The sequence below is a fragment of the Citricoccus parietis genome (assembly GCF_042433045.1).
Classification (GTDB): Bacteria; Actinomycetota; Actinomycetes; order Actinomycetales; family Micrococcaceae; genus Citricoccus; species Citricoccus parietis.
In genome coordinates this window covers 1-192,077 of sequence record NZ_JBHLWH010000032.1, presented here as the reverse complement: position 1 = coordinate 192,077, position 192,077 = coordinate 1, and the positions used below count along the sequence as shown (strand labels likewise).

The 192,077-nt window shown below is 69.8% G+C and carries 157 protein-coding genes, 1 tRNA gene and 1 pseudogene; 56 read left to right on the top strand and 103 right to left on the bottom strand.

Features of this window, described 5'->3' with window-relative positions; all coding sequences use genetic code 11:
- Positions 1-75 precede the first annotated feature (75 nt).
- From ACFFIO_RS12425 to ACFFIO_RS12415, 3 genes are read left to right on the top strand one after another with little or no spacing between them, the layout of a single operon-like run.
- Positions 76-1,110, top strand: a complete 1,035-nt coding sequence (locus ACFFIO_RS12425; protein WP_378042194.1) for a heparan-alpha-glucosaminide N-acetyltransferase domain-containing protein — start codon at positions 76-78, stop codon at positions 1,108-1,110.
- 11 nt (positions 1,111-1,121) lie between these two features.
- Positions 1,122-1,847: a response regulator transcription factor gene (locus ACFFIO_RS12420; protein ID WP_378042193.1), complete on the top strand. Its 726-nt coding sequence runs from the start codon at positions 1,122-1,124 to the stop codon at positions 1,845-1,847.
- Between the two features lie 29 nt (positions 1,848-1,876).
- Entirely contained in the window at positions 1,877-3,043 is a 1,167-nt protein-coding gene (locus tag ACFFIO_RS12415; RefSeq protein WP_378042191.1) for a sensor histidine kinase, read from the top strand.
- A gap of 367 nt (positions 3,044-3,410) precedes the next feature.
- On the opposite strand, the gene ACFFIO_RS12410 is transcribed toward ACFFIO_RS12415, so the two are convergent.
- On the bottom strand, positions 3,411-3,926 hold the full coding sequence (locus ACFFIO_RS12410) for a hypothetical protein (RefSeq protein ID WP_378042189.1): 516 nt from the start codon (positions 3,924-3,926) through the stop codon (positions 3,411-3,413).
- 192 nt (positions 3,927-4,118) lie between these two features.
- On the bottom strand, positions 4,119-4,322 hold the full coding sequence (locus ACFFIO_RS12405) for a hypothetical protein (RefSeq protein WP_378042188.1): 204 nt from the start codon (positions 4,320-4,322) through the stop codon (positions 4,119-4,121).
- Positions 4,323-5,076: 754 nt separating this feature from the next.
- Between ACFFIO_RS12405 and ACFFIO_RS12400 the strand changes: the two genes are divergently transcribed.
- Complete coding sequence (locus tag ACFFIO_RS12400; protein ID WP_378042186.1) at positions 5,077-5,514, top strand: VOC family protein; 438 nt, start codon at positions 5,077-5,079, stop codon at positions 5,512-5,514.
- An 8-nt stretch (positions 5,515-5,522) separates the two neighbouring features.
- On the opposite strand, the gene hisS is transcribed toward ACFFIO_RS12400, so the two are convergent.
- Positions 5,523-6,896, bottom strand: a complete 1,374-nt coding sequence (gene hisS / locus ACFFIO_RS12395) for a histidine--tRNA ligase (RefSeq protein ID WP_378042184.1) — start codon at positions 6,894-6,896, stop codon at positions 5,523-5,525.
- Between the two features lie 136 nt (positions 6,897-7,032).
- Here hisS and ACFFIO_RS12390 point away from each other — a divergent pair, with 136 nt between their 5' ends.
- Positions 7,033-8,805: a DUF349 domain-containing protein gene (locus ACFFIO_RS12390; RefSeq protein ID WP_378042182.1), complete on the top strand. Its 1,773-nt coding sequence runs from the start codon at positions 7,033-7,035 to the stop codon at positions 8,803-8,805.
- 254 nt (positions 8,806-9,059) lie between these two features.
- Positions 9,060-9,620, top strand: coding sequence for a hypothetical protein (locus tag ACFFIO_RS12385; protein ID WP_378042180.1), 561 nt, complete (start codon positions 9,060-9,062; stop codon positions 9,618-9,620).
- Positions 9,621-9,702: 82 nt separating this feature from the next.
- On the opposite strand, the gene ACFFIO_RS12380 is transcribed toward ACFFIO_RS12385, so the two are convergent.
- The 8 genes from ACFFIO_RS12380 to ACFFIO_RS12345 all read right to left on the bottom strand — a co-directional run bounded on the left by ACFFIO_RS12380 (position 9,703) and on the right by ACFFIO_RS12345 (position 19,229).
- Positions 9,703-12,234, bottom strand: coding sequence for a RelA/SpoT family protein (locus ACFFIO_RS12380; RefSeq protein WP_378042178.1), 2,532 nt, complete (start codon positions 12,232-12,234; stop codon positions 9,703-9,705).
- A gap of 150 nt (positions 12,235-12,384) precedes the next feature.
- On the bottom strand, positions 12,385-13,380 hold the full coding sequence (gene secF / locus ACFFIO_RS12375) for a protein translocase subunit SecF (protein ID WP_378042177.1): 996 nt from the start codon (positions 13,378-13,380) through the stop codon (positions 12,385-12,387).
- Positions 13,377-15,170: a protein translocase subunit SecD gene (secD, locus tag ACFFIO_RS12370; protein ID WP_378042175.1), complete on the bottom strand. Its 1,794-nt coding sequence runs from the start codon at positions 15,168-15,170 to the stop codon at positions 13,377-13,379. Before secD ends, secF begins: the two co-directional genes overlap by 4 nt.
- 59 nt (positions 15,171-15,229) lie before the next feature.
- The gene (gene yajC, locus ACFFIO_RS12365; protein WP_378042173.1) at positions 15,230-15,709 is read right to left on the bottom strand and encodes a preprotein translocase subunit YajC; all 480 of its coding nucleotides are present in this window, start codon (positions 15,707-15,709) and stop codon (positions 15,230-15,232) included.
- Positions 15,710-15,883: 174 nt separating this feature from the next.
- On the bottom strand, positions 15,884-16,999 hold the full coding sequence (gene ruvB / locus ACFFIO_RS12360; protein WP_378042171.1) for a Holliday junction branch migration DNA helicase RuvB: 1,116 nt from the start codon (positions 16,997-16,999) through the stop codon (positions 15,884-15,886).
- A gap of 10 nt (positions 17,000-17,009) precedes the next feature.
- A complete protein-coding gene (ruvA, locus tag ACFFIO_RS12355) occupies positions 17,010-17,648 on the bottom strand; it encodes a Holliday junction branch migration protein RuvA (RefSeq protein ID WP_378042169.1) in 639 nt (212 codons plus the stop codon).
- A 116-nt stretch (positions 17,649-17,764) separates the two neighbouring features.
- Positions 17,765-18,466 (bottom strand): crossover junction endodeoxyribonuclease RuvC, encoded by a 702-nt coding sequence (gene ruvC, locus ACFFIO_RS12350; protein WP_378042167.1) that lies wholly within the window; start codon positions 18,464-18,466, stop codon positions 17,765-17,767.
- 7 nt (positions 18,467-18,473) lie between these two features.
- Positions 18,474-19,229, bottom strand: a complete 756-nt coding sequence (locus ACFFIO_RS12345; protein WP_378042165.1) for a YebC/PmpR family DNA-binding transcriptional regulator — start codon at positions 19,227-19,229, stop codon at positions 18,474-18,476.
- A 235-nt stretch (positions 19,230-19,464) separates the two neighbouring features.
- Here ACFFIO_RS12345 and ACFFIO_RS12340 point away from each other — a divergent pair, with 235 nt between their 5' ends.
- Positions 19,465-21,513, top strand: coding sequence for a M3 family metallopeptidase (locus tag ACFFIO_RS12340; RefSeq protein ID WP_378042163.1), 2,049 nt, complete (start codon positions 19,465-19,467; stop codon positions 21,511-21,513).
- Positions 21,514-21,543: 30 nt separating this feature from the next.
- Here the strand turns inward: ACFFIO_RS12340 and ACFFIO_RS12335 are convergent, their stop codons facing one another.
- Entirely contained in the window at positions 21,544-22,869 is a 1,326-nt protein-coding gene (locus tag ACFFIO_RS12335) for an alpha/beta hydrolase family protein (RefSeq protein WP_378042161.1), read from the bottom strand.
- Between the two features lie 97 nt (positions 22,870-22,966).
- Here ACFFIO_RS12335 and msrB point away from each other — a divergent pair, with 97 nt between their 5' ends.
- The 6 genes from msrB to ACFFIO_RS12305 all read left to right on the top strand — a co-directional run bounded on the left by msrB (position 22,967) and on the right by ACFFIO_RS12305 (position 29,372).
- The gene (gene msrB / locus ACFFIO_RS12330) at positions 22,967-23,467 is read left to right on the top strand and encodes a peptide-methionine (R)-S-oxide reductase MsrB (RefSeq protein WP_378042159.1); all 501 of its coding nucleotides are present in this window, start codon (positions 22,967-22,969) and stop codon (positions 23,465-23,467) included.
- Positions 23,464-24,537 (top strand): threonine aldolase family protein, encoded by a 1,074-nt coding sequence (locus tag ACFFIO_RS12325; RefSeq protein WP_378042158.1) that lies wholly within the window; start codon positions 23,464-23,466, stop codon positions 24,535-24,537. The genes msrB and ACFFIO_RS12325 overlap by 4 nt, the downstream gene beginning before the upstream one ends.
- Before the next feature lie 55 nt (positions 24,538-24,592).
- A complete protein-coding gene (locus ACFFIO_RS12320) occupies positions 24,593-25,195 on the top strand; it encodes a DUF3000 domain-containing protein (RefSeq protein ID WP_378042156.1) in 603 nt (200 codons plus the stop codon).
- Positions 25,161-26,465, top strand: a complete 1,305-nt coding sequence (locus ACFFIO_RS12315; protein ID WP_378042154.1) for an HRDC domain-containing protein — start codon at positions 25,161-25,163, stop codon at positions 26,463-26,465. Before ACFFIO_RS12320 ends, ACFFIO_RS12315 begins: the two co-directional genes overlap by 35 nt.
- 76 nt (positions 26,466-26,541) lie before the next feature.
- The gene (locus ACFFIO_RS12310) at positions 26,542-28,743 is read left to right on the top strand and encodes a 3-hydroxyacyl-CoA dehydrogenase NAD-binding domain-containing protein (RefSeq protein WP_378042152.1); all 2,202 of its coding nucleotides are present in this window, start codon (positions 26,542-26,544) and stop codon (positions 28,741-28,743) included.
- A gap of 86 nt (positions 28,744-28,829) precedes the next feature.
- A complete protein-coding gene (locus ACFFIO_RS12305; protein WP_378042150.1) occupies positions 28,830-29,372 on the top strand; it encodes a QcrA and Rieske domain-containing protein in 543 nt (180 codons plus the stop codon).
- 71 nt (positions 29,373-29,443) lie between these two features.
- Here the strand turns inward: ACFFIO_RS12305 and ACFFIO_RS12300 are convergent, their stop codons facing one another.
- The 7 genes from ACFFIO_RS12300 to ACFFIO_RS12270 form a co-directional block, all read right to left on the bottom strand.
- A complete protein-coding gene (locus tag ACFFIO_RS12300) occupies positions 29,444-29,746 on the bottom strand; it encodes a hypothetical protein (RefSeq protein ID WP_378042148.1) in 303 nt (100 codons plus the stop codon).
- 29 nt (positions 29,747-29,775) lie between these two features.
- The gene (locus ACFFIO_RS12295; RefSeq protein WP_378042146.1) at positions 29,776-30,750 is read right to left on the bottom strand and encodes an aldo/keto reductase; all 975 of its coding nucleotides are present in this window, start codon (positions 30,748-30,750) and stop codon (positions 29,776-29,778) included.
- A gap of 76 nt (positions 30,751-30,826) precedes the next feature.
- Entirely contained in the window at positions 30,827-31,315 is a 489-nt protein-coding gene (locus ACFFIO_RS12290) for a hypothetical protein (protein WP_378042215.1), read from the bottom strand.
- A 5-nt stretch (positions 31,316-31,320) separates the two neighbouring features.
- Entirely contained in the window at positions 31,321-33,357 is a 2,037-nt protein-coding gene (dxs, locus tag ACFFIO_RS12285) for a 1-deoxy-D-xylulose-5-phosphate synthase (protein WP_378042145.1), read from the bottom strand.
- A 164-nt stretch (positions 33,358-33,521) separates the two neighbouring features.
- On the bottom strand, positions 33,522-36,221 hold the full coding sequence (acnA, locus tag ACFFIO_RS12280) for an aconitate hydratase AcnA (protein WP_378042143.1): 2,700 nt from the start codon (positions 36,219-36,221) through the stop codon (positions 33,522-33,524).
- 288 nt (positions 36,222-36,509) lie between these two features.
- Positions 36,510-37,976 (bottom strand): class I SAM-dependent RNA methyltransferase, encoded by a 1,467-nt coding sequence (locus tag ACFFIO_RS12275; protein ID WP_378042141.1) that lies wholly within the window; start codon positions 37,974-37,976, stop codon positions 36,510-36,512.
- 21 nt (positions 37,977-37,997) lie between these two features.
- The gene (locus ACFFIO_RS12270; RefSeq protein WP_378042139.1) at positions 37,998-40,064 is read right to left on the bottom strand and encodes an APC family permease; all 2,067 of its coding nucleotides are present in this window, start codon (positions 40,062-40,064) and stop codon (positions 37,998-38,000) included.
- Between the two features lie 223 nt (positions 40,065-40,287).
- On the opposite strand from ACFFIO_RS12270, the gene ACFFIO_RS12265 reads away from it, so the two are divergent.
- Entirely contained in the window at positions 40,288-41,007 is a 720-nt protein-coding gene (locus ACFFIO_RS12265) for a potassium channel family protein (protein ID WP_378042137.1), read from the top strand.
- A complete protein-coding gene (locus ACFFIO_RS12260) occupies positions 41,004-41,720 on the top strand; it encodes a potassium channel family protein (RefSeq protein ID WP_115931436.1) in 717 nt (238 codons plus the stop codon). Before ACFFIO_RS12265 ends, ACFFIO_RS12260 begins: the two co-directional genes overlap by 4 nt.
- 77 nt (positions 41,721-41,797) lie before the next feature.
- Here ACFFIO_RS12260 and ACFFIO_RS12255 read toward each other — a convergent pair whose 3' ends face one another.
- From ACFFIO_RS12255 to dut, 4 genes are all read right to left on the bottom strand, one after another.
- The gene (locus tag ACFFIO_RS12255; RefSeq protein ID WP_378042136.1) at positions 41,798-42,577 is read right to left on the bottom strand and encodes a DUF3159 domain-containing protein; all 780 of its coding nucleotides are present in this window, start codon (positions 42,575-42,577) and stop codon (positions 41,798-41,800) included.
- Positions 42,561-42,929 (bottom strand): single stranded DNA-binding domain-containing protein, encoded by a 369-nt coding sequence (locus ACFFIO_RS12250; RefSeq protein ID WP_378042134.1) that lies wholly within the window; start codon positions 42,927-42,929, stop codon positions 42,561-42,563. The genes ACFFIO_RS12255 and ACFFIO_RS12250 overlap by 17 nt, the downstream gene beginning before the upstream one ends.
- A gap of 8 nt (positions 42,930-42,937) precedes the next feature.
- A complete protein-coding gene (locus ACFFIO_RS12245) occupies positions 42,938-43,741 on the bottom strand; it encodes a DUF3710 domain-containing protein (RefSeq protein WP_378042133.1) in 804 nt (267 codons plus the stop codon).
- A gap of 150 nt (positions 43,742-43,891) precedes the next feature.
- Positions 43,892-44,335 carry a dUTP diphosphatase gene (dut, locus tag ACFFIO_RS12240; protein ID WP_378042214.1) on the bottom strand — a complete coding sequence of 148 codons (444 nt, stop codon included), beginning with the start codon at positions 44,333-44,335 and terminating at the stop codon, positions 43,892-43,894.
- A gap of 168 nt (positions 44,336-44,503) precedes the next feature.
- Here dut and ACFFIO_RS12235 point away from each other — a divergent pair, with 168 nt between their 5' ends.
- Positions 44,504-45,028 carry a DUF3093 domain-containing protein gene (locus ACFFIO_RS12235; protein WP_378042131.1) on the top strand — a complete coding sequence of 175 codons (525 nt, stop codon included), beginning with the start codon at positions 44,504-44,506 and terminating at the stop codon, positions 45,026-45,028.
- A gap of 107 nt (positions 45,029-45,135) precedes the next feature.
- Here the strand turns inward: ACFFIO_RS12235 and ACFFIO_RS12230 are convergent, their stop codons facing one another.
- The gene (locus tag ACFFIO_RS12230) at positions 45,136-45,435 is read right to left on the bottom strand and encodes a DUF4193 domain-containing protein (protein WP_159554876.1); all 300 of its coding nucleotides are present in this window, start codon (positions 45,433-45,435) and stop codon (positions 45,136-45,138) included.
- A 325-nt stretch (positions 45,436-45,760) separates the two neighbouring features.
- On the opposite strand from ACFFIO_RS12230, the gene sepH reads away from it, so the two are divergent.
- On the top strand, positions 45,761-47,185 hold the full coding sequence (gene sepH / locus ACFFIO_RS12225) for a septation protein SepH (protein ID WP_378042129.1): 1,425 nt from the start codon (positions 45,761-45,763) through the stop codon (positions 47,183-47,185).
- 26 nt (positions 47,186-47,211) lie between these two features.
- Here the strand turns inward: sepH and ACFFIO_RS12220 are convergent, their stop codons facing one another.
- From ACFFIO_RS12220 to ACFFIO_RS12210, 3 genes are all read right to left on the bottom strand, one after another.
- A complete protein-coding gene (locus ACFFIO_RS12220; protein WP_378042127.1) occupies positions 47,212-48,450 on the bottom strand; it encodes an alkaline phosphatase family protein in 1,239 nt (412 codons plus the stop codon).
- Complete coding sequence (locus tag ACFFIO_RS12215) at positions 48,447-49,172, bottom strand: DUF5998 family protein (protein ID WP_378042125.1); 726 nt, start codon at positions 49,170-49,172, stop codon at positions 48,447-48,449. Before ACFFIO_RS12215 ends, ACFFIO_RS12220 begins: the two co-directional genes overlap by 4 nt.
- Positions 49,173-49,293: 121 nt before the next feature.
- A complete protein-coding gene (locus ACFFIO_RS12210) occupies positions 49,294-52,014 on the bottom strand; it encodes a bifunctional acetate--CoA ligase family protein/GNAT family N-acetyltransferase (protein WP_378042124.1) in 2,721 nt (906 codons plus the stop codon).
- A 95-nt stretch (positions 52,015-52,109) separates the two neighbouring features.
- Here ACFFIO_RS12210 and ACFFIO_RS12205 point away from each other — a divergent pair, with 95 nt between their 5' ends.
- The gene (locus ACFFIO_RS12205; protein WP_378042122.1) at positions 52,110-54,884 is read left to right on the top strand and encodes a DNA gyrase/topoisomerase IV subunit A; all 2,775 of its coding nucleotides are present in this window, start codon (positions 52,110-52,112) and stop codon (positions 54,882-54,884) included.
- Here ACFFIO_RS12205 and cydC read toward each other — a convergent pair.
- The 3 genes from cydC to ACFFIO_RS12190 form a co-directional block, all read right to left on the bottom strand.
- The gene (cydC, locus tag ACFFIO_RS12200; RefSeq protein WP_378042121.1) at positions 54,871-58,665 is read right to left on the bottom strand and encodes a thiol reductant ABC exporter subunit CydC; all 3,795 of its coding nucleotides are present in this window, start codon (positions 58,663-58,665) and stop codon (positions 54,871-54,873) included. The genes ACFFIO_RS12205 and cydC overlap by 14 nt on opposite strands.
- A complete protein-coding gene (cydB, locus tag ACFFIO_RS12195) occupies positions 58,662-59,681 on the bottom strand; it encodes a cytochrome d ubiquinol oxidase subunit II (protein ID WP_378042212.1) in 1,020 nt (339 codons plus the stop codon). Before cydB ends, cydC begins: the two co-directional genes overlap by 4 nt.
- A 97-nt stretch (positions 59,682-59,778) precedes the next feature.
- A complete protein-coding gene (locus ACFFIO_RS12190) occupies positions 59,779-61,374 on the bottom strand; it encodes a cytochrome ubiquinol oxidase subunit I (RefSeq protein WP_378042119.1) in 1,596 nt (531 codons plus the stop codon).
- A gap of 201 nt (positions 61,375-61,575) precedes the next feature.
- Between ACFFIO_RS12190 and ACFFIO_RS12185 the strand changes: the two genes are divergently transcribed.
- From ACFFIO_RS12185 to ACFFIO_RS12165, 5 genes are all read left to right on the top strand, one after another.
- Positions 61,576-61,914 (top strand): BlaI/MecI/CopY family transcriptional regulator, encoded by a 339-nt coding sequence (locus ACFFIO_RS12185; protein WP_115933250.1) that lies wholly within the window; start codon positions 61,576-61,578, stop codon positions 61,912-61,914.
- Between the two features lie 129 nt (positions 61,915-62,043).
- Positions 62,044-63,006 (top strand): M56 family metallopeptidase, encoded by a 963-nt coding sequence (locus ACFFIO_RS12180; protein ID WP_378042210.1) that lies wholly within the window; start codon positions 62,044-62,046, stop codon positions 63,004-63,006.
- Positions 63,007-63,195: 189 nt separating this feature from the next.
- Positions 63,196-64,218, top strand: coding sequence for a 3-oxoacyl-ACP synthase III (locus ACFFIO_RS12175; protein WP_378042117.1), 1,023 nt, complete (start codon positions 63,196-63,198; stop codon positions 64,216-64,218).
- A complete protein-coding gene (locus ACFFIO_RS12170; RefSeq protein ID WP_378042115.1) occupies positions 64,215-67,085 on the top strand; it encodes an alpha/beta fold hydrolase in 2,871 nt (956 codons plus the stop codon). The genes ACFFIO_RS12175 and ACFFIO_RS12170 overlap by 4 nt, the downstream gene beginning before the upstream one ends.
- Positions 67,082-68,080, top strand: a complete 999-nt coding sequence (locus tag ACFFIO_RS12165; protein ID WP_378042113.1) for an NAD-dependent epimerase/dehydratase family protein — start codon at positions 67,082-67,084, stop codon at positions 68,078-68,080. Before ACFFIO_RS12170 ends, ACFFIO_RS12165 begins: the two co-directional genes overlap by 4 nt.
- A 3-nt stretch (positions 68,081-68,083) precedes the next feature.
- On the opposite strand, the gene ACFFIO_RS12160 is transcribed toward ACFFIO_RS12165, so the two are convergent.
- Complete coding sequence (locus ACFFIO_RS12160) at positions 68,084-68,716, bottom strand: class I SAM-dependent DNA methyltransferase (protein ID WP_378042111.1); 633 nt, start codon at positions 68,714-68,716, stop codon at positions 68,084-68,086.
- A gap of 10 nt (positions 68,717-68,726) precedes the next feature.
- On the bottom strand, positions 68,727-70,847 hold the full coding sequence (locus ACFFIO_RS12155) for a DNA gyrase/topoisomerase IV subunit B (RefSeq protein WP_378042109.1): 2,121 nt from the start codon (positions 70,845-70,847) through the stop codon (positions 68,727-68,729).
- A gap of 382 nt (positions 70,848-71,229) precedes the next feature.
- Here ACFFIO_RS12155 and ACFFIO_RS12150 point away from each other — a divergent pair, with 382 nt between their 5' ends.
- Complete coding sequence (locus ACFFIO_RS12150; RefSeq protein WP_159551305.1) at positions 71,230-71,457, top strand: DUF7455 domain-containing protein; 228 nt, start codon at positions 71,230-71,232, stop codon at positions 71,455-71,457.
- A gap of 208 nt (positions 71,458-71,665) precedes the next feature.
- Here ACFFIO_RS12150 and ACFFIO_RS12145 read toward each other — a convergent pair whose 3' ends face one another.
- The 3 genes from ACFFIO_RS12145 to ACFFIO_RS12135 form a co-directional block, all read right to left on the bottom strand.
- A complete protein-coding gene (locus tag ACFFIO_RS12145) occupies positions 71,666-72,922 on the bottom strand; it encodes an RNA polymerase sigma factor (RefSeq protein WP_378042107.1) in 1,257 nt (418 codons plus the stop codon).
- A gap of 346 nt (positions 72,923-73,268) precedes the next feature.
- On the bottom strand, positions 73,269-74,525 hold the full coding sequence (locus tag ACFFIO_RS12140) for a DUF4192 family protein (RefSeq protein WP_378042105.1): 1,257 nt from the start codon (positions 74,523-74,525) through the stop codon (positions 73,269-73,271).
- A gap of 95 nt (positions 74,526-74,620) precedes the next feature.
- Complete coding sequence (locus ACFFIO_RS12135; RefSeq protein ID WP_378042103.1) at positions 74,621-75,688, bottom strand: PAC2 family protein; 1,068 nt, start codon at positions 75,686-75,688, stop codon at positions 74,621-74,623.
- A gap of 172 nt (positions 75,689-75,860) precedes the next feature.
- On the opposite strand from ACFFIO_RS12135, the gene ACFFIO_RS12130 reads away from it, so the two are divergent.
- The 4 genes from ACFFIO_RS12130 (at position 75,861) to ACFFIO_RS12115 (ending at position 81,290) form a co-directional block, all read left to right on the top strand.
- Positions 75,861-77,435, top strand: a complete 1,575-nt coding sequence (locus ACFFIO_RS12130; protein ID WP_378042101.1) for a leucyl aminopeptidase — start codon at positions 75,861-75,863, stop codon at positions 77,433-77,435.
- A 122-nt stretch (positions 77,436-77,557) separates the two neighbouring features.
- A complete protein-coding gene (gene lpdA / locus ACFFIO_RS12125) occupies positions 77,558-78,937 on the top strand; it encodes a dihydrolipoyl dehydrogenase (RefSeq protein ID WP_378042100.1) in 1,380 nt (459 codons plus the stop codon).
- 103 nt (positions 78,938-79,040) lie between these two features.
- A complete protein-coding gene (sucB, locus tag ACFFIO_RS12120; RefSeq protein ID WP_378042098.1) occupies positions 79,041-80,927 on the top strand; it encodes a 2-oxoglutarate dehydrogenase, E2 component, dihydrolipoamide succinyltransferase in 1,887 nt (628 codons plus the stop codon).
- A gap of 3 nt (positions 80,928-80,930) precedes the next feature.
- Positions 80,931-81,290 (top strand): hypothetical protein, encoded by a 360-nt coding sequence (locus tag ACFFIO_RS12115; protein WP_378042096.1) that lies wholly within the window; start codon positions 80,931-80,933, stop codon positions 81,288-81,290.
- A gap of 99 nt (positions 81,291-81,389) precedes the next feature.
- On the opposite strand, the gene ACFFIO_RS12110 is transcribed toward ACFFIO_RS12115, so the two are convergent.
- Positions 81,390-82,952, bottom strand: coding sequence for a serine/threonine-protein kinase (locus ACFFIO_RS12110; RefSeq protein WP_378042095.1), 1,563 nt, complete (start codon positions 82,950-82,952; stop codon positions 81,390-81,392).
- 111 nt (positions 82,953-83,063) lie between these two features.
- On the opposite strand from ACFFIO_RS12110, the gene lipB reads away from it, so the two are divergent.
- From lipB to ACFFIO_RS12095, 3 genes are read left to right on the top strand one after another with little or no spacing between them, the layout of a single operon-like run.
- Positions 83,064-83,816: a lipoyl(octanoyl) transferase LipB gene (gene lipB / locus ACFFIO_RS12105; protein WP_378042094.1), complete on the top strand. Its 753-nt coding sequence runs from the start codon at positions 83,064-83,066 to the stop codon at positions 83,814-83,816.
- On the top strand, positions 83,813-84,817 hold the full coding sequence (lipA, locus tag ACFFIO_RS12100; protein ID WP_378042093.1) for a lipoyl synthase: 1,005 nt from the start codon (positions 83,813-83,815) through the stop codon (positions 84,815-84,817). Before lipB ends, lipA begins: the two co-directional genes overlap by 4 nt.
- A 12-nt stretch (positions 84,818-84,829) precedes the next feature.
- Positions 84,830-85,654: a DUF4191 domain-containing protein gene (locus ACFFIO_RS12095; RefSeq protein WP_378042091.1), complete on the top strand. Its 825-nt coding sequence runs from the start codon at positions 84,830-84,832 to the stop codon at positions 85,652-85,654.
- A 38-nt stretch (positions 85,655-85,692) separates the two neighbouring features.
- On the opposite strand, the gene ACFFIO_RS12090 is transcribed toward ACFFIO_RS12095, so the two are convergent.
- Complete coding sequence (locus ACFFIO_RS12090; RefSeq protein WP_378042090.1) at positions 85,693-86,226, bottom strand: RDD family protein; 534 nt, start codon at positions 86,224-86,226, stop codon at positions 85,693-85,695.
- A 198-nt stretch (positions 86,227-86,424) separates the two neighbouring features.
- Here ACFFIO_RS12090 and glnA (ACFFIO_RS12085) point away from each other — a divergent pair, with 198 nt between their 5' ends.
- From glnA (ACFFIO_RS12085) to ACFFIO_RS12075, 3 genes are all read left to right on the top strand, one after another.
- Positions 86,425-87,849 carry a type I glutamate--ammonia ligase gene (gene glnA / locus ACFFIO_RS12085; RefSeq protein ID WP_378042088.1) on the top strand — a complete coding sequence of 475 codons (1,425 nt, stop codon included), beginning with the start codon at positions 86,425-86,427 and terminating at the stop codon, positions 87,847-87,849.
- A gap of 200 nt (positions 87,850-88,049) precedes the next feature.
- Entirely contained in the window at positions 88,050-89,033 is a 984-nt protein-coding gene (locus ACFFIO_RS12080; RefSeq protein WP_378042086.1) for an LLM class flavin-dependent oxidoreductase, read from the top strand.
- Positions 89,034-89,127: 94 nt separating this feature from the next.
- Positions 89,128-89,718 (top strand): hypothetical protein, encoded by a 591-nt coding sequence (locus ACFFIO_RS12075; protein WP_378042084.1) that lies wholly within the window; start codon positions 89,128-89,130, stop codon positions 89,716-89,718.
- A 40-nt stretch (positions 89,719-89,758) separates the two neighbouring features.
- Here ACFFIO_RS12075 and ACFFIO_RS12070 read toward each other — a convergent pair whose 3' ends face one another.
- The gene (locus ACFFIO_RS12070) at positions 89,759-92,953 is read right to left on the bottom strand and encodes a bifunctional [glutamine synthetase] adenylyltransferase/[glutamine synthetase]-adenylyl-L-tyrosine phosphorylase (protein ID WP_378042082.1); all 3,195 of its coding nucleotides are present in this window, start codon (positions 92,951-92,953) and stop codon (positions 89,759-89,761) included.
- A 6-nt stretch (positions 92,954-92,959) separates the two neighbouring features.
- The gene (glnA, locus tag ACFFIO_RS12065; RefSeq protein ID WP_378042080.1) at positions 92,960-94,300 is read right to left on the bottom strand and encodes a type I glutamate--ammonia ligase; all 1,341 of its coding nucleotides are present in this window, start codon (positions 94,298-94,300) and stop codon (positions 92,960-92,962) included.
- 94 nt (positions 94,301-94,394) lie between these two features.
- Here glnA (ACFFIO_RS12065) and panB point away from each other — a divergent pair, with 94 nt between their 5' ends.
- Positions 94,395-95,237 (top strand): 3-methyl-2-oxobutanoate hydroxymethyltransferase, encoded by an 843-nt coding sequence (gene panB / locus ACFFIO_RS12060; protein WP_378042079.1) that lies wholly within the window; start codon positions 94,395-94,397, stop codon positions 95,235-95,237.
- Positions 95,238-95,247: 10 nt separating this feature from the next.
- Here the strand turns inward: panB and ACFFIO_RS12055 are convergent, their stop codons facing one another.
- A complete protein-coding gene (locus ACFFIO_RS12055) occupies positions 95,248-95,418 on the bottom strand; it encodes an SPOR domain-containing protein (RefSeq protein ID WP_378042077.1) in 171 nt (56 codons plus the stop codon).
- A 64-nt stretch (positions 95,419-95,482) separates the two neighbouring features.
- On the opposite strand from ACFFIO_RS12055, the gene map reads away from it, so the two are divergent.
- Both map and ppgK read left to right on the top strand, forming a co-directional pair.
- Complete coding sequence (map, locus tag ACFFIO_RS12050) at positions 95,483-96,454, top strand: type I methionyl aminopeptidase (protein WP_378042075.1); 972 nt, start codon at positions 95,483-95,485, stop codon at positions 96,452-96,454.
- A gap of 51 nt (positions 96,455-96,505) precedes the next feature.
- Positions 96,506-97,291 (top strand): annotated as a pseudogene (ppgK, locus tag ACFFIO_RS12045) (polyphosphate--glucose phosphotransferase); the annotation flags it as partial.
- Between the two features lie 264 nt (positions 97,292-97,555).
- On the opposite strand, the gene nrdR reads toward ppgK, so the two are convergent.
- The 24 genes from nrdR to dinB form a co-directional block, all read right to left on the bottom strand.
- Positions 97,556-98,053: a transcriptional regulator NrdR gene (nrdR, locus tag ACFFIO_RS12040; RefSeq protein WP_159551341.1), complete on the bottom strand. Its 498-nt coding sequence runs from the start codon at positions 98,051-98,053 to the stop codon at positions 97,556-97,558.
- Positions 98,054-98,185: 132 nt separating this feature from the next.
- Positions 98,186-101,788 carry a DNA polymerase III subunit alpha gene (dnaE, locus tag ACFFIO_RS12035; RefSeq protein ID WP_378042073.1) on the bottom strand — a complete coding sequence of 1,201 codons (3,603 nt, stop codon included), beginning with the start codon at positions 101,786-101,788 and terminating at the stop codon, positions 98,186-98,188.
- A gap of 100 nt (positions 101,789-101,888) precedes the next feature.
- A complete protein-coding gene (locus tag ACFFIO_RS12030; protein ID WP_378042071.1) occupies positions 101,889-102,851 on the bottom strand; it encodes an RluA family pseudouridine synthase in 963 nt (320 codons plus the stop codon).
- Positions 102,835-103,449: a signal peptidase II gene (gene lspA / locus ACFFIO_RS12025; protein ID WP_378042069.1), complete on the bottom strand. Its 615-nt coding sequence runs from the start codon at positions 103,447-103,449 to the stop codon at positions 102,835-102,837. Before lspA ends, ACFFIO_RS12030 begins: the two co-directional genes overlap by 17 nt.
- 158 nt (positions 103,450-103,607) lie before the next feature.
- On the bottom strand, positions 103,608-104,390 hold the full coding sequence (locus tag ACFFIO_RS12020; RefSeq protein WP_378042068.1) for a DivIVA domain-containing protein: 783 nt from the start codon (positions 104,388-104,390) through the stop codon (positions 103,608-103,610).
- A 108-nt stretch (positions 104,391-104,498) separates the two neighbouring features.
- On the bottom strand, positions 104,499-104,801 hold the full coding sequence (locus tag ACFFIO_RS12015) for a YggT family protein (protein WP_115931479.1): 303 nt from the start codon (positions 104,799-104,801) through the stop codon (positions 104,499-104,501).
- 55 nt (positions 104,802-104,856) lie between these two features.
- On the bottom strand, positions 104,857-105,423 hold the full coding sequence (locus ACFFIO_RS12010) for a cell division protein SepF (protein WP_378042066.1): 567 nt from the start codon (positions 105,421-105,423) through the stop codon (positions 104,857-104,859).
- A gap of 80 nt (positions 105,424-105,503) precedes the next feature.
- Positions 105,504-106,286 carry a YggS family pyridoxal phosphate-dependent enzyme gene (locus ACFFIO_RS12005; protein ID WP_378042064.1) on the bottom strand — a complete coding sequence of 261 codons (783 nt, stop codon included), beginning with the start codon at positions 106,284-106,286 and terminating at the stop codon, positions 105,504-105,506.
- Positions 106,287-106,296: 10 nt separating this feature from the next.
- Entirely contained in the window at positions 106,297-107,271 is a 975-nt protein-coding gene (locus ACFFIO_RS12000; RefSeq protein ID WP_378042062.1) for a purine nucleoside phosphorylase YfiH/LACC1 family protein, read from the bottom strand.
- A 30-nt stretch (positions 107,272-107,301) separates the two neighbouring features.
- Positions 107,302-108,516, bottom strand: coding sequence for a cell division protein FtsZ (ftsZ, locus tag ACFFIO_RS11995; RefSeq protein ID WP_378042060.1), 1,215 nt, complete (start codon positions 108,514-108,516; stop codon positions 107,302-107,304).
- Positions 108,517-108,739: 223 nt separating this feature from the next.
- Positions 108,740-109,420 carry a cell division protein FtsQ/DivIB gene (locus ACFFIO_RS11990; RefSeq protein WP_378042059.1) on the bottom strand — a complete coding sequence of 227 codons (681 nt, stop codon included), beginning with the start codon at positions 109,418-109,420 and terminating at the stop codon, positions 108,740-108,742.
- Between the two features lie 167 nt (positions 109,421-109,587).
- A complete protein-coding gene (gene murC, locus ACFFIO_RS11985) occupies positions 109,588-111,054 on the bottom strand; it encodes a UDP-N-acetylmuramate--L-alanine ligase (RefSeq protein WP_378042208.1) in 1,467 nt (488 codons plus the stop codon).
- A gap of 20 nt (positions 111,055-111,074) precedes the next feature.
- Positions 111,075-112,256 (bottom strand): undecaprenyldiphospho-muramoylpentapeptide beta-N-acetylglucosaminyltransferase, encoded by a 1,182-nt coding sequence (gene murG, locus ACFFIO_RS11980; protein WP_378042057.1) that lies wholly within the window; start codon positions 112,254-112,256, stop codon positions 111,075-111,077.
- Entirely contained in the window at positions 112,253-113,524 is a 1,272-nt protein-coding gene (gene ftsW / locus ACFFIO_RS11975) for a putative lipid II flippase FtsW (RefSeq protein WP_378042055.1), read from the bottom strand. Before ftsW ends, murG begins: the two co-directional genes overlap by 4 nt.
- Positions 113,525-113,535: 11 nt before the next feature.
- Positions 113,536-115,104 carry a UDP-N-acetylmuramoyl-L-alanine--D-glutamate ligase gene (gene murD, locus ACFFIO_RS11970; protein WP_378042054.1) on the bottom strand — a complete coding sequence of 523 codons (1,569 nt, stop codon included), beginning with the start codon at positions 115,102-115,104 and terminating at the stop codon, positions 113,536-113,538.
- Complete coding sequence (gene mraY / locus ACFFIO_RS11965) at positions 115,086-116,189, bottom strand: phospho-N-acetylmuramoyl-pentapeptide-transferase (RefSeq protein WP_378042052.1); 1,104 nt, start codon at positions 116,187-116,189, stop codon at positions 115,086-115,088. Before mraY ends, murD begins: the two co-directional genes overlap by 19 nt.
- Positions 116,186-117,712, bottom strand: a complete 1,527-nt coding sequence (locus ACFFIO_RS11960) for a UDP-N-acetylmuramoyl-tripeptide--D-alanyl-D-alanine ligase (protein ID WP_378042051.1) — start codon at positions 117,710-117,712, stop codon at positions 116,186-116,188. The genes mraY and ACFFIO_RS11960 overlap by 4 nt, the downstream gene beginning before the upstream one ends.
- Entirely contained in the window at positions 117,709-119,451 is a 1,743-nt protein-coding gene (locus tag ACFFIO_RS11955; protein ID WP_378042049.1) for a Mur ligase family protein, read from the bottom strand. The genes ACFFIO_RS11960 and ACFFIO_RS11955 overlap by 4 nt, the downstream gene beginning before the upstream one ends.
- Before the next feature lie 17 nt (positions 119,452-119,468).
- Positions 119,469-121,268 carry a peptidoglycan D,D-transpeptidase FtsI family protein gene (locus tag ACFFIO_RS11950; protein ID WP_378042048.1) on the bottom strand — a complete coding sequence of 600 codons (1,800 nt, stop codon included), beginning with the start codon at positions 121,266-121,268 and terminating at the stop codon, positions 119,469-119,471.
- Positions 121,269-121,346: 78 nt separating this feature from the next.
- Positions 121,347-122,129 (bottom strand): cell division protein FtsL, encoded by a 783-nt coding sequence (gene ftsL / locus ACFFIO_RS11945; protein WP_378042046.1) that lies wholly within the window; start codon positions 122,127-122,129, stop codon positions 121,347-121,349.
- On the bottom strand, positions 122,126-123,076 hold the full coding sequence (rsmH, locus tag ACFFIO_RS11940; RefSeq protein ID WP_378042206.1) for a 16S rRNA (cytosine(1402)-N(4))-methyltransferase RsmH: 951 nt from the start codon (positions 123,074-123,076) through the stop codon (positions 122,126-122,128). Before rsmH ends, ftsL begins: the two co-directional genes overlap by 4 nt.
- 232 nt (positions 123,077-123,308) lie before the next feature.
- Positions 123,309-123,740, bottom strand: coding sequence for a division/cell wall cluster transcriptional repressor MraZ (mraZ, locus tag ACFFIO_RS11935; RefSeq protein ID WP_115931494.1), 432 nt, complete (start codon positions 123,738-123,740; stop codon positions 123,309-123,311).
- A 505-nt stretch (positions 123,741-124,245) separates the two neighbouring features.
- Positions 124,246-124,614, bottom strand: a complete 369-nt coding sequence (locus ACFFIO_RS11930; RefSeq protein ID WP_378042044.1) for an SCO2097 family morphological protein — start codon at positions 124,612-124,614, stop codon at positions 124,246-124,248.
- A 114-nt stretch (positions 124,615-124,728) separates the two neighbouring features.
- Complete coding sequence (gene dinB, locus ACFFIO_RS11925; RefSeq protein ID WP_378042043.1) at positions 124,729-125,997, bottom strand: DNA polymerase IV; 1,269 nt, start codon at positions 125,995-125,997, stop codon at positions 124,729-124,731.
- A 75-nt stretch (positions 125,998-126,072) separates the two neighbouring features.
- On the opposite strand from dinB, the gene ACFFIO_RS11920 reads away from it, so the two are divergent.
- Positions 126,073-127,182, top strand: coding sequence for a polyprenyl synthetase family protein (locus tag ACFFIO_RS11920; RefSeq protein ID WP_378042041.1), 1,110 nt, complete (start codon positions 126,073-126,075; stop codon positions 127,180-127,182).
- A 22-nt stretch (positions 127,183-127,204) separates the two neighbouring features.
- Here ACFFIO_RS11920 and ACFFIO_RS11915 read toward each other — a convergent pair whose 3' ends face one another.
- Positions 127,205-127,594, bottom strand: coding sequence for an Rv2175c family DNA-binding protein (locus tag ACFFIO_RS11915; RefSeq protein ID WP_378042039.1), 390 nt, complete (start codon positions 127,592-127,594; stop codon positions 127,205-127,207).
- A gap of 250 nt (positions 127,595-127,844) precedes the next feature.
- Between ACFFIO_RS11915 and ACFFIO_RS11910 the strand changes: the two genes are divergently transcribed.
- Positions 127,845-129,533 carry a LysM peptidoglycan-binding domain-containing protein gene (locus ACFFIO_RS11910; protein ID WP_378042037.1) on the top strand — a complete coding sequence of 563 codons (1,689 nt, stop codon included), beginning with the start codon at positions 127,845-127,847 and terminating at the stop codon, positions 129,531-129,533.
- Between the two features lie 43 nt (positions 129,534-129,576).
- Positions 129,577-131,889 carry a PASTA domain-containing protein gene (locus tag ACFFIO_RS11905; RefSeq protein WP_378042036.1) on the top strand — a complete coding sequence of 771 codons (2,313 nt, stop codon included), beginning with the start codon at positions 129,577-129,579 and terminating at the stop codon, positions 131,887-131,889.
- A gap of 94 nt (positions 131,890-131,983) precedes the next feature.
- Here ACFFIO_RS11905 and ACFFIO_RS11900 read toward each other — a convergent pair whose 3' ends face one another.
- Both ACFFIO_RS11900 and ACFFIO_RS11895 read right to left on the bottom strand, forming a co-directional pair.
- Positions 131,984-133,387: a class II 3-deoxy-7-phosphoheptulonate synthase gene (locus ACFFIO_RS11900; protein ID WP_378042034.1), complete on the bottom strand. Its 1,404-nt coding sequence runs from the start codon at positions 133,385-133,387 to the stop codon at positions 131,984-131,986.
- A gap of 44 nt (positions 133,388-133,431) precedes the next feature.
- Positions 133,432-134,130, bottom strand: a complete 699-nt coding sequence (locus ACFFIO_RS11895; protein ID WP_378042032.1) for a lysophospholipid acyltransferase family protein — start codon at positions 134,128-134,130, stop codon at positions 133,432-133,434.
- 78 nt (positions 134,131-134,208) lie between these two features.
- On the opposite strand from ACFFIO_RS11895, the gene ACFFIO_RS11890 reads away from it, so the two are divergent.
- Positions 134,209-135,000: an alpha/beta hydrolase gene (locus tag ACFFIO_RS11890; RefSeq protein WP_378042030.1), complete on the top strand. Its 792-nt coding sequence runs from the start codon at positions 134,209-134,211 to the stop codon at positions 134,998-135,000.
- Positions 134,997-135,485: a hypothetical protein gene (locus ACFFIO_RS11885; RefSeq protein WP_378042028.1), complete on the top strand. Its 489-nt coding sequence runs from the start codon at positions 134,997-134,999 to the stop codon at positions 135,483-135,485. The genes ACFFIO_RS11890 and ACFFIO_RS11885 overlap by 4 nt, the downstream gene beginning before the upstream one ends.
- A 28-nt stretch (positions 135,486-135,513) precedes the next feature.
- Here ACFFIO_RS11885 and ACFFIO_RS11880 read toward each other — a convergent pair whose 3' ends face one another.
- Positions 135,514-136,629 carry an ROK family protein gene (locus ACFFIO_RS11880; protein ID WP_378042027.1) on the bottom strand — a complete coding sequence of 372 codons (1,116 nt, stop codon included), beginning with the start codon at positions 136,627-136,629 and terminating at the stop codon, positions 135,514-135,516.
- A gap of 276 nt (positions 136,630-136,905) precedes the next feature.
- Between ACFFIO_RS11880 and ACFFIO_RS11875 the strand changes: the two genes are divergently transcribed.
- The gene (locus ACFFIO_RS11875; RefSeq protein WP_378042026.1) at positions 136,906-138,723 is read left to right on the top strand and encodes an AMP-dependent synthetase/ligase; all 1,818 of its coding nucleotides are present in this window, start codon (positions 136,906-136,908) and stop codon (positions 138,721-138,723) included.
- Between the two features lie 3 nt (positions 138,724-138,726).
- On the opposite strand, the gene ACFFIO_RS11870 is transcribed toward ACFFIO_RS11875, so the two are convergent.
- Together ACFFIO_RS11870 and ACFFIO_RS11865 are read right to left on the bottom strand one after the other, a co-directional pair.
- On the bottom strand, positions 138,727-140,157 hold the full coding sequence (locus tag ACFFIO_RS11870) for a mycothione reductase (protein WP_378042024.1): 1,431 nt from the start codon (positions 140,155-140,157) through the stop codon (positions 138,727-138,729).
- A 61-nt stretch (positions 140,158-140,218) separates the two neighbouring features.
- Positions 140,219-143,662, bottom strand: a complete 3,444-nt coding sequence (locus tag ACFFIO_RS11865) for a pyruvate carboxylase (RefSeq protein WP_378042204.1) — start codon at positions 143,660-143,662, stop codon at positions 140,219-140,221.
- 261 nt (positions 143,663-143,923) lie between these two features.
- Between ACFFIO_RS11865 and ACFFIO_RS11860 the strand changes: the two genes are divergently transcribed.
- Complete coding sequence (locus tag ACFFIO_RS11860; RefSeq protein ID WP_378042023.1) at positions 143,924-144,769, top strand: ParA family protein; 846 nt, start codon at positions 143,924-143,926, stop codon at positions 144,767-144,769.
- A gap of 204 nt (positions 144,770-144,973) precedes the next feature.
- Here ACFFIO_RS11860 and ACFFIO_RS11855 read toward each other — a convergent pair whose 3' ends face one another.
- The 6 genes from ACFFIO_RS11855 to ACFFIO_RS11830 all read right to left on the bottom strand — a co-directional run bounded on the left by ACFFIO_RS11855 (position 144,974) and on the right by ACFFIO_RS11830 (position 149,151).
- Complete coding sequence (locus tag ACFFIO_RS11855; RefSeq protein WP_378042022.1) at positions 144,974-145,576, bottom strand: MerR family transcriptional regulator; 603 nt, start codon at positions 145,574-145,576, stop codon at positions 144,974-144,976.
- A 285-nt stretch (positions 145,577-145,861) separates the two neighbouring features.
- Positions 145,862-146,425 (bottom strand): bifunctional nuclease family protein, encoded by a 564-nt coding sequence (locus ACFFIO_RS11850; RefSeq protein WP_378042020.1) that lies wholly within the window; start codon positions 146,423-146,425, stop codon positions 145,862-145,864.
- Between the two features lie 10 nt (positions 146,426-146,435).
- The gene (ftsR, locus tag ACFFIO_RS11845) at positions 146,436-147,122 is read right to left on the bottom strand and encodes a transcriptional regulator FtsR (RefSeq protein ID WP_159554902.1); all 687 of its coding nucleotides are present in this window, start codon (positions 147,120-147,122) and stop codon (positions 146,436-146,438) included.
- A 142-nt stretch (positions 147,123-147,264) separates the two neighbouring features.
- Complete coding sequence (locus tag ACFFIO_RS11840) at positions 147,265-147,726, bottom strand: FHA domain-containing protein (protein ID WP_159551403.1); 462 nt, start codon at positions 147,724-147,726, stop codon at positions 147,265-147,267.
- 67 nt (positions 147,727-147,793) lie between these two features.
- On the bottom strand, positions 147,794-148,180 hold the full coding sequence (gene gcvH / locus ACFFIO_RS11835) for a glycine cleavage system protein GcvH (RefSeq protein ID WP_378042019.1): 387 nt from the start codon (positions 148,178-148,180) through the stop codon (positions 147,794-147,796).
- Positions 148,181-148,242: 62 nt separating this feature from the next.
- Positions 148,243-149,151, bottom strand: coding sequence for a MarR family winged helix-turn-helix transcriptional regulator (locus ACFFIO_RS11830; protein WP_378042018.1), 909 nt, complete (start codon positions 149,149-149,151; stop codon positions 148,243-148,245).
- Positions 149,152-149,290: 139 nt separating this feature from the next.
- Here ACFFIO_RS11830 and ACFFIO_RS11825 point away from each other — a divergent pair, with 139 nt between their 5' ends.
- Complete coding sequence (locus ACFFIO_RS11825; RefSeq protein WP_378042017.1) at positions 149,291-151,267, top strand: FAD-dependent monooxygenase; 1,977 nt, start codon at positions 149,291-149,293, stop codon at positions 151,265-151,267.
- 32 nt (positions 151,268-151,299) lie between these two features.
- Here ACFFIO_RS11825 and ACFFIO_RS11820 read toward each other — a convergent pair whose 3' ends face one another.
- A complete protein-coding gene (locus tag ACFFIO_RS11820) occupies positions 151,300-151,809 on the bottom strand; it encodes a mycothiol transferase (RefSeq protein ID WP_378042016.1) in 510 nt (169 codons plus the stop codon).
- A gap of 117 nt (positions 151,810-151,926) precedes the next feature.
- On the opposite strand from ACFFIO_RS11820, the gene ACFFIO_RS11815 reads away from it, so the two are divergent.
- Positions 151,927-153,063 (top strand): baeRF11 domain-containing protein, encoded by a 1,137-nt coding sequence (locus ACFFIO_RS11815; RefSeq protein ID WP_378042015.1) that lies wholly within the window; start codon positions 151,927-151,929, stop codon positions 153,061-153,063.
- Between the two features lie 40 nt (positions 153,064-153,103).
- On the opposite strand, the gene ACFFIO_RS11810 is transcribed toward ACFFIO_RS11815, so the two are convergent.
- Entirely contained in the window at positions 153,104-153,772 is a 669-nt protein-coding gene (locus ACFFIO_RS11810; RefSeq protein WP_378042014.1) for a response regulator, read from the bottom strand.
- The gene (locus ACFFIO_RS11805) at positions 153,769-154,986 is read right to left on the bottom strand and encodes a sensor histidine kinase (protein WP_378042012.1); all 1,218 of its coding nucleotides are present in this window, start codon (positions 154,984-154,986) and stop codon (positions 153,769-153,771) included. The genes ACFFIO_RS11810 and ACFFIO_RS11805 overlap by 4 nt, the downstream gene beginning before the upstream one ends.
- 112 nt (positions 154,987-155,098) lie before the next feature.
- Here ACFFIO_RS11805 and ACFFIO_RS11800 point away from each other — a divergent pair, with 112 nt between their 5' ends.
- Positions 155,099-155,911, top strand: a complete 813-nt coding sequence (locus ACFFIO_RS11800) for a GAP family protein (protein WP_378042011.1) — start codon at positions 155,099-155,101, stop codon at positions 155,909-155,911.
- A 71-nt stretch (positions 155,912-155,982) separates the two neighbouring features.
- Here ACFFIO_RS11800 and ACFFIO_RS11795 read toward each other — a convergent pair whose 3' ends face one another.
- Positions 155,983-157,554 carry a peptide MFS transporter gene (locus ACFFIO_RS11795; RefSeq protein ID WP_378042009.1) on the bottom strand — a complete coding sequence of 524 codons (1,572 nt, stop codon included), beginning with the start codon at positions 157,552-157,554 and terminating at the stop codon, positions 155,983-155,985.
- A gap of 117 nt (positions 157,555-157,671) precedes the next feature.
- On the opposite strand from ACFFIO_RS11795, the gene ACFFIO_RS11790 reads away from it, so the two are divergent.
- Together ACFFIO_RS11790 and ACFFIO_RS11785 are read left to right on the top strand one after the other, a co-directional pair.
- The gene (locus ACFFIO_RS11790; protein WP_378042008.1) at positions 157,672-157,896 is read left to right on the top strand and encodes a hypervirulence associated TUDOR domain-containing protein; all 225 of its coding nucleotides are present in this window, start codon (positions 157,672-157,674) and stop codon (positions 157,894-157,896) included.
- A gap of 4 nt (positions 157,897-157,900) precedes the next feature.
- Positions 157,901-158,446: a DUF488 domain-containing protein gene (locus ACFFIO_RS11785; RefSeq protein ID WP_378042007.1), complete on the top strand. Its 546-nt coding sequence runs from the start codon at positions 157,901-157,903 to the stop codon at positions 158,444-158,446.
- Here ACFFIO_RS11785 and ACFFIO_RS11780 read toward each other — a convergent pair.
- Together ACFFIO_RS11780 and ACFFIO_RS11775 are read right to left on the bottom strand one after the other, a co-directional pair.
- The gene (locus ACFFIO_RS11780; protein ID WP_378042006.1) at positions 158,431-159,789 is read right to left on the bottom strand and encodes an MFS transporter; all 1,359 of its coding nucleotides are present in this window, start codon (positions 159,787-159,789) and stop codon (positions 158,431-158,433) included. The two genes, ACFFIO_RS11785 and ACFFIO_RS11780, sit on opposite strands and share 16 nt — an antisense overlap.
- Before the next feature lie 99 nt (positions 159,790-159,888).
- Positions 159,889-160,659, bottom strand: coding sequence for a class I SAM-dependent methyltransferase (locus ACFFIO_RS11775; protein WP_378042005.1), 771 nt, complete (start codon positions 160,657-160,659; stop codon positions 159,889-159,891).
- A gap of 126 nt (positions 160,660-160,785) precedes the next feature.
- Here ACFFIO_RS11775 and ACFFIO_RS11770 point away from each other — a divergent pair, with 126 nt between their 5' ends.
- Positions 160,786-161,376 carry a helix-turn-helix domain-containing protein gene (locus ACFFIO_RS11770; RefSeq protein WP_378042004.1) on the top strand — a complete coding sequence of 197 codons (591 nt, stop codon included), beginning with the start codon at positions 160,786-160,788 and terminating at the stop codon, positions 161,374-161,376.
- Positions 161,377-161,496: 120 nt separating this feature from the next.
- Here the strand turns inward: ACFFIO_RS11770 and ACFFIO_RS11765 are convergent.
- From ACFFIO_RS11765 to ACFFIO_RS11720, 10 genes are all read right to left on the bottom strand, one after another.
- Positions 161,497-161,573, bottom strand: a tRNA-Pro gene (locus ACFFIO_RS11765).
- 119 nt (positions 161,574-161,692) lie between these two features.
- Entirely contained in the window at positions 161,693-162,721 is a 1,029-nt protein-coding gene (locus ACFFIO_RS11760) for an NADP-dependent oxidoreductase (RefSeq protein ID WP_378042002.1), read from the bottom strand.
- 61 nt (positions 162,722-162,782) lie between these two features.
- A complete protein-coding gene (der, locus tag ACFFIO_RS11755) occupies positions 162,783-164,345 on the bottom strand; it encodes a ribosome biogenesis GTPase Der (protein WP_378042000.1) in 1,563 nt (520 codons plus the stop codon).
- A complete protein-coding gene (gene cmk / locus ACFFIO_RS11750; protein ID WP_378041999.1) occupies positions 164,342-165,085 on the bottom strand; it encodes a (d)CMP kinase in 744 nt (247 codons plus the stop codon). Before cmk ends, der begins: the two co-directional genes overlap by 4 nt.
- On the bottom strand, positions 165,086-166,267 hold the full coding sequence (locus tag ACFFIO_RS11745; protein ID WP_378041997.1) for a prephenate dehydrogenase: 1,182 nt from the start codon (positions 166,265-166,267) through the stop codon (positions 165,086-165,088).
- Positions 166,267-167,271, bottom strand: coding sequence for a pseudouridine synthase (locus ACFFIO_RS11740; RefSeq protein ID WP_378041995.1), 1,005 nt, complete (start codon positions 167,269-167,271; stop codon positions 166,267-166,269). Before ACFFIO_RS11740 ends, ACFFIO_RS11745 begins: the two co-directional genes overlap by 1 nt.
- A 65-nt stretch (positions 167,272-167,336) precedes the next feature.
- Positions 167,337-167,912, bottom strand: coding sequence for an SMC-Scp complex subunit ScpB (scpB, locus tag ACFFIO_RS11735; RefSeq protein ID WP_378041993.1), 576 nt, complete (start codon positions 167,910-167,912; stop codon positions 167,337-167,339).
- A complete protein-coding gene (locus tag ACFFIO_RS11730; RefSeq protein WP_378041991.1) occupies positions 167,909-168,859 on the bottom strand; it encodes a segregation and condensation protein A in 951 nt (316 codons plus the stop codon). The genes scpB and ACFFIO_RS11730 overlap by 4 nt, the downstream gene beginning before the upstream one ends.
- Entirely contained in the window at positions 168,856-169,713 is an 858-nt protein-coding gene (locus ACFFIO_RS11725) for a ParA family protein (protein WP_378042202.1), read from the bottom strand. The genes ACFFIO_RS11730 and ACFFIO_RS11725 overlap by 4 nt, the downstream gene beginning before the upstream one ends.
- A gap of 218 nt (positions 169,714-169,931) precedes the next feature.
- Complete coding sequence (locus tag ACFFIO_RS11720; protein ID WP_378042200.1) at positions 169,932-171,356, bottom strand: cation:dicarboxylate symporter family transporter; 1,425 nt, start codon at positions 171,354-171,356, stop codon at positions 169,932-169,934.
- A gap of 296 nt (positions 171,357-171,652) precedes the next feature.
- Between ACFFIO_RS11720 and ACFFIO_RS11715 the strand changes: the two genes are divergently transcribed.
- Positions 171,653-173,482, top strand: a complete 1,830-nt coding sequence (locus tag ACFFIO_RS11715) for a sensor histidine kinase (protein WP_378041990.1) — start codon at positions 171,653-171,655, stop codon at positions 173,480-173,482.
- Positions 173,472-174,269 carry a response regulator gene (locus ACFFIO_RS11710; protein WP_378041988.1) on the top strand — a complete coding sequence of 266 codons (798 nt, stop codon included), beginning with the start codon at positions 173,472-173,474 and terminating at the stop codon, positions 174,267-174,269. The genes ACFFIO_RS11715 and ACFFIO_RS11710 overlap by 11 nt, the downstream gene beginning before the upstream one ends.
- 1 nt (position 174,270) lies before the next feature.
- On the opposite strand, the gene ACFFIO_RS11705 is transcribed toward ACFFIO_RS11710, so the two are convergent.
- On the bottom strand, positions 174,271-176,274 hold the full coding sequence (locus ACFFIO_RS11705) for an AMP-binding protein (RefSeq protein WP_378042198.1): 2,004 nt from the start codon (positions 176,272-176,274) through the stop codon (positions 174,271-174,273).
- A gap of 159 nt (positions 176,275-176,433) precedes the next feature.
- Between ACFFIO_RS11705 and ACFFIO_RS11700 the strand changes: the two genes are divergently transcribed.
- From ACFFIO_RS11700 to ACFFIO_RS11685, 4 genes are read left to right on the top strand one after another with little or no spacing between them, the layout of a single operon-like run.
- Positions 176,434-177,171 carry a GntR family transcriptional regulator gene (locus tag ACFFIO_RS11700; RefSeq protein ID WP_378041986.1) on the top strand — a complete coding sequence of 246 codons (738 nt, stop codon included), beginning with the start codon at positions 176,434-176,436 and terminating at the stop codon, positions 177,169-177,171.
- A complete protein-coding gene (locus tag ACFFIO_RS11695; protein WP_378041985.1) occupies positions 177,168-178,685 on the top strand; it encodes an MmgE/PrpD family protein in 1,518 nt (505 codons plus the stop codon). Before ACFFIO_RS11700 ends, ACFFIO_RS11695 begins: the two co-directional genes overlap by 4 nt.
- The gene (prpB, locus tag ACFFIO_RS11690; protein ID WP_188806339.1) at positions 178,685-179,626 is read left to right on the top strand and encodes a methylisocitrate lyase; all 942 of its coding nucleotides are present in this window, start codon (positions 178,685-178,687) and stop codon (positions 179,624-179,626) included. The genes ACFFIO_RS11695 and prpB overlap by 1 nt, the downstream gene beginning before the upstream one ends.
- A 35-nt stretch (positions 179,627-179,661) precedes the next feature.
- A complete protein-coding gene (locus ACFFIO_RS11685; protein ID WP_378041983.1) occupies positions 179,662-180,816 on the top strand; it encodes a bifunctional 2-methylcitrate synthase/citrate synthase in 1,155 nt (384 codons plus the stop codon).
- Positions 180,817-180,916: 100 nt separating this feature from the next.
- Here the strand turns inward: ACFFIO_RS11685 and ACFFIO_RS11680 are convergent, their stop codons facing one another.
- The 10 genes from ACFFIO_RS11680 to ACFFIO_RS11635 form a co-directional block, all read right to left on the bottom strand.
- Positions 180,917-181,828, bottom strand: a complete 912-nt coding sequence (locus ACFFIO_RS11680) for a hypothetical protein (protein ID WP_378041981.1) — start codon at positions 181,826-181,828, stop codon at positions 180,917-180,919.
- A gap of 179 nt (positions 181,829-182,007) precedes the next feature.
- Entirely contained in the window at positions 182,008-183,039 is a 1,032-nt protein-coding gene (gene xerD / locus ACFFIO_RS11675; RefSeq protein WP_378042196.1) for a site-specific tyrosine recombinase XerD, read from the bottom strand.
- Positions 183,040-183,055: 16 nt separating this feature from the next.
- Positions 183,056-183,775 carry an NUDIX domain-containing protein gene (locus ACFFIO_RS11670; RefSeq protein ID WP_378041980.1) on the bottom strand — a complete coding sequence of 240 codons (720 nt, stop codon included), beginning with the start codon at positions 183,773-183,775 and terminating at the stop codon, positions 183,056-183,058.
- Between the two features lie 32 nt (positions 183,776-183,807).
- Complete coding sequence (pyrG, locus tag ACFFIO_RS11665; protein ID WP_378041978.1) at positions 183,808-185,550, bottom strand: CTP synthase; 1,743 nt, start codon at positions 185,548-185,550, stop codon at positions 183,808-183,810.
- Positions 185,551-185,554: 4 nt separating this feature from the next.
- Positions 185,555-187,351, bottom strand: a complete 1,797-nt coding sequence (locus ACFFIO_RS11660; RefSeq protein ID WP_378041976.1) for a DNA repair protein RecN — start codon at positions 187,349-187,351, stop codon at positions 185,555-185,557.
- A complete protein-coding gene (locus ACFFIO_RS11655; protein ID WP_378041975.1) occupies positions 187,348-188,526 on the bottom strand; it encodes an NAD kinase in 1,179 nt (392 codons plus the stop codon). The genes ACFFIO_RS11660 and ACFFIO_RS11655 overlap by 4 nt, the downstream gene beginning before the upstream one ends.
- Before the next feature lie 71 nt (positions 188,527-188,597).
- Positions 188,598-189,434, bottom strand: coding sequence for a TlyA family RNA methyltransferase (locus ACFFIO_RS11650; protein ID WP_378041973.1), 837 nt, complete (start codon positions 189,432-189,434; stop codon positions 188,598-188,600).
- Positions 189,431-189,658, bottom strand: a complete 228-nt coding sequence (locus ACFFIO_RS11645; protein ID WP_378041972.1) for a hypothetical protein — start codon at positions 189,656-189,658, stop codon at positions 189,431-189,433. The genes ACFFIO_RS11650 and ACFFIO_RS11645 overlap by 4 nt, the downstream gene beginning before the upstream one ends.
- A complete protein-coding gene (locus tag ACFFIO_RS11640; RefSeq protein ID WP_378041970.1) occupies positions 189,655-190,551 on the bottom strand; it encodes an HAD-IIA family hydrolase in 897 nt (298 codons plus the stop codon). The genes ACFFIO_RS11645 and ACFFIO_RS11640 overlap by 4 nt, the downstream gene beginning before the upstream one ends.
- A 3-nt stretch (positions 190,552-190,554) precedes the next feature.
- A complete protein-coding gene (locus ACFFIO_RS11635; RefSeq protein WP_378041969.1) occupies positions 190,555-191,880 on the bottom strand; it encodes a hypothetical protein in 1,326 nt (441 codons plus the stop codon).
- Positions 191,881-192,077: the final 197 nt, after the last annotated feature.

Sequence of the window (192,077 nt, the reverse complement as noted above, 5' to 3'; positions counted from 1 at the left end):
CTCGAACTCAGCGCCTGAAACCCCCAACGAAGGATCAGGCCGTTACACCACTACTCGGGACTTGACCAACCGACCTTGGTGTGGCAACTGTTCTCCGGCGATTCGGCAGCACTGTTCGCGTTGCTGGCCGGCGCCGGACTGGCCCTGTCCTCCGGGGGACAGCAGCTGCACCGGGGGCACAGGCTCAGGGCGGACCGGGCCGGTCTGGCGGTCAGGGCCGTCATCATCGCCGTGATCGCCCTGGTGATCGCGTCGGTGATGCCGCAAGAGGGCCCGCCCGCGTACGGCATCCTGTTGTACTACGCCGCCTTCTTCCTGCTGGCCATCCCGTTCCTGCATCTCGGGCCCAAGGCACTCTTCATCAGCGCAGCGGCCTTCGGCGTCATCACCCCGATCCTTATGCAGGCCATGATCCCGGTGCTGCCGGATTGGACCTCGTACAACCCCACGCTGGGACACCTTCTGTCCGATCCGGCCTCCGTGGTCTCCCAATTGCTGCTCACCGGCACCTACCCGGCCCTGCCGTACCTGACGTTCATCTTGGCCGGCATGGGCCTCGGCCGTCTCAACCTGCGCAGCACCCAGGTGCAGGGCATCATCGCCGGGATCGGCGCGGCCCTGGCCATCCTGGCGTCAGTGGTTTCCTCTGTCCTGATGTACATGGCTGGGGGCTACGAGGCGCTGCTGGCGACGGGGTTGAGCGAGGCCGCCCTGGACGAGGCCATCGTCTACGGTCCGGACTACCTTCCGAACACCTCTGCCTGGTGGTTGGCCATCGCCACTCCCCACACCAACACTCCCCTGGCCCTGGCCACCAGCCTCGGCATGAGCCTTCTGGCCGTGGGGCTGTTCCAGCTCATCGCCCACCGCGCCGGCCGATGGCTGACTCCCCTGGCCGCCGCGGGCACCATGACCCTGACCCTGTACTCCGCCCACCTGATCGCCCTGGCCCTGGAGATCCACTACGGCGAACCGGTCCTGTGGTTCGTGGTGCATCTGGCGGCTGCCTTCGGATTCGCTTGGTTCTGGAATCGCATGGTGGGCCAAGGACCCCTGGAGAAGCTCGTCGCACTCCCCGTCAAGGCCACCCAGCGCGCGGTCACCGGCTAAACTTCAGGACCATGGCCGATTCCACGTCAGGGCGGGTTCTCGTCGTCGAGGACGAGCCCGATCTCGCCCGGTTGGTGGGCGACTACCTGCGGAATGCCAACTTCGAAGTCGAGGTGGTCTCCGACGGTCTCGAAGCCGTGGAAGCTGTCCGGGAGCACTCGCCCGATGTCCTGGTGTTGGACATCGGCCTACCGGGCATTGACGGATTCGAGGCCTTGCGGCAGGTCCGGGTCTTCTCCGAGTGCCACGTCCTCGTGCTCACCGCCCGGGACGACGAGGTGGACAAGATCGTCGGCCTGTCCTTGGGGGCGGATGACTACGTGACCAAGCCGTTCAGCCCGCGTGAACTGGTCGCCCGGGTGCAGTCGATGATGCGGCGTGCGCGGTCCTCCTCGACGGCGGCCGTGCAAGCCTCCGACGAATCCGGCCTCGGCAGGCACGCCATCGGCGAGCTGGTGGTGGATAACGCTGCGCGGGATGTTCGGATTGCCGGGTTACCGGTCTTGCTGACGAAGACCGAGTTCGATCTGCTGGCCAGTCTGGCGGCCCACCCGAACCAGGCCCTCAGCCGGCGCCAGTTGATCGAGATGGTGTGGGGTGGCGGAGTCATGAGCGACGAGCACCTCGTGGACGTTCACCTGGCCAGGGTGCGGCGGAAACTGGGCGAGGACGCCGCCAACCCGACATACATCCACACGGTGCGTGGCATCGGGTACCGCATGGTGGGGCCGGCTTGACAGGCCGCCCGGCAGACCCCCACCACCGCATGGCGAAGTTCCGGGGCGATGACGTGTGGGAATGGGGTCCCGAGGCCGCCGACGCCGATGAACCGGAACCGCGCAGCATGTCCCTGACTGCCCGGCTACTCTTCGTGCAGGCCATCGTCCTGGTGGTCGCCCTGGCGGTCGTCGCAGCGACGACCCTGCTCCTCGGGCCGACGATGTACATCAACGAACTCTTCCGGCAGGGACACGGCAGGGCAGCGCGGGCCATTTTCCAACTGGATGACGTCTTCCGTGACGTGAGCCTGCTTTCCGTGACGATTGGTGGGTTGACGGCCATGGTCATCGCCACGTCCGTGAGTTTTCTCATCACGCGCCGGATCCGCCACTCGATCTCCGAAGTGGGGCGGGCGGCCACCCGGGTGGCCTCCGGCGAATACGACGTCCGCCTCGAACCCAGCCAGCTGGGTTCAGAATTCGACGACCTGACCGGGTCCTTCAATGACATGGCGACGAAGCTCAACGCGATCGACCAGACCAGGCGCCAGATGCTGGCCGACCTGGCCCATGAGATGAGGACGCCGCTGGCCAACTTGAAGGGCCATCTGGAGGGCATCGAGGACGGAATCGTCACCCTGGATGATCGGACCTCGGGAATCCTGGCGGGGCAGATCAGCCGCCTGGAACATCTGGCCCAGGATATGAGGTCGCTGACCCAGGCAGAGGAGGGGATGGTCCACCTGCGCCCCGACAAGCAGAACCCCGCCGACGTCGTGGTGGACGTGGTTGCCGCGGCGCAGCAGCTGGCGACATCACGGAACGTGGAGCTCGCGGCCACCATGCCCTCGGCCTCCTTGGCGCCGGTGCTGATGGACCGGGCCCGGATGGAGCAGGTCCTGAGCAACCTCGTGGACAACGCCCTGCGCCACACACCGGCCGGTGGCCGGGTCACCGTGGGCCTAGCCGAAAGGGAGGAAGACGTGGTCTTCACGGTGACGGACACCGGGGATGGCATACCCCCCGAGGACCTCGGCCGCATCTTCATGCGCTTCTACAGAGTCGGCGAGGGACGGGAGGCCCGGCCTGCCGGATCCGGGCTGGGCCTGGCCATCAGCAAGGCCCTGGTCCAGGCCCAGGGCGGGACGTTGACGGCCTCCAGTTCGGGGCCCGGCCAAGGATCGGAGTTCACGGTCCGGCTGGCCCGCAGATGAGCAACCACTGAGCGGCCTACTGAGGGTCCGTCCCGTTGAGCCGGGCGATGGCGTCGATGATGACGCATACGTAGGCGCCGCCGGCCCAGATAGGCACGTAGGTCAGGTCGGTGGCCCACAGCTGGTTCGGTGGTGGCCGGCGCGCTCGCTCGGAGGGCCTGCGGGACTTAGGAGGTCCACGACCACCGTTTCAACCGCTCGCCCGTCTTTGCTCGGCAGCGGCGGACGGATTCTGTGCAGCAGTCGGTGAGTGTTGGTCCTTCAGGTGCACTCTCTGCTCCGCCGCAGGTGCGCACCTGCTGCCAGCGGAGGCCGGATCGTATCCCGTCAGACGATGCGGCTCCGAGCGAGTCCAGATCGTCCAGGGTCAGGCGTTGGCCGGCAGCGTCTGTAGGGATTCGATGTTGTTCGGCACCTGATAGTACGCATCCAGAACGTCCATGAAGTGGCCCATGAATTGGTGGAAGTCCTCGGCGTCCTCGCCCTGGTCCACGACCACCGTGCCGTCACCGGACTCGGCGGCCGTTGCGCCGGTGAGGATCCGTGGGGCTTCGTCGACCTCGAATCCCATGCGGAACCCGGTGACGGTTTGCACCTGGTACCCGGTGCCGGTGTCTGCCACGGTGGCCGCGTTCGTCAAGTCCAGGCTGCGGATCGGCGCCGTTGGTCGGGTCGCGGCACGGTGCCCGTCTGTGCCGGCGCAGAGGAGGTGCTCCACCTCCACCGGGCACAGCACCAGCTCCAGGGGCGTGAGGCGGTACCCGAGCACCAGGGACGGTCCGGGCCCGGAGGGCTGGGCATAGACCAGGGTGTAGTCGCCGTGGTTCATCACCCGGTCCTCGAAGAGTTCCCGGAGCGCACCCTTGAGTTCTTTGCCGTTCATGGTCCTCAGCCTAGGCCATGATTGTGATTCCCATCACATTGGGGTTGACGTGCGGCGACTCGAGGATGGGTGGATTGGGGTCGGCCCGTCATGCCAGCGACCCTAGAGCCGCGCTCCTGCGGCCAGGGTCGCCGGAAAACAGGGCGTCCGCGGGCCGGAGGGGCGCCCGGTCATACGGAGCACCGGGTTTGCTCAGCTGTTCTCCGGCCTCACGACACTGCCTTCTTCCACCTCGAGTTCAGGCAGGTCGGCCGCCTCGGCGTCCTGTCGCGGCGGGCTCTGCTCTTGGTGTCCGCCGGTCCATTCCTCGGTGCCGCCTTCGGCGTTGTCCGGGGAGCGGCCAGCATCCGGGTCCGGCGCTGACCGGGTTGGCTCCTCGGGAGTCTGCTTGCTCATGTGTTGCTCCTGTCGCGTGCATGGTCGGGGATGGGACCCGCCGGGTGTATTCGTGTCGGTCAATGGCCGGGGACGCTCCCCGCCTTCCGTCCCGATGGGGTTGCCGTGGCGGGCGGGACCAGGGTGCCACCCTTACCGTGCGGACCTCCTCAATCCACCTCCCAGGCCGTCCAGCAGGCCCTGGTCGGTGTCGGCGTCCACCTGGTCGGGCATCTGCGCGTCCGCTCGCGTCGCTTCGTCATTCTTTCCCTGCGACCTGAACAAGTCCATGCTCTGGTTCTGGTCGGCTTCGATTGTTCTGCTCCTCCACCGGGGCCGCCTCCGGGTGGGCGCGCCAGGTCGCGGGCGGGTCTGCCCGGGGAGCTCGTGGTTCGCCCAGCGAATATTCCTGACATACGTGCTGTCATAACGCGTAGCGGTCACATCCTGCATGAGGACGCCAAACATCTCTGTTATGTAGATTGCGACATTCGCATGCTGAGTCATCAGGTCAGCGGTCCCGCTGAGTGCCAGGCGAACTGGATCCAGTTTTGGCGTAGCAAAGTCCGCTGCGCCCGTCCGAACCCACTTGGAGGTCGCCTGATGCGCCGCTATTTCCCGACCGACTCCGTGGGTAGAGCATCCAATTCCGTAGTGGCAGACAAAGGGAAGCTGGACTCGACCGACAGTGGCAGTTGGGTCCGCCTCCTCAAGGCTGGTCAGTGGGAGCTGTTTCTCGGAATGCAGATCTCCGCGAGTCAGTAAGATGCAACACATGCCCATCACGTTCGAGAACGTCGGCATCGCCGTCCGTGACCTGGAGGCGACGGTCGCCTTCTTCACCGACCTGGGACTGACCGTCCTGGGACGGGACACGGTCAGTGGTCCGTGGGCGGACACTGCCGTCGGCCTCGACGGCAACCACGCCAACATCGCCCTGCTCCAGACGCCGGACGGCAGCGGCCGCATTGAACTCTTCGAGTATCTCCACCCCGACACCATCGAGACGGAACCCACCCAACCGCACGAGATCGGGATGCACCGCGTCGCGTTCTCCGTCGACGACCTCGACGAGGCTCTCGAGATCGCCGCGCGGCACGGCTGTCACCCGCTGCGTGGAGTGGCGACCTACGAGGACGTGTACAAGCTCACCTACGTCCGAGGTCCCAGCGGCATCCTCGTGATGCTCGCCCAGGACCTGACGAAGTCCTGACCCGGAACTCAGGTCGCCAAAACCTGCGGCCGCAGATCCTCGGCCGGGGGCGTCCACGTGGCGGGGTCGGCGTCGACCTGTTCGCCGGAGCGGATGTCCTTGACCTGATGCGCGGCCGTCCCGTCCTCCCCCACGGAGGTAAACCAGACGAACGGGATGCCGCGCTTGTCCGCGTACTTGATCTGCTTGCCGAACTTCTCGGCGGACACGGCCACCTCGGCGGGGATCCCCCGGCCGCGCAGGGACTGCGCGGTGTCCTGCGCGGCCGACCAGTCGTCGTCGTGCGTCAGGGCGATGTAGACGGCCGTGGGCACCGAGCGGGAGGCGCGCGCCATCTCCTGGGAGAAGATGCGCATCATCAGGCGGGTCACCCCGATCGAGAGTCCCACGCCCGGGAACGTGCGATTGCCCTTGGACGCCAGGGCGTCATAGCGGCCGCCGGAGCAGATGGACCCGAGCTGCTCGTGGCCCACCAGCACGGTCTCGTAGACCGTCCCGGTGTAGTAGTCGAGGCCGCGGGCAATGGACAGGTCCGCCACGGCGCGACCGGGGGCCCGGCGGTGCAATTCCCCGACGACGCCGGCCAGCTCCTCGAGCCCTTCCTCCAGCAGCTCGTGGGTCACCCCCAAGGCGCGGACCTGCTCCACGAACGAGGTGTCCTCGGTGCGGATGGCGGCCAGGGCCAAGGCCTGCGCGGCCTGGCCCTCGGTGGCACCGAGTTCGGACTGGAGGAGGCGGGAGACCTCGTCCGCGCCGATCTTCTCGAGCTTGTCGATATTGCGCAGCACCCCGGCGGTGTCCTCGAGGCCGAGCCCGCGGTAGAAGCCCTCGGCGAGCTTGCGGTTGTTGATGCGGATGGTGAAGTCGCCGATCGGCAGGGCCCCGAGGGCCTCGGCCATCACCAGGGCGACGTCCACGTCCGAGCGGAACGGCAGCGTGCCGTCCCCGACCACGTCGATGTCCGCCTGGGTGAACTCGCGGGCGCGGCCCTCCTGCGGGCGCTCACCACGCCAGACCTTCTGGATCTGGTACCGGCGGAACGGGAAGGACAGGTGCCCGGCGTTCTCCACCACGTAGCGGGCGAAGGGCACCGTCAGGTCGAAGTGCAGGGCCAGGCGGTTCGGGTCCTGGGCATCCTGGGCTTTCTGGGTCTTCGCCGCCCCGTGCTCCGTGTCAGCCTGCAGGCGCGAGACGGCGTAGACCTCCTTGTCGATCTCGCCCTTGCGCAGCAGCTGCCCGAGGGTCTCCACGGCGCGGGTCTCGATCGAGGAGAAGCCATGCAGCTCGAAGGTGTTCCGCAGGGTGTCCAGCACATGCTGCTCCACGATCCGTTCGGCGGGAAGCCACTCGTGGAAACCGGACAGGGATGCCTTGCGGGACATGGGCCACCTTCTGTAGGAACTGCTGGGGGGACATTCGGCTCCCCATTCTAGGTCCAGCCGGTACGCTGGACGTGACCGTATCCACTATTCCCTGCGGCCGCGCGCCGGTGCAGGGCACCAGCAGAGAGTTCTAGCGGTGACCACCAGTCAAGAATCCGACGATCAGCAGTCCACCCAGCAGACCTCCGGCGAGGCCCCCGTGGCGGCGTCCGAGCAGTCCGCCCCAGAGGTTCCGGAGCAAGAAGCCGAGCCCGTAGCCGAGCAGGCGACCGAACCCGCCGCCGAGCCCGCTGAGTCCGCCGAGCCAACCGAGGCCCCGGCCGAGGAACAGGTGTCCGCCGCGGAGGAGGAGACCGAGGCCGTGCTGGCCTCCGTCGAGGCGACCGAGGCGCCCTCCGTTGACCCCGCGCCCAGCGACGAGGTGACCTCGGAAGCGCCCACCCCGGCGCCGGCGTCGTCCACTGAAGAAGCCCCGGCAGAGTCCGCGGCCGGCGAGCAGGACCCCGCCCCCGCGGCGCCGAAGCCCGGCATGCCCAAGCCCGGCAAGGCCCCGAAGCCCTCCAACCTGCCGCGGCCCGCCACCCCGGCCGGCCAGGGGAAGGCGCCCTCGGCCACCGCCCCCGCCTCGCCGCTGCCGGCCCCGAGCTTCACGACCCCGATCGAGGACGCCGCGAAGTTCGCCAAAGTCAGCGACGACGGCCACGTCATCCTGGTGGACGGCGCCGAGGAGCACCCGGTCGGCCAGTTCCCGGACGGGACCAAGGACGAGGCCCTCGCCTACTTCAGCCGTAAGTACGACGAGGTCGTCTCCCAGGTCATGCTCCTCGAGCAGCGCGTGGCCACGGGTGCACCTGCCGGCGAGATCCAGAAGACCCTGGGCCACCTGCGCCAGACCATCGGAGAACGCGGCATGGTGGGCGACATGCCCGCCCTGCGCGCCCGCGTCGAGGCCCTGCAGACCCGGTTGGACGATCTCAAGCTGGCCGAGAAGCTGTCCCTGGAGAAGGCCCAGGCCGAGCAGCTGGCCACCCGCGAGGCGATCGTGGCCGAAGCCGAGGAACTGGCCGCGAAGGACCCGCAGCAGGTGCAGTGGAAGCAGGCCAGCGCACGCATGGCCGAGCTGTTCGAGAACTGGAAGGCCGCGCAGAAGGCCGGTCCCCGCCTCGGCAAGTCGGTCGAGGACGGCCTCTGGAAGCGATTCCGCACGGCCCGCACCACGCACGACAAGCACCGCCGTGCCTTCTTCTCCCAGTTGGACGCCACCAATTCCAAGGCCAAGTCCGCCAAGGAGAAGCTGATCGCCCGCGCCGAGGCCCTCTCCACGTCCACCGACTGGGGACCCACAGCCGGCGCCTACCGGGATCTCATGGACGAGTGGAAGGCCGCACCGCGTGCCTCCCGCAAGGAGGACGACGCCCTCTGGGCCCGCTTCCGCGCCGCGCAGGATGTCTTCTTCAACGCCCGCAAGGCGACCAACGACGAGATCGACAAGGAATACGGCGAGAACCTCAAGGTCAAGGAGCAGATCCTGGCCGAGGGCCAGAAGCTGTTGCCCGTGAAGGACGTCAAGGCCGCTCGCAAGGTCCTCAACGATCTCCGCGGCCGCTGGGAGGACGCCGGGCGGGTGCCCCGCAAGGACGTCACCCGCATGGAGTCCGCGTTCCGCAAGCTGGAGGAAGGCCTGAAGTCCGCCGAGGACGATCACTGGCGCAAGACCAACCCCGAGACCAAGGCCCGGACGAACTCCGCCCTGACCCAGCTCGAGGACAAGGTCGCCGAACTCGAGGACGACCTGGCCAAGGCCCAGTCCAAGGGTGACGCCAAGGCCATCGCCAAGGCGCAGGAAGCACTCGATGCCCGCAAGATGTGGCTCGAGACCCTGCAGAAGTCGGCCCAGGGGCTGCGCTGACCCGCTGACCTTGAGCGGGCCCCGCGTGGATTCCCCTGTGAATCCCACCTTGGGTCCTGCGTTGTCCACAGCTGTGGCCCGGCCCTCTGCCGGGCCACAGCTGTTTCTGCCACGCTGGGACGGTGACCCTGACCGCCGCACCCGGTGCTGAATCCCCTGCTGGATCCCCTGCCGGATCCCCCGCTGATCCCACAGCTCAGCCCACCGACGGACCAGCAGTAGCGCACCCTGGTCTCGCGCCGGTGGACTTCCTGGTGCCCGGACTGCCATACGCCGGTCCGGAGCTCCGGGGCATGGAGCTCTCCGGACTGGTCCTCCACGTCATCGGGGACCTCTTCGTGGAGGCCGACCAGATCGGTTCGGGGGCAACGGGACTGAGGGTCCGTACTGCGGCGGTGCTCCGGCTCGCCGCACCCGTCATCTCGGGACGGTGGGCGGCCATGGGCCTGACGGCGGCCTGGGTGCTCTCAGGCGGGCCGCCACCGGCGGTGCTGGAAGCCTCCGTGGAGCGTTTCCACCGGATTCCGTTGCAGCCGCTGTCCGTCGGACTGCGGTTGGAGCAGTCTGACGCCGCCGGCCAGCCATCCGACGTCGTGGAGGTCTTCGGGCTGCCGTGTACGAGCGTGGAGCGGACCATCGAGGATCTGCTGCGCCGTGCCGGCGACTCTCGCCGGGCCGCGGCGGCGATGACCGCGGCGGCGCAGCTGTTGCCTCTGACCGAGACCGGCATGCTCCGGGACCGGTTCGAGTCCCGCCGGAAGCGTCCCGGCATGGGGTCCGCTCGGCGCGCGTTGGAGCGTCTGCTGCCGACCTGAGACCACCGTCGTCCTGAGGTCTCCGGCAGCCGGAGGACACAGTCCGTCTGAAACCTTGGCCGACCCGAAGGCTCAGTTGTTCTCAGTCCTCAGCTGCGGGGCGGCTCTGACCGGCGGTGCGGTAGACGTCGTAGACCCCGTCGATGCGTCGCACCGAGGACAGCACGTGGCTCAGGTACTTCGGATCGCCCATTTCGAAGACGAACTTGCTGATGGCCACCCGGCTCCGAGAGGTGTTCACCGAGGCCGAGAGGATGTTGACGTGGTGTTCTGCGAGCATCCGGGTCACATCCGAGAGCAGGGACTTGCGGTCCAGCGCCTCGACCTGGATCTCCACCAGGAACACGGAGGACTGCGTGGGGGCCCAGGAGACCTCCACGATCCGGTCCGGTTCCTCCTTGAGATGGTCGATGTTCTTACAGTCGACGCGGTGCACGGACACGCCGGAACCGCGGGTGACGAACCCGATGATCTCATCCGGCGGCACCGGGGTACAGCAGCGGGCCAGTTTGGCCATCACGTCGCCTGACCCCTGGACCATGACCCCGGAGTCCGACTGCCGGGCCGGGGCCGCGATGCGGGTGATCGGGATCGCCGAGGTGTCCAGGGACTCGTCGGTCTCCTCCTCCACCGCATGCAGCTTCTGCAGGTGCTCGATCACGTTCTGCACGGAGACGTTGGCGTCCCCGATCGCCGCGTAGAGCGTGGCGATGTCCGGCAGGTTCAGCTGCCCCGCCACCTCGGTGAGCGAATCCGAACCCATCATCTGGTGCAGCGGCAGGTTCATCTTGCGCAGCTGGCGGGTGAGCTGCTCCTTGCCCTTCTCGATGGACTCCTCGCGGCGTTCCTTCGAGAACCAGTGGCGGATCTTGTTCCGGGCCCGCGGGCTGCGGACGAATCCGAGCCAGTCCTGGCTGGGCCCGGCGCCCTCGGTCTTGGAGGTGAAGATCTCCACCCAGTCACCGTGGTGCAGTTCGCTGTTCAGCGGGACGAGCTTGCTGTTGACGCGGGCGCCGATGGTGCGGTGGCCCACCTCGGTGTGCACGGCGTACGCGAAGTCCACGGGGGTCGAGCCGGCCGGCAGGGCCATCACCTCGCCCTTGGGCGTGAACACGAAGACCTCGGCGGCGTCGATCTCCGCGCGCAGCGATTCCAGGAACTCGTTCGGGTCCGTGGTGTCCTTCTGCCAGTCCATGACGGAGCGCAGCCACCCCGGGGTCTGATCACCACTGGACGGGGCGCCCTGGGAGGCCTGGTCCTTGTACTTCCAGTGCGCCGCCACGCCGTATTCCGCGCGGCGGTGCATCTCGTGCGTGCGCAGCTGGATCTCCACCGGCTTGCCGCCCGGACCGATCACCGTGGTGTGCAGTGACTGGTACATGTTCAGCTTGGGCATGGCGATGTAGTCCTTGAAGCGGCCCGGCAGCGGGCTCCACTTCGCATGCAGGACACCGAGCGCCCCGTAGCAGTCCCGGACCGAGTCGACCAGCACGCGGACGCCCGTGAGGTCGTGGATCTCGTCAAAGTCCTTCCCGCGGACGATCATCTTCTGGTAGATCGAGTAGAAGTGCTTCGGCCGTCCCGTGACGGTGGCCTTCACCCGGGCCTCCTTGAGGTCCTTCTCGATCTGCCCGCGCAGCACGGCCAGGTTCTTCTCCCGCTCGGGGGTCCGCTCCCCCACCAGCCGCACGATCTCCGCATACACCTTGGGGTAGAGGGCCGCGAAGGACAGGTCCTCCAGCTCCCACTTGATCGTGTTCATGCCGAGCCGGTGGGCCAGCGGCGCGTAGATCTCCAGGGTCTCCTTGGCCTTGCGCGCGCTCGAGGCCGGGGCCACGTAGCGCCACGTGCGGGCGTTGTGCAGCCGGTCGGCGAGCTTGATGACCAGGACCCGGACGTCGTCCGCCATGGCCAGCACCATCTTGCGGACGGTCTCGGCCTGCGCGGCGTCCCCGAACTTGACCTTGTCCAGCTTGGTGACCCCGTCCACCAGGACGGCCACCTCGTCCCCGAAGTCCCGGCGCAGCTGCTCGAGGGAGTAGCTGGTGTCCTCCACCGTGTCATGCAGCAGGGCCCCGGCCAGGGTGGTGCCGGTCATGCCCAGCTCGGCGAGGATCGTGGCCACGGCCACGGGGTGGGTGATGTACGGGTCGCCGCTCTTGCGCTTCTGGCCCGCGTGGGCCTTCTCGGCCACCTCGAACGCCCGGATGATCAGGTCGAGATCTTCCTTCGGCTGGCGGACCTTGAGGGTGCGGACCAGGGGCTCCAGGATCGGCGAGTAGTCGTTGGTGACGCGGCCGGTCAGCCGCGCCAGCCGGCTGCGGGGCCGCCGAGAGACGATCGCACCGCCCGCCGGGCTACCCGCCGTCGCCGCACCGGAGGGCGCGCCGCGCCGGGTATCGGGCGAGGTGCTGGGAGCCGGGCTCGTCACCGGTGCGGTGGTCGCGCGCTTCGGCGCCGCAGACTCCCCAGTCCTGGTGGCCGACGTCGGCCCCTCGGTTTCCGATTCCTGCTCCGTCACACTGGGCACGGCCGAGGAATACGTCTGGTTGGGTGTGGGGTGCGGGACGGCACCGGGGCCGGCCGAGCGCGGCCGTTCTGACTCTGAACCCATGGCTGCCGTCCTTCCCGCAGTCAGCGCAGATCTTCCGCGCTACCGCTGTGCTCAACCCTCAACCGGGTAGTGATCCATTCTAGGGCCACCACCAGAAGTGGCCGGTACCCTGCAGTCAGAGTACCGGCCACCGGAGATCATCAGCGCAGGTCAGGCCGCAGCCGATGTCTCCGCTTCGCGCCGTTCGAGGACCTTGGCGTCATTGGCCTGGATCTTCGGCTCGCCCTTGCGCATCAACGCGTACAGCGGCGCCTGGATGAAGATCGTGGCCAGGGTGCCCACGATGATGCCGACGAAGATGGCCAGCGAGATGTCACGCAGCGTGCCCGCACCGAGCAGGAATGCACCGATGAACAGGATCGAGGCCACCGGGAGGATGGCGACCACGGAGGTGTTGATCGACCGGACCAGCGTCTGGTTGATCGCCAGGTTGACGTTCTCCCGGAAGGTCCGGGTGGTCTCCTCGAGGTTGTGTTCCGTGTTCTCCCGGATCTTGTCGAAGACCACCACCGTGTCATAGAGCGCGTAACTCAGGATCGTCAGGAAGCCGATGATGGCACTCGGGGTGACCTCGAAGCCGGTGGCCCCGTAGATGCCCGCCGTCACCGCCACCACGTACAGCAGCCCGATCACCGCGGCCAGTGACATCTTCCAGGTGCGGAAGTAGGCGGCCATCAGCAGTGCCACGAGGACGATGAAGACCACCAGGCCGAGCAGCGCCTGCTGCGTCACCCCCTGGCCCCAGGTGGGGCCCACGAAGTTGGAGGTCACCTGATCCTGCTCGACCCCGTAGGCCGCCTGCAGTTTCGCCGCAACCTCCAGCGTCTGATCGTCGTCCAGCCGGTCCGTCTGGATCCGCATGGTGCCCGGCGCGATGTTGGTGACGGTGGCCTCGGCCTCCGGCACGGCATCCTGCACGGCGTCCTCACCGGGGGCCACGTCCGTGTTGGACACCGCGGAGACCGTGAACTCCGAGCCGCCGCGGAAGTCGATACCGAGGTTGAAGCCGCCGCGGGCCAGGGTCAGGCCGACCACCGCCACGAGGATGATCAGGGCGACGGAGAACCAGGTCTTCCACTTCGTGGTGAAGGGATAGGAACGCTTGCCGGTGTAGAGCTGGTTGCCCCAGGTGGCCAGTGCACTCACTTTTGCTCCTCCGTCCGATCGGTCGAGGGGGTACTGCCGCTGGCGGAGTCGGCTGCCGATTCGGCTGCAGGGTCGGCGGCGCTGGAGTCGCCGAGCGTCGCGAGCTGCTCGGCCCGCCGCCGTTCGGCGATCGTCTGCCGCTTGGCCGCCTCCTTGGAGGACCTCTGGCTCCGCTTCGGCGCCTTACCGGTCGCGGCCGGGACCGGCCTGAACTCCCGGACCTTCCCGGCGCCCTGGTACAGGGGTTCGCGGCCGAGCAGCGAGGGGTCGAGGCCGGAGAACTTGTGCCCGCCCCCGAAGAACCGGGTGTTCGCCAACATCTGCAGCACCGGGTGGGTGAACATGAAGACCACCACGAGGTCCGCCACGGCGGTCAGGCCGAGCGTGAACGCGAAGCCACGCACGTTGCCCACCGCCACGAAGTACAGCACGACGGCGGCCAGGAGGTTGACGGCCTTGGACGCGACCACGGTGCGCTTGGCCCGAAGCCAGCCGTATTCCACGGCCTCCGCCAGGCTGCGTCCGTTGCGCAACTCATCCTTGATGCGTTCGAAGTAGACGATGAACGAGTCCGCCGTCAGGCCGATGGCCACGATCAGGCCCGCTATGCCGGCCAGGGACAACCGATAGTTGTCCGACCAGCCCAAGAGGACGATCGCCAGATAGGTCAGCACCCCCGCCACCACGAGGGAGGCCATGGTGACCAGCCCCAGCAGGCGGTACTGGAAGATCGAGTACACGGCGACCAGTGCCAGGCCGATGAGCCCGGCGATGAGGCCGAGGCGCAGCTGGTCGGCACCGAGGGTGGCGGAGATCTGCTGCTCGGACTCGATGGTGAAGCTGATCGGCAGGGCGCCGTACTTCAGCTGCTCCGCCAGAGCCGCGGCGGACTCCTCGGTGAAGTTGCCGGAGATCTGGGCCCGGCCGTCGGTGATGACGGCCTGGGACTGTGGCGCGGAGACGACCATGCCGTCCAGGACAATGGCGAACTGCTTGCGCGGGTCGCCCTCCTGGAAGGGGGTCAGGCGCTGGGTGACCTCGCGGAAGGCATCCGCGCCGGCGTTGTTGAAGGTCAGGTTCACGGCCCACTGGTTGGTGGACACGCCGGTGGCCGTGTTGACCAGGCCGTAGTCGGCGTCGGCGATGTCGGTGCCCGGGACCTCGACCGGTCCGACAATGTACTTCACGCCCTGATTCGGATCGCAGACAATCGCTGCCTCGTCCGTGGGCAGCGGCTCCCGGTTCGGGTCCTCGAGCACGGCGGGACAGTCATAGGCCTCGAACTCGGCGGCCAGTTCCGGGGTGATCCAGTTCGGGTCCGAGCCGTTCTCGGGCTCGGCTGTGGGCTCCGGGAACTCCTCCACCGGCGTCCGCTGGTCCTCCGGCGTCGCGGTGAAGGAACCCATGGTGATGACCGGACGGAACTCCATGTTGGCGGAGGCCTGGATCAGCTCACGGGTCTCCTGGTCCGGGACGCCGGGCAGGGACACCACCACATTCCGACCGCTCTGGGTGGTGATCTCCGCCTCGGAGACACCGGAGCCGTCCACACGCTGGCGGATGATCTCGACCGCCTGGTCGAGCTGCTCCCCGGACACCTCCTGGCCACCGGTGACCTCCGGGGCGAGCACCATCTGGGTGCCGCCTTCCAGGTCGAGGGCGAGCTTGGGGGCCAGCTGGGCCTGGCCGGTGGCCACGCCGACACCGAGGATCGCCGCCAGGGCGACTATCAGGCCGGCGAGCCACCAGAGGGTGCGCTTGGCGCGTCCCCGGGGGGTCTTATCAGACATGGAGGGCTACGGCTTTCGGTTCACGGTACGAGGGCGGGCGTCTGCTCGGTCAGACGGTGTCAGGCAGAGGGGCGGTCCGTGCCGGGACGCTGATCGTCCGGGCCGTTACCATCGGTCTCGTTGCGGTCGGTGCCGCCATTGGCCTCTTCCAGGCCGGCCGGGGAATCCGGGATGGTGGTCTCCGGCTCGCCGGCCACGGCGGCGGGATTCACGGCCTTGCCGATGGCCTGCAGGTGCACGGTGGCCGTGTTACCCGGGGAGATCTCGATGACGGCCTTGTTCTCTTCCTTGTCCACGGACAGGATGGTGCCGAACAGACCCATGGTGGTCATGACCTCCACGCCCGGGGCGAGCGACTGGTGGAGCTGCTGCTGCTGCTGCTGGGCCTTCTTGCTGCGGCGGAACATGCTGAAGATCAGCAACGCGAAGATCGCGAGCATGATCAGCAGGAAGGGGTCGAACGGCAGGCCGCCACCGCCTTCCGGATTGGCGCCTTCGGCGACAAGCGAGACAGTTGGGGGGGCGATCAGCTGGGTCACTTCGGGGACACCACATTCCAGAGTCGGGGCACAGGACAACCCGATTAGTCTACGGGTAGGTTCACACTGTCCATTCAGACGCGCCCTCCCGGGGCACATTGTTCACCGATTTCCCAGAAACGCCTCGAACCCGGGGACAGGAATCAGGGCCCGCGTTCAGGGGTCAATCCGAGTTCACGGATCAAACAGCGTGTCGGCCTCGTCGGCACTGTCTGGCCGGTCGGAGTCCGCACCGGCATCACTTGCCGCCGGAACCGACCAGAACGCCGCGCCCGGAGAATCGGGGGGCGGGACCAGGCCCAGGTGCTCCCAGGCGGCGGGCATGGCGATCCGGCCCCGCGGGGTCCGCCCCAGCAGGCCCTCCCGCACCAGGAAGGGCTCCGCCACGGTCTCCACCGTCTCGGTCTCCTCCCCCACGGCGATGGCCAGCGTGGACAGGCCCACCGGTCCCCCGGCGAACTTGCGGCACAGGGCCTCGAGCACAGAGCGGTCGAGGCGGTCCAGGCCTTTCCCATCCACCTCGTACATCTCCAAGGCGGCGGAGGCGGCGCGCGAGTCCACCTGGTCCAGCCCGCCGACCAGGGCCCAGTCGCGCACCCGGCGCAGCAGCCGGTTGGCGATGCGCGGCGTTCCCCGCGACCGGCTGGCGATCTGGGTGAACCCCGCGGAGTTGACCTTCATGTCCAGCAACAGGGCGGAGCGGCGGAGCACCAGTTCCAGTTCCTCGGTGCTGTAGAACTCGAGGTGGCCGGTGAAGCCGAAGCGGTCGCGGAGCGGCCCGGGCAGCAGCCCGGCGCGGGTGGTGGCCCCCACCAGCGTGAAGGGCGGGATCTCCAGGGGAATGGAGGTGGCGCCGGCTCCCTTGCCGACCACGATGTCCACCCGGAAGTCCTCCATGGCCATGTAGAGCATCTCCTCGGCCGGGCGGGACATCCGGTGGATCTCGTCCAGGAAGAGCACCTCACCCTCCGTCAGGGAGGACAGGATGGCAGCCAGATCACCGGCGTGCTGGATCGCCGGTCCGGAGGAGATCCGCAGGGGCGCGTTCATCTCCGCCGCGATGATCATGGCCAGGGTGGTCTTGCCCAGTCCGGGCGGTCCGGACATCAGCACGTGGTCGGCGGTGCGGCCGCGCAACCGGGCCGCCTCCAGGACCAGTGAGAGCTGCCGGCGGACCCGCTGCTGGCCCACGAAGTCGTCGAGGTTCTTGGGACGCAGGGCGGTCTCGAGCTCCCGCTCCTCACCCTCAGCGGCCCCGGCCACGAGCCGGCCGTCTGGCTGTTGCGTCATGCGCTACCCCCTACCGGCCCGACCGGGCGGACTGCCCCTGGCCGAGGTGGCGCAGCGTGGACTTGAGCACGCTGGCCACCGTGCCGGACTCCTCGAGTTCGGGCTCGTGCCGAATGGTGTCCCGGACTGCCTTCTCGGCGTCCTTCTCCGTCCAGCCTAAGCCGGTCAGCGCCTCCAGGACGCGGTCCATCCAGGGCATGGAGCCGGCCAGCGCCGGCTGGTCCTCGGTCCCGGCGGCGGCCGCCCCGGTGGGCACGAGCTTGTCCGTCAGCTCCAGGACGATGCGCCGCGCACCCTTGGGTCCGATACCCGGGACCTTGGTGAAGGCCTTGTCGTCCCCCGTGGACGCGGCCACCCGGACCGCCTCCGGAGCGTGGACCGCCAGCACGGCCAGGGCCAGCCGGGGGCCGACTCCGGAGACCCCGAGCAGCACCTCGAAGACCTCCCTCTCGTCCTCCGTGGCGAAGCCGAACAGGGTCATGGAGTCCTCCCGCACCACCATGGAGGTCAGGACCCGTCCCGCCTCCCCCAGATGGAGCCCCGCCAGCGTCTGCGGGGTGGCGGAGAACCGCATGCCGAAGCCGGACACGGTGAGGACAGCGTGGTTCAGCCCCACGGATTCCACGGTGCCGGTCAGGGACGAAATCATGCTCAACTCGCTCTTCTCGGAATGGCAATTGGACAACAGCCGGACGACAACGGGTCAGGTGTCGGACGGCCGCCCGGTTCGAACGTATCTACGAAGACCTTAGCCCATGGCTGATATCAGATCCGGGACCCGCCGCTCCAGCCCTTCGAGCCCCGGCTTCGCTGCTCGGCGGCGAGCCAGGCCTGTTGGGCCGGCGTCGATCCCCCGGTGCGGCGGCCGCCGGAGCCGCCGGCCGGCGTCGGGAACCGCGAAGCGCGCTGGGGACTGGTGAGGTTGCCCGTCTCCAGTCCGCGGCCCATCAGCCCGCCGCGCCAGGCATGGGTGATGGCCAGGGCGAGGGCATCGGCGGCGTCGGCGGGCTTGGGCGGGGCGTCGAGGCGCAGAATCCTGGTGACCATGGCGGTGACCTGGTCCTTGCCCGCGGTGCCACTGCCGGTGACCGCGGCCTTCACCTCGGAGGGGGTGTGGAGCGCCACCGGGATGCCGCGCCGGGCGGCCGCCGCGATGACCACGCCGGAGGCCTGGGCGGTGCCCATCACGGTCGGCGTGTTGTTCTGCGCGAACATGCGTTCCACGGCCACGTGGTCCGGGCTGTGGCGGTCGAGCCACTCGTTGATGGCCTCGTCGATGGCGAGCAACCGCAGGTCGAGCGACTGCTCCGCCGGGGAGCCGACGACCGTCACCGCCACCAGCGTGGCGGTGCGGTTGGGCGCCACGTCCACCACGGCGATCCCGCAGCGGGTCAGGCCGGGATCGACACCGAGGACCCGCAGCGGACTCGGCGCCCGGCGTCCCGTGGCCCCGGGGCTGACGGTCAAGGGCGGATCAGTCCTCGTCCAGCTGGGCGAGGACCTCCGGGGAGATGTCCACGTTGGAGTAGACGCTCTGCACGTCGTCCAGGTCCTCCAGCGCGTCCTCCAGGTTGAAGTACGTCTTCGCGCCCTTGGCGTCCAGGTCCACCTTCATGGTGGCCACGAACTCCATCTCGTCCGTGTCGTACTCGATCCCGGCCTCGTCCAGGGCGCCGGCCACGGCACGCAGGTCGGAGGGGTCGCACAGGATCTCGAAGGAGTCCCCGGACTGCATGACCTCCTCGGCGCCGGCGTCCAGCACCGCCATCAGGATGTCGTCCTCGGTGTGTCCCTCGGCCGGCAGCCGAACCAGGCCGGTGCGGTTGAACAGGAAGGCCACGGACCCCGAGTCGGCCATGGTGCCCCCGCTCCGGGTCACGGCGGTGCGGACCTCAGCGGCGGCGCGGTTCTTGTTGTCCGTCAGACACTCGACCATCAGGGCGGAACCCTGGGGCCCGCGGACCTCATAGATGATCTCCGTGTATTCGATGACCTCACCGGTCAGGCCGGCGCCGCGCTTGATGGCGCGCTCGATGTTGTCATTGGGGACGGACTGTTTCTTGGCCTTGGTGACCGCCAGCTCCAGAGCGGGGTTGCCGTCCAAGTCGGGCCCGCCGGCGCGGGCCGCCACCTCGATGCCCTTGACGTACTTGGCGAAGGCCTTCGCGCGGCGGGCGTCGATGATGGCCTTCTTGTGCTTGGTGGTCGCCCACTTGGAATGCCCTGACACGTGCTCTCCTCTCCGAGGCGACCGCGCTGGAGCACGGCCCGCATCGGCTGTTGGTGATGATCGGGTTCGTCCTGGCCCGGGCGCCGCAGCGCCGGGTCCTGCCGCTGCCGGCAGAAGTCTGGCTTCGATTCTACGGGAGGAGCGGCCGGCGCCCCTTCCAGGCGTGACACGGTGTGGACGGTCGGTTCTGCCGGCCCCTGTCCAGCGGACCCCAGATGTGAAACAGTTGCTGACTATGACGACCGACACCTCCTCCGCCACCGGCACCAATCCCCTCCTGGTGCCGTCCCCGCTGCCCTATGGGCTCCCCGACTTCGCTGCCCTCGACGACGAGCACTTCCTGCCCGCCTACCGCGCCGGCATGGCCGAGCACCGCGCCGAACTCGAGGTGATCACCGCGGATCCCGCCGAGCCGACGTTCGAGAACACGTTCCTCGCCTTCGAGCGTTCGGGGCAGCTGCTGCGCCGGGTGCACCAGGTCTTCTCCAACCTCGTGGCCGCCGACGGCACCGAGGCCCGGCAGGAGATCGACGAGGAGATCAGCCCCGAGTTGTCCGCCCACTGGGACGCGATCCACCTCGACGCGGCCCTCTACAGCCAACTGGCGAGGGTGGACCTGGATGGCATCGGCGGGCTGGAGACCGAGGACCGCCGGCTGGCCGAGGAGACCCTCAAGACCTTCCGGCTGCTCGGGGCGGACCTCGACCGTGAGGCGAAGGTGCGTCTGGCGGCCATCAATGAGCGACTCGCCGTGCTGTCCTCCCAGTACGGACGCCGCATGGTCGCGGAGAACACCGCCTCGGCTGTCTGGTTCGGCTCCGCCGGGGAGGTGGCCGGGCTCTCCGAGCAGGACCTCGCCTCGGCCGCGTCCGCGGCCCGGAACGCCGGGCACGACGCCGGCTACCTCCTGACGCTGTCCATGTTCACCTCCCAGCCCTGGTTGGAGACCCTCGAGAACCCGGAGTCGCGGCGGCGCGTCCACGAGGCCGCCTGGCTGCGCGGCACCACCCCGGGGGAGAACTTCGCCCTCGACCTGGCCGTGGAGCAGGCCGGCCTGCGCGCCGAGAAGGCCGGCCTGCTGGGCTTCTCCAGCTGGGCCGACTACGCGCTGCAGGACCGGACCGCCCCGGGCCTGGACGCCGTCCGCGACCTGCTGACCCGGATCATCCCGGCGGCCACCGCGAACGCCCGCCGGGAGAAGGCCGAGATCGAGGCCGAGGCCGGCCACCCGGTGGAGGCCTGGGACTGGCCCTTCTACGCGGCCCGTATCGAGCGGGAGAGGTACCGCGTGGACACTTCGGCGCTGCGCTCCTACTTCGAGCTGGACCGGGTGCTCGCCGAGGGGGTGTTCGCCGCCGCGACGGCCCTGTACGGCATCACCTTCCGCGAGCGCCCCGACCTGCACGGGTACCAGCCAGATGTCCGTGTCTGGGAGGTGCGGGAGGCCGACGGCACCGAGCTCGGGTTGTTCGTCGGGGATTTCTTCACCCGTCCCACGAAGTCCGGCGGTGCCTGGATGAACTCGTTCCGGGAGGCGTCCACGTTCTTCGGCGAGCACCCGGTGGTGAGCAACAACCTGAACATCCCGAGGCCCGCGGCCGGGGAACCGGCGTTGCTGACGGTGGACCAGGTGAACACCCTGTTCCACGAGTTCGGCCACGCCCTGCACGGCCTGCTGTCCTCCGGCCGGTACGCCACGCTGTCCGGGACCGCCGTCCCCCGTGACTTCGTGGAGTTCCCCTCGCAGGTCAATGAGATGTGGATGTACTGGCCGGAGATCGTCTCCGCCTACGCGCGGCACGTGGGGACCGGTGAGGAGATCGATCCCGGGGTGCTGGCGGCCATCGAGGCCTCCTCCCTGTGGAGCGAGGGCTTCCGCACCACGGAGTACCTGGGGGCGACCATGCTGGACCTCGCGTGGCACTCCCTGGCACCGGGCACCACGGTGGAGGATCCGTTGGCCTTCGAGGCCGATCAGTTGCGGGCAGCCGGCCTGGACCCGGACCTCGTGGCTCCCCGGTACCGCTCGAGCTACTTCAAGCACATCTTCGGCGGCGGGTACGCGGCCGGGTACTACTCCTACCTCTGGTCCGAGGTCCTGGACGCGGACACCGTGGAGTGGTTCCGTGCCCACGGCGGGCTGAGCCGGGAGAACGGCGAGCGCTTCCGTTCCGAGTTGCTCGCCCGCGGCAACACGCGCGACCCGATGGAGTCCTACCGCCGGTTCCGCGGCGGCGATGCGGACCCGGAGCACCTGTTGCGGCGCCGGGGGCTGCTCCGCTGAGCTCCGGTGCCGTCGCCTGCGCGGCTCAGCTCAGGTGGAGGAGGCCGTGAGCTGGGCCAGCCCGGGCCGCGGTGAGGTCAGCACGGCGTGCAGCCACAGGCGGGCGGCGTGGTCCCACTTCTCTGGGTCCACGTTCCACTCACGGGTGTGGCGCGCCAGGTGGAACCGGACGAAGGTGACCAGCTGGGGGACCTTGGCGGCGAGTTCCATGGACGGGCCCACCGGGACGAAGTCGTCATCCTCCGAGTGGAGGATCAGGGTCGGTACCCGCAGGTGGTCCGCCCGGGAGAGCCAGTCCATCGCCTTGAGGTCCACGGGGGCGGCGAGGCCGGTGGCCCACCGTCCGGCCCTGTTGCTCATGAGCCACTGCCCCAGCCGCCCCACGGCGTCCGGCAGCCGGTTCAGCCGGGCCTGGTGCGCCAGCACGTCGATCCAGTTGATGACGGGCCCGTCCAGGACCATGGCGGCGACCATGGAGGACAGCTCGGAGCGGTCCGCCATCTGCAGGCACACCGCCCCGCCCATGGACCATCCGAACAGGACCACCTCGCGGGCTCCGTGTTCGAGCGCATAGGCGACGGCCGCCTCGACGTCCTTCCACTCGGTGCTGCCCAGGCCGTAGCGCCCGTCCCCGGCGGCCGGGGCCTCACCGTCGTTGCGGTAGGAGATCAGCAGCGAGGTCATCCCCAGGGCCCGGGCGGTGCCGATGGCCCTGATGCCCTCCGCGCGCTTGGAGCCTCGGCCGTGGACCATGATGGCCCACACCCCCTCGCCGGCGAGCCGAGGTGCGGCGTCGTCGACGGCCGGGGATGGTTCCGGGCGGACGAGCCAGGCAGGGGCCGTGCCGTTCTCGACCGGGATCCTCACGTCCTCGGTCTCGTAGCCCAGGGTGCGCGGCTCGGGGTACACGAATCCGGTCCACCGGCCACGGACGGCACGGTGCAGGTCACCGCTGTAGACCTCCTCCACCTCCCGCTGGACCGTCCCGTCGCGCGGGTCGAACGAGGTCACCGCACCGATGCGGGCGATCCCGGCGCCGCCGTCGAACACCAGGGAGTAAGTCCCGGGGACGGTGGTCTCCTCGGTTACGGGCAGGATGATCTCCAGGCCGGACGCCCCCTGGACCACCGCGAGGACCTCGAGGTCCTCGGCCGGGGTCTTGACGGGGGTGACCACGGTGCGGGCGAAGAGCCCGGCCAGCCCGGACACGGTCCCGGCCGCCACCGAGCCGGCCACCACTCCGCCCACGGCAGCCAGGGAGGACCACCGCATGACCGGCTCGGCCTGGCCGATGGACTTCTGGATCTTGGTGCGGCGGCTCGCCGAGCGGGAGGAGCGGGAAGGGCGGGAGGTCATGCCCCATTCTGTCCACGTCCGGCCCGCCATGGCCAGCCGGACACCCGACGGGGTGCCAATCGGAAACAATGGGGCGGTTCGTGGTGTTATGGCTGTCATGAGCAATACCCCCCTTTCCTCCTCCCCCGCCGACCAGCCGAATCAGCCGAATCAGGCACAGAATGCCTTGAGCAATCCGGGCACCCCGGATCCCACCGCCCGGGACCGCTCAGACGCCGAATGGCGCGAACGGCTCAGCCCCGAGGAATTCCAGGTCCTCCGCCAGGCCGGCACCGAACGGCCCTTCACGGGCGAGTACTGGGACGCCGCAACCGAGGGCGTCTACGCGTGCCGTGCCTGCGGTGCCGAATTGTTCCGCTCGGAGACGAAGTTCGACGCCAACTGCGGTTGGCCCTCCTTCTTCGCCCCCCTGGCCGAGGACCGCGTCGAGTACATCCGGGACACCGCCCTGGGCATGGAACGCATCGAGGTCCGCTGTGCCAACTGCGGCTCCCACATGGGCCACGTCTTCCAGGGCGAGGGCTTCGACACCCCCACGGACCTGCGCTACTGCATGAACTCCGTCTCCCTGACGCTCCAGCCGAAGGCCGACGCGTGAGGGGGTTCGCCTCGGACAACTACGCGGGCGTCCACCCCGAGGTCCTGGCGGCCCTCGGCCAGGCCAATGTGGATCATGAGCCGGCGTACGGGGACGATTCCTGGACCGCGCGGCTCCAGGGCCTCGTCCGCACCGAGTTCGGCGAGCAGGCAGAGGCCTTCCCGGTGTTCAACGGCACGGGCGCCAACGTCCTGGCGCTGCAGGCGCTGCTCGCACCGTGGGGAGCCGTGATCTGCGCCGAGTCGGCCCACATCCACCAGGACGAGGGCGGTGCCCCCGAGCGCATCGCCCACACGAAGCTCTACACGGTTCCCACGGAGGACGGGAAGCTGACCCCCGAGCTGATCGACCTCCAGGCCCACGGGATCGGCTTCGTGCACCGCGCCCAGCCGGCCGTCGTCGAGATCGCCCAGGTCACCGAGCTGGGCACGGTCTACACGGCGGAGGAGGTCCGTGCCGTCACGGACCACGCCCACTCCCGGGGGATGTCCGTCTACATGGACGGCGCGCGGCTGGCGAATGCCGCGGCCGCCCTGGGATCCTCCCTGCGGTCCTTCACAGTGGACGCCGGGGTGGACGTGGTGTCCTTCGGCGGCACCAAGAACGGCGCCCTGGGTGCCGAGATGGTGGTGGTCCTGAATCCCGACGCCGTCCTGTCCGGTCCCGGGGGACGGCGCCACGAGGGTGCGGGACAGGCGGTGGGCTACCTGCGCAAGGCCTCCATGCAGCTCGCCTCCAAGATGCGCTTCGTCTCCGCCCAGCTGGTCGCCCTGCTCACCGACGAGCTGTGGCTGCGCTCGGCCCGGCATGCGAACACCATGGCCGCCCGGCTCGCCGCCGGGGCCGGCGCACTGGACGGCGTCACCCTCACCCAGACGCCCCAGGCGAACCAGGTCCTGGCGGTCCTGGATCCCACGGTCGCGGCTGACGTGCGGACCGCCTATCCCTTCTACGACTGGGACGTCCCGCGGAACGAGGTGCGCTGGATGACGTCCTGGGACACCACCGAGCAGGACGTCGACGGGTTCGTGTCCGCCCTGTCCGCAGCCCTCTCCGCGGGGCGCGTGTAGCCGGCCACGGCGCGCCGCCCCAGGATCCAGCGGAAGCGGCTTTAACCTTGGTTGCGTGACTGCCCTTGGCCACCGCCCCGCAGAGATGCGACGCCTTCCCGGAGAGTTCCGAGAGGCGTTGTCAGGGTTGCGCCGTGCGCGGCACCGGCAGGAGATCACCCTGGATGAGATTCCCGCCCCGGGACGTCTCGCCCCCTTCGCCGTGGCCCTGGCGGCCGAGGTCCACGATCCGACAGCGGAGGGCCGGCCCGAACTGGCCACCGGCCGGTTCGTCCTGTTGCACGATCCCGCCGGTTCCCCGGTGTGGAAGGGCACGTTCCGGGTGGTGACCTACATCCGGGCCTCCCTGGAATCCGACCTCGGCAACGACCCCATGGTCGGTGCCGTGGCCTGGACCTGGCTTGTGGAGGCCCTCGAGACCCACCGGGCCCGCTACACCGAGGCCGGCGGGACCGCCACCCGGGTCCTGTCCGAGAGCTTCGGCGGCCTGGCCACCCGCCCGGACACCATCGACATCGAATTGCGGGCCTCCTGGACACCCGAGGGCCCGGACAGCACCGAACATCTGGAGGCCTGGGCGGACATGGTCTGTGCCTTCGCCGGGCTGCCGCCGGTCCCGGACGGTGTCACACCCTTGCCGCGCATCAGGAGGAACTGACATCACTGCGGACACCAGCGCCACCCCGGAAGAGGACCTGACGGAGACCGCCGACCCCGAACCGCCCCGGCTCCTCACCGAGCCGGCCGGCGGCATCCCCTTCGTCACGAACTCCCGGCAGGAGCTGGAGCGGTGTGCTCGGCTCCTGAAGGCCGGCACCGGTCCCGTGGCCGTGGACGCCGAGCGGGCCTCCGGCTTCCGCTACGGCCAGCGGGCCTTCCTGGTCCAGATCAAGCGCGAGGGTGCCGGGATCTGGCTCATCGATCCCGAGGCCTTCGAGGACCTGGAGATCATCCAGGAGTCCCTGAGCGGGGTCGAGTGGATCCTGCACGCGGCCAGCCAGGACCTGCCCTGCCTCTCCGAGCTGGGGATGTGGCCGGACCGGCTGTTCGACACCGAGCTGGCCGGGCGTCTGCTCGGACTCCCCCGCGTGGGGCTCGCCTCCGTCCTGGAACAGCTCCTCGGCGTCACCCTGGCCAAGGAGCACTCCGCCGCGGACTGGTCCAAGCGGCCGCTGCCGGAGGACTGGATGCGGTACGCCGCCCTGGACGTGGAGCTGCTGGTCAATCTGCGGGCCGCGATGATCACGATGCTGACCGAGGACGGCAAGCTCGACTGGGCGAACCAGGAATTCGAGGCGATCCGCAAGGCTCCGCTGCCGGGCCCGCGCAAGGACCCCTGGCGCCGCACCTCGGGCATGCACCGATTGCGCAAACCGGAACAGCTCGCCGTGGTACGGGAGCTCTGGGAGACCCGGGAGGCACTGGCCCAGAACCGGGATGTGGCGCCCGGCCGCCTGATCCCGGACGCCGCGATCGTGGCTGCCGCCGCCAGCCAGCCGACCACCGTGCCCGCCCTGCTGAAGACCCAGGGCTTCCACGGCCGTGCCGCCGCCAAGGAGGGTCCCCGCTGGATCCGGGCCATCCAGGCCGGGCAGGCCGCCGCGCAGACCAAGGCCGGCCTGCCCCCGCTGCACCTGCCGAATGACGGCCCGCCCCCACCGCGCGCCTGGCGGGATCGCAATCCGCTGGCCGACCGCCGGCTGAAGACCGCGAAGGCCTGGGTCGGCAATCGGGCCGACGAGCTGCAGCTGCCCACGGAGAACCTGCTGACGCCGGATACCCTGCGGCGGCTGTGCTGGACACCTCCGGAGACGATCGACCTGGACTCGGTCTCGGCCGCCCTGACCGGGCTCGGCGCCCGGCCGTGGCAAGTCACGGCCGTGGCACCGATCGTGACGGTGGCGCTGCTGGATCCCGACCCAGCCTGAAACTCAGTCCCCTATTCGCTGGTCACGAGTTCCGATACGATGGCGTCAACGCCCGTCCCTCCCACTCAGGAGCAGCATGTCCGAGCCAGTCGTCCCGACGTCCACCACTGACGCGAACGGAGACCGGTTCGCCCCGTACCGCGGCCTCGCCGCGAGATTCCCGGACGAGATCCTCACGCGGGCCACGGTGACGGACGTCGACCTTCCCGACGGCGCGGGCACCCTGGCGCTCCTGGTCCTGGACAATGACTCCGGCCCCCGGCGCCCCACGACCCTGGGCCCGAACTCCCTGATCGGGATCGGCCAGGTGCTCGAGGCCCAGGCCGAACGTGCACACCGCGGCGAGATCACCGCCGTCGCCGTCACGGGCAAGGCCGGCTTCCTGGTCGCCGGTGCGGACCTGGGGGCCGTCAACCGGCTCACCGACCAGCAGGACGGGGTCCTGCTGGGCCGGCTCGGCCACGAGGTCTACAACGGCCTGTCCGACTTCCCGGTGCCCTCCTTCGCGTTCATCAACGGCGTGGCGCTCGGCGGCGGTCTGGAGATCGCTCTGGCGGCCAACTACCGCACCGTCTCCTCCGCCGCGAAGGGCTTGGGCCTGCCGGAGGCCTTCATCGGCCTGATCCCCGGCTGGGGTGGCGTGTGGAAGACCCCGCGGCTCACCGGCCCGAAGGACGCCTTGACGGTGATGATCAAGAACCCGCTGGCGAACAACCGCAACATCGACGGCCGCACCGCCCACCGCATCGGCCTGGCGGACGCGATCTTCGATCCGGCCGCCAATCCTGCCGACACGGCCGTGTTCATCGAGGCCTCGGCGGCCTGGGCGGCCCGGATCCTGACCGGGGACGCCGGCACCATGGCCGCGTTGGAGCAGCAGCGGGACCGCGACCACTCCGACCGGGCCTGGGACGAGGCCATCGCCGAGGGCCAGGCGATCGTGGCCGCCAAGACCGGCGGATACGTGCCGGCGCCGGTGAAGGTCATGGAGCTCTTCGCCGCCGGCCGTCACTGGTCCCGGGAGGAATCGGCCGCCGCAGAGGCCGCCGCCCTGGGTGAGCTGATGCTGACCCCCGAGTTCGCCCACACCGTCTACGCCTTCCTGGACGTGGTCCAGAAGCGCTCCAAGAAGCCGGCTGGCGCCCCCTCCCCCGAACTGGCCCGTCCGGTTCGGAAGGTCGGCGTGGTGGGCGCCGGCCTCATGGCCGGCCAGCTGGCGCTGGTCTTCGCGCAGAGGCTGAAGGTCCCCGTGGTCATGACGGATGTCGACCAGGACCGCGTGAACCGCGGCCTCGGGCACGTGCACGGGCAGGTGGACACGCTGGTGGCCAAGGGCAAGCTGCCCGCTGGCCAAGGCGAGGCGCTGAAGTCCCTGGTGACCGGCTCCGTTGCCAAAGACGTCTACGCCGATGCCGACCTGGTGATCGAGGCCGTCTTCGAGGAGATGGGCGTCAAGAAGGCGGTGCTGGCCGAGGTCGAGGCCGTCGTCACCCCCGAATGCATCCTGGCCACCAACACCTCGTCCCTGTCCGTGACCGAGATGGCCTCCGGACTGGAGCATCCCGAGCGGCTGGTCGGCTTCCACTTCTTCAACCCCGTGGCCGTGATGCCCCTGGTGGAGATCGTGCGCGGGCCGGCCACCACCGACCCGGTGCTCGCCACCGCCTTCGCCACCGCCCGGGGTCTGGGCAAGACCGCCGTGCTGGTCCAGGATGCCGCCGCCTTCGTGGTCAACCGCATCCTGCTGCGGATGATGGGCGAGGTCCAGCATTCCTTCGACCAGGGCACGGAGGCCGCCGTGGCCGACCACGCCCTGGATCCGATGGCCCTGCCGATGACGCCGTTCACCCTGCTGTCCATGGTGGGCATCCCGGTGGCCCAGCATGTCACCGAGTCCCTCAACGCCGCCTTCGGGGACGAGCGGTTCCCGGTGTCGAAGAACCTGCAGTCGCTCATCGACGCCGGCATCACGTCCCTGTGGGCGCAGGACGGGGAAAACCGGGATCACGGCCAGGAGGTCATCCCCGCCGAGACCCGGGCGGTCCTGGAGTTCGGCGACTCCCCCGAGACCGCCGAGGAGCTGCTGGCCCGGGTCCAGGACGCCCTGGCCCAGGAGATCGGCCTCATGCTGGACGAGGGGGTCGTGGCGGATGCCGAGGACATCGACCTCTGCATGATCCTCGGCGCGGGCTGGCCCATGCACATGGGCGGCATCACGCCATACCTCGACCAGGTGGGGGCCTCCGAACGGGTCAACGGCCGTCGGTTCCACGCCTGACGGGCGCCACCCCGGGCACCACGAGAGCGGCCGACACCACCTCCGGGCTGCTCGCCGTCCGGCCGCGGACGGCGGATAATGGAGGGATGACTTCCGCTCCCCACTCCTCCACCGGATCCGCCGGACCCACCGGACCCACCGGACCGCAGGACCGGCACGACGCCGGCGCCCCCTGCGGCGGCTGCGGCCCCTCCCGCAGGTCCTTCCTGGAACGCGGCGCGCTCCTCGGTGCCGTGGGGGTGGTCGGCACCGTCGGACTGACGGCGTGCACGGACGAGATCCGCGCCGAGGACAACGCCCCCTCGCACCACGTGGGCGGCTCCCCGACGCCGGCGGTCGAGCTGGCGGACCTGCCCGTCGGCGGGATGACCAGCGTCAGGGTCGAGGGCCGGACCCTGTTGATCAGCCGCCCGGCGGAGGACGAGGTGCATGCCTTCTCGGCGGTCTGCACACACCAGGGCTGCACCGTGGCCCCCTCCACCGAGAACGGCGAGGAGGTCTTCGCCTGTCCCTGCCACGGTTCGCACTTCGACGTGGCCACCGGAGCCCCCTACGGCGGACCGGCCCAGAAGCCGCTGACCGCATACACCGCCACCGTGGACGGTGACCAGGTGCTTGTGACCCTGTAGACCGCGCCGGTCCTCGTGACCCTGTAGACGACGCTGATTCAGGTGACGCCGGTGTACCTGATGCTGGAGGGCTAGTCCCGGGCGTTCGGGCGCCGCGGTGGGTTGACGATGACCCGGTTGCTGTTGGGGTCCCAGGACGGCTGCTCGGCCTTGCGGCGCGGGTAGTAGTAGTACCGCCACCACAGCCACACCGCCGGCCCCAGGACGGGCAGCAGGAACATCATGAAGGCCCACGGGATGCGCCGCCCCGGGTCCAGGGGTGAGTGGGACAGGGAGACCAGGGACCACACCAGCATCCCCACCACGGCGATGACCACGATCCAGAGCAGGATCTCCACGGCGTTGAGGCCGAACGTCGACCCGGCGGCGCCCATAAGACCAGTTCCCAGGAGAACAGATAACACTAGAACAGGGCGATCTTCGCGGCGGCCGGGAAGATCCCGTCCAGCTCGGCGCTTTCGGCGGCTGTGGGCACCCAGCGGATGGCCGCGGCGTTCTGGCGGACCTGCTCCGGCCGGGTGGCCCCGGCGATCACGGAGGTGACCGGCTCCTGGGCGGCCAGCCAGGAGAAGGCGAGGTCCACCTCGGAGAGCCCCCGGTCCCGGGCGAAGTCACCGTACCGCGCGAGCTGGTCCAGGTCCGCATCCGAGACCAGGTGCTGGCGGCTGTGCGTCAGCCTCGAGCCCTCGGGCGCCCGGCCGGAGGAGTACTTGCCCGTCAGCAGGCCGTTGGCCAGCGGGAAGTACGGCAGCACCCCGAGCCCGAAGGCCCTCGCCGCGGGCAGGACCTCGAGCTCGGCGCGGCGGTCCAGCAGGTTGTAGTGGTTCTGGGCGGAGATGAACGTCTCGGTCCCGAGCCCGCGGGCCACGAACTCGGCCTCGGCGATCTGCCACCCGGCCCGGTTGGAATGACCGATGTACCGCACCTTGCCTGAGCGCACCAGGTCGTCCAGGGCGGAGAGGGTCTCCTCGACCGGCGTCGCGTCATCCGGGGTGTGGAACTGATACAGGTCGATCCAGTCCGTGCCCAGCCGCCGCAGCGAGGCCTCCACGGCCCTGACGATGTACCGGCGCGAGCCGCGGGCCCCGAAGTCGTTGCCGTTGACGCCACCCATGTCCATGCCGAACTTGGTGGCCAGGACGATCTCCTCACGCCGGGCGCCCAGGGCCCGTCCCAGCCGCTCCTCGCTCAGGCCGGGGCTCGCCCCGTAGGTGTCCGCCACGTCGAACAGCGTCACCCCGGCGTCCAGGGCAGCGTGCACGACCGCGTCCGTCCCCTCCTGGCTCTCCGTCACGGTGCCGGGGCGGCCGAGGTTGTTGCACCCCAGCCCGACGACGGAGACGGACAGGCCGGAGCGCCCGAGACGGCGGTGTTCCATGGGATTCAATCCTTCGAGTGGTGGGGTCGGCGGGCCACGGCGAGAGGGCCGCAGCAACTCCGATGCAGCGGGAGATTCAGCGGGAGGTGGTGACGCGGGAGGGCTGGACGCCCGCGAACTTGGCGGCGGCCGGGATCTCGGCAGCCGCCTTGCGCCGGTGCGGCGTGGCCACGTCCAAGACGACGCGGCCGGACTCCGAGCGTTCTTCCACGACCTCACCCAGGCCGCGCCAGGCCAGCTGATTCGTGATCTCACCGCGCAGCTTGGCCACCAGGGCGGTCTCCACAGCCGTCGGCTCCGCACCCTTCAGCCGGTAGGACACCTCGACGTGCTTCAGCTCCTCCTCCGGGAGAACGGCGAAGCCGTCCTCCGCGCACTGCGCGGCGAAGCCGGCGAGCAGCTCCTCACCGGTGGCGTCGTCCGCGACCTGCTCGGCCGACGTCGTGCCCGTGCTGCCGATCCGGCCGTGGTGGACCACGATCTCCCCGCTGCCGGGCGCGAACCACGCCTCGCGGTAGTCCAGGCGCTGCTGGCCGTCCTGCTCGGACCGCCGGTAGGTACGCACAATGCTCAAGAGTTGCCCTCCGTTGACGTGATCTGGCCCGTGTTGACATCCTTGCCGCCGGTGTCCCCGGCCGCCCGGACCTGGCTCATCTGACCCGTCAGCGGCCGCGCGAACGGCACCTTCGTGCCGAGGACCTGGGCCACCGTGTCCTGGGCGATGCGCCGCGCCGTCAGGCCGGTGCGCTCGAGCACCTGGTCCCGGGAGGCGTGGGCCAGGAACTCCACCGGCAGGCCGACCTCGTTGAGTGCGGTATCCACGCCGCGGGCGCGCATCTCCTGGCGGATCCGCGAGCCGACGCCGCCGGCCTTCACCCCGTCCTCGATGCAGACGACGATCCGGTGACGGGAGGCCATCTCGATCACGGATTCCTGCACGGGCAGCACCCACCTGGGGTCGATGACGGTGGCGGAGATTCCCTGGTCGGCCAGCCGGGCGGCCACGTCCAAGCCCAGCTCGGCCATGGTCCCGACGGCGACGATCAGGACATCACGTTCAGTCCCCGGCTCCTCGGACGCGGCTCCGAGGCGGACCAGCACGTCCACGCCGTCCGCGAGCCGCTCCAGCGCGGCGATCTCCGGCCCCACGGACCCCTTCGAGAAACGCACGACCGTGGGCGCATCCTCCACGGACACGGCCTCACGCAGTTCCTCCCGGAGCCGCTGGGCATCCCGGGGTGCGGCGATGCGCAGGGTGGGCACGGACTGCAGCAGGGCCAGGTCCCACATGCCGTGGTGGCTGGGCCCATCCGGCCCGGTGACCCCGGCCCGGTCCAGGACGAACGTGACCCCGGCCCGGTGCAGGCCGACGTCCATCAGGACCTGGTCGAAGGCACGGTTGAGGAAGGTGGCATACACGGCGACCACCGGATGCAAACCGCCGAAGGCCATGCCGGCGGCCGAGGTGACGGCATGCTGCTCGGCGATCCCGACGTCGTAGACGCGCTGCGGATGCCTCTCCGCCATGAGTCCCAGGCCCACGGGGATCTTCATCGCCGCGGTGATGGCCACGATGTCCTCGCGCTCATCCGCGATCGCGCAGATCTCCTGGCCGAACACGGACGTCCAGGAGGGGCCGGAGCTGGAGGCCACCGGCTCTCCCGTCTCCGGGTCGATCTTGCCGATGGCGTGGAACTGATCATCCTGGTGGGCCACCGCCGGGGCATAGCCGTGCCCCTTCTCGGTCATGGCATGCACGATCACGGGGCCGGCGTAGTTCTGGGCGTCCGCCAGCGCCTCCTCGAGCTCCGACTGGTCGTGGCCGTTGATGGGACCGATGTACTTCATCCCCAGGTCCTCGAACAGGCCCTGGGGAGCCCACCAGTCCTTGATGCCCTTCTTCGTGGCATGCAGGGACTTGTACACGAACCGCCCGGCCGTGCCGGAGGTCTGCAGCCGGGACTTCCAGAAGTCGAGGGTGTCCTCGTAGCTGCGGTGGGTGCGGAGCTTGTCCAGGAAGGCCCGGCGCAGCCCCGAGAGCTGGTTGGCGAGCCCGCCGACGGTGGGCGCGTAGGAGCGTCCGTTGTCATTGACCACGATCACGACGCGCCGGTCACGATCCGCGGCGATGTTGTTGATGGCCTCCCAGGCCATACCGCCCGTCAGGGCGCCATCGCCGATCACGGCCACCACGGAGCGGTCCCCCTCCCCGCGCAGAGCCCAGGCGCGGGAGATCCCGTCCGCCCAGGACAGGGAGGAGGAGGCGTGGGAGGACTCCACCACGTCATGGACGGACTCGCCGCGGTCCCCGTAGCCGGAGAGCCCGCCCTCCTGGCGCAGCGTGGAGAAGTCCTGGCGACCGGTGACGAGCTTGTGCACGTAGGACTGGTGCCCGGTGTCGAAGATGACGGCGTCCCGGGGCGAGTCGAAGACCCGGTGGATCGCCAGGGTCAGCTCGACCACACCGAGGTTCGGGCCGAGGTGGCCGCCGGTGCGGGAGACGTTGGCGATGAGGAAACTGCGGATCTCCTCGGCCAACTGCCGCAACTGACCATCAGTGAGACGGGTGAGGTCCTGCGGGGTATGGATCGCTTCGAGAAGGCCCACGGGCAAGCGGTCCTTTCGTCCGGGGAGGGAATATCACAACAACTCCCACCAGAATACCGCGCGGCGGGAACCACCAGAGGACGAAGGGCCGGACCCCCACATGGGGGTCCGGCCCTTCGGTCCGCTTTACCGCCGGCCCCACGGTGTGGGGAGCCGGCTGACGATCACTTGGTCGCGATCTGGCGCAGCACGTACTGCAGGATGCCACCGTTGCGGTAGTAGTCGGCCTCACCGGGGGTGTCGATGCGGACGACCGCGTCGAACTCGGTGACCTTGCCGTTCTCGTGGGTGGCGGTGACCTTGACCGTCTTCGGGGTGGTGCCCTCGTTCAGGGCGGTCACGCCGGAGATGGCGAAGGTCTCGGTGCCGTCCAGGCCGAGGGTGTCCGCGGACTCGCCTTCGGGGAACTGCAGCGGAAGCACACCCATGCCGATCAGGTTCGAGCGGTGGATGCGCTCGAAGGACTGGGTGATGACGGCCTTGACGCCCAGCAGCGCGGTGCCCTTGGCCGCCCAGTCGCGGGACGAGCCGGAACCGTACTCCTTGCCGGCGAGGACGACCAGCGGGGTGCCGGCGGCCTCGTAGTTCTGGGCGGCGTCGTAGACATAGGCCTGCGGGGCGCCGTCCTGGGTGAAGTCGCGGGTGAAGCCGCCCTCCACGCCGTCCAGGAGCTGGTTCTTGATGCGGATGTTCGCGAACGTGCCGCGGATCATCACCTCGTGGTTGCCACGGCGGGAGCCGTAGGAGTTGAAGTCCTTGCGCTCCACGCCGTTCTCCAGCAGGTACTTTCCGGCCGGGGTGTCCGACTTGAAGGAACCGGCCGGGGAGATGTGGTCCGTGGTCACGGAGTCGCCGAGCTTGAGCAGCACGCGGGCGCCCTCGATGTCCTGGACCGGCTCCGGCTGGGCCTGCATGCCCTCGAAGTACGGGGGCTTGCGGACGTAGGTCGACTCGGCGTCCCACGCGAAGGTGTCACCCTCAGGGGTCTCCAGCGCCTTCCAACGGTGGTCACCGTCGAAGATGGTGCTGTACTCGCGGGTGAACATCTCGGTGTCGATCGAGCGGTCGATGATCTGCTGGACCTCGGTCGGGTCCGGCCAGATGTCCTTGAGGTAGACGTCCTTGCCCGCGGAGTCCTGGCCCAGCGGATCATTCTCGAAGTCGAAGTCCATGGTGCCGGCGAGGGCGTAGGCGACCACCAGCGGCGGGGAGGCCAGGTAGTTCATCTTCACGTCCGGGTTGATGCGGCCCTCGAAGTTGCGGTTGCCCGAGAGCACCGAGGTCACGGACAGGTCGTTGTCCTGGATGGCCTGGGAGATCTCGGACTCCAACGGACCGGAGTTGCCGATGCAGGTGGTGCAGCCGTAGCCGACGATGTTGAAGCCCAGCGCGTTCAGCGAGGGGACCAAGCCGGACTTCTCGTAGTACTCGGTGACGACGCGGGAGCCGGGGGCCACGGAGGTCTTCACCCAGGGCTTCGAGGTGAGACCCTTCTCCACGGCGTTGCGGGCCAGCACGGCGGCGGCCATCATCACCGAGGGGTTGGAGGTGTTGGTGCAGGAGGTGATGGAGGCGATCGAGACGGCACCGTGGTCCAGATGGAACTCACGGCCGTCCTCCATGGCCACGTCCACCGTCTTGGACGGACGGCCGGAGCCGGCCTCGTCCTCCGTGGCGTAGTTGTGGATGTCCTTGCGGAACTGGTCCTTGGCGTCGGTCAGCTGGATACGGTCCTGCGGGCGCTTCGGGCCAGAGATCGAGGGCACCACGGTGCCGAGGTCCAGCTCGAGGTACTCGGAGTACTGCACCTCATCGTCCGCGTTGTGCCAGAGGCCCTGTTCCTTGGTGTAGGCCTCGACGAGGGCGATGTTCTCCTCGGAGCGGCCGGTCAGGCGCAGGTAGTCCAGGGTGACCTGGTCGATCGGGAACATGGCGGCGGTGGAACCGAACTCCGGGGACATGTTGCCGATGGTGGCGCGGTTGGCCAGCGGCACGGAGCCGACGCCCTCACCGTAGAACTCGACGAACTTGCCGACCACGCCGTGTTGGCGCAGCATCTCGGTGATGGTCAGCACCACGTCCGTGGCGGTGGCACCGGCCGGAATGGAGCCGGTCAGCTTGAAGCCGACGACGCGCGGGATGAGCATGGAGACCGGCTGGCCGAGCATGGCCGCCTCGGCCTCGATGCCGCCGACGCCCCAGCCCAGCACACCGAGGCCGTTGACCATGGTGGTGTGCGAGTCGGTGCCGACGCAGGAGTCCGGGTACGCGCGCAGGACGCCGTCGACCTCGCGGGTCATGACGGTGCGGGCGAGGTTCTCGATGTTGACCTGGTGGACGATGCCCATGCCCGGGGGGACGACCTTGAAGTCGTCGAAGGCGGTCTGACCCCAGCGCAGGAACTGGTACCGCTCACCGTTGCGCTGGTACTCGATGTCCATGTTGCGCTCGATGGCCTGGTCGTTGCCGAAGGAGTCGATCTGCACGGAGTGGTCGATCACGAGCTCGGCCGGGGCGAGCGGGTTCACGCGGTTGGCGTCGCCGCCGAGGTCCTTGATGGCCTCGCGCATGGTGGCGAGGTCCACGACGCAGGGCACGCCGGTGAAGTCCTGCATGAGGACGCGTGCGGGGGTGAACTGGATCTCGGTGTCCGGCTGCGCGTTGGGGTCCCAGGACCCCAGGGCCTTGATGGACTCGGCGGTCACGTTCGCGCCGTCCTCGGTCCGGAGCAGGTTTTCCAACAGGACCTTCAAGGAATAGGGGAGCTTCTGTGCACCCTCCACCTTGTTGAGCCGGAAAATCTCGTATTCGGCGCCATTGACGTCCAGGACGCCCTTGGAGCCGAAGCTGTCAACAGTAGTCACGGAGGACTCCTCTTCCCGCCCTGGGTCAGGGCGATTGGCCGGTCTTGAGTGCCATTGCCGTTCCACCGGGCCTCCCGGCACCGCGTGCGGGCGGTCCCGGACCGATGGTGGCGGCCACATGCCGATCCTGGGCCGGAGTCTGACGACTCCGTCACAGGGGGCTCGTTCACCATCCTATCCCGAGGGAGGGCCGGATCCCGCGCTTCACCCGCGTAGATGTCATGCGTGACGGGGAGATTTAGGGCGTTCTTGACGGAGCAGCATGTTTTCTTGACTCCGGCAACGTGGTCAGGACTTCGTGAGGAGGGCCACGGATTCCATGTGGTGGGTGTCCGGGTAGAGGTCGTAGACGTCGACCTTCTCCGCGGTCCAGCCGGCCTGGGACAACAGCCCCAGGTCCCGGGCGAAGGACGCGGGATCGCAGGAGACGTAGACGATCCTCTCCGGGTCCAGTCGGTGGATCCGCTCGACAGCCGTCTTGCCGGCGCCCGCCCGTGGCGGATCGAGCACCACCGTGTCGATCGAGCGCCCGCCCAGGCCGCAGTCGGCGACCGGCTGGTCCGGCTTGGCCAGCCAGCCGCCCAGCACCCGGTCCGTCATGCCGTTGAGCACGGCCGCCTGGGCGACACCGTGCAGGTTGCGCCGGGCGTCCCGGCTGGCTCCCGGTGCGGCCTCCACGGACAGCACCAGCCCTTCGGCCCCGACCTGGTCCGCCAGGAACGCGGAGAACAGTCCGGCACCGGCGTACAGGTCGGCGATGACCTGTCCTGGCTGCGGATCTGCCGCTGCGAGCGCGGCGTCGACCAGCATGGAGGGAGCCGAACGGTGGACCTGCCAGAAGCCGTCCCCGGTGATCCGGAAGGCGCGGTCGGCCCCGAGGGCACTGGCCACGGTCTCCTGGGTCCAGGTCCGGCCGCGCAGGCGGTGCACCTCCGGCCGGTCGTTCGGGTTCTCGCCCGGCACGATCAGCGCCACGGAGGTGCCGTCCGGTAGCCGGCTGGTCTGCCGGTGCATCCGACCGCCCAGCTGAGACAGGTCGGCAGCATCAGCGGGGGTGAGCAGCACCAGGGCCGGCTCGCCCGAGGCGGGCGTGGCCACATCCACCCGGGTGATCCCCGTGAAGTCCAGTTCCCAGAGCTTGAGGGCGTCCAGGCCCGGCACGCCGAGGGGCATGTTCCGGACCGGTACCAGCACGGTGGAGCGGTGCGCGTGCATGGCCAGCCGTCCGGTGGGCGTCACGGCGAAGGCATTGCGGGTGCGCCAGTGCAGCCCGGAGGGATCGTCCCCCGGCGCCCCGGTGACGTGCACCTCGAGTTGCAGTCCGGCGATCCGGGCCACGGTGTCCCGGAACACCTGGGCCTTGAGGCGCCGCTGGTGCGGCAGCACGATGTGCCCGTACTCGGCACCGCCCACGGGCAGCCGTCCGGCGGCGTGCGCGCGCAGGGAGTCGGCCAGCTTCCACTGGTGGGTCCGGCGGAACTCGGAGCCGTGGAGCACCTCAATGGCATCGGCACGCCAGAACCGGGCGCCCTCCCCCGCCTCGGTCACGACGGCGCGGACCACTTCCCCGGGGATGGCGTGGCGGACGAACACCACGCGCCCCTCGTGCCGGGCCACGCAGTGACCTCCGTGGGCCATCGGCCCCGCCTCCAGTTCGAGGATCTGGGGCATCTCCGGCAACCCGGCCGCCCCGGATGCACCGTGCACCGGTTGGCGGGCTACGTCAACATTGCTGGTGTCGCGGATGGTGGTCATCCTCGCCGTCCTCCTGAGCAGTCATGGGCGGTCGGCCTGATCGGCCGGGGATCCGTTGCCCTGTACCCCAGACTCTACTGGGCCGGTCCAGGGTCCGGTCGGCGGGGCGGATGTGCCGGGCCGGGGCGACGTGCCCGCCCCCCGCCGCGTCGTCGCCAGCTGCCACGGCACCGAGGCGACCATGACGCCCGGCTCGTGGTGCAGGCGCGCCTTGATCCGCTTGGTGGTCCGGTTGTGCAGGAGGGCCTGCCAGCCACCGCCGACGACGTATTCGGGGATGTAGACGACCATCAGGTCCCGTGGCGAGGTGCGCCGCAGGGCCCGCAGGTGGCGGATCAGGGGCTCGGACATCTCCCGGTAGGGCGAGGCCAGCACCGTGATCGGCACCGGCAGGCCGAGCCGGTCCCAGGCCATCACCAGCTTGCCGGTGGACTGCTTGTCCAGATCCACCACGACGGCCTCCAGGCTGGAGGGCCGTGAGGCGCGGGCATAGGCCAGGGCCCGCAGCGTGGGCCGCTGGACGGACATCACCAGGATGACGGCATGGACCCGGGAGGGCAGCGCCCTCGCGTCCTCGGTCGAGGTCAGGTCGAGCTCGGAGGCCACCGCCTCGTAGTGCCCCCGGATCCGGGACATCACGAACACCATCGCCGCGATCGCCAGCAGGGCCACCCAGGCCCCCTGGCCGAACCGCGTCACGAGGACCACCAGTGCCACCAGGGCGGTGACCACGAGCCCCACCAGGTTCACCAGCCGCCGGGTCCGGACGGCCTGACGGGCCCGGACTCCGGGCGTGTGTGCGAGGTGACGGCTCCAGTGCCGCACCATGCCCAGTTGACTGATGGTGAAGGACAGGAAGACGCCGATGACGTAGAGCTGGACGAGCAGTGCGGTCTGGGCCTGGAAGACGACCACGAGGGCCAGTGCGGCCAGGGCCAGCAGCACGACGCCGTTGGTGTACCCCAGGCGGTCACCACGGGTGAGCAGCTGCCGGGGCAGGTAACCGTCCGCCGCCAGCCGTGAGGCCAGCTCCGGAAAGGACTTGAACGCCGAGTGGCCGGCCAGCACCAACAGCACCGCGACCATCAGGATCAGGGCACCGGCCAGGATCCCGCCGTGGCCCAGGATCGCGTTGGCCAGCTGGGCCAGCACGGGATTCTGCACATAGTCCTCGGACACCGGGCCACCGCCGACGGCCTGCAGTCCGGACGGGTCCAGGACGAACACCACCCCGGTGCGGTCCGCCAGGTACATCACCCCGATCGTGGACGCGCCGGCCGTCAGGCCCATCGCCAGCATCACGGACCGGGCCAGGCGGACCCTCGGCTTGGCCATGGCGCCCACATTCGAGGCCGGGACCTCCACACCGGTGGCGAGCGCCGAGCCGGAGGAGAACGCCCGCAGCACCAGGACCGCCAGCGCCAGGCCGCCCAGCCCCTCGGAGAAGGCGGGATCGGGCACGGGCTCGACCCCGGCCGACGTCGCCGGTCCCAGGGTGCCCGTCACGTCTTGGATGAGGCCGGCCACGATCATGCCGAACAGCAGGGCGAGGAAGACGAAGGCGAGCACGGCGGGGGTCACCCGTCCGCGTCCGGCACCGCGGATGCTCGCCATGGCCAGGACCACGACGCCGGCCACGGCCACCGCCGTCTCCGCACCTCCCAGCGCGGGGACGGCCGCAACGAGGTAGTGCGCCATGGCAGCCATGGACACCGCCACCGTGAAGACGAAGTCGAGCATCATGGCGGCCCCCACCGTCAGGCCCGCCCACGGCCCGAGGTTGGCCCGGGAGATCGCATAGTCTCCGCCCTCGGGGTAGGCCCGGATGGCCACCCGGTAGGACACGACGATCAGCAGCATCACCGCCACCACGGCCACGCCGATCTCGGGACCCAGCGCCAGTGCGGCCGTGCCGCCGAGCGCCAGGGTCAGCAGGATCTCGTCCGGGGCGTAGGCGATGGAGGACCAGGCGTTCGCAGAGAACACGGGCAGGGCGGTGAACCGGCCCAGGGGCCGGCGGTTCAACCGCTCCGTGTCGTAGGGCCGGCCCACGAGGAGACGGCGCATGCTGTCCAGGACCCTTGCCACGCGCACTACGGTACCGCGCCCACCGATCCGCTCCACCCACACGCCGTCCACGCCATCGTCACGGGCGAGGGGCAGGCCGGCACGGCATGCCGAGGTCCGCGGGCGGTCCGAGCGTGGCACACTGGACTCGCTGGCGGCGCCAGCCGTTCGAAAGACCGCACAGCCGGGTCCGTGCCGCTCCATCAGGGTGAGGCCCCAGGCCGGTGAAACAGGAGGGAATCCGATGGCCCACTTCGTGATCATGGGTTGCGGCCGCGTCGGTTCCTCCCTGGCCCTCACCTTGGAGCGGGGCGGTCACACAGTCGCCGTGGTGGACCAGGACGAGCGGGCCTTCCGGCGTCTGGGACGGCACTTCGGCGGACAGCGGGTCACCGGCGTCGGGTTCGACCGGGACGCCCTGACCAAGGCCCGGATCCACGATGCCTACGCCTTCGCCGCTGTCTCCTCGGGGGACAACTCGAACATCATCGCCGCCCGCGTGGCTCGCGAGACCTTCGGTGTGGAACACGTCGTTGCCCGGATCTACGACCCGGGCCGCGCAGAGGTCTACCAGCGGCTCGGCATCCCCACGGTGGCTGCCGTGCGATGGTCCACGGACCAGGTCCTGCGCCGGATCCTGCCGGACGCAGACCTGGCCGGAGACTTCAGGGACGCCTCTGGGCGGATCATCATGACCGAGGTGCGGGTCTCCCCCGCCTGGATCGGGCACCCCCTGACCGAGCTGGAGGCCGAGGCCGGCCTCCGCGTCGCCTTTGTCACGCGCATGGGCGAGGGCATCGTCCCCACCGGCGGCACCCTCTACCAACAGGGCGACATCGTGCACGCCGTGATGGCCGTGTCTGGTCAGTCCGAGGCCGAACGGACCCTGGCGGCCGGACCCCAGACCGGTGCCGACCTGCTGGAGGACCGCACGGAGGACAGCGGAGAGGTGGACCGAGCATGAAGGTCGTCATTGCCGGAGCCGGCGCCGTCGGTTCCTCGATCGCCCGTGAACTGCTGGCCAACGGCCATGAGGTCCTGCTCGTGGACACCAAGCCCGAGGTCGTCGCCCGCTCCGGGCTGCGAGGCGTCAAGTGGCTCATGGGGGACGCCTGCGAGCTCACGGTCCTGCAGGAAGCCCACCTGGAGACGGCCGAGGTCCTGGTGGCCGCCACGGGCGATGACAAGGCCAACCTCGTGGTCTCCCTGCTCGCCAAGTCCGAGTTCGGGGTGGGCCGGACCGTGGCCCGCGTGAACAACCCGAAGAACGACTGGCTCTTCGATGAGGCGTGGGGGGTGGACGTGGCCGTCTCCACGCCGCGCATCATGACCGCCTTGGTGGAGGAGGCCGTGGAGACCGGTGACCTCGTGCGGCTGCTGACGCTGAAGTCAGGACAGACCACGCTCGTGGAGTTCACGGTTCCCGCCGGACATTGGGCCGATGGCCGCCGACTCGGCTCGGTGTCCTGGCCGGAGGACATCTCCGTGGTGTCCATCATCCGGGACACCCGCCCCATCACCCCCAGTGACGACGACGTCATGGAAGCGGGTGACGAACTGTTCTTCCTGGCCACCGAGGAGGCGGAGTCACGGCTGCGGGACGTCCTGGTACCCGAGGACGAGCGGCAGGCCCGCGGTCAGCGCGAATCACTGTCCCAGCGCGAGACGCGCGGATAGAGAGCCGTGCGGATAGAGAGCCGCAGAAAAGCCGATAGGCGACAGAGACAGAGCAGGCGCGGAGAGGGCGGACAGGTTCAGGCGCCGGGCTGGTCCGGACGGCCCTCGGACACCGGCTTCGCATCCTGCCGGGCGGAGACCAGCCAGCCGAACCACAGGGCCAGCGCATAGAGCGGCAGTCCCATCACGAGCCGTGCGGTGCCCAGGGCCGTCAGCAGGTCGGCGAAGTAGAGGGGAACCTGGACGGCCAGCCGCAGGGCGAGGGCGGCCACCAGGATCCAGGTGGCCAAGGCATAGCGCCGGCGCCGCTGCGGGTCCTGGCGCCAGGCGATCCCCTCGTTGCGGACCAGGCCGAACACCAGCCCCAGCAACGGCCAGCCCACGAGGACGGAGACGGCCATCGCGGCGATATACGCCGCATTGGTGACGAATCCCCAGAGGTAGTAGTCCTTCGCCTCTCCCGTGTTCAGTGCCACCACCACACACAGCACCACGGCGGCCAGTCCTGCCAGGGCCTGGATCGGACTCTGACGCTGGAGTAGCCGGACCACGCTGAAGGCGGCGGCCACCACCACGGCGGCGATGCCAGCACCCCACAGGTTCTGTGTGGTGATGAAGGCGACCAGGAAGACGGCGGAGGGCAGGACCGATTCCAGCAGGCCACGCCACCCGCCGACCGTCGCCAGGACGTCGATCTCCCCGTTCTCCGTCACGGCGGTGCCGGACCCGACCTTGCGCAAGGCCGCGTCCAGCTGGCCGCGCGGGTCATCCCGCTGCGGCACGCCGTCGGCGGGGGGTGTGGCGTTCGGAGTGTCCTGCGGCGTGGGTGCGCCCGAGGTCTCAGGGTCGTGGGTCATGCGGCGCTCCTGCCAGCAGTTCGTAACGGGGGTTGAAGACCGTGGGGAGGTCATCGTGCTCCGAGAGGAAACCCTCGACGCGCAGCCAGCGACCGGCCTCGATGCCGGGGATGCGGCGCTGCCCGATCCATACCAGCCGCAGCCGCTCGCCGCCGGTGGACACCCGGCCGGGACGGGGAGCCTCGGTCACCAGGTCCACGGCGAAACGCACCGGTCCGGCCGCAGCCGTCAACCGTACGGCGGCCACCAGGCCCACGCGCTGCACGAGAGCCCCATGGGCTCCTCGGCGTGCGGCACGGCCCGTTCCCGGCTGCGGGAGGGACGGGGTGGCGGGCGCGGCGGAGGAGGACATGGACGGTGTCAGCGGACTTCCGTCACTTCCGGCCCGCGCTCCGGCGGCCGCTGGCGCGGGTCCACGATGGTCGGGGCCTCTGACCGGCCCGTCGACTGCGGTGCACCTGCCGGCCCGGAAGACCCGGTCTCGGCCGACTCACCGGACTGACCGGCCTGACCCGGCTGGCGCACGGGACGCATGTTCTCGGGTGGGGTGAGCGGCAACAGTTCCCGCGGCGGGTGGGGATCGTCTCCGCGCCGGACCACGATGCGGGAGAACAGCTCGTTGACGGGCCCCACGGCGTCTGCCTTGAAGGCCGCCTCGCCGCCGACCACGCCGCGGAGGAACCACCGGGGTCCATCCACGCCGACGAAGCGGGCCACGCGCCAGCCGGGCGATCCATCGGGCATCTTGGCGGGGATCCGCGCGACGACCTCGGTGCCGAACTGCCCCTCCTGCTCCCCCACCTGGGCGCCTTCGGTGACGGTAACGGACTCGAGGATCTCGGCGCGGATCTCGTCCCAGATGCCACCCGCCCGCGGGGCCGCGAACGCCTGCACCTGCAGTGAGGACTGGCCCAGTTGCAGGGTCACGCCGATCAGGCGCTTGGTGGTGTCCTCGAGGTCGAGGCGAACCTTCATGTCCTTCACCACCGGGATGCGCAGGGATCCCAGGTCGAGGTGGCCGTCCGCATCGGGGCGGTCGGCGATGTCGAAGGGGCCGGTGGCCTCGGCTTCGGGCTCGGTCGCCAGCTGGTCCCGGGGATCCTGGAGTTCCTCCGGGAGGACGACCGTCTCGGTCTTGACGTTCCGGTTACGGCCGAAGATCATCTGCGTGCCTGCCAATCCGTGTCACGTGTAGAAGATGCTGGTTCTTGCCTGGCCAGTGCCACCGTCCGACCGACCGGGCTGGACCGGGCCGGCCGTCCGTGCTGGGAGGGCCCGTCCAGCTTAGGTCAGGACGGCGGTGCCGCAGAACTGTCACTCCCCATGTACCGGGGCCTCCGCGCCGAATCCGCCGGTGGAGCCGAAACCCGCAGCGCCACGGTCCGAGGGCGGCAGTTCGTCCACGAGCACGAACTGTGCCTGGGCCACCCTCTGGATGACCAACTGGGCGATCCGGTCCCCGCGCCGCAGCCGGATCGCCTCGGTCCGGTCCGTGTTCAGCAGCGGCACCTTGATCTCTCCCCGGTACCCGGCGTCGATGGTCCCGGGAGCGTTGACGAGGCTGAGCCCCTGGCGCACGGCCAGTCCGGACCGCGGGTGCACGAGGCCCACGAAGCCCACGGGCAACGCCAGGGCGACGCCCGTCGGCACCAGGGCGCGTGCGCCCGGTTCCAGCACCACGTCCTCGGTGGTCCGCAGGTCCGCGCCGGCGTCACCCGGGAGGGCGTACGCGGGGGGCTCGATGCCGTCGTCGAGCATGGTCAGGGCGACTGTGGGACGCTCCACGGCACCGTCAACGGAAGGCGTGTCAAGGGACTCTGCTGGCTGATTCACGCGGCCACTGTACCGGAGAACCCCGGTCCGCCCCTGCGGTGGTTCAACGGCGCCGATTCACCCTGCCACGCGAAACGTGGGATTCTAGAAGACATGCACGAATCCTCCTCGGCCCCTGCGGAACAGCCCGGTCATCCACCCACCCCGGAGGCACCCGATCGGGTCCTCTACGAAGAGAAACTGCGTCCTTCCGTGTGGATCTGGTTGATGGCCCTGATGATCTCCGGCCTGTCCATTCTGGTCTTCGTGCCGATCGGACTGGAGATCGGGTTGGGAGCCGCCGTGGTGGTCTTCGCGATCATCGCGATCCTGCTGACGCTCTCCACTCCCAGGATCCAGGTCACCGAACGGTCCCTGCAGGTCGGCCGGGCCGGAATCGAGCGCCGCCACGTCGGCGCTGTGACCGGGTACCGCGGAGACGATGCGACCCACCAGCGCGGTCCGGCCCTGCACGGACTGGCCTTCCTGTGCATCCGCGGCTGGATCGACCCGGTGGTCCGCATCCAGATCGAGGACGAGCGGGACCGAACTCCGTACTGGCTGACCAGCACGAGGAACCCGGAGCAGCTCGTCGAGGTCCTGGGCGGCACCATGGCCCGCGACGTCGAGTCCGACTGAAACCGACTGACACCGACTGAGACCAGTAACACCACAGGCCGGCCAGGAGTACCTGGCCGGCCTGTGTGGTGTTCGGCTGGAACGCAGCCCGTGGGAGCGTTGCTGGCTCAGCCCTCGCAGTCCTTGCAGAACAGCAGGCCGTCCTTCTCCTTGGCGACCTGGGACCGGTGGCGCACGAGGAAGCAGGAGGCGCAGGTGAACTCGTCGGCCTGGGCGGGAAGCACCCGGACCATCAGTTCCTCGCCGGAGAGGTCGGCGCCGGGCAGCTCGAAGCCTTCCGCGGCCTCAGCCTCGTCCTCGTCCACCACGGCGGACTGGGTGTCCGTGCGGCGGTTCTTCAGTTCCTCGATGGAGCTCTCGTTCAGCTCATCTTCGTTCTTGCGTGGCGCGTCGTAATCGGTGGCCATAAGGGGTGTATTCACGCTCCGCTGGTGTGGCCGGCGATGACCGACCGTGGGTGGGATGTTGCGACAAGGTCACCGGAACCCCCGGGGATGGCTGGGGAAACCGGCCGCGAGAAACCGGGGCAGAAGGCCCACGGGGCCTTGGCTTCAGTCTGCGCGTCGTGGAGATTGTTCCCCACGTCCAGGGAAAAACCAAATCGCTGAGAGCGGACACGCACCGGCCGCCTTCCACGGATCCGCGCCACACCGGACCGGCGTGGTGCATGCCCCGCCGAATCGTGGCAAAGTCGGTGGGAGAATGTGGGTAGACCGACCGTGGAGGACAAACATGCAGGAACTCCGTCTCGTTGGTGTCCAGGAGGATCGCGGACACCTGCTGTTGAGCAACGAGGCCGGCGAGGAGTTCTCCCTGCCGGTGACCGAGGCCCTGCGATCGGCAGCGACCCGCCCCATCGGCCGGCCCTCCGCCCGCGCCGCCGATGCCGCGGCCGGCGTGGTGACACCCCGTGACATCCAGGCTCGCATCCGTGCCGGTGCCACCGCCGAAGAGGTCTCCGCCGAGTCCGGTGTGGACCTCGAGCGGGTCCGGAAGTACGAGGGCCCGGTCCTGGCCGAACGCGACTGGATCGCCCACCTGGCCCGCCAGGTCGAGGTCGTGGCCCCCCAGACCGGCCACGACCTGTACCGCAGCACGTTCGGCGAGGAGCCTGCCCTCCTGGGTGACATGGTCCGCCACCGCCTGACGTCCCTCGGCATGGACCCGGCCACGGCCCAGTGGGATGCCTGGCGCAACCCGGAGGGCTCCTGGACCATCAGCCTCCACTTCTCGACGGACGGACACGACGGGTCCGCGTCCGCGATCGGAGACCAGTCCCCGGCCCTGTGGACGTATCGCCAGTCCAGCCAGCACCTCGACAACCAGAACCGCTGGGCTCAGGTCCTGTCCGAACTCGACCCCCTGGACGGGCCGTTCGGGGGGCGCCGGCTCTCCGCCGTCGGTGACCGGCCGTTCAACGTGGAGGAGGACGAGACCCCGGCGCCATCATCCTCCACCGCGTCCGCCGGGCCCCGCCCGGCCGTCGACCAGGACTCGCAGGACGAGTTGCTGGACGTGTTGCGAGCCCGCCGCGGTCAGCGCCTCGGCGTGGACGAGGACGGCGACGACGAGCTGGCCCTCATGCTCACCCGTGATGAGCAGTCCTCCACAGGGACCTCGCGGCCCCGCCTGACCGTGGCCTCCACCCCCTCCGGCCAGGATGACAACGCTGATGTCACTGATGACGCCGGCGACGCTGGTGAGGATGCCGACGGAGACACCGCGGACGAGAGCAGCACCAGCCGCTGGGGTCGTCGGTTCGGCCGCACGATGCCGGCTGCCAGCGCCGGCAGCGCTGACCACGACGCCTGGGCGATCGCGGAAGACGACGCCGACAGAGGCATGGACGGGGGCGTTCGCAGCGACGGCGATGACGCAGACGGCGGGGACGACAGGTCCGCCGATGGAGCGACCGGCGATCACCAGCGCGGAGATGAGCAGACCGCCCCCGCGGTGCATCCGGACCAGACCGCCCTGGACTTCAGTGCCGACGGCTCGCCGCGGCCCCGGAACGGAGAGGACGAGCCTGCCACGGCCGCCGGGGACAAGGGCCGGACGTCGGGGCGCAAGCCCGGGACCAGGAATGCGGGGACCAAGTCGAAACGGCCCTCGGTGCCCAGCTGGGACGAGATCGTCTTCGGCCGCAAGGGCGACTGACCTCTCCCCTGCCGTCGCCGAAGCCGTCAGCGCCGGGGACGGTGCATCACCAAGAGCGGCACCTCCCGCTCCGCCCGCGTCGGGGCACCGTGGTGGCCCACCATCTCGAAGGCGGCCGGCGCCACCCTCCGGCCGTCATACAGGGCGACCGGCCCGTGGGCGGCCACCAGGAGGTCGCCGATGCGCGGTGCCACCCGCGTGTCCACCGCGCCGAACCACCCGGCCCGGACGGCTTCCTCTCGTGTCAGGATCCACGCCTGGTCGGCGAAGGCCGCCTGCCACGCCGCCACCGTCGACTCCCGCACGGTCTCCGAGGCGTCCGCCTCGAAATGCACCTGGACGAAGCGGGGCTCCCCCGCCGTGTGCCGGACGCCGTCCACCAGGGCCGGCAGTTCGGCGTAATCGATCCTGCCGGACTCGGGCACGTCCACCATCCCGTGGTCTCCGGTGAGCATGAGCAGCGTGTCCCGGGGCACGGCGGCACTGAGGCGGCGGGCGGCGCCGTCGATCTCCTCGAGGGCGTAGAGCCACTGCTCCGAGCCGGTCCCGTGCTGGTGACCGGCCTTGTCCAGTTCGTTGAGGTAGAGGTACAGCAGCACCGGGCCGGTGGCGGCGTGCAGTTCCTCCTTGGCCTTCTGGAACCGGGCCTGCAGGGTCTTCGCCCCGACGAACCGTGAGCCCCGCAGGGACGCCTCCGTCAGGGCCGAGTCCTCGAACGCCGGCAGGGAGACGGTCACCGCATCCACGCCGGGATCGTCGAAGGCCGAAACGCGGCGACCCGTGCCTTCGGCGTCGCCGGTGTCATCGGCGGACACCGGCCGCGTGGCGGAGAGGCGTTCGAACACCGTGGGATGCGGCTGCCAGTAGCGGGGATCGGTCAGGGGGTCCCAGCCGCCGAGCTGGTTGATGACCGTGTCCCGCTCCGGGTCGAGGACGTCGTAGCCGACCAGGCCGTGACGGCCCGGCTCCATGCCGGTGCCGAGGCTCGAGAGGGAGGCGGCCGTCGTCGTGGGGAAGGCGACCTGCAGGGTGGCCGCATCCCGCTCCAGGACGGACCGGAGGAAAGGGGCGTGGCCGGCGTACCGCTTCAGCAGCGCCTTGCCGAGCCCGTCCACCATGACGACGACGGCGCGCCGGGTCCGCGGCAGCTGCAGGGAGTTGGTGAAGCCGCCGGCGCCGAGGGCCGCCGCGGCGGAGGTGAGGACCCCGGAGAGGGACCTACCGGCGAAGGGAGGACCTGCGGGCAGCGGTGGTGCGGAGGTCACCGGCCGGACCGGACCCCGGTGTCGTCCGTGGTGGCCCGGCGCAGTTCACGATAGAACACCAGCGCCTGGTCGACGGCCTGCTGCCCCTCGGCCTCCGCGGCGACCCGCAGGACGAGGTCCTCGCGCGTGGAGGTGCCGGTGTACCCGTGGTCGGCCTCGCACTCGGGATCGCCGCAGGCGGCAGGTGCCAGGTCGAGCCGCTGGCCGCCGGCCCAGGTCACGGACAGGGTGACCTCGGCGATCGGGTCGCCGCGGCGGAAGTTCTGCGGCTGCGGGTGCATGGTGGTGGCCACCACGGAGTCGATCCGGCGCACGGGGACCACCTCGGTGGAGACCTGGGCCATGATCTCCCGGCCCGCGTCGTCTATCGCGTGGTCGTCCAGGTGCAGGGCCGCCACGATGTCCTCGGCGAGCGCCAGTACGGTGATGTGGCGGTGGATCTCGTCATAGTCGAAGTGCGTGTCCACGTGCACCAGGTGGCTCGAGACCTCCCGTCCGTCCAGGACGGAGTCCAGGACATCCGCCACGAGCTCCGGGTAGAACCCGGCGCGCTCGATGTCCGCCCCGAGGCTGGGCATCGAGGCCCCCGTGCCGTCGGCCGGCGGTGCCGGACGGTGCTGCGGAGCGTTCGAGTCGGCCCCGGACCCGGTGTTGGCGTTCCCCGAGGAGTGGTGCCCGGAGGGTTGCTGGCCCGATCCCGGGTTCCTGCGCAGTGGAGTCATGGTGTCCATGCTATCGGCAGGCACCCCCGCTGGTGGGCCGTGGTGGCAGGTCCCTGATCAGGAGCAGCCGGTCCACCCCCTGGCAGGGGCAGCCGGCCAGTTGCCTGACCGGGCCGGCCGGTCAGTCCCGCATGGCCCGGCGTGCGGAGTCGGTCCGCTGGGCGGCGTTGGCCACGTCGATCTCCGTGGAGAGGACCGTGACGCCACGGTCCGAGGCCAGCACCGGGTTGAACCGGATCCGGGCCACCTGCGGGTGGTCGTCCTTCAGGGCGGCGACCCGGGCCAGCAGGTCCTGCAGGGCGTCCGTGTCCACGGCGGGCAGTCCCCCATAGCCGAAGAGCTTGGCGGCGGCCCGCGGGGCGCGGATCATCCGGTCCAGGTCCTGGTTGGTCAGCGGTGGCACCCGGTGGACCCAGTCGTCCAGCAGGTCCACGGCGTCCCCGGCGATGCCGAAGGAGACCACCGGTCCCAGGAGCGGGTCCTCGAGGGCGGTGATGGTGCAGGCCTGCCCGGAGGGGGCCATGGACTGCACCTCGAGGCCGGGGCTGCCGAAGGGCTCGAGGACCTGGCGCATCTGGGCCACGTTGCGCCGCAGCGATTCGGCGTCCACGATGTTGAGCCGCACCCCGCCGAGGTCCAGGCGGTGGCGCAGGTAGGAGTCCACGGCCTTGACCGCCACGGGCCAGCCCAGGCGGTCGGCCGCCCGGACGGCCTCGTCCTCGGTGGTGAAGCGGGCCGCGGGCAGCACCCGGATGCCATAGCAGCCGAGCAGTTCCCCGGCCTCCTCCGCGGTGAGGCGGACCAGGTCGGTGCCGTGGGCGCGCGAGGCCCAGTCCTCGATGAGTTCCTCGGCGCGGTTGCGGTCGACGCCCTCGGGTTCCACGGGCACCCCGGCCTCGGCCTCCCGCCAGGCGCTGTACCAGACGAGGCGGGACAGGACGCGCGCGGCCTGTTCGGGCGAGGAGAACACCGGGATCCCGCGCTGCCGCCCCTCCTCGGTAGACGGCCCGGAGCCCCGCAGACTGGCCGAACGGTAGGTGAGGTCCAGGACGCCGGTGAGCGAGGCCAGGACCGTGACGGACGTTCCGCGGGAGGCCTCCTCGACCGCGGAGGCTAGCCGGTCGGCGTCGCCCACCTCCTGGTGCATGCCCGCCTGGGTGACCACCAGGAGGGCGTCCACCTCGCCGGAGGCGATGGTCTCGGACACGGCGCGGCCCACCGCCCGCACCGCCTCGTCCACCACGTGCGCGGCGTCCAGGTCAGGGACGAGGACGGTGCTCGCCACGGTCAGCCCGTGGAGTTCCACGGCGTCCATGACCACCCGGTTCAGGGCCAGGGAGTTGCCGACCACGCCCACGCGGGGACCGGCCGGCAGGGGCTGGCTGGCCACGGTCTGCATCAGGTCCATCAGATCATCGTGGTTCTCGACCTGGATGACGCCGGTCTGCTCCAGCATGGAGTCGACAGCCCCGGTGGGCGCCTGCGTGGTGCGGGTCTCGTGGCCCGGGGGCAGGCGCCGGCCCATCACATCGGAGCGTGCCACCACCACGGGCTTGGACCGGGACAGACGCCGGGCGATGCGGGAGAACTTGCGGGGATTGCCGAAGGACTCGAGGTAGACGCCCACGGCATCGGTGGCCGGATCGTCCTCGAAGTACTGCATGGCGTCGTTGCCGGAGACGTCGGCGCGGTTGCCCGCCGAGAGCATGGAGGACAGGCCGATGCCCCGGCGGTGGGCCGCGGCGAAGAGGGTGACGCCGATGACCGCGGACTGGGAGAACAGCCCCACGGGGCCGCGCACGGGCAGGAACGGGGACACGGACGCGTTCAGGGAGACCTCGGGCGCGGTGTTGATCAGGCCGGCGGAGGCCGGGCCGATCACGCGCATGCCGTTGGCCCGGGCCTGGCGGACCAGGGCGCGCTGGCGCACCAGGCCCTCCTGGCCGGCGTCGGCGTAGCCGGTGGTGACCACGAGCAGCCCCTTGACGCCGTGGCGGGCGCAGTCCTGCACCACAGCGGGGACCTCGGCCTCCGGGACGGCGATGACGGCGAGGTCCACGGGCCCGGGGACCTCCGCCAGGGAGGCGCGGGAGATCATCCCGGCCACCTCCAGCGCCTCGGGATTGATGCCGTAGACCGGCCCCGTGTACCCGCCCTCGATGATGTTCTGCAGCAGGGCGAAGCCCACGGAGCCCCACTGGCGGCTGGCGCCGATCACGGCGACGGCCTCGGGCGCGAGCAGCTCCGCCACGGACCGGGCCTCGGCGCGGTGCTCCCGGGACTCCATGACGGCGCGGGACTTGGCGGTCGGGTCGATCGAGAAGGCGACGGCGACCACGCCGTCGTCGAAGTGCCGGGAGACCTCGAACCCGGTGTCCTGGAAGACGGAGAGCATCTTTCGGTTCTCCGGCAGCACCTCGGCGGTGAACCGGCGGATGCCGTTCTCGCGGGCGGCCACGGCCAGGTGCTCCATCAGGATCGAGCCGATGCCCTTACCCTGGGAGGCGTCCGAGATGTTGAAGGCCACCTCGGCCTCGAGGGGGTCATCCAGCCGGTCGTAGCGGCCGATGCCCAGGATCTCCTCGCCGCGCAGCACCACGAACGCGACCCGGTCCCGGTAGTCCACGTGGGTGAAGCGCTCCAGCTCCTTGCGGGACAGGGAGGACTTGAAGGTGAAGAAGCGCAGGTAGATGGAGCTCTGTGACTGCCCCTCGTGCATCCGGGCCAGCCCCGACGCGTCCTCGGGCCGCACCGGGCGCAGATGTGCCGTGGTGCCGTCCCGCAAGACGACATCGGCTTCCCAGTAGGCCGGATATTCGGGGGTTTTCGGCTTCTCACCCATAGGATCACAGTAGACAATTCCCGCCCCTCGCGCTGACGCGTTCTCGCGGCAGGCTCGCGACCGACCGGCGATCGACAAGGACTTCAGAGCACCCCATGGCCCGTACCCCCAAGAAAAACTCCGCCCCGGCCGCCCAGGCGATCCCGCTGGAGCAGGAGAACATCGTGGACATCGATGTCTCCTCGGAGATGGAGACCTCGTTCCTCGAGTACGCGTATTCGGTGATCTACTCCCGCGCCCTGCCGGACGCCCGGGACGGCATGAAGCCGGTGCAGCGGCGGATCCTGTACATGATGAGCCAGATGGGGCTGCGCCCGGACAGGGGCCATGTGAAGTCCGCCCGCGTGGTCGGCGAGGTCATGGGCAAACTGCACCCCCACGGGGACACGGCGATCTACGACGCCATGGTGCGCCTGGCCCAGCCGTTCTCCCTGCGTCTGCCGTTGGTGGACGGGCACGGCAACTTCGGCTCCCTCGACGACGGCCCCGCCGCCCCGCGTTACACGGAGGCCCGGCTCGCCCCGGCCGCCCTGGCCATGACGACCTCGCTGGACGAGGACGTGGTGGACTTCGTGCCGAACTACGACAACCAGTTCCTGCAGCCCGCCGTGCTGCCCGCCGCGTTCCCGAACCTGCTCGTCAACGGCGCTTCCGGCATCGCGGTCGGCATGGCCACCAACATGGCCCCGCACAACCTGCGCGAGGTGATCGCCGCGGCCCGCCATCTGCTCGCCCACCCCGAGGCGACCCTGGCGGACCTCATGGAGCACGTCCCCGGGCCCGACCTGCCCTCGGGCGGCCGCATCGTCGGCCTCGACGGGGTGCGGGACGCCTACGCGGCCGGGCGCGGCTCCTTCAAGATGCGCGCCAAGGTGGCCGTCGAGCAGGTGACCGCCCGCAAGACGGGACTGGTGGTCACCGAGCTGCCCTACGGCGTCGGCCCGGAGAAGGTGATCGAGAAGATCAAGGACGCCGTCAATGCGAAGAAGCTCACGGGCATCGCGGACGTCCTGGACCTGACCGACCGCAAGAACGGCCTCCAGCTCGTCATCGAGCTCAAGAGCGGTTTCAATCCGCAGGGTGTCCTGGCTCAGCTGTACAAGACGACGCCGTTGGAGGAGTCCTTCGGCATCAACAACGTGGCGCTCGTGGACGGCCAGCCCCGCACCCTCGGCCTGCAGGAGCTGCTGCAGGTGTACGTGGACCACCGGATCGACGTGGTCCGCCGGCGCAGCGCCCACCGCCTGGGCCGGAAGCAGGATCGCCTGCACCTGGTCGAGGGCTTGTTGTTGGCCCTGGTGGACATCGACGAGGTCATCCAGATCATCCGCACCTCGGATGACACGGCGGCGGCCCGGACCCGGCTGATGGGCGTCTTCGACCTGACCGAGATCCAGGCCAACCACATCCTCGAGCTGCGCCTGCGCCAGCTGACGAAGTATTCGCGGCTCGACCTCGAGGCGGAGCAGGACGAACTGCAGAAGGCGATCGCCGAGCTCGAGGCCATCCTCGCCTCGGAGCAGAGGCTGCGCGACCTCGTCTCCGGTGAGCTGGCGGACCTGGCCGAGGAACACGGCGACGACCGCCGCACGGTCCTGCTGGAGTCCGAGAACCTCGCCCCCGTCACCGCCGGCGCCACCGGTCAGCTCGGGGCCAGCCCGGCGGCCGGTGCCGGTGCCTCCGCCCGGGCCGCCCTGCCGGGTGGCGGCTCGGACGGGCTCATGGTCCCGGACACCCCGTGCTGGGTGGTGCTCAGCACGGCGGGCCAGCTGGCCCGTACCGCCGACGACACCCCACTGGCCACCGGCGGGCGTCGCCAGCGCCATGACGCCTACCGCTCGGTGGTCCCGGCGACGGCGCGGGGCGAGATCGGCGCCCTCACCTCCTCGGGGCGCCTCCAGCGCGTGCAGGTCGTGGACATCCCGGCCCTGGCGGAGCCCTCCCCCACGCCGAACCTCACCGCGGGGGTGAAGGTCAAGGACTTCCTCACCCTGCAGCGCGGCGAATCGCTCGTGGCCCTGGTCCCGCTGAACACCGTGCTGGCCCTGGGGACCCGGAACGGCATCGTCAAGCGCGTCAACCCCGAGTGGCCGCTGAACCGTGACGACTTCGACGCCATCGCGCTCAAGGGCAACGACGTGGTCATCGGCGCCGGCACCGCCCGTGATGAGGACCAGCTGGTCTTCATCACCCGCAAGGGCCAGCTGCTGCGCTACGCCGCATCGCTGGTGCGGCCGCAGGGCCGTACCGCCGGGGGCATGGCCGGCATCAAGGTGGCCGCGGACGATGCCGTGATCGCCTTCTCCGCCGTCCCGGCCGACACCGTCGGTGAGGACGCGGGGGAAGGCCACCGGGCCGTCGTCGTGACCGTGGCGACCGGTGAGGACACGCTGCCCGGCACGGTCCCGGGGTCCGTGAAGAGGACCCCGCTGGACGAGTACCCGGCGAAGGGCCGTGCCACCGGCGGTGTCCGCGCACACCGGTTGCTCAAGGGCGAGACCCTGCTGTCCCTGGCGTGGGCCGGGGCCGAGCCCGCGCTCGGGGCCTCCGCCCAGGGTGTGGCCCGTGCGCTGCCGGCCGAGTTCGGCCCCCGCGACGGCTCCGGGCTGGCCATGGACCAGCTCGTCGAGGCCCTCGGCGCCGGGGCCTCGCCGGTCGCGTCCGCCCCGGCTGCCGAGTCCGGCGCTGCTGCCGGCGGCGCGTCCGCCGCCGCTCAGCCCGGGGGCGGCGCCGACGCGGACAGCGCGGAGCAGACCCTCTTCGGAGAGACACTGTTCGGCGAGACCGAGGGCCGCCGCGGCCTGGCCGAGGCGCCGACGGACACCGACCCCTTCGCGGACGGTTCCGATGCCGTGATCACCGGGGACTGACCCCTCCGGCTCCGTCCAGGTCCAGGTGCACCTGGCCGGAGCCGGCGAACCGGCGGTCGTGGGTCACCATCACGGCCGTGCGGTCCGCCAGGGCGGCGCGCAGGTCCGCCACCAACTCGGCCGCCTCGTCGGCCCCCAGATGGGCTGTCGGTTCGTCCAGGAGCACGACGTCGGCCCGGGCCATCAGCGCGCGGGCGACGGCCACCCGCTGGCGCTGGCCACCGGAGAGGAAGTGCCCGGAGGGGCCGATCCTCGTGTCCAGACCGTTCGGGGTGGCGTCCAGCCAGTCCCCCAGGCCCACAAGGCCCAGGACCGAGATGAGCTCACCGTCTGTGGGACGGTCCTCCGGATCCCGGGCCAGGTTCAGGTTGGAGCGCAGCGTGGAGTCGAAGAGGTAGGCGTCCTGCGGGCACCAGGCCACGGCGCTCAGGACGGCATCTGGCGAGCTCACCGGGCCGCCGGCGGTCTCCAGGGCGTACCGGCCCTGCCGTGGCCGCAGGAAGCCGAGCAGGACCGCCAACAGGGTCGACTTCCCGGAGCCCGAGGGTCCGGTGACGACCGCGAGCTGGCCACGGCGGACCGTCAGGTCCAGGTCCCGGAACACGTCCGTCCCCGTCCCGGGGTAGCGCACGGCGGCCGCCGAGAGCTCGATCCCGGTGACGGCAACCGGGTCGGCGACCGGGTCGGCAACTGGGTCGGCAACCGGGTCTACGTCAGGTTCGGTGACGTTGTCCGGGGCGGTGCCCGAGGCGGTGCCCGAGGCGTTCCCTGTGGTGAGCAGCGGCGCGGTCTTGGCCAGCTGCCGGGACAGGATCGCCGCCTCCTGGCAGGCCGTGCTGTACAGGCCCAGGGGCTCGGCCAGGGCCAGCAGCAGGAACACGACCATGGCCGTGACCGGTGCGGTCACGCCGTTCTGGACGCAGAGCACCAAGGTCTGCACCGCCGCCCAGCCGGAGAGCAGGGAGGCCAGGGCCTGCCCGAGTCCGGCGGCCGCCGCATTGCGCTTCAGGGGGCGGTCCGCGGCGCGGTCGGCGGCCCCGAACCGTTCCGCGGCGAGTGATGCCGCGCCGTTGCCGGCCAGGTCCGGGGCCGCCGCGAACAGGGAGGTGGTGCGCTGCAGCAGCCCGGTCCGGTGGTCCGTCAGGGCGCGGGTGGTCTGCCGGTCGGCCAGCCCCACCACGAGCGGCACCAGCACCAGGCCGGCCAGTCCGGCGACCACCGCAGGCCACCAGGCCGCCGGGGCCATCAGGACCACGATGAGGACGGTGATCAGCCAACTGATGATGGCGGCCGGGACCGGGACGATCACGCGCGGCAGCGCATCGCGCAGCTCGTCCACGTCCGCCACCAGCACGGACAGCGCCCCGCCGGAACGGGTCAGCCGGCCCCACTGGGCCGCCTGCGAGCCGAGGGCGTCCCACAGCCGCAGCCGGATCCGGTTCGCCCAGGCCAGCACCGCGTCATGCGTGTCCAGCCGTTCGAGATAGCGGAACAGGGCGCGTCCGATGCCGAAGAACCGCACCAGGACGATCACCGAGAGCAGGTAGAGCACGGGAGGCTGATAGGCCGCCTGCACGATCAGCCAGCCGGAGAGGGCGGACAGCAGCGCCGCGGCCAGCGTGGCCGCCGTCGCCCAGGCCACGCCGGCGATGAACGTCCGCTCCGTCAGCGGCAAGAGCCGGAGCCAGCCGCGCCAGCGCCGCCAGCGCAGCCATCGTTTCGAGGGGCTGGTCCCGGTCCGCGGGTCGGCACCAGTCGCGCTCGGCGTCTCAACCGCGGTCAGCGTCTCGGTCCCGGCGGCGGTGACGGTGGAGCCGCCGTGGTCCGAGGCCGGCGTCGCGCTCGAGGCCGTGGCGATCGGCTGCTGCTGTGGCACCTGCGGCAACTGCTGCTCCTGCGAAGCCGGGGACCCCAGCGTTCCCGCCGTCGGCGCCCCGACGACCCTGTCCGCGAGCGCCCGCAGGTCGCGGTCATGCGAGGCCACCAGCAGGAGGGCCTCCACGGCACGGCCCCCCGGGAGGCGCCCGGAGCGCAGTGCGGCCAGGACGGCGCGGATCCGCTGGGCGTTCTCAGCATCGAGGTGCGCCGTCGGCTCGTCCAGGACAACCAGCCAGGAGGCGGAGTCCACGGGAGCCGCCATCAGGCGCACCAGCACGCGGGCTAGGCCGAGCCGGCGTCGTTCCCCGGGGCTGAGCTCGTCCGGGTGGCGGGGTGCGAAGCCGTCGAGGCCGCAGGCGGCGAGCGCCTCGGCCACCAGCAGGCCGTCGTCGCCGTCTCGGCCGGGAGCGCCGTCCGGGCCCGCGGACGCCACGGCGTACAGCGCCAGCTCGGCGCCGACCGTCGGCTCGCTGAACGCCGGGTGCTGGCTGAGCCAGGCCACGCGCCGGCCGGCCAGCCCCGCGGCCGTGCCGGTGAACTCGGCCTCACCGTCCCTCAGCACCCCGGCGAGGGTGGACAGGACCGTCGTCTTGCCCGTCCCGCTGGGACCGCCGAGGACGGTCAGTTCACCGGGGGCGAGGTCGAGGTCCAGGTGCCGGACGACGGCCGGGAACGTCCCGCCGTCGGGGTCCCGGTAGGCGATGCCCAGACCTCGGAGGACCAGCCGGTCCTCCCTCGCGTGGGCAGACGGGTCTGCGACCGGGCCCGCACCCCGGCCGGTGGCTGCTGTGGCGACCGGTGCTGCAGCCGGCTCTCTGGCCGGCACTCCGGCCGGCACGACGGCCCTGCCGAGGACGTCCGAGAGCGAGGCCGGGACGGGACGGTCGAGGTCGGCGCGGGCGCGGCGCAGGGCCTCCACGCCATCCTCGGAGGCGTGGTGGGCGGAGCCGATGTCCCGGAAGGGCAGGTAAACCTCGGGGGCGAGGGTGAGTACGAGCAGCCCGGAGTAGAGGTCGAGCTCCCCGTAGACCAGCCGCACGCCGATGAAGACGGCGACCACGGCCACGGACAGGGTGCTGATCAGCTCGAGGGCGAAGCCGGACATGAAGGCCGTCTTCAGGGTGGTCATGGTGGTGGCCCGGTAGCGGTCCGAGACCCCCGCCAGCGCCTGCCGCTGCGTGCCGGCCCGGCGCAGCCCGACCAGTACGGGCAGTCCCCGCGCCAGTTCCAGCACGTGGTGGGACAGCCGGTCCAGTCCCTCGGCGGCCTGCTGGACACGATCCTCGGTGTAGCGCCCGATCAGGACCATGAACACGGGGATGAGTGGGATCGTCAACACCAGCACCAGGGCGGAGACCCAGTCGTGGGTGAGGATCCACACCCCGAGCACGAGCGGCATGACCGCGGCGGTCAGCAGGGCGGGCAGGTACTGGGTGAAGTACTTGTCGAGCCCGTCCAGGCCGGAGGAGGCGAGCACGGAGTCCTCCCCCGCCCGGTCCGCACCGGCCCCGGCAGAGGCCAGGCGGTGGGCGACCATCCGGTGGCGCAGCTCCTCCTTGGCACCCAGCGCTGCGCGCCGGGAGAACACCTGCTGTCCCCAGGTGGCGGCGGCCCGGGCGAGGACACCGGCCAGGCCGAGGGCCACGACCTGGGTGAGGGTGGTTCCGGCCGCGTCCGAGAGCAACCCGTGGGCGAGCGGATCGTAGGACGCCGGGTCCGGTGCGAAGAGCAGCCCGAGGAGGTCACTGCTCTCCGGAGCGGGCAGGCGCTCGGCCAGCCAGGTGATGCCCCGGGCCAGGGCGGTGGCGAGCAGGATCCAGCCGGCGGCCTTGACCCCGGCCAGCAGGGCCAGCACGGCCAGAGCCGCCCGGCCGGAACGGGAGGTGGGCAGTTCGGGTCTCACACCGGTGTCACCACGTGTGACTCCGGGATGTGCGTCTCGTGCAACCGCTTCCGGAAGACCCAGTACACGAAGGCCGAGTAGGCCAGGATGATCGGCACCATGATGACGGCGACCCAGGCCATGAAGTTCAGCGTGTACTCCGAGGAGGAGGCGTTCATGGCCGTCAGGTTGAAGGCCGGATCGATGGTGGAGGGCAGCACCACGGGGAACACCGCCAGGAAGACGCCCGCGGCGCCGGCCAGCAGGGAGGCACCCAGTGCGATGAAGGTCCAGCCCTCGCGGCGGAGCTGGGCCGCCACCAGGGCCCCCAGGGCGGCTGCGAGGGCCAGGGCCAGCAGGATCCACGGGATGAGGCCGTCCTGGCGAGAGACCACCACCACGCCCCACGCGCCCATGGGCAGCAGGTAGAGGGGCAGCCAGCGGGTGAGGTGGCGGTGCGCCGCCTCCCGCGGGGCGCCGTCGGTCTTCAGACCGAGGTAGGCCCAGCCCATGGCCAGCGAGAACCCGACGACGGCCAGGCCGCCGAGCACCCCCTCCCAGGACAGCCAGGCGAACGGCCCGCCCACACGGTCGCCGTTGGCGTTCAGCGGCAGGCCCGTGGTGGACACGGCCAGCATCAGGCCGATGCTGAAGGCGGCCACGGCCGAGCCGCCGGCCATGCACCGGTCCCAGCGGTCCCGGGTCCGGGCGGTCAGGGCCTTGCCCCGGTACTCGATGGAGACGGCCCGGAGGATCAGGGCCAGCAGGGTGATCGTCAGGGGGATGTAGAGCCCGGCGAACAGGGCCGCATACCAGAGCGGGAAGGCGGCGAACATGGCCCCCGCAGCGGTCACCAGCCAGACTTCGTTGCCGTCCCAGACGGGGCCGATGGTGTTGAGGATGACGCGGCGCTGGCTCTCGTTCCGGGCCCAGCCCCTCATCAGCATGCCGACGCCGAGGTCGAAGCCGTCGAGGAAGAGGTAGCCCACCCAGAGCACGGCCACCAGGGCGAACCAGAAGGCGGGAAGGAACTCGATCGATTCCATGACGGTCTACCTCTCGGGGGTCTCGGGGTTCTGGGCGGTCGCGAGGGACTGGGCGGTCGGAGCGGCCTCGGCGACCGCAGCGGCACGGTCAGTACGCGAAGGCGAGGACATCGGAGTCAACGGTGCCGTCCTTCCCCGCGCCGCCGGCGTCGCCATCGTGCTCATCCTGGGTGAGTTCGGGCATGCCGGCCGGCACCCCGCCCTTGACGTAGCGGGTGAGCAGGACGACCTCCACGACCAGGAGCACGGCGTAGATGGTGGTGAGGAGGATGAGCGAGAACAACAGCTCGCCCGCGCTCACCCCCGGGGACACGGCCGCGGCCGTGTACATCCAGACCTGGTCGATTCCGGTCGGGTCGGGGTTCGGGGCCACCACGAACGGCTGACGTCCCATCTCGGTGAAGATCCACCCGGCCGCGTTGGCGCCGAACGGTGCCAGGATCCCGAACACGGCCAACCGCATCAGCGGCTTGGACGCCGGCACGGTGCCCTTCCGCGTCAGCCAGAGCGCGATCGCCGCCGCCAGGGCCGCGAGACCACCGAAGGTGATCATGATGCGGAAGCCCCAGTAGGTGACCTCCATGACGGGCAGGTAGTCGATCTCCTGGCCGGCGCGCTCGCCGTACATCGGATCGTCCGGCAGATGGGTGCCGTAGTCCTCCTGGTACTGCGGGATGAGGGTGTTCACTCCGGCCACGTCGGTGGTGAAGTTGTTGTGGGCCAGGAAGGACAGCAGCCCCGGGATCTCGAAGACGCCCACGACGTCGTCGCAGTCGGTGGCTCCGTCGCTGCGCAGGTCGGCCACGGAGAGCACGGAGAACGCCGTCCCGTCATGGCAGGCAGCCTCGGCGGCCGCCATCTTCAGCGGCTGCTGCTGGATCATCAGCTGCGCCTGGGCATGGCCGCTGAAGGCGGTGCCCAGGAAGGCCACGAGCGCGATCCAGGCTCCCCACCGCAAGGAGGAGTACCAGACCCGGTAGTCGGTTTCGTCGCGGCCCTTGGAGCCGGTGGTGCCCACCACCACGGTGCCGTCCGCGGCCACGGTGTCGATGCCGTCCCGGCGCCGCTTCCACAGGTGGAACCACGCGATGCCGAGCAGGAAGCCGCCGGCCACGGAGAGGGCGCCGGCCAGAGTGTGCGGGAAGTGCACCAGCAGGGTGTTGTTGGTCAGCACGGCCCAGATGTCGTTCATCACGGGGCGGCCGTCCACCATCTCGACCCCGACCGGATGCTGCATCCACGCATTGGCGGCCAGGATGAAATAGGCGGAGAACACGGTGCCGATGACGGCGCACCAGATCGAGGCCAGGTGCACCCGCTTCGGCAGGCGCTGCCAGCCGAAGATCCAGAGACCGAGGAACACCGACTCCAGGAAGAACGCCACGAGCGCCTCCAGCGCCAACGGAGCCCCGAACACGTCCCCGACGAAGCGGGAGTACTCGGACCAGGCCATCCCGAACTGGAACTCCTGCACCAGTCCGGTGGCCACGCCCATGATGAAGTTGATGAGGAAGAGCTTCCCCCAGAACTTCGTCATCCGCAGGTAGTGCTCACGGCCGGTGCGGTGCCACATGGTCTGCAGGGTGGCCACCACCAGGCCCAGTCCGATGGTCAGCGGGACCATCATGAAGTGATACACGGTGGTGATGCCGAACTGCCACCGGGCAATGTCCAGGGGATCCATGGGTACACCCTTCCCTCGGTGCGGCGAGGGTCCGCACCGGTCCGGACCGAACACCCGCCCCATCAGGGCGAGGCGGGCGTCCGGCACTCGACTTCTACAGCTTGTAGAAACCAGAGTAGCCCCAAGTTCTACGTCCTGTAGAATAAAGTCGAGTCCGGATGGACACCTGTGGTGGAGATCATTGCTTTGAGGGAGGCGCCCGTGGCACTGGGAGATTTGGAACGGTCCGTGATGGACCTGCTGTGGGATCGGCCGGGAGCCCATACGGCCAATGACGTGCGCGACGCCCTGGCCGGGGACCTCGCCGTCACGACCGTGCTCACCGTGCTGTCACGCCTGGAGAAGAAGGGCCTGGTCCACCGCGACGGCGGGCGCCGGCCCCATCGCTATGCCGCCGCCTCGTCCCGTGAGGACCACACCGTCGGCCTGCTCAACGAGGTACTCGGCTCCGTGCCGGACCGCGAGGCCGTCCTCGCCCGCTTCATCGGCGGCATCGGCCCCGATGAGGCCGCTGCCGTGCGTCGTCTCCTGGAATCCTGATCCGGCCCACGATCCCGACTCACCATCCCGGCTTTGAGTCGACTTGGGGTGGGTCTGACGCCCGGACACCCACCCCGAGTCGACTGAGAGCGGGAGACCCCGCCCTCTAGACTTTCCCTCGTGTCCGTCATGCTGCTCGCCGCGCTGGCCGTGATCCTGGCCTGGCCGGTCCCGGTCCTGCTCGGCCGCGCGCGCTGGGTCCGCCGGGCTCCCGCCGCCGCGATGGCGCTCTGGCAGTCCGTCGCCCTCGCGGGCGGCCTCTCCCTGATCGGCTTCCCCCTCCTGTGGGGACTCGCCCCCTTCGGGGACACCGTGGTCGAGGCGGTCCCCGCCTTCGTCCGGGCCCTCGTGGAGGGTTCCTGGATCCCCCTGCTCGAGCACGACCCGTGGCTGCCCACCCGCATCGCCGCCGCCACCCTCGCCCTGATGCTCTTCGCCCACCTCGTGCTCACCCTGGCCGTCACCGCCGTGAAGACCGTGGCCAACCGACGCCGCCACCGCCAGATGGTCGAACTCCTGGCAGCGCCTCCGTCCGAACGCAGCCGACTGGCGGAGGGCGTCTCCGGAACTCCCACGCGGGTGCTGCCCCACGATGTCCCGCTGGCCTACTGCCTCCCCGGCCTGACCGGTTCCCTGACCGTCCTGTCCCGCGGTTTGCTGGACCAATTGTCCGCATCGGAGGTGGCCGCCGTCGTGGCTCATGAGCGGGCCCACCTGCGCCAACGGCACGACCTGCTCCGACTGGCCTTCGAGGCCTGGCATCGGGCCGTGGCCTGGCTGCCCACCACGGCGATGGCCCAACGGGCCGTGGCCGGCCTCACCGAGATGATGGCGGACGACGCCGCGCTGGCCGTCCACGACCGCCAAGACCTGGTGCGGGCCATCGTGCTCACCGGCGAAGCCGGGGCACCGACGCCCCCGGCCCCGTCCCCGCCACGGGCGGAGAACGTCCAGAGGGACGGATCCGTCCCCCTGACCCTGCGCCTGTACCGCCTGTTGTCCCCCGCCGACCCCCTGCCGGTGGCCGTGCGCGTCCTGGTCGTCGTGGCGGCGTTGTGCCTGGCCGCCTTCCCGCTGGTGCTGCTGCTGTAGACCCTGCTGTAGCCATGGTCACCGTCCGTGGCAGCCACCCTGCGCTTTCGGGCCGTCATTCAGGAGCCTCCCAGCCGACTCCCGGCTTTCCATCGGCCGGGGTTCGCTAGGCTGGTGCTTTGGTGGCGTTCACCGCCACCTCCCCACCATCCAACCCCTTTGACCCCCACGAACGGACCAGGCCCCATAGTGCAAGGCAACGCGACATTCCGTCACTCCAACGCTTCACTCCTCTCCGTGACGGAAGTACTGGCCCCTGTCACCGTGACCAGTGCAGAGCTCGACGAGGAGTTGGCCGATGTCCTGAAGGGGCTGCGGCTCCCCAAGGGTCTGTTGCCGCGCGTCGCGGGCGTCAATGAACGCCGCAATTGGGAGCACCCCGGTCACTTCCAGTTGGGTGCCGCTGAAGCCGGCCGCCAGGCCATGGCCAAGGCCGGCGTCCGGCCGGACCAGATCGGGCTCATGGTCAACACCTCCGTCACGCGCGAGACCCTTGAACCGTCCGTGGCCGTCCGCATCCACCATGAGATGGGCCTGCCCACCTCCGCCACGAACTTCGACATCACGAACGCATGCCTGGGGTTCGTCAACGGCATCACTCTGGCAGCCTCCATGATCGACTCCGGTCAGGTCGACTACGCCGTCGTCGTGGCCGGCGAGGACTCCGTCAAGGTCCAGCAGGCCACCCTGGAGAACCTGAAGCAGGACGGCGTGGACCGCAGCAACTTCATGGAGCAGTTCGCCTCCCTGACCCTGGGCTCCGGGGCCGCCGCAGCCGTCATCGGGCGCACCGACCAGCACCCCGAGGGCCACCGGATCGTCCGCGGCATCACCCGCGCCGGCACGGACCACCATGACCTCTGCGTGGGCGACCACAAGGGCATGTTCACGGATTCCACCGCCCTGCTCAAGGACGGACTCGAGCTCGTCATGGACGCCTGGAACGACGTCCCGGCAGACTGGGGCTGGTCGGACATGGACCGCTACGTCACGCACCAGGTCTCCCGGCTCCACACCGATTCGATCACCGAGGCGACCGGCCTGGACCCGGCCCTGTTCCCCCTCACCTTCCCCGAGCTCGGCAACGTCGGACCGGCGTCCCTGCCGATCACCCTGGCCCGGGAGGTGGACCAGCTGTCGGCCGGCGACAAGGTGCTCTGCATGGGCGTCGGTTCCGGGCTCAACACCGCCATGCTGGAGATCGCCTGGTGAGGATCCCCGCCGCCCCAGCCACCCTGCCGGCCGTTTCCGCCTCCGTCCCCCTTCCCGGCTGGGACCCGGCCTGGAGCCGCCTCGTGCCGATCGCCACGGTCGACGGCCAGCGGACCCTGCACGTACTGGACACCGGGGATGTCCTGGCCCAGTCCGGCGTGGAGCCGGACGGCACCATCCTGGCCGTGCACGGCAACCCGACCTGGTCCTACCTGTGGCGTTCCCTGGCCGCCGCGACCGTCCGCACCGCCCTGCAGGGCGAGGGCCCCGTGTGGCGCGTGGTCGCCCCGGACCAACTGGACATGGGCTTCTCCGAGCGCCTGCCGCACGGGTCCCTCCCCCGTCCCGCCGCTGCGGCCGGCGCCCCGGACCCGGTGTCCGCGAACGACGCCGGCTACCGCACCCTGGGCGGCCGTCTCGCCGACCTCGACGCCCTCGTCACCGCCCTCGGACTCGATGTCCAGGCCCGCGCCGGCCACCCGCTGCTGACCCTGGGCCACGACTGGGGCGGCGTCGTCTCCCTCGGCTGGGCCGGCCGCCACCAGGACCTGGTGGCCGCCGCGATGGCCTTAAACACCGCCGTCCACCATGACGAGTCCGAGCCGATCCCGGCCCCGCTGCAGGCGGCCCTCGCCGGCCCCCTGCTGGCCGGCTCCACCGTCCTGACCGATGCCTTCCTGCGGGTGACGACGGCACTCGGCCACCCCGGCCTGGACAGCGACCTCAAAGCCGCCTATCACGCCCCCTATGCCGCTCCGGAGCGTCGCGGCGGGATCGGCGGCTTCGTGGCGGATATCCCCGTGGGGCCGCAGCACGCCTCCCATCCGGAACTGCGCCGGGTGGCCGCCTCCGTGGCCGACTTCACCCAGCCCGCCCTGCTGCTGTGGGGCCCCAGGGACCCGGTGTTCCTGGACCGGTACCAGGCGGATCTGCTGCAGCGGCTCCCCCAGGCCGACCTGCACCGGTTCGAGACGGCCGGGCACCTGCTGGCCGAGGACGTGGACATCGCCACCCCGATCCTGCGGTGGGCCGGACAGGTGCTCGACGGCACCGCCCGCACCCGGAGCCCCGAGGGCGCTGTCCCCGCCATCCAGGGTGACGCGGGGTCAGACGCCGACCCCGGCACCGTGGAGAGCGGCTGGAACGAGACCACCGCCCGGCCGCTGTGGTCCTACCTGGACGACTGGCGCGCCAGTTCCGCCCCGGCTCTCGTGGACATGGCCGGGGACGACCAGACACCGCTGAGCTGGAACCGCCTGTCCTGCGTCGTGGACGCCATCGCCACCGGCCTGGTCGCCCGCGGGGTCCGCCCGGGCGACCGCATCTCCATGATGGTCACCCCCGGACGGGACCTCACCGCGGCCCTGTACGCGGCGCTGAAGATCGGTGCCGTCGTGGTGGTCGCCGACGCCGGGCTGGGCGTGGCGGGCATGACCCGCGCGGTGCGGGCGGCACGGCCGGACTGGGTCATCGGCAAGGTCCCCGGACTCGCCGTGGCCCGGTCCCAGCGCTGGCCGGGACGCCGCCTCTCCGTCTCCACGCTGCCCACGCCCCTGGCGCGGGCCCTCGGCGTGGAGGACAGCCTCTACCGGATGGCCCAGGACCACGACGGGACGCGGTTCCCGGGCGCGCGGCACGCGGACGGCACCGTCCACGTGCCGGCCCCCACCGATCCGGCCGCCATCCTCTACACCTCCGGCTCCACGGGGCCGGCCAAGGGCGTCCTCTACACCCACGGCCGCCTCTCTGCCCTGGCGGGGTTGCTTCAGGACGTCTTCCACGTCCGGCCCGGCTCCTCCCTGCTGGCCGGGTTCGCACCCTTCGCCCTGCTGGGGCCGGCCATCGGCGCCACCTCGGTCACCCCGGACATGTCCGTGACCAAACCTGCCACCCTGACGGCGCAGGCCGTCGCCGAGGCCGCCCGTGCCGGCCACGCCACCATCCTCTTCGCCTCTCCCGCGGCGTTGCGCAATGTCGTGGCGACCGCTGGTCAGCTCGGACCGGAGGACCACGCCGTGCTCGGCCGCCTCGACCTGGTGCTGTCCGCCGGCGCCCCGGTCCACCCCCAGCTGATGTCACAGGTGGCTTCCCTCTTTCCCCGGGCCGAGTTCCATTCGCCCTACGGCATGACCGAGGCCCTCCTGCTGGCCGACATCGACCGGGAGGCGATCATCGAGCTCTCGGCTCGGTCGGACACCACCACCGCGGAAAGGACCAGCCCGGACGACGGCGTGTGCGTGGGCCGCCCGGTGGGCCCCGTACGCATCGCCATCGACCCGCTGGAGGCCGACGGCAGCCCGACCGGGACCCTCCTCGAGGGTCCCGACGCCGCCGGAGTCCTGGGCGAGGTCGTCATCTCCGCACCCCACCAGAAGGCGGGGTACGACCGGCTGTGGCTGACCGACTCCCTGAGCCGACGGGATGCCAAGGACGGGCTGGACTGGCACCGAACCCAGGACGTGGGCCACCTGGATACCGCCGGCCGGCTCTGGATCGAGGGCCGCCTGCAGCACGTGGCCATCACGGCCGAGGGGCCCGTGGCGCCCGGCGGCCCCGAGGCGCGCATCGACGCCCTCGACGGCGTGTCCCGATCAGCCGTCGTCGCTGTGGGCCCGCGGGGTACCCAGGCTGTCGTCGCCGTCGTTGAGGTCCCCACGCCTGACCGGGCCCGGAGGCCACGCCCCGGACTGGCCCCCAGTGAGCTGACGGCGGCCGTGCGGGCAGCCGCGGCACCGGTTCCCGTGGCGGCGGTGCTCGTGACGGATCGGGTCCCCGTGGACATCCGCCACAACTCGAAGATCGACCGCACCCGGATCGCCCGGTGGGCCGAGCAGGTCCTGTCCGGCGGGAAGGTGGGCTCCCCGTGAGTGCCGCACCGCCTCTCCGCGTCCTCGTCACCGGCGCCTCCGGGCTCCTGGGCTCCGGGGTGGCGCGCCGCCTCGTGGAGTCCGGGGCCGACGTCGTGACCCTGCAGCGCCGTCCCTCCGGGGTGACCGGCGCCCGTGACGTCCTGGGCACGGTCACCGATGCCGCGGCCGTCGAGCGGGCCATGGCCGGGCGGGACACGGTGGTCCATGTGGCGGCCAAGGTCTCCGTCTCCGGACCCGCCCAGGAGTTCGAGCAGGTCAACATCGGGGGCACGGCGACCGTCCTGGAGGCCGCCCGCCGGGCGGGCGCCGAGCGGTTCATCCACATCTCCTCGCCATCCGTGGCCCATGCCGGGACGTCGATCGTCGGCGAGGGCGCCGGGCCGGCGGACCCGGACCGCGCGCGCGGCCACTACGCCCGCACCAAGGCCGCCGGGGAACTGCTGGCCCTGGCCGCGGACAGCGCGGACCTGCGCGTGCTCGCCCTGCGCCCGCACCTGATGTGGGGCCCCGGGGACACGCAGCTGACCGAGCGCATCATCGACCGTGCCCGGGCCGGCCGGATGCCGTTGCTCGGGCCGGCCGCCGCCCTGATCGACACCCTGTACTCGGACAACGCCGTGGACGCCGTGGTGGCTGCCGTCGCCGCGGTGGACCGGGTCCACGGGGAGGAACTCGTGGTCACCAACGGCGAACCCCGCCCGGTGGGCGAGCTCATCCGGGGGCTGGCCACCGCCGGTGGCGCCCCCGAGCCCCGGCTGCGGCTCCCCGGCGGCCTCGCCCGGGGCGCCGGCGCCGTCATCGAGCGGATCTGGGAGGCGGCCGATCTCGGCCGGGACGCGGATGAACCCCCGCTGACACGGTTCCTGGCCGAACAGCTCTCCACGGCGCACTGGTTCGACCAGCGTCGGACCCGGACGGAGCTGGACTGGGTGCCGGCCGTGTCCATCGACCGCGGCCTGGAGCTGCTGGCCGCGCACTACGGACGACGGTGAGTCCTAGCGCCGCACGGCGCTGAGATGGCACTCGGGATACTCGTGGTCCTCGTCAGGGCAGACGATGACCCGCCACGTCTCGGCGAAGCCGGCCGCGTCCAGGGCCTGGGCCAACGATGACGGGTTCCATCGCCAGGCCCGGGCCACCGCGTGCGGGAACTCCTCCACATCCTGCCGGGACTCCAACAGACCCTGGAACACCAGGAGCACCTGGCAACCGGGCTCCGTGTGCGCCGCCCAGGACTGCAGGACCGCCGGGACCTGTCCGGGCGGGACGTGGATCAGGCTGAACCGGGCCAGGATCCCACTGACGGGACCGGCGGCGCGCACCACCGGGTCGGCGGCGGGAAAGTGCGCGTCGCCGGCGATCCAGGTGCGCTGCGGATAGCGCTTGCGCGCGATCTCCAGCATCCGGGCCGAGGGGTCCACGCCGAGCGTGTTGAAGCCGCGGAAGGCCAATTCCACGGTGACGTGGCCGGTGCCGCACCCCAGGTCCAGGATGGTCCCGCCTCGGGGCAGCGCGTCGGCGAAGGCGTCCACGGAGTGCCGGTCCAGTGGCCGCTGCCAGGGGCCCGGGAAGGTCCGGTCATACAGTTCCGCCAGGGCGTCATAGCCGGGCTGGCCGGGCCAGGGCACGGACCTCACCTCAGGTGTCGATACGGTCGAGGTCGAGTTCGCTGGCACCGGAGATGATGAAGTCCTTGCGCGGTGCCACATTGGAGCCCATCAACAGGTCGAAGACGTGCTCTGCCCGCTGCAGGGCCTCCTCCGCCTCGGGGATGGTCACCCGGCGGAGCATCCGCACGCGCGGGTCCATGGTGGTGTCCGCCAGCTGGTCCGCGTCCATCTCCCCCAGGCCCTTGTACCGCTGGATCGGTTCCTTGTAGTTCTTGCCGCCCTTCTGCAGACGGGCCAGCAGGCCGTGCAGCTCGTTCTCCGAGTAGGTGTAGACCACCTCGTTGGCCTTGCTGCCGGAGTGGACGACCTCCACCCGGTGCAGGGGCGGCACGGCGGCGAACACGCGCCCCTGTTCGACCATGGGGCGCATATAGCGGAAGAACAGGGTGAGCAGCAGGGTGCGGATATGAGCGCCGTCCACGTCCGCATCCGTCATCAGGATGACCTTGCCGTACCGCGCAGAGGACAGGTCGAAACTGCGGCCGGCACCACCGCCGACCACCTGGATCAGGGCGGCACACTCGGCGTTCGAGAGCATGTCCCCCACGGAGGCCTTCTGCACGTTGAGGATCTTGCCGCGGATCGGGAACAGGGCTTGGAAGTCCGAGGAGCGGGCCAGCTTGGCCGTGCCGAGGGCGGAGTCACCCTCCACGATGAACAGCTCCGAGGACCCCACGTCCGTGGTCCGGCAATCGGCCAGCTTGGCCGGCATCGTGGAGGTCTCCAGGGCATTCTTGCGCCGCTGGTTCTCCTTGTGCGTCCGGGCGGAGATGCGGGACTTCATCTCCGAGACGACCTTCTCCAGCAGCACCGAGACCTGGTTCTTCTCGTGCTTCTTGGTCGACTTCAGAATGGCGCCGAGCTGCTGCTCGACCACCTTGGCCACGATCTGGCGCACGGCCGGGGTGCCGAGGACCGCCTTGGTCTGCCCCTCGAACTGCGGCTCGGCCAGGCGGACCGTCAGCACCGCCGTCATTCCGGCCAGTACGTCGTCCTTCTCCAGCTTGTCGTTGCCGGCCTTGAGCTTGCGGGCATTGGCCTCCACGACCTTGCGGACGGTCTTCAGCATCGCCTGCTCGAAGCCCGACTGGTGGGTGCCGCCCTTGGGAGTGGAGATGATGTTGACGAACGAGCGCAGGTGGGTGTCGTAGCCGACGTCCCAGCGCAGGGCGATGTCCACCTCGCACTGACGCTCCACATCCTGCATGGCCGATCGGCCGTCCTCACCCAGGACGGGAACGCGTTCGGAGAACGTGCCGGAGCCCTGCAGCCGCCACACATCGGTGATCGGGCTGACGGAGGAGAGGTGGTCCACGAACTCGGAGATACCGCCGTCGTAGTGGAAGACCTCCTCATGGGGGCCCATCTCGCCGGGGGTGTCCGGCAGCCGGCGCTCGTCCCGCAGCGTGATCTTGAGTCCGGGGATGAGGTAGGCGGTCTGCCGGGCCCGCTGCTGCAGGTCCTCGTAGGAGAACTTCGCGTCAGGGGTGAAGATCTGCTCGTCCGCCCAGTACCGCACCCGGGTGCCGGTCTGCCCGCGCTTGGCCTTGCCCACGATCTCCATCGGCGAGTGGTCGGCGGAGGGGGTGAAGGGAGCGTCAGGCCGGGCGGTGGACCCCGTGTCCGTGAACTGACCGGGTTCGCCACGGTGGAAAGACAGCTGATGGATCTTGCCCCCGCGGAACACCTGGACGTCCAGTCGGGAGGAGAGGGCGTTGACCACCGAGGCGCCCACGCCGTGCAGCCCACCCGAGGCCCCATAGGAGCCACCGCCGAACTTGCCACCGGCGTGCAGTTTGGTGAAGACCACCTCGACGCCGGACAGGCCGGTCCTCGGCTCGATGTCCACCGGGATGCCGCGACCGTTGTCCTCCACCTCCACCGCGCCACCGGCGTGCAGGGTGACGGCGATGGACTGGCCGTGGCCGCCCAGCGCCTCATCCACGGAGTTGTCGATGATCTCCCAGAGGCAGTGCATCAGGCCGCGGGAGTCCGTGGAGCCGATGTACATGCCAGGCCTCTTACGGACGGCCTCGAGGCCTTCCAGCACGGAGAGGTGCCGGGCGTTGTACTCACTGCTGCCGGACATGTGTTTCCCTGACTTCCCTGATGACTGCTGCTGCGTCCCCTCGCCGGTTCACGAGGTGGTTGATGATCGTCCTTCAGGTTATCGGCACGTGGCGCCGTTCGGCGGGAACCGGGCGGGGACCGCGCCACATCAGCTGACCTCGGGCCGCGGCGGGTCACGTCAGGCGTCACGGATACCGGTCACGTCGGGCGCCGGGGGCAGAGCCCGGCGGAGCACCGTCAGGTACGCAATCAGCGAAAATGGGCTCTCCACGCTCGCGCCTGCGGGCAAAAGTGCGAGGATGATGGTTCCGTAGGTGTACGCAGTACCCTTCAAGTACCGATCCCCCCGGTCCGTGCGGACCGGTCCCAGGGGAACAGGGGCACCACATGAGGAGGCCAACATGACCACCACCGCCACGACGATTGAACCGCCGGTCCTGACCGGTGCCGACCGTTGCGACCGTTGCGGGGCCCAGGCCTACGTCCGAGCTGTCCTGCACAGCGGCGGCGAACTGCTGTTCTGCGGCCACCACGCCCGCGCAGTGGAGGAGACCCTCCGTCCGCAGACCACCCTGTGGCAGGACGAGACGAACAAGCTGCACGAGAAGCAGCCCGTCGACGCCGACTGAGGCGTCCGCCCCACGGATCGCCATCCGTCAGACTCCGGCTCATACCCGGCACTGAGGCACCCGATCCACGACGTCCAGGATCAACGGCGTCCACGATCGACAAAGGCCCGGCACCTGAAGGTGCCGGGCCTTTGTGCTGCGGTGGGTGTCCCGCCGGCCGGCGCTCCTCACCCTCGGGTTCGGGGCGGCCGGCCCGGGACGGTCGGGCTCAGTCCAGGTAGTCGCGCAGCACCTGGGAGCGCGAGGGGTGGCGCAGCTTCGACATGGTCTTGGACTCTATCTGGCGGATTCGCTCGCGGGTGACCCCGTAGACCTTGCCGATCTCGTCCAGCGTCTTCGGCTGGCCGTCCGTCAGGCCGTAGCGCATGGCCACCACACCCGCTTCGCGCTCCGCGAGCGTGTCCAGGACCGAGTGCAGCTGCTCCTGCAGGAGCGTGAAGCTCACGGCATCGGCGGGCACCACGGCCTCGGAGTCCTCGATCAGGTCGCCGAACTCCGAGTCGCCGTCCTCACCCAGGGGGGTGTGCAGGGAGATGGGCTCGCGGCCGTACTTCTGGACCTCGACGACCTTCTCCGGGGTCATGTCCAGTTCCTTGGCCAGCTCTTCCGGGGTGGGCTCCCGGCCCAGGTCCTGGAGCATCTGACGCTGCACGCGGGCGAGCTTGTTGATGACCTCGACCATGTGCACCGGGATGCGGATGGTGCGTGCCTGGTCCGCCATGGCGCGGGTGATGGCCTGGCGGATCCACCACGTGGCGTACGTGGAGAACTTGAAGCCCTTGGTGTAGTCGAACTTCTCCACGGCGCGGATCAGGCCGAGGTTGCCCTCCTGGATGAGGTCCAGGAACAGCATGCCGCGTCCGGTGTAGCGCTTCGCCAGGGAGACGACTAGGCGCAGGTTGGCCTCGAGCAGGTGGTTCTTCGCACGGCGGCCGTCGGCGATGACCAGTTCCATGTCCCGCCGCAGCCGGGCCTCCGTGGGGGGCTCGTCCTTCATCTTGTGCTCGGCGTACAGGCCGGCCTCGATGCGCAGGGCCAGATCGACTTCCTGTTCCGCGTTGAGCAGGGCCACCTTGCCGATCTGCTTGAGGTAGTCCTTGACCGGGTCGGCCGTGGCACCGGCGGACACGACCTGCTGGACCGGGGCGTCGTCCTCCGCGTCGGAGACGACGAATCCACCGCGGGTCCTCGTCTCCTCGGCCTCGGCCGAGGCTGCCGGGGCGTCCGTGGCCTCATCGGTCTCAGCCTCGGAGTCGGAGGCGTCCACGGCCTCCTCGGAGGGCTTCGCGGCCGCAGTCTTGGTCCGTCCGGACTTCGCGGCGGCCTTGGTCGCCGTGGTCTTCGTGGCACTCGACTTCGGGGCGGACGTCCGAGCGGTGGCCTTGGCCGCCCCCTGGTCCTCCGCAACGGCGTCCTCGACGGCCGTGCTGCCCTGCGTCTCGATCTTCTTGGAAGAAGTAGTCACTCAATACCTTTCGTACGGGCATCCCGAAGGGCCCCTAACGGTCAACACCACTATGACCCTGTCAAATCCGCTGGAACTGCACCCGGAGGCCACGGGATGACGATCCCGTTCTTCCGGACCCGCGGACGCAGGGTCTTCATGTGGTCAACGACCCCCCTGGCACTTTTGTTCCCGTCTCACCGATTTTCCCGCACCCCGACGTGTGGTCGGAGATTCGGCGGGCGGAGGGATGTCAACGAGAGCCGGGGTCGGCCCCGCCGATTATGCCACGGCAATCACCGGACCGGCGCATCAGGGCCTCCCGCGCGCCGCCACTGATCAACCGGTCGGCCGCGGAGACGGGGTGTCACCTCGTCCTGCGGGCCGTGGCCGACCACGCGGTCTCGCGCCGGGCGGCCCAGCCGGACAGCATCCCCCGGTCCACGATCTCGCCCAGCAGCTGCCCCAGGGGGTAGTCCGGGTCCTCGTGCCGGCATTCGAGCAGGATCCTGCCGGCGGCAGAACCACGGCCCCTCGCCCATTCGACCCAGGCCGCCAGGCACCGCAGGGCCGACGCCACCGGTCCGGCGGCCTCCGGCAGCAGCACTGTGCAGGCGTTCTTGAGGTGGGCGATGCGCTCCCAGTCTGGCGCGCGGCGGCTGGCGGCGAGGATGACGGAGGAATAGAGCACTCCGTTGACCTCGCGGGGTTCGGCCTCGAAGGCCAACGACGCCTCCACGGGCAGGGTGCCGATCCAGGCGGCGCCGGACAGGGCGCGTTCCAGGGTGAAGCTCGCGGCGGCGAGGAGGCAGTCCCGCCACTCGACCAGGAGCAGCCCGGCCATGAGGACGGCCCTCTCGGTCGGCTGCACCGGGAGCCCCTCGCCCGCCAGGACCCGCTCCCAGGCCTTGAGCCAGTACACCAGTTCTTCGAGGTCCTCGGCCTCATCATCGGCGCTGACCCCGAGGCCGATCTCCCGGATGTTCCGCAGCGCCCAGGCGAGCTCCACGGAGAAGTCCTCCGAGGCGGGCGGCAGCCCACTGCCCACCGGTTCCTCCTCCACCACGGACCCCTCCACGATCAGGGAGGTGTTGACGACGCTGGTCTCGGCCCAGGAGGCCGGTGAACCATGGCCGGAGCACGATCCCGGTGCGGGACAGTCCACGTGCCAGTGGCGTCCCCTGGCCACCAACCAGAGCTCCATCAGGGGCAGGCCGACCTCACTGAGTTTGCGTTCCAGCGCGGCTGCCAGCAGGCGATCCGACTCGCTGGTCGGTTCCTCCTCGACCTGCCGGTCGTCATCATCCCGGTCGTCATCATCACGGAAGAGCACGGCCACGCAGCCGTCCGCCCGCTGGTCCCGGGCCAGGTGTCCGGCGAACTGGCGGGCATAGGCGGAGTGGTCCGCCCAGGACCTCACCGTGCCGGGGTCCCAGTCGCAACGCAGGACGGCACCCAGGTTCCGTCCGGTCATGCTGATGGCCGCCAGGCTGTTGCGTGGCGGAAAGCCCATGGTGTGCTGGATATAGCTGATCAGATCGGCCACTCCGGCGGCCTTGACCGGGGCGGGGATCGAGGCCGGCAAGCCGGGACGGACACGGTCGTCGGGGAGGTCTGTGTGCATGGCCTCCACGCTTCCGCCTCGCTGCCGGACACGGAACCGCCCACACCCCCGGCTGTGGGGCTGTGGGCGGTCTCGGCCGGGTGTGGAGTAGCGGACTAGTCCTGGGCGCGGCTGTCCGGCCCCTCCACCGGGCCGCCTTCAGGGTCCTCTGGGGCTGCAGGTTCCTCGGGGTCCTCGGGGTCCGCCCCAGCGTCCCCGTCCTCGGGCCGCACGCCCCCGCCGGCGTCCAGGGCATGGCGCGGCTGGCTCTGCAGGTATTCCTCGACGGCCGCGCCCAGCTCCTCGGCATCGGGGACCTGCTCGTCCGGACCCACCAGCAGGGAGCGGCCGGCCCCCGGCGAGTTCTGGTCGAAGTTCTTCTCCAGGCCCTCCACCATGGCGGTGACCTCACGGGAGGAGCCGGTCTGGCGGTCGAGCTCCCGGTCCACCTCGCGGCCCCGTTCGCGCAACTCCTCGGTGGGGAGCATGAGGCCCAGGGCGGCCCCGACGTACTCCAGCGCGGCGACGGCGGCCTGGGGGTAGGCGGCATCGTTGAGGTAGTGCGGGACGTGGAGGGTGTACCCGGTGGTTCCGCGGTTGTTCTCGTCCAGCCGCAACTCGAGCAGCTGGCCGACGCCGGACACCATGCGTGCCTGGGGGCTCCAGGTGGACAGGCCCGCCACCAACTCGTCGCGGTTCCCATGGGCCGTCACGCCGAGGGGCCGGGTGTGCGGCACGGGCATGGGCACGGCATCGATCAAGGCGACGAGCTTGACGTCCAGCTTCTCCACCAGGAACAGCACCGAGGAGACGAAACGCTCCCACTGGTAGTCCGGCTCGGGGCCGGACAGCAGCAGGAAGGGCCGGCCCAGGGAGTCGGAGACCAGGTGCAGCTGCAACCGGGGGGACTGGTAGTCGCGGAAGCGCTCGCCGTCGAACGTGATCTGCGGCCGGCGTGAGCGGTAGTCGATCAGCTGGTCCGCGTCATAGCTGGCCAGCAGCTTGTGGTCCAACGAGTCGAAGACGGTGTCCCGCACCTGTTCGGAGAGGTGACCGGCATCCATGTGCCCGCCGAAGACGGCCAGCATGCCCAGGCCGCGCAGCGCGGTGGCACCGTCGAAGCCACCGGCCAACAGGTCGCGGCCGGCCGGCTCGAGCGAAAACAGCGTGGTGGGATCCTGCATGGTGCGTCCTTCCGGTGCCTCGGGTCAGGGGGCGGTGCATCGAGGCCGGGCCAGCGGCTCCGGCCCTATTGGTGGTACCAACGTACTGTGGCCTGCTCGTATTCCGTGGCTAGGATCGTGGCAGACCCGGATCAACCACCCACGCCCATTGCCACCGAGGGGAACCACCCACGTGATCAACGATTTCAGCCCTGTCCTGACCGCCATCGGACCCAAGCTGTCCCAGAACAGCAAGAATGCCGCCTCGGCCCTGGTCGTCGGCGTCTGCTCCACCGATGACGGGCCGGTACTGTTGCCGAACCCGCTTCCCGACGCCGGCGCACGCGCCCTGGCGGATTCGCTCGAGGCACTCGGCGTCACGGGCGCCGCCGACGAGGTCGTGCGGATCCCGGGGCTGGACCCCCTGCCGTTCCCCCTGCTGGTGCTGACCGGCGTCGGCCGGATCACCGGCGAGCCAGGTGCGGGGGTGTCCACCGAGGCCGTGCGCCGAGCCTCCGGGGCAGCCGTCCGTCGGCTCTCGGGCACCCCGTCCGTTGCCCTGGGCCTGCCGGCCGAGACCCCCGAGTTGCTGGGTGCGGTCGCCGAGGGAGCCGCCCTCGCCGCCTACTCGTTCACCGCCTTCCGCTCGGCCGAGGCCCAGGCGAAGGGGAAGAACCCGGTGGAGCGCGCCGCCGTCGTGACCTCCCTGAAGCCCAAGGTGACCGGGCCGGTGCTGCAGCACGCCGCCGTCGTGGCCCGCGCGGTCCGCGCGACCCGGGACCTGGTCAACACGCCCCCGTCCCACCTGTTCCCGGCGTCCTTCGCCGAGGAGGTGACCGAGGCCGTGCGGACGCTGCCGATCAAGGTCACGGTGTGGGATGAGAAGAAGCTGGAGAAGGACGGATTCGGCGGCATCCTCAACGTCGGCAAGGGCTCCACGCGGCCCCCGCGGCTGGTCAAGCTCGAGTACACGCCGGCAGCGGCCGGCCGGAACGCCCCGCACATCGCCTTTGTCGGCAAGGGCATCACCTTCGATTCCGGCGGCCTGTCCCTGAAGCCGCCGACGTCCATGACCACGATGAAGTCGGACATGGCCGGTGCGGCGACCGTGGCGTCCGTGGTCGCCGCAGCGGCCGAACTCGAACTGCCCGTCAAGGTCACCGGTTGGCTGTGCATGGCCGAGAACATGCCCTCGGCCACCGCCCAGCGCCCCTCCGATGTCATCACGATGTACGGCGGCAAGACCGTCGAGGTCATGAACACCGACGCCGAGGGCCGCCTGGTGATGGCCGACGGGTTGGTGGCCGCGACCGATGAGACGCCGGACGCCGTGATCGACATCGCGACCCTCACCGGCGCGCAGATGATCGCCCTCGGCAACCGGACCACCGGGGTGATGGGCACGGAGGACCTGCGCACCGAACTGGTGGCCGCGGCCGATGCCAGCGGTGAGGCCGCCTGGGCCATGCCGATTCCGGAGGACCAGCGGGCCTCGCTGGACTCCACGGTGGCGGACCTGTCCAACGTGGGCGACCGTTTCGGCGGGATGATGACGGCTGCCGCCTTCCTGCGGGAGTTCGTCGACGCCGGCCGCGCCCCCGGGGCGGCCAAGGCCGAGCCCACTCCCTGGGCCCACCTGGACATCGCCGGCCCGTCCTTCAACGACTCCGGCGCCTACGGCTACACACCCAAGGACGCCACCGGCGTCATGGTCCGGACCCTGGTGGCCTACCTCGAACGACGTGCCGGGCTGCCGCGCGGGAAGTAGAAGGCAGTGGTCCCGTGCGGCTAAGGTAAAACCCAGGCATCACAGCGACGATCCCGACGGGATCATCACCCAACCCCGAAGGGTGCCGGAGACCCTGGCACCTGATTGTGAGGAGCACCATCGTGGCCGAAGAGGCAACCGCCCAGGAATTCGACGTACTCATCCTCGGCGGTGGCTCCGCCGGCTATGCCGCCGCGCTGCGGTCCGTCCAATACGGGATGACCGTGGGACTGATCGAGAAGGCCAAGCTGGGTGGCACGTGCCTGCACTGGGGCTGCATCCCCACGAAGGCCTACCTGCATGCCGCCGAGCTGGCCGACGACGCCCGCAACTCCGCCAAGTACGGCGTCCACACGACCCTCGAGTCCGTGGACATGGCCGGGGTGAAGTCCTACAAGGACGGGATCGTCGCCGGCAAGTACAAGGGCCTCACCGGGCTGCTGAAGATGCGCAAGGTCCAGGTCATCGAGGGTGAGGGCAAGCTCGTCTCCCAGAACCAGATCGAGGTCGGCGGGACCCGCTACACCGGGAAGAACATCATCCTGGCGTCCGGCTCCGAGGCCAAGACCTTCGGCCTGCCGATCGGCGGCAAGATCATGACCTCCACCGAGGCCCTTGAGCTCGACTACACCCCGAAGTCCGCCATCATCCTCGGAGGCGGCGTCATCGGGTCCGAGTTCGCCTCCGCATGGAACTCGTTCGGTGTGGAAGTCACCATCATCGAGGGCCTGGACCACCTCGTCCCGAACGAGGATCCGGAGATCATCAAGATCCTGGAGCGCGAGTTCAAGAAGAAGGGCATCAAGTCCAACCTGGGCACCTTCTTCGAGAAGGTCGAGGAGACCGGCGACGGCGTCAAGGTCACCCTGGCCGACGGCAAGGAGTTCACCGCCGAGGTCTGCCTCGTCGCCGTGGGCCGCGGCCCGGTCACCCAGGGCCTGGGCTACGAGGAGCAGGGCATCCCCCTGGACCGGGGCTTCGTCATCACCAATGAGCGCCTGCACACCGGGGTGGGCAACATCTACGCCATCGGTGACATCGTCCCCGGCGTCCAGTTGGCACACCGCGGCTACCAGCAGGGCCATTTCGTGGCCGAGGAGATCGCCGGCAACAACCCGATCATCGTCGAGGACGTGAACATCCCCAAGGTGACCTTCACCGAACCGGAGATCATGTCCGTGGGCTACTCCGAGTCCAAGGCCAAGGAGAAGTTCGGGGAGTCCAACGTGGAGACCACCACCTACAACCTGGCCGGCAACGGCAAGTCGTCCATCCTCGGCACCGGGGGCATCATCAAGATGGTCCGCCAGAAGAACGGGCCGATCGTCGGCGTCCACGGCATCGGCAAGCGCATCAGCGAGCAGATCGGTGAATCCCAGCTGATCGTCAACTGGGAGGCCTACCCGGAGGACGTGGCCGCCTTCGTCCACGCGCACCCGACCCAGAACGAATCCCTCGGCGAAGCCGCGATGGCCCTGAACGGCCACCCGCTGCACGGCTGACCGCACCCCAGAACAGCAACCGGCCGGCCCCGCCAGGGGTCGGCCACCAACCATCGTCACGCCGGCGGGCAGCCGGCACGCACTTGAGGAGAAACGGGACGACATGTCTGAAACCGTGAACCTGCCGGCCCTTGGTGAATCCGTCACCGAAGGCACCGTCACCCGCTGGCTGAAGGAGGTCGGCGACGAGGTCGCCGTCGACGAGCCCTTGGTGGAGGTCTCCACCGACAAGGTGGACACCGAGATCCCGTCCCCCGTAGCCGGCATTCTCGAGGAGATCCTGGTCCAGGAGGACGAGACCGTGGAGGTCGACGCCCCGCTGGCACGCATCGGCTCCGGCTCCGGCGGCGGCTCGTCCGACGACGCCCCGGCCGCCGCTGAGGCCGACGCGGAGGAACCCGCAGAGTCCGGCGCGGAGGAATCCTCCGAGGAACCCGCCGAGGCCCCGGCCAACGACGAGGCCGGCGACAGCAGCACCGATGGACAGGAGCTCTCCTCCGAGCAGGTCGCCGCCGAGGACGCTGAGGAACAGGGCTCCGGCGAATCGACCGAGGTCACCCTGCCAGCTCTCGGCGAATCCGTCACCGAGGGCACCGTCACCCGCTGGCTGAAGGAGATCGGCGACGACGTCGCGGTCGACGAGCCCCTGCTGGAGGTGTCCACCGACAAGGTGGACACCGAGATCCCCTCCCCCGTGGCCGGCAAGCTGCAGGAGATCAAGGTCCAGGAGGACGAGACCGTCGAGGTCGGTGCCGTCCTGGCCCTCGTCGGTTCCGGTTCCGGCGGCGGTTCGGCCGCCGAGGACAAGCCGGCGGAACCCGCAGAGGAGAAGACCGAGAAGTCGGAAGCGAAGGTCGAGACGAAGTCCGAGGACACGTCTGAGGAGAAGTCCGAGGACACGGGTTCGGACAAGGGTGCGGACAAGGCAGAGCAGTCCGAGTCCGCTCCGAACTCGGAGCAGAAGCAGGAGAAGCCGGCACCGTCCGCTCCCGCCTCCACACCGGCCCCCTCCGCCCAGGCAACGGCCCCGGGTGAGGGCTATGTCACGCCGCTCGTGCGCCGACTGGCCCAGCAGAACGATGTGGACCTGTCCACCGTGGTGGGCACCGGCGTCGGTGGCCGCATCCGCAAGCAGGATGTCCTGGTGGCCGCAGAGGCAGCCAAGGCCAAGCAGGCCGGCTCCGCACCGGCCCCGGCCGCGCAGGCAGCCCCGTCCGCAGCAGCCTCGGCTCCGGCCCCCGCTGCCGCGAGCACCGTGGATCCGGCCAAGCGCGGCACCTCTGAAAAGGCCCCGCGCATCCGCCAGACCATCGCCAAGCGCATGCGTGAGTCCCTGGACGTCTCGGCCCAGCTGACGCAGGTCCACGAGATCGACATGACCCGCATCGTCGCCCTGCGCGGCAAGGCCAAGGTCGGTTTCCAGCAGAAGAACGGCGTGAAGCTCACCTATTTGCCCTTCATCACCCAGGCCACGGCCGAGGCGCTGAAGCAGCACCCCAAGCTGAATGCCGAATTCAACGTGGAGACCTCGGAGATCACCTACCACGACTCCGAGGACATCGCGATCGCCGTGGACACGGACAAGGGTCTGTTCGTCCCCGTGATCAAGGACACCGGCTCGCTGAACCTGTCCGGGATCGCCGGCAAGATCGCCGATCTGGCCGATCGGACCCGGAACAACAAGATCTCCCCGGACGAGCTCAGCGGCGGGACCTTCTCCATCACCAACTTCGGTTCGGTGGGGGCCCTGTTCGACACCCCGATCATCAACCAGCCCAACGTGGCGATCCTGGGCGTGGGCACCATCGTCAAGCGGCCCATGGTCATCACCGATCCGGAGGGCAATGACACCATCTCCATCCGGCACATGATGTACCTGAGCCTGACGTACGACCACCGCCTCGTGGACGGTGCCGATGCCGGACGTTTCCTGCAGACCGTCAAGGCCCGCCTCGAGGCGGGCGAGTTCGCCCACGAGCTGGGGCTGTAGCCCGTGGAGGTCGTGACCGCCCTGTTCGTCGCCATCCACATCATCTCCGCCGCCGCGATCGTCGGCGGGTGGTTGGCCCACTTCAAGAACCCGACCGTCACCAAGTCGCAGTGGTGGGGCTCCTGGGGCATGATCGTCTCCGGTCTGTTGCTGACCGTCCTGGCCGAGATGGGCGACGGACCGGTGAACCACGCCAAGATCGGCGTCAAGCTGGTCGTCGGCCTGGGGGTCTTCATCACGGCTCTGCTGGGCCGGCGCAAGGAGAACAAGGGCGAGCCGGTCCCGACCGGGCTGGCCCACGCCACGGGCGGCCTCGGGTTGATCAACATCCTGATCGCCGTGTTGTGGCAGGACTACTCCTGACCCACGCCACGCACCGCTGACGGCGGCCGACCGGTTCTCCGGTCGGCCGCCGTCTCTGTCCCCGGATGACCTGCCCCTCCGGTCCAGGCGTCCGGCAGGTCAGGGAAGGATCTCTCTCACCCTCCAGCCCGCCGTGGTCCGCTGCAGGTGGACGGTGAATCGTTCCACGGTGGGCGTGGGGGATTCTGCCACGGTGTCCCCGCTGGCCGTCACCGTGCGATAGGGACTGATGGTCAGTTCGACCGGGACAGTGGCCGTCGAGGCATCGGCCTGTTCGATCGCGCCGGTGACGGCGGTCTCCAGGCGCAAGCCCTCGAAACGCAGGCCCTGCGCCTCCAACTGCTCCTGCAGGCGGACATCCTCGGCGAAGGCGGGCGAGTCCGGCAGGCTGTACACCGCCACGTGCCGGCGGTCCAGGGACTTGAGCGCCGCGGTGCGAGCCTCCCCCAGGGAGTCCGCCGCATCGGCGACCTGGTCCATGCCGAGTCCAGTCGTCGCGGCCGGCTCCGGGGAACTGGAGGCGGCATCCTCGCCGGCCTCCGGAGCCGTGGCGGTCTGGGCGCCGGAAGGCACGGGAGCCTTCGCCGCCGCCCGGGCCGACGGATCCTGCACCGGGTCCGGCTCGGGGACAGCCAGGTACAGGCCGGCCGTCACTGCCACGACGAGGGTGGTGGCCACTCCCCCACCCAGCATCCAGCCACGCCGGACCGACCATCCGCGCTGTCCACGTCTTCTGCGCTGTCCGCGCTGTCCGCGCTGTCCGCGCCGTCTACGAACCCTGCGTCCGGCGTCGTCTCCCTCGGTCTCCCGACGGCGGGTGGGTAGCTCCATCGCCACGTCCGGGCCGGCCGAGGGATACAGGTCCACGGGGACCGGGGTGGCCCATCGGTAGCAGGCCATCACGAACCGCTCAGCGGTGGGACGACGAGCGGGGTCCTCCTCCAGGCCGGCCTCCAGGAGTTCGACCACGTCCAGGGGGATGTCCGGCACGATCAGGGGCAGTGGAGCCCGGGATGAGGTGGCGGCCGGCGCACGTCCGGTGAGCGCAAACCACCCCACGGCGGCCAGCGAGTACACGTCTGCTGCGGGGTTCAGACCGGGGCCGTCTCCGCCCGGAGGCCCGGGGACGCCATCCTGGTGGAGTTCCGGGGCGGAGAACCCCGGCGTCCCCAAGCGGCGGCCGGGACCACCCAGGAGCCGCGAGGAGCCCAGGTCGGAGACGGCCGGACGGCCCATGACCGTGAAGAGAATGTTGCCCGGTGACACGTCACCGTGGACCACACCGTGCTCATGGAGGGCCTGCAGTGCCTGGGCGACCGGCACCAGCACGGTGACGACCTGGCCCAGGGGCAGCGGCCCGGCCGCCCGGACCAGGGCGCCCAGCGAGCCGCCGGGATGATACTCACTGAGCAGGCCCGGACCGCGGTCGGTGGACACCACCCCCAGAGGGCGCACCACGTGATCATGGTCCAGCTCTCCGACAGCCTTCACCTCGATGTCCAGCAGTTCGGCAGCCGCCTCGACCCGGTGGTCCGGGATCTTCAACGCCGCTTCAGACCCCTCCTCGTCGGCCACCAGCCAGACGGTGGAGCTGCCTCCACGCCCCAGTTCACGCCGGATCTCCCAACCGGGCACCTGAGGCCACGGTGTCGACGATTCCATCGGGTCTCCTTCCGGTCAGCACACGTCATCCTGCGTCATCCATCCTGCCGGTCCCCCGTCACCTCTGCTGGGGTTATCCACGGCTTGCGGGGGCAGGGCTACAGTGGAGGCATGCCCGTGACGACGATGCCTCCGTTCCGCGTCCTGGGACTCTCCCCGGACACCGTCGACTACCTCTCGGCGTGGAACCTCCAGCAGCAGCTGCACGCAGAGGTGGTCGCAGGATCCTCGAGTGGCTCCGTCCTGTTCCTGGAGCACACCGCCGTCTACACCGCCGGCAAGCGCACCGAGCCCCAGGACCTCCCGGACGACGGCTCACCGGTGGTGAACGTGGACCGCGGCGGCAAGCTGACCTGGCACGGCCCGGGGCAGCTGGTCTGCTATCCGGTGGTGCGACTGGCAGATCCGGCCGCGGTCAAGGACTATGTCTGGTTCCTCGAGGAGGCCATCATCCGCACCCTGGCCGACCACGGCCTGACGGGTGAGCGGGTCGACGGCCGTTCCGGCGTGTGGATCCTCGGCGGTATCGACGGTGACGGCCGGCTCCGGCCGGACCGCAAGGTCGCCGCCGTCGGCCTACGGGTCAACCACGGCGTCTCCATGCACGGGTTCGCACTGAACTGCAGCAACTCCCTGGAGCCCTACGAGCACATCATCGCGTGCGGCATCTCCGATGCCGGCTCCACCACCATCTCGGCCGAGACCGGCCGGACCATCACCCCGGCGGACGTGCTGGCCACGGTCCAGGAGCACTTCGCCGCGCTGGCACCGGGACACATCGCCCCCGTGCCCCAGGTCCTGCCGGCCGGAACCGCGGACGGCGACGCAACGACGAAAACCCTTGTGGAAGGAACACCTCAGTGAGCGCATCCCCCGACGGCCGCCGACTCCTGCGCGTGGAAGCACGCAACGCCGAGGTCCCCGTGGAACGCAAGCCGGATTGGATCAAGGCCAAGGTCGAGATCGGTCCCGAGTACATCGACCTCAAGAACAAGGTGAAGTCCTCCGGGCTGCACACCGTGTGTGAGGAGGCCGGGTGCCCCAACATCTTCGAATGCTGGGAGGACCGTGAGGCGACGTTCCTGATCGGCGGCGACACCTGCACCCGCCGTTGCGGCTTCTGCGACATCGCCACCGGCAAGCCCGAGGCCCTGGACCTGGATGAGCCGCGCCGCGTGGCCGAGAACATCCGCGAGATGAACCTGCGCTACACCACCGTCACCGGGGTGGCACGGGACGACCAGAAGGACGGTGCCGCCTGGCTTTACGCGGAGACCATCCGCAAGGTCCACGAGCTGAACCCGAACACCGGCATCGAGATCCTGCCCCCGGACTTCGGGGCCGACCCGGACCTCGTCCAGGTGGTCTTCGACGCCCGTCCGGAGGTCTTCGCCCACAACCTCGAGACCGTGCCGCGGATCTTCAAGGCCATCCGCCCGGCCTTCACCTATGAGAAGTCCCTGCGCGTGCTGTCCATGGCCAAGGCCGACGGCTTGCTGACCAAGTCCAACCTCATCCTGGGCATGGGCGAGGAGGACCAGGAGATCGACCAGGCCCTCGTGGACCTGCACGAGGCCGGCTGTGACATCATCACGGTCACCCAGTACGTCCGCCCCTCGAAGCTGCACCATCCGATCGACCGGTGGGTCAAGCCCGAGGAGTTCGTGCACTGGTCCGAACGCGCCGAGGAGATCGGTTTCGCCGGCGTCATGGCCGGCCCCCTGGTCCGCTCGTCCTACCGCGCCGGCCGCCTGTACGCCACGGCCATGCGCAAGCTGGGCCGTGAGATGCCGTCGAACCTGTCACACATCGAGGAGTCCGGTTCGACGCGCCAAGAGGCAGCGTCGCTGCTCGCGGGCCGGTAGACTGGGGCCACTATGGCCAAGAGCACTGATTCCGCAGCATCCTCCTCCCAGTCGACCCGCGAAAGCCTGAGGGCGGTCAAGACCGCCCAGAAGGAACGTCGCCAACAGGAGAAGATCCGGGCCAAGGGGAACAAGGCCGAGACGAAGGCACGCAAGAAGGCCACGAAGAAGCCGGGCGTCTTCAAGCAGCTCGGCGAGGTCTTCTCCATGACCCGGGCGCACGACCCCAAGGTCGTGCTGTGGATGGCACTGGCCTTCGTCGGCGCCCTGGTCGTCGGCCTGGCCGTCGGCCTGCTGCTGAACAACTGGATCACCTGGCTGCTCATCGCCATCCCGTTCGGCCTGCTGGCCGCCGTGATCATCATGAACCGGATGGCTGAGCGTGCCGCCTTCGCCCGGATCGACGGGCGCCCCGGAGCAGCCGGTGCAGCCCTGTCGACCCTGCGCCGCGGCTGGATCGTCCCGGAGCAGCCGGTGGCCGTCAGCCCGAAGACCCAGGACGCGGTCTTCCGTGCCGTGGGCCGCCCCGGCGTCGTCCTCATCACCGAGGGGCCGACCACCCGCGTCCGTCCACTGGTGGAGAAGGAACGCAAGAACATGCAGCGCTTCCTGCCGAACGTCCCGATCCAGGTGCTCGCGACCGGACACGGCGCGGACCAGGTGGAGCTGCACGACCTCGCGAAGACCCTCAAGCGGATGAAGAAGACGCTGACCAAGCAGGAGGTCCAGGCCGTCGACAAGCGGCTGAACTCCCTGGGCTCCACCAAGATGCCGATCCCGAAGGGGATCGATCCCTACCGCGCCCGCCCGGACCGCAAGGCCATGCGCGGCCGGTAGCCGGCACTCGCCGCTGAGAGGTCTGCGGCGGCAGAGGACTACATCCGGATCTCCACGGTGCCGGCCAGCCGATCGTGGAGTCCGCGGCCGTCCGGGTCGGACAGGGCCGGCGGCACCACCAGGCACAGCAGCACGGTGCGCAGGACCACTCGCAACGGCTTGACCATGGCGCCGCCGAGGCGGACCACCTGGATCCGGGCCACACGCTTGCCGATCGTGGTGCCGAACAGACTCAGCAACAGCACGTGCATCAGGGCGAAGATCCCGAGCGTCACCAGCGGATTCCCCTCAAACCACACGCCGGAGATGATCATGGCGATGAACCAGTCGATGAGGAGGGCGAGGATGCGCCGGCCCCATCCGGCCATCGACGTGGGACCGTCCTGGGCCAGGCCCAGCCGCTCACCGGGCCAGCGGCCCTGAACGTTCGGGCGTGCTGTGCCGCCCACCCAGCCGGCCATGTCCCGCCGGGTCACCAGGGGTTCGTCAGGATGCCGTCCGGAGTCGCGTCGCCGGGAACCGGCCACAGGATCGTCGCCGGAGGAAGGGGGTGTCTGGGGGGTTCGTGCCACGGCTCCACTCTACCGATCCGTGAGCTCATCGGCGTTCCGGCGGACCCACCAGGAGCCTCACCAGGGTCCCTGCCGTCCGGGCGATCCGCAGTGGCGTGGGTGGACTCCGCGTTACACGCCGGAAACACATCCGACACGATCGGGTCACGGCATCCCGATAAGGTGGAGGCACTAGCCGAACCCCGAGGAGCACACCAGATGTTCAGCACCGCCCAGGAAGTCCTGCAGTTCATCCAAGACGAGGACATCGTCTTCGTGGACGTCCGTTTCACCGATCTGCCAGGCGTCCAGCAGCACTTCAACCTCCCCTCGAAGGCGGTGGACGAGGACTTCTTCGTGAACGGCCAGCTGTTTGACGGTTCCTCGATCCGCGGCTTCCAGGGCATCGCCGAATCGGACATGCAGTTGATCCCGGACGTGGCCACTGCGTACCTCGATCCCTTCCGCGTGGAGAAGACGCTCGTGATGAACTTCTCGATCGTCAACCCGCGGACCGGCGAGCCGTACCACCGTGACCCTCGCGGCGTCGCCCAGAAGGCTGAGGAGTACCTGGCCTCCACCGGCATCGCGGACACCGCCAACTTCGCCTCCGAGGCCGAGTTCTTCATCTTCGAGGACGTCCGCTACCAGTCCACGCCGAACCACAGCTTCTACTCCGTCGATTCGGACGAGGCCTGGTGGAACTCCGGCCGTCAGGAGGAGGGCGGCAACCTCGGCCACAAGACCGGCGTCAAGGGCGGCTACTTCCCCGTCTCCCCCGTGGACAAGCAGGCGGACCTGCGGGACGCGATCTGCGTGGCCCTGGACGAGGTCGGCCTCGAGGTCGAACGCTCCCACCACGAGGTCGGCGCCGCCGGCCAGGCGGAGATCAACTACAAGTTCAACACGCTGACGCACGCCGCCGATGACCTGATGAAGTTCAAGTACGTGGTGAAGAACACCGCGGACGCCTTCGGCAAGACCGCCACCTTCATGCCGAAGCCGGTCTTCGGTGACAACGGCTCCGGCATGCACTGCCACCAGTCGCTGTGGAACGCCGGCGAACCGCTGTTCTACGACGAGAAGGGCTACGCCAACCTCTCGGACACCGCCCGCTGGTACATCGGCGGACTGCTCAAGCACGCCTCGGCGATCCTGGCCTTCACCAACCCCACGGTGAACTCCTACCGCCGCCTGGTGAAGGGCTTCGAGGCTCCGATCAACATGGTGTACTCGCAGGGCAACCGCTCCGCCGCCATCCGCATCCCGATCACCGGCTCCAACCCCAAGGCCAAGCGCCTGGAGTTCCGAGCGCCGGACCCGTCCGGCAACCCCTACCTGGCCTTCGCCGCGCAGCTGATGGCCGGCCTGGACGGCATCCGCAACCGGATCGAACCGGCCGAGCCGATCGACAAGGACCTCTACGAGCTGCCCCCCGAGGAGGCCGCCACCATCCAGAAGGCCCCCGCGTCCCTGGAAGAGGCCCTGCGCGCGCTCGAGGAGGACCACGAGTTCCTGCTGGCCGGTGACGTCTTCACCGAGGACCTCATCCAGGCCTGGGTCGAGTACAAGCGCGAGAACGAGATCCTCCCGCTGTCCATTCGCCCGAACCCGTACGAGTTCGAGCTCTACTACGGCGTGTGACCGGTCCCGGCCCCCAGGCCGGAGACCACGTGCCTGACTGACGGCATTCGACGACGGCGGCGCCTTCGGTGACCTTGTATGGTCACCGAAGGCGCCGCCGTCGTTGGTGCCGGTCTGGGCAGGCCTGTGCCGGCTGGTGGGAATAGATCCGCACCCCGCACGGCTGTGCCTGGAGGAAGAACCCCCGCGAAAGGTGCCCTGTGAGCTATCCGCTGTCCATCCTTGACCTGTCCACCGTCCTGCCCGGACAGCCCGTCGCAGAGGCCGTGGCCGCCAGTGTCGAGTTGGCGCAGAAGGCCGAGGAGCAGGGCTTCCACCGGATCTGGTTCGCCGAGCACCACAATTTCCCCTCCATCGCCTCCTCCGCCACCTCGGTGCTCCTGGCCCATGTGGCCGCCCACACCGAGAGGATCCGGCTGGGCTCAGGCGGCATCATGCTGCCGAACCATTCCCCCCTGGTGATCGCCGAGCAGTTCGGCACCCTGGCGGAGATCCATCCCGGCCGGATCGACCTGGGGCTCGGGCGCGCCCCGGGCACGGACCAGCGCACCATGATGGCCTTGCGCCGCGATCCCTCGGCGGCTGACACCTTCCCCCGGGACATCAAGGAGCTGCAGGGCTATCTCCGGGGAGAGTCCCTCATCCCCGGCGTGGATGCCTTTCCGGGGCACGGGACGAATGTCCCGCTCTACATCCTGGGGTCCTCGCAGTACGGTGCACAGCTCGCGGCGGCACTGGGGCTGGGCTACTCCTTCGCCTCACACTTCGCCCCGCAGATGCTGGAACACGCGGCCACGATCTACCGGGAGCGGTTCGAGCCGTCCGAGAGCGTCCCCGCACCGCACTTCATCGCGGCGCTCAACGTCATCGCAGCGGATACCGAGGCCGAGGCGCACGCCCAGCTCGAGATCGCCCACCGTCACCGCATCCGCCAGATGCTCGGCCGCGGCCGTGACCTGAGCGAGGATGATGTCACCATGCTCCTGCACTCCGCCGGCGGCGAGCAGGTGCTCTCCATGATGAAGTACACCGCGGTGGGCACCATCGAGACCGTCAAGGCCTACCTGGATGAGTTCCGTGAGCGCGTCCAGGCCGATGAACTGATCATCACCAATGCCGCCCCGGACCTGGCGGCCCGGCACCGCACCCTCGAGCTCCTCGGTGAGCACATCATCCGGCGGTGATCCCCGCGGCCGCCGGGTGACGATTCCGTTGCGATCCCGCTCCCTCGTGGCCTGAGGGCTTTTCCCGTCCGGCCCCCACGGTCATGGTGGTCGCATGAGACGCACACCGTTGCTTGTTTCGAGCCTGATATCCCTGACCGTCCTCGGGATGGCTGGATGCGCCGACCCCTCGCCCACCGGCTCATCCGAACCGGTGCACCGGTCCCCCTCCGCCGGGAGCCCCCGTCCGGATCAGGGTCCGGGCACGGGCACGGAGCAGAGTTCTGAGGGGACGACGCAGCCGATCGGGGAGACGGTGGATCCCGCCGACTTCGCCCGGGGCGGTACGTCCGGGGTCTACGTGTTCGAGTCCCCCACCGGAAACCTGGCCTGCGGCATCGATGCGGAGGGGAGCACCGGGTTCCTGGCCGGGTGCCACGCCCGTGACGTAGTGGAGAGTCTTCCGGCCTGTGACGACCCCGACTCGAACGGCCCGTGGGTGGCCATCACCCGCGAGGAGGTGGCGGAGGCGGGTTGCCAGCGCGAGGGGGTCTTCTTCGATGCCGCGGCCCACGCGCTCGAGTACGGCCAGGCCCTGGAGGTCGGTGACGTCCGCTGCGATTCCGCGGAGGACGGGATCACCTGCAGGTTGCCGGACGGGACCGGCTTCACCGCCTCCCGAGCGGCCTTCTCACCCACGCCCTGACGTCACCCTGCTGCCGAGAGGCGAACAGGTCGGGGGACGCTCAGATCCCGTAGAAGTGCTTCTCGAAGACCTGCCGGGCGTGACGGGTGGACCGCAGGTAGTCCTCCTCCAGCTGGGCCGCCTGGCCGAGCTCGTAGCCGCACCACCGGGCCACGGCCTCCAGGTCCTGGCGCTTGGCGGGCAACATGTCCGAGGGCTTGCCGGACCAGACGATGTTCCCAGCCCGGATCCGGGTCGCCAGGTGCCACGCGCGGTCCAGCACCTCGGCGTCCTCGGCCGGGAGGAGTCGCTCCTGGACGAGGGCCTTCAAGGCCGCCATGCTGGACGTCGTCCGGAGCGCGGGATACTCGGCGGAATGCTGCAGCTGCAAGGTCTGGATCAGCCACTCGACGTCCGTGAGGCCGCCACGGCCCAACTTCAGGTGCCGGGCCGGGTCCGCCCCGCGCGGCAGCCGTTCGGCCTCCACGCGGGCCTTGATCCGGCGGATCTCGCGGATGGCCGCCGGTCCGGGGTCCCCGGCGTAGCGCACGGAGTCCGCCCAGATGGTGAACTCCTCGGCCAGCTCGGCGCTGCCGGCCACCGGCCGGGCCTTCAGCAGTGCCTGCACCTCCCAGATCTCTGCCCAACGGCGGTAGTACTCGCGGAAGGAGTCCAGGGACCGCGCCAACGGTCCCTTCTTGCCCTCCGGCCGCAGGTCCGCATCCATCACCAGCGGTCGCTCGCCCAGCACCGGCGGCTTGCACGGCCGGGTCAGGAGGGACATCACGAGCTTGGACAGCTCCACGGCCTGCCGTTGGGCGGCTTCCGGGTCGGCACCGTCATGGGGCCGGTGGACGAACAGGACATCCAGGTCGGAGCCGTAGGCGATCTCCCGGCCCCCCTGGCGTCCCATGGCCACCACCAGCAGGTCCGTGAGTTCGACGTTCCGGACCGCGGCCGGGCCATTCGCCGTGTTGGTCCTGTTCGCGGTGGTGGTGCCGCTGCTGTCCGACCCGGTCGACCCGTTCGAGACGGCCCCGGTGTCCGCCGGACCGCCCGGGCGCCCCGTTCGCTGGTCGGGGTGGCCGAAGAGGGAGTTCTCCGCAACGTGCAGCGCACCCAGCACGGCCGCGCGGTCGGCGTCGGAGAGGGCACGGCCCACGGTGTCCTGGTCCAGCAGCCCGGAGGCGTCGGCGATCGCGGTCCGCAGGATCTCCCTCTGTCGGATGAGCCGGATCTGGCGGATCGCCTCCTCCGGATCAGGATGCCGGGACATCTTGGCCTGGATCTCCTGCCACTGCGTCTCGAACGGCATGGGGACCAGCTCGCGGTCCCGTCCCAGCCAGGCGGCGGCCTCTGGCAGATGCTCCAGCATGTCCGAGATGTAGGAGGAGAGCGAGAGGATCTGGCACAGCCGCTCGGCGGCCGCCGAGGAGTCCCGCAGCATGCCCAGGAACCACGGGGAGGAGCCCAGCGATTCCGAGAGCCGGCGGAATCCCAGCAGGCCGCCGTCGGGATTGGGGCCGTTGGCCAACCAGCCGAGCATCACCGGCAGCAGTTGGCGCTGCAGCGCCGCGCGGCGGGACACCCCGGTGGTGAGGGCCTCGATGTGATTCACCGCGCCGGCCGGATCCTGGTAGCCCAGGGCGGCGAGGCGCTGGCGCACCGCCTCCGGGGTCAGTTTGGCCTCATCGGCGGACAGCGCCGCCGTGGTGGACAGCAGCGGCCGGTAGAAGATCTTCTCGTGCAGGGAGCGCACCGCCTTGCGGGTCCGCTTCCACAGTGAGGTCAGGGCCGCGGCATCCGAGGGGCCGGGTTCACCGGGGCCCTTGGCCGCCCGGGCCAGGACCCACAGGGCGTGCGGCTTGTCCGGCATGAGGTGCGTCCGGCGCAGGTGGACCAGCTGGATCCGGTGCTCCAGCAGCCTCAGGTACCGGTAGGCGCCGGCGAAGGACTCGGCGTCCGAGCGCCCGATGTAGGAGCTGTTCTCCAGGGCGTCGATGGCGTCCAGGGTGTTCCGGACGCGGACGGACTCCTCGGTCTTGCCGTGGACGAGCTGGAGCAGCTGGACGGTGAACTCCACGTCCCGCAGGCCGCCGGCGCCCAGCTTGATCTCCCGGTCCCGGTTCTGGTGGGCGATGTTGTCCAGGACCCGGCGCCGCATCTGCTGGACGGAGGAGACGAAGCCGTCCCGCTCCGAGCTGGTCCAGACCAGCGGCCAGATCGCGTCGATGTACTCCCGGCCCAGTTCCCGATCGCCGGCGATGGGCCGGGCCTTGAGCAGGGCCTGGAACTCCCACGTGTGAGCCCAGCGGCGGTAGTACTCCCCATGGGACTCCACCGTTCGGGACAGCACCCCGTCCTTGCCCTCGGGGCGCAGGTTCGCGTCGATCTCCCACAGGCCCTGTTCGGGGGCCGCCGCGGTGGTGTACTTCGAGATCCCGGCGGCCAGGGCCGTGGCGATGACCGCCGCGTGGTGATCGTCCTCCAGGGACGAGGCGTGGACGAAGATGACGTCCACGTCCGAGATGTAGTTCAGTTCCCGCGCGCCGCATTTGCCCATCCCGATGACGGCGAGGTCCACCCGGTCGGCGTCCTGGCCGTACTGCTCGACGGCGTCCGCCCGGGCGGCGGCGAGGCCGGCCTCGATCGCGGCGCCGGCCAGATCGGCCAGCCAGGCCGAGACCGCCGGCTCGGCCGCCCGCGGGTCCCGCACGGTCAGGTCCTGGATGGCCAGGGCCGTGAGCTGCCGGCGATAGGCGATCCTCAGGGCCGCGGCCGCCTCCTTGCCGCGGAGCGTGGCCACCGGACGGGCCGCGGTGGCATCCGCACCGACCGCCTCCAGGAGCAGAGTCCGCAACGGGGCCGTGTCAGCCGCGAGGCCGTCCGGTCCCAGGACGGGAGCGGTGCGGGCGGCAGCGGCCGGGTCCACGAGCAGGTCGATGTGGTCCGGCCGGCGGATGAGGAACTCCCCCAGCGCCTCGGAGGCGCCCAGCAGTCGTGCCACCGCCCGGGAGCGCGCCGGGTCCTCCAGCACCCCTGCCAGGGCCGGGGCCCGCTCCAGCAGTCGGACGAACAGGATCAGGGCCTGGTCCGGGTCCGGGGCGTTCGCGAGGATGCGCACGATCTCCTGCTGGTCCAGGGATCCCAGTTCCGGGGAGGCCAACAGCTCCTGGGCGCGGGCCCAGTCGGAGAAGCCGGCACTGACCAGGGACTTCCGTCCGGGCCCGCTATTCTCCGATGCCGGGGTGATCATGCCGGATCAGAGGATGCCGAGGTTGCGCTGCAGTTCGAACGGCGTGACCTCGACCCGGTACTCGTCCCACTCCTGACGCTTGTTCCGCAGGAAGTTCTCGAAGACCGTCTCCCCCAGCACCTCGGCCACGAACTCGGAGTCCTCCATGATCCGCAGGGCGTCATGCAGGGTACCGGGCAGCGGGTGGTGGCCCAGGGCCCGGCGTTCCGTGGAGGTGAGCGCGCTGATGTCCTCGGCGGCGGCCTCCGGCAACTCGTACTCCTCCTCGATTCCCTTCAGGCCGGCGGCCAGGAGGACCGCGTAGGTCAGGTACGGGTTCGCGGAGGCATCGATCCCGCGGTACTCGACGCGGGCCGAGCCGGCCTTGTCCGGCTTGTAGAGGGGGACGCGGACCAGGGCGGAACGGTTGTTGTGGCCCCAGGACACGTAGGACGGGGCCTCCCCGCCGCCCCAGAGGCGCTTGTACGAGTTCACGAACTGGTTGGTGATGGCCGTGATCTCCATGCTGTGGTGCAGCAGCCCGGCGATGAACCGGCGTCCCGTGGTGGAGAGGTGGAACTCGGCACTGGGCTCAAAGAAGGCGTTCGAATCGCCCTCGAACAGGGAGAAGTGGGTGTGCATCCCGGAGCCGGCATGCTGGCCGAACGGCTTCGGCATGAAGGTCGCGTAGTTGCCCTGGAGCTGGGCGACCTCCTTGATCACGGTGCGGAACGTCATGATGTTGTCGGCCGTCTGCAGGGCATCCGCGTAGCGCAGGTCGATCTCGTTCTGGCCGGGGCCGGACTCGTGGTGGCTGAACTCCACCGAGATGCCGATCGCCTCGAGCATGTTGACCGCGTGGCGGCGGAAGTCCGTGGCGACGCCGCCGGGCTCGTGGTCGAAGTACCCGGCCTGGTCCACCGGGATGGGCTGGCCGTCCGGTCCGGGGTCCTTGGACTGGAGGAGGTAGAACTCGATCTCGGGGTGCGTGTAGAACGTGAAGCCCATGTCCGCGGCGCGGGACAGCTGACGGCGCAGCACCTGGCGGGGATCGGCGGCGGAGGGCTCCCCGTCCGGAGTGAGCACGTCACAGAACATCCGTGAGGTGGGCTCGTCCTCGCCGCGCCACGGCAGGATCTGGAAGGTCGAGGGGTCCGGCTGCAGCAGCATGTCCGACTCGAAGATCCGGGTGTACCCGTCGATCGAGGACCCGTCGAAGCCCAGGCCCTCGGCGAAGGCCCCCTCGACCTCGGCCGGTGCCAACGCGACCGACTTCAGCGTGCCGGTCACGTCGGTGAACCACAGTCGCACGAAACGCACGTCCCGGTCCTCTATGGTCCTGAGGACAAACTCCTGTTGGCGATCCATGTCTCTGGCGGCCTCCTGTCGGATCGTGCGAATGCTCCCACTGTAGTGTGCCGGGCCCGGTCAGCGCCGGATGACGGGCCGCTAGACTGCGGCCATGGCTGAGAAAGAAACCGCGCCCTACGCCGCACCGACTCCTGCCCGCTACCGCACCGTGCACCTCCAGAAGGCCAAGGATGAGGGCCGGCGCTTCGCGATGCTCACGGCGTACGACTTCCAGATGGCCCAGGTCTTCGACGACGCGGGCATCGAGACGATCCTGGTGGGTGACTCGGCGGCCAACACCATGATGGGCCATGCCACCACCCTGCCGATCACGCTCGACGAGATGATCGTCTACGCCGGATCCGTGGTCCGCGGCACCCGGCACGCCATGGTGCTGTGCGATCTGCCCTTCGGCTCCTATGAGCTGTCCCCCCAGCAGGGAACCGAGAGCGCCATCCGGCTCGTCAAGGAGGCCGGCGTCCACGCCGTGAAGATGGAAGGGGGCGTCCGCTACGCCGAGCACGTGCGCATGATGACGGACGCCGGAGTCCCCGTCATGGCCCACATCGGCTTCACCCCCCAGTCCGAGAACGTCCTGGGTGGGTACCGGGTCCAGGGCCGCACCGAGGGCGCCGCGGAGGCGATGGTGCGCGAGGCGACGGTGCTGCAGGATGCCGGTGCCTTCGCCGTGCTGATGGAGATGGTCCCCTCGGACATCGCCCGCCAGGTGGACGAGGCGCTGCGCGTGCCCACCGTCGGCATCGGTGCCGGGCCCACCACCACCGGCCAGGTCCTGGTGTGGCAGGACATGCTCGGCCTGCGGACCGGCAGGATGCCGCGCTTCGTGAAGCAGTACGCGGACCTGCACTCGGTGGTCTCAGCGGCGGTCACCGACTACCGCCGGGACGTGCTCGAGGGCACGTTCCCGGCAGCCGAGCACGGCTTCGAGTCCTGATCGGGCCGGCCTACCCTTCCTCCTCCTCCGCGTCATCCCAGCGCTCGTTGTTCGCCTGCACCTGCGCGATGGCGCCCTCGGCCTCAGTGCGGGACTGGTAGGGCCCCAGCAGCTTCGACCAGTCTGACTGCGGGCCTTCCTCGACCTGCTTCGTGACGACGTTGTACCAGTATTCGCTCATGGGCCCACCCTATCGGCGCTCCAGCCGGCCCACCCGGTGCCCTCGGCGGCGATAGGATCGAGTCATGTCCCACAGCCCTCAGACGAACACCCGTCCCGCCTCGACCGCCCCGGCGCCCTCGACCAGCCACAACGGTCCCGCCCCGGAGGGCCCGATGCGGGGCGAACCGGGTTCCAAGGCGCCGGTGGGCACCCTGACGCCGGGCGTCGTCGCGCCCGCCCTTCCCGTTCCGGCGCACATCGAGCGGCCGGAGTACGTGGGACGGACCACGGCGGACGAGGGCAACGGCTCCGACGTCTACGATGCCGAGGGGATCGAGAAGATCCGCGCGGCCGGCCGGATCGCCGCCCAGGCCATGGAGGAGGCCGCCCGGCACATCGCCCCCGGCGTCACCACGGCGGAACTGGACCGGATCGCGCACGAGTTCATCTGCGATCACGGCGCCTACCCGTCCTGCCTCGGCTACAAGGGCTTCCCGAAGGCCATCTGCACCTCGTTGAACGAGGTGATCTGCCACGGCATCCCGGATGACACCGTGCTGGAGGACGGGGACATCATCAACCTCGACATCACGGCGTACCTGGACGGGCACCACGGGGACCACAACATGACCTACCTGGTCGGCACCGTGGACGCGGAGTCCCAGCTGCTGGTGGAGCGCACCCACGAGGCCATGATGCGCGGTATCAAGGCCGTGAAGCCCGGTCGCGAGGTCAACGTCATCGGCCGGGCCATCGAGTCCTATGCCAAACGCTTCGGCTATGGGGTGGTCCGGGACTTCATCGGCCACGGCGTGGGCCGTGACTTCCACTCCGGGCTCGTCATCCCCCACTTCGATGCCGCCCCTGCGCACAACACCGTGATGGTCCCCGGCATGGTCTTCACCATCGAGCCGATGATCACCCTCGGCACCATCCGCTGGGACATGTGGGACGACGACTGGACCGTGGTCACCCGGGACCGTCAGCGCACCGCACAGTTCGAGCACACCCTCGTGGTCACGGACGACGGCGCCGAGATCCTGACCCTGCCCTGAGCAGCGCGTCGTCCACTCCACCCACCGATCCCACGTCCTGCGGAGCGCACCATGGCGAAGAAGACCACCGACCCGGCCAGCGGCCTGTTCACCACCCTCGGCGTCGACGTCGGCGGCACCGGGATGAAGGGCGGGATCGTCCAGCTGGGCGAGGGACCGAAGACCGGCCGGCTGGTGGGTGAGAGGTTCCGCGTCCCCACCCCGCAGCCGGCCCGCCCCGAGGCCGTGGCCGGCGTATTGACCCAGATCGTGGACGAACTGGATGCCCGCCCGGGCGCCCCGTCCCGCGCCCTGCCCGTGGGCATCGACTTCCCGGCCGTCATCCACCAGGGGGTCTGCCTCACCGCGACCAACATGGACGCCTCCTGGATCGGCACCGAGGTGGACGAGCTGTTCTCCGAGGCGCTGAAGCGGCCGGTCTCCACCGTGAACGACGCCGATGCCGCCGGCCTGGCCGAGGTCCGCTACGGCGCCGGCGCCGGCGTGCAGGGAACGGTCCTGGTCATCACCCTGGGCACGGGGATCGGGGCGGGGCTGTTCCGGGACGGCGAACTGGTCCCCAACCTCGAGCTGGGCACGATCGAACTCGACGGGGCCGTGGCCGAGACCCGTGCCTCCGCCGCGGCGCGGGAACGCGAGGGACTGGACTGGCCGGCCTACGCCGAACGGCTCCAGAGGTACTTCTCCTACGTGGAGCGCATCTTCTACCCGGACCTGATCATCGTGGGCGGGGGCATCTCCAAACGCCCGGACGACTACCTGCCGCTGCTTGACCTGCGGGCCCCGATCGTCCCGGCGGCCTTGAAGAACAACGCGGGCATCGTGGGGGCCGCGCTCTGGGCCACGGACGCGCTGGCCGGAACCGCCACCCGGCAGGCCCTGCTCGGCACCGCCCGGAAGGCCGCCGACCGGGCGATGGCGAAGGAGTCGGTCGATGGTTCGGACTCCGGGAAGGACACGGGCAGGGCCGTCCGGAAGGCGGCGAAGAAGGCCGTCAAGAAGGCGACGTAGCCACGGACCGCAGGTGGTGGCCGATGGCGGCTCCGGCTTCCCCTCCGGAGCCGCCATCGGCAGTCTCATCGCCCCGTGGGGCCTTCCGCGTCAGCGGGTGAACAACCGCGGCTGCAGGGCCGGGGTGGCGGTGTCCGACGCCGTGCCGGCGGACCGCAGGTCCTCGATGGCGCCGGCGAAGTCGTCCAGCGAGTCGAAGGCCTGGTACACGGAGGCGAACCGGAGGTAGGCCACCTGGTCCAGGCGGCGCAACGGCTCGAGGATCGCGAGCCCCACCTCGTGGGCGTCCACCTCGGCGTTGCCCGTGGCCCGGATGGTCTCCTCGACCTCCTGGGCCAGCATGGCCAGGTCGTCGCTGGTGACCGGACGCCCCTGGCAGGCCTTGCGGACACCGTTGATGATCTTGGAGCGGTCGAAGGGTTCGGCCACCCCGGACCGCTTGACCACCGTCAGGGCCGTGGTCTCCATGGTGGTGAAACGCTTCCCACAGGACTGGCATTGACGGCGCCGACGGATGGCAGAGCCGTCGTCCAACGAGCGGGAGTCCACCACACGGGAGTCCTCATGACGGCAGAAGGGACAGTGCATGACTTCCCCTTCCTCCGCCGGTGGACCACTCCATCATAGTCGGACGACCCAGTGAATAACAACCGTGCCATTACCAGATGTAGTGGTGTTCTTCGATGAGCGACACCACGGATGGGAGAGGCTGCCCGTTCCCTATTCGAGGCAGGCCGGTCCCAGCAGCACCTTGAGGTCTCCGAAGAGGGCCGGATTCGGGCTGACCCGGAAGTCGGCGCCGAGCTGCATGACCTCCATGGTGCGTGCCCCCGTCAGCTTGAGCCGGACCTCGGTGGTCCCCGGGTGGGTCTTGAGCACGTCCCCCAGGGCGGAGACCACGGTCTCGTTCGCCTTGAAACCGGGCATGGTCAGCGAGACCGGGCCGGAGTGGCCGTCCGAGAGGTCCGGGATGGTCAACTCCTGGGCGCTCAGGGAGATCGACCCGTCATCACGCCGCTGCACGCGGCCCTTGACGGCCACCACGAGGTCCTGGGCCAGCATCGTGGCGATCGGCGCATAGGCCTTGCCGAAGAACATGACGTCCATCGAGGCGCCCAGGTCCTCGATCTCCGTACGCGCGTAGGCGTTGCCCGAGCTCTTGGCGATGCGCCGCTCGAGGCTCGTGATGAGCCCGGCGATGGTGACCATCGCGCCGTCGGACGGGCCGTCGTCGGAGAGGATGTGGGTGATGGAGATGTCCGCATGCTGGGCGAGCACGCCGTCCAGCCCCTGCAGGGGATGGTCGGAGACGTAGAGGCCGAGCATCTCGCGCTCGAAGGTGAGCTTGTCGTTCTTGTCCCATTCCGGCATGTTCGGGACCTCGATCCCGAACCCGGCATCGCCGACGTCGCCCCCCTCATCCTCCAGCAGGGAGAAGAAGTCGAACTGGTTGTTGGCCTCCTGGCGCTTCTGCGCCACGGCGCCGTCCGTGGCCTCCTCGTGCACGGCCAGCAGGGCCCTGCGGGGGTAGCCGAGCGAGTCGTAGCCGCCGGCCTTGATGAGGGATTCGATGGTGCGCTTGTTGCACACGACGGCCGGGACCTTCTTGAAGAAGTCCTGGAACGAGGTGAATTTCCCCTTCTCCTCGCGGGCGGCGACGATCCCGGCCACGGCGTTGGCACCCACGTTGCGCACGGCGCCCATGCCGAAGCGGATGTCCTTGCCCACCGAGGTGAAGTAGAGGCTGGACTCGTTGACGTCCGGTGGGAGCACCGAGATGCCCATGTGGCGGCACTCGTTGAGGTACATCGCCATCTTGTCCTTGTCATCACCCACGGAGGTGAGCAGGGCGGCCATGTACTCGGCCGGGTAGTGCGCCTTCAGGTAGGCGGTCCAGTAGGACACCAGCCCGTAGGCGGCCGAGTGCGCCTTGTTGAAGGCGTAGTCCGAGAACGGAAGCAGAATGTCCCACAGGGCCTTGATGGCGGCCTCGGAGTAGCCGTGGTCGATCATGCCCTGGTGGAACCCGACGTACTGCTTGTCCAGCTCCGACTTCTTCTTCTTGCCCATGGCGCGGCGCAGGATGTCCGCCTGCCCGAGCGAGAAGCCGGCCACCTTCTGGGCGATCGCCATGACCTGCTCCTGATACACGATCAGGCCGTAGGTCGTGCCCAGGATCTCCGCGAGGGGTTCCTCGAGCTCCGGGTGGATCGGGGTGATCTCCTGCTGGCCGTTCTTGCGCAGGGCGTAGTTGGTGTGCGAGTTCGCACCCATGGGCCCCGGGCGGTACAGCGCGATGGTGGCCGAGATGTCCTCGAAGTTGTCCGGCTTCATCATCTTCAGCAGCGAGCGCATGGGGCCGCCGTCGAGCTGGAACACGCCCAGGGTGTCGCCCCGAGCCAGCAGCTCGTAGGACGCCTGGTCGTCGAACGTGAGGGACTCCAGGTCCAGGGTGAAGTCCTGGTTCATCTGGATGTTCTCGATCGCGTCCGAGATGATCGTCAGGTTCCTCAGGCCGAGGAAGTCCATCTTGATCAGCCCCAGGCCCTCCGCCGTGGGGTAGTCGAACTGGGTGATCACCTGGCCGTCCTGCAGGCGGCGCATGATCGGGATGACGTCGATGATCGGCTCGGAGGACATGATCACACCCGCGGCGTGCACGCCCCACTGCCGCTTCAGCCCCTCGACGCCCTTGGCGGTCTCGAAGACCTTGGCCGCGTCCGGATCCGTGGCGACGAGCTCACGGAACTCACCGGCCTCACCGTACCGCTGCGACTTCTTGTCCTCGATGTCCTTCAGCGGGATGTCCTTGGCCATGACAGCCGGCGGCAGGGCCTTGGTCAGGGACTCACCCATGGAGAAGGGGAAGCCCATCACGCGGGCAGAGTCCTTGAGGGCCTGCTTCGTCTTGATGGTGCCGTAGGTGACGATCATGGAGACGCGCTCGTCGCCGTACTTCTCGGTGACGTAGTCGATCACCTCGGAGCGGCGGCGATCATCGAAGTCGACGTCGAAGTCGGGCATGGACACGCGGTCCGGGTTGAGGAAGCGCTCGAAGATCAACCCGTGCTCCAGCGGGTCGAGCTCGGTGATCTTCAGCGCGTAGGCGACCATGGAGCCGGCGCCGGAGCCACGTCCCGGCCCCACCCGGATGCCGTTGTTCTTGGCCCAGTTGATGAAGTCGGCCACCACGAGGAAGTAGCCCGGGAAGCCCATCGAGAGGATGACGTCCAGCTCGTAGTCGGCCTGCTTGCGCACGTGGGACGGGACGCCGTCGGGGTAGCGGAACTTCAACCCGGTGGCGACCTCCTTCGTCAGCCACGTGGTCTCGTCCTCCCCCGGCGGGCAGGGGAACTTCGGCATGTAGTTCGCCTCAGTGTCGAAGGAGACCTCGCACTGCTCGGCGATCAGCAGTGTGTTGTCGCAGGCCTCCGGGAACTCGGAGAACAGGTCCCGCATCTGCCGCGGGGACTTCACGTAGTACTCGGTGCCGGACAGGGCGAAGCGGGACCCGCCCTGGTCGTAGGTGGGCTCGAGCAGGTTGGACCCGGACTGGATGGCCAGCAGTGCCTCGTGGGGCTTGGAGTCGTGCTCGTGCGTGTAGTGCAGGTCGTTGGACGCCACGAGCGGGATCTGCAGGTCCTTGGACAGCTTGAGCAGGTCCTTGATGACCCGCTTCTCGATGTCCAGGCCGTGCATCATCAGCTCGCAGTAGAAATTCTCCCGGCCGAAGATGTCCTGGAACTCGGCGGCGGCCTCCCGGGCCTCGTTGTACTGGCCCAGCCGCAGCCGCGTCTGGATCTCGCCCGAGGGGCAGCCGGTGGTGCCGATCAGACCCTCGGAGTAAGTGGAGAGCAGCTCCCGGTCGATGCGCGGCCATTTCGCGTAGACCGAGTCCAGGGAGGCGATCGAGCCGGCCCGGAACAGGTTGTGCATGCCCTTGTTGTTCTTCGACAGCAGGGTCATGTGCGTGATGGCGCCACCACCGGAGACGTCGTCCCCCCGCTGATGCTGCTCACCCCACCGGACCTTCGTCTTGTCCGAGCGGTGCAGCTGTCCGGGCGTCAGGTAGGCCTCCAGCCCGATGATCGGCTTGACGCCGGCATCGGTGGCCTTCTTCCAGAAGTCAAAGGCCCCGAAGAGGTAGCCGTGGTCGGTGATGGCGATCGAGTCCATGCCCAGCCGCTTCGTCTCGTCGAAGAGCTCGCTGAGCTTGGCCGCGCCGTCCAGCATCGAGTACTCGGTGTGGACGTGGAGGTGGGTGAACCCGCCGTCCTTCTTCGTTGCAGCTGCTTCCTGTGCCATATCCGTGGTGGCCGTCATGCTCCGCACTTCCCTACTGCCCTGCTTGCTACCTGCTGCCGTTCGTGCCGACAGCGTCGATCATGGTGGTCATGCTGATCGCGTCGATCATCCAGATTAGTTACTCCCCGCGCAACACGCCCAAGGCATAGACGAGGTCCTGCGGGTAGGGGCTCTCGTAGTCCACCCATTCCCCGGTCACCGGATGGGAGAACCCGAGCCGGTGGGCGTGCAGCCATTGCCGCGTCAGCCCCAACTCCGCTGCCAGCCGGGGATCGGCGCCGTAGGTCAGATCCCCTGCACAGGGGTGGCGCAGAGCCGAGAAGTGCACGCGGATCTGGTGGGTCCGCCCGGTCTCGAGCTTGACCTCCACCAGGGTCGCCCGGCCGAAGGCCTCGAGGGTCTGGTACCGGGTGATGGAGTCCCGGCCGCCCTCGAGCACGGCGAACTTCCAGTCGTGACCGGGGTGGCGGCCGATCGGGGCGTCGATGGTCCCGTTCAGGGGATCCGGCAGGCCCTGCACCACCGCGTGGTAGGTCTTCTCCGGGGTGCGGTCGCGGAACGCGTCCTTGAGCACGGTGTAGGCGCGCTCCGATTTGGCGACCACCATGATCCCTGAGGTGCCCACGTCCAGCCGGTGCACGATCCCCTGGCGCTCCGGGGCACCGGACGTCGAGATGCGGTAGCCGGCCCCGGCCAGTCCCCCGACGACAGTGGGGCCCACCCAGCCCGGAGACGGGTGGGCGGCCACGCCGACGGGCTTGTCCACCACCACGTAGTCCGGGTCGTCCGCCAGGATTCTCAGGTCCTCCACGATCTCCACCTTCACATCGAGCGGGTTCGGTTCCTCCTGGATGTCCACCAGGAGTTCGGTCCCGGCCGCGACCCTGGCGGATTTCTGCACGGTCCGTGCCGGCCCGGGCGTCCCGGCGGCACGTTCGGCCACGAGGCCGGCCGCGCACCAGGCCGCAGCCTTCGTACGCGAGATCCCGAGGGCCACGGCTAAGACCGCGTCCACCCTCCGGCCCACCTCGTGCTCCTGGGGGACGACGACGGCCTCGCCGGGTTCAGGAGTCTGCGTCACGGCCCTGCCCGGTGGCGTTACCGGCCTCGGCTGTCCCCGCGCCCTCGCCCTTCTCGGGCATTTCGCGGGTGCCGTCGAGCTGCAGTCCCCTGAACATCAGCAGGACGATGCCGATCATGGAGCAGACGATCAACGAGTCCGCGATGTTGAAGATGGCGAAGTTCGGCAAGGCGATGAAGTCGACCACGTGTCCCACACCGAAGCCCGGCGGCCTGAACAGGCGGTCCGTCAGGTTGCCCAGGACTCCACCCAGCAGTCCGCCCAGGGCCACGGCCCACAGGGTCGAGCGGACCCGGAACAACAGCACCACCACGACGACGGCCACCGCAGACTGGATGATGGTGAAAATCCAGGTGTGCTCCTCGCCGATGGAGAACGCGGCACCCGGATTGCGGATGAAGTGCCACCGGAGCAGGGGAGCCAGGACGTCCGTGACCTGCCCCTCGGTCATGGTGCTCTCGACCCAGCGCTTGGTGAGCTGGTCGAAGACGTAGCCCACGGCGAACACCAGGACGGCGATCCACGCACGATGACGCTTCGGGGCCGTTGCGGTGGTGTCCTCTGGACCGGCGGGGCGGCTGGGCTCAATGTCGGTCACGCGGTGGCGTCCTTCGGTGCGGTCCGGTGCTGTCCTGTGCCGGACAGGGATGGTGGTCGGGAACAGAAGCGGGCCGGCCATGGTGGTCCACCATGGCCGGCCCGGATCTGTGTCAGTGGGGTCGACTCGCGTCGGGCCCGGCAGGCCGGGTCGCGGGGTCAGTTCGAGGCGGTGGCCTCGTCCTGGATCGGTCCCTGGTTCTGCAGGTCGCGGAGCTGGCCCTCGATGTAGGCCTTCAGGCGAGCGCGGTAGTCGCGCTCGAAGCCCTTGAGCTGCTCCACCTTGCGCTCCAGCACCGACTTCTTCTCCTCGAGGTCGGCCAGCGTCTTCCGGGACTTCTCCTGGGCGTCATTGACCAGCCCGTTGGCCTCGGTCTGGGCCTCCTGGATGATCTCCTCGCGCTTGGTCTGGCCCTCGGCCACGTAGTCGTCATGCAGCTTCTGGGCCATGGCCAGCACGCCTGCGGCGGACGTGGCCGTGGACTCAGACGCGCCGGAGACCGGCGTGGCGGCCGCCTGGGCGGCGGTGGCGCCGGCAGCCGGGGCAGACTCGGTGACGGTGGGCTCGGAGACGGCAGCCGGGACCGCCGCACCAGCGGCAGGCGCCGCGGTGGACGGAGCAGTGTCGGGGGTGTCCTCGGTCTGGGCGGACTCGGTGGTGTCCGTGGACTCCACGGCCTCTTGGGCAGCCCCGGCCTTGACCTGGGTGTCTTGGTCCTCGGCGGCCTCAGCCGACACCGGAGCCGGAACAGCGGACTCGCCGCTTCCGCCGGACTGCAGGTCCGACACCTTGCGGCGCAGCTCGTCGTTCTCCTGGTTCAGACGACGCAGTTCGACCACGATCTCGTCCAGGAAGTCGTCAACCTCGTCCTGGTCGTAGCCTTCCCGAAATTTCGTCGGCTGGAACCGCTTGTTGACAACATCTTCCGGCGTCAGAGCCATGTGGTCACCCCAATACGTATTTGGTCTGCCCTCGAGGGGCAACGGTCTTCTTGTGGCCACCCGCATACAGGTCTGCATGCCGAGGCCACACTGTTCTTCAGGCTACCATCAGCCCAACGTGCCCACGGCAAGGGCAGCGACGATGGACTTCAGCAGGACGACGACGACGAAGAGGATCAGGAACGCCACGTCGATGCCGATTCCGCCGAGATTCACCGGCGGGATCTTGGACCGGAGCCAGCGCAGGGGCGGGTCGGTCACGGTGTACACGGTGGATGCGACCATCAGCAGGATGCCCTTCGGCCGCCAGGAGCGCGCGAAGGACTGCACCACGTCGAAGACGATCCGGATCAGCAGCAGGAACTGAACCAGTGCCAGGACAAGGTAGAGAAGGGAGAAGATCAGGGTCACGGCAGCCTATTCCACACCGTCATGCTCCCGGCAGGGAAGCCCTGCCGGTGCGGTGTCAGCTCTGGTTGAAGAAGTGGGCCTGGTCTTCGGTCTCCGAGGAGTCCTCGCCCAGGACCTGGACGGTGGCCGGCGTCAGCAGGAACACCTTGTTGGTGACGCGCTCGATGGAACCGTGCAGGCCGAACACCAGGCCGGCGGAGAAGTCCACCAGGCGCTTCGCATCGGCCTCGCTCATGTCCGTCACGTTCATGATGACCGGGATACCCCCGCGGAAGGACTCGCCGATGAGCTTGGCGTCGTTGTAGGAACGCGGGTGCACGGTGGTGATCTGTCGCACGGCAGGGGCCTCTTCCCGGGACTGGGTGGCCCGCTTGATGGGGGTGACGGGTGCCCGGTACTCACGCTCGACCGGCTGGGGGTGGGCCGCACGCATCGGCTGGGGGCGGTCCTCCCGGACCTCGTCCTCCCAGTCGTCGGCCGGCTCAGCGGTCTCGACGGGGGCGTGGCGCTCGGCCCGCTCCTGCCGGCGGGGCTGTTCGGCCGCCCGCTGGTCTTCCTCGTACTGCTCCTCGCCATCGGCGAGCCCGAGGTAGATCATGGTCTTCTTCAGTGCACCAGCCATCGAACATCCTCACCGTGTGGAATCCGCCCGGCCTGCTCCGGGCCCTGCGTCGTCCGCTGTCGAAGCAGACACCTTCGAGGTTAACCCACGTCGGGGCGCGGCCCGAGGACATCAGTGCCGATCCTCAGGTGTGTCGCTCCGGACGCCACGGCCTGTTCCAGGTCCTGGCTCATGCCGGCCGAGATCCAGGTGGCCCCCGGATGGGCTGCCGACACCACTCCGGAGATCCGCCGGAGGAGATGGAAGGCCGGCACAGGGTCCAGCCCCACGGGTGCCACCGCCATGACACCACGGAGCCTGAGCCCCTCGGCCTGGGAGATCGCGGCCGCCAGCGCGGACACCTCGTCGGGATGGGCGCCACCCCGCGACCCGATTCCCGCGGGGCGGTCCTCGGCGGACCGGCCGTCCAGGTCCACCTGGATCAGGCAGTCCATCGGCGGGCGCATCGGCTCCCCCGCCTCGCGACGTCGCCCCTGCTCCCGGTCCATCGCCGAGGAGAGCGCCTCCACGAGGGAGACCCGGTCCACCGAGTGCACTGCCGAGGCGTAGCGCACCACGTACTTGGCCTTGTTCGACTGCAACTGGCCGATGAAGTGCCACTCGAGTCCGGCCTCGGCCAGGTCGGCGACCTCGGCGGCCTTGCCTCTGGCCTCCTGGTCGCGGTTCTCGCCCACGTGGCGCACGCCGCAGGAGTGCAGTCTGCGCACGTCGGCTGCCGGATGGAACTTGGTGACGACCACCAGGTCCGGGGTGTCCTGCCGGCCGGCCGCGGCGACCGCCGCGGCGATCCGGCGGTGCACCGCAGTCAGGCGTCGCCCCAGTTCCGCCGTGCGCTCGTCCTGCGGGCGGTCCGTGTCCGTCATTCCGGTGTACTCATCCTTCGCTGCCTTCGCTGCCTTCACTGCCCTCACCAGGGCTTGTGCCCTGCCCTTCCTCGCGCCGCCACACCAGCCCGATGAACCGCCCTCGGCCGGGATCACGTCGATGTGAGAAGAGCCGCGGATCCTCCCGGGTGCAGACCGGGCTGCGGTGCACCGCGACGCCGAGCGATTCCAGCACGGCCTGGGCTCCGGCCGGCAGGTCCAGTGCCGGAGTCCCCCATGTGGTCGTGGAGTGGGTGGCGGGGATCTGAGCGGAACCGTCCAGACGCATCTGCTCGGGGACCTCGTAGCACCGGCCGCAGATGGCCGGGCCGATCCAGGCCTGGATGTCTCCCGGCTCGTGGCCGGAGCCCTCGCGCCGCATCATCTCCACCGTGTTCTGCAGGATTCCGTCGAGCAGGCCCCGCCGGCCGGCATGCGCCACCGCTGTCGGACCCGTCAGGGGGTTCGCGCCGCCGGCCCCTGGCCCGGACGCCCCGGCACGGCCGTCCCTGCCGACGGCTGCGGGCGATTCCACGGAGCGGCGGGATGCGAACACCACGGGCAGGCAGTCCGCCACCATGATGGCCAACGGATCCCGGCCGGTCGGGCTGATGAGGGCGTCGGCTTCCTCTGCAGCGGGCGATTCACCCCAGCCGCGGCCGGCAGCCGGCACCACCCGCGCCGAGTGCACCTGCGTGAGGTATTCGGTGCGTCCGGACGGAACGCCCAAGGCGGCCTCGACCCCGCGGCGGGACGCCCGGACCCGCTCGCGTGAGTCCCCTGCGCCGCCGTCGCCCCCCGTGATGCTGCCGTCACCCTTGTTGCTCTTGCTCCCCGCTGCAGGCGTACCGCTGACATGGAAGGCGAGATTGCCGGCGTCGACGCTGGTGAAGGCCACCTCGAGGCCGGGGCCGGGATGGGCCCGGAACAGGAACGGACCGGCCGGGGCCGTCATGGCCCCGGCCGGTCGCCGGTTGTCGCTCACGATGCCTCCGGCACGGTCGTCGCCCGGTGACTACTTCAGGAAGTCGGGGACATCGAGGTCGTCACGGCCGGCACCGGACAGGTCCGGCTCGACGACGGTCGGCAGGTCCTGCTGGGCGGGCTCGGCCTTGTAGCCGGAGGTCTCGGGCTGCGGCGCGGCCTCCTGGGCGGCCGGGACGGGCTGGTTCGGAACGGGCTGGTGCGGCACCTGCGCCGCACCGTTCTGGGCCGGCAGCCCGGACTGCTGGCCCTGCGGCTTGGTGCCGGTGTTGAAGCCGCCGGACGGCGCGGAGGTGGCATCGACCTGGTCGAAGCCGGCGGCGATAACCGTGATGCGGGCCTCGTCGCCCAGCGCGTCGTCGATGACAGCGCCGAAGATGATGTTCGCCTCCGGGTGGGCGACCTCCTGGACCAGGCGGGCTGCTTCGTTGATCTCGAACAGGCCCAGGTCGGAACCGCCCTGGATGGACAGCAGCACGCCGTGTGCGCCGTCGATCGAGGCCTCCAGCAGCGGGGAGGCGATGGCCAGCTCGGCCGCCTTGACGGCGCGATCCTCACCCTGGGCCGAACCGATGCCCATGAGGGCGGAGCCGGCGCCCTGCATGACGGACTTCACGTCCGCGAAGTCGAGGTTGATCAGGCCCGGAGTGGTGATCAGGTCCGTGATGCCCTGGACACCGGACAGCAGGACCTGGTCCGCGGACTTGAAGGCGTCCAGCACGGAGACGTTGCGGTCCGAGATGGACAGCAGCCGGTCGTTCGGGATGACGATGAGGGTGTCGACCTCGTCCCGCAGGGCGTCGATGCCGCTCTCGGCCGAGCCGGCGCGGCGGCGGCCCTCGAAGGTGAAGGGGCGGGTGACGACACCGATGGTCAGGGCGCCGAGCGAGCGGGCGATGCGGGCGACCACGGGAGCACCGCCGGTGCCGGTGCCGCCGCCCTCGCCTGCGGTCACGAACACCATGTCCGCGCCGCGCAGGACCTCTTCGATCTCCTCGGCGTGGTCCTCGGCGGCCTGGCGGCCGACCTCGGGGTTGGCGCCGGCGCCGAGGCCGCGGGTGAGCTCGCGGCCCACGTCCAGCTTCACGTCGGCATCACTCATGAGCAGCGCCTGGGCGTCCGTGTTGATGGCGATGAACTCCACGCCGCGGAGTCCGACGTCGATCATGCGGTTGACGGCGTTCACGCCGGCGCCGCCGATGCCGACGACCTTGATGACGGCCAGGTAGTTCTGCGGTGCTGCCACGGTATTTGTCCCTTGCTCGGTGTCTGTCTGTCTTGGTACCCGGTGGTGACGGTGACGCCCAGCGCGCGTCCCGGCCACTCAGGTTGGCTTAACGTTCAGGTTGAAGGTTATTGTTATGTCAACCTGTCTTCTGGTTGAAACGTTATGGTGCTGGCGGCGTTCGTGCAAAGACCCGCGTCCGGTGTGTCGCCGTGGCGTCCCCAGCTGACGCTGAATCCGGACGTCACCGGGTCACGGGCCGGTCCGGCGTGGAGACGTCGAACTCCCGGATCGGCGCCTCCTCGTCCTCGGGAACGTTCAAGAGGGCCTCGAGGACCTGGGCCTTCCGGGCCCCCTTGTCCGCGTTGCCCCAGAGGACCGTCCTGCCGTCCGTCAGCTGGAGGGTGACCGAGTCCACGGTCTCCGCGGAGGCTGACTCCATGCGGGTGCGGATCGGCTCGGGCAGCGTACCCAGGACCGAGGTGATCGCGTCGAAGACCTCGGGATCGCTGACATCCTCCGCGCTGGACACGCTGGGCAGCTGGAAGGTGGAGGCCCGCTCCCCGGACAGGGTGGCCAGGGCCTCCCCGCTCGCTGAGTACAGGACGTGGCTGTCCCCCTTCGGAACCATGGCCACCGGTTGATGCTCCACGATCTCGACCGACAACGAGTTGGGGGGCTCGGCATGGACCCGGACCGTGTCCACGGCCGGCTCCCCGCCCACCAGGTCCTCAACGGTCCGCTGGCCGACCTGCGGCAGCGGCTCCCCGATGACCGGCTCCAGCAGCTCCTCGGCACGGCTCTGCTCCAGGAGGTCCGTCCCGGTGACCTTGATCTGCTGGATGGCCAGCACCGGGGAGAAATACAGCACCGCGCCGAGGATGCCCAACAGCACCAGGGCACCGGCCCCGCCGATCAACCACACCCTGCGGTGCCGCCTACGGGCCTGTCCCTGCGTCTCTGGGAACTCGACCACATTGTCCGCGGGCCGGGCGGTGTCCTCAGAAGCAGAAGAAACTGAAAAAGCCGAAGCACCAGCCTGGTCCGACGTAGCCGACGTGGCCGGTCTGCTGGTGGGGGTCCTCTCGTCTGTCACGCGCGTCCCGCCTGTCCTGTCAGGGCCGCCAGTACCGCACCGCCCTGGGCCGTGACGTCCCCGGCCCCCATCGTGAGGATGACGTCACCGGGCTGTGCCGCGGACACCAGGGAGGCGACGGCGGCCGGCGCGTCCGCGGGCACGGTCGTCGACCCCGGCAGTTCCGTGCGGACCCGATCGGCGATGAGCGAGGAGTCGACGCCGTCGATCGGCTCCTCCCGCGCCGGGTAGACCGGCAGCACCCGGACCCCGTCCGCCGCCGAGAGCGCCGCGGCGAAGCCCTCCGCGAAGTCGCGGGTGCGCGAGAACAGGTGGGGCTGGAAGAGCACGTGGACGCGGTTCCCGCCGGCCACGGTCCGTCCGGCGGCGATGGCGGCGGCCACCTCGGTCGGATGGTGGGCGTAGTCGTCGAAGACCCGGACTCCGGCGGCCTCGCCGCGGTACTCGAAGCGGCGTGCCGTGCCCCGGAAGGCCTCGAGCCCGCGCGCCGCGGCACCGACGTCGAGGCCGGCGTGCCGGGCGGACAGGAGTACCGCTGCCGCATTGAGCGCGTTGTGCCGCCCGGGCACGGCCAGGGTCAGGGCCGTCGTCGTTCCATCCGCCCACCGGTACGTGAGCCGCTGTCCGGTGCCACCGGACAGCTCAGCCAGCGCACTGTCCACCAGCACCAGGTCATCGGCCCGGGCGGGGTCCGATCCATAGGTGGCCACCCTGGGCGAAGGACGGCCGTCGACTGCTTCGGTGCGGGCCCATTCCGCGGCATCTCGCGCGCCGGCGTCGTCCGCGCAGGCCACCAGGACGCCCTCGGGGGGCAGGAGCCGGATGAAATCCCGGAACACCTCGGTGACGGCCTCCACCGAGCCGTAGAAGTCGAGGTGGTCGGCCTCCACGTTGGTCAGGATGGCGATCTCCGGGCGGTAGTTCAGCAGGGTGCCGTCCGATTCATCGGCCTCGGCGATGAACCACTCGCCCCCGCCGGCCATGGCATTGGTGCCCAGCCCGGCCACGGCGGCCCCGACCGCGAAGGTGGGGTCGGCGCCGGCGTCGGAGAAGGCCATGGCGGCCATGGAGGACGTGGTGGTCTTGCCGTGGGTGCCGGCCACGGCAAGGACACGGTGGCCGGACATGGCCGCGGCCAAACCCTCGGAGCGGTGGAGCACCGGGATCCCTCGATCCACGGCGGCGTCGTACTCGGGATTGCCCGGGCCTGCGATGGAGGAGGCGATGACGGTGCCCACCGCTCCCCCGCCGTCCTGGGCGAGGAGGTCGAGGTGCGTGGCGTCGTAGCCCACGAAGACGGTGGCTCCGGCCGTCTCCAGTTCCCGCATGACCGGCAGGTCCTTGGCGTCCGTTCCCGAGATCTCGACGCCGAGCTGCTGCATGATCCGGGCAATGCCGGAGACGCCCACCCCGCCGAGGCCGAGGAAGTGGACCCGCCCCAGCTCGGCCAGGGCAGGGGGCATCGATGCGGCTGACGGGGGTTTCACGAGGCGTCTCCCGGGTGGTTGCTGGAGGAAGAGGCGGCGGCCCGGCCGGCGGCCTGAAGGACGAGCCTCGCCATGGTGCTGTCGGCGTCCCGGATGCCCCTGGCCTGGGCCGCGGCGGACATGGCAGCCAACCGCGCGGCACTCTGGGCGAGCGGGATGAGTTCACGCCGGACCCAGTCGGGGGTGAACGCCTCATCCCGGACCATCAGGGCTCCGCCGGCATCCACGAGCCCGCGGGCGTTGAGGGCCTGCTCCCCGTTGCCGATGGGCAGGGGGACGAGGACGGAGGGCAGACCCACGGCGGCGAGTTCGTGCACGGTGCCCGAGCCGGCCCGCGCGACGATGAGGTCCGCGGCCGCGTAGGCCTGTTCCATCCCGTCGAGGTACTCACGCTGGTGGTAGCCCGCAGCGGAGACCGGGGTGCCGTCCTCGCTCAGGACCTGCTTGTCCCGCCCGGTCAGGTGGAGCACCTGGAGGCCGGCGGCGGAGAGGCCGGGCAGCGCGGCGGCGATCGTCCGGTTGACGTGGAGGGCGCCGGATGATCCCCCGGTCACCACCACCGTGGCGAGCTCGGGGTCCAGGCCGAGTGCCCGCCTCGCCTGGGCCCGTGACGCGTCCCGGTCCAGCGTGGAGATCTCCCGGCGCATCGGCATGCCGACGCACTGGGCCCGGGGCAGGACGGTCTCCGGGAAGGCCGTGGCCACGACGGCGGCCTTGCGGGCGCCGACCTTGTTCGCCAGGCCGGCCCGGACATTGGCCTCGTGGATGACCAGCGGCACGCCCCGGCGGACGGCGGCCAGGTAGACGGGGGTGGAGACGTATCCGCCCACCCCGACCACCACGTCCGCACGGCGGCGGTCCAGGATCTCTCCGGCCTGGGTGACGGCCCGACGCAGTCGCAGGGGCAGTCGCACGAGGTCCATGGTGGGCCGGCGGGGCAGCGGCACCCGGTCGATGGTGTCCAACTGGTAGCCGGCACCCGGGACCAGCCGGGTCTCCAGGCCCGAGGCGGTTCCGACCATGGTGCAGTGCACGCCCGGATTCCCGTCGTCGCCGGCCGTCGTCACGTCCGCACCTGCGGTGTGCATCTCCTCGAGGGCGCGCGCGATCGCCAGCATGGGACTGACGTGTCCGGCGGTCCCGCCGCCTGCCAGGACGACGCGGAGCGGTTCGGTCATGATCGGGCCTTCTTCCAGGCGCGGGCGGCGCCGACAGGTGTTGTGGGCGGTACGGAGCTTCCGGAGGCGGCGGTTGTTGCGGTGTTGGCGGCGTGTCCTGCAGCTGCTTCCTCCTCCTGGCGCTGCTCGCGGGCGAAGGCGAGCACCACGCCGATGCCGGCCAGGACGAAGGTGAGCGCCGAGCCGCCATAGGAGATGAAGGGCAGCGGGACACCGATCACCGGCAGCAGCCCGGTGACCATGGCGATGTTGATGAAGGCCTGGCCGACGATCCAGATGAGGATGCCGCCGGTGCAGATCCGGACGAAGAGCGAGGTCGAGCGGCGCGCCACCCGGAACAGGCCGATGGCCAGACCGGCGAACAGCCCGATCACGAGCAGGGTCCCGGCCAATCCGAGCTCCTCCCCGAGGATGGTGAAGATGAAGTCGTTCTCCGCCTCCGGGATGTAACTCCACTTCTGGCGGGACTGGCCCAGTCCGACCCCCCACCAGCCGCCCGACGCCAGCGCGAACATGCCGTGGTCCGGCTGGTAACAGGGCTCCGTGGGGAACTCGCAGTTGCCCAGCCAGGCCTGGATGCGGACCGTGCGGTTCGCGGACGTCAGGGCCATGACGACGGCCGCGACCGCGCCGAGGCCTCCGGCGATGAGGAAGTAGCGCAGCTTGGTGCCGGCCAGGAACAGGACAGCGGCCATGATCATCATGATCACCATGGCGGTGCCGAGGTCCCGGCCGTACATGATCAGGCCCAGCAGGATGGCGCCCACCGGGAAGATGACCGGGACGATCGAGTGCTTCAGCTGGCCGACCAGCTTGGCCTTGCGCTCAAGGACCGCGGCGGCCCACAGGGCCAGCGCCAGTTTGGCGGCCTCGGAGGGCTGGGCGGTGAACGAGCCGATCTTCAGCCAGTTCTGGTTACCGTTGACCTCGTGGCCGAGGGGTGTCAGCACGAGGGCCAGCAGGAAGATCGCCAGCAGGATGGCGGGCCAGGCCAGGGACCGCAGGCGGTCGGTGCCCAGCCGGGAGAGGACGAACAGCACCGCGAAGCCGACGACGGCGAATATCGCCTGCCGGATGAACAGGTCATAGGACCCGGTGAATTCCCCGATGTTCTCCACCGAGGAGGACGAGAGCACCATCACCAGGCCGATGACGGTCAAGGCCGCGGCGCAACCCAGGATCAGGAAGTACGACGTGCGGCTGGAGCCCTGGCCTTCGAGGAATCCCCAGGCCCGACGCCACACGGGCGGGTGGGGTGTGGTCACCATGCAAGGGCTCCTTAGCTGCCCAGCCCCTTGGCTTCCATGAGGCGGGCGACGGCGTCGATAAAGGCGTTTCCTCGGTCTGCGTAGGATTCGAACTGGTCCATGGACGCCGCTGCCGGCGCCATCAAGACGACGTCCCCGGGCCGGGCCACCGCATTGGCTTCACGGACCGCTGCGGCCATGGCCTGATGGCCGTCCGAGGGGTCTGTTCCAGTGTCCCGCACGGCGGTGGAGAGAACCGGGATGTCCGGCGCGTGTCGCCGCAACGCCCCGGCGAGTTCGGCGGGATCGGCGCCGATGAGCACGACGGCGCGAAGTCGGCCGACATGGCGGCTGACGAGCTCGTCATAACTCACACCCTTGGGCAGGCCGCCGGCGATCCACACCACGTCCGTGAACGCCGCCAGTGATGCGTCGGCCGCATGCGGGTTGGTGGCCTTGGAGTCGTTGATCCACAGCACGTCATCGGCCTGGGCCACCAGCTGGATCCGGTGGTCGCCGGGCCGGTAGGCGCGCAGCCCGTCCCGGACCGCCTCGGGTGGCACCCCGATGGCGCGGACCAGTCCGGCCGCCGCCAGGGCATTGGCGACCTGGTGCTGTGGTGCGATCGGTCCGAGGTCCTGCAGCTGGCCGAGCTCCAGGGCCTGGGTGGCCCGGTCCGCCAGGAAGGCGCGGTCCACGAGGAGACCGTCCACCACACCGAGCATGGACCGCCCCGGGGTGTCGGTGGTGAAGGAGATGGCCCGGCAGCCCTCCTGGACGTCCGCCTCCTCGACCATGCGCATGGTCAACGGCTGCTCCTCGTTGAAGAGGCAGGCGAGGCGGGTGTGCTCGTAGATCTTGGCCTTGTCCGCACAGTAGGCCTCGAAGGAGCCGTGCCAGTCGACATGGTCCTCGGCGAGGTTGAGCACCGCTGAGGCGGCGGGCTCGATGTGATGGGTCCAGTGCAGCTGGAAGCTGGAGAGTTCCACGGCGATGGTGTCCCAGCCCTCGGGATCTCGGATCGCGTCGAGGATGGGCGTGCCGACGTTGCCGCACGCGATGGCCCGCTGTCCGGCAGCCAGCAGCATGGACTCGACCATGCCGACCGTGGTGGTCTTGCCGTTGGTTCCGGTGACGACCAGCCAGTCCGCGGTCTTGCGTCCGGCCCGTTCGCGGACCCGCCAGGCCAACTCGACGTCGCCCCAGATGGGGATGCCCGCCGCGGCGGCGGCCGCCAGGAGGGGCTGGTCGGGCCGCCACCCCGGGGAGGTGACCACGAGTTCGGGGGCCAGTCCGCCGACGTCGGGCACCACGGCCGTGTGCCGGTCCCCCAACAGCACGTCCTGCACGCCGACGATCTTCAGGGTGTCCGCCTTGGCCCGGTGTTCCGGGCTGTCCCGGCCGTCCACGACCACCACGTGGGCGCCGAGCTCGGCCAGGGTGTCCGCCGCGGCGAAGCCGGACAGGCCCAGGCCGGTGACGACGACGCGTAGGCCGGCCCACTCGGCGTCCCAGCTCGTGAGGGTGGCCAGGTGGTCGGAGGGGTCCGTTCGGGGCTCCCCGGTCACTGGGTTCACGGGGCTCACTGGGACAGCACCCATTCGCCGTAGAACAGGGCGATTCCGACGGCCACGCAGAGCAGACCGATGATCCAGAACCGGATGACCACCGTCACCTCGGCCCAGCCCTTGAGCTCGAAGTGGTGCTGCAGCGGTGCCATCAGGAACACCCGCTTGCCGCCGGAAAGCTTGAAGTAGCCGACCTGGATGATCACCGACAGGGTGATGAGGACCATGAGCCCGGCCAGGACGACCACCAGGAGTTCGGTCCGGGACATGATGGCGAAGCCGGCGAGGGCCCCGCCGAGGGCGAGCGAGCCGGTGTCCCCCATGAAGATCTTGGCCGGCGCGGTGTTCCACCACAGGAACCCGATCAGGGCGCCGGTGAGGATGGAGGCCAGCACCGCCAGGTCCATGGAATCGCGCACCTCGTAGCAGCCGGCTCCCGCGCTGGTGACCCCGCACGACTGGTTCGCCTGGAACAGGGTGATCAGCATGTAGGCGGCGGTGATCATGGCGGTGGCGCCGGTGGCCAGTCCGTCCAGTCCGTCCGTCAGGTTCACGGCGTTGGTGGTGGCCGTGGTGATGAGGTTGGACCAGACCACGAAGAGGATCACGCCGAGGACCGGCCCGGCGAAGGCCAGGTCGATCGGCAGGTCCCGGACGAAGGAGATGGCGGTCGAGGCAGGGGTCAGCCCACGCTCGTTCGGGAAGTTCAGGGCCAGCACGGCGAAGGTGATGCCGACGACGGCCTGCAGGATGATCTTCGCCCAGGGGGTCAGGCCGAGCGAGCGCTGGTTGGAGATCTTGGTGAAGTCGTCGAGGAAGCCCACGAAGCCCATCCCGACCATGAGCAGCAGCAGGATCAGGGCCGAGGCGGTGACCCCGGCATTCTCCAGCTGCAGGCCGGACATGATCCAGTGGGTCAGGAAGTACGCGAGCACGGTGGCGACCACGAAGACCGTTCCGCCCATGGTCGGGGTGCCCCGCTTCGTCGCATGCGAGGTGGGGCCGTCATCGCGGATGAACTGGCCGTACCCCTGGCGGACCAGGAACTTGATGAACAACGGCGTGCCGATGAGCGTCAGCACGAGCCCCAGGAGGGCACCGATCAACAGGCCTATCACTGGCTCTGCTCCTTCCGGTCCCCGGTGGTCGGGACATCCATGGGGCCGGGACTGACCGGACCCTGTGCGAGCCGATCGCCCAGATCGCCCAGGCCGGCGCCGTTAGAGGACTTGAACAAGACGATGTCGCCCGGAGCGAGCTTGCCCTGGAGCAGGGTCTCGGCGGCGTCGAGATCCTCGGCGAAGTCGACCTCGTCACCCCACGATCCCTCGTTCACCGCGGAGGTGTAGAGCGGTCGGGCGCCGCGGCCGACGACCAGGAGCTGGCTGATGTTGAGCCGGACCACAGCGGTGCCGATCGCGGTGTGCTCGCGGATGCGGGCGTCGCCGAGCTCCAGCATCTCCCCCAGCACCGCCCAGGTGCGCCGCCCCGTGGACCGGCCCATCATGGCGAGGGTCTGCAGGGCTGCCCGCATGGACTCGGGGTTCGCGTTGTAGGCGTCGTTGATGATGGTGATGCCGTCCGGGCGGTCGGTGCGCTCCATCCGCCGGCGGCTCGTGGGGCCGGCGCCGTTGAGCGCCGCGGCGATGGCCTCCACAGAGAGGCCGGCTGCCGCCGCAGCGGCCGCGGCCGCGGTGATGTTGGAGGCGTGGTGCCGCCCGATGAGGCCGGAGGCCACGGGGTGGGGCTCGGCACGGGTGCCCGCGCCGAGACGCAGGTCGAACTGGGGCCGCTCATCGGCGTTCGTCGTGAGGGAGTCGGCCAGGGCGGAGAACGCGGCACCACCTGTCTCGAGGTCCGCGTCCACCAGCGGGAAGGAGCCGTCCTCCACGGAGAACCAGACCACGCGACCCTGGGTACGGGCGGCCATCGCGGCCACGCGCGCATCGTCACGGTTGAGCACGGCGAAACCATCCGACGGCAGGGACTCGACCAGTTCGCCCTTGGTCCGGGCGATGTTCTCGACCCCGCCGAACTTGCCGGCGTGGGCGGAACCGACCATCAGGACGACCCCGATATCGGGCTTGACCATGGAGGAGAGGTATTCGATGTTCCCCACCTCGTCAGCACCCATCTCAATCACGAGGTAACGCGTGTCCAGGGCGGCTCGGAACACGGTGAGCGGCACGCCGACCTCACCGTTGTAGGAGTTCTGCGGCGCCACCGTGGGTCCCGCGGTCGCCAGGATGGTGGCCAGCAGGTCCTTGGTGGTGGTCTTCCCGGCTGAGCCGGTGATGCCGATGACCGTGGTCGGCGAATGCTCACGGATCCGCTGCACGATGTGCGTGGTCAGGCGGCCCATGGCCAGCACCACGTCGTCCACGATGACGGCGGGATCCGGCCGGCCCTCGGCATCCGCGGTCTGACGCTCCGCCAGGATGAGCGTGGCTCCGGCGGCGCGGGCAGCGGGGATGAAGTCATGCCCGTCGGCATGTTCACCGGGTTTGGCGATGAACAGGGTCCCGGCGGCGGCCTCCCGGGAATCGGTGGTGGCGGAGTCGACCGTGGCACCGGGCGGCACGGAGGCAGTGAGGGTGCCTCCCGTGGCCTCGGCGACGGCTGTTGCGGTGAGTTCGATCATGACCCGTCAACTTTACGTCCGAGCCCATGAGAATCCGATGAGGGACCGAAGCCGTGCCGTGCCAGGGCGGCCCGCAGTTCCACCCGGTCGTCCAGGGTCACGTCCACACCGTCCATGTCCTGGACGGTTTCATGGCCGCGGCCGGCCAGCAGCACCGTGTCGGCTGGTGTGGCCAAGGACACGGCCAGGTCGATGGCGTCCTGGCGCGGCGCGGCCTCGTGGACCTCGACCCGACGGCCGGTGCCGGCAGCCTGTCGGGCCGCTTCCCGCACGCCGGTGAGCACCTCGGACCGGATGCCCGCAGGCTCCTCGCTGTGGGCGTCGTCATCGGTGACGATCACGACGTCGGCCCGCTCGGCCGCGATGCGACCCATCACCGGGCGCTTGGCCCGGTCCCGGTCCCCGGTGGCGCCGAAGACGAGGATCGTCCGTCCGGTGGTGTTGCCGGCCGCCTGGCGGGCGTCCCGGACGGACTCCAGGGCTCGCACCATCCCGTCAGGGTTGTGGGCGAAGTCGACGATGCCGTCCGGTGACTGGCCGACGACTTCCATGCGCCCGGGCACGGCCGTGGCGAAGGGCCCCTGGCCCACCGGCATGTCCAGCACGCGGGCCACGGCATCCCACTCGGTGCCGGGCAGGGATTCGAAGACCATGACGGCCGCCAGCGCCGCGTTGGCCACGTTGAAGCGGCCGGGCAGCCCGGTGGAGGCGGTGACGCTGCGGCCGCTGGGGGCATGGAGCAGGGTGAACCGGTACCCGAGGCCGATGGCCTCGAGGGACGTGACGGTCCAGTCCGCGCCCGTCAGCGGCGCGCCCCCGTGGTCGGCCGCAGGCCCCAGGGACAGGGTCGCGACGGGGCAGCCGGCGGCAGCGGCCATCCGGGTCCCCCAGGTGGCGCCGTCACGGTCCGGGGCATCGGGACCGCCGTCCAGGGTGATGACGGCGCGGCCGGTCCGTCGGGCGTCGAAGAGGGCCGCCTTCGCGGCGAAGTACTCCTCCATGGAGCCGTGCAGGTCCAGGTGGTCCTGGGTGAGATTGGTGAATCCGGCGACCGCGAAATGCAGGCCCGCGACCCGTCGGTAGCTGATGGCGTGGGAGGAGACCTCCATGGCGGCCGAACTGACCTGTTCCTGGCGCATCATCGCCATCAGCGCGTGCAACTGCGTGGATTCGGGCGTGGTCAGGCTGCTCGGGACCGTACGTCGTCCGGCTCGGATCTCGATGGTGCCGATCACGCCGGTGGTCTCCCCCCACGCCTCCAGCAGCGAGGTGAGGAAGTAGCTCGTGGTCGTCTTGCCGTTCGTGCCGGTGATCCCGTACATCCGCGGGCCCACCCCCGCATTCCGGTAGATGGCCGCGGCAGCCGGCCCGACGGCGTCGCGCACGTTCTGCACCACCAGCACCGGGGTGCCGGTGGGCAGGTGACCGGCCAGCTGTGCCCCCTCCCGGTCCGTGAGGAGTCCGGCGGCCCCGGCCGCCACGACGGCGGCGGCGAACTCGGCCCCGTGGCGGTTGGCACCGGGGACGCCCACGTAGAGGTCGCCGGTCCGCACCGCACGGGAGTCCATCGCGATCCCGGTGGGGCCGGGCTGTCCGGGCAGTCCGACTTCCACTCCGGAGAGTTCCACGGGCAGGCCGGAGCGGTTGAGCGCCTCGATGAGGTCGTTCCAGTCCAGCGGGTCCGTGTGGTCCGGACGGAAGGCAGCATCCTGCTCGGCAGGCGTCAGGGGTGAGGTCATGGTCGGGCAGTCCCCTCCTACCAGGGACGCTTCTGCGGGTCTTCGGGGAAGACGTCGTAGTTCTGCGGCTCCTGGTCGCTCGGCGGCACGTTGTACTTGGTCAGCAGGTAGGACAGTACCTCGGCGGCGGTGTCCTCCACCTGCCAGGTCTTCCAGTCGCCCTGCGGGCGGTGCACGGAGATCGCCACGACGAACTGCGGATCGTCGAGGGGGGCCACGCCGGCGAAGGAGGTGGTGTAGCCGTCGTAGCCGCCCACGCCAGCGGCCTCGCCGGTGCCGGTCTTGCCGCCCACGCGGTATCCGGGGATCTGGGCCGGCGCGGCGGTGCCCAGTTCGACGACGCCCTCCATCAGACGGAGCATCTCCTCGGAGGTCTCCTCGGAGTAGATCCGGGTGCCCTCGTCCTCGGGGATGACATTCTCCGAGCCGTCGGCGTCGATGTAGGCATCGATCAGCTGGGGCTTCTTCTCCACCCCGCCGTTGGCCACCGTCTGCAGGATCTGCGCGAGGTGCAGCGTGGTCTGGGTGTAGCCCTGGCCGAACATGGTGGTGAACCGCTGGCGGCCGTCCCACTGGGAGGGTTCCACCAGGATGCCCTGGTTGCTGCCCGGCAGGCCGATGTCGATGTGGTCTCCGACGCCGAGCTGCTTCAGGTAGTCGTAGCGGACCTGGTCATCGACGGTCTGCGCGACCTGCACGGTGCCCGTGTTGTAGGACCGCGTGAAGATGCCCGCCGTGGTCATGTCATAGGTGTCGTGGGGCATGGAGTCGTTGATGACCTGGCCGTCGAACTCCTGCTTGTTCGGGACCGTCCAGGTGTCCGTCGGTGAGATGCCACCCTCCTCGAGCGCGGTGGCGAAGGTGGAGATCTTGCCGGTGGAGCCCGGTTCGTAGGACTGGGTCAGGGACGTCGGCCGCCAGAACAGGCTGTCCGTGGCCGTGGGATCCGAGGGGTCCACGGTGGTGGAGTCGGCCATCGCCACGATCTCGCCGGTCTTGGCGTTCATCACGGTGATGTTGCCCCAGTCGGCGTTGTAGGACTCGGTCTTCCGGGCAATCGCCTCCTGGGCGAACCACTGTACGTCCTGGTCGATGGTCAGTCGCAGGTCCTGGCCGTCCACGGCGGGGGTCTCGGAGAACTCCGCGTTGGGGATGCGCACGCCGTCCGCGGCGATCTCGTAGGTGCGTTGGCCCTCGGTGCCCGAGAGGTGCTCGTCCTGGCTCAGCTCGAGGCCTTCCAACGGGGTGCCGTCTCCCCCGAGGAAGCCGAGGATGGATCCCGCCACCGAGCCGTTCGGGTAGGAACGCTCGGACACCGGTTCGGCCAGCAGGCCGGGGATGCCGATCTCCATGGCCTGTTCCTTGACCTGCGGCGTGATGCCCTTCATGACGACCTTGTAGGGACGGTCACCGACCATGCGCTCGCGCAACTCGGCGGCGTCCACGTCGAGGATGCCCGAGAGCTCCTGCAGGGAGTCCTCCAGGGCCACGTCCTCCATGGAGTTGGTGTCGTTGTTCCACTTGCGGTAGTCCTTGACGAGCCGCTGGTCCGCCACGAGGTCGTAGCGGTCCACCGAGGCGGCGAGCACACGGCCCTGGGAGTCGAGAATGGAGCCGCGCTCCGGTGTGATCGAGACGGAGCGCAGCCGCTCCTTCATCGCCTCTGAGGCATGGCCCGATGCGTCCACACCCTGGATGACCACCAACCGCAGTGCCAGCACCACGAGCAGGGCCAGGGCGATGAGGATGCCGAGCCGCAACCGACGCCCGCTGGCGTCAACGGTGGCGCCGGTTCCGTTTCCGGGGGTCCTGGCCATCTACGGTGTCCTTCCTGCCCGGTGTCGGGTGCGGTGCTCGGTGGGGTACTGCGGGTGGTCGGTCAGGGGCGTGTCTGGTCAGTTTCCACTGGCGGAGAACTCCGGGGCCGGGATCGTGCCGCCGTTGAGGCTGTCCGATTCCCCGGCCACACCCTCCTGCGCCGGGCCTTCGGCCGTGGTCGCCGAGCTGTTCCCCGTGGCGTCCTCACCGGACGGGGCGGGCAGATCAGCGAAGGCGCCGGCACCGATGGGGGCCTCGACGGCCTCCGACGGTTCCGCGTCCGCCGCGGAGGAGGCCGAGTCGGCAGCTGCTGCGGCCTGCTTCTCGGAGGGGCTGTCGGGGGCCGCCACATGGCCACTGGGCTTGTCCTCGGCGTCCGCTGCGGTGGCAGTACCGGTGACCGCGCCGCTGGACAGGTCGATCGAGGCGACGTCTCCGGGATTGACCATGCCCAGCTTCGTGGCCTCAGCCGCGAGGTTCTGCGGGGCTTCCAGGTGTTCGACCTGCTGGCGGAGCAGCTCGTTGGACTGGCTCAGGTCCAACTGCTCGTTCTTGAGCGAGACCAGCTCGTACTGGCGGTTGGACACCGTGATGTTGGTGACGAGGACAGCCATCAGGGCAGCGACCAGGACGGCGATGCAGAGCCCGGCGAATCCGCGGCCGGACTTGCGGATGGGAGCGGGGACGAGGGCCAACGGCGTGCGTCGGCGCGGCGAGGCGATCTGGCCGGCGTCACCATCGGGCTGCCCTGCGGGCCGGATGACGGGTTGCCAAGGAGCAGCCTGTCCGATCTGCGGAGCGGTGCTCTCGCGGGTCTGGACAGGCTGCTGCATGGCGAGTCGCTGCTGCGTTGCGGTCATGCTTTGCTCCTTGATGCTCTGATCTTCTCAACTGCTCGCACTTTTGCTGAGGAGGCGCGAGGGTTTTGTTCGATTTCTTTCTCGGTGGGCTTGTCCACGCCCCGGGTGACGACTTTGACCACGGGGGCGTGTTCCTCGAGTTCGATCGGGAAGCCGGGGGGCGCCGTCGAGGTGGCCTCGGCCATGACGGCCCGCTTGGTGATCCGGTCCTCGAGAGAGTGGTAGCTCATGACGACCAGTCGGCCACCGACAGCCAGGTGCTGCAGCGCCGCCGGGAGCGCGTCCTCGAGGACGTCGAGCTCCTCGTTCACCTCGATCCGCAGGGCCTGGAAGGTCCGCTTGGCCGGATGACCACCGGTCTTTCCCGCCGCCACGGGAACTGCCCCGCGAATGACCTCGACGAGGGGACCGGTGGAGGTGAAGGGCGACTCGGTCCGGGCCTTGACGATGGCCGAGGCGATCCGTCCGGCGAACTTCTCCTCACCCCAGGTCCGGATGATCCGCCGCAGCCGTTCCTCGTCATAGTCATTGACCACGTCAGCGGCAGTGATGCCGCCCGTGGTGTCCATGCGCATGTCCAGCGGCGCGTCGTACGAATAGGCGAAGCCCCGCCCTCGTTCGTCCAGCTGGTAGGAGGAGACTCCCAGGTCGTAGAGCATCGCGTCGGCCTCGTGGAAGCCCCCCGCGGCCAGGGCGTCGCCGACCTCGTCATAGGTGCCGTGCCAGGTGTGGAGCCGCTCCCCGGCCCAGGCCAGCCGTTCAGTGGCGAGGCGCAGGGCCTCGGTGTCACGGTCGATGCCCACGACGACGGCGTCCGGGTGACGCTGCAGGATCGCCTCGGCGTGACCCCCCATGCCCAGGGTGCCATCGAGGTAGACGGGCGTGCGTCCGGCCCGGCGGGCGGCGTCGAGGCCCGGCGACATCAGGTCCAGGACACGGTCCCGCATGACGGGTACGTGCCGGTCCTGTGCTGGAGTCGGTTCGGTTGCCACGCGTTGCCTCCCCTTCCCTCGCTGATGGGCGTTCCGGTCCCTTAAGTGACAGGCGGACCCTTGGATCAGATCCCCATCCGCTCACCGGTTCCGTGCCTGGCCCGGGGGAAGTCGGGTCAGGTCCGGCCGAGGGCGGCTGGAGGTCTCATTCAAGAATCCGCGCTGTGTGGTTTTGTTCCCGGATCTCCTAGAAGATCCCGGGCAGTACTTCCTCGTCGGTCTCGGAGAACGCGTTCTCCTGCTCCTCCAGGTAGGAGGACCAGGATCCGGCATCCCAGATCTCGGCCCTGCTGCCGGCACCGATCACGGCGAGCTCCCGGTCCAGTCCCGCATAGCTGCGCAACGGAGCCGGGATGGTGATGCGTCCCTGCTTGTCCGGAGTCTCGTCCGATGCACCGGACAAGAACACACGGATGTAGTCCCGGGCCTGGCGTGAGGACAGTGGTGCCGACCTCATCTGCTCGTGAACCTTCTCGAACTCACGGGCACTGAAGACGTAGATGCAGCGCTCCTGCCCTCGAGTGAGGACCAAGCCCTCGGCCAGCTCCTCGCGGAACTTGGCCGGGAGGATCAGTCTCGCCTTCTCATCCAGGCGCGGTGTATAGGTCCCGAGGAACACGACCCACCACCTTTGCCGTCTGAGAGGTGCGCGTGACCCTCCTTCTTCACCACCATCCTCTGATGTCCTCCACTTTACCCCACAAACCCCCACAGTCAAGCCAAAACGGGGTGGGGACACGGTGTGGCGTAACTTCGTTTGCGGCTGTCATTTCCTCTCCGCTCGGACGCCCTCCCTTGTCATCGGGGGGATCCACGGCCAGGCGACGGCACCTCCCTTCCCTCAGTGCCAGTCGGGGAGGGAGGTGGAGGGGGTGGAGGGAGCCTGGCGCACACGGGGCCTGCCTGCCGCCCGCCACGGCGCCCACTCCCCCCGGCATGGCGTGGAGTCCCGCTCGGAGCGCGCCGGGGAGGGAAGTGGGGAGGGAAGTGGGGAGGGACGGGGAAGTTCCGTCAGCACATCCCGTACACGACGAAACCCCGCCGCTGAGCGACGGGGTTGCGATTCCCGGCACGCCATGGCGCTCCGGGGTGTTCAGTGCTGTTCAGTAGTGTTCAGCGCACGATCATGGTTCCTGCTTGCGACGTTCCTCCCACCGCTGCTCCAGGTTTGCCATGAAGGGCGAGTTCTTCTTGGCGGCGGCGGATCCGTGGCCCCGGCCGCCTGTGGCCCGCCGTGACCGGCTCGTGGCCACGTAGACCCCGGCCGCCATGACGATGAACCCGATGATGCCCAACCAGATGAACTGTTGGGAGACACCCCATAGAAGGGCGCCGAGTCCCACCGCCGCGGTCACCGCGCCGGCCACCAGTCGGGTGGTCGAAAAACGAGAGGTACCCGATTCACTCATGCTCGTGGCAAAGTGCGGGTCCTCTGCATTCAGCTGTTGTTCCAGCTGCTCAAGGAGCTTCTGCTCCCGCTCAGACAACGGCATCGCTGCCTCCTCTTCCGGCCCGGGCCTTCCCGTCCATCTAGCATAGGGCTCGCCCGGGTCCCCACGCCATATCGGTGACGCCCCTTGACCGTCCTGATACGAACAGTTCCGCGATCAGCGAATATCCTTGCGCTGGGCCGCCCCCGATTCCGGAGTGTTCCGCTCCACCAGGGTGGCGGGCTTCAACGCAGCCTGGGGGAATTTGCGGCGGATGTCATCGGCCACCCGATCCGCCTCGGACCAGTCTGCCGGGGCGCTCTCGTCCTCCCACAACAAGGCCTCCTGCACCACCTCGTCGGCACCGGACAACCGCTCCGCGCGGATCCCCAGCAACCGTACTGGGATGCGCTGGCCGTCCATGAGCCCGGCCAGGAGTGCTCCAGCAGCCTCGGCGAGGGGCCCGGCGGAGTCCACTGGCGCCGGCAGAGTCATGGTGCGGGTCTTCACGGACAGGTCCGGCGCCTTGACCTTGACGCTGACCGCCCCCGCACGTATGCCGGCGCGGCGTAGCCGGATGGCGCCCTCATGAGCCAGCGCCACCAAGTGCCGGTGGAGGTCGGCCGGGTCGCGGACATCCTGCTCGAACGTCTTCTCCACACCCAGGCTCTTGGTCTCCCGCTCGGGCGTGACGGGACGGGGATCGATCCCCCGGGCCAGCTTCAGCAGGGCCGGCCCCTGGACTCCGAGCCACCGTTCCATCCGCTGCGGGGCCTGGGCTGCCAGGTCAGCGACCGTGGTGAGGCCGGCCGCCACCAGTCGCTGACGCAGGACCGGCCCCACACCCCAGAGGGCGGAGACCGGCAGGGGATCCAGGTAGGCGCGGGTCTGCTCCGGTGGGACCACCACGAGGCCATCCGGCTTGGCCCGCGTGGAGGCGATCTTGGCCACGGATTTGGTGGCTGCCGCACCCACGGTGCAGGGCAACCCCGTCCGTTCACGGACCTGCTCCCGGATCAGGGCGCCGATACGCGCGGGCGAACCGAGCCGGCGTCGTGCCCCGGAGACATCCAGGAAGGCCTCGTCGATGCTGAGCTGTTCCAGGGTCGGCGTGAACGACTCCAGGATCCGCATCACGTCAGTGGAGGCCGCGGCATAGCGTTCGTGCCGGGGTTCCACCACGGCGACGCCCGGGCACAGCGCCTGGGCGTGCGGCAGCGGCATGGCCGAGCGGACTCCGAAGGCGCGCGCCTCGTAGGAGGCGGACAGGACCACCGATCGGCCGCCGCGGTGTGCGACGAGCGAGGGGATTCCCGCTAGTTCCGGGTGGTCGAGCAACTCCACCGACAGGAAGAAGGCATCCATGTCCACATGCAGGATCACGGCGTCCCAGGAACCATCCGATCCGCCGTTCTCGGCGGACGTGAGGGTCCTGCGCTCTGTCATGGGACCAGCTTAGGGCCCGCGGCCACGGGTAGTCTGAGCACGTCGCCGAACCACCCCAGGAGCCCGAGGAGCACCGTGCCCGTCCCCCCTTCTGTCCCCCAGACCACTGATGTCGACCGCGAGTCGGCCTTCGTCCAGGCCGTAGGGGTCCGCATGGTCGAGCTGCTGGACGGGTACCGTGGCCGCGCTGCGGCGATCTCCGACTCCGCCACCCCCTTGGTGGAGTCGATCGCCGGCCTCGTCCGCGGCGGGAAGAGGATGCGGGCCGTGTTGTCCTGGTGGGGATGGCAGGGTGCCGGCGGTCACCCCGATGATCCGCTCATCCTGGATGCGGCCGTGGCACTCGAGTTGTTCCAGGCCGCGGCCCTGATCCATGACGACATCCTTGACCGGTCCGACACCCGCCGGGGAGCCCCCAGCATCCACCGTGCCTTCGAAGCCCGGCACCAGCAGGCGGGCTGGCGGCAGGACCCGGGCCATTTCGGGGTGTCCGCCGCCGTCCTGACGGGCGACCTGTGCCTGTCCCTGAGCGAGGAGGTGTTCGCGTCCGCCGCCGATGCCTCCACGAACCCGGCGGGCGCGCGAGGCCTGTTCAACGAGATGCGGTTCGAGGTCATGGCCGGCCAGTACCTGGACATCCTCGACGAGGTCGAGGTGCCGGGCCAGGACCCGGCCGAGGCCCTCCAGCGGGCTCGCACGGTCCTGCGGTTCAAGTCCGCCCGGTATTCCGTGGTCCACCCGCTGGGCCTGGGTGGGATCCTGTCCGGCGCGGACGGGGACCTGCTGGAGCACTATGGCCGGTTCTCCGCGCCCCTGGGTGAGGCGTTCCAGCTGCAGGACGATCTGCTCGGGGTCTTCGGGGACCCCGCAGTGACCGGAAAGCCGGCCGGGGACGATCTGCGCGAGGGGAAGCGCACCGAGCTGGTGGCACACGCGCTGGACCTCCTCACCCCCAGCCAGGTGGCAGAAGTGGAGGCAGCGTTGGGCGATCCGGATCTGACCCCTGAGGCCGTGTCGCGGATCCAGACGCTGCTGGAATCAGGAGGCGCCCGCGCCCGGGTGGAGAGTGAGGTCCTCGAACTCGGTGATGCTTCTCTGGCCGCTCTGGTCGAAGCGCCCATGGACCAGGGCGCCAAGGTGGGGCTGGAGCGATTGGCCCGGCAGATCCTGGATCGGAAGCACTAGCCTCCGGCCGGTGGGTTGACGCCTACCAGGCCAGGGCCTGCGCCCTCCGGCGTATCTCCGTCTTGCGCCCCTCCCGCAACGCGTCGATCGGGCGGCCCGGGAGGGACTCGTCCGGTGTGTAGAGCCAGCGAATGGCCTCGTCATCCGAGAACCTGGCGTCCCTGAGGACCGAGATGGTTCCCTTCAGCGGCTCCAGGGGCCCGTCCTCCACCAGGAAGAGCGCCGGAATGGCGCGGGCGTGACGTTCACCGACCTTGGCGGTCAGCAATCGTCCGTCACTGACCATGTTGTGGACCCGAGTGACCGGGATGTCCCATTTCTCGGCCAGGTCTGGAAAGTACTCCCAGTCCTGCACCAGGTCTTCGAGCGTCGGCTCCTGCGATGCGGCGTTGTTGCCTGCGGCGGTATTCACCCGTCCAGCCTAACGACTGACGCGGCAGCCTGGGACACCCCGTTCTCAGGGGCGGCTGGCGGGACTGTCCACGCGCAACGCGGCCTCGTTGCCGAATCGTTACCGTCTAGATTCCCTTCCGTAACTACCTTCAGGTACGTTTACATCTGTCACATTTTCATTACAGGCATCATCAGATGTGGTTTGTCATTCTGTTCACACCCGTGACAGGAGCAGCCTCGGTGGTGCAGCACCTTCAGAGGAAACCCACATGACTGATCGCCCTTCCGGCACGCCACGCCTGTTGAAGTCCGCCCTGGCCACGTCGACCCTGCCGCTCATGGTGCTGGGATCAGCCGCCCTGGCCACGCCGGCAGTGGCCGACGCCCCCCGTCAGGCGCTCACCCCCCGGTCCGCCTCGCCCGTGAACATCGAGACGGCACAGGTGCGCCTCTCCTCCGCGTCACTGGCCTCCAGCGTTCCCGCCTCCTTCTCCGGCGCCGGTTCCGTCAAGGCCGCCAAGGCTGCCTCCAGCTACACGGTCAAGGCCGGGGACACCCTGTCCCACATCGCCGTACGTCACGATCTCTCGCTGTCGGCACTGCTGAAGGCCAACGGCCTCTCGGCGTCCACGATCATCCACCCGGGCCAGAAGATCACGCTCCCGGGCTCCGCGCCGTCGTCCTCCACGTCCGGCCAGACCGCATCCAGCGGCACCACCGCCCAGACCTACACCGTCAAGGCCGGGGACACCCTGTCCCACGTCGCCGTGCGACATGACCTCGCCCTCTCCTCCCTGTTGAAGGCGAACAGTCTCTCCGCCTCGTCGATCATCTACCCAGGCCAGAAGCTCTCGCTCTCCGGCGGTGCCACGGCGGCTCCGGCCTCGTCCGGCGGTTCCACCACCGGCGCCTCGACCACCGCCAAGACCTACACGGTCGTCTCGGGAGACACCCTCTACGGCATCTCCTCCCGGCACGGCGTCAGCCTGTCCACGCTCCTCAAGGCCAATGGCATCGCCGCCTCCGCCACCATCTACCCGGGCCAGCAGCTCAAGCTCTCCGGCACCGGCAGCACGCCGGCCGGTTCCCCTACTGGGAACGCTGCGGCCTCGACCTACACGGTGAAGTCGGGCGACACCCTCTCCGGCATCGCCGCTCGGAACGGCATGGGCCTCTCCGTCCTGCTGAAGGCCAATGGCCTGTCCTCGACGGCCACCATCCACCCGGGCCAGAAGCTCAAGCTCTCCGGCAACGCCACGGTTGCCCCTGCCTCCTCCGGATCTTCGGCAGGCAGCTCCGTGCAGTCGTACACCGTCAAGTCCGGTGACACCCTCTACGGCATCGCATCACGGAACGGCATCAGCCTCTCCACCCTGCTGCAGGCGAACGGCTTCAGTGAGACGACCACCATCCACCCGGGCCAGAAGCTCAAGCTCTCCGGGTCCGGGTCATCCGCCGCACCGGCCGAGGACGACCTGGTCCCGAACACCTTCCTGCACTACACCTACCCTGACCACATCGTCCGCGACGCCAACGAGAACAAGCGGGCCCTGCTCAATGCCGGGGTGCCGTCCCGTTCCCAGATGCAGGCGATCATCGCGGACACCGCCCGTCAGATGGGCGTCGATCCGTCCCTGGCCTTGGCCCACGCCTTCACCGAGTCCAGCTTCAACCACGCCTCGGTCTCCCCGGCCAATGCCATCGGCGCCATGCAGGTCATCCCGAGCTCGGGCGACTGGGCCTCAGACCTGGTGGGACGCAAGCTCAACCTGCTGGACCCGCATGACAACGCGACGGCCGGCGTCGCGATCATCCGCCAGCTGCAGCGCACGGCCGGGTCCTTCGACATCGGCATAGCGGCCTACTACCAGGGACTGGGCGGTGTGCAGCGCAACGGCATGAAACCGGACACCAAGGATTATGTGGCCAAGGTCAAGAACTACATGAAGCGCTTCTGACCGTCCGGTCCCCGGACCGGACGCTGCTCCGGTCTACCCTGTAATGGTGAAGGAATACCGCGCCGACCCCATGAACGGGACCGTCATCGAGGGACGGTACGAGGTCCGAACCCGGCTGGCCCGGGGCGGCATGTCCACGGTGTACCTGGCGGTGGACCAGCGGCTGGACCGCGAGGTCGCGCTCAAGGTCCTCTACCCCCACCTCGCCGAGAACCCCGACCTGGTCGAACGGTTCGAGCAGGAGGCCAAGACCGCGGCCCGGCTCTCCCATCCGCACGTGGTCAACGTGCTGGACCAGGGCGTGGACGAGCACCCGGACGGAAACCTCGCCTATCTCGTCATGGAGTATGTGCCGGGCTACACGTTGCGCACGGTCCTGGACCGGCGCAACTCCATGACCCCTCGTGTGGCGTTGGCCTATCTGGAGGCCATCGTCGACGGGCTGGCGGCGGCCCACCGTGCCGGGCTGGTCCACCGGGACATGAAGCCGGAGAACGTGCTGGTGTCCCGGGACGGTCGCATCAAGGTCGCCGACTTCGGCCTGGCTCGCGCCACCACCAATTTCACCGGGACGGGCGCTGCCCTGGTCGGTACCGTCGCCTACATCTCCCCGGAACTGGTCAGCGGCTCCCCCGCGGATGAACGCAGCGACGTCTACGCCGTCGGCATCATGGCGTACGAGATGCTGACGGGCCGCCAGCCCTTCACCGGGTCCTCCCCCATCCAGGTGGCCTACCAGCACATCAACAACGAGGTTCCCGCCCCTTCCGAGGTGGTCCCGGGACTGGCCGCCGACCTGGACCGGCTGGTGCAGTGGTCGACGGCGCCGAACGCACGCGACCGCCCGGCGGACGCTGCCGTCCTCCTGGCCGAGATCCGCAGCCTCCGCTCGTCCCTCCCGGACGAGGACCTGGATGTCGAGGCGCCGGCGGCCGCCGAGGCGCCGGCGGCCGCCGGGGCGGCAGCGGCCGCCGCCGGTCCGGCCGGCACCGAGGTGCTGGGCTCTCAGGGGCACCACCCCGAAGCCGAGCACCACGGCCCCCAGGCTGCCGACGACGACGGCGACGGGGCCTGGGACGACGGCGAGTCCTGGGACCATGACGCCACTGACGTCATCGGGTCCGTGCACCACATCGATGCCACCGACGTCCTGGATCCCGGGGCGACGACGTTCTTGCCGCCGGCCTTGCCCCCCGCCGGCCATGACCGCACCTCGGTGCTGCCCACGCTCCCGCCGGACGAGCACGGTGCGCCACCTGCCGAGCCCACCGACCGGTCCGACTCGTCGGGCTCATCCGGAGCACCCGTCCTCGACGCAGCGACGACGGACCGGACCGGAAGGACCGGGCGGGCTGGGCGGACCGTCAGGGCACCGGGCCGTTCTTCGTCTGCGCGCCAGGAGCGGCGCCAGGCAGCCCGCCAGGCGAAGACCCCCACGGAGGTCCTCGGTCACCGCAGCGGCAAGCGCATGTGGATCTGGGCCGCCGTCGTACTCATCATCACGGCCATCCTGGTACTGGCGGGCTGGTTCTTCGGTGCCGGCCCCGGCGGCGTGGTCACTGTCCCGGAGGTGGAGGGCCGCAGCAAGGTCTCGGCGGTGGATGCGCTCCAGCAGACGGGGGTGGGCTATGCCCTGGCCAGCGTGCACCATGACGTGGTGGCCGAGGACAGCGTGATCGCCACCGATCCCCAGGGCGGAACCGAGGTGAGGCGGTTCAACACGGTGCTGGTCACGGTGTCCTTGGGACCTGAACTGTTCGAGGTGCCCCATCTGACCGGCCTGGAGCAGGACGAGGCCGAAGCCACCCTCCAGGACGCCGAACTGGTCTTGGGCACCGTGACCCACGAGTACTCTGACACCGTGGAGCAGGGCTCCGTCCTCAGCCAGTCCCCCGCCGCCGCGGACGAGCTGCGCCGCAACCACGCGGTCTCCGTCGTGGTCTCGGAGGGGCCTCAGCCGGTCGCCGTCCCGGACCTCTCCGGGATGACGGTGGAGGAGGCCACGTCCGAGCTGGAGGCGGCCGGCCTGCAACTGGAGGTCAGCGGCAGCGAACATTCCGCCACCGTCGAGGCGGGCCGCATCATCACCCAGGATCCGGCGGAGGGCGACGTCCTGCCCGGGTCGACAGTCACGGCGGTCCAGTCACTGGGGCCGAGGATGATTGCGGTCCCTGATGTCACCGGCCAAACCCAGGGTGAGGCGCGCCGTCAGCTCGAGGAGGCCGGCTTCGAGGTCGAGGAGACCGAGATCCTCGGTGACTTCTTCGGCAGCCGAGAGGGCCGGGTCCGGAACCAGTCGCCGGAGTCCGGAGCCGCGGCGGCCGAGGGATCCACGGTGCGGATCCTCATCCTCTAGTCGTCCTGTGCTGCAGTCTTCCTGTGATCCGTCGGCAGGTCGTCCGGACCGATGCGGACGTCCAGCCGGTCGGGCCGGACGTCCGCCGCGTGCTCTAGACCGAGCGGTCGGGGTGGGACAGCGCCTCGGTGACCAGGAACGCCATCTCGAGGGACTGCTGATGGTTCAGCCGCGGATCCACCAGCGTCTCGTAGCGGTCGGCGAACGCCGACTCATCGATCGGGTCAGAACCGCCCAGGCACTCCGCCACGTCGTCACCGGTCATCTCCACGTGCAGACCACCCGGGTAGGTCCCGGCAGCCCGGTGGACCTCGAAGAAGCCACGCACCTCGTCCATGACGTCGTCGAACCGGCGCGTCTTGTACCCGTTGGCGGCGGTGACCGTGTTTCCGTGCATCGGGTCGGTGACCCACAACGGCTGGGCTCCGGAATCCCGGACCGCTTCCACCAGGGCCGGCAGGTTCTCCCGGATCCTGCCGGCACCCATCCGGGTGATGAAGGTCAGCCGGCCCGGCTCGCGTTCGGGATCGAGCTTGTCGATAAGCGCCAGGGCGTCCTCGGGTTTCGTGGTGGGCCCGAGCTTCACGCCGATCGGGTTCCGGACCTTGGAGAGGAACTCGACGTGGGCGCCGTCCAGGTCACGGGTCCGCTCGCCGATCCACAGGAAGTGCCCGGAGGTCGAATACGGCAGGCCGGAGCGGGAGTCGATACGGGTCAGGGCCCGTTCATAGTCCAGCAGCAGGGCCTCGTGGGCCGTGAAGAAGTCAGTGCGACGCAGGGCACCGAAGTCCACACCCGCGGCGTCCATGAACCGCACCGCACGATCGATTTCGCCCGCGAGCTCCTCGTAGCGGGAGTAGGCGGGATTCTTCATGAAACCCTGGTTCCAGGCATGCACGGACCGCAGATCGGCGAATCCACCCTGGGTGAAGGCGCGGACCAGGTTCAGCGTGGCGGCGGAGGTGTTGTAGGCCTGGACCATGCGCTGCGGATTGTGACGCCGGGACTCCGGGGTGAAGTCGAAGCCGTTGACGATCTCGCCGCGGAAGGACGGCAGGGTGACGCCGTCCCGGGTCTCGGTGTCCGAGGACCGGGGCTTGGCGAACTGGCCGGCCATCCGGCCCATCTTCACCACCGGCAGCGAGGCACCGTACGTCAGGACCACGGCCATCTGGAGGATGGTCTTGACCCGGGCACTGATCTTGTTGGCCGTGGCGCCGGCGAAGGTCTCGGCGCAGTCACCACCCTGGAGCAGGAAGGCCCCGCCCTGGGCGGCTGCGGCCAACTGGGTGCGGAGCACATCCACCTCACCGGCGAACACCAGCGGCGGGGCGGAGGACAGCTCCGCCATGGCGGACTCGAACTCGGCCGGATCCTCCCAGGTGGGTTGCTGGGACACCGGCTTCGACCGCCAGTCATCCAGGCCGGGATAGTCGGCCGCGCCATTGGATTGGGCTGAGCCGAAGGCCGGGAAGTCTGTGGTGGGATCCGAAATCATGGTTACAGGGTACGGAACCCGGGCCGTGGATGCGTGCTTGTGACCTACTGCGCGTCCGGTGCGTCCGAGGCAGGCTGGCTCTTCACGGTGGAGGCGTAGACGTCCACGTATTCCTGGCCGGAGAGCCGCCGGATGGCCTCCACGATCTGGTCGGTGACCTGCCGCTCCACGAAGCGGTCACCCGCACGGTCGTAGTACTCCGAGAAGTCCAGGGGCTGGCCGAAGATCATGCCCACGCGGCGGATGCTGGGGATGGTGCGGCCGATGGGCTGGACCTTGTCCGTGCCGATCATCGCAATCGGCACCACGGGCACCCGGGCGTTCAGGGCCAGCTTGGCCACGCCCAGCTTGCCCCGGTACAGCCGTCCGTCCGGACTGCGGGTGCCCTCCGGATAGATCCCGAGGAGCTTGCCGTCCTGCAACACCTCGAGGCCGGACCGGAGCGAGTCGAGCGAGGCCTTGCCGCCGGCCCGGTCCATGGGCAGCTGGTTGGTGGCCTCGAAGAACTTCCGGGTGATCCACCCCTTGGGTCCCTTGCCCGAGAAGTACTCCTTCTTGGCCAGGAAGTGCACCTGCCGATCCAGCTGGGCCGGCATGAAGATGGAGTCGGACACCGAGAGATGGTTGCTGGCCAGGATGGCCGCCCCCTCCTCGGGCACATTGTTCAGGCCCTTGACCCAGGGGCGGAACAGGAGGTTCGTCACGGGTGCCACCACGAAGGTCTTGGCGAACCAATAGAACACGGAAGGTGAACCTCTCCTCAGACGGTGCGGAACGGCACCAGTCTAGGAGTACGGAGCCGCCATGGCGGCTAGGCTGGCATGATGGATCCCCTGCAGAGGCCGATGACCCTGGGCAGCGCCCCGGACGGCGTTCTGGCCCGCGGTCACGGCTCCACCGCCGTTGCGCTGTTCCACGGCTTCACCTCGGGCCCGTTCTCGGTGGCCCCGTGGGCCGAGGCCCTCGCACAGGCCGGGGCCGACGTCGAGGTGCCCTTGCTGCCCGGCCATGGCACCCGGTGGGAGGACCTGGAACGGGTCACCGCCGCAGACTGGCGTGCCACCGCCCGCCAGACCGTCGATGGCCTGCTCGCCACCCACGAGCACGTGTTCGTGGCTGGACTGTCCATGGGTGGCGCCCTCGCCCTCGACGCCGCAGCCCACCGGCCGGTCGCGGGGGCCGTGGTCGTGAATCCGGCCCTGCGGTTCGCCTCCGCGGCCGCACCCCTGGCCGGCCTGCTCCGTCTCGCCGTCCGCACCGTCGCTCCCATTGCCAATGACACGGCGCGCCCCGATGCGGACGAACGAGCCTATCCCCGCACCCCGCTGGCCGGCGTGCGCCAGATCGGCACGGTGCAGGCGGCGGCCCGTCGCGCCCTGCCGGACATCGACTCACCGGTGCTGGCGTTCCGCTCCACCACCGACCACGTGGTGCCGCAGTCGTCGATGACCGCCCTGGGGCGCGGACTCACGCCGGGACTGCTGACCGTCCGGCCCCTGCACAACAGCTATCACGTGGCCACCCTGGACTGGGACGCCGGCCTCATCCACGACGAGTCGATCACCTTCATGTCCGCAACGGTGGACTCCCGTTCCCGGGAAGGACTGTCATGACTGAGCGCCGGGACGGATCTCACGGTCATGAGCACGGCGGCGAAGGAGATCGCGAGTCCGAGGACCAGGCTGAGATCGATCGCCAGTGGCAACAGATCGTCGAGGGCCTCGGCCCGATCGAGACGTCTGGGCCCGCCCTCGAACCGCCCACGGAGGAGCGGTCCGACCTCTCCTCATACTTCGCCGAGACACCGGCGTGGGGGCCGCGGGACTACACCGTCGACGATGAGGACGAGGGTGACTTCGTCCCGCCCGACCCCCCTGCCCTGGCCACCGGACGGCCGGCCATGGTCCTGAGCGTGGTCGGACTGATCGGCGGCCCGGCGGCACTGCTGCTGGCCGCCCTCTTCTGGCCCGGCATCCCCGGCATCGTCGTCACGGTCCTCATCGCCGCCTTCGTGGCCGGGGCGGTCGGCCTGTTCCTGTCCCTGCCCCGGGACCAGGATCGCCGTGACCCCTGGAACGACGACGGCGCCCAGGTCTGAGGTCCCGGCAGGGTTCCGCGGTGGCGGTCTACCATGCCGGCGAAGTGACTGGCCCGGATGACAGCGACCGCACGGGCCAGCCCGCGCGTTCCAGCGCAACGCCCGCTGCCCCCACCCATCCGGACCGATTGCCCAAGGTCGCGACCGAGACCGATGGCAGTGGACGGCGTCGTCCGCCGGGAAGGTGCCGGGCCAGTTCCTCTCGCGCCGGTCCCAGCAGCAACTCCCCGGCGGCTGCCACACCGCCGCCGATGACGAACCGCCCCGGATCCAGGACGGCTGCCAGCGTGGCCAGGCCGCGGCCGAGCCACCGGCCGGTGACGGCCACGGCCTCGCGGCAGGCCGGGTCTCCGTCCAGGGCATCGTCGATGGTGGCACGCGCCGAGGTCCGTCCGGCACGGGCCGCCAGGGCGTCCGCGGAGACCAGCAGTTCCCAGCAGCCGGTATTTCCACAGGGGCACGGCGGGCCGACCGGGTCCATGGTCATATGCCCGAACTCACCGGCCATGCCGTGCTCGCCGATGTCCACGGCGCCATCCCGGACGAGCGCACCGCCGATCCCGGTTCCGATCGCCACCAGGACCATGCGGTCCGGGCCCGCGGCAGACGGCGCCAGGCGGGCCTCGGCCCAGGCCGCCGCGTCGGCGTCATTGATCACCGAGGGCACGGGGACCGTCCCCGATGCGTGACCGCTCGACTCTCCGGGCGCCAGGGGAAGCCCGGTGAGGCCGGACAGCGCCCGGGAGAGGTCCTGCGGCAGGGCGCGGTCCCGCCAGCCGCCCAGGTGCGGGCTGAACACCGAGCGACCGCTGTGCGGATCTATCCAGGCCGCGGCGGACACGCCCCACACGACGGGCAGGCCGGGCCAGCGGGAGCGGAGTCCGCCGTACTGGTCCCGGGCGATCGCGGCACACAGGGCGGACAAGGCGTCTCCGTCCGATTCGACCTGGTGTTCGATCCGGGTCTCGGCGGCCTCCATCGCGGAGCCTCCGCCACCTGGCAGGACCGTCCCGGTCACGTCCGTCCCGGTCAGGGTCCCGCCGGCGGTCAGCACCACCGTTCCTGCCTTCACGGCGCCCCCGCCCACGTCCAGGCCGATGGCAGCGGCGACCGGTGTACTGACGGCTCGAGCCACGTCACCCACGTCCAGCCCTCCTCGGTCCTCAGCCTGATCTCCCGGTCTCGCTGCTCACGGTCTCCCGGTGCTCCCGGCCCAGCCAGTCCTCCCGGTCCACCGACACGGTACGGCGTCGCACCGCAGGTTACCGACGGGTAGTACAATCACGATTGTGGTACAGGCCACACCGGTTTCGGCCTTGTCCTGTAAGGTCAAAAGCCCCGGGCATCCCCGCCCGGACCGGTCGGCACCGAAGAGCGCCACATCGCCACACAGCGGCACCGCCAACACCAGGAGCGCACGTTGAAGGAATACATTACCCCTCCCACGGTTCAGGTCCCCCAGGAGACGAACATCACCGATCTCCTCGAACAGCAGGTCCTCGCTGACCCCCAGCGTCCGCTGTTCGCCCGTCAGGCCTCACCCGGCCAGTGGACCGATGTCAGTTCCTCCACCTTCCATGAGGATGTCCGCACCTTAGCCCGTGGCCTGGCCGCCGCCGGGCTCGAGGCCGGGGACCGGATCGGGATCATGTCCCCCACGCGCTACGAGTGGACCCTCGTGGACTTCGCCATCTGGTACGCAGGGGCGGTGACGGTCCCCATCTACGAGACGTCCTCCCCCAGCCAGGTGGCCTGGATCGTCTCGGATGCCAACGTGCGTGCCGTCATCTGCGAGACGGCCCGCCACCGCACGGTGGTGGAGACGGCCATCCGTCAGGAACAGCTCGATCCTCTGGTGGACAGCTGGCTGATCGAGGCTGACGGACTGGACGAGTTGCGCTCCCTGGCAGCCCGGGGACCGGACGAGGACGTCATGGAGTCTCGCCGCACCGCCGCCAACCTGCCCGATCTGGCCACCATCATCTACACCTCGGGCACCACCGGGAAGCCCAAGGGCTGTGAACTCACCCACGGCAACTTCGCCGAGCTCAGCCTGCAGGCACTCGGGACCGACCTGGCCGGGATCGTCAACCCCCGCTCCAGCACCGTCATGTTCATCCCCCTGGCGCACGTCTTCGCCCGGTTCATCTCCGTGCTGGCGCTGGCCGCCGGTGCCAAGGTGGGGCACACCTCGGACATCAAGCATCTGGTGCCGGACCTGCAGTCCTTCAAGCCGACCTTCCTGCTGGCCGTCCCCCGCGTCTTCGAGAAGGTCTACAACTCGGCCCAACTGAAGGCGGAGACGGGCGGCAAGGGAAAGATCTTCGCGGCCGGGGCACAGACCGCCATCGACTATTCGAGAGCCCTGTCCGACGGCAAGGTCCCCCTCATGCTCCGCGCCAAGCACGCGCTCTTCGGCAAGCTGCTGTACGGCAAGATCCGTGATGCCATGGGCGGGCAGGTCGCGCATGCCGTGTCCGGTGGCGGCCCCCTCGGCGCCCGTCTGGGCCACTTCTTCCGCGGCATCGGCGTCAACATCATGGAGGGTTACGGCCTGACCGAGACCACCGCGCCGGTCACCGTGAACGTGCCCAGTGCGGTGAAGATCGGCACGGTCGGCAAGCCCCTGCCGGGCAACGGTGTCCGCATCGCCGACGACGGCGAGATCCTCGCGCAGGGCGTCTGCCTGATGCGCGCTTACCACAACCGGCCGGACGTCACGGAGAAGGAGGTCGTGGACGGCTGGTTCCACACCGGGGACATCGGCTCGCTGGATGATGACGGCTACCTGACGATCACCGGCCGCAAGAAGGAGATCATCGTCACAGCCTCCGGAAAGAACGTGGTACCGGCTGTCCTGGAGGACCAGGTCCGTGCGGACGCCCTCGTCTCGCAGTGCGTGGTGGTCGGCGACAATCGCCCGTTCGTGGCGGCGCTGGTGACCCTGGACGCGGAGATCCTGCCGGGTTGGCTCCAACAGCACGGCATCGCGGCAGACACTCCGGTGGACGAACTGGCCACGCATCCGGTGGTGGTGGAGCATGTGCAGTCCGTGGTGGACAAGTCCAACCAGTCGGTCTCCCAGGCGGAGTCCATCCGGGCCTTCCGGATCGCCCCGGTGGACTTCTCCATCGAGTCCGGCCAGCTGACCCCGTCGCTGAAGATCAAGCGCAACGTGGTGCTGAAGGACTTCGACAGCCTGGTCGAGGAGATCTACGCGGCACCCAAACCCGCGTAGGGCCTACACGAGTCCGCTGTCCGGGACCTCCAGGCCCAGCAATGCGTTCTCCACGACCTCGCTCAGGGCGGGGTGGATCCAGTACTGGCCGCGCGCCAGGGTATGGGCGTCCACACCGAAGCTCATGGCCTGCACCAGCAGCTGGATGAGGTTCGGGGCCTCATGGCCGATGAGGTGCGCCCCGATCAGTTGCCCGCTCTGACGGTCGGCGATGAGCTTGCACAGGCCGGTGGTGTCCTCCATGGCCCAGCCATAGGCCACGTCACCGTACTCCTGCACCTTGACGCTGATGCGCTCACGGCCGTACTCGGCCACCGCCTGGGCCTCGGTCAGCCCGGCCGAGCCGATCTGCGGTCTCGTGAACACGGCGGAGGGAACCGGGCCGAGCGTGTTCGCCCTCAGGTCATCCGGATGTTCCAGGTTGTGGGAGACGATCCGCTGATCGTGGTTGGCCACGTGCTTGAGCTGGTGCTCACTGGAGATGTCCCCCAGCGCCCACAGCCCCGGAACCGGCACTCCGCCAGAGAGCAGCCGCTGGTACTCGTCCACCACCAGCCGGCCGTCGCCGTGCACGTCCAGGCCGGCGGAGGCCGGGTCCAGCCGGTCGGTGTTCGGCGTCCGCCCCTGGGCCACGAGGACCGCCTCGGCGTCGATCACCATCGTGGCGCCCTCCGGCCCCTCGAGATGAACCGCCACCCACCCGGACTCCGCCTCCTCGATCCGGGACAGGGTCCAACCGGTCTCGAGCCGCCATTGCCGGGAGGCCAGCTCGGTGAACCGCTCCGAGATCGTCTCATCATGGGTGCGCAGCAACTGCGAGGACCTGTTGACCTGGACGACCGAGGAGCCGAGACCGGAGAAGACCGCCGCGAACTCGGCGGCAATGAACCCTCCGCCGAGCACCACCAGTGTCTCAGGCAGTTTCGGCAGCCGCATGATCGAATCCGAGGTGTGCACCTGCGGCAGGTCGATGCCCGGGACGTCCGGCCGCACCGGCCGTGATCCCGCGGCCACCACGATGGTCTCCGATTCCAGGATCCGCCCGCTTGCCGTCGCCAGCTGGTGGGTGCCGGTGAACCGGCTCTCCTCGGTGATGACGGTGGTGTGGTCGAGCTCCTGGTCGCGGTACCGGAAGCCTCCCGCAGAGATCGCGTCGATCCGGGAGAAGATGCGGTCCCGGATCCCGGCCCAGTCCGTCGACCCGAGCTCCAGGTCCACGCCCAGCCGTCCGGACTCTGCTGGGACGGCCGCCAGGGAGGCCGGGTAGGCGAACATCTTCGTGGGGATACAGCCGACGTTGAGGCAGGTGCCACCGAAGACGCCGGCGTCGATGATCGCCACCCGCCGGCCGTCCCAGTAGGGGGTGACCAGCGAGTTGCCGGAGCCGGAGCCGATGATGATCAGGTCGAACGATGAGGTGGTGTCGGTGCCCATGGTCCCAGCCTACGGTCCACGGGCACCGTCCCCGGCCTGATCTCGCCCGACGTCGCCGGTGTCAGCCCACGACGAGGAGCAGGTCGCCACCCTCCACCGGGGTGGTCCCGCTCAGCACCACGCGGGACACGGTCCCGCCGGCCTGGGCCGTGATGGCCGCCTCCATCTTCATGGCCTCGATGGTGGCCACGGTGGCGCCGGCCTCCACCGCATCGCCCTCGGCGACGTTGACCGTCACGACCCCGGCGAACGGCGCAGCGACATGACCGGTGGCCGCGGGGTCCGCCTTCTCGGCGGCACGGGCCGTCGATTCCACGGAGCGGTCCCGGACCGTGATCTGGCGCGCCTGCCCGTTGAGGGTCACCATGACGGGCCGCAGGCCCTTGGCATCGGGCTCGCCGATCGCCTGGAGCGTGGCCAGCAGGCGGACGCCTTTGCCCAGGGAGATGACGTGCTCCTGCCCCGTCACCATCCCGTAGAGCCAATCGCGGGTGTGGAGTACCGAGGTGTCTCCGAACTCGTCCCGGTTGGCCTCGAACTCCTGCGTGGGGCCCGGGAACAGGAGCCGGTTGAGCGTCGCCTGGCGTGGGGCGCCGGGCTCGGCCAACGACGCGCGGTCCTCAGCTGAGAGCTCGGCCTCCGGACGGCGCTGGCCCCGGTTCTGCAGGGCCCGGCTGCGGAACGGTTCCGGCCAGCCTCCGGGCGGGTCTCCCAGCTCACCGGACAGGAAGCCGATCACGGAGTCCGGGACATCGAAGTCCTGCGGGTTCTCGGCGAAGGCGACGGGGTCCACGTCCATGCCGACCAGCTGGAGGGCGAGGTCGCCGACCACCTTGGAGCTGGGCGTGACCTTGACGATGTTCCCCAGCATCGCGTTGGCCGCCTCGTACATCTTCTCGATCTGCTCGAACCGGTCCCCCAGTCCCAGGGCGATCGCCTGCTGGCGCAGGTTGGAGAGCTGGCCGCCGGGGATCTCGTGGCGGTACACGCGGCCGGTGGGTGCCGAGAGCCCGGATTCGAAGGGACGGTAGATCTCCCGGATCGTCTCCCAGTACGGCTCGAGTCCCGCGGCGTGGTCCAGTCCCAGTCCGGTGTCCCGCTCCCCGTGCTCCAGGGCGGCGACGAGGGCTGACATCGGGACCTGGCTCGTGGTGCCGGCCATGGATGCCACGGCGGTGTCCACCGCGTCGACCCCGGCCTCGGCCGCGGCGAGCAGGGTCGCCAGCTGGCCACCGGCGGTGTCGTGCGTGTGCAGGTGCACCGGCAGGTCGAACTCGCTGCGCAGGGCACCGACCAGTTCCTTGGCGGCCTGGGGTCGCAGCAGTCCGGCCATGTCCTTGATGGCCAGGACGTGCGCGCCGGCATCCACCATCTGCCGGGCGAGCCCCAGGTAGTAGTCGAGCGTGTACAGCTCCTCGGCCGGATCCAGCAGGTTGCCCGTGTAGCACAGGGCCGCCTCCGCGACGGCGGTCCCGGTGGCCCGGACAGCCTCGATGGCGGGCGCGATCTGGCCGACGTCGTTCAGGGCGTCGAAGATGCGGAAGATGTCCACGCCGGTGTCCGCGGCCTCCTGCACGAAGGCGTTGGTCACCTCGACCGGGTACGGCGTGTAACCCACCGTGTTGCGGCCGCGCAGCAGCATCTGCAACGGGATGTTCGGCAGCTCCTCCCGCAGCAGCCGCAACCGGGCCCACGGGTCCTCGGCCAGGAAACGCAGCGCGACGTCATAGGTGGCCCCGCCCCATGCCTCGACGGAGAGCAGTCCCGGCAGGGTGTGGGCGACGGCTGGCGCGGCAGCCAGCAGGTCCCGCGTACGGACCCTCGTGGCCAGCAGCGACTGGTGGGCGTCGCGGAAGGTGGTGTCCGTGACGGCCAGTTCGGTGCGGGAACGCAGCTCCGCGGCGAAGCCCTCAGGCCCCTTCTCCAGCAGCACCTGGCGCCATCCGGCCGGTGGCTGGATGGACGACGGGCCGTCAAAGGGGCTGCGGTCCGGCTCCTCGGACTTGTCCCCGGGGAAACGAGGCAGCTTGTCCCGGGGATCGATCCCGTCCACCCGCGGACCGTGCGGCTGGTTCACGGTGACGTCGGCCAGGTACTGCAGGGCCTTGGAACCGCGGTTCTGGCTGCGGTTCACCTGGGCCAGCTCCGGGTGGGTGTCGATGAAGTCGGTGGCCACGTCCCCGGCAACGAAGGTCGGGTCGTCCAGCACGTTCATCAGGAAGGGGATGTTGGTGGCGACGCCACGCACGCGGAACTCGGCCAGGGCGCGCCGGGTGCGGCGCACCGCCGTCGGGTAGTCGCGGCCGCGGCAGCTGAGCTTGACGAGCATCGAGTCGAAGTGCGGGCTGATCTCGGCGCCGGTGTAGATGGTGCCGCCGTCCAGCCGGACGCCGGAGCCGCCGGCCGAGCGGTAGGCGGTGATGGTGCCGGTGTCCGGCCGGAAGCCGTTCGACGGATCTTCGGTGGTGATGCGGCACTGCATCGCGGCCCCACGGATCCGCAGGTCCTCCTGGTGGATGCCGAGATCCTGCAGGCTGTGCCCCGCCGCGATCCGCAGCTGGGAGGCCACGAGGTCCACGTCCGTGATCTCCTCGGTGACCGTGTGCTCCACCTGGATGCGGGGGTTCATCTCGATGAACACGTGCTGTCCGGCCCGTTCGCCGGCGGTGTCCACGAGGAACTCAACGGTGCCGGCGTTGACGTAGTCCATGGCCCGGGCGAACTTCACCGCGTCGGCGTACAGCGCCTGCCGGATGGACTCGTCCAGGTTCGGGGCCGGAGCGATCTCGATGACCTTCTGGTGGCGCCGCTGCATGGAGCAGTCTCGTTCGAAGAGGTGGACCGTCTCCCCCGTCGCGTCGGCCAGCACCTGGACCTCGATGTGCCGGGGCCGCAGGACGGCCTGCTCCAGGAACATCGTGGGATCACCGAAGGCGGTCTCTGCCTCGCGCATGGCCGCGTTCAGGGCGTCCGGCAGGTCGGCCGGGGTCTCGACCCGGCGCATGCCACGGCCGCCGCCGCCGGCAACGGCCTTGACGAAGATCGGGAAGCCGATGTCCTCGGCCTGGGAGACGAGCCAGTCCACGTCCGAACTCGGCTCCGAGGACTTCAGCGTCGGGATCCCGGCGGCCTTGGCCGCGCGCAGGGCCTCGACCTTGTTGCCCGTCAGCTCGAGGACGTCGGCCGGTGGACCGACGAAGGCGATGCCCGCCTCCTCGCAGGCGCGGGCCAGCCCGGCGTTCTCGGACAGGAACCCATACCCGGGGTAGATGGCGTCACAGCCGGATTCCGTGGCCACCCGGATGATCTCGTCCACATCCAGGTAGGCGCGGATCGGGTGGCCTTCCTCACCGATGCGGTAGGCCTCGTCCGCCTTCTGCCGGTGGATGGAGTTCCGGTCTTCATAGGGGAACACCGCCACCGTGCGTGCACCCAGCTCGTAGCAGGCGCGGAAGGCGCGCACGGCAATCTCGCCTCGGTTGGCCACCAGCACTTTGGTGAACATGCCATCGGTCGTCCTAGGGGACATGGGACCTCCTCGGTGGTCGGCGGATCCGCCGGCCGACGTTATCGCGCTGGTCGCGCTCGGGTGAATCACCTCGTTGTGGTTCACATCACGCGCCAGTTTTGCACACGACGTAGCCCAGCCCCTATGACGCCCGTCACACGGGCACCGGCACTAGACTAGAGGCTGGTCCCTCAGCCATTCATCGGTCAAGGTCCCACTTTGCCTACCGTGCCCCACCACAGTCAGGATTCCCACGCCGTGCAGATCATCTCCATTTCCAGCCTCAAGGGCGGGGTCGGCAAGACCTCGGTCACCCTCGGACTGGCCTCCGCGGCGCGGGCCCAGGGCATTCCCACCCTGGTGGTGGACATGGACCCCCATGCCGATGCCACCACAGGGCTCGGCGTCAAGCAGGGCCAGGACATCCAGGGCAGAGACGACATCGGCACCCTGCTGGACCGTCCCCGGCGGGTGAACCTGTCCGACCACGTCATCGCCTCCGGCTGGCCCGACCTCACGGCGGGGGCTGCCGAGACCGGCATCCCGGGAGGGACCAAGGTCCTCGACGTGGTGCGCGGCTCGTCCCGAACGTCCCTCTTCGAGCGACCCACCACCCGGTTGCGCGAACTTCGGCGGCTGAGCACCCTGCTGGAGTCCGTGACCAAATACGCCCTGGTGCTGGTCGACTGCCCGCCCGCCCTGAACGGCGTCACTCGCATGGCCTGGGCAGCCTCCACGGACGTACTGCTGGTGGCAGAGCCCAGCCTGTTCTCCGTGGCCGGCACGGAGCGGACCCTGCGGGCCCTTGATCTGTTCCGGAAGGAGTATGCCCAGGGAGTCCATTCCACCGGGGTGGTCGCCAACCGGGTGCGCCCGGCCAGCACGGAGCACCAGTTCCGCCTGGGTGAGATGGAGCGCATGTATGGCGACCGCCTGCTCCCGGTCGCCATTCCCGAACAAGGCAATTGGCAGCAGATCCAGGGCGCCGCCTGGCCGGTGCACGCCTGGCCCGGGGAAACGGCGGCCCAGTCGGCCGAGCTCTTCGAGGAGCTGCTCTCCGCGCTGCACCGGCCGCAGGGCCGCCGCAGTCAACGCCGGCACTGAAGCAGCAGTCGCCGGTCCATGGCCGAAGCCCCCAGGGAGCCGTCTCCGGAACGGCACGGAATGACCAACAGGACCCGTGCACGACGACGGCCCCGTACCTCTCTCAGAGAGGTGCGGGGCCGTCGTCGGTCCCCTCCTGTGCGGGCGCCCTCCACCTGTGGGCGGCGCCCGCTGCGCGCGAAGAGGAGCTGAGCGTCGTGGGGCTCAGGAGGCAGACTTGCGGCGCGTGCGCCGCTGGGACAGTTCGTCACCGGGGAATTCTTCGGGGGTGCCCGCATGGAGCTGCTCGGACGGCAGCTCGGCCAGCGAGCCCTCGACCTCGCGCCACACGCGGCCCACGGCGATGCCGAACACGCCCTGGCCGCCCTGGACCAGGTCGATCACCTCATCGGCAGACATGCACTCGTAGACCGAGGCGCCGTCGCTCATGAGGGTGATCTGTGCCAGGTCGTCCACGCCGCGCTCACGCAGGTGTTCCACGGCCGAGCGGATCTGCTGCAGGGAGACCCCGGTGTCCAGCAGTCGCTTGACGACCTTCAGCACGAGGATGTCACGGAAGGAATAGAGCCGCTGGGTGCCAGATCCGCTGGCGCCCCGAACGGTGGGGACCACCAGGCCGGTGCGTGCCCAGTAGTCGAGCTGACGGTAGGTGATGCCGGCGGCCTTGCACGCGGTCGGACCGCGGTAGCCGGCGCCCTCGTCAAGGACGGGTAGGTCTTCGGTGAACAGCATGCCCTGCGCAGGGGTGCGCGGGGGTGACTTGTGATGCGCATCCGGGGACTGCCCGGCCTCGCCCTTCGGACTCACTGGAACCCTCCTGGTCATGGTTCCACACTGGGGAAGGAAGTGCCCGGCGGTCCGGATCGGCGATCAGTTCCGGGCATCGGCCCGACACCAAACCACCGATCGGTGCGATTGAACCGATAGGCAATGTGGAACCTCTGGACATGACGCTATGCCCGGATGGGTCCACGGTCAAAGACCTCGTGCATTCTTCCCCGTGCGTGTCGCCGCGCCGCCGGTGGTCAGGCACGGGTTGACGGACCTCCGGCCACGCCTGGCGACCGCGCGAATCCGGGGTGGATCCGGCGATCAGGACTGGCTGGAACCGCCGTCGGCGAAGTCCTCCGGGTCCACGTTGTCCAGGAACTCCCGGAACCGGTTGAGTTCCGCATCACGCTCCGCAGCCCCGGTGACCCCGGTGACGGCCTCATCCACCCCGTCTTCGGAGTCCTCGTCTACGTCTTCGGCCTGCTCAGGGTCCACCCCGGCCGCCTCCAGCACCTCGGCCGCGCAGAGCACCGGCGCCTCGGCACGCAGCGCGCAAGCGATGGCGTCCGACGCACGGGCGTCCACCCGCGCGCCGTTGTCCAGGATCAGCTCGGCATGGAAGACGGCATCCTCGACCGATCCGATGCGCACCGATTCAAGAGCGGTGCCCGTGGCTGAGAGGACCTCGATCAACAGGTCGTGCGTCATGGGACGCGGCGGGGTGAGCCCCTGCTGCCACAAAGCGATGGCGCTGGCCTCCGGTGCCCCGATCCAGATGGGAACAAGGGTGCCCGTGCCGGGATCCTGGAGGAGGACCAAGGGCTGGTTCCCGGGCAGCTCGACACGCACGCCCAGCACCGTCATCTCGACATCCGGCAGGTTCATGCGCGCACCCTCACGTGTCCAGGTCGGCCACGGCTGCCGCCACGAGGGCGCTGTGCAGCCCCAGGCAGGCCTCGCTGAGCTCCCGCGCGGCGTCGGCCATCCGGGCGTTGGCAGCGGCGTCCTTACGGGTGGCCAGTGAGGCCGTGGCCCGTTCGATGAGGCCGAGCTCGCGGTCCGCCGCAGCCCGGAAGGGACGAAGGTGGCGCGGCTCCAGTCCATGGGCGGCCAGTACGACGGCGGATCGCGTCGCCTTGAGGGCGTGCTCGGAATAGCGCCCGTTCTCATCCGGCGACACCATGCCGAACTGCTCCAGGGAGTCCAGCAGCTGCGTGGTGGCCCCGGAGATTCCCTGCAACTCGGCCCGGGTGAGCGGGCGGGTGTGCCCGGCCAGCTCCTGGGCCAGCTGGTCGGACACCGAGCGCGGGGTCAGGGTGAGCCCCCCGGGCAGGGATTCAGGGTGCTCACCGCGGTCCACGGCATCGAGGTAGTCCTTGATGACCTTCAGGGGGAGGTACTGGTCCCGCTGCAGGGCGAGGATGAAGCGCAACCGGTCCACGTCGGCATCGGTGTATTTGCGGTAGCCCGCGGAGGTGCGGCGGGGCGTGATGAGCCCCTTCTCCTCGAGGAAGCGGATCTTCGAGGCGCTGACCTGCGGAAAGTCACCCTTCAGCTCTGCCAGCACCTCACCGATGTTCATGACGGCGCGGTTGCCCCCGGTCGCGGCGGCGGATGCGGCGGAAAGGGGGCGGCGGGAAGCTGCTGCGCTCACGGATGTCCTCGGTCGTTGCTCGAAGTGGCGGTCGTCGTCAGGGCGGGCCGGCCCTCTCAGGCCGGTTGACTCAGACGGCGGGGCGCTGGGTGCCGGCGTAGAACGTGAGCCGGAACTTGCCGATCTGCACTTCCATCCCGGAACGCAGGGCCACGGAATCGACCCGGTCGTGGTTCACATAGGTCCCGTTCAAGGAGCCGGAGTCCACGATCACGAAGCCCTCGCCGGAGCGGCGGAACTCGGCATGCTTCCGCGACACGGTGACGTCATCGAGGAAGATGTCGGCGTTGGGGTGCCGGCCGGCCATCGTCGAGTCCTGGTCCAGGAGGAACCGCGCACCCTGGTTGGGTCCGGCATGGGCCACCAGGAGTGCCGAGCCGACGGGCAGGGCGTTGATGGCCGCGCGGTCCTCCGCCTCGAGCGAGCGGTCCGGCGACGAGCCAAGATCGGGCAGGCCGATGCTGGTGGTCAGCGCCTCCGGCTCGGTACCCGTGTTCCGGCCGTCCGGTTGCTGGGTCCCGTCCTGTGACATGGCTCCTCCGAGGATGTGTCCGACCGATCGCGGCGAACCCGATGGTCGTGGTGGCTTCGTGACCTGACTAGCCTACCTGCTGGCGGTAACCCTCCGCATCGAGCAGGGCTTCAACCTGTGCGGGGTCCGAGACGGTCATCTCCAGGAGCCAGCCGTCCCCGTACGGATCGGCGTTCACCTTGGCCGGATCCGCGTCCAGGGTCTCATTGCGGGCCGTGACGGTACCGGAGACCGGCGCGAAGAGGTCGCTGACGGACTTGGTGGACTCCACCTCGCCGACCGTGGAGTCTGCGGTGATCTCCGCGCCGACCTCGGGCAGGTCGACGTAGACCACGTCACCGAGCGCGTCCTGGGCGAAGTCGGTGATGCCGATGCGGACGACGCCGTCGGCGTCCGGCCCGGAGACCCATTCGTGTTCGGCGCTGTAGCGAAGCCCATCGGGGATATTGCTCATAGTTCCTCCAGATCACAGGTGTGAGGTCCGGCCCGTGCAGGCCTCGCGGTACACAGACGACACTACTGGCCTCCGCGGCGGGGTGCCAATGCCGCAGGAGGCGGACTCCCGACGGCGGCCAGCACCTCGACGACCCGGCCCCGCTCCGGCGCGGACACCGGTTCCAGGATCCGCTCCTGGACCCGTTCCACGGCGGGCCAGAGCTCGTCGACGAGCGCCCGGCCCACCGTGGTCAGGGAGACCATGCGGGAGCGGCGGTCGTCCGGGTCGGGGCGCCGCTCCGTCCAGCCCCGGGCCTCGAGCCGCCGCAGTACGTCAGAGCCACTGGACCGGTCGAGAGCGGCCAGTCCGGCCACGGCTCCTTGACCCGTGGGACCGGACGTGACCAGGACCAGCAGGACGGCGAACTGCGGGCCGGTGATGATGCCGCCCAGCTCGTCGGCCCACAACACCGTGTGCCGTTGCTGGGCCAGCCGGATCAGGTGGCCGGGACGGAGGTCCTCCTCCCGGTGGCGCACCTCGTGTCGGCCGGAATCGCCGGACGTTCCCGCCGCGCCGTGATGATTCGAGAGGTCTACCAGGCGGCGCCCGAGCCAGGCACGATCGGCTGCAGCAAGGGGTGCCATCAGCCGCTCCTGCACTGCGCGGACCGCCGGCGTCAATCCCTCCAAGGCCACCGCGGCGGGCACGGGCAGGGTGATGACATGCCGCCGCGCATCGGCGGGATCACGCTCCCGCCGCAGCCACCCCTGCTCCTCCAGGCGGCGGATCACCCCGGCCACCGTGGTCCGGTCCAGCCCCGCGGCCCGACCCACGGAAAGCTGGTCCAGGGGCCGCTCGGCTGCGGCGACGGTGAACAGCACCGAGTACTGCGGCGATGTCAGCAACCCGCCCACGGCGTCCACCCAGAGCGCGTTGTGCACCTGGTGGCATCGGCGCAGCTGATGCCCCACGAGGGCCCTCGAATCCATGCAGATCTCCCTTGATGTTCAGTACACGGATGAAGCGTTCAGCCCAGTCTACTGTGGTTCAAGTCACCAGTGTGCGCTATGCTCGGGACAGAATCGTGCAGTACACGGATGATCTGGCTGATGTTGGAGAAGGAGTCCCATGCAATACCACCTGGACGGCTACCGCTACGGAGATCCCACGATCGAGCCGGCAGCGCCCGGCCGTGACGAGGGGCAGGGTCCCCTGCCGGAGGAGGTCGATGTCCTGATCGTCGGCACCGGCCCGGCCGGCACCGTTCTGGCAGCGCAGCTGGCCGAGTTCCCGGAGATCACCACCCGCGTGGTGGAGCGCCGCCAGGGGCCGCTGCCCGTGGGTCAGGCCGATGGGGTCTCCTGCCGCACCGTGGAGATGTTCGACGCCTTCGGCCTGGCCACCACGCTGTTGGACGAGGCCTACTGGGTCAACGAGACCACGTTCTGGTCCCCGTCCTCCCAGGATCGCGCGGGCATCACCCGCACCGGCCAGATCCAGGACGTCGCGGACGGGCTCAGCGAGTATCCGCACGTGATCGTCAACCAGGCCCGCATGCAGGAGATGCTCCTGGCCAAGGCGTCGAAGTCCGCCTCCCGGCTGGAGGTCGACTACGGGTTCAAGGCCCTCGGCGTGGACATCCCGGAGGATCCCGAGGCACGGGTGACGGTCACCCTGGAGGTGACCGACCAGGACGGCAAGGGCACCGGAACCACCCGCACCGTCCGGGCCCGCTACGTGGTCGGATGCGACGGTGCCCGCTCGGTCATCCGCACCTCGATCGGACGGTCCCTGCACGGCGACGCCCAGAACCACGCCTGGGGCGTCATGGACATCCTCCCGGTCACCGACTTCCCGGACGTCCGCAAGAAGGCCGTCATGCAGTCCGCGTCCGGCTCCCTGCTCCAGATCCCACGCGAGGGCGGGAACCTGGTGCGCTACTACGTGGACCTCGGCGACCTCCCCGAGGGTGACCGCAGCGTCCGCGAGCGCACCACCTTCGAGGACATCCTCGCGGCCGCCCAGAGGGCACTGCACCCGTACACGCTGGACGCCAAGGACGTGGCCTGGTGGAGCGTGTACGAGGTCGGTCAGCGGGTGACGGACGGGTTCGACGACGTGCCGGCAGAAAGCGTCGGAGCCCTGGACCCGCGGGTGTTCATCGCCGGGGACGCCTGTCACACGCACTCCGCCAAGGCGGGGCAGGGCATGAACGTGTCCATGCAAGACACCTACAACCTGGGCTGGAAGCTGGCCGCCGTGCTGCAGGGCCGCTCACCGAAGTCGTTGCTGGCCACCTACTCCGGCGAGCGTCAGAAGATCGCCCGGGAACTCATCGACTTCGACAAGCGCTGGTCCAAGATGATCGGTTCCAAGGTCTCCGACCCGAACGACCCGGAGTCCGGAGGCGTCGCCGCGAACGACGTCGAGGCGCACTTCGTGGCCGGCGGGAAGTTCACCGCGGGACTGTCCACGGTGTATGAGCGCTCCCTCCTGACAGGGGGAACGGAGCATCAGGGTCTGGCCCCCGGGTTCGAGGTCGGCACCCGGTTCCACTCGGCTCCGGTCATCCGTGTGGCGGATGCGAAGCCGGAGCAGCTGGGCCACGTGCACGAGGCGGACGGCCGCTGGCGCCTGTACGCCTTCGGTGACGCACCTGCAGTCGGGTCAGAGGACTCGGCCCTCGGCGCGCTGCTGGAGTTCCTGGACACCTCCGAGCAGTCCCCGGTCCGCCGGTTCACCCCGTCCGGGGCCCCGGACGACGCCGTGTTCGATGTCCGGGCGATCCTCCAGCAGGAGCACCATTCCGTGGACCTGAACGCCCTGCCGCCGTTCCTCCTCCCGGCCAAGGGCAGGTTCGGCCTGCGCGACTACGAGAAGGTCTTCTCCTCCGAGAGGACCAATGGTCACCTGCTCGGCACGGTGCCCGGCATCCAGGTCACCCAGGACATCTACGACCTGCGTGGCATCGACCGTGAGCGGGGCGCCCTCGTGGTCGTCCGCCCGGACCAGTACGTGGCACAGGTCCTCCCGCTGGGAGCCCACACCGAGCTGGCGGACTTCTTTGCCGCGTTCATGATCGATCAGGGCGTCGAAAAGGGCTGAACCTGAGGGGCGGGGCCCGGTGGACAGGGTTCTCAGTCCTCCGGGTCCGTCCCGGCCACGTAGGCCGCCTGGCCCACGTGCTGCAGGGCGTCGGCATAGACGCTGACCAACCGCACCGCACGGGTGACCGGCGGGTCCCACTGACGGTCGATCACCTCGGCGAGGTCCTCTTCCGTCAGCGACCCCAGGTAGTCCAGGGACTGTTCGGTCACGGCCGCCAGGTACTCGCGCAGCACCTCCTTGTCCTGGACGACGACGGCGCGCGCCGTGTCCTCCGACTGGCCGTAGCCATGCTCCTCGGCCGGCACGTCCGGGCCGAACCGTTCCACCCAGCCCTGGGCGGTCCACAGCTGCTCCTGTCCGCCCAGGTGGGCCACCTGGGCATCGATCTCACGGCCGGAGTGCCACAGCAGCCAGGCAATGGAGTTGGGGTGGCCGCCCGGGTGGGCGTTCACGTTGGAGGGGCCGATGCGGTCCCAGACCAGGTCCAGCTCATCGAGGGGGCGGCGGGCGAGTTCCTGCAACACGGCGATCGAGTTCATGGCCCCAGTGTGCACCCTCCACCCGCGTCATCTCCACCGTGCCCGTCGGCGTGCACCACCACATCGGGGGACGGCCCAGCTGGTGTACTTTTGTGGCCTCGTGGGTACCGTGTCCCCATGAGTATCGACATACCCTCCGCTGAAGACTTCGCCGAACTCACGCAGCATCGCCATCCCGCGAGCGTGACCGTGTATGTTGCCCCGTCCGGTTCGAGCGAGAGTCGATCGCCGATCGGCAGGAATCCCGAAGCAGCCCAGTTGTCCTTGCGCGCGGCCGTGGGTGAGGGCGTCGCCCAGCTGGCTGCCGCCGAGGTCCCCGCCGAGGACCTGGACCGGATCACGGCCGCCGTGGACCAGCTCGTGGACGACCGGGACTTCTGGTCCACCCAGGCACGCTCTCTCGCCGTCTTCGTCTCACCGCTGGGGTTGCGGGCGTTCCGGCTCATGAACAACCTCCGCGCCCATTCTGGAGTCGGCGACCGTTTCGACGCGGGGCCGTTGATCCGGGCGACCACCTTCGCCCACAGTGGGTTCGTGCTGGCCTTGACGAAGGGCTCGGTCCGCCTGCTGGTGCTGGAGTCGGACGCCTCCTGCCATGAGGTGGAACTGACCGGGCTGCCGGAGGACCTCGGCCTGGAGTTGCAGACGGCGGACAACGAGGGCCGGATGGACCGTCAGCGGGCGGACGGCGCCCTGCGGCCCAAGATCCAGCGCCGCGACTACTGCTCCACCGTGCAGGAGGCGGTCCTGCGCCAGATCAACGGCTCGAGCCACCCGCTGGTGCTGGCGGCCAGCCCCGATCTCGAACCGGCCTACCGGGAGATCAACACCTACCGGCGGCTGGTGGAGGAGGGCATCACGGCCAACCCGGCCTCCCTGGGTCCGGACGACCTCGCCCGCCGGGGACGCGACGTCCTGGACCGCAACTACGCCGCCCAGCTCGCCGACTGGAGGGAACAGTTCGGCACCCTCCGCGCCCATGGCCGGGCCAGTGCGAAGCTCCGCGAGATCGCCAAGGCGGCCACGGCCGGCCAGGTGGACGTCCTCCTGTTCGACCTCACGGCGGAACGTGAGGGCACGATCGACGAATACGGCAACGTCACCCCCGCCGACGAGCCGAGCGCTCACACCTATGGGCTGGCGGACGAGGTCGCGGCCCGCGTCCTGCGCACCGGCGGCACGGTCAAGGCGGTCCGCGGGGCGGATCTTCCCGACGGCGCCCGGATCGCCGCGACGTTCCGTTCGGCTTCCTGAGGGAACCGGGCCCCGACGGTTCCCCAGCGAGTGGCGACGCTCAGGTACTGTCCATCAAGCCGGCGTCGCGGGCCACGAGTGCGGCCTGGGTGCGTGACTGGACACCGAGCTTGGCCAGCACCCGGGAGACATGGGTCTTCGCCGTGGCCTCGGAGATGCCCAGCTCGCGCGCCAGCTGACTGTTGGAGGCGCCCGCCCCGAGCTGGGTGAGGACATCGCGTTCCCGCACCGTGAGGTGTTCCAGCTGCGCAGCGGCCTGGCCGTCCTCGGCCGGGCTGACCCGGGCACCGGCGGTGGCGAGTTCCCGGAACACGCGCCGGGTCACCTCCGGGGCCACCACCCCCTCCCCGGCGGCCACCCGCCGCACGGCGGACACCAGCTCCGTGGCCTCGGCCGTCTTCAGGAGGAATCCGGCCGCGCCGGCACGGATCGCGGACAGGACCACCTCGTCCTCGTCGAAGGTCGTCAGGACCAGCACGGCGGCGGTGCCCTCGGACACGATCTCCCGGGTGGCGGCCACACCGTCCACCACCGGCATCCGGACATCCATCAGCACCACGTCCGGGCGCAGGGCCCGGGCGTTGACGACTGCCGCCGCGCCATCGGAGGCCTCCCCCACCACCTCGATCCCCTCGGCCCGCTCGAGGAGGGCCTTCAGACCGGAGCGCACGGTGCCGTGGTCATCGGCCAGCACGACCCTGATGCTCATGCCGCGGACTCCGAAGATTCCGAGGACCCTGCCGACTCCACGGGCACCTCGGCGCGGATCCGCCATCGGCCGTCGGCCCGCGTGATCTGCACCGTTCCGCCCACGGCCCGCAGCCGCTCACGCATGGAGGACAGGCCGATGCCAGGACCGGCCCCGCCGGAGGCCGATGGCTCGAGGGGAGGGGCCGGCGTCGGGTTCTCGATGTCCAGGCGGACCACCGTGGGGAGGCCGGACAGTCGCAACCGGACGGCGCCGGTCCCATGTTTGGCGGCATTGGCCAGGCCCTCCTGGGCGAACCGCAGCAGCGCTTGGCCCACGGCGGGTCCGACCTCGACCGGCTGCAGCTCGGCGGACACCTCCACCCCGGCGGCCTCGGTGCGTTGGAGCAATCCGGGGAGGGCGTCCAGCCCGTCCCTCACCTGCAGGTCCAGTGGTTCGCCGGGTTGGTGCAGCAGCCCGATCATGGTGCGCATCTCGTCCAGGGCCGCCAGCGATGCACTCCGGGTGTGCTGCAGGGCGCGGCGGTCCAGCTCGGCATCCGGTGCACCGGACAGGGCTGCCGCCGAGTGCAGGGCGATCCCGGACAGGTGTGCGGACACGGTGTCGTGGAGTTCACGGGCCATGGCGGTGCGTTCGCGGCGGACCGCCTCGGCCCGCTCCCGTTCCGCCTCGCGCCGTGCCGTCTCGGACCGTTCGCGTTCCCAGAGGGTGGCGGCACTGGCGCGGGCCGCCCGGTCGTCGCCATTGCGCACCTCCGCACCCCACCAGAACGGGATGGCGACGCCCGCGGTCAGGGTCAACGCCACGGGCAGGGCATACTGATCACCGCCAGGGAGGGTGGCCAGCACGGCCCACAGCACGATGACGGCCAGACCCGTCAACCCCATGGTCATCTGCCGCTGGCGTCGTTCGGCGCGACGGGCCACGGCGTAGGCAGTGTCGGTCCAGGCCAAGAAGACACCCAGGTGCAACCCCAGCGACGCGTCTGCCAGCGTGGCCACGGCGGCCAGGGCAAAACCGGCCACGGTATACCGGCGCTGGAGGACGATCGCCCCGCAGACCACCAGCAGTGGCACCATGTGCCACCCGGCGGAAACGGCGGCCGCAGGGACCAGGGGTGGGGTGATCTCCCAGGTCTCGCCGGACGCCAGCAGAGCTACTCCGACCGCCAGATACAACAACGGCGAGAGGGCGGCCAGTCGGGATCGGTTCACGGTCCCCATGCTAGACATCGCCGGGTGGGGGACGAGTCATCCGAAAGGGGTACCTCCCCGATCAGTCCTTTGGCGGACGACAGCCCGGGCCGGTCCGGGAAGGCTGGACGGCATGGACTCCTTGAACGTCATCGACCCGCTCTCCGGCGGACCACTGTTCGCCATCCTCGCCGTGCTCGCCCTGGTGGACAGCACCAGTTTCGGCACCCTGGCCATCCCCGTGTGGCTCCTGATGGCTCCCGGCAGGGTCCGGGTCGGCCGGATGCTGCTCTACCTGGGGACGATCACCCTGTTCTACTTCGTCGTCGGGCTCGCCGTGCTGCTGGGTGCCGGATGGATCGTGGAGAACCTGGGACAACTGATGGAATCCCGGCTCGCCATGGCGTTCGGGATGATCCTCGGGTTGGGGCTGTTCCTCTGGAGTTTCCGCCTGGACTCCCCCGCCGCCAAGGAGCGGGCACGGTCCGGCAACGGGCGTCTGGCGGCGTGGCGCCGGCGGGCCACCGGGCAGGAGCCGGGCGGGTTGGGCTCCCTGGTGGGTCTCGCCCTCGGGGCTGGACTGGTGGAGGTGGCCTCCATGCTGCCGTACCTGGCCGCCATCGGGCTGATCGCGGCCCAGGGACCCGGCTGGCCGGCGTCGCCGCTGTGGCTGGCGGGCTACTGCCTGGTGATGGTCCTGCCCGCGTTGGTGCTGCTCGCCGCGCGATGCGGCGCCGGGCGCCTGGTCGAGCGCCCGCTGGCGCGGCTGGATGCCTGGTTCGCCCGGCATGGGGCGAGCACGGCCGCCTGGGTGGTGGGCGCCGTCGGCGTGGTGCTGGTGCTGAACACCGCACCGGCCGTGCTCTCGGCCGATGCGGTGTCCGATTCGGCGCCCGGTGGACTGCCCGCTGGGCTGTCCGCTGCCGTGATGGCCTACGGCTGGTGAGGCCCGCGGCAGAGCGGTCAACGGTCAGCGCTGAAGGGGGCTCTCCGGCCCTCCAGGCGCGTCTGAGGGTCTCAGTCGACGCCCTTCATGGCCTTGTGGATCGGCTTGGAGACCAACAGCATGAGGACGCCGATACCGATGGTCACGGCTCCGAGGACACCGAAGTAGGTGCCCTCGTTCTCGGCACTGTAGAACCCGGCCAGCGAGCCGGCCAAGGCGGTGCCCAGCGCGACGGACAGGTTGTACAGGGCCACCATCATCACCGGGAAGTTCACCGGGGCGAGCTTGGTGGACAGGGACAACCCCACCGGGGAGACCAGCAGCTCACCCATGGTCGCGGCGAAGAGGATCAGCGCGATCCACAGCACCGGGACGGCCGCGGTGCTCACCATCGGCAGGAACAGCAGGAACGCCGAGCCCATCAGGGCGATGCCCAGGGCGAACTTCACCGGGGTGTTCGGCTGCCGCTTGCCCAGACGGGTCCAGAGCCATGCGAACACCGGGGCGAAGAGGATGATGAAGACCGGGTTGATGGACTGCACCCACGGGATGGGCATCTCCCAGCCGAAGATCTCGCGGTCGAGCCGGGTGTCGGAGTACAGGGTGATCACGGTGAACTGCTGCTGGAACAGTGCGAAGAAGGCGGCCGAACCGATGAACAGCGGAATGAACGCGATGACGCGGGACCGCTCCACCCCGGTCACCTTCGAGGAGGCCAGGAGGTAGGCGAAGATGGCGACGGCGGCCGCGGCCGCAAGGATCGCCACGACGTCGGCCAGGTTGCCGGCGTGGACCACACCGGTCCCGAGCAGGACGCCCACGACCACCAGGGCGGCCGCGGCGATGGCGATCCACTTGGGGAACTGGCTGCGCGGCAGCGGATCCGGAACGGCGTGCACGTCCTCGGGGAGATCCTTCCGGCGGACCGAGTACTGCAGGAGGCCGATGCCCATGCCGAGCGCGGCGAGCCCGAAGCCGAGGTGGAAGCCCCAGCTCTGCTGGACCCAGCCGGTCACCAGCGGGCCGAAGAGCCCGCCGATGTTGACACCCATGTAGAAGATGGAGAAGCCGGCGTCACGGCGCGGGTCCTCGCGGGTGTAGAGGTGTCCCACGAGGTTGGCGACGTTGGCCTTGAGCCCGCCTGAGCCCACCGCCACCAGGAGCAGTCCGAGCACGAGTCCGGGGATGCCCGGCACGAGTGCGAGCGCGATGTGGCCGGCCATGATGAGCAGCGCGCTGTAGAACATGGCGCGCTCGGAGCCGATCAACCGGTCCGCCACCCAGCCGCCGAGGATGCAGAAGACGTAGACCATGCCGCCGTAGGCGCCCACGATGCCCGTGGCGATGCCCTCGTCGATCCCCAGACCGCCCTCGGTGGTCTGGAAGTACATGTAGATCAGCAGGATGCCCTGCATGCCGTAGAAGGAGAACCTCTCCCACATCTCGACGCTGAACAGGTTGGCCAGGGTGCCAGGCTGACCCAGGAAGGTCCGTCCCGAGGGGTTGCGGTCCACCGCGTTCGGCTCGGCGGTCCGGGTCTCGGTGACGTGCGTCAGGCCGGGGTCGCCGGTTCCACCCAGGTCATGGGGCTCGTTTGAGGAGGGTCTTTTCACCCGTATACCGTGCTCCTGTTTGCCCGTCATTGCAAATCCCGGCACGTCCGGGCCGTTCCGGGCGTACGGTGGGGTCATCCTGCAAGCGCGCAGGGTGGGGCTTCTCGACCGCGCCGCCCGTCATGCTGTCGATGCGAAAGGACCGTGATGACGCAGAACTTCTCCGTGGGCGACCACGTGAGCTGGAACTCCGAGGCCGGACAGGTCTCCGGGACGATCACGAAGGTGCATACTGCGGACTTCCAGTACAAGGGGCACACCCGCCGGGCCTCGAAGGACGATCCTCAGTACGAGATCCGTAGCGACAAGACCGACCATGTGGCCGCCCACAAGGGCGGGGCGCTGACAAAGCTGGCAAAGAAGAGCGGTTGAGCCGTTGGGCACGGCAGCAAGGCCCTTCTACACCGTCGGTCACTCCAATCGTCCCCTGGAGGAGTTCCTGGACATCTTGGAGTCGGCCGGAGTCGACCTCGTGGTGGACGTGCGCAAGCTGACGGGGTCCCGGCGGAATCCGCAGTTCAACGACGACGCCCTGGCTGACTCGATGCCCGCAGCGGGCATCGGCTACCAGAAGCTGGAGGCCCTCGCCGGGCGACGGAGGGTGTCCCACGAGACCCCCTTCGAGGTGAACGCCTTCTGGCAGAACCGCAGCTTCCACAACTACGCCGACCACGCGCTGACCGGCGGCTTCCGTGACGGCCTGGACACGCTCCGCGAGTGGGGTACGGCGCAGACGGTCACCGTGATGTGTTCCGAGGCCGTGTGGTGGCGGTGTCACCGCCGGTTGATCGCTGACCACCTGCTCGCGCGAGGGGAACAGGTCTTGCACCTGATGGGACCGGAGAAGGTGACGCCGGCAGAGATGACGGCCGGCGCCGTCGTCGGCCCCGGGGAGGGGAACGTCACCTATCCGGCCCGGTGATCGGCCCCCTCACCGGACGCCGCCAGGGCATACTCGACCGAGACGCGCCGGTAGACGGGCGTGAGGAACGCCAGGGCGGCGGCCACCACCATGATGAGCCCGGCCAGGAGGAAGACCAGCGCGATACCGCGGGCTGTGCCCTCCCCGAGCAATGGTGCCAGGACGGCGGCACCGGCCTCGCTGCGGGCATAGGGGATGATCCACACCTCGGCGAGCGGCGCGACCACCAGTGCGGTGACCGGGGCGGCGGACGCCTCGAAGGCCAGGGCAAAACCAAACACACGGCCCTGCCGCTCGAGCGGGACCACGCGTTGGATGACGGTCTGCTCGGCGGCCTCCACCGCCGGGATCAGGCACATGTACAGCCAGATGCCCACGACGTACAACCACCCCCATTCGCGCAGGGTGAAGGTGGCCCCGATCAGGCCCATGACCATGACCACCACCAGCATGGTGCGCAGAGGGTTGCGACCCAGGCCGAACTTTCCGATCACGGCACCACCGATGATGAACCCGGTGGAGGCCAGGGCGAAGACCAGACCCCACGCCTCCACACTGAACAGTTCGAGGCCGTAGGGGTCCATCAGGGCCATGTAGACGCCGCCGATGAAGTTGTTGAAGGTGCTGAACAGGATTAGGGCGAAGAGGCCGGACACGGCCATCACCCCCCGCCAGGACCCGGCCAGGTCGAACCCGCCATGGGCATCGGAGAGTACGGGGACCGTCTCCTCCGGAAGGCGGACCGTCAACAGGTGCAGGTACGCCGCAGCCGTCAGCACCAGCGCGATGACCACGGTCGGCCCCATGCCGAGCAGCCCGATGGACAGCCCGGAGAGCACGGACGTGACCATGAAGGCGATGCCCTGCACCATGCCGACCAGGCCGTTGGCGTTCGCCCGGCGCTCATCCTCGATCAGGATGGTGACCGTGGTGGACAGGGCGACGTTGCGCAGGTTCTCCACCACGGCCCCGATGAGCACCAGCAGGGCGAAGACCCAGAACCAGGGCCCGTCCAACCGGGCGATCTGGTCCGCGGGAGCCAGGAGGAACACCGCGCCCGCAGCCAGGAACATCGCCAGGGTGAACAGGGCCGCCAGGCGCATCAGGTCGAGTTTTCGGTAGCGGTCCACCAGCGTGCCGAAGCTGATGGAGGATCCGGCGAGCAGCAGCATGTAGACCCCGCCGGTCACGCCGGTCGCGATGACATTGCGGGTCTCGAGGTAGATCCAGAACGTCAGTCCGAACCAGAGGTAGCTGGTGGTCAGGTTGGCCACGGCCGTGTTCGCGAGGATCTGGGCAAAGGTGCGCCCGCGTTCTCGGGCGGGGCGCGTGAGCTGATCCACCCGTAGAGCGTAGGCCCGGCCCGGACCACAGCGGTAGGCGCGGATGACGGCGGCCGCCGGGAGTTTGCGGGCACTGGCACTGGCACCCGCGACCGTGGATCAGGTTCGGGTGGCGCGGACGACCACGTCCTGCAGGGTGATGGAGCGTTCCCCCGCCTCCATGGTTCGGGTGCTCTCGTAACCGCGTTCCACGGTCCAGCCCGGCACGGAGAACAGCCCGGTGATCCCGGCCAGGGTGGCCGTGGACCCTTCAGGATGCCCGGATCCGGTCTGGCCAGCATTGCCGTCATGCTCACGTAGCTCGCCGTGGTCCCCGTGGCCGCTCTCCACCCCGTGCTCGCCGTGGTCACCGTGGCCGCTGTCCACCCCGTGCTCGCCGTGCGCGTGGTGTCCGGCGTGCGGCGCGTGCAGGTGCCCCACGATCAGCAGGGTGCCGCCGGGTGCCACCCAGGAGGCGATGCGCTCGTAGAAGGCCAGCTGCCCGGAATCGGGGTGTGCGTAGTGGGTCACCACCAAGTCCCACATCCGTCCTGGTTCCCACTGGGTCAGGTCCGCCTCCGTCCAGGACACGCGGCCGGTAAGACCCTCGGCCTCGGCCCGGGCAGCCGCGGCGGTCAAAGCCGTCGCGGAGATGTCTGCGCCGGTCACCTGCCAGCCTCGGTGCGCGAGCCAGAGCGCCTCGGTACCGGTCCCGCAGCCCGCGTCCAACGCCGTGCTCGGCCGCAGGTGGCCGATCTCGGCCTCGAGATAGGGGCTCGCCGGCACCGGCTGGCGGGCGTCCTCCCCCGTCTCGGCGTCGGGCGCCCAATGCCGCTCCCAGTACTCCTGGTCGAATCGGTGCTGTCCTCGCGGATCGTCCTCTGCGTGCATGCAACTGCCCCTCGTGCCGTGGTGTGTTCGTGGCGTCTTCGCGCCGTCGTCGTTGCCATGTTCCCTCCAGAATCCCCGCCACCATCCCGGAATGCAAACCCTTGTGCCAAATGGCAAACTGAGGGGATGAACGAAACACCCGAACAGACCCTGGACGCCGTCGGGCCACGCCTGAAGCAACTTCGGCTACGCCGCGACGTCACGCTCACCCAATTGGCGGCCGAGACCCGGATCTCGGCCAGCACCCTCTCCCGGCTGGAGGCCGGACTGCGTCGGCCGACCCTGGAACAGCTGCTGCCCCTGGCCCGCTACTACGGCGTCACCATCGACTCCCTCGTGGACGCGCCGCGCACCGCGGACCCCCGGCTCGACCTGCGGCCGATGTCCTGCCCCGACGGTTCCGTGATCATCCCCCTGAGCCGCAGGCCGGGAGGCGTCCAGGCCTACAAGTTCGTCCGGCCCACCGGCAGCGATGATCTCGTCCCTGATCCACGGACCCACGAGGGGCATGACTGGGTGTACGTCCTCAATGGGACTCTGCGCCTGGTCCTCGGGGACCAGGACCTCCGCCTCAAGGCCGGCGAGGCTGCCGAATTCGACACCCGCACCCCGCACTGGTTCGGGGCCACCAGCGCCGGGCCCGTCGAGTACCTCTGCCTCGTCGGCCGGCAGGGCGAGCGTGCCCACCTCCGGGCGGTCGTCCCGACTGCCGACTGACGACGCCGCCCCAGCCCGCCATGCAGCGGCCACCCGGACCACCTCCAGGCAAACCCAGGCAAACGAAAAGCCCGGACCCATCATGGGTCCGGGCTGTCGCCGATCTCCTGAGAGATCACATGGTCGGGCTAGCGGGATTTGAACCCACGACCTCTTCACCCCCAGTGAAGCGCGCTACCAAGCTGCGCCATAGCCCGTGGAACCGATCCTCACCGGATCAATCCACCAGTCAACTGTACACCAACGTTGAGGTGCCCACGGACCAGTGGGGCGGTGACGGCAGCGGCGAGGCCGCCGACAGCGTCCGCAGCACGGATCAGCCGACCCTCACCACCATCTTGCCGGTGTTGCCTCCGCGCATCATGTCCAGGAACGCGTCCACGGTGTGCTCGAGGCCCTCCACGACGGTCTCCTCAGAGGTGACGTCTCCGGCCGACAACCACCCGGTCATGCGCTTCCGGAACTCCTCGGTGACCTCCGGGTGCTCGGAGGCCACCTCGGCCACGATGAACCCCTGCATCCGCAGGCGGCGGGTGACCATGTTGCCCATGTTGTCCGGTCCGGCCGGGCGTTCGGTGGCGTTGTAACCGGAGATCGCCCCGCACAGGGCCAGCCGGCCGAAGTCGTTCATGACCTCCAGGGCGGCCTCCAGGTGGTCGCCGCCCACGTTGTCGTAGAACACGTCCACGCCCTCGTGCCCCAACGCGTCCACCAGCTGCTCGCGGATCGGCGCGTCCCGGTAGTTCAGCGCCACGTCGAAGCCGTACTTGTCCTTCAGCAACCCGACCTTCTCAGCGGACCCGGCGGACCCGATCAGGCGGGCGGCGCCCAGTTGCCGGGCGATCTGGCCGACGGCGGTGCCCACCGCGCCCGCGGCCCCGGAGACGAACAGGCTGTCCCCCGGGCGCAACTCGGCGACCCTCGTCAGCCCCACATAGGCGGTCAGTCCCGGCATGCCGAGCAGGCCCAGGTACAGCGAGAGGGGCAGGCCGTCGAGCTCCGGCACGGCCTGGAAGGTGGAGGCCTCATCCTGGACCGCGTCGCTCCACCCGTGCTGGTGCAACACCGCGGTGCCCTCGGGCAGGTGGTCCGCCGCGGACTGCACCACCCGGCCGACGGCGCCACCGGTGATGGTCTCCCCCAGGCCGTAGGGCTTCACGTAGCTGCGGCCCGCTCGCATCCGGCCACGCATGTAGGGGTCAACCGAGATGAACTCGTTGGACACCCGCACCTGGCCGGGTTCCAGCTCGCCGTGGGCGACCTGGTCGACCGAGAAGTCCTCGGGCGTCGGCATCCCCTCGGGGCGGGAGGTCAGACGGATCTCGGAACTGGTGAACGGGGACATGCACACTCCTTCAGGTCGGTCGTCTCCTGCGACCGACCCTACGCCCCGTGTCTCAGCGCGGTCATCGCTTGCGTGTGCGCTTCTCCCGCACCCGCATGCCCAGCTCGATCGGGCTTCCCTCGAAGCCGAAGGTCTCACGCAGGCGCCGGATGATGAAGCGGCGGTAGCCGGGCTCCAGGAATCCGGTCGTGAACAGCACGATCCGCGGCGGCTGGGTGGAGGGCTGCGTCGCGAACAGGATGCGGGGCTGCTTGCCGCCACGCACGGGGTGCGGGTGGGCTGCCACGAGCTCACCGAGGAAGGCGTTGAGCTTGCCCGTCGGGATACGGGTGTCCCACGAGTCCAACGACGTGTCCAGGGCGGGCACGAGGCGGTCCTTGTGCCAGCCGGTCTTGGCCGAGAGGTTGACGCGCGGAGCCCAGGCCACATGGGCCAGGTCCCGGTCGATCTCCCGTTCCAGGTAGGTGCGGCGGTCCTCGTCCATGAGGTCCCACTTGTTGAACGCCAGGACCACGGCCCGGCCGGAGTCCAGCACGAGCTGCAGGATGCGCACGTCCTGTTCGGAGAGCACCTCCGAGGCCTCCAGCAGCACCACGGCCACCTCGGCCTTGTCGAGGGCCGACTGGGTCCGCAGCGAGGCGTAGTAGTCGGAGCCGTGGGCCATGTGCTGCCGGCGGCGGATGCCGGCGGTGTCCACGAAGCGCCACATGCGGCCGCCCAGCTCGACGAGCTCGTCCACCGGGTCACGCGTGGTCCCGGCCGTCTCGTCCACCACCACGCGGTCGGAGCCGGCGAGCTGGTTCAACAGCGAGGACTTGCCCACGTTCGGACGGCCCAGCAGCGCCACTCGACGGGGACCGCCGCGCGGGATGAGCCCACCGTAGGCGGTCACCTCGGGCAGGGCCTCCATGGCCGCGTCCAGCAGGTCGCCGGTCCCCCGGCCGTGCACGGCGGAGACCGGGAACGGCTGGCCCAGGCCCAGGCCCCACAGCGAGGCCGCGTCGGCCTCCTGGGAGATGTCGTCCACCTTGTTGGCCACGAGCAGCACGGGGCGGCCCTTGCGGCGCAACAGCTTGACGACGGCCTCGTCCGTGGAGGTGGCGCCCACCGTGGAGTCGACCACGAACAGGACGGCGTCGGCCACGTCCACAGCGCGTTCGGCCTGCTCGGCCACGCGCTGGTGGATGCCCTTGGCGTCGTGCTCCCAACCGCCGGTGTCCACCACCGTGAAGGTCTTGCCGCCCCATTCGGACTCGTAGCTGACGCGGTCGCGGGTCACGCCCGGCACGTCCTCCACCACGGCCTCCCGGCGGCCGATGATGCGGTTGACGAGGGTGGACTTGCCCACGTTGGGGCGCCCGACGACGGCGAGCACCGGGGGTGCCGGTGCCTCCTCGGGCTCGGGGTCACCGTCCTCCCAGCCGCGCAGCAGGGCCGCGTCCTCCTCGTCCAGGTCGTAGTCCTCGAGCCCGGCCCGAAGGGCCTCGGCCCGCTGCTGGGCCTCCTCGTCGGAGAGGGCGGCCAGCTTCTCCTCGATCTGGTCACTGCCGATCGGCTGGTACTCGGTGCCGTCGTCCGGCGTCGATGCTCCGGCGTCGCGTGACGCACTGTTCTCGGTGCTCATGCGCGGTCCCCTTCCGGGTTGGTCGTCTGCTTGGTCGTCCGGTTGGACTGTTGGCGGGTGATCTCGGCCAGCATGGCCTCGATGGTCGCCTCGAAATCGAGTTCGGTGGAGTCCACCAGGCCCACCCCGTCGGACGGGCTCATGAAGTCCACCACGGTGGAGTCCTTGGCATCCCGGCCGGACACCTGCTCGGCCAGGTCCTTCGCCTCCACGGTGCCTCCCAGCTGGGCGGCGCGGCGGGCCGTGCGTGCCTCGGCGGACGCGGTGAGCAGGATCCGCGCGTCGGCGTCGGGAGCCACCACGGTGGTGATGTCCCGCCCCTCGGCCACGATCTTGCGGTGCGCGTCGATCTCGGCGCGCTGGCGGGCCACGAGCAGCTCGCGCACGGCGCGGTTGGTGGCGACCACGGACACGACGGCGGAGATGCCGGGTTCGCGGATGGCCTCGGTGATGTCCTCGGTCCCCACCACCACGCGTTCGTGGTCCGGATCCACGGACAGGACCACGTCCATGTCCTGGACCGCGGCGACGACCGCGTCAGGGTCGTCGAGGACGCCTTGGTCGCGGCAGTGCCACGCGACGGCCCGGTACATGGCGCCGGTGTCCAGATAGGCGGCACCGAGCCGGCGGGCGATGGCCCGGGAGACCGAGGACTTGCCGGAGCCGGAGGGCCCGTCCACGGCCACGACGAGGCGCTGGCTCGGGGGCTGGAGCCCGGTCGGGGTTGTCGTCTCGGTCATTCAGACCACCTTCCATCCCTGCGCTGTCAGCGCGTCCGTCAGATCCTGTTTGCGGCCCGGCAGCACGGAGATCTCCAGCATCCCGACCTCGTGGCCGGCGGAGTGGTCCATGCGCAGGTCCTCCACGTTGACGCCAGCCTCCCCCACATCCTGCAGGACGGCGGAGATCTGCCCCGGGGTGTCGTCCACGATCACGGTGACCACGGCGAAGGCCTGCGGCGGAGCGCCGTGCTTGCCCGGGATCCGGGCGTGGCCGGCGTTGCCCTCGGCGATCAGCTGGGCGATGTCCAGCCGGGCCCCGGGGGCCGTGGGCTCCTCCATGGTGGCGATCAGCCGGTCCAGGTCCTCGCGCACCCCGTAGAGGATCTCCAGGATGTCCGGGGCGTTGGCCGCGAGGATCTGCACCCACAGCTGTGGGTCAGACGCCGCGATGCGGGTGGTGTCCCGCAGCCCGTTGCCGGACAGGGCCAGGGACTGGGCCGGAGTCTCCTGCAGCCGCGATGACACCAGGGAGGCAGCGATCTGCGGCAGGTGGGAGATCAGGGCCACCGAGGCATCATGGTCCTCGGCTGTCATCCGGTGCACAGTGGCCCCGAGCACTCGGGCGATCTCCTCCGCGACGGACACGGCCTCCGGCGAGGTCTCCTCCTTCGCGCAGACCACCCACGGGGCGGCGGTGAACAGGGCACCGCGGGCGGCCACCGGACCGGAGCGTTCGCGCCCTGCCATGGGGTGGGTGCCCACGTACCGTGCCGCCTGCGCCGGCGTCAGATGCCCGCCCACGACGGCGGCGTCCACCTCACGCCGGATCGCCCCCTTGACGGAGGCGATGTCCAGCACGACGGCGCCGGGGAACCGCACGAGCGAATCGATGACGACCTGCCCGGCGACATCCGGCGGCGCGGCCACCACGACGACGCCCGGCACGGGAGCTGTCTCGGCACCGGTGGTGGTGCCGTCGGTGCTGCCGGCCTCCACAGCAGCGGAAGCGGCCGAGGATGCCGTGATGTCACCCGGGAAGGGCCGGCCGGCACCGATGTCCACGGCGACCGCCTGGGCCGACGGGGAGGGGTCGGAGAGGTAGGTGTCCGCACCGGCGGACCGCAGGCCGAGGCCGATGGAGGTGCCCAGCAGCCCGGTTCCGCGGATCAGCACCGGTTCGGGGACACTCCGTGGAGCCATCACAGGTTCACAGCGGCCATGAGGTGGCCCTGTTCCTGGCGGCCCATCTGGCGGATGGTGCCCTGCTTCTGGTCGCCGAGGCCGATCGGCCCGAACTTCACCCGGACGAGGCGCTCGACCGGGTATCCGACCTCCTTGAACATGCGGCGCACGATCCGGTTCTTGCCGGAGTGCATGACGACCTCCACCAGCACGTGGCCCGGCGTGGAGTCCACCAGCTTGAACGAGTCCACCTGGGCGAAGCCGTCCTCGAGCTGCATGCCCTCCTTGAGCTGCGCGCCGACGCCCTTGGCCATCGGGCCGTGGACCTGGACGAGGTAGGTCTTGGGGATCTCGAAACTCGGATGGGTCAACCGGTTGGCCAGTTCACCGTCGTTGGTCAACAGCAGCAGGCCCTCGGTCTCGGTGTCCAGGCGGCCCACGTGGAAGAGGCGCGTCGAGTCGTACTTGCCCTTCTTGAGGTAGTCGGAGATGCACGGCCGGCCATCGGGGTCGTCCATGGTGGAGACGACGCCGCGGGGCTTGTTGAAGGCGAAGTACCGCAGGGTGGTATCCAGCTGCAGGCGGAGGCCGTCCACATGGATGACCGCCGTGTCCGGGTCCACGCGGATACCGGTCTCGGTGACGACCTTGCCGTCCACCTCCACGCGCCCCTCGGCGATGAGGTCCTCGCAGACGCGGCGGGAGGCCACCCCGGCGGAGGCCATGACCTTCTGCAGGCGCACACCCTCGGGGGTGTGGACCGACGAGAAGTTCTGGTCCCGCTGGGCGCGGTTGGGGCGGTCGGGCTTCCGGGCCGCTCCGAGGTTGCGGTCGTATCCCTTCTGGGAGTCCTCGCGGAACGGTCCGCCCCTCTGCCCGGGTCCCGGGGTGCCCCAGGACTTGCGCTGCCCCGGGGAGGACTGGCCCTTGCCGGGTTTGCCCTGCTGTGGCTTGCTCGGCTGCGGTGTGCCGCGGTAGCTGTTGTTCTTCTTTCCGGAGCCTCCCGGCTTGCGGTCATTCATCAGTGCACTGTCCTCTTCGTTGCGTTCGGTTGATGGGAATGGTGTGCCGTCCTACTGGACGGCGGTCAGGTGTTGAATTCAGTCTGGTCCATACCGGCCAGTTCCGACAGGCCGGGCAGGTGATCAGAGAGCTTGGGCAGCTCCTGGAGGCTGCCCACCCCCAGCATCTCCAGCAGGTAGCCCGTGGTCTCGTACAGCACCGCCCCGGAGTGCGGGTCGCTGCCGGCCTCCGCCACGAGCCCCCTGCTGACGAGGGTTCTCATGACCGAATCGGAGTTCACGCCGCGGATGCCCGCCACGCGGGATCGCGTGACCGGCTGCAGGTAGGCGACCACGGCCAGGGTCTCCAGGGCGGCCTGGGTCAACCGTGCCGTCTGGCCTTCGACGATGAACCGCTCCACCACCTCTGCATGGGCCGGACGGGAGTAGATGCGCCAGCCGCCGGCAAGTTCGCGCAACTCGAAGCCGCGCCGTGGCGAGCCAGACAGTCCATCATAGTCGCTGGCGAGGGCAGCGAGCACATCGGCCACCTGCCGGGCGTCTGCACCGGTCGCCTCGGCCAGTTGGGCCACCGTCACGGGCTCGTCCACGACCATCAGCACGGCCTCGAGTTGTCCGCGCACGTCCTCGGGCTCGCTCATGACCACTCCTCGTCGTCCTCCGGACCGTGGTCCGGCCTCTCATCGGGGGCGTCCGGGTCCCACCGGACCACCAGCTCGCCCAACGGGACCTCCTGGTCGAAGGTGACGGCGCGGTCCCGGAACATCTCCAACAGCGCGAGGAAACGGGCGACGATCACGAGGGTGGAGCCGGCGTCGGACACCAACTCGCGGAAGGCGAGCCGGCCGGCCTCGCGTAACCGGGCGGCCAGCAGGCCCGCCTGTTCGCGGACCGAGACGGGCGGGGCGTGCAGGTGCTCCAGATTCACCAGTTCCGCCGGCTTCGGGGTCCGGGCCAGGACGTCCTCGGCCAGCGCACCGAACTGGTCGGGGCTCAGCGTCCACACCAGCTCCGGCAACAGGGACGCGAAGCGCGGATCCAGCGTGGCCTGGCGTGGAAAGCGGCGGGCCTCGGCCCGCATCTTCTCGCCCAGGAGCGTGGAGATGTCCCGGAAGGCCTTGTACTGCAGCAACCGGGCGAACAGCAGGTCGCGGGCCTCGAGCAGGGCCACGTCCTCCTCCGCGTCCGTGGTGCCGGCGGGTAGCAGCCGGGCCGTCTTCAGATCGAGCAACGTGGCCGCGACCACGAGGAAGGCGCTGGAGGCATCCAGGGCGGCCAGGTCCGGGCGGCTTCGCTGCCCCTCGGTCCGGCCGGGATCCAGCTCGGGGTCCAGCCCGGTGCCGGCGTCATGCCGGAGGGTCCCGACGTAGGCGATGAACTCGTCCGTCACCTCGGCCAGCGCCACCTCGGTGATGTCCATCTGGCGGCGGGCGATGAGGGAGAGCAACAGGTCGAAGGGTCCGGCGAAGTTGGTCAGGGTGACGGAGAACCCGGACGGGACCCCGTCCTCGACGTCCAGGTCCTCGGACCGGCCGCGGGCCGGGTTCCTCGCGACGTCCGGGGCGGCTGCCCCGGCGCCTGGGGTCACGGCGCCCCGCCGCGCCAGATCAGCTCGCGGGCCAGCGTGCGGTAGGCCTTGGCACCCTCATGGTTCTGGGCGAACGTGGTCATGGGTTCGGCGGCCACGGTGGCATCGGCGAACTTGATGGAGCGTTTGATCACGGTCTCGAAGACCCGGTCGCCGAAGGCCTCGACGAGGCGGCTGACGACCTCCTTCGAGTGCAGTGTCCGGGCGTCGAACATGGTGGCCAGCACGCCGTCGATCTCGAGGTCCGGGTTGATGCGGTCCTGGATCTTCTCGATGGTCTCCACCAGCAGCGCGACGGCGCGCAGGGCGAAGAACTCGGCGGTCAGCGGGATGATCACGCCGTGGGAGGCGGTCAGGGCATTGACGGTGAGCAGGCCCAGGGACGGCTGGCAGTCCACGAGGATGACGTCATAGTCATCCCGGACCTGACGCAGTGACCGTTCCAGGACCTGTTCCCGGGCCACCTCGTTGACGAGCTGGACCTCCGCCGCCGAGAGATCGATGTTGGCCGGCAGGAGGTCGATGCCCTCGAACTCGGTCTCCACGATGGCATCCCGGGCGGTGACGGACCGTTCCATCATGACGTTGTAGACGGTGGTGTCGAGTTCGTGGGGGCTGACGCCGAGGCCGGCGGAGAGGGCCCCCTGGGGGTCGAAGTCGACCATGAGCACCCGCCGGCCGTAGCTGGCCAATGCGGCTCCGAGGTTGATGGTGGAGGTCGTCTTGCCGACCCCGCCCTTCTGGTTGACCATGGAGATCACGCGCGCTGGACCGTGGGATTCCAACTGCACCGGTTCCGGGAATTCATGCTTGGGCCGTCCCGTGGGTCCGATGACCGGGTCACCGGTGATCATGAGGACTGGCGTGGGCTCTTCCTGGTTCACGATGCTGCCGTCTCCTGCCGTAGGTCCATGTGTCCGCCGTGCTGTGAGGTCGCCCACGCTGAACAACGTAAGCTGCTGCGGCATGGATACACCCTAGTCCGGATCGGCGTCCGCCCGGAAAATTCCCCGCTCGTCGCGGCGAGCCTTGACGTTCAACCGTAGCCTGAAGGTGATATGTCGCCGGGATCTCAGCGCCGCGGGGCCGAGCCCACCACGTTGAGGCTGGACTCCGGGTGGCCCTCGAAGGCCTGCTCGGCCGCCGTCGGCGACTCGAGGGGATCGACGGTGCGCCCCTGGTTCCCCGACTCGGGTGCACTCTGGCCGGCGCCTTGCTCCCCACGGGCCTCCCCACGATCTGCCGGACGATCGGCCGGACGATCGTCGGAGTAGTCACCCAGGCCATGTCCGACCACCATCTCCTCGTCGAACTTGTCCCGCCCGGAGAGCACGTTGTCCGCCTTGACCGGGTCGAATTCACCGACCCACTTGCCGATGAGCATGGTGGCCACGGCGTTGCCGGTGAAGTTGGTCAGGGCGCGGGCCTCGGACATGAACTTGTCGATGCCCACGATCACACCCATGCCGCCGAGCAGCTGCGGCTGGTGTGCCTGGAGACCTGCGGCCAGGGTGGCCAGGCCGGCGCCGGTGACACCGGCGGCGCCCTTGGAGGCGATGATCATGAACACGAGCAGGCCGATCTGCTCGCCAAGGCTCATCTCCAGACCCATGGCGTTGGAGACGAACAGGGCCGCCATGGTGAGGTAGATGGCCGTCCCGTCCAGGTTGAAGGAGTACCCGGTGGGCACGGTGACACCCACCACAGACTTGTGCACGCCGGCGTGCTCCATCTTGGCGATCAGGCGCGGCAGTGCGGACTCAGAGGAGGAGGTCGCGAAGATGAGCAGGTATTCACGGCCCAGGTACTTCATCAGCTTGAAGATGCTCACGCCGGTGACGAGTCGGAGCAGGGTACCGAGCACCACCACGATGAACACGATGCAGGTGGCATAGAAGGCGCCCATCAGCAGGGCCATGGCACCGATCGCGGACCAACCGGTGGAGCCCACGACGGCGGCGATGGCACCGAAGGCGCCGACCGGCGCGATCCACATGATCATCATCAGGATGCGGAACACGACACCTTGGATCAGGGTGAGGCCCTTGAGCAGCGGCTTTCCGGACTCCCCCATCCCCTGGAGGGCGAAGCCCACCAGCAGGGCGACGAACAGTACCGGCAGCACCGGCACCGACCCGGGGATGATGTCCAGCAGGAACGCGACCGTCGGATCCAGGTCCGCCTGGGCGGCGTCCGGGTCGTAGGGGGTCAGGGCCAGGCCTTCGCCCGGGTGGACGAGGTTGCCGACCACGAGGCCGAGGCCCAGAGCGAAGGTGGACATGGCCATGAAGTACAGCAGGGCCAAGCCGCCCACCTTGCCCACGGTGGCGGCCTTCGCGATGGAGCCGATGCCGAGCACGATGGTGCAGAAGATGACCGGGCCGATCATCATCTTGATGAGCGAGACGAAGCCGTCGCCCAGCGGCTTGAGGGACTTGCCGAACTCCGGGAACAGCAGCCCGACGGCGGCCCCCAGGATCACCGAGGCGATCACCATGATGTACAGCCAGTGCGTGCGGTCCTTCTTCTTCGCCGGCTTGGCCGGCGCTCGGTCTTCAGCGGGACCCGACGCCGGTGGGCCGGCGGGGGCGTGCCGCGTTGCGGACTGGTCGGATGGGTTCGTCATGGGGGTGTCCTCTACAGTGGGGGCCGGTGATTCACGGTCTCTTCGTTGCGACGATCATCACCGTGGGACGTGCGTCACATCACCCTTGCGGTCATAAAGTTCATGGCGCAGACCACATCCGGGAGCCGGCGAGACATCACATCGACGGACCAGAGCGAGGATTCACGGTGGGCAGGACGACGGGATCGACGGTGGGAGACGGGGTGGATGAGCCGCGCCTGCGCGTCCGCCGCGACGCGTCCAGAACCCCCCGGCGTCCGTGGAGCATCGCCCGCCGCCTGGCGGTGGCCCAACTGCTCGGCCTCGTGATCCTCACCGTCGCCCTGGTGGCCGTCAGCTACCAGCAGACCCAGCGGACCGTCTACGGGCTGGAGCGGGCGAATGTGCTCTCCACGGCGCGCCTGATCGCCGACGAGGAACGGATCCGCGACGCCTTCAGGGCCGCGGACCCCAGCACGGCGCTCCAACCGCTCACCACCGAGCTCGCCGACCAGGCCCAGGTGGACTGGGTGACGTTCTTCGGCACCGACTACACCCGGGTCGCCCACCGGGACCCGGCCCAGAACGGCACCCGGTACCCCGGGGACCTTTCAGCGGTCCTGGCCGGCCGGGGCCAGGTGGACACGGTGGCCACCGGACCCGCCGGCCTCTCCCTCCGCGCCCTGGTCCCCGTCCTGTCCTCGGATGCCCCCGGGGCCGAGGTGGTCGGCATCGTCGGCGTGGGGCACCGCGTCTCCGAACTGGACATAGCGGTGACCGCCCAGATCCCGCGCATCCTGCTGGGCATGGGACTCGTCGCCGCCCTCGGGCTGGCCGGGTCCATCGCCCTGGGCCGCTACATCCGCCGGACCACCCACGGACTCGGCCCGGAGGAGCTGGCCCATCGGTTCACCGTGCTGGACACCGCCTTGCACAACGTCAACGAGGGCATGGTGCTGGTCTCCGGCACCGGAGAGCTGAGCCTGTACAACGACCGCGCGGCCGAGCTGCTGCATCTCCCGCCCTTCGGCCACCGCGCGGACCACACACCGGGGACCGTCTCGCTCGCAGACCTTCAGCTGCCCGGCCCGTTGGCCGGGCTGCTGGAGTCCGGACGGTACGCGCGGGACGAGCTGTTCGCCGTCCCCGGCCGCATCCTGGTGGTGAACCAGCACCGCACGCGTCCGGCCGGTCCGGCGGCGCGGCTACGGACACCGGTTGCGTGGCGGCGTGGACGGGGACAGCAGGCCCCGGCCGGCGCCGACGGGGGCACGGTGGTGACGCTGTACGACCGCACGGAGGTCCAGGAGATGAACCGCGAGCTGGAGAGCACCCGGTCCCTGACCGACGCGCTGCGTGCCCAGACCCATGAGCACGGCAACCGGCTGCACACGGTGCTGTCCCTCGTGGAACTGGGCCGGGTCGAGGAGGCACGCGACCTGTTGGCCTCGGGTGTGGCGGCCGGCGCCGCCCAACCGGGCCCGCTGGATCCCACCGGCGAACCGGCGGTGCAGGCCCTCTTGGCGGCCAAGTCCGCCCAGGCCCGCGAGCGCGGAGTGCGGATGGACTACCGAATCGAGGTGGACTCCCCCACCGGATTCTCCGCACAGGACCTGGTGACGATCCTCGGCAACCTGGTGGACAACGCGATCGACGCCGCGGCGGACCCCGCACGGCCGGCGGAGGACCGCTGGGTGGAGGCAGAGGCCCACACCGACGCCGGCTGGTTGGTCCTGCAGGTGGCCGACGGCGGCCCCGGCCCTTCCGCGGAGGATCGCGGACACGTGTTCGACCTGGGTTTCTCCACCAAGCCCGCGGGCCCCGCCGGCCGGGGCATCGGCCTGGCCCTGGTCCGGCAGACAGCACTCTCGCTGGGCGGGGACGTCGAGCTGACCCTGGATTCCGGCACCGTGTTCACCGTGGAGCTGCCCCTGCCGGCGGACGCCGTCCGCCCACCACGGCGGCCGGCGGACAACCCGCCACCCACGACGGCGGGAGGAGGCCACCGTGACCGGTGAGCGAGTGCTGATCGTCGAGGACGAGGCCCTGGCAGCCGACACCTACGGGGAGTACCTGGCCCGGGCCGGTGGCTACCAGCAGGTGCACCTCTCCCCCACCCTGGCCGACGCGGTGCGGTTCCTGTCCACCCAGTGGCGCGAGCACGGCTCCTTCGGCGTGGATCTGGTGCTGCTGGACATGAACCTTCCGGACGGACACGGCTTGGAGGTGCTCCGCCGGATGCGCTCGGCGGGATTCGCCGGGTCGGTGGTGGCCATGACCGCCGCCACCGACGTGCCCACCATCCGCCAGGCCATGGCCCTGGGCGTGGTCCAGTACCTGGTGAAGCCCTTCGGCTATCCGGAGTTCGCCGAACGCCTGCGGGCGGCACGGGAGTTGTCCACCGGCCTCGCCGGAACCGGGTCGGTCCGCAGCCAGGCGGAGGTGGACCGGGCGTTCCGCCACCACGGCAGCACCGGACCGGCCGCCCTGCCCAAGGGACTGACCGAGGGCACCCTCGACGCCATCGTGGATCTGCTCCGCTCCGACCTGGCTGCGGTCCCGGGACCTGCCCCGGACTCCAACTCCAGGTCCGACCGCGGGTCCTCCGGGGCCGAGGCCGACCCGGTGGCCGGACGCAGCGCCGGTGAGGTGGGGGCCGCCGTCGGGACGTCCCGGGTGACGGCACGGCGCTACCTGGAACACCTCTTCCGGCAGGGACTGGTGGACCGCTGTCCCCGCTACGGCACGCCGGGACGGCCGGAGAACGAGTACCGCTGGTCCGGCCGCGGCCCCGCGCCCGGATAGCCTACGGGCCGGTGCGAAGGGTGGGCGCGAGGGCGTCGAGCACGGAACGGTCCTCGATGGTGGAGGGCACCACGTACTCCTCGCCATCGGCCATCTGCCGCATGGTCTTGCGCAGGATCTTCCCGGACCGGGTCTTCGGCAGCGCGTCCACCACCGCCACCTGCCTAAAGTCGGCCACGGCGCCCACCGAGGTGCGGACGGTGGCGCGCAGCTCGGCCAGCAGCGCCTCCAGCCCGGCCGCGCCCTCCACCTCCACCCCGGATTTGAGCACCACGTAGCCGGAGGCCCGCTGGCCCTTGAGCGGGTCCGCCAATCCGATCACCGCGCACTCGGCCACGGCGGGGTGGGCGGCAAGCGCCTGCTCGAGGGCACCCGTGGAGAGCCGGTGGCCGGCCACGTTGATGACGTCGTCCGTCCGGCCCATCACGAAGAGGTAGCCCTCCTCATCCACCAGCCCCGAGTCGCCTGTGGCGTAGTACCCCTCGAAGGCGCTGAGGTAGGAGTCGATGAAGCGCTGGTCATTGCCCCACAACGTGGTCAGGGTCCCCGGCGGCAGGGGCAACCGGAGACAGATGTTGCCCTCGATCCCGGCCTCCACCGGTTGCCCGCTCCCGTCCAGGATCTCCACGGCGTAGCCCGGAGTGGGCCGGGTGCAGGAACCGGTCTTGACGGGCAGCGCCTCCAGCCCCACCGGGTTGGCGCCGATCGGCCAGCCCGTCTCGGTCTGCCACCAGTTGTCCACGACCGGCACGCCCAGCAGGTCACCGATCCACCCCTGGGTCTCCGGGTCCAGGCGCTCCCCCGCCGCGAACAGCGTCTGGAGTGCCGACAGGTCGTGGTCCCGCGCCAGGTCACCCTCCGGGTCCACCTTGCGGATGGCCCGCAGGGCGGTCGGTGCCGTGAACAGTGAGCGCACCCCGTGCTGGGCGGCCACCCGCCAGAACGCCCCGGCGTCCGGGGTCCCCACGGGCTTGCCCTCGTAGAGCACGGTGGTGGCCCCGACCAGCAGCGGCGCGTAGACGATATAGGAGTGCCCCACCACCCAGCCGACGTCCGAGGCGGTGAACATCGTCTGCCCGGGGCCGACGTTGTAGATGTTCGCCATGGTCCAGGCCAGGGCGACCGCATGCCCGCCGTGGTCCCGGACCACGCCCTTGGGCGAGCCGGTGGTCCCGGAGGTGTAGAGGATGTACAGCGGGTCCGTGGCGGCCACGTCCACGGGCGCCGCCGGCTCGGCCTCGGCCACGGCCTCGTCCCAGTCGACCCACCGGGTTCCAGCCTCGACTGCGTTCCCGGCCTCATTCCCGGCGCCGGCCCGCAGGCCGTCCCGCACGCTGTCCAGGGTGTTCTCGAAACCCTCGCGGTGCTTGGCCACCACGGCCCCGACCCGGTGCTGCGCCAGGGCCACGGCCTCAGCCACCGCGGGCAGGTACTCCACGCGCCGACTCGGCTCGATGCCGCCGGAGGAGGTCACGATCGCCGTCGGCTTCGCGTCGTCGATGCGCGCCGCCAGCTCCCGGGCCGCGAATCCGCCGAACACCACGGAATGCACCGCTCCGATCCTGGCGCAGGCCAGCATGGCGACGTGCGCCTCCGGCGTCATCGGCAGGTAGATGACCACACGGTCCCCCCGGCCGACGCCCAGGGACACCAGCGCTCCCGCGAAGCGGGACACCCGGTCCGTCAGGTCCGCGTAGCTGATGTGCTCCACGGTGCCGAGCACCGCCGAGTCATAGATGATCGCGGTGCGTTCGCCCTGGCCGGCCGCCACGTGCCGGTCCAGACAGTTCACCGCCGTGTTCAACCGGGCTCCGGGGAACCACCGGTAGATCGGTGCCCCCGCATCATCCAGGGCCCGGGTGGGCGGCTCGGTCCAGTCGATGGCAGCGGCCGCCTCCAGCCAGAAACCCTCCGGGTCCTCGATGGACCTGCGGTAGACGGACTCGTACGACTCAGAGGGCTCGGATGACTCAGACGGCTCAGAGGGCGGGGTGGGCTCACGCATGGAGGACGTTGAGGACATGGGACCAACCTAGGACGTGAGTCACGCCACGTCCACCCTGTGTATACGCAAAACAGGACCAAAGGTGAAAAATGGACCAATTCCGGCCCGATTCTCCCCCGAATCACCCACATTCGGCTATTTGTGTATACGCTGGACCCTGTGAGAGCCAGTGAACGTGCGTACCGGACGCTGCGGCAGGAGATCATCGAAGGTCAGCTGCCTCCCGGATCGATCCTGGGCGAGGTCGAACAGTCGGCCCGCCTGGGCCTGTCCCGCACGCCGTTGCGCGAGGCCATCGGACGCCTGGTCTCCGAAGGCCTGGCTGCCCCCTCGAGCGGGCGCGGGACCGTGGTCACGGAGGTCTCCCTGGACGAGGCCGACGACCTGTTCGACCTGCGCACGGTGCTCGAGGTGCTGGCCGCGCGTCGGGCCGCCGTGCACGCCGACCCGGAGGTCTTCACGCAGTTGGCCGCACGCTTCGAGTCCGCCGTGGAACCACTCCGCCGCGGTGAGGATCCGGAGTCCTACTACCGGCTGACCACGGAGCTGGACGCCGCCGTGGATGCCGCCTGTGCCAACGCCTATCTCGCCCAGCACCTGAGGTCCCTGCGCGTTCACCTCGCGCGGCTGCGCCGCTTCTCCCGCAATGACCCGGCGCGGCTGGCGGCGTCCGCCACGGAGCATGCCTCCATCGCCAGGGCCCTGGCCGATCGGAACCCCGAACTGGCCGCCGCGACCACCACCCTGCACCTGCACCACGCCTTGGCGCACCTGCAGTCACACCAGCCCACCGGTACCCAGACCCACCAGAACCGCCAGACCGGACCGGCCGAACCGGCCGAACCGGCCGGATCCACCACCGACCACCCCACATCCACCTTGGAGAGGACCCCATGATCAACCACGACGTCCGCGTCTACCGTTCCGAAGAAAACCTGCAGCGCCAGGACCAGCTCGCCTGGAAGATGGCCGAGGTCGCCACCGACACCGTGGCCATCGACCCCGAGGTGGAGGAGATGGTCATCAACCGCATCATCGACAACGCCTCGGTGGCCATCGCCTCCCTGAACCGCGGACCGATCGTTGCCGCCCGTGCACAGGCCCTGACCCACTCGCCCACGTCCGGCGGACAGGGAGCCTCCGTCTTCGGCATCACCGAGAAGGTCTCCCCGGAATGGGCCGCCTGGGCCAACGGCGTGGCCGTGCGCGAGCTGGACTACCATGACACCTTCCTGGCCGCCGAGTACTCCCACCCCGGGGACAACATCCCGCCGATCCTGGCGGTCGCCCAGCACAGCGGTGCCAGCGGCGCCGACCTGATCCGGGGCATCGCCACCGGCTACGAGCTCCAGGTGGACCTGGTCAAGGCCATCTGCCTGCACGCCCACAAGATCGACCATGTGGCCCACCTCGGCCCCTCCGCCTCGGCCGGCATCGGGACCCTGCTGGGCCTGGACACCGAGACGATCTTCCAGGCCATCGGCCAGGGCCTGCACACCACCACGGCGACCCGCCAGTCCCGCAAGGGCGAGATCTCCACGTGGAAGGCCCACGCCCCGGCCTTCGCCGGCAAGATGGCCGTCGAATCTGCTGACCGTGCCATGCGCGGCCAGACCTCGCCCGTGCCGATCTATGAAGGCGAGGACGGGGTCATTGCCTGGATGCTGGACGGACCGGGCGCGAAGTACACGGTGCCCCTGCCGGCGCCGGGCGAGGCCAAGCGCGCCATCCTGGACACCTACACGAAGGAGCACTCCGCCGAGTACCAGGCCCAGGCCTGGATCGACCTCGCGCGCAAGCTGAACGGCGAGCATCCCGAGCTGGCCGATCCCGCCAACGTCGCCTCGATCGTCATCCACACCTCGCACCACACGCACTACGTGATCGGTTCCGGCGCGAACGACCCGCAGAAGTATGACCCGAAAGCCTCCCGCGAGACCCTCGACCACTCCATCCCGTACATCTTCACGGTGGCCCTGCAGGACGGCGCGTGGCACCACGTGGACTCCTACTCCCCGGAGCGGGCCGGACGGCCGGACACCGTGGAGCTGTGGCACAAGGTCACCACGGAGGAGGACCAGGAGTGGACCCGTCGGTACCACTCCCTGGACATCTCGGAGAAGGCCTTCGGCGGCCGGGTCGTCATCACCACCGCCTCCGGCGAGACCATCACGGACGAGATCGCCGTGGCCGATGCCCACCCGCTGGGTGCCCGCCCGTTCGCCCGGGAGCAGTACATCCACAAGTTCCGCACGCTGGCCGAGGGCCTGGTGTCCCCGGCGGAGATCGAGCGCTTCCTCGACGCCGCCCAGCGCACCGCGTCCCTCGGCGCCGGTGAGCTGGACCAGCTGAACATCACCGCGGCACCCGGCGTCATCGACCTGGCCGACGCCCCGAAGGGACTCTTCTGATGCTGTATTCGTCACTGACCGCCGCCGAGAAGCGGGTCCGTCTGCGGCAATTACTGCAGCCCGGTGCCGCCGTGCAATTCCCCGGGGCCTACACGCCCCTCTCCGGCAAACTGGTGGAGGAGCAGGGGTTCCAGGGGCTGTACATCTCCGGTGCGGTGCTGGCCAACGAGTTGGCCCTGCCGGACATCGGCCTGACCACGCTGACGGAGGTGGCCCAGCGTGCCGGGCAGATCGCCCGCGTCACGGACCTTCCGGCCATCGTGGACGCGGACACCGGCTTCGGAGAGCCGATGAACGTGGCCCGGACCATCCAGGAACTGGAGAACGCCGGGCTCGCCGGATGCCACATCGAGGACCAGGTCAACCCCAAGCGCTGCGGTCACCTGGACAACAAGGCCGTGGTGGACCTGGCCACGGCCACCCAGCGGGTGGCTGCCGCCGCGAGCGCCCGCCGGGACGAGAACTTCCTGATCATGGCCCGTACCGATATCCGTGGGGTGGACGGCGCCGGCGGGCTGAACGCCGCTATCGACCGGGCCAAAGCCCTGGCGGACGCCGGCGCGGACTCCATCTTCCCGGAGGCCATGAAGGACCTGTCCGAGTTCGAGGCCGTCTGCAACGCCGTGGACGTGCCCGTCCTGGCCAACATGACCGAGTTCGGCAAGTCCGAGTTGTTCACCCGCGAACAGCTGGCCTCCGCCGGCGTGGCCCTGGTGATCTACCCGGTGACACTGCTGCGCTCCGCCCTCGGCGCCATGGAGCGCACCTTGTCCACCATCCGATCCGAGGGTACCCAGCAGGGCGCCGTCGGTGAGATGCTGACCAGGGCACGCCTCTACGAGCTCGTGGACTACGAGGGCTACAACGGCTTCGATTCCTCCGTCTTCAACTTCCCGGTTCCGGGGTTGGAGACCCGGACGGACTCCGGCGCAGACGCCTGAACCCGACCCGAATCCCGTCCCGAAAGGACACTCCCATGACTGACACTGAGATCAAGAAGGGCCTCGCCGGAGTGGTGGCGGACTACACCGCCATCTCCAAGGTCAACCCGGACACCAACTCCCTGCTCTACCGTGGCTATCCCGTGCAGGAGCTCGCCGCGTCGCTGCCGTTCGAGGCCGTGGCCTACCTGCTGCTGAACGGTGAGCTGCCCACGGACGCCCAGCTGGCTGCCTTCAGGGACCACGAGCGCTCCAACCGGGCCCTGTCCCCGGACGTCAAGGCCGCCCTGGACGTGCTGCCGGTGGACTGCCATCCGATGGACTCGGTCCGTACCGCCGTGTCCATCCTGGGCGCCCAGCACCCGAAGTCGGAGGACTCCTCCCCGGAGGCCGAGATGGAGAAGGCGACGACCCTGTTCGCCCAGCTGCCCGCCGTCGTCGCCTATGAGCAGCGCCGTCGCACCGCCGGTGGCGCCACCGAGCCGGTGGCGCCCCGGGAGGACCTGGACTACTCCCAGAACTTCCTGTGGATGACCTTCGGCGAGGAGGCCGACCCGGCTGTGGTGGATGCCTTCCGGGTGTCCATGGTGCTGTACGCGGAGCACTCCTTCAACGCCTCCACCTTCACCGCACGCGTGATCACCTCCACCCTGTCCGATCTGCATTCGGCGGTGACCGGGGCCATCGGCGCGCTCAAGGGCTCCCTGCACGGCGGCGCCAACGAGGCCGTCATGCACACCTTCGACGAGATCGGCATCCGGCCGGACGAGTCCCAGGAGGAGGCCAAGGACCGCGCCAAGGCCTGGATGGAGGACGCCCTGACCCAGAAGAAGAAGGTCATGGGCTTCGGCCACCGCGTGTACAAGCACGGCGACTCCCGCGTGCCGACCATGAAGAAGGCGCTCGACGCGATGATCGAGCACTTCGGCCGCCACGAGGTCCTCGGGTTGTACAACGGGCTCGAGCAGGCCATGGACGAGGCCAAGGCCATCAAGCCGAACCTCGACTACCCCGCCGGCCCCACGTACCACCTGATGGGCTTCGACACCGAGCTGTTCACGCCGTTGTTCATCGCCGCCCGCATCACCGGGTGGACCGCGCACATCATGGAGCAGCGCGCCAGCAATTCGCTGATCCGGCCGCTGTCCGCCTACAACGGTCCGGACGAACGGCACGTGCCGGGCGCCTGAGCCTGACTGCACCGCACGACGACGACCCGGGCGGGGAAGGAACACTCACGTTCCCTCCCCGCCCGGGTCGTTGTCCAGCGCCGGTGTACCGGCATCCGGATCAGGGGACCTCGACCTCCATGGACGTGGCCACGGACCGCAGCTGGCCGTACTCCTCGGTGTCGAGGAACGCCCTCATGGCCTCCTCCCCTTCGAGTCCGGTGACCTCCTCGGCCGAGTCCTGGGTGACGCTGCCGGACAGGATCGCGGCGGCCCCGGCCTCGAAGCCCTCGGCCGGGGGCTGCTCGTAGAACCACGAGGACCAGTAGGAGTCATCGCTCGCCTCGGGGTCGAGGTCCGCGGAGATGTTGACCACCTGCACGGCCAGCAGGAACTCCCCTCCCTCGAAGGACTCGAGGTCCGGGACGTCCTCATCGGCCTGATAGAGGCTCGCCCGGTACCAGACCGGACCCGAGCCGGTGGCCCCCTCCCCCTCATTCACCGGGATCTCCGGCAGCTCCTCGGCCTCCAGGACCTCGACCACGTCTGGCTTCGGCCCGTCGTTGTCGGTGGGACCGAGCCCGGTGGTGGTCGTGTACTGCGTGATGCCCTCCGGGTCCTGGAAGAGCACCCTCTCGTAGGGCACCCCCTGGTAGTCCAGCAGATCCTCGTTGTAGTCCTCCTGGCTGGCGCTCCAGGTCTCCGGGAAGGTCCACGTGAAGACCCCCGACTCGGAGGTGTAGGTCTGGGTGAGCCCCGTGGTCTGCTCCCCGGACCCGCTGGCGGTCGGTGAGGCGGAGGCCGTCTCGGTGATGGTGGCGCTCGCGGTCTCCGTGACGGTCTCGACCGGGCTCGAGCTGGGATCGGACGTGGCAGAGGGCGATCCCGCGGGCTCGTCACCGGTGCCGCAGGCGCTCAGCACCAATCCCGCACTGAGCCCGAGTCCCACGGCGGCTGCCAGGCGGCGGTTGCGGGCTGCTGCTCGGGCGCATCGCCCTGCCGGGAAGGTTCGGTCGGCAGTGCTGGTCATCATGATCCCCTCGTCTGCCTCCGGGTGCTCCGTATGGCACCGCCGGGGCGGGTGGTGGTCTGGTGGTGCCCCGTCTTCCGCCCGGGGACGTCGTCCGGCTCCCACCATCTGAGCATCAACCCGTGATCGATGTCATCACCGTCCGGCCGGACGTTGTGGGATCGTGATGCCCTTTCCCCGGCCTAGTGGAGGGCGCGGGGATGCGCCGCGGCGTAGACCTCACGCAGCGTGTCCGCCGTGACCAGGGTGTAGACCTGCGTGGTGGTGACGGAGGCGTGCCCCAGCAGCTCCTGCACCACGCGCACGTCCGCGCCGCCCTCCAGCAGATGGGTGGCGAACGAGTGCCTCAGCGTGTGCGGGGAGACCTCGGCCTCGATGTGCGCCCGTTCCGCGGCCTTCTTGAGGATCGTCCACGCCGACTGTCGGGAGAGCCGTCCACCGCGCTGGTTGAGGAACAGCGCGGGGCCTCCCGTCCCGGACTGGCCGGCCAGCGTGGGACGTCCGCGGACCAGCCAGGCCTCCAGGGCGGTGGCCGCGTAGGAACCCAGCGGGACGATGCGCTCCTTGGAGCCCTTCCCGAACAGGCGGACGACGGCGGTGCCGGACTCCCCCGGCCCCGTCGCCCCGGGCTCGGGTCGGTTCCCCTGGTGGTGGGCACCTTCCAGCGGGCCGCGGACGGCTCCGACCACGTCGTCGACGTCCAGCCCGACGGCCTCGGAGATGCGGGCGCCCGTGGCATAGAGGAACTCGAGCAGGGCCCGGTCCCGCAGACCCGCCGGGGTGTCCGTGGGCACGGCCTCCAGCAGGGCGGTCACCTGGTCCACCCGAATCGCCTTCGGTAATTCCTGGGCGGGGCGGGGCGGGGTGACGTCCTGTGCCGGGTCCGTCTCCGTGACCTGTTCCAGGGTCCAGAAGCGGTGCATACCGCGGACGGCGACGATGGTCCGGGCCGCGGACCGCGGTGAGAGCGGGTGCCCGCCATCGGCACCGGTGGCCAGGGCCTGGAGGAAACCGGTCACATGCCGGCGCTCCACCTGGCGGGGCTCGTCCACTCCCTGGCCCTGCAGCCACGCCAGGTAACGGCTCATGTCCCGGCGGTACGCGGCCAGGGTATGGGGGGACATGCCCCGCTCGACGGTCAGGTGGTCCAGGTACGCCTCAGCCGGACGGGCCAGGGCGCGCGGCGGACCGTCCGCGGACTCGGCACTCACCACACTCACGACTGGTCACTCACGAGGCGACCGGACGGCCGTGCCAGGGCGCGTCCGCAGGACGCAGGTCGGCGAAGCCGCCGTCCCGGTGCGCGACGAGGGCGAGGAGACCCACCACGGAGGAGGGATTGCGCAGCCGGCCGGTCAGCACGGCCTGAACGGCGTCTGTCACAGGCACCCAGGCCAGCGGCATACCGGCCTCCTCACCGGTGCGTTCGTGGCGTTCCCCGACCGGGACCGGGGACAGGTCCCGGGCCAGGAACACCCGGATGCCCTCCGAGGAGGACCCCGGGGTGGTGTAGAAGTCGGCGAGGACATCCCACCGGTCCGCGCGCAGGTCGGCTTCCTCGGCCAGTTCCCGCCGGGCGGCCTCGACCAGGTGCTCTCCCGGGACGTCGAGCAGTCCGGCGGGGATCTCCCAGAGCTCCTCTCCCACGGGGTGCCGGTACTGCCGGATCATGCGGACCCGGTCCTGATCATCCAGGGCCACCACGGCCACAGCCCCGGGGTGGCGGATGAACTCCCGGACCAACAGGTCCGGGCGATCCACGTCGGGGCCACCCGCGTCCTCCCCCGCGGCGGCGCCCGGCGCCATCAGGAAGGCCTCGCGGGTGACGTCCCACACCGCCCCCGCGAAGGCCGTCTCGGTGCGGACCGCGGGCCGCGCGGCGGGCACGTCCGCGAGCGGGCCGCCGTCGTGCTCGGTATACGGGGCGGGCAAAGGAGTCAGGTGCGTCATGAAGTGGTGGGTGTCCCTGCTGATCAACCTGATCAACTCACCCTGCGGGAGTTCCGGCGTTCCAGCCCCGCGGCCACGAGTCCGGCGAACAGTGGATGCGGGCGGGTCGGCCGGGACTTGAACTCCGGATGGGCCTGGGTGGAGACGTAGTACGGGTGGACGTCCGCCGGCAGCTCCACGAATTCCACGAGCGTACCGTCCGGGGAGGTTCCGGAGATGACCAGCCCGGCCTCCTCCAACCGGTCGCGGTACTCGTTGTTGACCTCGTAGCGGTGGCGGTGCCGCTCGGTGACCTCGGTGGCCCCGTAGGCCCGTGCGACCGCGGAGCCCTCCCGCAGGGTGGCCGGATAGGAGCCCAGGCGCATGGTGCCGCCGAGGTCGCCGCCACCGGAGACGAAGTGCTCCTGCTCCGCCATGGTGGCGATCACGGGGTGCTCGGTGTCCGGTTCGAACTCGGTGGAGGAGGCCTGGGCGAGTCCCAGCACATTGCGGGCGTACTCCATGACCATGGTCTGCAACCCCAGGCACAGGCCGAGGGTCGGGATGCCGTTCTCACGGGCATGGCGCAAGGCGCCGATCTTGCCGTCGAGCCCTCGGACCCCGAAGCCACCCGGGACACAGATGGCGTCGACGCCGTCCAGGGCCTGCCGTGCGCCGGCCTCGGTCTGGCAGTCGTCCGAGGGGACCCAGCGGATGGAGACCGTCGCGTCATTGCCGAAGCCGCCGGCGCGCAGGGCCTCCGTGACGGAGAGGTAGGAGTCCGGCAGGTCGATGTACTTGCCGACCAGGGCGATCTCCAGCGCATGCCTCGGGTGGTGGACCACCCCGATCAGGCGGTCCCAGGTGGACCAGTCGACATCCTTGAACTTCAGGTCCAGGGACTGGACCACGTAGGCGTCGAGGCCCTGGGCGTGGATGATCTTGGGGATGTCGTAGATGGAGGGGGCATCGGCGCAGTTGATGACCGCATCAGTGTCCACGTCGCACATGCGGGCGATCTTGTCCCGCACGTCGGCCGGGACCTCGCGGTCCGAACGGATGACGATGGCGTCCGGCTGGATGCCGATCGAGCGCAGCGCCGCCACCGAGTGCTGGGTGGGCTTGGTCTTCAGCTCGTGGGAGGGGCCGATGTAGGGCACCAGGGACACATGCACGAAGAACACGTTGTCCCGTCCGATGTCCTGGCGGACCTGCCGGGCGGCCTCCAGGAACGGCTGCGACTCGATGTCACCGACCGTTCCGCCGATCTCCGTGATGATGACGTCCGGCGCCGGACGGTCTGCGGCGGCCCGGTCCTGCTGCTCCCCGCCCACGGTGACGTCCTCCGTGGCGGGCAGGCGCATGCGGCGCTTGATCTCATCCGTGATGTGCGGGATGACCTGGACGGTGTCCCCGAGGTAGTCGCCCCGGCGTTCCTTCTCGATGACGGTCGAGTACACCTGTCCGGTGGTGACGTTGTTCAGGCCGTCGAGGTCCTCGTCCAGGAACCGTTCGTAGTGGCCGATGTCCAGGTCGGTCTCGGCCCCGTCCTCCGTGACGAAGACCTCGCCGTGCTGGAAGGGGTTCATGGTGCCGGGATCGACGTTCAGGTACGGATCCAGCTTCTGCATGGTCACGGAGAGACCCCGTGCCCTCAGGAGATGACCCAGGGAGGACGCCGTGAGCCCCTTTCCGAGGGAAGAGGCCACGCCGCCGGTCACGAAGATCTGGCGGGTCGCGTTGGGCGTTTTCTGGAATCGAGAGGATTTATGCACCACGGAGTTCGATCGTAGCACCCCTTCAGGCGTGCGAGGCCTCGAGGAGTTCGCGCGCGTGATCGCGGGCCGACCCGGAGTCGGCTCGGCCGGCCAGCATCCTGGCCAGCTCCCCCACCCGCTCCTCACCCTCGAGAGTCGCGACGTCCGAGGTGGTGAACCCGGCATCGCCGTCCGAGTTCTTCGTGACCTTCAGGTGCCGGTCCGCGAACGCCGCCACCTGCGGCAGGTGCGTGACCACGATGACCTGGACGTGCCGGGCCAACCGGGCGAGCCGGCGGCCGATCTGGACGGCGGCCTCGCCGCCGACGCCGGCGTCCACCTCGTCGAACACGAAGGTGGGGACCGGGTCCGTGGCGGCCAGGACGACCTCCAGCGCCAGCATGACACGGGAGAGCTCACCGCCGGAGGCGCCCTTGCCCAGGGGCCGCGGTTCGGCGCCGGCATGGGGCTGGAGGAGGAGTTGGACCTCGTCGGCCCCGTGGGGACCCGGCTGGCCGCCGGCGGTGACGGTGGCGTGGAACGTGGCGTCCGGCATCGACAGGGCGTGCAGTTCCTCGCTGACCAGTCCGGAGAGGGTGGTTGCGCCGGCCGTCCTCAGCCGGGTCAGCTCACTCGCGCCGGACAGCACGCGTTGTTCGAGGCGGGCGACCTCGGCCGTGAGTTCCTCGATGCGCCCGGTGTCCCCCTGCAGGGCCTCCAGCCGCGGCCGGTGGGTCTCGGCCCACCGGATCACGTCGGAGAGTTCGGGCCCGTAGAGGCGCATCAGCCGGGTCAGTTCGGCCAGCCGGGACTGGGCGCTGTCCAGGTCGGAGGCGGCGTCATCATCCAGGCGGGCCGCGTAGCCGGCGAGATCTCCGGAGACATCGGCCAGCAGGATCCCCGCCTCGGCAAGGCGCTGGGACAGTCCGGTGAGCTCCTCATCCTGTCCCGGGGCCTGCAGCAGGGACTGGCGGGCGGCCTCGATGAGGGCCTCGGCCGACGGGATCTCCACCGCGTCTGCGGCATCTCCGCCGGCGAGGTGGACGTGGGCACCCAGGGAGGCCGTGCGCAGCTCCTCGACGTTCTCCAGTCGCTGGATGAGGGCCCTGACCTCCTCGTCCTCCCCGTCCCGGACCGCGGCGTTGTCGATCTCCTCGAGGGAACGCTGCAGGTTCTCGGCCTCGCGGGCTCGGTCCTGCTCGTTGCTGGTGATCTCCTCGAGTTCCGCGGCTGCCCGTCTCCAGGCCTCGAAGTCCCGCTGGTAGACGGCCAGGGTCTCGGTCAGCTCCGAACCGGCGAAGGAGTCCAGGGCATGGCGCTGGGCGGCCGGGGACTTCAACCGCAGCTGGTCGGTCTGGCCATGGACGGCCACGAGGTGTTCGCCGAGCTCACCCAGCAGGGCCACGGGCACGCCGCGCCCTCCGGCCGAGGCCCGCGAGCGTCCCGAGGACCCGGCGGCCCCCACGGACCGGGTGACCACGAGTGCCACGTCCCCGCGGCCTCCTGCCGGTGCGCCGACGTCGGCCTCGGGTCCAGCGTCAGCATCCGCGCCATTCCCGTGGTCCGGAGCCTCCTCGTCCAGCACGGCTCCGGCGTCCGTTGCGATCCCGACGGCGGCATGGCCGGCGTCCAGCTGGAAGCCGGCCTCCACGGTGGCCCGGGAGGCCCCGTGCCGGACGGCGCCGGCATCAGCCCGGGCCCCGAGCAGGAGGTTGAGGGCCGTGACGACCATGGTCTTGCCGGCGCCGGTCTCGCCGGTCACCACGGTGAAGCCGGGATCCAGTTCGACGGCCGCGTCACCGATGACGCCCAGCCCGTTGATGGACAGGTATTCGATCATGACTGGTCGGCTCCTCCGCTGTGCGTGTCCGGCTCCTCGCTGCCCTCGTCCGGGGTGATCCCCGACCGTGCGATCCCCAGACGCTCGTCCCGTGCCGACACCACGGGCAGGGCGGCCGTGGCCGGCGGGACCACGCCCGGGCGGGGTGCCAGGTGATGGGGTTCCACGATCGAGACTCCGCGGGAGGTGGGGTCCCCCTCGGGCCGACGGGACGCGGCCCGGGATTCGCGGGCGGCGGCCTCGGCCCGGTCCTGTTCGGTGACGGGACCGCGCCAGCCCTTGGTGGGCAGGTTGAACTTGCGCACGAGCCGCTCGGTGAACGGCGTGCGGGACAACCGGGCGATCCGCACCGGTTGCGGTGAGCGGGTGACCTCGACGCGGGAGCCGAGGGGCAGGTCCACCGTGCGGCGGCCGTCGCACCAGAGCACGCCCGGCTCGTTGGTGCGCGGCAGCACCTCCACGGTGAGCACCGAGTCCGGGGACACGACGAGGGGCTTGGCGAACAGGGCGTGGGCGCTGATCGGCACCATGAGCATGGCCTGGACCTCCGGCCACACCACGGGGCCGCCGGCCGAGAAGGCGTACGCCGTGGACCCCGTGGGAGTCGCCATCACCACGCCGTCGCAGCCGTACGTGGAGATGGGGCTGCCGTCCACGGCGGTCACGACCTCGAGCATGCGCTCACGGTTGGACTTCTCCACGCTGGCCTCGTTCAACGCCCAGGTGCGGGCCACGAGGTCCTCCCCCTGGAAGACCCGGACGTCGATCGCCATGCGCTCCTCGACGCTGTAGTCCTGCGCCACCACGGCCTCGACGGTGCGGGAGAGATCGGTGCGCTCGGATTCGGCCAGGAAGCCCACGTGGCCCAGGTTGACGGCGAGCAGCGGCAGGCCGGAATCACGGACGAGCTCCGCGGCACGCAGCACGGAGCCGTCCCCGCCGAGGACCACACCCAGGGAGATCTCACTCAGGGAACAGTCCACGTCCAGGGTCCGCGGGACGAACTCCAGCGGGGGCACGACGCCGGCCCGTTCGGCCTCGCGGATCGCCGTCACGTCACGGGCCATGAGCACCGGGACCAGCCCGGCCTCCTGCAGTTTGGCGCAGGTGTGGACGGCTGCCCGGATGGCGTCCTCGCGGCCGGTATGGGCAAGGACCAGGATTGAACGGGGCATGGCCCCAAGGATACCCACGTCCAGGCCGGGTCCGGCCGCATCCACCGGGCTGTGGACGAGGGGCCGCTCCTTCAGGCCCAGTCGACCGTCTGGAAGCCGAGCCATTCGGCACCGGTGCCGGTCTCCGTCGCTTCGGCCTCCGTCTCGGGGCGGTCCAGCCACAGGAAGAACTCCACGTTGCCGTCCTGCCCCGGCAGCGGAGACCGGGCGATGCCGCGGGGTCTCAGCCCCGAGTCCAGGGCGGTGTCCAGCACATCGGTGACCGCCCGGCGTCGCTGCTCCGGGTCCAGTACGACGCCGGTCTTGGGCAGGGCCCGCCGGCCGACCTCGAACTGCGGCTTCACCATGAGGACCAGGTCCGCGCCCGGCCGGCACACCCCGGCCAGCGGTGACATCACCAGACGCAGGGAGATGAAGGACAGGTCCGAGACCACCAGGTCCACCGCTCCGCCGAGGTGCTCCGGCGTGAGGTCACGGACGTTGCACCCCTCGTGGACGTCCACGCGGTGATCGGCGCGCAGCGTCTCGACCAGTTGGTCATGCCCGACATCCACCGCGACGACCTGTTGGGCCCCCGCCCGGAGCAGGACATCCGTGAACCCGCCCGTGGACGCCCCGGCGTCCAGGCACCGCCGACCGGCTGTCACGACGCCGGCGAACAGCTCCAGTGCGCCGGCCAGCTTGTGCCCGGCCCGGGAGACGTACCGTGGTCCGCTGGAGCGCAGGGCCACCACGTCACCGGGGGCGCACCTCAGCGATGCCTTGGTGGTGACGACGCCGTTGACGATTACCTCGCCAGCGCTGATGAGGCCGGCCGCCTCGCTGCGGGACCGGGCCAGGCCGCGGTCGGCCAGGGCGATGTCGAGGCGGGTTCGGTCACCGCTGCCCGTGGTCCTCGGACTGCTCATGACAGACCCGGCAGCCGCGGTTGTTCCTCCAGCAGCTGCGCCAAGGCGTCCAGCGCCTCACGGTAGGCCGCGATCTCCTCGTCGGGACTCAGCTCATCGGCCCCGATGAGACCGGACAGGATCTGGTCCGCAGCGGGGTCACCGGTGGTGGCCGGAGTCCACTCGGTCGGCGAGGGTGTCTCGGACGCCTCAGGCGACTCAGGCGACTCGGAAGACTCGGTCATGGCTGATGCTCCTCTTGGGGTTCGTGGGAGCGTGCTTCCACCGCGGAGCCAGCCAGGAGCATCGGCAGCGAGGGGACGATCCAGGTGGGCCGGTGGTCCGCTGGCGCCGCGGCGGCGGTCGCTTCGGTGTCCACACCTGTCAGCACGAGGGCGGTGTCGAAACCGGCCCGATTGCCTCCGAGGATGTCCGTGTCCAGACGGTCACCGACGACCAAAGGGCTGCGAGCACCGACGGCCTGGGCGGCCAGGCGGAACAGGACCGGCTCGGGCTTGCCCGCTGCCAGCGGGCGGGTACCCGTCGCCCGGGACACCGCCTCGATCAGGGCACCGTTGCCGGGGGCGATGCCCTCGGCACGGGGAATGGTCAGGTCCGTATTGGTTGCGATCCACCGGGCACCCCCGTTGACGGCATAGGACGCCTGCGCCAGGTCTGTCCAGGACACCGAGGGGTCGAATCCCTGGATCACCGCGTCGGGACGCTCGGCCGCCGTCGTCACCACCTCATGGCCGGCCTTCGACACCAGGCCACGCAGGTAATCCGAGCCGACGACCAGGACCTTCGCCGGGACGGGACGCCCACCGGAGGATGCCCCGTCCGCCGACGGATGCGTTCCGGTCCGGGACAGCTCCTGTCTGAGCAGGGCCACCCCCGCCGCAGCTGATCCGAAGACCTGATCCCCGGTCACCTCGAGACCGAATCCGCGCAGATGCTCGGCCACGGACTCCGGGGACCGCGAGGCATTGTTGGTCACGTAGACAACGGGGACACCCCGCCGCCCCAATTCCCGCAGGGTCGGCACGGCGCCATCGATGGCCTCGGTTCCGGCGTACACGACGCCGTCCAGGTCACACAGGACGGCGTCATGGCCTCCGAAGAACACCGCTTCCGTCATGTCTCAGCGGTCTCCACGGTCCTGATCGTCAGCGGAGACCTCACCGTCGGTATCCTGCGGCTCCTCCGCCTCCGGAGAAGACTCGTCGCCCTCCACCCGCTGAGAGGTCACCATGGACCCGAGATCCTCCTCATCCAGCCGTCCGTCGTCCGCCTGACCGTCCTCGTCCTGGCCGTCCGAAGACGCTCCCGGAGGCACGAGGTCACGGGCACGGGGCCGGTCCTCGGACCCGTCATCGTCCAGTCCGAAGTCGATGATCTCCGGATCCTCGAAGGCACCGATGCCCAGCGCCCGCTCGGCCACGCTGGCCTGCCGGCGCCAGGCCTTGGCCTCCTCGGCACGGCCGGCTTCAGTCAGGACATCCGCATAGGCGCGGAACAGACGGGGACTGAACGAGAAACCGCGATGACGATCGAGCTCGGGAATCTGCAGGACTGCCAGAGCAGAGTCGATATCCCCCAGGTCACGATGGATGCCGGAGAGCACCATGGCCAGCTCTGCCCGGATGGCCTTCTCCAGGGACGCATGGTCGACGTCGCCCGCGAGCTCCAGGGCCTTGTCATGCCGACCGAGGGCACGTTCACTGTCCACCATCTCCGGCAGGTGGGTGTTGTCACCGGTGATGCGGCGGTAGGTCCGGAACTCCCGCAGCGCCTCCGCATACTGTCCGGCCCCGTATGCGGTCAGTCCGACGGCCTCCCGGACGCAGCCGAGGCGGCCGCCACGCCGACTGGCGGCCAGAGCGTGTTCGAAGGCCAGCTGAGGATCGATGTCCAGCAGCCGGCCGGCCATCACCAGGTGACGTGCCACCCACGGACGGTTTCGCTCGTCCAGGGTGTCCAGCTCACGGCTGGTCGCGCGGTCGAGCTCCTTGCCCGTGACATCCTCATCGATCTCAGGGGACTTGGCCCGGTCCGGCCGGTTGGAACTGCGCAGGTCCCCCGGGTTGTGGGCAGAACCCCGGTTCTCGACGCGCGGGCCACCGTCACGTGAACCACGGCGGTCAGGCCGGTCTCCGCCGCGTTCCGGCCTGCCCTCCCGGCGGGGACCGCCACCACGGCTGTCATCCCTGCGAGGTCCATCGCCCCGTCCGGCGCGACCGTCCTCGCGGCGCGCACCGGCGCCCGTCCCACCACGGCGGTCCTCACGTCCCGAAGACCGATCAGAGGACCGGCCGAATGACTTCTCCCCGCCGCCGGAGGACCTGCCTCCACCGTTGGACCCGCCGTAACCACCACGGGACCCGGAACCGGGTCCCCGCTCGGGCCGTCCACCGCCGTGACGGCGCGGACGGTCAGACGAGCCGGAGCGCTCCTCGTTCTCGGACATCCTGATGATCCTCTCCTCGGTCTTGATGACGGCGGCAGCACGGCATGGCGTACGCCGACGGACAGCTTCACAATCGTAGCCGACACGGTTAAACAAGAAGGGCCCCGCACTCGCGTGCGGGGCCCTTCCCTCAATGGTTGTCCGGCGGCGTCCTACTCTCCCACATCCTCCCGGATGCAGTACCATCGGCGCAGTGG

Excerpts from the sequence above, each read along its gene's own strand:
- ACFFIO_RS12295 (WP_378042146.1), bottom strand. The coding sequence starts at position 30,750 with ATGGAACACCGCCGTCTCGGGCGCTCCGGCCTGTCCGTCTCCGTCGTC.
- gcvH (WP_378042019.1), bottom strand. The coding sequence starts at position 148,180 with ATGAGCAATATCCCCGATGGGCTTCGCTACAGCGCCGAACACGAATGG.
- ACFFIO_RS12400 (WP_378042186.1), top strand. The coding sequence starts at position 5,077 with ATGCCCATCACGTTCGAGAACGTCGGCATCGCCGTCCGTGACCTGGAG.
- dut (WP_378042214.1), bottom strand. The coding sequence starts at position 44,335 with ATGCTCGACGACGGCATCGAGCCCCCCGCGTACGCCCTCCCGGGTGAC.
- ACFFIO_RS12140 (WP_378042105.1), bottom strand. The coding sequence starts at position 74,525 with ATGCACACAGACCTCCCCGACGACCGTGTCCGTCCCGGCTTGCCGGCC.
- ACFFIO_RS11830 (WP_378042018.1), bottom strand. The coding sequence starts at position 149,151 with ATGGATTCGAGGGCCCTCGTGGGGCATCAGCTGCGCCGATGCCACCAG.
- ACFFIO_RS11770 (WP_378042004.1), top strand. The coding sequence starts at position 160,786 with ATGAACGAAACACCCGAACAGACCCTGGACGCCGTCGGGCCACGCCTG.
- ACFFIO_RS12380 (WP_378042178.1), bottom strand. The coding sequence starts at position 12,234 with ATGGGTTCAGAGTCAGAACGGCCGCGCTCGGCCGGCCCCGGTGCCGTC.
- ACFFIO_RS11655 (WP_378041975.1), bottom strand. The coding sequence starts at position 188,526 with ATGCCCCGTTCAATCCTGGTCCTTGCCCATACCGGCCGCGAGGACGCC.
- ACFFIO_RS12335 (WP_378042161.1), bottom strand. The coding sequence starts at position 22,869 with ATGACCTCCCGCCCTTCCCGCTCCTCCCGCTCGGCGAGCCGCCGCACC.
- ACFFIO_RS12230 (WP_159554876.1), bottom strand. The coding sequence starts at position 45,435 with ATGGCCACCGATTACGACGCGCCACGCAAGAACGAAGATGAGCTGAAC.
- prpB (WP_188806339.1), top strand. The coding sequence starts at position 178,685 with ATGCTGTATTCGTCACTGACCGCCGCCGAGAAGCGGGTCCGTCTGCGG.
- ACFFIO_RS11660 (WP_378041976.1), bottom strand. The coding sequence starts at position 187,351 with ATGATCGAATACCTGTCCATCAACGGGCTGGGCGTCATCGGTGACGCG.
- ACFFIO_RS12260 (WP_115931436.1), top strand. The coding sequence starts at position 41,004 with ATGAAGGTCGTCATTGCCGGAGCCGGCGCCGTCGGTTCCTCGATCGCC.
- ACFFIO_RS12255 (WP_378042136.1), bottom strand. The coding sequence starts at position 42,577 with ATGACCCACGACCCTGAGACCTCGGGCGCACCCACGCCGCAGGACACT.
- ACFFIO_RS11930 (WP_378042044.1), bottom strand. The coding sequence starts at position 124,614 with ATGCCGTTGTCTGAGCGGGAGCAGAAGCTCCTTGAGCAGCTGGAACAA.
- ACFFIO_RS12095 (WP_378042091.1), top strand. The coding sequence starts at position 84,830 with ATGGCCAAGAGCACTGATTCCGCAGCATCCTCCTCCCAGTCGACCCGC.
- ACFFIO_RS12010 (WP_378042066.1), bottom strand. The coding sequence starts at position 105,423 with ATGGCTGGTGCACTGAAGAAGACCATGATCTACCTCGGGCTCGCCGAT.
- ACFFIO_RS12340 (WP_378042163.1), top strand. The coding sequence starts at position 19,465 with ATGACGACCGACACCTCCTCCGCCACCGGCACCAATCCCCTCCTGGTG.
- ACFFIO_RS12070 (WP_378042082.1), bottom strand. The coding sequence starts at position 92,953 with ATGATCACCCCGGCATCGGAGAATAGCGGGCCCGGACGGAAGTCCCTG.
- ftsL (WP_378042046.1), bottom strand. The coding sequence starts at position 122,129 with ATGACCGCAACGCAGCAGCGACTCGCCATGCAGCAGCCTGTCCAGACC.
- ACFFIO_RS11815 (WP_378042015.1), top strand. The coding sequence starts at position 151,927 with ATGAGTATCGACATACCCTCCGCTGAAGACTTCGCCGAACTCACGCAG.
- ACFFIO_RS11890 (WP_378042030.1), top strand. The coding sequence starts at position 134,209 with ATGATGGATCCCCTGCAGAGGCCGATGACCCTGGGCAGCGCCCCGGAC.
- ACFFIO_RS11870 (WP_378042024.1), bottom strand. The coding sequence starts at position 140,157 with ATGGGCACCGACACCACCTCATCGTTCGACCTGATCATCATCGGCTCC.
- lipB (WP_378042094.1), top strand. The coding sequence starts at position 83,064 with ATGCCCGTGACGACGATGCCTCCGTTCCGCGTCCTGGGACTCTCCCCG.
- rsmH (WP_378042206.1), bottom strand. The coding sequence starts at position 123,076 with ATGCGGGACCGTGTCCTGGACCTGATGTCGCCGGGCCTCGACGCCGCC.
- ACFFIO_RS11635 (WP_378041969.1), bottom strand. The coding sequence starts at position 191,880 with ATGTCCGAGAACGAGGAGCGCTCCGGCTCGTCTGACCGTCCGCGCCGT.
- sucB (WP_378042098.1), top strand. The coding sequence starts at position 79,041 with ATGTCTGAAACCGTGAACCTGCCGGCCCTTGGTGAATCCGTCACCGAA.
- ACFFIO_RS11960 (WP_378042051.1), bottom strand. The coding sequence starts at position 117,712 with ATGATCGAACTCACCGCAACAGCCGTCGCCGAGGCCACGGGAGGCACC.
- ACFFIO_RS11825 (WP_378042017.1), top strand. The coding sequence starts at position 149,291 with ATGCAATACCACCTGGACGGCTACCGCTACGGAGATCCCACGATCGAG.
- ACFFIO_RS12180 (WP_378042210.1), top strand. The coding sequence starts at position 62,044 with ATGCTGCTCGCCGCGCTGGCCGTGATCCTGGCCTGGCCGGTCCCGGTC.
- ACFFIO_RS12135 (WP_378042103.1), bottom strand. The coding sequence starts at position 75,688 with ATGCAGGATCCCACCACGCTGTTTTCGCTCGAGCCGGCCGGCCGCGAC.
- ACFFIO_RS12075 (WP_378042084.1), top strand. The coding sequence starts at position 89,128 with ATGAGACGCACACCGTTGCTTGTTTCGAGCCTGATATCCCTGACCGTC.
- ACFFIO_RS11775 (WP_378042005.1), bottom strand. The coding sequence starts at position 160,659 with ATGCACGCAGAGGACGATCCGCGAGGACAGCACCGATTCGACCAGGAG.
- ACFFIO_RS11810 (WP_378042014.1), bottom strand. The coding sequence starts at position 153,772 with ATGAGCATCAGGGTCGTGCTGGCCGATGACCACGGCACCGTGCGCTCC.
- cmk (WP_378041999.1), bottom strand. The coding sequence starts at position 165,085 with ATGACCGAGACGACAACCCCGACCGGGCTCCAGCCCCCGAGCCAGCGC.
- ACFFIO_RS12205 (WP_378042122.1), top strand. The coding sequence starts at position 52,110 with ATGGCCCGTACCCCCAAGAAAAACTCCGCCCCGGCCGCCCAGGCGATC.
- ACFFIO_RS12420 (WP_378042193.1), top strand. The coding sequence starts at position 1,122 with ATGGCCGATTCCACGTCAGGGCGGGTTCTCGTCGTCGAGGACGAGCCC.
- msrB (WP_378042159.1), top strand. The coding sequence starts at position 22,967 with ATGAGCAATACCCCCCTTTCCTCCTCCCCCGCCGACCAGCCGAATCAG.
- ACFFIO_RS12110 (WP_378042095.1), bottom strand. The coding sequence starts at position 82,952 with ATGGAATCGTCGACACCGTGGCCTCAGGTGCCCGGTTGGGAGATCCGG.
- ACFFIO_RS12265 (WP_378042137.1), top strand. The coding sequence starts at position 40,288 with ATGGCCCACTTCGTGATCATGGGTTGCGGCCGCGTCGGTTCCTCCCTG.
- ACFFIO_RS11900 (WP_378042034.1), bottom strand. The coding sequence starts at position 133,387 with ATGATTTCGGATCCCACCACAGACTTCCCGGCCTTCGGCTCAGCCCAA.
- ruvB (WP_378042171.1), bottom strand. The coding sequence starts at position 16,999 with ATGACGCAACAGCCAGACGGCCGGCTCGTGGCCGGGGCCGCTGAGGGT.
- hisS (WP_378042184.1), bottom strand. The coding sequence starts at position 6,896 with ATGTCCCGCAAGGCATCCCTGTCCGGTTTCCACGAGTGGCTTCCCGCC.
- ftsW (WP_378042055.1), bottom strand. The coding sequence starts at position 113,524 with ATGGTGACCACACCCCACCCGCCCGTGTGGCGTCGGGCCTGGGGATTC.
- der (WP_378042000.1), bottom strand. The coding sequence starts at position 164,345 with ATGAGCACCGAGAACAGTGCGTCACGCGACGCCGGAGCATCGACGCCG.
- ACFFIO_RS11705 (WP_378042198.1), bottom strand. The coding sequence starts at position 176,274 with ATGCGTGAGCCCACCCCGCCCTCTGAGCCGTCTGAGTCATCCGAGCCC.
- ACFFIO_RS12410 (WP_378042189.1), bottom strand. The coding sequence starts at position 3,926 with ATGAACGGCAAAGAACTCAAGGGTGCGCTCCGGGAACTCTTCGAGGAC.
- nrdR (WP_159551341.1), bottom strand. The coding sequence starts at position 98,053 with ATGCACTGTCCCTTCTGCCGTCATGAGGACTCCCGTGTGGTGGACTCC.
- ACFFIO_RS11790 (WP_378042008.1), top strand. The coding sequence starts at position 157,672 with ATGACGCAGAACTTCTCCGTGGGCGACCACGTGAGCTGGAACTCCGAG.
- murD (WP_378042054.1), bottom strand. The coding sequence starts at position 115,104 with ATGGGTGCTGTCCCAGTGAGCCCCGTGAACCCAGTGACCGGGGAGCCC.
- ACFFIO_RS11695 (WP_378041985.1), top strand. The coding sequence starts at position 177,168 with ATGATCAACCACGACGTCCGCGTCTACCGTTCCGAAGAAAACCTGCAG.
- secD (WP_378042175.1), bottom strand. The coding sequence starts at position 15,170 with ATGTCTGATAAGACCCCCCGGGGACGCGCCAAGCGCACCCTCTGGTGG.
- ACFFIO_RS11865 (WP_378042204.1), bottom strand. The coding sequence starts at position 143,662 with ATGTTCACCAAAGTGCTGGTGGCCAACCGAGGCGAGATTGCCGTGCGC.
- ACFFIO_RS12415 (WP_378042191.1), top strand. The coding sequence starts at position 1,877 with ATGGCGAAGTTCCGGGGCGATGACGTGTGGGAATGGGGTCCCGAGGCC.
- ACFFIO_RS11885 (WP_378042028.1), top strand. The coding sequence starts at position 134,997 with ATGACTGAGCGCCGGGACGGATCTCACGGTCATGAGCACGGCGGCGAA.
- ACFFIO_RS12190 (WP_378042119.1), bottom strand. The coding sequence starts at position 61,374 with ATGGATCCCCTGGACATTGCCCGGTGGCAGTTCGGCATCACCACCGTG.
- ACFFIO_RS12005 (WP_378042064.1), bottom strand. The coding sequence starts at position 106,286 with ATGACGGACACGGACCGCCCGCAGGACGAGCGCACGGCGGAACTGGGG.
- ACFFIO_RS11950 (WP_378042048.1), bottom strand. The coding sequence starts at position 121,268 with ATGGCCAGGACCCCCGGAAACGGAACCGGCGCCACCGTTGACGCCAGC.
- ACFFIO_RS11840 (WP_159551403.1), bottom strand. The coding sequence starts at position 147,726 with ATGTCACAGGACGGGACCCAGCAACCGGACGGCCGGAACACGGGTACC.
- ACFFIO_RS11680 (WP_378041981.1), bottom strand. The coding sequence starts at position 181,828 with ATGATGACCAGCACTGCCGACCGAACCTTCCCGGCAGGGCGATGCGCC.
- panB (WP_378042079.1), top strand. The coding sequence starts at position 94,395 with ATGGCTGAGAAAGAAACCGCGCCCTACGCCGCACCGACTCCTGCCCGC.
- ruvA (WP_378042169.1), bottom strand. The coding sequence starts at position 17,648 with ATGATTTCGTCCCTGACCGGCACCGTGGAATCCGTGGGGCTGAACCAC.
- ACFFIO_RS12250 (WP_378042134.1), bottom strand. The coding sequence starts at position 42,929 with ATGTCCTCCTCCGCCGCGCCCGCCACCCCGTCCCTCCCGCAGCCGGGA.
- ACFFIO_RS12305 (WP_378042150.1), top strand. The coding sequence starts at position 28,830 with ATGACTTCCGCTCCCCACTCCTCCACCGGATCCGCCGGACCCACCGGA.
- ACFFIO_RS11670 (WP_378041980.1), bottom strand. The coding sequence starts at position 183,775 with ATGACGCACCTGACTCCTTTGCCCGCCCCGTATACCGAGCACGACGGC.
- map (WP_378042075.1), top strand. The coding sequence starts at position 95,483 with ATGTCCCACAGCCCTCAGACGAACACCCGTCCCGCCTCGACCGCCCCG.
- dinB (WP_378042043.1), bottom strand. The coding sequence starts at position 125,997 with ATGACAGAGCGCAGGACCCTCACGTCCGCCGAGAACGGCGGATCGGAT.
- ACFFIO_RS12245 (WP_378042133.1), bottom strand. The coding sequence starts at position 43,741 with ATGATCTTCGGCCGTAACCGGAACGTCAAGACCGAGACGGTCGTCCTC.
- ACFFIO_RS11685 (WP_378041983.1), top strand. The coding sequence starts at position 179,662 with ATGACTGACACTGAGATCAAGAAGGGCCTCGCCGGAGTGGTGGCGGAC.
- ACFFIO_RS11650 (WP_378041973.1), bottom strand. The coding sequence starts at position 189,434 with ATGAGCAGTCCGAGGACCACGGGCAGCGGTGACCGAACCCGCCTCGAC.
- murC (WP_378042208.1), bottom strand. The coding sequence starts at position 111,054 with ATGCCCCCTGCCCTGGCCGAGCTGGGGCGGGTCCACTTCCTCGGCCTC.
- ACFFIO_RS12150 (WP_159551305.1), top strand. The coding sequence starts at position 71,230 with ATGACCACCACCGCCACGACGATTGAACCGCCGGTCCTGACCGGTGCC.
- ACFFIO_RS12405 (WP_378042188.1), bottom strand. The coding sequence starts at position 4,322 with ATGAGCAAGCAGACTCCCGAGGAGCCAACCCGGTCAGCGCCGGACCCG.
- ACFFIO_RS12155 (WP_378042109.1), bottom strand. The coding sequence starts at position 70,847 with ATGTCCGGCAGCAGTGAGTACAACGCCCGGCACCTCTCCGTGCTGGAA.
- ACFFIO_RS11955 (WP_378042049.1), bottom strand. The coding sequence starts at position 119,451 with ATGACCTCACCCCTGACGCCTGCCGAGCAGGATGCTGCCTTCCGTCCG.
- ACFFIO_RS11645 (WP_378041972.1), bottom strand. The coding sequence starts at position 189,658 with ATGACCGAGTCTTCCGAGTCGCCTGAGTCGCCTGAGGCGTCCGAGACA.
- ACFFIO_RS12275 (WP_378042141.1), bottom strand. The coding sequence starts at position 37,976 with ATGACCACCATCCGCGACACCAGCAATGTTGACGTAGCCCGCCAACCG.
- ACFFIO_RS11905 (WP_378042036.1), top strand. The coding sequence starts at position 129,577 with ATGGTGAAGGAATACCGCGCCGACCCCATGAACGGGACCGTCATCGAG.
- scpB (WP_378041993.1), bottom strand. The coding sequence starts at position 167,912 with ATGAGCGAGCCCGAGGACGTGCGCGGACAACTCGAGGCCGTGCTGATG.
- glnA (WP_378042088.1), top strand. The coding sequence starts at position 86,425 with ATGTTCAGCACCGCCCAGGAAGTCCTGCAGTTCATCCAAGACGAGGAC.
- ACFFIO_RS11740 (WP_378041995.1), bottom strand. The coding sequence starts at position 167,271 with ATGAATGACCGCAAGCCGGGAGGCTCCGGAAAGAAGAACAACAGCTAC.
- ACFFIO_RS11725 (WP_378042202.1), bottom strand. The coding sequence starts at position 169,713 with ATGATCACCGGTGACCCGGTCATCGGACCCACGGGACGGCCCAAGCAT.
- ACFFIO_RS11910 (WP_378042037.1), top strand. The coding sequence starts at position 127,845 with ATGACTGATCGCCCTTCCGGCACGCCACGCCTGTTGAAGTCCGCCCTG.
- ACFFIO_RS11760 (WP_378042002.1), bottom strand. The coding sequence starts at position 162,721 with ATGTCCCCGTTCACCAGTTCCGAGATCCGTCTGACCTCCCGCCCCGAG.
- ACFFIO_RS11640 (WP_378041970.1), bottom strand. The coding sequence starts at position 190,551 with ATGACGGAAGCGGTGTTCTTCGGAGGCCATGACGCCGTCCTGTGTGAC.
- ACFFIO_RS11745 (WP_378041997.1), bottom strand. The coding sequence starts at position 166,267 with ATGGCTCCACGGAGTGTCCCCGAACCGGTGCTGATCCGCGGAACCGGG.
- ACFFIO_RS11850 (WP_378042020.1), bottom strand. The coding sequence starts at position 146,425 with ATGAACCTGCCGGATGTCGAGATGACGGTGCTGGGCGTGCGTGTCGAG.
- ACFFIO_RS12020 (WP_378042068.1), bottom strand. The coding sequence starts at position 104,390 with ATGGCTCTGACGCCGGAAGATGTTGTCAACAAGCGGTTCCAGCCGACG.
- ftsR (WP_159554902.1), bottom strand. The coding sequence starts at position 147,122 with ATGAACATCGGTGAGGTGCTGGCAGAGCTGAAGGGTGACTTTCCGCAG.
- dnaE (WP_378042073.1), bottom strand. The coding sequence starts at position 101,788 with ATGACGGCCACCACGGATATGGCACAGGAAGCAGCTGCAACGAAGAAG.
- ACFFIO_RS12215 (WP_378042125.1), bottom strand. The coding sequence starts at position 49,172 with ATGACTCCACTGCGCAGGAACCCGGGATCGGGCCAGCAACCCTCCGGG.
- glnA (WP_378042080.1), bottom strand. The coding sequence starts at position 94,300 with ATGGATCGCCAACAGGAGTTTGTCCTCAGGACCATAGAGGACCGGGAC.
- ACFFIO_RS12210 (WP_378042124.1), bottom strand. The coding sequence starts at position 52,014 with ATGGGTGAGAAGCCGAAAACCCCCGAATATCCGGCCTACTGGGAAGCC.
- ACFFIO_RS11795 (WP_378042009.1), bottom strand. The coding sequence starts at position 157,554 with ATGACGGGCAAACAGGAGCACGGTATACGGGTGAAAAGACCCTCCTCA.
- ACFFIO_RS11720 (WP_378042200.1), bottom strand. The coding sequence starts at position 171,356 with ATGGTGATCGCCTCGGTGATCCTGGGGGCCGCCGTCGGGCTGCTGTTC.
- ACFFIO_RS12300 (WP_378042148.1), bottom strand. The coding sequence starts at position 29,746 with ATGGGCGCCGCCGGGTCGACGTTCGGCCTCAACGCCGTGGAGATCCTG.
- ACFFIO_RS11820 (WP_378042016.1), bottom strand. The coding sequence starts at position 151,809 with ATGAACTCGATCGCCGTGTTGCAGGAACTCGCCCGCCGCCCCCTCGAT.
- sepH (WP_378042129.1), top strand. The coding sequence starts at position 45,761 with ATGCAGGAACTCCGTCTCGTTGGTGTCCAGGAGGATCGCGGACACCTG.
- ACFFIO_RS11800 (WP_378042011.1), top strand. The coding sequence starts at position 155,099 with ATGGACTCCTTGAACGTCATCGACCCGCTCTCCGGCGGACCACTGTTC.
- murG (WP_378042057.1), bottom strand. The coding sequence starts at position 112,256 with ATGACCGAACCGCTCCGCGTCGTCCTGGCAGGCGGCGGGACCGCCGGA.
- ACFFIO_RS12310 (WP_378042152.1), top strand. The coding sequence starts at position 26,542 with ATGTCCGAGCCAGTCGTCCCGACGTCCACCACTGACGCGAACGGAGAC.
- ACFFIO_RS12055 (WP_378042077.1), bottom strand. The coding sequence starts at position 95,418 with ATGAGCGAATACTGGTACAACGTCGTCACGAAGCAGGTCGAGGAAGGC.
- ACFFIO_RS12235 (WP_378042131.1), top strand. The coding sequence starts at position 44,504 with ATGCACGAATCCTCCTCGGCCCCTGCGGAACAGCCCGGTCATCCACCC.